This is a genomic window from Nonomuraea sediminis (genome assembly GCF_018531495.1).
Lineage (GTDB): Bacteria > Actinomycetota > Actinomycetes > Streptosporangiales > Streptosporangiaceae > Nonomuraea > Nonomuraea sediminis.
Map to the genome: position 1 here is coordinate 1 of NZ_JAHDTI010000006.1, position 229128 is coordinate 229128.

Sequence of the window (229128 nt, forward strand, 5' to 3'; positions counted from 1 at the left end):
TAGCTCCCGGGGGGCGCCGTTTTGGTGGGGTGGTGCGGGGGGGGCCCCCCCCCCGCCCCCCGACCGGTTTTTCCGGCAGGATGCGGCTATGCCCTTCTGGCTCTCCCCCATCTCCACCACCGACGTGGCCCGATCGCGGGTCAGGCTGGCGTGGCCACTGGCCCGCGGCGGCCAGGTGTGGTGGACCGAGGACCGTCCCGAGGAGGACGGCCGCACCACGATCATGCATCGCGCCGCGGACGGTTCCCGCCGCGAGCTGCTTCCGGCGCCGTGGAGCGCCCGCACGAGAGTCCACGAGTACGGCGGGCGCCCCTACGCCGTGGCCGAGTCCGGCGACGTGGTCTTCGCCGACCTGGCCGACCAGCGCCTGTACCGGCTGCCGGACCTGGAGCCGCTGACGCCCGAGAGCGGCGACCGGTACGCCGACCTGGTGGTCCGCGACGGCCAGGTGTGGTGCGTCAGGGAGCGGCACGGCGACGACGGCAAGGTCACCCGGGCCATCGTCTCGGTCCCGCTCGACGGCGGCGAGATCCGCGAGTGGGTCACCGGCTCCGACTTCTACGCATACCCCGAAATTTCGCCTGACGGGCGGCATCTCGCTTACATCTGCTGGAACCACCCGCGCATGCCGTGGAACGGCACCGAACTGCGCATCACCCGCCTGGAGGACGGCAACTCCTGGACCGTCAAGGGCGGCACGTCGGAGTCGGTGCTGGCGCCCCAGTGGAAGGACGGCAGCCACCTCTACCTGGTCTCCGACTGGTCCGGCTGGTGGAACCTCTACCAGATCGGCATCTACGGCACCTCCTCGCAGGCGCTCCACCCGGCCGAGGAGGAGTTCGCCGGGCCGCTGTGGAACCTGGGCGGCCGGCCGTACCTCGTCATGGACGACGGCAGGCTGGCGGTGCTGCACGGGCGCGGCGACCAGCGGCTGGGGCTGCTGGATCCGGACACGGGCACGCTCACCGACCTCGACGTGCCCTACGACGGCTGGAGCGGCGCGCTGGCCGCCGACGGGACGTCGGTGGTCGGGGTCGGATACGGCGCGCGGATCCCCGGGTCGCTGGTCAGGATCGACACCGTGACCAGCCGGGTGGAGGCGCTCAAGCGCGACGTCGAGGAGCTGCCCGACATCGCCTACCTGCCGGTGCCGCGCGCGGTGGAGCTGGAGAGCCGCTTCGGCAGGCACGTGCACGCCTACCTGTATCCGCCGTCCAACCCCGGCCAGCCGGAGGGGCCGAGGCCGTACGTGGTGTTCGTGCACGGCGGGCCGTCCGCGCACGCCACGACCGCGCTGGACCTGGAGAAGGCGTTCTTCACCTCGCGCGGCATCGGCGTGCTCGACGTCAACTACGGCGGTTCGACCGGGTACGGCAGGGCCTACAGGGAGCGGCTGAAGGGCCAGTGGGGCGTGGTCGACGTGGAGGACACGATCGTGGCCGCGCAGTGGCTGGCCGCCGAGGGGCTGGCCGATCCCGACCGGATCGCGGTGCGGGGCGGCAGCGCCGGCGGGTGGACGGTGATGGCGGCCTGCTGCACCTCCGACCTGTTCGCCGGGGGCGTGTCGTACTACGGGATCAGCGCGCTCGGCCCGCTGATGGCCACCACGCACGACTTCGAGTCCCGCTACGTGGAGTGGCTGGTCGGGCCGGAGGATCCGCAGCTGTACGCCTCGCGCGAGCCGCTGTCCCTCGTCGCGGGCGTCACCAAGCCGATGCTGCTGCTGCAGGGGCTGGACGACCCCGCCGTGCCGCCCGAGCAGTCGGAGGCCTTCGCCGACGCATTGTCGGAACGGGGCGTCCCGTGCACGTATCTGGCCTTCGAAGGGGAATCGCACGGGTTCCGCCGCAGCGAGACCAAGGCGACCGCGCTGGCCGCGGAGTTGGCCTTCTACCAGCAGATCTTCTTGATGTCCTGATCTGATAACACAGTCCGTACGAAATCGGCATCACTGTGCAGTCGCTACTCGGGAACAGTTGAATATCCGGTCCTCGACACCTCCCTCGGCAAGTGGGTTGCTCTTGGCAGGAAAACCGTAGGGCGCGCCCCGCGGCCACGGAGCGCGCCCCACCTCGGCCAGCCATTCAGGTACCCCATCTCGGCACGAGGGAGGGCTAGATGGCCAGCATGCGCCATCTCAGCATTGCCGTGGTAGCCACGGCAAGTCTGATCGCCGCCACCGCCTGTGCGACCCAGACAGGAAGCCAGACGACCACGGCGCCCAGCGCCGGCCAGGAGGCGGGAAAACCCGTCACCGGCGGCACCCTGAGATTGGTGGGCGGCGGCGACGTCGACCACCTCGACCCCACCAGCGCCTACTACACCGTCACCAGCGGTCTCATGCGGGGCTACGCCCGGCAGCTGTTCACCTTCGGCTCGGTGGCGACCGAGGCCGACACGACCAAGGCGTTCGCCCCGATCCCCGACATCGCCACGGAGATCCCCACGCAGGCCAACGGCGGCGTCAGCGCCGACAGCCTGACCTACACGATCAAGCTGCGCGACGGCGTGCAGTGGGACACCCAGCCGCCGCGCGCGGTGACGGCATCCGACGTCGTCCGCGGCATGAAGCGGCTCTGCAACCCGGTCGCCGGCTCCGGCGCGCCCGGCTACTACACCAGCACGATCAAGGGCATGAAGGAGTACTGCGACGCCTACGCCAAGGCCTTCGAGAAGGCCAAGCCCACCGCTGCGGCGCTGGCCCAGTTCCAGAACTCCCATGACATCGCGGGCGTCCAGGCCAAGGACGACAAGACCGTCGTCTTCACGCTGGTCCAGCCGGCCGGCGACTTCCTCAACATCATGTCGCTGAACTTCGCCTCGCCCGCGCCGCAGGAGTACGACCAGTACGTGCCGGACGACGCGACGTTCCGCCAGCACGTGATCTCCGACGGCCCGTACAAGATCACCAGCTACCAGGCCACGAAGTCGATCAAGCTGGAGAAGAACCCGGCCTGGAAGCAGGAGTCGGACCCGATCCGGCACCAGTACGTCAACGCCGTCGAGGTCAAGATGGGCGTGACCGAGCCCGACGCCGTCCAGCAGCAGATGGAGGCGGGCACCGCAGACCTGTCGTGGGACCTGCCGGTGCCCACCTCGGCGATCCCGCGGCTGAAGGGCGGCGACCCCAACTTCAAGATCTTCCCCGGCTCCGTCACGAACCCGTACCTCGTCTTCAACCTGCAGAGCAAGAACGAGAACGGGGCCATGGGCAAGCTCAAGGTCCGCCAGGCCATCGAGTACGCGATCAACAAGACCGCCATCGCCAAGGTGTACGGCGGCGCCGACGTCGCGGTCGCGATCCACACGGCCATCCCGCCGGGCAACATCGGCTACCAGGAGTACAACCCGTACCCGACCTCCGGTGACCAGGGCGACCCCGCCAAGTGCAAGCAACTGCTCACCGAGGCCGGCTACCCCAACGGTCTGAACCTGATCGGCGCCTTCCGCAACGCCGGCAACCACCCGGCCAACTTCCAGTCGTACTCCGCCGACCTGAAGAAGTGCGGGATCAACGTCAAGGGCCTGCCGGTGCGCCAGGGCGACTACTACGGCGCGTTCCTGCAGAACCCGACGATCGCCAAGGACAGCAAGTGGGACGTCTCGGCCCCCGGCTGGATCCCCGACTGGTACGGCAACAACGGCCGGGCCGTGGCCCAGCCGCTGTTCCAGACCAACTGCACTCCCGGCACCACCAACTTCGGCTGCTACAGCAACCCGAAGGTGGACGACCTGATCAAGCAGGCTCTCGGCGAGTCGGACCAGGCCAAGGCGGCCGCGCTGTGGCACCAGGTCGACCAGACGGTGATGGACGACGCGGTCATCGTGCCGCTGAACAACCAGAACTACCCCATCTACAAGAGCAAGCGGGTGAAGAACCCCCTCTACATGCCGAACTGGCAGTTCTACGACATCACCAACCTCTGGCTAGACCCCAACACGCCATGACGCTGCGGTAGCCGTGCCCGCGTGGCCGCGCGGGCACGGATTCCGTGAGGGAGGCACATGAGCCTGCTCGAGGTGACGAATCTGCACGTCTCCTTTCCCACTTCAGACGGCGTGGTCCAGGCGGTGCGCGGGCTGTCGCTCGCCGTCGACCGGGGCAAGACGCTGGCGATCGTCGGCGAGTCCGGCAGCGGCAAGACGGTCAGCACCCAGGCCATCCTCGGCCTGACCCCGGACGCGGACATCACGGGGACCGCCATGTTCGAGGACGTCGACCTGCTCAAGCTCGACCGCGAGCAGCTGCGGCGCATCCGCGGCGCCGAGATCAGCGTGGTCTTCCAGGACCCGCTGACCAGCCTGCACCCGCTCTACAAGGTGGGCTGGCAGATCGAGGAGCTCATCCGCGTGCACCAGCCGGACACCAGCCGCGCCACGGCCAGGAAGCGAGCGGTCGAGCTGCTCGGCCTGGTCGGCATCCCGCGGCCCGACCGGCGGGTCGACGACTATCCGCACCAGTTCTCCGGCGGCATGCGGCAGCGCGCGATGATCGCCATGGCGCTGGCGCTCAACCCCAAGCTGATCGTCGCCGACGAGCCGACCACCGCGCTCGACGCCACGGTCCAGGCGCAGATCCTCGAGCTCATCGCCAAGGTGCAGGCGGAGTTCGACATCGCGCTGATCCTCATCACCCACGACCTCGGCGTGGTGGCCGGCATCGCCGACGAGGTCATGGTCATGTACGCGGGCCTGGTCGTGGAGCGCGCCGACCGGCGCACCCTCTACTACCGGCCCCACCACCCCTACACCAAGGGCCTGCTGGAGTCGATCCCGGGCAGCACCGGCGCTCGCGAGGGCAGGCTCAGGCCCATCCCCGGCTCGCCTCCGAGCCTCATCGCGATCCCGTCCGGCTGCGCCTTCCATCCGCGCTGCCCCTACGCCATGCCGGTCTGCCCGGCCGAGGTACCGCCGCTGACCAGGGTGACCGGTGACACGGGGCACTCCTCCGCCTGCTGGCTGCCACACGAGGCGGTGGGGCTGACGGAAGAGGCCGAGGCGCTGCGCCTGCACGCCAAGGAGGGAACGTGACGCTGCTCGAGGTCGACAACGTCGTCAAGCACTTCCCGATCACCGCGGGAACCCTGATCAAGCACGCGATCGGCCAGGTACGCGCCGTCGACGGGGTCAGCCTGGAGCTGGCACCCGGCGAGACGCTCGGCCTGGTCGGCGAGACCGGCTGCGGCAAGTCCACGCTCGCCCGCTGCATCGCCGGGCTGCACCCGGTGACCTCAGGCAAGGTCCGCTTCGACGGCGACGACATCACCAACCTGCCGCGCTCCCAGATGCGCCGCTACCGGCGCGACATCCAGGTCATCTTCCAGGACCCGTACGGCTCGCTGAACCCGCGCCGCCGGGTGGGCTCGATCATCGCCGATCCGCTGGTCGTGCACCGGATCCAGCGGGGCGAGCAGCTTCGCCGTACCGTCCAGGACCTCATGGAGCGCGTCGGGCTGAACCCCGAGCACTACAACCGCTTCCCGGCCGAGTTCTCCGGCGGGCAGCGGCAGCGCATCGGGGTGGCCAGGGCGCTGGCGCTGAAACCGCGGCTGATCATCTGCGACGAGCCGGTGTCGGCGCTGGACGTGTCGATCCAGGCGCAGATCCTCAACCTGCTCAAGGATCTGCAGGACGACTTCGGGCTGACGTACCTGTTCATCGCGCACGACCTGTCGGTCGTGCGGCACGTCAGCGACAGGATCGCGGTGATGTATCTCGGGAAGGTCGTCGAACGCGCGGGGGCCGACGAGCTTCACGAGATACCTCGCCACCCCTACACCAACGCGCTGCTGTCGGCCACCGCGGTGGCCGACCCCGACGAGGCGGAGCGGAGGCATCGCATCATCCTGACCGGGGATGTGCCGTCGCCGATCGACCCGCCCTCCGGCTGCCGCTTCCATCCGCGCTGCCCAAAGGCCCGCGAGCGCTGCTCGGCCGAGGAGCCGCCGCTGGAGGCCAAACCGCACCCGGTGGCCTGCCACTTCCCCGTCGAGGTGGGCGAGGACCTCACCGCGAGGAGTACCGCATGACGCTAACCGAGATCCGGCCTGAGGCCGTCGCGGACCGCGGCATCGCCGGGCGCAGTCCGTGGCAGCTGGCCTGGGCCAGGATCAAGACCGACAAGGTGGCGCTGGTCTCCGGCGTGGTGATCGTGCTGCTTGCCGTGCTCGCGCTGGCCGCGCCGCTGATCGCCGCATGGAACGGCCATGATCCCGACGACCAGTTCCGCGACACCGGCATCACGCCGCAGGGGCTGCCCGTGGCGCCCAACGGCACGTTCTGGTTCGGCACCGACAGGCTCGGGCGCGACCTGTTCATCAGGGTGCTCTACGGGGCGCGCGTCTCGCTGCTGGTCGGCGTCGTGGCCACCGGGCTCGCGGCGCTGGTGGGCGTCGTGATCGGGCTCCTGGCGGGCTACTACGGCGGCGTGATCGACACGATCCTGTCGCGGCTGATGGACGTCGTGCTCTCCTTCCCTTACCTGATCTTCGCGATCGCGGTCGTGTCCATCGCCGGGCCGTCGCTGACGGCCACGATCGGGGTGATCGCGTTCTATTCCTGGGCGGCGATCGCCCGGGTCGTGCGCGGCCAGACCCTGTCGATCAAGGAACGGGAGTACGTCGAGGCCGCCAGGTCCATCGGCGCGGGCGACTTCCGGGTCATGTTCGTGGACATCCTGCCGAACCTGCTCGCGCCCGTGATCGTGCTCACCACGCTGCTCGTCCCCGCGGCCATCGTGTTCGAGTCGACGCTGTCGTACCTGGGGCTGGGCATCGTGCCGCCCACGCCGTCGTGGGGCAACCTGCTCAGCGAGGCCCAGGGCTTCTACCGCGTCGCCTACTGGTACCTGGGGTTCCCCGCCGCCACCCTGCTGATCACCACGCTCGCCTTCAACCTGGTCGGCGACGGCATCAGGGACGCCATCGACCCGCGCATGGAGCGCCTGTTCAGCCGCCGCAGGCGGCCCCGTCGACGTCGCGGGAAGGGGTAGCCGATGCTGCGCAGATTCCTCGTCCGCCGGATCCTGCTCGGCGTGCTGGTGCTGTGGCTGGTCACGCTGGGCACGTTCCTGCTGTTCTTCGTCGCGCCCAGCGACCCCGCCAGGACGCTGGCCGGACGGCAGGCCACGCCCGAGCAGGTGGACCTGATCCGCCGCAACCTCGGCCTGGACCGGCCGATCATGGTCCAGTACCTGGACTACGCCAACCGGCTCGTCCACGGCGACCTCGGCACCTCCTACTTCTCCAACGAATCCGTCGGCAAGCTGCTCGCCGAGGACTTCCCGCCCACGTTCTCGCTCGTCGTGGGCGGGGCGGTGATCTGGTTCACGATCGGCGTGGGGGCCGGCGTGCTCAGCGCCACCCGGGCCCGCTCGCTGCTCGACCGCGGGCTCACGCTGCTGGCGCTGGCCGGGGTGTCGATGCCCACGTTCGTGGTCGGGCTGATCCTGCTGTACTTCCTGTTCTTCCAGCTCACGATGGCCGGGATGCCGGTGCTGCCACCCGACTCCTACGTGTCCTTCTCCGACAGTCCCGGCGAATGGGCGCGACATCTGATCCTGCCGTGGATCACGCTCGCCACCGTCCAGGCGGCCACCTACTTACGGCTGACCCGCGGGTCGATGCTGGACGTCCTCGGCGAGGACTACATCCGCACCGCCCGCGCCAAGGGGGTGCCCGAGCAGCGGGTCATCTACCGCCACGGGCTCCGCGCGGCCCTCACACCGGTGGTGACGCAGCTCGGCGTCGACGTGGGCACGCTGATCGGCGGCGTGGTCGTCACCGAGTCGGTGTTCGGCCTCGGCGGCATCGGGCAGGCCGTCGTGCAGGCCTTCATCAGCGGCGACCTGCCGGTCATCATGGGCGTCGTCGTCCTGGCCACCACCGCGGTCGTCGTCGCCAACCTGCTGGTGGACATCACCTACGGCTTCCTCGACCCCCGGATCCGCCTCGCCTGAAGCGCGGGTGTGACCGCCCGCGGCCCCTCCCTCCCGCGCCGGCCACACCCGCCCAGGCACCTTCACAGGCATCTTCACAGGCATCCTGCACTTCACAGGCATCCTGTACGGCAAGCAGCCGCCACCGGCCGCCCGCCGCACTTCGGCCGAGGACACGCGCCCGGCGCTCCCGGCGAGTCGATCCCCCTGCCCCACCGTCACGGCGCTCCCTTGGGCGTCTACCGCGGCCATGGCTCAGTACCGCGCTCCAGCAGGTGCCAACCGCGATCACGGGTCAGTACCGCGCTCCAGCAGGCGCCTACCGCGATTGCGGGTCAGCACCGGACAGGGCGTCCGGCAAACCCGGTGGCCGGGCGTGCACGCTGGTGGCGGTGATTGGCCGTACCTCTGGGTTCTGGCTTGGCTACCAGGTCTTGTCGAGGAAGGCGGCGATCAGGGGGGCGATCTCGGGGAGGTGGTCTTCCAGGGCGAAGTGGCCGGTGTTGAAGAGGTGGAGGTCGGCGTCCGGAAGGTCGCGGAGGTAGGCGTGGGCGCCGGGCTCGGGGAAGAACAGGTCGTTGACGCCCCAGGTGACGAGCGCGGGCGGCCGGTGCTCGCGCATCCACGCCTGCCAGCGCTCGTACTGCCCCACGTTGGAGCGGTAGTCGAAGGCCAGCGCGACCTGCGCCTCCTTACGGCCGGGCAGGTCCAGGTAGTGCTGGTCGAGCGTCCATCCGTCCGGCGCAACCAGCTCGGGATCGGCGGTGCCGCCCTCGTACTGCCCGCGCGTGCTCTCCAGCGTCAGCAGCCCCCGGACCTGGTCGTCCTGCGCGTTCCAGATGAAGTCCTTGGCCATGTCCGACAAGCCTTCCTCGTAGGCGTTGCCGTTCTGCACCACCAGCCCGGCAACCCACTCGGGATGCCGCACCGCCAGCCGGAACCCGACCGGCGCCCCGAAGTCGAACACGTACATCGCGAACCGCGACAGCCCGAGCCCGCGCACGAACCCCTCGACCACATCGGCCAGCCGATCGAAGGAGTACTCGAACCCCTCCGGCACCTCGGTCTGCCCGAACCCGGGGTAGTCAGGCGCGATCAGCCGATACCGCACCCCCAGCACGTCGATCAGCCGCCTGAACTGGTGCGAAGCCGAGGGGAACCCGTGCAGCAGCAACAACACCGGGGCATCGTCCCTCTCGGGCACCGACTCGCGATAGAAGACCCGAACACCATCAACGTCGAGATACCGGTGCACGACCCGAGCAACTGTCACCATGACTAATGCCTTCCTTCATCAAAGATGCATTAGTTATAGCGGGACCACCCCTAATGCGTCAACCCGCCGATGTACCATTAGACACATGATGGAGAGGCCACCCCGCACCGACGAACCCCTGACCGGCGAACACCTGGCCCTGGACCTCGTCAACACCCTCTACGCCACCGGCGACCACCTCGCCACCCTCCCCGGCCTCCACCACTGGCTAACCCTCGAATCCCCCCGCCTCACCCCCACCCTCCCCACAGAGCCTGACACCCGCCTGACTGGAGCCGATGCACAGCCCCTAGCCACCGGCACCCGCCTGCCCGACCCCGACGCGCACCCCTCAGCGACCGACGCCCACCCCACAGAGACCGACGCACGTCCCTCAGACGCTGGCGCCCCCCTGACCGAGCACGATGCGCGCCCCTCAGCGACTGACACCGACCCCACAGAGACCGACGATCGATACTCAGGGGGCGATGCCCGCCTCGCGGAGGGCGACGCGGAGATGATCCGCGACCTGCGCGCCCACGTTTCCGCCGCACTGGCTCATGTACGCCAAGGCACTCCTCCCCCGGCTCAGTCCCTGGCAGCCATCACTGAGGCCCAGCGTGCCGCCCCCACCCACACCACTCTGACCTGGGACGACGGCCACCTGACGGCCACCATGCATCGCCAGGGCACCCCGGGCGCCCGCCTCGCGGCCCAACTGGCCGACGCCGCCGTCGACCTCCTGACGGGCGACGTCACCCGCATCCGCCAATGCGAGGGCCACGACTGCGTCATGCTCTTCATCCCCGCCCACCCCCGCCGCAGATGGTGCTCCACCACCACCTGCGGCAACCGAGCCCGAGTAGCCCGCCACTACGCCCGCCACAAGCCCACCTGACACCCTGGATCCCGCCTCCGCCGCGGACCGCCCCAGGCCTGCCCCTGCTACGGACCACCCCCGCCCGCCCCTGCCGCGGACCACCCAAGTCCCGCTTCTGCTACAAACCCACCCGTATCCCGCCTCCGCCGCGTACTGCCCTGGATCCGATCTCTGCCGCGAACACCCCGGGTCCCGCCTCGGCCACAGAACACCGGGCTCCCACCTCCGCAACAAACCGCCCCGAGTCCCGCCTCGGCCACAGACCACCCAGGTCCCACCTCCGCAGCAACCTCCCCGGGGCTCGCCTCGCCACAGACCACCCCACACCTCCGGGCAGACCTCCCGGGGTCACGCCTCGGCCGTGGGTCGCCCGGGTTTCGGTGTCTCTCAGCCCCGGTGGGCTTCCCAGGCGCCGGGTCGGCGGGAAGGTATGCGGCGGAAGTCGGCGCCCTGTACGGCGAGCAGCCAAGACCGCGCCAAACGCCCAACGAAGCGCGGAGCCGGTGAGCGGCCCACGACCGCGGAACCCAGGCCGACGCAGCGCCGTAACGGCGAGCAAGCGGCACCGACTCGCCGGCAGCGCCGCCCACAGGCCCTCAACCCACGACGGCGGTCGGCGGTCGCGGCGGCCCGCCGTACAAGAGCCCACAACCGCCAAGCACCTGGGCCGCACAACAGCCCGAGCCCCAAGCTGCACAACCGTCAATCGACTGGCCCGCACAACAGTCCAGACCTCAGCCATACAAGAACCCGACGAATGTGCAGTACAAGAATGCAGCGCCTGGGCCGTACAGATGCCTGAGGGCAGGGACTGGTGGGCTGTCAGCGGGCGAATTCGGTGGCGCGGGACTCGCGGACGACCGTGATCCGGATCTGGCCCGGATAGGTGAGTTCCTCTTCGACCTGCTTCGCCACGTCCCGGGCGATCACCTGTGCCTGGATGTCGTCGACGGCGTCCGGCTTGACCATGACCCGGATCTCCCGCCCGGCCTGCATCGCGAAGACCTTCTCGACCCCGTCGTAGGACTGCGCGATCTCCTCCAGCCGCTCCAGCCGCTTCACGTACGCCTCGAGCGACTCCCGTCGCGCTCCCGGGCGGCTGCCGCTGATCGCGTCGGCGGCCTGGGTGAGGACGGCTTCGACGGTGCGGACCTCGACCTCGTTGTGGTGCGCCTCGATGGCGTGCACCACGTCCTCCTCCTCGCCGTACCGCCGGGCGATCTCCGCGCCGATCAGCGCGTGGCTGCCCTCGACCTCGTGCGTGAGTGCCTTGCCGATGTCGTGCAGCAGCGCACAGCGCTTCATGAGCGGCTGGTTCATCTTCAGCTCGGCGGCCATGATCCCGGCGATGTGCGCCGACTCGATGAGGTGCTTGAGGACGTTCTGCCCATACGAGGTGCGGTAGCGGAGCTGGCCCAGCAGCAGGGTGAGTTCTGGATGCATGTCCGTGATGCCCAGCTCGACCAGCGCGTCCTCGCCCGCCCGGGCGCACAGGTCGGCGACCTCGGCGCGGCTGCGGTCGTGGGCCTCCTCGATGCGCTGCGGGTGGATGCGGCCGTCGAGGACGAGCTTCTCCAGCGTCAGCCGCGCCGTCTCCCGGCGTACCGGGTCGAAACACGACAGCAGCACCGCTTCTGGGGTGTCGTCGATGATGAGGTTCACACCGGTCGTCGACTCGAACGCCCGGATATTTCGCCCCTCGCGGCCGATGATGCGGCCCTTCATCTCATCGCCGGGCAGATGCAGCACGCTGACGACCGACTCCGCCGTCTGCTCGGCCGCCACCCGCTGTACGGCGAGCGTCACGATCTTCGTGGCGCGCTTCTCGCCCTCCTTGCGCGCGTCCCCCTCGATCTCCCTGACGATCAGGGCGGCCTCGCGCTTGGCCTGGTTCTCGATCTCCTTGACCAGCTCGGTCTTGGCCTGATCGGTGGTGAGCCCGGCGACGCGTTCCAGGATGCGGCGGCGCTCCTCCTCGACCTGCAGCAGTTCCTCGCGGCGGTCGGCCAGCTCGATCTCGGTCTCGGCCAGCTTGCGGTCGCGCTCGGACTGCCTGCGGGCCTCCTCGTCCAGGCGCTGCTCGCGTTCGGCCAGGCGACCCTCGCGGCGTTCGAGGTCGGCGCGGAGCTCCTTGAGCTCGGACTTCCGTATCCGGCTCTCCTCCTCCACCTCGCGGCGCATCTCCACGGCGCTCTCGGCGGCGGCCTCCGACCTGCGCAGGATCTCCTCGGCGTCGGACTCGGCCTTCTCGCGGATCTGCCCCGCCTCCTGGCGGGCCTGCTCCAGCTCCTGGTGGACGGCGGCGGCCTGCTCGGGCGTGGGCTTGGCCAGGCGGGAGTTGTCACCGGAGGTGCGACGTACGACGAGGACAAGCGTGGCGATCATCCCGATCGCGAGCAGGAGCACAGCCACCGACAGCACCACGACTAGCGGCCCCATGTGCGCCCCGCCCTCCTCGTATCGTAACGACTCGCGGCCTCGAAACGGGAGGGGTCACATGCGCGGCACGGAATGCGGCTGGAACGATTTCTGCCCAAGGCCGACCGGGCGTCGACTGCTGTAGCCGACACCTCGCCCACCTCGGTCAATCGAGCTCGTACGTCCGTCGTTCACCGGTATGGCAATCCGCGCTGCGCGGAGTAACTCCTCACTGCCGTCGAGGTTATGCGTCGAACAAGTCACGAGCAAGCAAACGCGTCATCAAGCGTGTCTTACGGGCTACCCCTGCGGAATTCAGGCAGATATCACCCGAATAGCCCCACTCTTCCAGTGCCGCCCGAGATCACCCCTCCAGTCCCCACCTACGCCCCCAACAACCCCCCACGATCTTGCCAGCCCCTCCCACCGCACCGCCGCACCCCCATCAGCCCAGCCCTCCCACCGCACCCCCCATCAGCCCAGCCCTTCCACCGCCAACTCCCTCTGCCACCCCAACGCCCCTCACCACCCCGACTCCCTCTGCCAGCCCAGATCTCTGCGCCGCCTCAGCTCCTTTTGCAGCCCGTCATCTCCGCGAGACCTCTCGCCTTCTGGAGGTCTTCTCACTGCCCTGGCCCCGCCCGGCTTCCGCGGACGCGCCACGCCCGCGGAATCAGGTCACACTTCCCACGCCCTTATCACTGCCTGCGTGCGCACCGCACCCGTAGCGCATTCGCCCGCAGCTAGGCGCCCTGCATCCCGATGCGTCTGTGGCGGTGCACACGTCCTGACGGTCGCCGAGCCGCGCCGACGCAGCTGGTGGGCCGTGTCCTGACGGTCGCCAAGCCGGCCGACATGGCTGGTGGGCCATGTCCTGACGGTCGCCAAGCCGTGCCGACACGGCTGGTGCTGAGCGGTCCTGTCGGTCGCCGAGCCGCGCCGACGCAGCTGGTGGGCCGTGTCCTGACGGTCGTGAAGCCGTGTCGATACGGCTGGTGGTGGGCCGTCCTGGCGGTTGCCGAGCCGTGCCGACGCGGCTGGTGGGGCACGGCCTGACGGTCGCCGAGCTGTCTCGGTGCGCGCCGTGAGGTCAGAAGCCGTGGTGTCAGAAGGGGTCTTCTTCGACTTCGATGCCCTCTTGTTCGAGAGCTTCGCGGACGACGCGATAGGAGAGGCCGGGTGGGTAGCCCTTGCGGGCGAGCATGCCTGCCAGGCGGCGGGTGCGGGCCTGGGGGTCGAGGCCGCGGGTGGCGGCGAGTTTGCGTTCGACCAGGCGGCGGGCGGTTTCGAGCTCCTGGTCGGGGTCGAGGCGTTCGACTGCTTCGTTGACGGTCTCCGAGTCGACGCCGCGGTGGCGGAGCTCGGCGGCCAAGGCGCGCTTGGCCAGGCCGCGGCCGTGGTGGCGCGAGTCGACCCACGCCTCGGCGAACGCCTCGTCGTTGATGAGTCCCAGCTCGGAGAACCGGTCGAGCACCGTCTCCGCGGCCTCATCGGGGATGTCCCGCTTGCGCAGCGCCTCGGCCAGCTGAGCCCTCGTCTTCGGCGCCATGGTCAGCAACCGCAGCACTACGGCTCGCGCCACCGACTCCGGATCCGCCGGCGGCCCTGACGCGGCCACCGAACCCTCATCAGGCCCGTCAGGCAACCGCCCCCCGGCCCGTCGCCCACCACGACGCCCCGCCCCACCACGCCGCCCACGGCCACGAGAGGGCTCATCGGGCCCCGCCATCGGCGGCTGCCACCAGGCATCCAACGCCGAATCGCCTGTCATCCCCTGGGCAGCCTCGTCTACCTCACGACCGCCAGCCTTCCCCCAAGCAGCCTCATCTGCCCCTGGATCGCCAGCCTCTCCCCCACCAGCCTGGTCTATCCCTCGACCGCCAGCCTGGTCGGCCTCACGACCGCCGGTCTTCCACTTGGCGGCCTCGTCGACTCCACGATCGCCGGTCTTTCTCCTAGCGGCCTCGTCTGCCTCACGACCGCCGGCCTTCTCCCAGGCAGCCTCATCTGCCCCTGGATCGCCAGCCTCTCCCTCACCAGCCTGGTCGGCCTCACGATCGCCGGTCTTCCTCTTGGCGGCCTGGTCGGCTTCGCGGCCGCCGACCTTTCTCCTGGCGGTCTCGTGTGCCTCACGGTCGCCTGCCTTGGACGTGCCAGCCCTCGGCGCCCCCGTTGCGAACAAGCCATTCCAGGGGTCATCTTGCGCACCCGCCCCGAACCAGTCGCCTTCGGGGACATCAGAGCCCGGCCCCCATGGCCGGCGCCCTGACCACGATCCCTCGGAACCATCAGAGCCCACCTCTTGGGCCCCACGCCCCCAGGCACCAGAACCCCCGGCTCCACGCCCCCAGGCACCAGATCCAGCGCCCTCGGCCACCTGGCCCCAGCCGCGTGAACCGGAGCCCGGACGATCAGCGTCACCGGAGCTACCCGAACCCACGGAGCTAGGCGCATCGGAACCCGAAGCGCCAGACCGTCGACCTGGCGCATTCTCGTCCGGCGAACTCTCGGAACCCGCGCTGCCGGACCCCCCAGCCGGCGCGTCCTCGCCCCGCGGAGCCGTGGGCCCGCGGCGGGGGGTGTCTGGCCAGGTGCCCCAGTCGTGGGGGTGGGACGGGTCCGAGTCGTGCATGGGGATCAGACGTCGCCCGGCTTGGGCGTGGCGGCAGCCTTGGCGCCTCGGCCGGTGGCGGCCGGTGCGGCGGCGGGCGCGGGAGCCTCGGCGGGAGCGTCGATGCGGGGACCGACGCCGAGCTTGTCCTTGATCTTCTTCTCGATCTCGTTGGCCATGTCGGGGTGGTTCTTCAGGAAGTTGCGCGCGTTCTCCTTGCCCTGGCCGAGCTGGTCGCCCTCGTAGGTGTACCAGGCGCCGGACTTGCGGACGAACCCGTGCTCCACACCCATGTCGATGAGGCCACCCTCACGCGAGACGCCCACGCCGTACAGGATGTCGAAGTCGGCCACGCGGAAGGGCGGGGCCATCTTGTTCTTGACGACCTTGACCCGGGTGCGGTTGCCGACGGCCTCCGTGCCGTCCTTCAGCGTCTCGATGCGGCGGATGTCGAGGCGGACCGAGGCATAGAACTTCAGCGCCTTACCGCCGGTCGTGGTCTCCGGCGAGCCGAACATGACGCCGATCTTCTCGCGCAGCTGGTTGATGAAGATGGCGGTGGTGTTGGTGCTGTTCAGAGCACCCGCCACCTTGCGCAGGGCCTGGGACATCAGGCGGGCCTGGAGGCCGACGTGGCTGTCGCCCATCTCGCCCTCGATCTCGGCCTTGGGCACCAGGGCGGCCACCGAGTCGATGACGATGATGTCGACCGCGCCCGACCTGATCAGCATGTCGGCGATCTCCAGCGCCTGCTCACCGGTGTCGGGCTGGGACACCAGGAGCGCGTCGGTGTCGACGCCGAGCTTCTTGGCGTATTCGGGGTCGAGGGCGTGCTCGGCGTCGATGAAGGCCGCGATGCCGCCCGCGCGCTGGGCGTTGGCCACGGCGTGCAGGGCGACCGTGGTCTTACCCGACGACTCGGGGCCGTAGACCTCGACGATCCTGCCGCGCGGGAGACCACCGATGCCCAGCGCCACGTCCAGGGCGATCGATCCGGTGGGGATCACCTCGATGGGAGCCCGGGCGTCATCGCCGAGGCGCATGACGGAGCCCTTGCCGAACTGGCGCTCGATCTGGGCGAGGGCAGTCTCAAGGGCCTTCTCGCGGTCGTTGATAGCCATGGGAACTCCCCTGAAGGGTCGTGGTCGGTTCAGTCGAGTGAAAGCTACGGGCTCCCACCGACATTTTCCGGAGAAGCCGAGTTTCATCGTAGCCGAACGACTGTTCGATCACACCCCGGACACGCTGTTTACGCTGCATGAGGTACGGCGAGCCACCGCCACCGCCGCCCACCGTCGTGAGCTGGGGATCTGTGGCCGAGCGCTGCTTGCGAGTCGAGGACGCTTGCCCGCCGTCACGGCGCTCCGTAAGCCGCGTCCCACGGTCGTGGTAGCCCGCCGTACAGGGCGCCGCGCCATGCACCGTCCCGCCGACCCGGCGCCTGGAAGAACCGCCGGCGTCCGTACAAGAACCGCCCGGGTCTCTGAAGGAGCCCAGCCGGGGCCCTCGCATACATGGGCAATACGCCAGGCGTGTTGTCGCAGGCCAGCAGGTGGGGACACCTTGGGGTGTGGCGAACTCGTACACGAGTGAACGGCGCGTCCATCTCGAGGCCCTGGCCGGGCTGCTACCCGATCACGGGCTGGTGAGCCGGCTGGTCGGCGGCGACGATCCGGTGCTGTGGGTCTGGCATCCGCGCACGGGCAGACAGACGATCATCTTCGCCACGCCGGCGCACAACGGCTGGCTCTTCCTGTGGTCGGCGGGCGGTCAGGGCCCCGCCGACGACCTGGAGCGCACGGCGCTCACGCTGAAGGAGGCGCTAGTGCAGCCGGGGTGAGACGTTCTCGACCTGGCAGACCGCGCGCCACACGGTCTTGGCGCTCTCGCCCTCGGCCAGCGCCTGCTGCACGGTGCGCCCGCCCAGCGGGGCCAGGACGTAGTCCGTGGCCCAGGACTCGGCGTAGGTGTCGCCGAAGTGGGCGCGCATCCGTCTCCAGAACTCGGTGAGGCGCATCTTCCAAGTATGGGGTGGGTAGGACAGTGCCATGCCAAAGACCCCCAAGTCTTCACCCCCGAAGACGGCCAAGATCAAGGCCAACCGCGCCAAGCGTCGCCACCTGCAGTCGTTACAGCGGCTGGCCGTGCAGAAGGAGAGGGCCGATCGCTCCGAACGGCACGCGGGCATCAGGCAGCAGCCGCGCGAGGGCAGGCCGCGCACGCGCAGGGCGTCGCGGCGGTAGTCACATCACGCGCGAGCCGTACATCTCTCCCAGATGGTCGGCGAGCAGTTCCAATCTGGCGCCGTCGGGGTCCTTGAAGTAGATGGAGGCGCCGCTCTCGATCTGGTGCGGCACGCCGGCCATCTCCAGCTTGCCCCGCAACCGCTCCCAGGTGACGGGGTCGACGGAGATCGCGATGTGGTGCAACCCGCCGAGCACTTCCTGGTAGGGACCGAGATCAAGGCCCGGGAAGTCGAAGAAGGCAAGGAGGTTTCCGTTGCCTATGTCGAAGAAGAAGTGGTTCGAACCCTTGTAGTCGCGGTTCTCGAAGATCTCCGTGAGCGGAAACTCCAGCAGGTCCTGATAGAACCGGATGGTTCGCTCCACGTCCGAGGAGAGCAGGGCGAAGTGGTGCAGACCCCGCGCGCTGCTCGGAGGCCGGCGCGCTAAGAGGTGGCGCGCCCTGATCTGCTCGCGCCTGGCCTCTATAGCTGCATAGTCAATGGTCACGGTCGCTCTATGTCCCTCCGGGGGCCTCCTCAACCGCTCGCCGTGGCGACGCTTTCGTTTTCTGTCGGTACGGCGAGGCACTATGAGAGCGTGACATCGCTGGACCACTTCAGCCCGCTGACCAGGCAATGGTTCGAGGGCGCCTTCGCCGCGCCCACGTCGGCCCAGGAGGGGGCGTGGGACTCGATCGCCAAGGGCGACAACACCCTGGTCGTCGCGCCCACCGGGTCCGGCAAGACGCTGGCGGCCTTCCTGTGGTCGCTCGACCGGCTCTCGCTCGAGGCCGACAGGAAGGGCACGAAGGTGCTCTACGTCTCGCCGCTGAAGGCGCTGGCCGTGGACGTGGAGCGCAACCTGCGGGCGCCGTTGGCCGGTCTCAAGCAGACCGCGCGGCGCCTGGGCGAGCCGGTGCCCGAGATCTCGGTGTCCATCCGGTCGGGTGACACCCCCGCCGAGGACCGCAGGCGGTTCGCCGCCAAGCCGTCCGACATCCTCATCACCACGCCCGAGTCGCTGTTCCTGCTGCTCACCAGCCAGGCGCGGGAGGCGCTGCGCGGCGTCGAGACCGTGATCGTGGACGAGGTGCACGCCGTGGCAGCCACCAAGCGCGGCGCCCACCTCGCGCTCAGCCTGGAACGGCTCGACGCGCTGCTCGACAGGCCCGCGCAGCGGATCGGGCTGTCGGCCACCGTGCGGCCGGTCAGCGAGGTGGCCGCCTTCCTCGGCGGCGCGAGCGTGGTGCAGCCTCCCTCGGACAAGCGCATCGAGGTCGAGGTCGTCGTCCCCGTCGAGGACATGACCGAGATGGAGACCAGGCCGAACGAGGAGGAGCCGGTCAACCGGTCGATCTGGCCGCACGTCGAGGAGCACCTGTTCGACCTGATCGGCGCGCACAGCTCGACGATCGTGTTCGCCAACTCCCGCCGCCTGGCCGAGCGGCTGTGCACGCGGCTCAACGAGCTGGCCTATGAGCGCGAGTCCGGCGTCGACCTGTCGGCGTGGGACGTGCCCGCCGAGATGATGGCGCAGGCAGGCTCGAGCAAGGGCGCGGTGCCCGAGATCGTGCGGGCCCACCACGGCTCGGTGTCGAAGGAGGAGCGCGCCCAGATCGAGGAGGCGCTCAAATCGGGCCGGCTGCCCGCCGTGGTCGCCACCTCCAGCCTGGAGCTGGGCATCGACATGGGCTCCGTCGACCTGGTGGCGTGCGTGGAGGCGCCGCCGAGCGTGGCCAGCGGCCTGCAGCGGATCGGCCGGGCGGGCCACCAGGTGGGCGCGGTGTCCAAGGGCGTGATCTTCCCCAAGTACCGCGGCGACCTGGTGCAGACCGCCGTGGTGGCCGAGCGGATGAAGAGCGGTCAGATCGAGGAGCTGCGCTACCCGCGCAACCCCCTCGACGTGCTCGCCCAGCAGATCGTGGCGATGACCGCGATGGACGAGTGGACGGTCGACGAGCTGGAGAGCGTGGTCAAGCGGGCCGCGCCGTACGCCACCCTGCCCAGGAGCGCGCTTGAGGCCACGCTCGACATGCTGGCCGGGCGCTATCCCAGCGAGGAGTTCGCCGAGCTGCGCCCGCGCATCGTGTGGGACAGGGTGAAGGGCACGCTCCAGGGCCGCCCCGGCGCGCAGCGGCTGGCGGTGACCAACGGCGGCACGATCCCCGACCGCGGCCTGTTCGGCGTCTTCCTCGTCGGCGAGAAGGCGTCCAGGGTGGGCGAGCTGGATGAGGAGATGGTGTACGAGTCGCGCGTCGGCGACGCGTTCGTGCTGGGCGCGACCTCGTGGCGGATCGAGGACATCACGCCCGACCGGGTGCTGGTCTCCCCCGCGCCCGGTCAGCCGGGCAAGCTGCCGTTCTGGCACGGCGACGCGCCCGGCAGGCCCGCCGAGCTGGGGCGGGCGATCGGCCAGTTCCTGCGTTCGCCCGAGGAGAAGCGGCTGCGGGAGGCGGGGCTCGACTCCTTCGCCTCGGAAAACCTGCTCGCCTACCTGAAGGAGCAGCGCGAGGCCACCGGCTACGTGCCCGACGACCGCACGCTGCTGGTCGAGCGCTTCCACGACGAGCTGGGCGACTGGCGGGTGGTCATCCACTCGCCGTACGGCGCGCGGGTGCACGCGCCTTGGGCGCTGGCGATCAACCGGCGCCTGCGCGAGCGGTACGGCATCGACGTGCAGGCCGTGCACTCCGACGACGGGATCGTGCTGCGCATCCCCGACACGCTGGCCGAGCCGCCGTCCGACGTGGCCGCCTTCGACGCCGAGGAGATCGAGCAGATCGTCACCGAGGAGCTGGGCGGGTCGGCGATGTTCGCCTCCCGCTTCCGTGAGTGCGCCGGGCGGGCTCTGCTGCTGCCCCGCCGTACTCCAGGAAAGCGCAGCCCGCTGTGGCAGCAGCGGCAGCGGGCCGCGCACCTGCTGGGGGTGGCCTCGCAGTACGCCTCGTTCCCGATCGTGCTCGAGACGATGCGCGAGTGCCTGCAGGACGTCTTCGACGTGCCCGGGCTCGTGCAGCTGATGCGCGACATCGCCGCGCGCAAGGTGCGGGTGGTGGAGGTGGAGACCTCGCAGGCCTCGCCGTTCGCCGCCTCGCTGCTGTTCCACTACGTGGGCGCGTTCATGTACGAGGGCGACGCGCCGCTGGCCGAGCGGCGGGCCCAGGCGCTGGCGCTGGACACCTCGCTGCTGGCCGAGCTGCTCGGCCAGGCCGACCTGCGCGAGCTGCTCGATCCCGACGTGATCGTGGAGGCCGAGCGGGAGCTGGCTCGGCTCGATCGGCCGCTGCGCGACGCGGAGGACCTCGCCGACCTGCTGCGCTCCCACGGGCCCTTGGTGGCCGACGACGTCAGCGTGCGGGGCGGCGACCCGTCGTGGCTCACCGGCCTGGAGAACGCGCGGCGGGCGCTGCGGGTCCGCATCGCGGGCGAGGAGCGGTGGGCGGCGATCGAGGATGCCGCGCGGCTGCGCGACGCGCTCGGCGCGCCGCTGCCCGTCGGGGTGCCGCATGTCTTCCTCGAGCCTGTCGCCGATCCGCTCGCCGACCTGGTCGCGCGCCACGCCCGCACGCGCGGCCCCTTCCACGCCGGTACGGCTGCCGCCAGGTTCGGGCTCGGCGTGGCCGTGGTCACCGACGCGCTGCGGCGGCTGGCCGCCACGGGGCGGGTGGTCAACGGCGAGTTCAGGCCCGGCGGGCGGGGCGAGGAGTGGTGCGACGCCGGAGTGCTGCGGATGCTGCGGCGGCGGTCGCTGGCCAGGCTGCGCAAGGAGGTCGAGCCCGTCGCGCCCGAGGCGCTCGCCCGGTTCCTGCCGGTGTGGCATGGGATCACCGGATCGCGCGCTCCGGTGCCCATGGACTCCCTCGTGGGGACGATCGAGCAACTGCAGGGGGCGGCGGTGCCCGCCTCGGCGCTGGAGACGCTGGTGCTGCCCTCGCGGGTGCCCGGCTACTCGCCCGCGCTGCTCGACGAGCTGACCTCCTCCGGTGAGGTGCTGTGGGCCGGCCAGGGTTCGCTGCCCGGGGGCGACGGCTGGGTGTCGCTGTACTTCGCCGACACGGCGCCGCTGCTGCTGCCCGCGCCCGCCGAGATCACGCTCACTCCCCTGCACTCGCAGATCCTCGAGCTGCTGGAGGGCGGGGGTGCGATGTTCTTCCGCGGGCTGTCGGACCGGCTCGGCTCGCTGGACGACCAGGCGCTCGCCGCGGCGCTGTGGGACCTGGTGTGGGCCGGACGCGTCTCCGGCGACACGATGGCGCCGCTGCGTGCCACGCTCGGATCCGGCCGGCCCGCGCATCGACCGCCCACCTCGCGGCGGCGGCGTGCCGTACTGCCCAGCAGGAGCGGTCCGCCCACGGTCGGCGGTCGCTGGTGGCTGCTGCCGCTGCCCGCCGAGGACGCCACCCTGCGGGCGCAGGCTCAGGCCGACGTGCTGCTCGAACGGCACGGCGTCGTGACCCGTGGCGCGGTGACCTCCGAACGGCTGCCCGGCGGCTTCACGCCGATCTACCAGGTGCTGCGGGCCTACGAGGAGAGCGGCCGCTGCCGCCGCGGCTACTTCGTCGAGGGCCTGGGCGGCGCCCAGTTCGCCCTTCCCGGCGCCGTCGACCGCATGCGCGCCCTCTCCCCGGTCTCCGCCGGCGATGGGGCAAAGGGTGAGCGGCGCGCCGTCGTGCTCGCGGCCGCCGACCCGGCCAACCCTTACGGCGCGGCGCTCGCGTGGCCCGCGCATCCCGGGGAGGTCGGCCACAAGCCGGGACGCAAGGCGGGCTCCCTCGTCGTCCTCGTCGACGGCCACCTCGTCCTGTACGTGGAGCGCGGTGGCAAGACCCTGCTGTCCTTCACCGACGACGACCGCCTCCGCCCGGCGGTCGACGCCCTCGCCCTCTCGGTCCGCGACGGCGCCCTCGGCAAGCTCACCGTCGAACGCGCCGACGGCACCGCGATCACCGACTCCCCCCTCGCCGAGGCCCTCGAGGCAGCCGGCTTCCACCCCACCCCCCGAGGCCTCCGCCTCCGCGCCTAACCCACCCCTGAAAGCCTTGTCAGTCCGGCCCTTGATGCAGAGCACTCTGCGCGTCGGCGGTGCGGACATGGCAGGCCTGCGCAATATCGGTCCAGCTGGTTCCATCTGCGCGCAGTGCCTGTACTGCCTGCCTCAAGGCCACGATGTAGCGTCGGTGCGCCTCGGCGAGCGCGTCGAGTTCGGCGGATCGCGGGTGCACCTGCACGTCCGGAGTCGTTGGGGCGCCGTATCGCAGGGCGCCGAGGCGACGAGCCTTAGGCTTCCTGGACCGAGTACGTCACCGGCACCGAACAGGAGACAATCGACAGCTCGTTGTCCTGATCGTGGTGTTCGGTGTGACCGTCAACACCCCCTCCTACACCCTGCTCCCCCGAACTCTGGGATGGCCGGGTCGGCACGTTCGCGACGTTGGCCATCGGAGGGGTACTTCGGGTACCTAGCAGCCCACCGCAGAGGTGAGTAGGGAGGGATCGTCTCCCTCGCGCCTACACGCGTCGGTCGTCACCTGGCTGGATATCGCCCCATGTCCGGTGAAATCTCTTCCCGACCCTGCACGGCTGCGAGCACCACCACGGCTACCAAGGCCACCGCGATCAGAGGCAGGCCCGCCAGGAAACCCCATCGCCACGACAGGTACTCGTCCGTGATCCCGCCCACGAGCGGTCCCGCCCCGAGCCCCACCACGATCGCCACAGCGGGAACGGAGATCGCCTTCCACAGTTCGGGCCCAGGAAAGGCGGCCCTGATGAGGCCGACTCCCGCCCACAACACGACCGCCCCCGCCAACCCCTGCAACACTCGACCGCCGATCAGCAGGCTGGGCATGAGAGCAAAGGCGCACAAGGCGGTCGCAAGACCGAAAGCGGCCAGCCCAAGAGCGGCCGACACGACCAGCAAGACCCGCTGCCGACTGGGCGCCGGAACGAACGCGCCCACGAACGCCAGCAGGGAGACGTACACCCCCACTTGCATGGCCGAGTGAGACGCAGCGAGATCAGCCCTAACAAACGGCATGATCGTGATGAATATCGTCGCGTAGACCGACACGAGCAGGGCGCACAAACTGAGGGCGACGAGCAATAACCAGCGTCTGGACATGCCGGAAACCCTATCGAAACCTGATCATTCATCCTGGACGACGAAGGCCTCTCGACGATCTGTCGCAGGCAGTCGCGGAACAGGTCGTCGACCGTACGGCCAGGCTGGAAGTTTTCAGCCACGGCTCAAGCGCGTCAAGACGCGCGCCCGCGTGGGCATGTGTCGACTACGAGATCCACACCGATAAGTCGACGTCTGTGGCCGGACTTCTCCGCCCATCACAGTGAGGACCATCACGGAGCCGACGCCCGGCCCAGCAGATCTACACGCTCAGCGCTGTATCCGAGGAGGGCCGGCGCTCAACCTTTAAACAACTTCTCAGCGAGGAGTTGCAGCACCGTGCCCAGAATCGCGCCGACGGTCAGGAAGATCACTTGCGACCGGCGTGAGCGACGTTCGATCGCCTCAACGATCGGATCAGCACGAGCCGCCACCAGACGTTCCACCGCTTCCAGCGCCGCCTTCTGGTCCTCGGCGTACGTTCGACTCTGCTCGGCATGGCGTCGATTCTCTTCCGCCTCGAGAGCAAGCTCCTGAGCCGCGTGCGCCCGCGCCGCCATCTCAGCCTGAAGCAGAGCGAACGCGGCCGCGGACTCGGAGAGTTGGTGCGCCATCGCGGTGAATCTCTCCTCCAGGTCATCGGTTGCATGCTGCCTCATCCGAGGCCGCGCGGTGCGCTCGTTGTGGACCTGGACTCGGAAGACGGCGAGACAGAGTAGAGCCAACGCACTGATCGACAAGGTCGGTATGAGCGTCACCATGACGCCCACATCGAAGGGGGCCAGAAGCGCAAAAGCGCTGGCCGCCGAGACCGCCACAGCTCCGTACGCCTCTGGCACACGCTTGAAACGGGCCCACAGACCGTCAGCGTCTGTAAGGCCGCGCGGGACAGTGAGTGCCACAGCAGCGATCACCAGAAAAGTCGGCACAATGTCGTCGTCCGCCGGCCAGAGGTTGCCACCGGTGGCCGCAACCGTGAGGACGACCGCGATACACACGAACGCCAATGCAGGCCAGTAGCGCCTCAAGACCGAAGAAGATGCGCTCACAGCCATTCATCGCTCTGGACGCGACCTTCGTTGCGAAACGTCCAGACTGCTGGAGAAGAAGCGCGCGGTGACGGTGCGCGGTGAGCCGCCGACCGAGTAACGGCCGTTTACGCCTGCGACGCCGCGTCTTGGCTCTGACCTGCTGCCAGCAGGCCCCAGCCCTCACCTATCCGTACACGCGAAAGGCTCCGCCCGCCTCCAGAAGGAGACGAGCAGGGCTCGGCGTGCGTCTATGCGATCCTCCACCCCGGCCCTGTCACCAACCCCAAAGTAACTCTGTGTAATTACGGTTGCGGCGTGCTCAGGCATGCTGCTGGACGCCTTCCGGCACGCCCGACGCATTTCCCGAGGATGCGATGGACCGTCCCCTAATGTTTGATCATGCCTCTGCGCTGGCGAAATGCCCTCTGGTTGAGCACGAGAGGATGGGAGCTGATCTACGCCGCTGCAGCCATCCTCGGAGCCGCCGGACTACTTTGGGGCGTCGCGACGAGGAACTGGCTTCTGGCTATCGGTGGCACGGTCGTGATGGCTGCGATGGCTTATATCTTCGCGAAGTACTGGAACAGCGTCCGCTCGCCGCGACTTCCCCCTCGAGCGCAGCGCCGCCGAGCATGGAGTTCGCTGGGGTTCGTGCTCGTGTTTATCGCCGTGCTAGCCGTGACGCTTTACCTGAATCCCCGCGGCTCTTCCCCACCGCTACCCACGCCAGCCACCGAGCCGCCATCAGCCACCATGCCTGGCTCTTCCCCATCGCTACCCACGCCAGCCACCGAGCCGCCATCAGCCACCAAGCCCAGCGTGCCCGTCACCGTCACGACGACAGTCACTGCCGCTCCTGGGCAAACCGCCTCTTCGACCTCCTTGCCACCGCCTATGACGCAGGAAAGACGTCCCGACGCTGCGGCATTGCTTACAGCCGGGGCCGCAGTCCTCGGCGCGATCGGCACCCTATTGGGCTCCGTCGGCACGATCATGGCCGCTCGCGCCACGGTTATGAGCGCACAAGCGCAGCGTGGTCCGAGGAGCCGCAAGAGTAGGCGGCAAAGCAAATGAAAGGCCGTCCCGGAAACTCGAGGCCGGCGCCCAGACGATCGCGGGTCACTGCTGGCCGACCTGGATGGCCGGCCAGCGGGAACCCGTGGACGGGGATCGGTTGCGGGTGTTGAGCGGGTCGCCGCAGGTCACGATGCGCGACAGCGTCACCCGCAGAGGGCTCGGCGTCGAGCCGGGCACCGACCTGCTCGCGATGCTGATCAACCTGTCCGAGCAGGGGCTGATCGACTGGGCGATGCAGGGCCGCACGCTGCGGGTGTGGAACGAGGGCACACCCACAGGTTCTGCGGTACGAGCCAGTCGCTGGCCGCCCAAGAGGGCGCGGACTGGACGAACCCTCGCTGACCGAAGGTCCGATACTGCGGGTGCTCGTGCGGGGGGACGGACAGCCACAGGGGTGCGACCATGTCGGCGGCCTCGTGCATGGGTATGGAACTCCTCGCTTACAGGTAGGACCGGAGTGCCCGGATCTCGAGCTTGGCACCGGCCTGTGGATCCCGATGCGCCACCGCGTTGTATACGATTAGCCGCTGATGACTGAGATGACGATTGGCGGGACGCACCGCACCCTGCGTGACGAGGTGACCGCGGAGCTGCGGCGGCGCATCATGTCGGGCGAGCTCGAGCAGGGCGAGCGGCTGGTCGAGGACCGGCTGGCCGCCCAGCTCGGCGTGTCCCGCAACCCGGTGCGCGAGTCCATCAGGGTGCTGGCCACCGAGGGATTCGTCGAGGTCGTCCCGCGGATCGGCGCCGCGGTGGCACGGCTGTCGAGCGCCGAGGCCGAGGAGCTGTTCGACGTCAGGATGGCGATCGAGGGGCTGGCGGCGCGGCTGGCCGCCCGCAAGGCGACCCCGGCGTCGGCGGCCAGGCTGCGCCGGGTGCTCGAGGAGGCCAAGGACGCCGTGGAGAACGGCCACCTGGACGCCGTGGCGGACCTGAACACCGCCTTCCACCGGGCCGTGGGCGAGGTGGCGGGCAACTCCTATCTCAACTTGATGATGGCGCCGATGCTGCAGCGGGCGCAGTGGGTCTTCAGCCAGACGGCGGCCGTCCGCGGCCCACACTCGTGGACCGAGCACGTGAGCCTGTGCGAGGCCATCGCCGCGGGCGACGAGGACGAGGCGCAGGCCCGGGCGATCGCGCACGTCGCCGCTGCCCGCCGCTCCTACCTGGCCGCCGTCAAGTCCCAGCAGTAAACGGCCCCCGAACAATTCAGAAATCAACCTCTTGTATACAGTCTCCTAAATCTGCTGGATCCCCCTCGGAGGCAACCGCATGAGACCCCTAGCCCTGGCGGCCCGCGGCATAGGAGGCTCGACCGTGCCCACGGCGGCCTTCGAGGCATGCCGTACACAGGAACCCGCGCTGGCCGGCGAGGCGGCCTGCCATCTGCTCAGGCGAACCCGATGAAGGGAACGACCGTGTTCACCACGAGGCCCGAGCTCACCGGCGACTTCGGCATGGTGGCCAGCACCCACTGGCTGGCCTCCGCCACCGGCATGGGCGTGCTTGAGCGGGGCGGGAACGCTTTCGACGCGGCGGTGGCCGCCGGGTTCGTCCTGCAGGTGGCCGAGCCGCACCTGAACGGTCCGGGCGGCGAGGTGCCGATCCTGCTGTGGGACGAGGCCGAGCAGCGGGTGTCGGTCGTGTGCGGGCAGGGCGTGGCCCCGGCCGGCGCCACGATCGGCCACTACACCGGGCTCGGCCTGGACATCGTGCCCGGCACGGGGCTGCTCGCGGCCACGGTGCCCGGCGCGTTCGGCGGCTGGCTGTTGATGCTGGAGCGCTGGGGCACCTGGTCGCTGGCGGACGTGCTCGAGCCTGCCATCCACTACGCCGAGCACGGCATCCCGGTGCTGGAGCGGATCTCGGGCACGATCGGCAAGGTCGAGCGGCTGTTCCGCGAGGACTGGCCGACCTCGGCGGCCACCTGGCTGCCTGGCGGGCAGGTGCCCGCGCCGGGGTCCAGGCTGGCCAACCCGGTGCTGGCGGCCACCTATCGGCGGCTGGCGCAGGAGTCGCGGGGAAGCACCAGGGAGGCGGGGATCGAGGCCGCCCGCCGGGCCTGGTACAGCGGGTTCGTGGCCGAGGCGATCGCCGAGTTCAGCGCGAAGACGGCCTGGCGCGACAGCTCGGGCGAGGTGCACGGCGGCGTGCTCACCGGCGACGACCTGGCCGGATGGGCGGCCTCGGTGGAGGATCCCGTCACGTTCGACTACCGGGGCCACACGGTGTGCAAGACCGGGCCGTGGGGTCAGGGTCCCGTCTTCCTGCAGCAGCTCGCGCTGCTCGACGGCCTCGACCTGGACGGGATGGGGTTCCTGTCCGCCGACTACGTCCACACCGTCATCGAGAGCGCCAAGCTGGCCTTCGCCGACCGCGAGGCCTGGTACGGCGACGCTGACGTGCCCATGGACGACCTGCTCAGACCCGAGTACTCCACGGCGCGGCGGGCGCTGATCGGCGGCACCGCCGGCATGGAGCTCCGCCCCGGCGCCCCAGGCGGACGCACCCCACTTCTGCCGAAATTTCCGGATATAGCGGGGCAGGAGCGGCCGGCGGGGATCGGGGAGCCGACCGTCGGGCGCGACGGGTACACCCGGGGCGACACCTGCCACGTCGACGTCGTCGACCGGCACGGCAACATGGTCTCCGCCACGCCCAGCGGCGGCTGGCTGCAGAGCTCCCCGATCATCCCCGAGCTGGGCTTCTGCCTCGGCACCCGGGCACAGATGTTCTGGCTGCAGGAGGGGCTGCCCGCCTCCCTGCGTCCGGGGGTGCGCCCGCGCACCACGCTGTCGCCGTCGTTCGCGCTGCGCGACGGCCGGCCGTACCTGGCCTTCGGCACGCCCGGCGGCGACCAGCAGGACCAGTGGAGCGTGAACTTCTTCCTGTCCGTCGTGCACGGCGGACTGAACCTGCAGGAGGCGATCGACGCCCCGATGTTCCACAGCGAGCACTTCCCCAGCTCCTTCTACCCGCGCGCCGCGCTGCCCGGCGTCATGCACGTCGAGCAGCGGCTCGACCCGGCGGTCGTGGCCGAGCTGCGGCGGCGCGGTCACGTGGTCGAGGTGGACGGCCCGTGGTCGATCGGCCGGCTCAGCGCGGTGGCCAGGGACGGCGGCTTCCTCAAGGCGGCGGCCAACCCGCGCGGCGCCCAGGGTTATGCGGTCGGACGATGATCAGGGACCTGTTCTTCCTGGCCGGGGCGGGCCTGCTGGCCGGAGCGATCAACGCCATCGCCGGCGGCGGGACGCTGGTGTCCTTCCCCGCGCTGCTCGCGCTCGGCTACCCCAGCATCCCCGCCTCGGTGACGAACGCGGTGTCGCTGTGGCCCGGCTACCTGGGCGGCATGCTCGGCTACCGCGACGAGCTGCGCGGCCAGCGGCGCAGGACGACCGTGCTGTCGGTGACCACGGCGCTCGGCGCGGTGGCGGGCAGCGCGCTGCTCCTGCTGACGCCCGGGCGGCTGTTCGACTCCCTCGTGCCCTGGCTGGTGGCCTTCGCCAGCCTGGCGCTGCTGGCCCAGCCGTGGCTGCGCAAACGCTTCGGCGGTGAGGCGGAGGGCGAGCCGAGCAGGCTCATCTACCTGGGCGTGTTCCTCGGCGGCTGCTACGGCGCCTACTTCAACGGCGGCATGGGCGTGCTGCTGCTCGCCATCCTCGGGCTGTTCCTGCACGACAACCTGCACAGGGTCAACGCGATCAGGGCGGCGCTCTCGCTGGTCATCAGCACGGTGTCGGTGGTGGCGTTCTCGCTGTTCGGGCCGGTGCGCTGGGAGGCAGTGGCGGTGATCGCCCCGGCCAGCCTGGTGGGCGGCTTCCTGGGCACGCGCCTGGCCAGGATGATGTCGCCGAACGTGCTGCGCGGGGTCGTCGTGGTCTTCGGTCTGGGCGTGTCGGCGGTTCTGGCCCTTCGGTAAAGCGGAGGGTCTAGGCGACCGTGGCCTCGATGAGGTCGTCGACCACGTGGTGCAGGTTCTGGTCGCGGGCGTGGACCCGGCGCTGGCGGGTGGCTCCCGAGCCGCGGGCCAGCAGGCGATCCAGGCCTTCCGCGACGAAGTCGAGGTCGCCCGCCTCGTCCACGGCCGGCCGTACGTGGTCGAGCAGGCGGCGGGCCAGGACGGGGGCGGGGACGAGCGTGCCCGCGCGGATGTCGAGGCTGTCGCCGTGCAGGCCGTCGCGGGCGGCGCGCCAGTAGGCCGCGCGCAGCACCTCCGACGGCACCGGCAGGCCGCGGTCACCGCGGGCCACGTCGGCCAGGGCCGTCACCACCAGGGCGCGGATCAGTCCGATGATGGTGAGGCTGTCGTTGACGTCCAGCGGAACGTCCGCCACCCGCACCTCGACCGTGGGCAGCTTGGGCGAGGGCCGCGCGTCCCAGAAGACCGTCTTGGGGTCCATCAGCGCCCCCGACTCGGCCAGCGCGCGCAGCGCCAGCTCGTAGTCGGCGAAGCTCGGGAAGTACGGCGGGGCCCCCGAGACCGGCCACCGCCCCCAGCTGATCACCCGCCAGGAGGCGTAACCGGTGTCGCGGCCGACGAAGAACGGCGAGTTGGCGGCCAGCGCGATCAGCGTCGGTAACCAGGGACGCAGGTGGTTGCCCACGTAGACGGCCGTCTCCTCGTCGGGCACGTCCACGTGCACGTGCAGGGCGCAGATGCTGATCTCGTCCTGCAGCGCGCGGTAGAGCACCCGGCCCTGCTCGTAGCGCACGTCGTCGCTGAGCGGCGCGGGCACCACGTTGCCGAGCACCGGGATGCCGCTGGCCACCACGGCCAGGCCGCACGAGCGGGCCGCCGCGGCCACCTCCTTGCGCGCGGCGCGCAGCTGTACGCCGAGCTCGTCGAGGTCGGCGGAGGGCGGCGTGCGCGCCTCGACCTGGAAGCGGGTGATCTCGTGGGCCACGTCCAGGACGTCGGTGGCCGCGGCCAGAACCTCGGCCGCTCGGGGAGTCACGTGCCGTGTGCGGGGATCTACGACGAGGTACTCCTCTTCGATCCCGATCAGCGGAGCCATGAGCACACCTCGCAGGGGGAGCCTCAGTACGCTTTGTGCCCATTTCTCCGGGAGCTCACCCGAGGTCAAATGGAGATATGCACTGGCACGCCTACCTGTGGACGGGTAGCGGCGAGGAGCGCGGATACGAGGCCGAGCGGCGCACGGATTCGCCCGACTTCGCCGGCTCGCCGCTGCCGCCCATGCGGACGGGCGACTGGCTGGCCAAGCCGCGTTCGCGGATCGCGGCCTCCTTCACCGAGGTGGACCAGGCGCTGGAGTGGCTGGCCGCCCAGCACGGGATCCACTTCCGCGGCGATCCCGTCGGGCTGGGGGTGCGTATGGAGGCCGCGGCCGACGCGCTCCCGCGCGGGGTGGACGTGCAGTGGGGCGAGTGGCTGCCGGGCGGCCGCTTCGCCACGGCCGGCATGATCTGCTGCCCCAACCGGCACGTCCGCCATCCATGCCCGCGTCGCCCCTGAGGTCGGGGGCGTCAGAATGTGGCCGGTCCGTAGACGGCGGACCGGGCGCCGGTCATCAGTGCCCAGTAGCGGTCGCCGTAGGACCAGTGCCACCACTCGGTGGGGTAGTTGACCAGGCCGGACGGCTCGAGCGCGGCGGCCAGCAGGTCGCGGTGGCGGCGCGCCTCGGGTGAGATGCCGGTCGCGCCGGTGTAGCAGGCGCCGTCGCTCTGCTCGGGGTTGTCGTTGACCTGGGTGCCCATGTCGTACTCGACGCCGTCGGGGTCGCACAGCGTCAGGTCCACGGCGGCTCCCGCGGTGTGCGGTGCCACGTTCACCGGCGACACGTACCGGCTTGCCAGGACATGCGCCTCTTCAGGCGACATTTCGGGGTTCGCGGCGAGCAGCTCGTCCCGATATTCCGTGAAATATCGGTGCTGGGTGGGGATCGGGCGGAACCCCTCGACGATCAGCAGGTGGTACCCGGAGGGCAGCAGGCTCTCGGCCTTCTCCAGGCGCGCGAGCAGCCCGGCCCGCAGATGGGCGTAGGCCCCGTCGGCATCGGCCAGCCGCGAGTCGACCCGCAGCCGCCCGCGCACGTCGGCCAGCACCTCGCCGCTCTCCTGCACGGGAATGGCCGAGACCCGGGGATCGGAGATGAGCACGATGTCGCACATGAGGAGAAATTCTCACACAGTGTCGAGGAACCCGGTTGTGGGCCCTCCGGAATCCTGAAATACTCCAAACGGTTAAGAAACTTTCTTAAAAGAAACTCAGAGGGAAGGCTGTGAAGACAGGCCCGCTCTCCTTCGGCCAGGAACGACTCTGGTTTCTGAACCGGCTCGACCCCGACGACCCCTCCTACAACTGCTCCTACGTCTACCGGCTGCGCGGCGCGCTGGACGTCGCCGCGCTCGAGTCGGCCTTCACCCAGGTGGCCGCCAGGCACGAGTCGCTGCGCACCCGTTTCGAGGAGGTGGACGGGCGTCCCGTCGCGATCGTCGAGCCGCCCGGCCCGATCACCGTCGAGCGGGTGGACGCCTCCTCCGAGGAGGACGCCAGGAGCCTGGTCAGCGCGCGCACCAACGCCCTGTTCGACCTGTCGGCGGATCCGCCGTTCCGCGTGAGCCTGATCCGGCTCGGGCCGGACGACCACGTGCTGTGCGTGGTGCTCCACCACATCAACGGCGACGGCTGGTCGCTCAACGTGCTGCGCGAGGAGGTCGCCGGGTTCTACGCGGGCGCGGACGAACCCGAGCCGCCGCCCCAGTACCTCGACCACGCCCGCGCCCAGCGCGGGAGCGAGGTCGACCTCGGCTGGTGGGTCTCCCGCCTGGCGGGCACGCCCGTCCTCGAACTGCCCGCCGACCGTCCGCGCCCGGCCGTACGCGGCACCGCGGGCGGCGAGGTGCGCTTCCGCCTCGACCCTGACCTGGTCGCCGAGGTGGGCCGCCTGGCCGCGTCGGCCAGGTGCACGCCGTTCATGGTGCTGCTGGCCGCCTACCAGGTGCTGCTGTCGCGCCACAGCGGCCGGGCCGACTTCTGCGTGGGCGTCCCCTCCTCCGGGCGGACGAGCACCGAGCTGGAGCGGATGATCGGCTACCTGTCGACCACGATGGTCCTCAGGTGCGACCTGTCCGGCGCGCCCGCCTTCGACGAGATGCTCAGGCGCACGAGGAAGGGCGTGCTGCAGGCCCTGTCGCACCCGGACGTGCCCGTCGAGCGGCTGATCACCGAGCTCGGCCTGGAACGGGATCTCAGCAAGACTCCCCTGTTCCAGACCCTCTTCGCCGTGCACACCCAGGGCGACCTGGCCGATCCCCTGCCGGGCGTGGCGGCCGAGCCGTTCCCGCACGGCTGGCACCCGGCGAGGCACGACCTGTCGCTCGATCTGTATCCCGAACCGGACGGCAGCCTGCTCGGCGTGGCCATCTACAGCAGGGAGCTGTTCGACCCGGATACGGCCGAGCGGCTGGCGCGGCGGTTCGTCACCCTGCTGCGCTCGATCGTCGCCGATCCCGCGCGGTCCACGGCCGAGCTGGAGCTGATGCCGCCGGAGGAGCGGGCCCAGCTTGCCGCCTGGAACGACACCCGGGCCGAGCTGCCCGAGTCCACGGTGGTGGACCTGATTCTCGCCCAGGCGCGCCGACGGCCTGACGCGCTCGCGGTCGGCCCGCTGACCTACCGCGAGCTGGTCGAGCGCGCGGCGGGCCTGGCCGTACGGCTGCGCGGGCGGGGCGTGGGGCGCGGCGACCTGGTGGCGGTACGGCTGTCGCGCGGGCCGCTGATGGTCGTCGCGCTGCTCGGCGTCGCGATGTCGGGCGCCGCCTACCTGCCGGTCGATCCCGAGTACCCGCAGGCCAGGGTGGACTACGTGATCGAGGACTCGGGCGCGGCGCTCGTCCTGACGGACGCCGACCTGGACGCCGAGCCCTCTCCCGTGGTCCCCGATCCGCCGCGCCCCGGCGACACCGCCTACGTCCTGTACACCTCCGGCTCCACCGGACGCCCCAAGGGTGTGGTCATCCAGCACCGGGCACTCACCAACTTCCTGCTGGCCATGCGCACCCTCCTCGACGCCGCGCAGGACGACGTCTGGCTGGGCCTGACGTCGCTGTCCTTCGACATCTCGGCGCTCGAGCTGTACCTGCCGCTGGTCACCGGCGGCCGGCTGGTCGTCGCCGACGCGGACACCGCCCGCGACGGCGCCGCCCTGGCCGGGCTCGTGCGCGCGGAGGGCGTCACCCACGTGCAGGCCACGCCCTCGGGCTGGCGGGTGCTCATGGCCGGCGACCTGCCGCCCGTCACCGCCCTGGCGGGCGGCGAACCGCTCCCCCTCAAGCTCGCCGCCGGCCTCCGCTCCCGCGTCCGCAGGCTGATCAACATGTACGGCCCGACGGAGACCACGATCTGGTCCACCGCGTGGGAGGTGCCCGAACACCCCGGCCGCGTCACGATCGGCCACCCCATCGCCAACACGACCGTGCACGTCGTGGACGCCCAGGGCACCGACGTGCCCGTGGGCGTGCCGGGCGAGCTGCTGATCGGCGGCGCCGGCCTGGCGACCGGCTACCTCGGCCGGCCCGAGCTGACGGCCGAGCGCTTCGTCAGGCACGCGGGCGAGCGCGTCTACCGCACCGGCGACCTGGTCCGCCGGCTGCCCGACGGGGCGCTGGAGTTCCTCGGCCGCACCGACAACCAGGTCAAGCTGCGCGGCCACCGCGTCGAGCTGGGCGAGATCGAGGCCGTCCTCGAATCCCACCAGCAGGTACGGCAGGCCGTCGCGGCCGTCCGCGACGACCTGCTGGTCGCCTACGTCGTGGGCGGCGACCCCGAGGACGTCAGGGCGCACGCCTCCGCCCACCTGCCCGCCTACATGGTCCCCTCAGCGGTAGTTGCTCTGGAGGCCCTCCCACTGACCCCGAACGGCAAGGTCGACAGGAAGGCGCTGCCGGATGTCGCCCCCGCGCGGCCCGCCTCCCGGCCGCCGCGCACACCCAGCGAGCACCTGGTGGCCGAGGTCTTCTCCGACGTGCTCGGCGTCGGCGAGGTCGGCGCCGACGACGACTTCTTCGCCCTCGGCGGCCACTCGCTGCTGGCCACGGCGGTGATCGGACGGTTGCCCGCGGCGCTCGCCGTACGGGAGCTGTTCCTGCACCCCACGGTCGCCGGGCTGGCCGAGGCGCTGGACCTGGCGGCCACGGCGGGGCGGCCCGGGCCCGTGCCACGGCCCGCGGGGGCGCCTGCCGTACTGTCCAGGAACCAGGAGCGGCTGTGGTTCCTGCAGCGGCTCGATCCCGGCGACGCCTCCTACAACATGTGGATCGTGCGCCGGCTGCGCGGGCGATTGGACCCCGTGGCACTCGGGCGAGCCGTGGACGCGCTGGTCGCGCGGCACGAGAGCCTGCGTACCCGCGTCCTCGACGTGGACGGCGTGCCGACCGCGCTGGTCGAGCCCCCGGGTCCCGTGCCGGTGGAGACCGTGGCCGCCGACAGCCTCGCCCAGGCCGAGGCGCTGGTGGCCGAGCGCACCAACCGGCCCTTCGACCTGGCCGCGGCGCCCGCCTTCAGGGTCTCGCTGATCCGGCTGGCCGACGACGACCACGTGCTGTGCGTGGTGCTGCACCATGTCCTGGGCGACGGGTCGTCGCTGAACATCCTGCTCGGCGAGCTGGCCGCGCTCTACTCGGGGCTCGAGCTGCCCGCGCCCGCCCTGCAGTTCGCCGACGTCGCCGCCTGGCAGCGCGAGCAGGACCAGGCGCCGCTCGCCGAGCACTGGGCGCGCAGGCTGGCCGGGCTCGAACCGCTCGACCTGCCCACGGACCGCCCCCGCGACGACGCGACGCGGCGCGTGCCCGCCTTCCACACCGTCCGGCTGCCCGCCGAGGAGGCGGAACGGCTGGCGGCCACGGCCAGGGCGCGCGGCGCCACGCTGTTCATGGCGCTGCTCGCGGCCTACCAGGCGGTGCTGGCCGCGCAGTGCGGCACGCCGGACCTGGCGGTGGCCACCGTGGTCTCCGGGCGCGACCGGCCCGAGCTCGGCGGGGTGGTCGGCTACCTGGCCGACTCCGTGGTGATCCGCGGCGACCTGAGCGGCCGCCCGGCCTTCGGCGACCTGCTCGAGCGCACGCGGGACGCGGTGCTCGACGCCTTCGCGCACCGGGACGTGCCGCTGGACGAGCCGCCGGCCTTCGAGACCATGCTCATCCTGCACACCCAGGACACCGACCTGGCGCCGCCGGTCTTCTCCGGGCTCGAGGCGGCGCCGTTCGCGCACGGGTTCGCGCAGATCAAGTTCGATCTCATGGCCGAGGCCTGGCAGGACGCCCACGAGTTGCTCATCGTGTTCTCCTACGACGCCGCGCTCTTCGATCAGGGGACCGTCCAGGCGCTGGCGGCGCGCATGGAGCGGGTGCTGCGCACCGACCCGGCCGCGGAGCCTGAGCTGCTGAGCCACGACGACACCCGGGTCCTGCTCGAGCTGGGCGAAGGGCCCGCGCTCGGGGCGGCCGTGCCCGTGCCCGAGCTGGTGGCGGCAGCCGTACGCGAGCATGGGGACCGGCCGGCCGTCGGCGCGCTCAGCTACCGCGAGCTGGACGTCCGGGTCGGTGAGCTGGCGGGGATCCTGCAGGCGGGCGGCGTGGTCCCCGGCGACGTGGTCGGCGTGCTGCTCGGCAGGTCGGAAGACGCGATCGCGGCGCTGCTCGCGGCCTGGCGGGCCGGGGCCGCCTACCTCCCGCTGGACCCCGAGCACCCCGAGGAGCGGCTGGCTTTCGTGCTCGGCGACAGCGGCGCCCGGCTGGTGCTGACCACGCCCGACCTGGCCGACCGGCTGCCCGCCGGGACGCCCCTGGCCTACACGTGCCAGAGCGCGCCGGCGCCCGAGCCCGTGCCGCCGGGCGAGGCGGCGTACGTGATCTACACCTCGGGCTCGACCGGCGTCCCCAAGGGCGTCGTGGTCGAGCACCGCAACCTGGCCGTCCGCGTCGCCTGGATGCTCGGGGAGTACGGCCTGGGCCCTGGTGACCGGGTGGTGCAGTTCGCCTCGCTCGGGTTCGACACCCACGCGGAGGAGATCTATCCCGCGCTCGCGGCGGGCGCGCATCTGCGGGTGCTGCCCGACGGGGCCGTCACGCTGCCCGACCACCTTGACGGGGTCAGCGTGCTCGACCTGCCGACCGCCTACTGGCATCACCTGGTCGACCAGCTCGACGCCGTCGCCTGGCCGGACGGGCTGAGGCTGGTCATCCTCGGCGGCGAGCAGGCGCAGGAGGCGGCGGTGCGCCGCTGGCGGGAGCGCTTCGGCGCGCGCGTCAGGCTGCTGAACACCTACGGGCCGACCGAGACGACCGTCATCGCCACGGCCGCCGAGCTCGACGGGCGTCCCGGGCGGCCGCCGATCGGCAGGCCCATCGCCGCGACCCGCGCCTACGTCGTGGACCCCGCCGGGCGGCTGGCCCCGCCCGGCGCCCGCGGTGAGCTGTGGATCGGCGGTGACGGGGTGGCGCGCGGCTACCTCGGCCGGCCGAAGCTGACGGCCGAGCGGTTCATCGAGTTCGACGGCGGGCGCGTCTACCGGACCGGCGACCTGGCGCGCTGGCTGCCCGGCGGGCAGCTGGAGTTCCTCTGGCGGGTGGACGACCAGGTGAAGGTGCGCGGGTACCGGATCGAGCCGGGCGAGATCGAGGCGAGGATCCTGGCCTTTCCCGGCTCGGGCGAGGTGGCCGTGGTCGCGGTGGAGGAGATCCTGGCCGGATACGTCACCGGTGAGGCGGACTTCGCGGAGCTGTCGCGCCACCTCGCCGCGACGCTTCCGCCGTACATGGTGCCGACGGCCTGGGTGCGGCTCGAGCGGCTGCCGCTGACCGTCAACGGCAAGGTGGACCGGGCCGCGCTGCCCCGGCCGCAGGCCGTGACCAGGCGGTACGTGGCGCCCCGCGGAGACGCCGAGGAGCTGGTCGCCGACGTCTACGGCGAGGTGCTCGGCGTGGCGCGGGTCGGCGCGCTCGACGACTTCTTCGCGCTCGGCGGCCACTCGCTGACCGCCATGCGCGTCGTCGCCAGGCTGCGGGCCGCGGTGGGCCTCGAGGTGCCCATCCGCGCGCTGTTCGCGGCGCCCACGGTCGAGGCGCTGGCCAGGACCGTGGAAGACCTCGTGGTCGCCGAGCTCGACCAGATGTCCGACGAGGAGGCCGAGCGCCTCGTGAGGGAGCTTTCATGATCAAGGAGAGACTGGCCGAGCTGGTCGGCGAGGCGTCCGACGGCGCGGTGAGCGCTCAGGAGGCGCTGTCCGCGACGGCGCCGCTGACCGCACTGGGTCTGACCTCCATCGGCGTGCTGCGCCTGGTCGACGCGATCGAGACGGAGTTCGGCGTGGCGGTGGACCTGACGCCCGAGGGCATGGCGCTGCTGGACCGCCTGGACGACCTCGCCGCCCACCTCGCGACGCGATGAACGTCGAGTTCGGCGGGACAGGCTCCGGCACCGCGCCGCTGACCTGGGGGCAGCGGGCCATCTGGGAGGCCATCCAGAACACCGCGCCCGACGACCACTACTTCAACTTCGGCCGCGTGCTCAAGGTGCCGGGCACCAGGCAGGCCGCGGAGGTCGCGGCCGCGATCGGCGCCCTGGTCGAGCGGCACGGCGCCCTGCGCACCCGGCTCGACGACGAGGCCCGGCAGCGTCTGTCCGCCACGGGCACGCTTCCCGTCACCGTCACGGCGGGAGATCCTGGCGAGGTCCTGGCGGAGCTGGCCGCGACCAGGTTCGACTACACGGGCGAGTGGCCGCTGCGGGTGGCGCTGATCGAGGACGGCGCCCGGGTGACGCACGTGGTGCTGGTCTTCTGCCACCTGGCCGCCGACGGCCTCGGCGCCGAGGTGGCCGTCCGCGACCTGCGCATGCTGCTGCTGCGCGGCCGGCCGTCCTGGCCGCCCGCGCCGCAACCCCTGGACCTGGCCCGCTTCCAGGCGGGACACGAGGGCCGCGGGGTCGCCGCGGGCGCCGCCGCCCACTGGGAGCAGGAGCACCGGCGCATCCCCACCACGATGTTCGGCCGTCCGGGATCTGACGCGGCCGACCCGCCCATCTGGCGGGCCCTGCTCCGCTCCCCCGCCCTGGAGCTGGCCGTGCGCCAGATCGCCCGCACCCACGCCACCTCCACCTCGACCGTCCTGCTCGCGACCGTGGCGCGGCTGGCGGCGGCCGTGGAGGGGCACCCGACCGCCGCCGTGCTGCCGATCGTCGCCAACAGGTTCAGGCGCGACACCATCGGCCTGGTGAGCACGCTGTCTCAGGAGGGACTGTTCACCCTGGACGTCGACCGGCCCTTCGGCGAGCTGCTGCGCGAGGCGGGGCCCGCCGCCCTGCGCGCCTACCGCAGCGCCTACCACGACCCCGCCGACAGGACCAGGATCGTCCAGGCGGAGAGCGAGCGCCGCGGCGCGCAGGTCCACCCGCTCTGCTGCTTCAACGACATGCGCTTCGCCGATCCGGGCCCGGCGGCCTGCACGCCGGAGGAGCTGGACAAGGCGCTGGCGGACACGGAGCTGTCGTGGCCGATGAGCCAGCACGAGCTCAACTGCCGCTTCTGCGTCCACGTCACCACCGAGGGCGTCTCGCTGACGGCCGACACGCGGTTCCTGCCGCGGCCGTCGATGCAGCGCTACCTGCTCGACCTGGAGGCCGTGCTCGTGGCGGAGGCGCGCTCGTGACGGTCCGCGCCTACGCCCAGGCCACCTCCTGCGCGCAGGGTTCGACGCTGCGCTTCGTGCTGTCCGAGCCGTCCGTCGTCGAGGTCACCGACCTGGCCGACGACCGGGTCGTGTACACCGGGCAGGCCACCCCGGCCTGGGACCTGGAGGTCCCCGCCGGCTGGCGCAGCTCGCTCTACCGGGCCAGGTTCGGCCCGGAGATCCCCTGGCCGAAGAGCCTGCCGGGGGCGACCCCCTGCCCTGACAACGAGGTCTTCTTCGTCGTACGGCAGGCCGTCCCGACCTCGCCGATCCTCATCAGCGTCCCCTTCACCACCTGGCAGGCCTACAACCTGGCCGGGGAGCCGGGCCAGGGACTGTACTGGACCGAGTCGCCCACCAGGGCGCACCGCGTCACCTTCGACAGGCCCGGCGGCGGGCCGCCTCCGGAACGCTGGGAGGAGGGCCTGATCCGCTGGCTGCGCCCGGCCGGGTACGACGTGGCCTACTGCTCCAACCTCGATCTGCACGACGGCCTCGACCTGCTGTCGGGGTACCGGCTGCTGGTGGTCAACGGTCACGACGAGTACTGGTCGGCCCAGATGCGCGACACCGTGGAGGAGTTCGTCCGGCGCGGCGGCAACGTCGCCTTCCTGGCCGGGAACACCTGCTGGTGGCAGATCCGCCTGGAGGACGGCAAGCGCACCATGGTCTGCCACCGGGACCCGGTCGCCGGCGACACCGCCGAGTGGACGGCCGCGGGACGGCCGGAGAACACGCTGACCGGCGTCAGCTTCCGCGCGGGCGCCGGTACCTGGGGCCAGGACATGCCGCGCATGCTGGAGGAGTCGTACACGGTGCGTTTCGCCGGTCACTGGGCCTTCGAGGGCACCGGGCTGACCGACGGCGACAAGTTCGGGCAGGGCTGCCTGGGCTACGAGACCGACGCGGCCGAGTTCGAGGAGGTCGGCGGCGTGCCGCGGGTCACCTGCACGGACGGCACGCCCGCCTCCTTCGTCGTGCTGGCCACCGCCGACCTGCGGCACTGGAGCGCCTACGGGCAGGGCGGGTGGGCCACGATGGGCGTGTTCACCAGCGGCCTGGGCACCGTCTTCACCGCGGCCACCGTCAACTGGGGCAACACGCTGGGCGACCCGGTCGTGGAGCGGATCACCAGGAACGTGCTCGACAGGCTGTCGGCCGAGTCGCGCCGCGGCTGGGAGGTCATCGGCCCCGTCGCGGACCTGCGCGCCATGGCGGTGCTCGGACGCACCCTGTACGCGGTGGACGCCGGCGGCTGCCTGCTGAGCAGGGAGCTGTGCGGGCAGAACCTGGCCTGGTCCGCCGTGGCCGAGGCCGGTGACCTGGTGGGCCTCGCCGTGCCGAGGGAGGCCGCGGGCGGCGTGAGCCAGGCGCTGCACGGGGTGTCGCGGAGCGGGCGCCTGGTCCGCTGGGACCGCGGCGAATGGCGCGAGATCGGCCACGCCCCCGCCGCCGCGGTCGGGCTGGCCGTGGCCGACTGCACCTTCTACGTGGCCACGGACGCGGGCGAGCTGTGGCGCCTGCCGTTCGGCGCCCGGGAGTGGGAGCCCGACGGCTCCTCGGCCGGGGCCGTGTGCCTGGCGGGCACGAACGGGAGGCTGTTCGCCGCCGGGGCCGGGGGCCGGTTGCTGACCAGGATCCCCGGTTCGCACTGGGAGGAGCACCCGGTGCGCGTGCCGGGCGAGGTGTTCACCGCACACTCCGGGCTGCTGGTCGCGGGCGGTCCTGGCGAGCCGCTGCGCTGGTCGCGCGTGCGCTGACGGCCTGCAGGCCGACCAGGTCGTCGGGCAGCGCGTCCGGCACGTCGGCGTCGAAGCGGGCCAGCGCCCGCACGCGCGTCGCGACCAGGGCGACGGCGGCGATCGCCACCGCGAACAGCAGGTACATCAGGGCGATCCCGCGCCCTGGTCCGGTGCCGATGAGCGCGCCCACGGTGCCGGCCAGCGGCCCGCCGCGGGCCACCAGCGGCTCGAACACGGCGCCGCCGTACGGGGCGATGAGGCCGAAGCCGATCGGCAGGGTGGACCAGGCGATGAGCGTGTTGAGCGCGATCACCCGGCCGTGGAAGCGCTGCGGGACCTTGACCTGGATGATGGTGGCGTAGATGCCGTTGACCATGGTCAGCCCGAACGACATGGCGAACGCGCCGATCCCGATCACCAACAGGTCCGGGCGCAGGCCGGTCACCAGGCACGCCCCCGCGAGCGCCAGCGTCGACAGCAGCACGCCCCGCATCCGCCGGTTGCGCGGCCCGCCCCAGGCGGTGAGCAGCAGCCCGGCGAGGAAGACGCCGAGGCCGCCCGCGAAGGCGACCCTGCCGACGTCCTGGAGGCTGCCGAAGCCCAGCACCAGCGGCGTGAGCAGCAGGAACAGCGGGGACAGGAACACGTTCAGCACGGCGAAGAAGACCAGCATCGCGCGGAAGCCGCCGCTGCCCCAGGTGTAGCGCCAGCCGCCGACCATCTCCGCCACCAGCGTCTCCCTGCGCCGCCAGGCCATCGCCCGGGGGAAGCGCACCAGCAGCACGGTCAGCACGGCCACGGTGTAGGAGACCACGTCGATGACCAGGATGCCCTCCAGGCCGATCAGGGCCATCAGCCCGACCGCCACCAGCGGGACCACCAGCTGCGAGGTGCCCGTGATCATCTGGACGACGCCGTTGGCGTGCCCGAGGTAGCGTTTGGGCACCAGCTGCGGGATGGCCGAGCCGTAGGCCAGGCGCTGGAAGGTGAGCGCCACCGACAGCACGACCAGCAGCGGGTAGATGTGCCACAGCTGCAGGTTGCCCGTCCACAGCAGCAGGCCGAGCGCCAACTGCGTGGCGCCGGCGGCCGCGTCGCCCGCCAGCATCACCCGGCGGCGGTCGAACCTGTCGACGATCGCGCCGGCCAGCGGGGCGACGAGCATGCCGGGCAGCAGCGCGAGCACCGAGAACAGGGCGAAGCGCACCAGCGAGCCGGTGGTGGTGTAGATCCAGATCGGGATCGCGAACTCGGTGAGCGCCGAGCCGATGATCGACACGAGCTGGCCCGCGGCGACCGCGGAGAAGCGCCGCATGCTCGGCTCGGGACCGCTCGTGCGCGGCTCCCCTCGGGAGACGTCGTGCAGCCACCACGTGGACTGGTCCAGGCTCTCTTGCGCGGCGACGGCCGGATGGGCGCGGGTGACGATCTCCGCCAGCTCGTCCGCCCGGTACTTCAGGTAGAAGTGACCGGCCTCGTCCAGCACGACGAGCGCGGTCGTCGAGGCGACACAGTGCCATTCGCGGAAGCGCTCCTGGTAGAACTCGGTGGCCGGATCGCGCTCACCGGCGACGGCGATGACCGGCGCGCGCAGCCGCTCGGCGCCCTCCTCGAACAGGCGGGTGAAGTACTCCTCGGCCTCCTTGGTGCCCCGGCGCCGGTTCTCGACGACCAGCTGGAGCTCCTCCTCGCCGAGCTCGTCCACGTCGAGCCCGGCCGCGCGCAGCGAGTTGGCCCAGTGCCGGTCGCCCTGGAGCCGCTCCATGGCCTCGGTGAGGCGGCGCAGCCCGCGCTTCGGCCGCGCGAAGGGGAAGATGCCGCCCAGGTAGACGGCCTCCACCTCGCGGCCTGCCGCTTCGAGGCGCCGGGCGACCTCCACCGAGAGCATCACGCCGAGCCCGCAGTGGCCGTAGAGGACCAGCGGGCCCGGCACGCCGGCCAGGATCTCGGCGACGCACCGCTCCGCGATCTCGCCGACGGGCGCGGCCCGCTCGGGCAGGCCGAGCTCGTGTCCCGGCACGCTCACCGCGTACAGGGCCGTGTCCGCGGGCATGGCGTCCGCCAGCGGCTGGTAGATCGCGGCGCTGCCGCCGCCGTACGGCACGCAGACCACGCTGGCCCGGACGGGACGATCAGGTGTGAGCCGGTGGACCAGCTGCCGCGGGCCGTCGTCGGCAGTGCCCGCGAGCAGCGCGAGCCCGCGGAGGGTGGGGTTCTTGAACAGGTCCAGGATGCTGACCGGTCGCGGCAGCCGCTTGCGGAGCCTGGCGACCACCTGGGCGGCCAGCAGCGAGTGGCCGCCCAGGTCGAAGAAGTCGTCCAGCGCGCCGACCCGGCTCACGCCGAGCACACCGGCCCAGACCTCGGCGATCGCCGCCTCGATCGGTCCTTCTGGCTCGACGTAGCCGGCGGCCTGGTCGGGGCGTTCCTCGTCAGGCTCGGGGAGCCTGCCCCTGTCGACCTTGCCGTGCGACTTCAGCGGCAGCTCGTCGAGCCAGACGTAGCGGACCGGGATCATGTAGTCGGGCAGGGTCTGCCCGAGCCGTGCCCGCAGCTCGCTGACGCTCAGGCGCTCGCCCACCAGGTAGCCGACGAGCCTGTCGCCGCGCAGCTCGACGACGGCCTGGCCGACCTCGGGCAGGGCCGACAGCGCGGCCTCGATCTCGCCCAGCTCGACGCGGTATCCGCGCACCTTGACCTGCAGGTCGCGGCGGCCGAGGAAGGACAGCTCGCCGTCCGGCAGCCACCGTCCCAGGTCGCCGGTGCGGTAGAAGCGCTCGCCGTCGACGAGCAGGAACTTCTCCGCTGTCAGGTCGGGCCTGCCCAAGTACTCCCTGGCCAGCCGGTCGCCGCCGAGGTAGATCTCGCCCACGGCGCCGATCGGGGCAGGCCGTAGACGCGGGTCGAGGACGAGGACGCGCGCGCCCGGCAGCGGCCGGCCGATGGGCAGCGCGGGCTCGGTCTCCTGCCCGGTCACGTGGTGGGTGGTGATGCCCACGGTCGCCTCGGTGGGGCCGTAGTGGTTGACCACCGTGGTGTGCTCGGCCAGCTCGACGGCCCAGCTGGAGCGGGAGGCCTCGCCGCCCAGGATGAGCAGCTTGCGGGGCAGCACCTCGGCCGGGTCGGCGCCGCTCAGCAGCGAGGCCAGGTGGGAGGGGGTCATCTTCATGTAGTCGGCCTCGGGCAGTTCCTCGGCCGTGGCCTGCGGGTCGACCAGGCGCAGGGTGCCGCCGGTCAGCATCGACAGGTAGAAGACGGTGATGCCGAAGTCGAAGGAGAGCGACTGCATCAGCGTGAAGCGCGAGCCGGGCTCGACGGCGAACCTCTCGCGGACCCCCGCGAGGTAGTTGAGTACCTGCCGGTGCTGGACGGCCACGCCCTTGGGCCTGCCCGTGGTGCCCGAGGTGTAGATCACGTAGGCGAGGTGTCCGGGCGTGACGCCGGGGTCGTCGAGGCCGGCCTCCGGCGCGTCCACCTCGACGCAGCCGGGCCACAGCTCGGGCGTGCTCACCACGGCCGCGGCGCCGGAGTCGGTGAGCATGTAGGTCAGCCTCTCGTGGGGCTGCTTGGGGTCGAGCGGGACGTAGGCGCCGCCCGCCATGAGCACGCCGAGCAGGGCGACCGCGACGTCGACGGACTGCTCGAGCAGCACCCCGACCGCCACGTCCGGCCCGACGCCGCGGGCGCGCAGGGCCGCCGCGAGCCGCCCCGCGCGGGTGTCCAGCTCGGCGTAGGTCAGCTCGTCGTCGCCGCAGGCCACGGCGACCGTGTCGGGGGTGCGGGTGGCCTGCTGGGTGAGGATCTCGTGGAGCAGCCGCGCGTCGAGGGGGGCGGGCTCCGGGCTCCTGCCGAAGGAGTCGATCAGCTCGAGCTCGCCCGGCGCGAGCAGGTCCAGCTCGGAGAGCCTGGCCTCGGGATCGGCGGCGATCGACCTCAGCAGCGTGCCGAACCTGGCGACCAGGCGGTGCGCGGTGTCGTCGTGGAACAGCTCGGTGCTGTAGGTGAGCCAGCCCGTCAGCCCGTCACCGGTCTCGAACAGGTACATCGCCAGATCGGTGCGGCTGGTCGCCGCGGGGGCCGCCAGGTGGGTCACCCGCCCGTCCCCGCCGTCCGCGTAGTTCTGCAGCGCGAACACGGCCTGCGTCAGCGGCGTCCTGCTCACGTCGCGCGGCACGTTCAGGTGCCCGACCAGCCGTTCGAAGGGCAGCTCCTGATAGGCGTAGGCGTCGAGCGCCGCCTCGCGGGTCCTGGCCAGGAACTCGGTGAAGGTGGGGTCGCCCGACAGGTCGGCGCGCATCACCAGCGTGTTGACGAACATGCCGACCACGCCGTCCAGCTCGGGCAGCCCGCGCCCGGCGACCGGCGTGCCGACCGCGAAGTCCTCCTGCCCGCTGAGCCTGCCGAGCAGCACCTGGAAGGCGGCCAGCAGCGTCATGTACAGCGTGCCGTCCAGCCGCGACAGCGCCGCCACGGTTCCGGCGTCGACCCGCACGGCGACGCCGTGCCCGCCCTCACCCCGTACGGCCGGCCGCGGCACGTCCGTGGGCAGGTCGAGCGGCGGCAACCCGGCCAGCCGCGCGCTCCAGTAGTCGAGCTCCCTGCCGTAGTCCCTGCCGGACTCCCAGATCGCGTAGTCGCCGAACCCGATGGGCAGCGGCTCCAGGCTCAGGCCGTCGTGCAGCGCGAGCAGGTCGCGCAGCAGGATGTCGCAGGACCAGCCGTCGGCCACGATGTGGTGGGCGGCGAGCAGCAGCACCTGGTCGCCGGGGCCGAGCCGGACCAGCAGCGCCCGCAGCAGCGGCCCGCCCGCCAGGTCGAAGGGCGTCGCCAGTTCCTCGGCCACCAGCCGCATCGCCGCGTCCAGGTCGCCCGCCTCGGCCACCCGCAGCCGATGGCCGTCGCCGAAGGCGAGCTCGGGACGGCCGTCGTCGGTGGTGGGGAAGCGCATCCGCAGCGCCTCGTGCCTGGCGACCAGCGCCGACAGCGCGCCGGACAGGGCGTCCTCGTCGATCGTGCCGCTCAGCCGTACCGTGACGGGCACCGTGTAGGCGGTCGAGCCCGGCGCGTACTCCTCCAGGAACCACAGCCGTTCCTGGGCGTGCGACAGCGGCGGGTGGACGCCTTCGCCGCGCGGCTCGATCGTGCGGCCGCCGCGGCCGCGCAGCCGCCGGGCCAGCAGGGCGCGCTTGGCCTCGCTCAGCGTCTCAGTCATGGTGGGACTCCACCTCGATCTTGAGCGCGCCCAGGAACAGGGCGGCGTCCCTGCCGTTGATCAGCCGGTGGTCGTAGGCCAGGCCCACGTCGGCGGTGCCGTCGGGCCGTGGCGCGGGCAGGGCCAGTGCGCAGGCCTGCCCGGGGAAGACGAACGGGATGGCCAGCACCACGTCCTGCTCGGTGTGCAGGGTGAGGGTGATGTTGGCGCCGGACAGCTCGGCGTCCTCGAAGCCGCCGCGGGCGGCCTTGACGCGGTAGCGCATGAGCATTGTGGCCAGCTCCTTGGGCCCCAGGCTGCCGGCGTCGTGGACGACGGGGACGTAGAGCCCGTCGCCGAGGTCGAAGGTGACGCCGACGTGCGGCTTGTCCGACAGCCGTGCCACGTCGCCGTCGAGCGTGGCGAAGAACAGCGGATGGCCCGCGTGGAGCGCGGCCAGGGCGCCGACGAAGATCTCGGCCAGGCCGACGGGCCTGCGTACCCGCTCGGTCAGCTGCGCGGCCAGGGCCAGGGCGGGGCGCAGGTCGAAGCGCACCACGGTGTAGGCGGCGGGGATGGTGTCGTGCGACAGCGTCACGGCGCGCCCGACCGCGCGCTGCACCCTGGTGAGGGGTACGGCGTCGCCCTTCAGCCCCTCCACGTCCGCCCGGCGGACGATCCTGAGGCCGAGCGCGGCGACCTGCTCGGCGGTGACGCCCAGCTCGGCCATCGCGGCGCGGGCGGGCTCGGTGATCACCAGCCCGTCCTCCGCCGGCGCACGTTCCACGGTGGCCGAAGAGGTCGCGGGTTCGCCGCCGATGCGGGCCAGCACGGTGCCTGGGGCGCACCACGTGCCCGCGGGTACGGCGTGCGCGAGGTGCCCGTCGCTGTCGGCCTCCAGCTCGGAGGCCGCCTTGGAGGACTCCACCACCGCGACGGGCTCGCCCGCGCGGACCGGTTTGCCGTCGGCCACGAGCCATTCGACGAGCAGGTACTCGGTGTCGTTGGGGTTCAGCTTGGGCAGGACGAGGTCACCCACGCACGGCCTCCACCACGGCTTGTCGGATCATGGACTCTCCCAGCAGGACCTCGCGCTCGAGGTGCGCGGCGGCGGGAATCGCGCCGTCGCGCGAATGGACCAGGCTCACTGGACGCCTGAGCGTGCGCCACAGGCGCTGGTGCAGCGCGTGGGCCACCTCGCTGCCCCAGGTGCCGCCCGGCGCGCTCTCCTCGGCCACCACGACCGTGTCGCCGAGGTGCGGGAGGAGGGCGTCGACGTCGAGCGGGTACAGCCGCGACGGGACCAGCAGGCGGCAGGAGATCTCCTCCTCCAGCAGCAGCGCCCGCATGGCCTCGATCGCCCGGTGCGCCACGCCGCCCGGCGCGATCAGCACGCAGTCGGGCCGGTCGTCCAGGTCGACGCGGGCCAGGCCGTCCTCGACGGCGACGGTGAACAGCGGATCGGTCTCCCCCATCCGGCGGGTGTAGAGGATCTTGTCCTCGAAGAAGACCGCGGGCTCGCCGCGCTCCAGCATCTGCGTCAGCACCGCCGCGTTGTCGTGGAAGGGTGACATCTCGTACAGCGACAGGCCGGGCATGCCGACGAAGTGCTTCTGCAGGCTCTGGCTGTGCGTGGGGCCGTAGCCGCGCCCGCCTCCCGTGGGGCAGCGGACGATCATGCGCAGCGGCAGGCGCCGGCCGTACATGGAGACGGACTTGGCGGCGAAGTTGCACAGCTGGTCGAAGGCGAGGGCGATGAAGTCGCCGAACATGACCTCGACGATCGCGGTGTCGCCCGCCAGGGCCAGGCCGCCAGCGACGCCGGTGATGGCGGCCTCGCTGATCGGGGTGGTCAGCACCCGGCCGGGGAAGCGCGTGGACAGGCCCTTGGTGGCCTTGAAGGCGCCGCCGTAGGGGTCGGCGACGTCCTCGCCGATCAGGTAGGCCCGCGGGTCGCGTTCGAGCAGGCCGTGCAGGGCCAGGTTGAGGTTCTCGACTACGCGCATGGCCGGGCGGAGACCTCCTCGACGACGGCGCGGATCGTGTCGCGGGCGCGCCGGTCCAGCCGCTGGAAGCGGGCGGGCGTGGCTGCGGCGTGCTGGGCGTACCAGTCGTTCTTCCTGATCAGCTCGAGGTCCTCGGCGGGGCGGGTGTCGTCGCCCTTGCTGTGCGGGCCGAGCCGGTCGGTGAGGAACTCCACCACGGCGGGGCCGCCGTCCCTGACGCCCGCCAGCACGGGCGCCAGGCCGGCGCGGATCTCGCCGAGGTCGCGCGAGGTGACCAGGTGGCGCGCGACGCCGAAGGCGGCGGCGCGGCCGGCGATGGTGCCCGCCATGTGCCGGTCGAGGGGCGTGGACTGGGCGATGCCGTTGTTCTCCACCACGACGAGCAGCGGCAGCGACCACAGCGCGGCCACGTTGAGCGTCTCGTAGACGGCGCCCTCACCCCACGTGCCGTCGCCGATGTAGGCGCAGGCCAGCTTGCCGGGTTCGGCCTGCTTGAGGTGGAGCGCGACGCCGGCCGCGACGGGCAGGCTCTCGCCCTGCACGCCGGTCGACAGGTAGCGCTCACGGTGGAGGTGCTGGCTGCCGCCCGCGCCGCCGCACACGCCGCCCTGCCTGCCCATGATCTCGGCGAGCAGGCCGTGGCAGTCGCGGTACCTGGCCAGGTAGTGGCCGTGGCCGCGGTGGTTGCTGAAGACGAAGTCGGCCTCGTCGAGCAGGGGCGTGAGCGCGACCGGCACGTACTCCTGGCCCAGGCAGGTGTGCGTGGTGCCGTTGAGCTGTCCCTGGTCGAACAGCTCGAGCAGGGACAGCTCGAAGTGCCGGATGAGCAGGAGCAGCTCGAGGTCGGCGTCAGTCACGGGAGATCGTCCCCATGAGCCCGGCGATGGTGGGGTTGTCGAAGAAGGCGTCGAGCTCGACGGTGACGCCCAGGCGGCGTTCCATCCTGGCGATGATCTGGGTGATGGTCAGCGAGTGACCGCCCAGGTCGAAGATGTCGTCGTCGTCATGGATCGGGGCGACGCCGAGCACCTCCTGCCAGATCTGCCGGACGCCCTCGGTCAGCTCGGCGTCCGCGACACCGGTCACGGGCCCGGCCGCCGCCGGCTCGGGGATTCGCGCCTCGGCGAACGCGAGCAGGTCGCCCAGCCGCCGCGCGGGGCCGGCGGTCACCGCCGCCAGCAGGTCGCCCAGTTCGGCGGCCAGCCGGGCGCCGTCGACCTCGGGCAGGTGGCGCAGGCTGATCCCGAGCCCGCCCGCACCGTCCACGCACTGCAGGTGGATCGCGCCGCGCACGCCGTGGTTGAACACCGTCCAGTCCACCTCGGCCTCGACGCCCGCGAACGCCGCCTCCGGCCCCCGGCGGGCGCGGTAGCTGACCGACACGGGCGCCAGCGCCGCGTGCGGCCGCAGATTCGGTACGGCTGCCGCCAGCGGAACCGACCGGTGCCGGTAGAGCTCCCGCAACCGCAGGCGCAGCCCCGCGGCGAAGTCCGCGAACGACTCATCGGGCCGCGGCGCGGACCCGATGGGCAGCTCGTTGACGAACACCCCGATGCGGTCCTCGTCCCCGGATGTGCGGGTGGACAGGTCGACGGCCGTGACCACGTCGGCGTTCCCCTGGCTCGCCAGCAGCGCGTGGAGCGCGGCGACCAGCGTCTCGAATCTGGTCAGGCCCGGCACGTCCGGGTCGGCGGTCAGTCGCGCCTCCAGTGCCTCGCCCGCGCCCCGGGCGTTCAGCGGGCTGCCGTGCACGACGGTCTGGCCCGGCTCCCGCCAGTGCTCGGCCCAGAACGCCGTGGCCTCGGGCAGCCGTTCCGCCACGTCCTCGGTGGCGGCGTCAGGGAGCGGCAGGGGCGGCTCCCCGTCGTAGAAGGCCGCCAGGTCCCGGACCAGCACGTCCTTGGAGTGGCCGTCGAAGACCAGGTGGTGGGCCACGAAGGCGAGCGTGTGGCGGCCGGGCGCGTGCCGGTGGAGGGTGAACCTGGCCAGCGGCCCCGCCTCCAGGTCGAAGGGGGTCAGCAGGTCCGGCTCGCCGCCCTCCACCAGCTCGACCGGGACGTCCTTGCCCGCTCTGAGCTCCTGGCCCTCGTGGACCACGCAGCCAAGCACGGGGTGCCGCTCGACGAGGGCGGCGCAGGCCTTCAGCAGCGCGCCGGCGTCGAGTGCCCCGGTGAACTCGACGATCAGCGGCACGTGATAGGCGGGCCCCGCGCCGACCAACTGTTCCGTCACCCACATGCCCCGCTGGGCGAAGGAGACCTTGCTCATGCGAACCTCTCCAGTAACTGGCGCTTGTCGACCTTGCCGCCCTGGTTGCGGGGCAGCGCGTCGAGGGTGATCACGTGGACCGGCACCTCGTGCGAGGCGAGCCGGTCCTTCAGGAAGACCCGCAGTTCCTCGGCCTTGAGCGGGGAACGCGTCACCATGGCCACGGCGATCGCCCGCCCGAGCACCGGGTGCGGCACCCCGAGCGCCGCGGCCTCGGCCACGGCGGGGTGCTCGTAGGCCGCATCCTCGACCCGGATGGTGGAGACCTTGTAGGCGCCGGACTTGACGACGTCGCTCTCCCTGTCGACGAGGAAGAGGTAGCCGTCCTCGTCGAGGTAACCCAGGTCGCCCATGCGGATCCAGCCGTCGCGGAAGACGTCGCTGCCGGGGTCCCCGTAGTAGGCGCGGGGAGCGGCGGGCGAACGCATCCAGACCTCGCCGACCTCGCCGCGCGGCGCGTCGACCCTGACCAGGCCGCCGGCCACTGGCCGGCCGACGCTGCCCGGCCGGTCGGGGTCGAAGATCATGATGGTCTGGGCGGGCGCCGCCTCGGTCGAGGTGTAGTAGTTGGCGATGGTGGCCCGCGGGAAGGCCTCGGCCAGGCGCGCGGCCACCGGGGCCGGCAGCGGGGCCGCGGCCGAGCCGAGCAGCAGGACGCTCGACAGGTCGTGCCGCTCGTGGACGGCGGCGTTCAGCAGCGCGATCGCCATCGCGGGCACCAGGAACACGGTGCCCGCGCGGTGGCTCTCGATGAGGGCGGCGAAGCGGCCCGGCGTGAAGTGCGGCAGCGTCAGCACCGCGGGATGGGCGTCGAGGGCGTTGATCAGCATGGCCTGGCCGGCGTTGGTGCCGATCGGGAAGGCGTGCGCCAGGTGGCGCGAGTGGGCGAACGGGCGACGCTTGCCGCCGCAGCCGTGCGCGAGGTTGGCGTGGCTGGCGAGCACGCCCTTGGGGCGTCCCGTCGTGCCCGAGGTGTAGAGGATCTGCGCGGGATCGCCGGGCCGCGGCGGCACGAGGTCGCCCGGTCCCGCGGCCTGGAGGTCACCGATCCACCAGCCGGGTGATTCCAGGTCCGCGCCGTGCACGACCGCGGCCGCCCGGCAGTCGGCGAGCGTGGCGCGCAGATCGTCGTCGGTGAGGCGGTCGGACAGCGGGACCGCGACCGCGCCGGCGGCCAGCACGCCGCAGAAGGCGACGGCGTAGTCGGTCCACTCGGCGTTGGTGAAGCGCAGCCCGACCCGGTCGCCCGGGTTCACGCCGCGGGAGAGCAGGCCGGCGGCCACCGCCTCGGCGCGGGCGGTCCACTGCTTGAAGGTCAGTTCCGCGCGGCCGTGCACGATCATCGCGACCCGGTCGGGCTCCGCCGCAGCGCGCGCAGAAAGCAGGTGAGGAATGGTCAGGTTCACCCCGTGAACCCCCGAAGGATGCGAGACGTAACAGGAAAGAAACTTTCCTATTAATTCGCAGCCAGTCTTACATGATCACCAACAGGGCGCAACCCTTTGCGGAAAGCCACTTCCCGCACCCGCACCCTCACCTGGGGTGACCATCGGGTCTTCCGTATGCAAAGGGATCTGTCAGACGGTGTCGGAGAACACCTGCTCGCGCGCCTCCTCCAGCGCCGCCACCAGCGCCCCGCGCAGCACCGGGTTTCCCGCGACGCCGGAGGTCACCACGCGCGGCTGGCTCGGGCACAGCCGGGCCACCGCCTCCTCCACCTTGGCAGCCAGGCGCTCGCCGCCGGCCCTGCCGACATCACCGCTGAGCACGATCAGCCCGGGATCCAGCACCACCGCGACCGCGGCCGCGCCCACGGCAAGCCTGCCCGCCACCTCGTCCAGGTAGCCGTCGCGGCCGTGGCGCACCTGGTCGGGGATCGAGGCGCCGGGCACGCCGTACTGCCGCGCGAGGCCGCCGAGGGCCTCCTGGCCCACCAGGCGCTGAAAGGAGCCCGACTGCGGGTGCTGGACGTCGGTGGGCAGCGGCTCGCCGGGGACCGGCAGCCAGCCGATCTCCCCGGCGCCGCCGGTGATGCCGCGGTGCAGCTTGCCGCCCAGCATCACGCCGAGGCCCTGGCCGACCCCGGCCCAGATGACGACGAAGTCGTCGTGGCCGGCGGCCGCGCCGTACCGGTGTTCGGCCAGAGCGACGAGGTTGACGTCGTTCTCGATCGTGACGGAGGCGCCGAGCGTGGCGCGCAGGCTCGCCAGCACGCCCACGTGCCAGCTTGGCAGGTCGTAGGAGAAGCGCACGTCGCCGGTACGCGGATCGACCACGCCGCGGGTGCCGATGACGAACGAGCGCAGCTGGGAGATCCCGATCCTGGCGGAGTCGCAGGCCCGCCGCACGGCCGAGTGGACGGCCTTGACCGGGTCCTTGCCGTCGGCCGGATTGACCGTCACCTCGACAACGATTTTACCTGTGATGTCCGCCACACCGACGGTCAGGCTGTCGGGCAGGACCTCGAGCCCCGCCACGTAGGCGGACGAGGGAGCCACGGCATACAGGGCCGCGTGCGGCCCCCGCCCGCCCGCGCGCTCCCCCGCGACCTCGACCAGCCCCCGCTCCTCCAGGCGGGCAAGCAGCTGACCTGCGGTTACCTTGGAGAGCCCGGTGAGTTCCCCCAGCTCGGCGCGGGTCAGCGGCCCCTGGGTGAGGAGGAGTTCGAGTGCCGCCCGGTCGTTCAGCCTCCGAAGCAGACGCGGCGTTCCCGGGCTCCTGCTCATGGACGCGCCCTCCTCGTCACGATCGGCTAACGACCGTTTCTTTTAAGAAAGTTTCTTGTTAGTTTAGCACCAGTCAATCAGCCAGGTGCGGACGGAAGCCGTCACCGGATGAGCGCAACCCCCGACGCGTTTTAGCCGGGAAGGGAGAACCCTAGTGAGGATCGCGAAGATCACGGCCACTAGCGTCACCACGGCGGCCCTTGCACTGGGCCTGGCCGCCTGCGGTGGCAGTAACGAACCCGCGAAGAACTCGGCCGCCCCCTCGGCCAGCACCGCCGCCAGCGGCCCCAAGTACGCCGGACAGACCCTCACCGTGTGGCGCCTGGGCGTGCCCAACGACGTACAGAACAAGTACATGGGCGACCTGAACGCCAAGTTCAAGGAGACCACCGGCGCCGACGTCAAGGTCGAGTGGGTGCCGTGGCCCGACGCCCAGAAGAAGTGGACCTCGGCGCTGGCGGCGGGCGAGGGCCCCGACGTCACCGAGTTCGGCAACGACCAGGTGGCGGCCTGGGCGCAGCAGGAAGCCCTGACCGACATCACCGACCTGACGAAGTCCAACCCCGACTTCCAGGCGATCCCGCAGAACCTGTGGGGCTACGAGACCATCAACGGCAAGATCTACGCCGCGCCGTGGGGCGGCGGCACCCGGGCCGTCCTCTATCGCAAGGACTGGTTCGACAAGCTCGGCCTCCAGCCGCCCAAGAACTGGGACGAGCTGGTCGCCGCGGCCAAGAAGATCGTCGAGAAAGAGGGCAAGGACGTCGACGGCTTCGCCTGGAACGGCGGCTCCGACGCCAACATGTCCCTCTCGCCGTTCGTCTGGTCGGCCGGCGGCGACTTCGCCGTCAACGAGGGCGGCAAGTGGGTCGGCAAGCTGAACGAGCCCGGCTTCAAGGAGGGCTTCCAGTTCTACACCGACCTGGTGTCCAAGGACGGCGTCTCCGGCAAGTCCCGCCTGACGCTGAACTCCATCGACATCGCCCAGCGCTTCGCCGCCGGCAAGGTCGGCATGTACGTCACCGGTGGCTGGGACATCCAGACCATCAAGGAACAGAGCAAGGGCAAGATCGACGAGAAGAAGATGGCGTTCTTCGCCATCCCCGCCAAGGACGGCAGCGGCGCGGCCCCGGCCTTCCAGGGCGGCAACGACATCGCGATCTGGAAGGACGCCAAGAGCCCCGAGCTCGCGGCCGAGTACCTCAAGCTGGCCGCGGGCAAGGAGTTCGGCTCCCGCTACGCCAAGGACAGCGGGCTGCTGCCGCTGTACCCTGACGCGCTGCAGGAACTGGCCTCCGACCCGGTCCAGAAGCCGTTCACCGAGGCGTTCGCGGTCGCCAAGGGCTTCCCCGCGAGCCCCAACTGGGCCGAGGCCAACGACACCAAGGCGGTGCTGCAGAACGCGGCCCGCAAGGTGATCAAGGGTGAGGCCAACGTCGACGACGCGCTGAAGGCAGCCAACACCGAGCTCGAAGCCATCCTCAACAAGAGCCAGTGACGATGGCGCACACGTCAACCATCTCCCGGGGCGGTGGCGACACCGCCGCCCCGGGGCGGCGACGCCGGCCTCCGGCGGGCCGGCGGGCCAGCGGACTGCCCCCCTGGGTGCTCCCCTACGCCCTGCTCCTGCCCGGCCTGCTGGTCATAGCGGTACTCCTGCTCTACCCGCTGTACCAGATGGTCGACATGTCCTTCCACAAGGTCGGGCTGCGGCAGATCCGGCCGAAGAACCCGCTGCCGGCGGACTTCGTCGGCACCCACAACTACACCGAGGTCTTCAAGTCCGACCTGTTCGCGATGTCGCTGCGCAACACGCTGGTGTTCGCGCTCGTCGCGGTGGCGCTCACTCTGGTCGTGGGCACGCTCGTCGGGCTCCTGCTGCACAAGCTGGGCAGGAAGATGTCGATGCTGGTCATGGTCGGCAGCATGGCCGCCTGGGCGGTCCCGCCGGCCTCGGCCGCGGTGGTGTGGAAGTGGCTGTTCGACGCCGACAACGGCGTGGTCAACTGGCTGTTCCGGCTGGACGGCAAGGCCTGGTTCAACGACTCCCTCGACATCTACGTCGTGCTGATCATCACGGTGGTGTGGGCGTCGTTCCCGTTCATCGCGGTGTCGGTCCTGGCCGGGCTCAAGAGCATCCCCAGCGAGCTGTACGAGGCGGCCAAGGTGGACGGGTCCACCGGGTTCCACACCTTCAGGAAGATCACCTTCCCGATGCTGCGGCCGGTCTTCTCGGTCCTGGTGGTCCTGTCGATCATCTGGGACGTCAAGGTCTTCACCCAGCTGTTCATCCAGGCGGGCGGCACGAACATGCCGCGCGAGGCCTACAACTTCTCGATGTGGAGCTACATCGAGGCCTTCAGCCCGCCGCCTGACATGGGCTTCGGCGCCGCCATCGCGGTCGTGCTGACCGTGATCCTGCTGCTGATCACGTTCGTCTACGTCCGCCAGATCGTGAAGACGGAGGACGTCAAGTGAAGGCAAGAAAGATCGCCCTCAACGCCGCGGGGCTCGCGGTCTTCCTGTTCGCGGTCTTCCCGGTGTACTGGATGATCTCGATCGCGTTCAAACCGAACGACCAGATCTACACCACCGACTTCATCCCGTTCCCCTCGCCGCCGTCGATGGAGCACATCGACCGGCTGTTCACCAAGGGCATCAACGGGCACTCGATCTGGAACTACCTGCTCAACAGCGCCATCGTCTCGCTGTCGACGATCGTGGTGGGCTCGCTGTTCGCGCTGCTGGCCGCCACCGCCGTGGCGCGCTTCAGGTTCCGCTTCCGCACCTCGTTCCTGATCCTGCTGCTCATCGTGCAGATGGTGCCCTGCGAGGCGCTGGTGATCCCGCTGTTCCTCAACGTGCGGCGGATGGGTCTGTACGACAACCTGCTCGGCCTGATCATCATCAACATCGGCTTCACGCTGCCGTTCTCGGTGTGGATGCTGCGCACGTTCGTCGCCGCGGTGCCCAGGGAGCTGGAGGAGGCCTCCTGGATCGACGGCGCCAGCCGCTTCACCACGTTCTGGAAGGTGCTCTTCCCGCTGGTGGCGCCCGGTCTGGTGGCGACCAGCATCTTCTCCTTCATCACCGCGTGGAACGAGTTCGTCTTCGCGCTGACGCTGATCGAGGACTCGGCCAAGTTCACCATGCCCCGCGCGCTGCAGTTCTTCGTGGGGCAACGCTCGACGGACTGGGGCGGCATCATGGCGGCCTCGACCCTGATGACGGTCCCCGTCCTGATCTTCTTCCTGCTCGTCCAACGCCGCATGGTCTCCGGCCTCGTCGCCGGCGCGGTCAAGGGCTGACAACCACCGATCTTCGTACGGCACGCGGCTCAGGAAGCCGCCTGCCGTACAAGGTCCTGCCTTTCAACGATGAGGAGCCATGAGTCAGAGTGATCGGGGGCTGCGTCGTCTCGCGGCCGGCACGCTGCTCGTCGCCTTCCAGGGCACCACGGCGCCCAGCTGGGTGCTGCGCGAGCTGGAGCACGGACTGGGCGGCGTGACGCTCTTCGGCTTCAACGTGGAGAGCCCCGACCAGGTCGCGCGGCTGACCGGGTCGCTGCGCGCGGCCGGCGAGCCGGTGATCTCGCTCGACGAGGAGGGCGGCGACGTCACGCGGCTGGCCTACCACGTGGGCAGCCCGTATCCGGGCAACGCGGCGCTGGGCGCGGTCGACGACGTGGAGCTGACCCGGCGCGTGTACCGCTCGATCGGCGCGGAGCTCGCAGGGTGCGGGATCAACCTGGACATGGCGCCCGACGCCGACGTCAACACCGAGGCCGACAACCCGGTGATCGGCACCCGCTCGTTCGGCGCGGACCCCGCGCTGGTGGCCAGGCACACGGTCGCCGCGGTCCAGGGCCTGCAGTCGGTCAACGTGGCGGCCTGCGTCAAACACTTCCCCGGCCACGGCGCCACCCGCGTCGACTCGCACCTGGCGGTGCCGGTCGTGGACGTGACGCCGGAGGTGCTGCGCGCCAGGGAGCTGGTCCCGTTCGCCGCCGCGGTCGAGGCGGGCACCAGGTCGATCATGACGGCGCACGTGGCGGTGCCCTCGGTGACGGGGGACGTGCCCGCGACGCTGTCAGGGGCCGCGCTCACCGAGCTGCTCAGGGGCGAGCTCGGCTACGACGGCGTGGTGGTCACCGACGCGCTGGACATGCACGCGATCACCGAGAGCGTCGGGCTGGCGGGCGGCGCGGTCCAGTCGCTGGCCGCCGGATCCGACCTGCTGTGCCTGGGTCCGCTGCCGACGCACGAGGACGTGCTGAAGATCATCGCCGAGATCGTGGCCGCGGTGTCGGACGGGCGGCTGCCGCTCGCGCGGCTGGAGGAGGCGGCCGCGCGGCTGGCCTCGCTGCGTGCCTGGTTCGGCTCGGGCGATCGGGTGGCCGCCGACGCGGAGGTGATCGGGCTGGATGCCGCGCGGCGTGCCGTACGGCTGACCGGGGCGGCCAAGCCGCTGGTGGACCCGCTGGTGGTGGAGGTCGACACGCCGCCGACGATCGCGGTGGGCGACGTGCCGTGGGGCGTGGCGCCGTGGCTGCCCGAGGCGGAGATCGTCCGGGTGAAGCCGGCCGACGCCGACGTGTCCGGACTGCTGGCCAGCTCCGCCGGCCGGTCTCTGGTCGTGGTGGTCAAGGACGCGCACCGCTACGAGGAGAGCAGGCGGCTGGTGTCGGCGCTGGTCGAGGCCAGGCCCGACACCGTCGTCATCGAGATGGGGCTGCCCGTGTGGCGGCCGTCGAGCGCCGCCTACATCGCCACCTACGGGGCGGCGCGGGCCAACACGCAGGCCGCGGTGGAGCTGCTGACCGCCTAGATGAGCTCCTCGCGGGCCTGCTCCAGGGCGGCGAGGACGGCGCCGCGCAGCACCGGGTTGCCGATGACGGTGCTGGTGACGACCTGCGGGCGGACCGGGCAGATGCGTGCCACGGCCTCCTCGACCCGCTCGTTGAGCGCGGCGCCGCCCGCGTGGCCGATCTCTCCGGCCAGGACGACCAGCCCCGGGTCGAGGATCACGCAGACCGCGGCGACGCCCAGGGCCAGGCGGTGGGCGATCTCGTCGAGCAGCGGCTCGCCCGCCTCGCCCGCCTCGATGGCGACCCTGACGCACTCGCCCGCGCTCTCGGCCGCGAAGCCGTACCCCTGCGCGAGCTCGGCCACCGCCTCGGCGCTGACCAGCGACTGCAGGCCGCCCGCCAGCGACGGCAGCCGCCCCGGCTCGGTGCGGATGTCCTCGGGCAGCGGCACGCCGGGGACGGGCAGGTAGCCGATCTCGCCCGCGCTGCCGGAACGGCCCCTGTGCAGCTTGCCGCCGAGCACCACGGCCAGGCCCAGGCCGCGGCTGGCCCACAGCAGCACGAAGTCGTCCAGCCCCTTGGCCGCGCCGTCGGCGCGCTCGGCGATCGCGGCCAGGTTGACGTCGTTCTCGATCGTGACCTCGCGCTTGAGGTCACCGGCCAGCGCCTCGTGGATGCCCTCGTGCCAGCCGGGCAGGTCGAAGGAGAAGCGCACGTCGCCGCTGCGCGGGTCGACGACCCCGGGGGTGCCGATGACCACACCGCGCAGCTTGCCCAGGCTCACCTTGGCGCTGCGGCACGCCTTCACGATCGCGTCGTGGACGACGGGCACCGGGTCGTCGTGGCCGTTGGGGTCCAGCGTCACCTCGGCGACCGTGCGCCCGTGGATGTCGGCCACCGCCGTGGAGATCAGGTCGGGACCCACCTCGAGCCCGGCCACGAAGGCGCTGGAGGCGATCACCGAGTACAGCGCGGCGTTGGGGCCGCGCCCGCCCGCCTGGGCGCCGACCACCTCGACCAGGCCGCGCTCCTCCAGCCTGGCCAGCGTCTGCGACGCGGTCACCTTGGACAGGCCGGTCAGGTCGCCGATCTGCCCCCGCGTCATCGGACCGGTCGCCAGCAAGAGCTCCAGTGCGGCCCGGTCGTTGATCTCCCTGAGCAGTCTGGGCACACCAGGCCGTCGCTCCACGCTGTATCCCACCGTCATATCGTCAAGGTTGTTGGCAGTTTAGCGCTTGCGCCCTGAGCTCTGGGGACGTGAGGATGCCTCATGACCATCCCCCGGTGGCCGGCGCTCTGCCTCGCGCTCGGCGTGGCTCTGTTCTTCGACGTCTTACGCGTCTTCCTGCCGTCGCTGATCACGCTGTTCGGACGCGCCGGGGAGACGCCGCCGGAGCTCATGGGCCTGTACGCCGCCGCCTGGTTCGTCCTGCCGTTCCTCGGGCTGCTGCTGCGCCCCCGCTGGGCCCTGGCCGGCGGGGCCGTGGCCCTCGTCGCGTGCCTGCTCGTCCTGCAGGCGGGTCTGCTGCAGCTCTACGCCTCCTCCGTGGGCGTCAGCGCGGGCCTGCTCTTCCTGACCGGCTGCGCCCGGCTCGTCCCTGCCGCCGCGGTGCCGGTGGGCCTGATGGGCGGCCTGTCCTTCTCGGTCCTGATCCACCTGCTCCTGGACGGCGTCGACCTGGTCTGGCGTCCCGGCGTCCTCCCGTGGCTCGCGGTCGCGGCCCTCTGCGCGGCCTTCCTCTTCCTGGTACGGCAGGCCCTGGCGGAACCCGGCGATCCCGCCCCGTCTCGTACCTGGTTCCTCTTCGGCCCCGCGCTCCTGATCGTGGGCATGGCGGCGACGTCGTGGTCGAAGGCGGCCGCGGGCCCGACCACGGACCTGGTGACACTCGCTCTCCCCGGCCTGCTGGCCCTCTGTCTGCTCGCGCTCACTGTGCGCGCCATGCAGCCGCCCTCCATGCCCCCCTTCTCGCTGGTCTTCGGCATCCTTCTGGTCCTGCTCACTCCCTTGACGTTCCTGTCGAATATGGCCGCCCCCGTGGCGATCGTGTGGGTTGGCGAGCTCATCCAGACGCGCGGGGCCAACCGGCGCCCTGGACTGGCCATGCTCGGCGGCGGGCTGGTGTTCCTGGTCGGCGTGTTTGGCTACTACGCCTCCTACGACCTGGATCTGGGCTTCCCGAACCTGGCGTTCCCCACGGCCGCGGCGCTGCTGATCGTGGGCGTCGGCGTGGTCCCCGAGCTGATGCCCAAGCGGTTCCAGATCGTCAAGAGCAGGCTGCTGTGGAAGCCCGCCCTCGCCTCCCTGGTGCTCGTCCCGTTGGCGATCGCCGCGACCTGGCAGCCGGAGATCCCCGTGCGCACCAAGCAGGGCGACGCGTTCACGCTCATCACCTACAACATCCGCATGGGGTTCGGCCTCGACGGCCGGTTGTCGCTCGACCAGATCGCCGCCTGGGCCGCCGCGCGGCATCCAGACGTGGTACTGCTGAGCGAGGTGGACCGGGGCTGGCTGCTCAACGGCGGCCACGACGACCTGGCCAGGATCGCCAGAGGCCTCGGCATGCGTTACTACTTCGCCCCGGCGGCCGACGCCGTGTGGGGTGACGCGCTGCTGACCAACCTGCCGGTCAAGACGTGGTCCTCCACGGAACTCGGCAAGCACGACTACCCGACCGGCGCGCAGGCGCAGCAGGCGGTCGTCGAGGTCGGCGGCAAGGAGGTCGGCATCGTCAACACCCACCTCCAGGCACCCGTCGGCCAAGCCCCCGAGGTGGCCGACATCGTCAGGAAACTGGCGGCGGAGCGGCCGGTGGTGGTGGCGGGCGACCTGAACACCCGCCCCACCGACCCACAGATGCGGGTCCTGCTCGACGCCGGCCTGTCAGACCCGCTGCTCAAGCTGGGGAACCCCAGTACCTCCCCGGCCGACGCGCCGGTCGAGCGGATCGACCACGTGCTGATCAGCGAGGGTCTCGAGGCCGTCTCCGCCCAGGCGCCGCGGCTGACGTTCTCGGACCACCTGCCCGTCATCGCGACGTTGCGCCTGACGTCAGCAAGCCAGGAATGAAGTCGCCCAGCGCTATGCCCCCGATTGTGCGCAGATGTCATGCAAATTCATAGCGCTGAGCGAGCTTGCAATTGCAAAGCGTAGCCGCCCGGTGGAGATTCTTTCTACCGGAGTGCAGGATTCCCTACCTTGGTGCCCCAAGATTCCGCCGCCCGGTTACGATCATGCGTCCCTGATGTGACATGATCTTCGGTTTTTCGCGAGACAAACTCACGACGGATTTGTCGTTCAGCCGCAGGTCGCGTGAACACAGCCCGCTCCGACCAGGCATCCGATGCCCTTTCCACGTTCACCAGGAGGGATAATCGACAACATGCGCCTATCCGCTCGTGTCGACTACGCCCTCCGTGCCGCCGCCGAACTCGCCGCAGCCGGTGCCGGCCCGACAACCGTGGGCGAGCTCGCCAAGGAGCAGGACATGCCGCCCAAGTACCTGGAGAACATTCTGCTCCAGATGCGCCGCGCCGGTCTCGTGCGAGGCCAGCGTGGTCCCGAGGGCGGCTACGTGCTGGCCAGGCCCGCGGGCGAGATCTCGCTCGCCGACGTGATCCGCGCGGTCGACGGCCCGCTGGCCAACGTCCGGGGCGAGCGCCCCGAGCACGTGGGATACCGGGGGCCGGCCGAGTCCCTGCAACAGGTGTGGATCGCCCTGCGCGCCACGGAGCGCGCCATCCTCGAGGAGGTCACGCTGGACCAGGTGGCCACCGGAACCCTGCCGGAACGCGTCCGCCAGCTCGCCGCCGACCCCGCCGCCTGGGACTGACGTTCAGCCGCCGAGGGCCCCGAGCACCTCGTGCGGGAGGGCGACCGCCTCGCGTCCTTCCGCCGTGCGCACCGTCCGCGCCGCCAGCAGCGCGTCGATCACCGCCTCCTCCACGGAGTCCAGGACCGCGGTGAAGATCCTGTCGAGCTCCACCTGGTCGAGCGTCCTCGGCGCGTCGGAATGCGCGGAGGAGAAGGCCAGCCCGTAGTCGCCGCTGCCGTGGCTGTAGGAGGCGCCGACCCTGCCCAGCGCGAGGACTCCCCTGGCCGCGATCCGCGACAGCTGCAGCGCGGGGCAGGCCACGTCGAGCGCGATCACGACGACGCAGGAACCCCGGTCGGTCTCGGGACCCGCCCGCAGGAAGCCGAGGCTCTCCGGCGTGATCGTACGGCCCAGCAACCGCAGGTCCCCGCCCATGTTCGCCTGAACCAGCACGCCGACCGTGGTCTCCTGGTCGCGCAGCCTCGTCCGCCGCGAAGCCGTACCGATGCCCGCCTTGAAGCCCAGCGCGCAGGCCCCGGTGCCGCCTCCGGCGTTGCCCAGCTCGGGCGCCTGCGACGAGGCCCCGTCGAGGGCGGCGTGGACGTGCTCGGCGGTGACAGGGCGCGCTTCGCCCGTCGTCAGCCACAGGTCGTTCACCTCGCCGACCACCGGGTTGACCGTGACGACGGGCCCGCTCCTGCGCTCGAGGATCCAGCTCAGCAGGGCGTCGGCCGCGCGGAACGCGGACAGCGTCGAGGTCAGCAGGATGGGCGTCTCCAGCTCGCCGAGCTCCACGAGCTGCGTGGTGCCCACGAACTTGCCGTAGCCGTTGCCGACGTGGAACCCGGCGGGGACGGCCCGCACTCCGGCCAGGGCCTCGGGCACGATCGCCGTGACGCCCGAGTAGACGCTCCGCCGCTCGTCCACGATCGTGCTCTGCCCCACCAGAACCCCTGCCACGTCGGTGATGGCGTTGAGCGGCCCGGGCTCCAGGCGGCCGATCGAATGCCCGAAGTCCCGCAGACGTCGTCCTCGCATGCCGTCCATTCTGCACAGTTGAAATTAGAGAATTTCTCTAGAAAGATTCTCCAGCATGACGTCGACAGTGGTCGTAACAGGAGGCAATCGCGGCATCGGCTACGCGATCTGCGAGCAACTGGCCCGCGCCGGCCATCGGGTCCTGCTGGTCGCGCGCAACCCGCAGCAGGCGGCCGCGTCCCTGCGGGGCGACGTGGAGCCCGTCACGGGCGACCTGTCCACGATCGCCTCCGTCCAGCGCCTGGCAGGTGAGCTGCGCGACAGGACAGAACGCGTCGACGTGCTCGTCCACAACGCCGGGCTGTGGCCAAGCCGCCGCACGCTGACCGAGGACGGCCTCGAGGAGTCCTTCGCCGTCAACCACCTGGCCCCGTTCCTGCTCAACCACCTGCTCGAGGACCAGTTGGCGCGGGTCGTCCAGGTCAGCGCCGGGCTCTACGTCAAGGGCAGGGCCGAGCCGGGCAGGACGTCCGTGGGCGCCGACTTCCACCAGATCAGGACCTACGCCGACACCAAACTGTGCAACCTGCTGACCGTCCCGCTGTTCGCCGAGCGCTGGCGCGAGCGCGGCATCACGATCGACGCCGTTCATCCCGGCGTGATCCGCACCGGGCTCGGCGACAGGCGCGGCCCCGTCGGCTGGCTGCTCAAGCTGGCCAAGCGCGGCTGGGCCACCCCTGAAGAGGGCGCCGAACCCGTCGTACGGCTGGCCGCCAACCCCGGCACGGGCCGGTACTTCAACCTGACCGAGGAGATCCCCCTCCAGCCGCCCGCCACGGACGGCGAACTGGCCCGGCGCGTCTGGCAGGAGGCGCAGGCGCTAACGTCGGCCGGGTGACCAGGCACAAGCGCAGCGAGGAGACGATCGGCCGGCTGTTCGACACGGCCCTGGAGGTGTACCCGGCCGACTTCACGCTGCGCGCCGTGACCACGCGCAGCGGCGTCAGCGTGGGCAGCCTCTACCACCACTTCGGCAGCCTGGAAGGCCTGGCCGCCGCGCTGTACAGCCGCTGCATGGCCGACCTGCTCGACGCGCTGCTGTCGGCCGTGGAGCCCGCCTCGAGCGCCCGCGACGGCGTACGGCAGGCGGTGGTGGCCTACCTCGGTTTCACCGCCGAGCACCCGGACCAGGCCAGGTTCGTGCACGCCGCGCCGTACGCGATCGACCTGGGACCCTACGCCGAGCAGATAGCGGCGGACAAGGCGCCGCGGCTGGCCAGGCTGGTGGCCTGGCTGCGGCCGCACGTGGCGGCGGGGACGGTCGCGGACCTGCCGATGGCACAGGTCGAGATGCTGCTGATCGGCCCGGTCGCGGAGGTGACCAGGCGCTGGCTGGCGGGGGCCGGCGACATCGACCTGGCCGAGGCGGCCCGGATCCTGCCCGACAGGATCTGGCGGTCACTGAGCGGCTAGCCGGCGCAGCCGCCTGAGGTTTTCCTGCCCGTAGTCGTGTCTACGCGGGGAAGGCAGGCCGATACGTGTCGAGCACCCGTTGAGGATGCGTTCGGTCTTCCTAGACTGGCCGCATGCCCGAGGGAGACGCCGTCTACCGCACGGCCGCCAAACTGCGCGACGCCCTGGACGGGCGGGTGCTCACGCGGTCGGACTTCCGCGTGCCCCGCTACGCCACCGCCGACCTCAGCGGCCGGACCGTCCTGACCACGATGTCACGCGGCAAGCACCTGCTCACGCGCGTCGAGGGTGACCTCACCGTGCACACCCACCTGCGCATGGACGGCTCCTGGCGCATCGTGCCGCCCGGCCGGCGCCCGCCGCCTGGCGACCAGGTGCGGCTGATCCTGGCCAACGCCGAATGGCAGGCCATGGGCGTCAAGCTCGGCATGGTGGACCTGGTGAAGACCGCCGAGGAGGACCGCGTGGTCGGCCATCTGGGGCCTGACCTGCTGGGTGCCGACTGGGATCCGCAGGAGGTGGTCAGGCGCCTGCGCGCCGATCCGGCGCGGACGATCGGGGAGGCACTGCTCGACCAGCGCAACCTCGCCGGGATCGGGACGATCTACCGGGCGGAGACGCTGTTCCTGCGCGGGGTCTGGCCGTGGCGGGAGGTGGGTGAGATCGAGGATCTGGACGGCCTGGTCTCGCTCGCGCAGCGGCTGCTGGACGCGAACAAGGATCACGCGGCCACAGTGACCACGGGCGATCGCCGTCCGGGGAACCAGACGTGGGTTTACGGCAGGGCGGGCCGACCCTGTCGCCGATGCGGCACTCGCATCAACCGAGGGGAGATGGGGGCACAGCCACAGGAGAGGTTGATCCTGTGGTGTGATGGCTGCCAGCCTCGCTAGGCGGCCACCATGGCCTTGACCTCGGGGTAGTCGGGGATCGCCGAACCCGGGACGGTCTCGGCGAGGGGCAGGCGCTCGTGCTCCGGCACGTCGGACAGCACGGGGGTCGCCTGAAGCTCTGCCAGCGCGAACTGATCCGAGACTTCACGCAGCACCTGGGACAGCGGAACCCCAAGCGCGCCGCAGATGGACGCGAGCAGCTCGGAGGACGCCTCCTTCTGGCCACGCTCAACCTCGGACAGGTAACCGAGCGAGACCCGCGCCAGCGTGGAAACCTCGCGCAGCGTGCGTCCCTGTCGCACTCGCAACCGCCTCAGCACGTCACCGAGCAGCTGACGCAGCAAGATCATCTGTCGCTCCCTCCCCGGCGTGGATGATTTCACCACGCCCCGCGCGATCGGGTCGTGCCGGTCATTCTTCTTCGTGGCTTCGTACATACTCCTCGCCGTCATCATCGGACGTCTCCGTCCTTGGCCCGCCGCGCGTGGCTCGTTGCGTGACGCATTAGGCCCGCCTGCCGGGCGCTCGGTGCTTGCAGATGGCTCACGGACCTCACTCACAGCTCCACCGTACCCGTATCCACCGACACCGCGTCAGACCGTGGTTCGCATGTTCGCTCGGGACGTAACACGGTAATCACCCGGAATGTTCCCCTATGTTCGCCTTCAGCACACCTGCAAGGAGATCGACTGCCTCGTCCACCGTGCCTTCCCGGATCTGTTCGCGCGACCCCCGCAGCGCCAGTTCCCTCCCCCAGACCCGCCCACCGGGCCCGCTCACGGCCACGAAAACGGTCCCCACGGCCCTCCCGTCCTGCGGATCAGGCCCCGCCACCCCTGTCACGGCCAGCCCATAACTCGCCCCGCACACGCGCGCCACTCCCCTGGCCATCGCCGCCGCCACCTCCGGATGCACGGCCCCCTCCCTGCGCAGCAGTTCCTCGGGTACGGCCAGCAAGTCGCGCTTCAGATCCGTGGCATAAGAAATCACCCCGCCACGGAACGCCTTGGACGACCCGGACACCGCGGTAATCGTCGCCCCGATCAACCCTCCGGTCAGCGACTCGGCCACCGCCACGGTCGTACCCTCCCGAACCAGCAACTCCAACACCTCAGCCGCCACCCGCACCCGCCGCTCCTCACCCACCCCTCCACCCAACCACGCCGCCACCTCTCCCGCCCCCCACTCCGCCCACCCCACCTCCCAACCCCCCCACCCCACACACCTGGCACCCCAGCCCCTCCACCCCTCCGCCCACAAACCCCCCACGATCCCGACGACTTCCCCAAGGCGGGCCTCCCCAGGCGCCGCGTCGGAGAGAAGGTGTACGGCGAAGCCGGCGCCCCTTATGGCGGGTGAGGCGGGACCGTGGGAGACGGGCTATGAAGAGCCGTAACGGCGAGCAAGTGGCCACGACTCGCCAGCGGCGCCGGACACAGACCCTGAGCGACGACGGCGGGCGGCGGCCAGCCGTACAAGAACAGACCGCCGTACAAGAGCACACCCGCCGCAAAGGGGAGGGCCGCCGTACAAGAGCACACCGCCTCAGAAAAGGACGCTCGCCACAAACAGGAGGGCCGCTACCAGGATGCGGGCCAGCGCTCCGGCCTTCAGGCAGGGGGTGAAGGGTCCGCGCGGGAGAGCCGCCAGGCCCGAGCGTGCCCTAAGGATCAGTGTTCGTCCTGCGTGCGCTCTGCAGTCTCGGCGACCTGTACGGGCACCACGGCGGCGTACCGCCGTCCCCGGTTGGTGATGTACGTGATCCGCCCCCGTACCGCCGCATCGTTGAGGACATCGGCGAACTGGCTTCGCGCTTCGGCGACGCTCATCTCTTCGGATTCCATGCACGTCATGGTACTTGGACGCACCTTCATGTACGTGGATGTACAATTGATCTGTGCAGCTTCGATACAACTTCCGCCTCTACCCGACCGCTGGTCAGCGTCAAGCGCTGGCCAGCGCGTTCGGGTGCGCGCGGACGGTATTCAACGACGGGCTGCGCATGCGACAGGAAGTCCGCGAGAAGGGCTTGCCGTACATCTCCGATGGAGATCTGTCCAAGCGGGTCATCACGCAGGCGAAGAAGACGTCGGAACGCTCATGGCTGGGCGAGGTGTCGGCCGTAATCCTTCAGCAGGCGCTCGCCGACCTGAACAGCGCATACCACAACTTCTTCGCCTCGATCACCGGCAAGCGGAAAGGGCCGAGGATCGCCCCGCCCCGATTCAGGTCGAAGAAGGACAACCGACAGGCCATCCGGTTCACCAAGAACGCCCGGTTCTCGATCACTCCAGGCGAGAAGCTGCGCCTGCCGAAGATCGGGGACGTGTCTGTTCGCTGGTCGCGAGACCTACCCGCCGAGCCCTCGAGTGTGACGGTAGTCAAAGACGCGGCGGGCCGATATTTCGCCTCGTTCGTGGTCGAGACGAACGACGCGCCGTTGCCGGAAACAGACAACGAGGTGGGGATCGACCTCGGGTTGACGCATTTCGCGATCCTGTCGGATGGCCGGAAGGTGGACAACCCGCGCCTGCTACGCCGGGCCGAACGCCGTTTGCGGAAGGCACAGAAGGCGCTGTCCAGGAAAGAAAAGGGTTCAGCGAACAGACAGAAAGCCAGAGTCAAGGTCGCCAAGGCGCACGCCAGGGTGTCCGACGCGCGCCGCAACTGGGCACACAAGTTCTCCACACAGATCATCCGCGACAACCAAGCGGTGTACGCGGAGAACCTGTCGGTGTCCGGTCTGGGCCGTACGAGGCTGGCCAGGTCCGTGCACGACGCGGGCTGGTCCCAGTTCGTCGCCATGCTGGAGTACAAGGCACGACGGTATGGCAGGGCGTTCGTCAAGATCGACCGGTTCTTCCCGTCCAGCAAGCTGTGCTCGGCGTGCGGGCTGCTGGCCGACAAGATACCGTTGAACATCCGAACGTGGGAGTGCGCCTGCGGTGCGACCCACGACCGAGACGTGAACGCTGCGATCAACATCCTCGCCGCTGGACGGGCGGAGAGGCTAAACGCCTGCGGAGGGACCGTAAGACCCGCCTAGCGGAGGGCAGGACCCAGCGAAACAGGAAGCCGACAGAAGTGCCGCGTGTGCGGCACAGGCTGAATCTCCAGCCTTCAGGCTGGAGAGCGCGTCAATCCCCCCGGACCTGCCTGGCCACGCGGCGGAGTTTGATGGCGCGGACGACGTAGTCGACCCCCGTGCCCACCGTCACCACCACGGCGGCCCCCATGACCACCCACCGCAGCACGTCGGACCCCCAGGGCAGGATGTACAGCACGATCGCCGCGATCTGCAGCACCGTCTTGACCTTGCCCCCGTACGAGGCCGGGATGACCGCCCGCCGCAGCAGCATGAGGCGCAGCAGCGTGATGCAGAGCTCCCGCCCCAGGATGACGATCGTCACCCACCACGGCAGCTCGTTCAGGAGCGACAGGCACACCAGCGCGGCCCCGGTGAGCGCCTTGTCGGCGATCGGGTCCGCGATCTTGCCGAAGTCGGTGATGAGGCCGTACCGCCTGGCCAGCTCACCGTCGAGGTGGTCGGTGATCGAGGCCACCGCGAACACCCCGAGCGCGGCCAGGCGCCACCCCGTGCCCGGCAGGAACATGCACACGACGAAGAAGGGGACGAGCGCCAACCGGGTGACCGTGAGGACGTTGGCGATGTTCCACGGGCTCACCACGCGGCGCTCGTCCTTGGTCATGGGTCGGCCTTGATGCGTGCGATGAGGTCGACGCCCTCGGCGTCGACCACCACGGCGCGGACGATCTGGCCGGGCACCAGGCCGATGCCCTGCACCGTGACCGAGCCGTCGACCTCGGGCCCCTGATGGGCGGCGCGGCCCTCGTAGCCGCCGTCGCCCAGGTCCTCGTCGATGAGGACGTCGACCTCGGTGCCGATGCGCTCCTCCGCGCGCTGGGCGGTGAGCTCCTCGGCCAGCTCGGTCAGCAAGCGCACGCGCTCGTCGACGAGGTCCTGGTCGAGCTTGCCCGGCAGGGTGGCGGCCTCGGTGCCGTCCTCGTCGGAGTAGCCGAACACGCCGATCACGTCGAGCCGAGCCCGCTCGAGGAACCCGACGAGCGCCTCGAACTCCTCCTCGGTCTCGCCGGGGAAGCCCACGATGAAGTTGGAGCGCACGCCCGCCTCCGGCGCGAGCGCCCTGACCTGGTCGAGCAGGCCGAGGAAGCGCTCGGGGTCGCCGAAGCGGCGCATCCTGCGCAGGACGGTGCCGCTGGCGTGCTGGAAGGACAGGTCGAAGTACGGCGCGACGCCCTCGGTGGCCGCGATGGTCTCCAGCAGCCCGGGACGCAGCTCGGCCGGCTGCAGGTAGCTGACGCGGACCCGGTCGATGCCCTCGACGGCCGCCAGGCGCGGCAGCAGCGTCTCCAGGGCCCGCAGGTCGCCCAGATCCTTGCCGTAGGAGGTGGAGTTCTCGCTGACCAGGACGAGCTCGCGGACGCCGCGGTGGGCCAGCCAGTCGGCCTCGGCCATCAGCTCCTCGGGGTCACGCGAGACGTACGACCCGCGGAAGGCCGGGATCGCGCAGAACGTGCAGCGGCGGTCGCAGCCGGAGGCCAGCTTGAGCGAGGCCACCGGGCTCTCGTCGAGCCGCTTGCGCAGCACCCGGGGCCCGCTCGCGGGGGCGACGCCCGCGGGCAGGTCGCCGCCGTGGCCGGGGATGTTGCGGCTCCCGGCACGTTCCACAGGCGAGATGGGCAGCAGGGTGCGGCGGTCGCGCGGCGTGTGCGGCTTGAGCGCCCGCCCGGCGACCACGTCGTCGAGGCGCGCGCCGATGTCGCCGTAGTCGTCGAAGGAGATGACCGCGCTCGCCTCGGGCAGCGCCTCGGCCAGCTCGTTGCCGTAGCGCTCGGCCATGCAACCCGCGGCCACCACCTTGGCCCCGGTGTCGGCGGCGGCCAGCAGGGTGTCGATCGAGTCCTTCTTGGCCGAGTCGATGAAGCCGCACGTGTTGACGACGACGACGTCGGGACTGTCGTCGCCGAGGTCCCAACCGGCAGCGTCGAGCCGCGCGGCGAGCTCCTCGGAGTCGACCTCGTTGCGCGCGCAGCCCAGGGTGATCAGAGATACGGTTCGGCGGGATGACATGGTGACACTACGGTATCGGGAGTTGGCCACCGCTGTTGCACGGCCTACCGCGGTCGCGGTGTGGAAGGCCCGAAAGTACGCGAAACCATCTCGCCCTTGCCGCCGGGATGCCCCAGATTCTTGCCGTTGACCTGCAGCAATACCGCTCCGGCATCGCCAATGATCATCTTGACCGCGGACTTGGACTTCCACGTGGAACTCTTCCCCGCGTCCAGGGTGCCGGCGAACAACCGCTTGCCGTTGGCGTCGCTCACGTTCAGGTAGGAAGCCCGTTTCGCCTTCACCCGCACGACGACCATGTTCTTCGGCTTCGGCTTCGGCTTCTGGCCCGCCGCCGCCCCGTGGTTGCGGCGCGGCGGGTCCGTGAACGGCGCGTTCGGAGGCACGCCGTGGTCACCCTTCACGGCGGTCATGTGCGTCTCGTCGGAGCCGCCCATGGCCCGCATGACGCCGAAGACCACCACGATCGCCAGCGCCACCCCCAGCGCGAGCGTCCAGTTCGGCCCGCGCCGCTCGCGCAGCTTGACCCGTTTGTCCGCCTGGAAGACGGCCGCCGCCCTGACCGGCTGCGGCGCGCCGCCGTGCTGCTCGTCGTAGAGGTGGACCATGGCCGTCGGATCCAGGCCGACGACCTTGGAGATGGCCTTGACGTGCCCCCTGGCGTAGAAGTCACCCCCGCACAGGGAGAAGTCGTCCCGCTCGATGGCGTAGATGAGTGCCTCGCGGATCCGTGTGATCGCGCTCAGCTGCCCGACTGTCAGTCCTCGTGCCCTCCTGGCCGTGGCCAGCATGGCTCCTATGCTCTGCTGCTCCTGCACGGCAAAACGCCTCCCCGCCCCCACGACGTTGCGTAGTGGTTCACATTCAATCAGTAATCGTCCGGCGGGGAGGCATTGGGGTCATTCGCCGCGCAGGTCGGCTAGCAAACCCGGCAAATCATCGGGCTTGACGAGCACCTCGCGAGCCTTGGAGCCCTCGCTGGGGCCCACGACGTTCCTGGACTCCAGCAGGTCCATCAGCCGTCCGGCCTTGGCGAACCCGACGCGGAGCTTGCGCTGCAGCATCGAGGTCGAGCCGAACTGGGTCGTCACGATCAGCTCGGCGGCCTGGATGACCAGGTCGAGGTCGTCGCCGATGTCCTCGTCGATCTCGCGCTTGACCGGCGCGGCGGCCACGTCCTCGCGGTACTCGGCCTGCATCTGCCCCTTGCAGTGCGTGACGATGTCGGCGATCTCCTTCTCCGACACGAACGCGTTCTGGATGCGGATGGGCTTGCTCGCGCCCATCGGCAGGAACAGGGCGTCACCCTGGCCGACCAGCTTGTCGGCGCCGGGCTGGTCGAGGATGACCCGGGAGTCGGTCAGCGACGACACCGCGAAGGCCAGCCTGGAGGGCACGTTGGCCTTGATCAGGCCGGTCACGACGTCGACGGACGGCCGCTGGGTGGCGATCACCAGGTGGATCCCGGCCGCGCGGGCCAGCTGGGTGATGCGGACGATGGAGTCCTCCACGTCGCGCGGAGCGATCATCATCAGGTCGGCCAGCTCGTCCACGATCACCAGCAGGTAGGGGTAGGGCTGGTAGACGCGCTCGCTGCCGGGCGGAGGCTGCAGCTTGCCCGCCCGCACGGCCTTGTTGAACTCGTCCACGTGCCGGAAGCCGGAGGCGGCCAGGTCGTCGTAGCGGCGGTCCATCTCCCCCACCACCCATTCGAGGGCCTCTGCGGCCTTCTTCGGGCTGGTGATGATCGGGGTGATCAGGTGGGGGATGCCCTCGTACACGCTGAGCTCGACCCGCTTGGGGTCGACCAGCACCATGCGCACCTCGTCCGGCGTGGCCCGCATCAGGATGCTGGTGATGAGCCCGTTGACGCAGACGGACTTACCGGCCCCGGTGGCGCCCGCGATCAGCAGGTGCGGCATCTTGGCGAGGTTCGCCACGATCGTGCGGCCCTCGACGTCCTTGCCCAGCCCGACGATCATCGGGTGGTGGTCGGCCTGCGCCACCTGGGCGCGCAGCACGTCTCCCAGCGCCACCAGGTCCTTGTCGGCGTTGGGGATCTCCACGCCGATCGCGGACTTGCCCGGGATGGGCGACAGGATCCGCACGTCGGCGGACTTGACCGCGTAGGCGATGTTCTTGGTGAGCGCGGTGACCTTCTCGACCTTGACCGCGGGCCCGAGTTCGATCTCGTAGCGCGTCACCGTCGGGCCGCGGGTGAAGCCGATCACCTGCGCGTCGATGGTGAACTGCTCGAGCACGCTGGTCAGCGCGTTGACCACCACGGTGTTGGCCTTGGTCTGCGGCTTGGGCGCGCTGCCCTGCTTGAGGTTCTGCAGGTCAGGCAGGATGTACGGCCCGGCCTGCGGGGACAGCACGAGCTGCTCGACCTTGCGCGGAGCCGGGGTCGGCTCGGGCGGCTCGCTCTTGCGGGGCACGGGGACGGGAGTCTCGTCCTCCTCGTCGGTCAGCCCCGGCACGATCTCCGGCGAGTGCTTCTTGGAGTCCTCGGCGAGCACGGGTGTGTCGTAGGGCTTGACCGAGTCGGCCGACGCGGGCTTGTCGGTCTTGCGCACCCGCTTCTTGGCCGGCTGCCCGGACTCGGCGGGCGCGTGCCTTTCGAACAGCAGGTGCTTGAGCTCGCCGAGCCGCTCGGGGATGCGGTGCACGGGAGTCGCCGTGATCACCAGGATCCCGAACCCCGACAGGATCAGCAGCAGCGGGATCGTGATGAAGGCCGGCAGGATGCTCATCGGCGGCGCCGACACGATGAACCCCACCAGGCCGCCCGCCTGCGCGATCTTGTCCATCCCGTCGGTCTGGGTGCCCGCCGGGTACGGCGTGCCGTTGGCCACGTGGATCACGCCGAGCACGCCGATCAGCAGCGCGCTCCACCCGATCACCATGCGCCCGGTGTCGGCGTTCTGGTCGGGATGGCGCAGGTAGCGCCAGGACAGCAGCCCGAGCAGGATCGGCACCGTCCAGGCCAGCGAGCCGAACACGGAGTGCACGAACGTGTTGACCACGTGCGAGACCGAGCCTTGCGCGTCGCGCCAGGTCATCGCGGCCAGCACGATCGCGCCCGCCAGCCACGCCAGCCCCACCCCGTCGCGCCGGTGGGCGGGGTCCAGCTCGCGCGCGTTCTTGCCCAGCGCCCGGGCCGCGCTGCCCAGGCCGTTGGCGAACAGCATCCAGAGCCCGACGATCAGCTTGCCGATCATCGTGAAGACCCAGCTGATCGGGTCCTGGTGGGTCATCGGCGGCTTGCGTGCCGGTGAACGTCCCGACGCCGTGGACCTCCGCTTGGTGGAGGTCGAGCGTGACGAGGCCGACCGCTTCGCCGGCCCCTTCGATGCGCTTTTCGGCGTACGGGTGGCCATGATGCCAAAGGTACGTCGGAGACCCCGCCCAGATCACTGAGGCTCGCCGGTTGTCCGAAATGTCCGCTCTGCTGTACGGCCCGTCCACCCGTACGGCAGGCCGCCCCGAACCCGCGCCCCGGGAACCGCGGCGGCCCGCCGTACAGGCGTCAGAGCACGACCGAGTCGAAGGCGGCCCGCATGGCCGCCACCCGGTCGGCGAGGTCCTTGACCGCCTCGGTGAGCCCCTTGTCGTCGGGGCGGTCCTCCCCCAGGGCGGCCAGCTTCTCCTCCACGGCCCGCAGCCGCTCGGCGAAGCCGGAAAGGATCTGGCAGCCGCCCGACGGCTCGCCGTCGCCGCGCACGAGCTCGCAGAGCAACGCCGCCTGCTGCTGCAGCTCCACGTTCTTGCGGAACAGGTCGATGAAGACGGCGACCTTGGAGCGCAGCACCCACGGGTCGAAGGGCTTGGTGATGTAGTCGACGGCGCCCACGGCGTAGCCGCGGAAGGCCGCGCCCGCGCCGGTGTCGGTGCCGGTCAGGAAGATGATCGGCACGTCGCGCGTCTGGTCGAGGCGCTTGACGTGGGCGGCCGTCTCGAAGCCGTCCATGCCCGGCATCAGCACGTCCAGCAGCACGACCGCGAAGTCGTTGCGCAGCATCAGCTTCATCGCCTCCTGGCCGGACCTGGCCTTGAACAGCTGCTGCTGCAGCGGGCGCAGGACCGCCTCGAGCGCGATCAGGCTGTCCTCGTTGTCGTCGACCAGCAGGATCTTGACCTGGCGGTTCATTGCGGTCCCTCCCGCTCGCCGGCGAGCCATCCCCGCATCACCTCCAGCAGGTGGTCGAGGTCGACCGGTTTGGGCACGTAGTCGGAGGCGCCGCAGGAGATCGTCTTCTCCCTGTCGCCGGGCATCGCCTTGGCCGTCAGCGCGATGATCGGCAGGTCGGCGAACCTGGGCATCTGCCTGACGGCGGCGAGGGTCTCGTAGCCATCCATCTCGGGCATCATCACGTCCATCAGCACCAGCGAGATCTTCTCGTCGCGCTCGAGCGCCTCGATGCCCTCCCTGCCGTTCTCGGCGTAGACGACCTCCATGCCCAGGCGGCCGAGGACGTGCGTGAGCGCGTACACGTTGCGGATGTCGTCGTCGACGATGAGGACCCGCCTGCCGGTGAGCGTCCGCCCGACCGGGCCCTCGCTCAGCTCGCTGAGCCGGGCCGCCGAGTGCCAGTCGTCGCCGCCGTCGACCGACGGCCACTCGGCCTGCACCTGGGCGGCGCTGCGGACCTCGACGTGCTTGCGCGTCGGCTCGATCGGGTGCCGTTCTGGATCGCTCTCGCGCGCGCCGGGCTCGGTCATGGCGCCCGAGGCCACACACCTGGCCGGCACGTAGAGCGTGAACGTGCTGCCGGCGGCCGGCTGGCTGCTGGCGTGGATCTCGCCGCCGAGCAGCCTGGCGATCTCGCTGCTGATCGACAGGCCCAGCCCCGTGCCGCCGTACTTGCGGCTGGTCGTGCCGTCGGCCTGCTGGAAGGCGCCGAAGATGGCGGGCAGCTTGTCGGCGGCGATGCCGATGCCGGTGTCGCTGACGGCGAAGGCGATCACGTCGGCGGCGGTGTCCTCGAGCACGCCCTCGGAGATGGAGACCTCCAGTCTGACCTCGCCCGCCGCGGTGAACTTGACCGCGTTGGACAGCAGGTTGCGCAGGATCTGCTGCAGCCGGCGCTCGTCGTTGTACAGCTCCCGTGGCACGCCGGGCCCCACGTTGATCTCGAGCTTGAGCCCGCGGTCGATCGTGAGCGGCCTGAAGGTGGCCTCGACATAGTCGAGCAGCTTGTTCAGCGGCAGGTTCTCCGGGCGGACGTCCATCCTGCCCGCCTCGATCTTGGACAGGTCGAGGATGTCGTTGATGAGCTGCAGCAGGTCGCTGCCCGCGTTGTGGATCGTGGTGGCGAACTCCACCTCCTGCTCGGACAGGTTGTTGCCGGGGTTGTCCGCCAGCAGCCTGGCCAGGATGAGCAGGCTGTTGAGCGGGGTGCGCAGCTCGTGCGACATGTTGGCCAGGAACTCGGACTTGTAGCGCGAGGAGGTGGCCAGCAGGTGCGCCTTCTCCTCCAGCGCGGCGTTGGACCTGCGCAGCTCGGCCTGCTGGCGCTGCAGCTCGTCCGAGCGGCCCTGCAGCTGCTGCGCCAGGCGCTGCGACTCCGACAGCAGCGACTCGGTGCGGGCGTTGGCGATGATCGTGTTGATCGCCACGCCGATCGTGACCACGAACTGGTCGAAGAAGGCCAGGTGGACCTCGCTGAAGCGGCTGAAGGAGGCCAGCTCGACCACGCCGAGCACGTTGTCCTCGAACAGGATGGGCAGCACCACCACGCTGGCGGGGGCCGCCTCGCCCAGCGCGGTGTGCACCTTGATGTAGTCGGGCGGCACGTCGTCGAGCAGGATGCGCTTCTTCTCCAGCGCGGCCTGCCTGATCAGGCCCGGGCCCGGGGTTCCGGGGTCCTGGAGCACGTCACGGTCGTGGGCCGCGCCGTACCCGGCGATGAAGGCCAGCTCGCCGCCGCGCGAGTCGGGGTCGGCCAGGAAGAAGGCGCCGTACTGGGCGCTGACCAGCGGGGTGAGCTCGCGCAGGATGAGGTCGGCGACCTCGACCAGGTCGCGGTGTCCCTGCATCAGGCCGGCGATGCGGGCCAGGTTGGACTCCAGCCAGTCCTTGGCCCTGGTGGTCTCGCGCAGGTTGGCGACCATGAGGTTGACGTTGTTCTTCAGCTCGGCCACCTCGCCCTTGGCCTCGAGGCTGATCGAGCGGCTCAGGTCGCCCTGGGCGACGGCGCTGGCCACCTCGGCGATGGCGCGCACCTGGGTGGTGAGGTTGCCCGCGAGCTCGTTGACGTTCTTGGTCAGCCGCTCCCAGGTGCCGTAGACGCCCTCGACCTCGGCCTGGCCGCCCAGCCTGCCTTCCGAGCCCACCTCGCGGGCCACCCGGGTCACCTCGGAGGAGAAGGAGGACAGCGTGTCGACCATCGTGTTGATCGTGGTCTTGAGCTCGAGGATCTCGCCGCGGGCGTCCACGTCGATCTTCTTGGACAGGTCGCCGTTGGCCACGGCGGTGGCGACCTGGGCGATGTTGCGGACCTGGCTGGTGAGGTTGGAGGCCATGAAGTTCACGTTGTCGGTCAGGTCCTTCCAGACGCCCGACACCCCGCGGACCTGCGCCTGGCCGCCCAGGCTGCCCTCGGTGCCCACCTCGCGGGCCACGCGCGTCACCTCGTCGGCGAAGGCGGACAGCTGGTCGACGGTGGTGTTGATGGTGTCCTTGAGCTGCAGGATCTCGCCCCGCGCGTCAACCCTGATCTTCTTGGACAGGTCGCCGTTGGCCACCGCCGTGGCGATCTGCGCGATCGAGCGCACCTGGCTGGTGAGGTTGTCGGCCATGAAGTTGACGTTGTCGGTCAGGTCCTTCCAGGTGCCCGACACCCCGCGCACCTCCGCCCGGCCGCCGAGCTGACCTTCGGTGCCCACCTCGCGGGCCACCCTGGTCACCTCGCTGGCGAAGGCCGACAGCTGGTCCACCATCGTGTTGATGGTGTCCTTCAGCTGCAGGATCTCGCCCCGGGCATCAACGGTGATTTTTCGTGACAAATCGCCTTGTGCCACTGCGGTGGTGACCTGCGCGATGGCACGCACCTGCGTGGTCAGGTTGGAGGCCATGAAGTTGACGTTGTCGGTGAGGTCCTTCCAGGTGCCGGAGACGCCCTTCACCTCGGCCCTGCCGCCCAGCTGCCCCTCGGTGCCGACCTCGCGGGCCACCCTGGTCACCTCGTCGGCGAAGGCCGACAGCTGATCGACCATCGTGTTGATCGTGTCCTTCAGCTGCAGGATCTCGCCCCGGGCGTCGACCGTGATCTTCTTCGACAGGTCGCCGTTGGCCACCGCCGTGGTCACCTGGGCGATCGAGCGCACCTGGGTGGTCAGGTTCGAGGCCATGAAGTTGACGTTGTCGGTCAGGTCCTTCCAGACGCCGCTCATCCCCCGCACCTGCGCCTGGCCGCCCAGCCTGCCCTCGGTGCCGACCTCACGGGCCACCCTGGTCACCTCGTCGGCGAAGGCCGACAGCTGGTCCACCATCGTGTTGACGGTCAGCTTCAGCTCGAGCAGCTCGCCCGTGGCCTCGACCGTCACCTGGCGGGTCAGATCTCCCCTCGCAACCGCCGTGGTCACCACGGCGATGTCGCGCACCTGCGCGGTCAGCCGCCCCGCCATGGCGTTGACCGCCTCGGTCACGTCGCGCCAGCTGCCCGACATGCCCTGGACCTTGGCCCGGCCGCCGAGCCTGCCCTCGGTACCGACCTCGCGCGCCACCCGGGTGACCTCGCCGGAGAACAGCGCGAGCTGGTCGACCATGCGGTTGACCGCCTTGCCCATCAGGCGCAGCCCGCCGCGCAGCGGCCGGTTGTCCTCCTGCAGGTCGACCCGCTGCGACAGGTCGCCGTCCGCGACCGCGTTGAGCACCCTGGTCGCCTTGGCCGCCGGGATCACCAGCGCGTCGATGAGGCTGTTGACCGCCGACACGTTCACCGCCCACGTTCCGGCGCCGGGGCTGGTGGTGATCCTTTCGTCGAGGTGGCCCTGACGGGCGACCTCGGCGCGTACTCTGGTCAGCTCGCCCGCCAGGTGCTCGTTGCGGTCGACGACCTGGTTGAAGGCCATCACGAGCTGGGCGAGGAACGGGTCGCCCGGCAGGTCGAGCCGGGCGCGGAAGTTGCCGTCGCGCAGGCCCTGCAGGGCCACGAGCAGCGGTCGGAGATCGGCGGCCTGGAGCGTTCCAGGAGCGAGTGGGGGTTCCAACTGCGCGACCATGGGCGGCCTTCTTCACAACTGGCGGTATAACGGGTCCTCAGTCTGCCACTCTGAGAGTGACCAAGCTGCCACATCGAGTGATGTTCTAGGACGACGTAGTGGAAACCATCCAGGCCTCGAAAGCCGCCTTCGAGGGCACCCCCCAGGCGCCGGCGGCCGCGCGCGAGTTCGTGCGCGACACGCTCGGCCATTGGCGCCTGAGTCACGTGGCCGAGGACGCGGTGCTGCTGACCAGCGAGCTCGTCACCAACGCGGTGGTGCACGCGGGCACGGGGATCGAGGTGACCTGCCGGCTGGACGTGGGCGCGACGCCGCCGAAGCTGGAGATCGAGGTGGACGACCGCCACCCCACGCGCACGATCCTGGCGGCCGAGTGGGCGCCGGTCAGCACGCTGCCGACCTCCGGCAGGGGGCTGGCGCTCGCGGCCATGCTGGCCGACGCGTGGGGGGTGACCTACACCAGGTCGGCCAAGCGGGTGTGGGTGCGCATCGAGCTGGCCGACGGCAACGGCGAGCTGTCGGCCCCCGCGGCGGCCCCGGCCTCCACGGTCGCGCCCGTCGGCACGCTGCACGTGGCGACCGTCATCGCCGACGAGCACGGCCGGGTCGAGTCGTGGAACCAGGAGGCCGCCGCGCTGCTCGGCTGGCAGGCGGACGAGGCCGCGGGCATGCCGCTGACGGAGCTGGTGGCCTGGCGCGCGCACGGCCCGTACGCGCTGTCGCTGACCGACACCCTGCGCCTGCGCCGCTGGCGAGGGGAGTCGCGGATGCGGCACGTCGACGGGAATCTGATCCCCGTCTACATCTCCCACCTGCGCAACGACGGCCACTCGATCTGGCTGGTGGTCTCGGCCGACCACCGCTACGTCCTGACGCCGCCGCCCGCGCCGATGCGGCGGGAGGCGGGCCGCCGGATCAAGGACCTGCTGGCCAGCCGCCGGCCGCTGCCCGAGCTGTTCGAGACGATCGCGCAGATCATCCACGGCTCCAGCGGCGCCGACGCCGCCTACGTGCTGACGCGGGCCGAGGAGGGTCCCGGATTCGGCGTGGCGGCGGGCGCGGGCCGTACGGCGGGCCTGGTGGGCGTGCTGGCGGCCGGGGTGTTCGACGCGGCGCGCAAGACGCCGGCCCTGGTCGACGACCTGCTGGCCGGCGACGTGGAGCTGGCCGAGCAACTGGGCGCCCGCTCGCTGGCGTGCGCGCCGCTGCGGGTCTCCGGCGAGGTCGTGGGCTACCTGGTGATCACGGCCGCTTCGCCGGGGCGTTTCGACGAGCAGCTGACCGTCAACCTGCAGCACGTGGCCGACCAGGTGGCCGACGGCGTGCGCAGGGAGGGGCTGGCCGAGCAGGAGCGGGCTCACCGGGGCAGGCTGGCGTTCCTGGCCGAGGCTGGCGAGCTGCTCGCGGGGGTGCACGACCCCGACCTGCTCGCCGCGCTGACCGCCCAGCTCGTGGTGCCCAAGCTGGCCGCGTGGGCGGCCGTCTACCTGACCGACCTGACGGGGGTGACCAGGCTCGCGCACGTCTGGCACGCCGAGGAGCGGTGCATCGCCGATCTGCGCCGGCAGCTGCCCTCGCTGCCGAACCAGCCCGCCACCCAGCCCACCCTGGCGCTGCTGGCCGAGAACGTGCTGTCGTTCCCGCTGCTCACCGAGGGCAGGTCGCACGGCGCGCTGGTGATCGGGCGCCGCGAGCCGATCCTGCCGCTGGAGCTGAGCACGCTGCTGACCGACCTGTGCCGGCTGGTCGCGCTCAACCTGCACACCGCGATGCTGTACGACCGGCAGGTCACCACGTCCAGGGTGCTGGCGCGCAGCCTGCTGCCGATGCGCGCGGCGGCCATGCCGGGGCTGGAGTCGGCGGTGGTCTACCAGCCGGCCGAGGAGGGCGCCGACGTGGGCGGCGACTTCTACGACCTGTTCACCGTGGCCGACCACTGGTGTTTCGCGCTGGGCGACGTGTGCGGCAGCGGGCCTGAGGCGGCGGCGGTGACCGGGCTGGCGCGGCATGCCGTACGGCTGCTGGCGAAGGAGAAGTACGCGGTCGATGACATCCTGGACCGGCTGAACAGGACGATCCTCGACGAGGGGGACGATCTGCGCTTCCTCAGCCTGCTGTGCGGCGAGATGACGCCGCTGCCGCAGGGCGGGGCGCGGTGCACGGTCGCCTCGGCCGGGCATCCACCGCCGCTGGTGCTGCGCAAGGGCGGCCTGGTCGAGGTCGTGGCCACCCCGCAGCTGCTGCTCGGCATCGAGAGCGGGACGCGGTTCTTCGCCGAGACGTTCGAGCTGGCGCCGGAGGAGGTGCTGCTGTGCGTGACCGACGGCGTGACCGAGCGGCGCAACGGCGGGCGGCTGCTGGACGACGACGACGGGCTGGCGCGGATCCTGGCCGGCTGCGGCGGGCTGAGCGCGCACGCCGTCGCCGAGCGGGTACGGCAGGCCGTCGACTCCTTCGCCGCGGAGCCATCGCGCGACGACGTGGCGCTGCTGGTGCTGAGAGCTATGCCGTGAAGCGGTAGGTGGTCGAGGAGGTACGCAGCTCGCCGGGCCGCAGGACCGTGGAGGGGAAGGCCGGGTGGTTGGGCGAGTCGGGGAAGTGCTGCGTCTCCAGGCACAGCCCGGCGTGCGGCCCGTACGGCGTGGCCGCCCCGTCGAGCATGCCCCCGGCGTAGAACTGCACACCCGGCTCCGTGGTCGTCATGATCATCGCCAGCCCGGGCACGCGCACCTCGGCGGGCCCGTCGAGCACGAAGCAGTGGTCGTAGCCGCCGTCCATCCTGGCGCCGATCGGGTGCGGGGTGGTGAAGTCGAAGTCGGTGCCCTTGACGGGCGCCAGCTCGCCGGTGGGGATCTTGTGCTCGTCCACGGGCAGGTAGCGCGCCGCGTCCATGCGCAGCACGTGGCCGCGCACGTCGCCGCCCCCTGCCAGGTTGAAGTAGGTGTGGTTGGTGAGGTTGACCACGGTCGGGGCGTCGGTCTCGGTGGTGTAGTCCAGGCGCAGCCCGTCGCCGTCGAGGGTGTAGGTGACCGAGGCGGTCAGCGTGCCGGGGTAGCCCTGGTCGCCGTCGGGGCTGACCAGCGTGAGCGTGACCGACCTGGTCGTGCGGTCGGCGAGGGTCCACACCTTCTTGTCGAAGCCCTCGATGCCGCCGTGCAGGCTGTTGGACCCGTTGTTGACCGGCAGGCGGTACTCCACCCCGTCCAGGGTGAAGCGGCCGCCGGCGATGCGGTTGCCGTAGCGGCCGACGACGGCGCCGAAGTAGCGGCTGCGCGTCAGGTAGTCCTGGAGCGTGTCGAGGCCGAGCACCACGTTGACGCCCGCTATCTCCAGGCGCTGCAGGATGGCGCCGTAGGTGAGCACCGAGGCGCGCAGCTCGCCCGACCGCAGCTCTACGCGCTCGACGGGACGGCCGGAAGGAAGGATGCCGAAGGTCATCGAGGTGCCTCTCCCGTCGATTCGCGGATGATCAGGTCGGTCTCGAGCATGGCGACGGGCGTGCCGCCGCCTTCGCCCACGGACTGCAGCAGCATGTCGACGGCCATCCGGCCGGCCGCGGCGGTGGGCATGGCGATCGTGGTCAGCTTGGGCCTGGTCAGCCGCCCTGAGACGATGTCATCCACTCCTATCACGCTGATGTCGCCGGGCACGTCCACGCCGCGCCCGATCAGTCCCTCCATCAGGCCGATGGCGACCAGGTCGTTGTAGGCGAGCACGCCGGTCACCCCACTGGCCGCCACGTCGCCCGCGGCCTGCAGCCCGCCCTGCTCGGTGGGCGGGTTGGGGCCGAGGAGGACCAGGTCGACCCCGCTCATCGCGGCGGCCGCCTCGTGCATCTGCCTGCTGGTCCACGATCCGCTCGGCCCGGAGACCAGGGCGATCCTGCGGTGGCCGAGGTCGCGCAGGTGCTCCACGGCCAGCCGGGCGCCGCGCCCGACGTCCATGAGCACCGTGGGCATGCCCTTGACCCGGCGGTTCACCACGACGAACGGCACGTCCTCGTGCAGGCGCTCGATCGTCTTGTTGGTCAGGCGGGGGCTGCACAGCAGCACGCCGTCGACCTGTTTGGTGAGCGTCTGGATCAGCTCCTCCTCGACCTGCGGGTCCTCGTCGGTGTCGGCCACGAACACGTGGTAGTCGCGGGTCCTGGCCTGTGCCTGGGCCGCCTTGATCAGCGGAGGGAAGAACGGGTTGGCGATGTCGGCGACGATCAGGCCGATGTTGTGGGTGCGGCCCGTGGTCAGCGCTCTGGCCGCCCGGTTGGGCCGGTAGCCGAGCTCTTCCGCCACGGCGAGCACGCGGGTGCGGGTCTCGGGATTGACCAGGTGGGGCGCGGAGAACGCGCGCGACACCGTGGAGACGTGGACGCCGGAGGCGTACGCCACGTCCCGGATCGTCACGGCCATGGCGGCACTCTACTGCAATCGGTTGTTCCGGCGTCACTTGACGCTCCGCAGATCGTCCTTGGATACTTCCTGCAACCGGTTGCCGCCCTCGAGGGGAAGATCGATGACCCGGATCCTGGTCACAGGCAGCGCGGGACGGCTGGGGCGGAGCGTGGTGACGTCGCTGGCCCAGGCGGGGCACGAGGTGATCGGCGTCGACTCCGTGCCCGGCACGCCGGAGGCCGCCGCGGCCACGATGCCCGCGGACCTGACCGAGCTGGGCGAGGCCTTCGAGGTGATGGCCCGCTTCCGTCCCGATTCCGTGGTGCACCTGGCCGCGATCGCCACGCCGTTCAGCAGGACCGACGCGCTGACCTTCCGCGTCAACTCCCAGCTGGCCTTCAACGTCTGCGAGGCGGCCTCCGCCCTGGGGGTGGCGCGCGCGGTGATCGCCAGCAGCCCCACGGTGATCGGGTACGGCACGCCGGGCTGGGCGCCCCGTTACCTGCCCATCGACGAGGAGCACCCGGCCGAGCCGTGGAACGCCTACAGCATCTCCAAGCTCGTCGCCGAGCAGGTGATGCGCGGCTTCGCGCGGACCTCGGCCACCCGCTTCGCCGCCGTCAGGCCGTGCTTCGTGGTCGCGCCCGAGGACTGGTCGGGCTCGCCCACCCAGACGGGGCACACGATCGCCGAGCGGCTCGACCGGCCCGAGCTGGCCGGGGTCTCGCTGTTCAACTACCTCGACGCCAGGGACGCATCCGACATGATCGCCGCCCTGCTCGAGCGCCTGCCCGAGCTTCCCAACGGGGAGGTGTTCTTCGCCGGGGCCGCCGACGCGCTGGCCCGCGAACCGCTGGCCGACCTGCTGCCCGCCGTCATGCCCGCCACTGCGGGCCTGGCCGCGGGGCTGACCGGCACCTCCCCCGCTTTCTCCGCGGCCAAGGCCGAGCGCCTGCTCGGCTGGACGGCCAAGCGGAGCTGGCGCACCGAACTGGAGACGTCATGATCATCGATCTCAGGGTCACCGCCAGGTCCGCCGCGCTCCCCCGCCCGTGGGGTCCCGACGTCCCGGCCAACCACGTGCTGGTCTGCGAGGTGCTGCTGGAGGACGGGCGCACGGGCACCGGGTTCTCGTGGACGCCGCAGATCGGCGCGCATGCCGTACGGGCTCTGCTCGAGCACGATCTACGGGAGGCGCTGGTCGGGCTGGAGCCGCACCCGGAGGTGGTGTGGGACCGGCTGTGGCGGCACGTGCGCGAGGCGGGCGGCGGCGGGATCACCACGATCGCGCTGGCGGGGATCGACCTGGCGCTGTGGGACCTGCGCTGCGGCGGGCGCGGCCTGGCCGACGTACTGGGCCGGCGGCGCGAGTCGGTCCCCGTCTACGGCAGCGGCGTGAACCTGCACTATCCGCTGGCCGACCTGGTGGCGCAGGCCGAGCGGTGGAAAGCCGCGGGCTACCCGGCGGTCAAGATGAAGGTGGGCAAGGACGACCTGCACGAGGACGTCGAGCGGGTGGCCGCGGTGCGCGAGGTGATCGGGCCGCAGACGCTGCTGATGGTCGACGCCAACCAGCGCTGGGACCTGCACCGCGCCCGCAGGGCCGTGGCCGCGCTCGCCCCCTACGGCCTGCACTGGCTGGAGGAGCCGCTCCCGGCCGACGACCTGGCCGCGCACGTCGAGCTGCGCCGCTCGGTCGACGTGCCGATCGCGGTGGGCGAGAACGTCTACACGGTGTACGGCTTCCGCGACCTGCTGACCGCGGGCGCGTGCGACGTCGTCCAGCCCAACCTGGTGCGGGTGGGCGGGATCACGCCGTTCCTGCGGATCGCGGAGCTGGCCAGGGCCTTCGACGTGCCGGTCCACCCGCATCTGCTGCCCGACGTGTCGGGGCAGCTTGCGCTCGCGCTGCCGTTGCCGTGCATGGTGGAGGACGTCGAGGACGCCTCCCTGGCGGCGCTCGGGCTGCTGGCCGAGCCGTACCCGGTGGCGATCGAGGAGGCCAGGCTGCGGGCGGGGCCGCACGCCGGACTGGGGCTCAACTGGCGGTGAGCCCTTGCAATCGGTTGCAGGTCTACCAGGCCTCACCGACCGGCCTGATGGTGAACATGCCGCCCGCCCTGTCGTGCTCGGGGTCGGACAGGTCCGGCTCGCCGTGCTGTGCCAGGACGCCGGCGGCGCCGGTCTCGGAGTCGTCCTTCGAGACGTAGCCGATGGCCCGCGCCTCGTCGAGCGACCACCAGCGGCGGGCGTTGTCCGACACGCCCCACACGACGTGGTACCCGGGCGCCGTCAGCGCGGCCTCGACCAGGGCGGCCAGGTCGCCGGGCGAGATCCAGGTGGCCAGCCCCCGGGTGTCGGCCGAGCCCTCGTTGCAGGTGCCGAGCCGGATCACGGTCACGTTCATGCCGTACCGGTCGTGGTAGAGGCTGCCCATCGCCTCCATCACGACCTTGCTGACGCCGTAGTAGGTGTCAGGGCGCGGGAAAGCGTAGTCGGGCAGGTCCTGGCCGGAGGCCGGCCTGGTGTGGAATCCGGCCGCGTGGTGGCTGCCCATCAGCACCAGGTGCTCGACGCCCTCCTTCCTGGCAACCTCCATCAGCACGTGCAGGCCGTCGATGTTGGCCCGCACGATGTCGGCCCAGGGATGCTCGCGGCTCTGCCCGCCGAGATGGATCACGGCGTCCACGCCCTTCACGGCATGGGTCATGGCGGCCTCGTCGCACAGGTCGGCGGTGACCCACTCCTCGCCGTGGCCAGGATCCAGGGGGCGCAGGTCGGAGAGGCGGAGTATCCGGCCGTCGCGGGCCAGGCGGGGGCGGAGGAGCGTGCCGACCTTGCCGGCGGCGCCGGTCATGAGGATGCGCATGCGTTCCGTTGTACAAGACTCTGTTCCAAATTCACATCCTTGAATATTGACCGTGACCTACGCCACTCGTTACGTTCACATGAACTAGCTCCACGTCCTCGTAAGTTGTCCACGTATGTGAACGGGAGGCGGTCTGATGTCACGCCAACTGCTCGGGGTCGCAGTCGCCACGGCCCTGGCCGTCACGCTGACAGGCTGCGGTTCCGGGGGATCAAGCTCAGACGACGCACTTCAGATCTGGATCAGGCAGGCACCTGACTCCGACTCGGCCAAGACGGCCAAGAAGCTGGCCGACGCCTTCACCAAGGCCAGCGGCGTGAAGACGAAGGTCGTCGCGTTGTTCGACGACTTCGAGACCAAGCTGCAGCAGCAGGCGGCCCAGAAGAAGCTTCCCGACATCGTCATCAACGACACCGCCCAGCTCGGCAACATGCACACCCAGGGCTGGCTGCGCGAGATCGACATGAACGCGGTGGCGGGCCACGACAAGCTGTCTGAGACCGCGTTGAAGGCCGCGCAGGGCAGCGACGGCAAGTACTACGGCGTGCCGTTCTCCGCCCAGTCGTTCGCGCTGATCATCCGCAAGGACTGGCGCGAGAAGGTCGGCATGCAACCGCCCCAGAGCTGGGACGACCTGGCCAAGCTGGCCAAGGCCTTCACCGAGAAGGACCCCGACGGCAACGGCCAGGCCGACACCTACGGCTTCGTGGCCCCGGCGGGCACCAAGCGCGGCTACGCGTCCTGGTACGCCTCCTCGCTGATCTACGCCAACGGCGGCGACTTCATCAAGGCCGCGGGCGGCGGCAAGTTCGCCTCCACCGTGACCGACCCCAAGACCGTGGAGGCCGTGCAGTTCCTGCAGGACCAGTTCTGCAAGGCCAAGACCGTCAACCCGGGCGCGGTCAGCAACGACACCACCGTCACCCACGAGGTCTTCGAGAAGGGCCAGGGCGGCATCTACCTGGTCGGCCCGTACGTGCTCGCCCGCTTCATCAAGAGCATCGGCACCGACAAGCTCGAGGTCGACCCGGTGCCCAACGGCCCGTCCGGCGGCCCCGGCACCCTCGGCGAGGGCGAGAACGTCTACCTGATGGCCGGTTCGGGCAACCAGGACGGGCAGAAGAAGTTCGCCGAGTTCGCCGTCTCCGCCGACGGCCAGAAGATCGGCATGAACAAGGACGCCAACGGCGCCATCGTCCGCCTGCCCGTCAACACCGCGGTCGACCTGTCCGCCGAGCGCTCCGACCCGCGCTGGAAGGTCTTCCAGGACTCCTACGCGCACGCGGTCTACGCCCCGCCGGTGCCGAACTGGGCGCCGATCAGGCAGGACTCGGCCGACGCCTTCAACGCCGTGTGGGCCGACTGCTCGGCCGACGTCAAGACCAAGATGGGCGAGCTGAACACCAAGCTCACCCAGGAACTGCAGTCGCAGAAAGCCTCATGATCTCGACCGCCACGCGCGCGCCGAACAGGTCCGCGACCCCCCACCGCCGCGCCAAGAAGGTGCGGCGGCGGGGGACGCTGACCGCCTGGCTCTTCCTCGCGCCCGCCCTCCTGCTGTTCCTGTACTTCAAGTTCATCCCCATGATCGAAGGTCTGCGGATGAGCTTCTTCGAGGTCAGGCCGTTCCTCGGCGACCGCTTCGTGGGCCTGGACAACTACCGGACGATCGTCACCGACGACGAGTTCGTCGGCGCGATCTGGCACAGCGTGCTGCTGGCCGTCGGCACCACCGTCGGGTCGCTGCTGCTCGGGTTCGTGCTCGCGCTGCTCATCGAGGGCTCGGCCAGGTATCTGTGGTTCGTCAGGACCGCGGCGTTCCTGCCGGTCGTGACCACGATGGCGGCCGTGGCCGAGGTGTGGCGCATCATGTACCACCCGGCGCCGACCGGCACGATCAACCACCTCCTCGGCTGGATCGGGCTGGGGCCCGAGCCGTTCCTGGCCAGCGAGCACTCCTCGCTGCTTTCGATCATGGGTCTGTCGATCTGGCGTGGCGCGCCGTACGACATGATGATCCTGCTGGCGGGGCTGGTCGGCATCGACCGCACGCTGTACGAGGCGGCCGCCGTGGACGGCGCGACCACCTGGGAGCGGCTGCGGCACATCACGCTGCCGGCGCTGCGGCCGGTGTTCTGGATCCTGGCCACGCTCGCCGCGATCCGCGGGCTGCGCGTCTTCGTCGAGGTCTACGCGCTCACCAACGGCGGGCCGAACGGCTCCACCGAGGTGCTGATGACGCTGATGTACAAGCTCGGCTTCCAGAAGGGCGAGCTGGGCGTGGGCGCGGGGGTGGGCATCGTGCTCTTCCTGGCCACGCTGGTGCTCACGGTCGTCGTCCAGGTCATCCGCAGGAGGCAACCGGCATGATGCGTTTCGACAGCGCCCTCGGGCTCTCCTCCCGGCGCGGCCCGGTGGCTCAGACGGCGAAGGTCCTGATCTACACGGCGATGGTGCTCGTGTTCACCGGGCCACTCGTGGGACTGCTGGTCAGCGCCTTCAACAGGACCCTGGACCCGACCAAGTTCTCGCTCTGGCCCGACCAGCCCACCCTGGAGAACTTCGTCCAGGCCGGCAACATGAACGTCTACCACTACCTGTTCAACTCCTTCGTGGTGGTGGGATTCGGGCTGCTGCTGCAGATGCTGGTCAGCGTCTTCGCGGCGTACGCGCTGGCGCGCAAGAAGTTCCGCGGCATGGGCGTGGTGATGCTGATCATGCTGGCCACGATGATGATGCCCGAGGAGATCATCGCGATCCCGCTGTCCCTCGTGCTCTCGGACATGCCGGTCTTCCATGTCGACCTCATCGGCACCTACGCGGGCATGATCCTGCCGCTGGGCGCCTGGGGCTTCTCGATCCTGGTGATGACCGAGTTCATGAAGGAGGTGCCGATCGAGCTGGAGGAGGCCGCGCGCATCGACGGGGCCGGTGAGCTGCGCATCTTCGCCACGATCATCCTGCCGCTGTGCAGGCCGGCGCTCGGCGTGATCGGGGTCTTCGGCTTCACCATGATCTGGGACCAGTACATGCTGCCGCTCATCGTGGCACCTGAGCCGGACATGTTCACGCTGCCCATCGCGCTGCGCTCGCTGCGCTCCAACGAGGAGGTCGGCATCGGCGTGCTGCTGGCGGCCTCGCTGCTGGCGCTGCTGCCGTCGATCATCGCGTTCCTGGTCTTCCAGCGGCAGTTCATGCGGGGTCTCACCAGCGGCGCGATCAAGGGTTAGGTGTCCATGTATCTGGACGGCATCCACTATTCTGGAATCCATGGAGCCCTTGATGGTCAAGTCCGCCGAGCGGACAGTCCGCATCCTGGAGGCTCTGGCGGCCTCCCCGGACAAGCTCACGCTCTCCGAGCTCCAGCAGAGCACGGGGTTCCCGCGGAGCAGCCTGCACGCGCTCATGCGCACGCTGGTCGAGCTGAACTGGGTGGAGACGGACGGTTCCGCCTTCGGGATCGGACCGCACGCCCTGCTGACCGGCACGGCCTACCTGGACAAGGATCCCGCGTTGCCGCTGGCGCAGGAGACGCTGGAGGACCTGCGCGCCGAGACAGGCCAGACCGCGCACTTCGCCCGGCGCGACGAGGCCCACGTGCTGTACCTGGCGACCAGGGAGTCGCGCGAGGCGCACCACGTCATCCCCAGGGTGGGCCGCCGGCTGCCCGCGCACGTCACGGCGCTCGGCCAGGTGCTGCTCGCCCAGCTCACCGACGACGAGGTCAAGGCGCTGCTGCCCGAACCGCTGCCGGGGCTGACCGAGCACAGCATCGTCGACGTGGCCAAGCTCACCGGCGAGCTGGACCAGGTCCGCACCAGGGGCTGGGCCTACGAGCGCGAGCAGGGCACCCCCGGCGTGGCCTGCGTGGCCGTGGCCGTGGACTACCGGATCCCGGCCACCGACGCGATCAGCTGCTCGATGCCGGCGGGGTTGCCGCCCGCCGAAGTAGAGAAGATCACCGACGCGGTGATCAGGCATACCCGCAAGCTGGCTGCCACCCTGCGCAGGGAGGGCATCCGCTAGAAAGGATCATTGTTGATGCGGCTAGATGGTGTTCTCTTCTTCCCCGTGACTCCCTTCGATGAGGCGGGTGCCGTAGCGGAAACGGCATTGGCCGAGCACGTCGCCCAGGGGGTCGCGGCCGGGGCGGGAGGAGTGTTCACCGCCTGCGGCACCGGCGAGTTCAACGCTCTCGACCTCGACGACTACACCCGGGTCGTGGCCGGCTCGGTGGCGGCCACGGGCGGGCGCGTCCCCGTCTTCGCCGGGGCGGGCGGCCCCGCGCCGGCCGCCAGGGCCTTCGCCGCCGCCGCTGCCGCGCGGGGCGCCGACGGGCTCCTGCTCATGCCGCCTTACCTGGTCAGCTCCCCCGCCGAGGGCCTGGTGCGCTACGTGCGCGAGGTCGTGGCGGCGACCGACCTGCCGGTCATCGTCTACCACCGCGGCAACGCCCGCTTCACCCCCGCCGCGGCCGCGGAGGTGGCCGCGATCCCGCAGGTGATCGGCCTGAAGGACGGGCTGGGCGACTTCGATCTGCTCCAGCGGATCATCCTGACGGTACGGCGGGCGGTGGATCGCGACTTCACCTTCTTCAACGGCCTGCCGACCGCCGAGTTCACCGTGCCCGCCTACCGGGGGCTGGGGGTCAACCTGTACTCCAGCGCCGTCTTCGCCTTCGCGCCCGAGATCGCCCTGGCCTTCTACAAGGGCGTCACGGCCGGCGACGACGACCTGGTGCAGCGCCTGCTGACCGATTTCTACCTGCCGCTGGTGACGCTGCGCGACCAGGTTCCCGGTTACGCGGTCGCGCTGATCAAGGCGGGCGTACGGCTGCGCGGCCTGGACGTGGGCGGCGTGCGCGCCCCGCTGATCGACCCGACGCCGGAGCACGTCGCGCGGCTGGAACGCATCATGAACACCGGCCTGGAGATCGCCGGGGCCTGATCGTGCCGGGGGCGGGCCGGCCGCCCCCGGCCCTCGCGTCAGCGAACGCCGTCGACCCGCCGCGGGATGCCCAGCGGGTTGCCGTCCTTGAGCTCGTCGGGCAGCAGCTCCTCGGGCCAGTCCTGGTAGGCGGTGGGCGCCAGCCAGCGGTCGATCGCGGTGGCGCCGACCGAGGTGTGGGCGGTGTTCGTGGTGGCGGGCCACGGCCCGCCGTGGTGCATGGACCAGGCCACCGCCACCCCGGTGGGCCAGCCGTTCCAGATCAGCCGTCCCGCCTTGCGCTGCAGCACCTCCACCAGGTGCTCGGCCTCGGCGGCGTCGGCGGCGTGCACGGTGGCCGTCAGCGAGCCCTCCAGCCGCTCGAGCACGGCGGGCAGGTCGGAGGCGTCCTGGTAGGTCACGAGGATCGCGGCGGGGCCGAAGCACTCCTCCGCGATCCCCGGCAGCTTGGCCGCGAAGGTGTCCAGATCGGTGGTGAAGACCTTCGGCGTGACCGCCAGCGCGCCCTCGCCCGGCTGCCCCTCGGCCAGCAGGTTCAGCTCGCCGAGCCGCCCGAGGCCGCCCAGGTACCCGTCGCGGATCCGCTCGGCCAGCATGGGCCCGCCCGCGCTGCCCTCGACGGCGTCCACGACGGCCTTGCGCAGCTCGTCGTCGTCCGGCGCGAACACCAGCCCGGGGTTCGTGCAGAACTGCCCCACGCCCAGCGTCAGCGAGGCCGCGAACCCGCTGGCGACCTGCGCCGTGGCCGCGGAGGGCAGCACCACCACCGGGTTGACGCTGCCCAGCTCGCCGAAGAACGGGATCGGCGTGTCCCGCTCGTCGATGAGCGCCTGGATCGCCTTCCCCCCTGCCACCGAGCCGGTGAACCCGGCCGCCACCACGGACGGGTGCCGCACCAGGTCCGCGCCCGCCTGCAGGCCGTGCACCAGCCCCAGCAGGTCCGGGTACGGCAGGGCCGCCCGGACCACCCTGGCCACCGCCGCCGAGGTGTTCGGATGCCCGGGATGCGCCTTGACCACCACCGGGCACCCGGCGGCCAGCGCCGAGGCGGTGTCGCCGCCCGCCACGGAGAACGCGAAGGGGAAGTTGCTGGCGGCGAACACCGCCACCACGCCCGGGAGCGGCTGCTTGATTCGGCGCACGTCCGGCCGGGGCGGCGTGGCGGCGGGATCGGCGTGGTCGATGATCGCGTCGAGGTACCCGCCGTCCTTGATCACCTGCGCGAAGAGCCTGAACTGCCCGGCGGTCCTGGCCACCTCCCCGCGCAGCCGTACCTCGCCGAGCGCGGTCTCCTGGTCGGCGAGCCGCCACAGCTCGTCCACGTGCGCGGACAGCGCGTCGGCGACGGCCTCGAGCGCCTCCGCGCGTTCCTCGGCCGGGGTCGCCCGCCAGGCCTCGCCCGCGGCGGCGGCCGCGGAGACCACCATGTCGACCCGGGCGCTGTCAGCCTCGGCCAGGCCCGCGCCGACCTGCTGTCCTGTCCTCGGGTCGTGTCCGTAGATCATCGCTTGGCCTCCCAGTGCAATATCACACTTCACAATCTACCGCTTGACACCCTCACGGGGCGATTCTTACAGTTGCCGCACATCGTTCACAAATCTGTCGCTCGTTCACATATATGGACGGTCATGATCATTCGCGAAGTCCGCGTCACCCCCGTAGCGTTCCGCGATCCGCCCCTGCTCAATGCCGCCGGAGTCCACGAACCATGGGCGTTGCGGACCGTCGTCGAGGTGGTCACCGACGAAGGGCTGTCCGGGCTCGGGGAGACCTACGGCGACCTGGGCCATCTGACCAAGGTCCGCGAGTGCGCCGAGGCGCTGGTCGGGCTGGACGTGCACGCCACGCACGAGATGTACGCCAGGATCGGCGCGATCGTCGGCGACGTGGTGAGCGACCTGCACGGCCTGACCGGGGCGGCCACCAAGGAGAAGAGCGTCGACCGGGTCTTCTCGACCTTCGAGGTGGCCTGCCTGGACATCCGCGGCAAGGCGGCGGGCGTCCCCGTCTCGGACCTGCTGGGCGGGCGGGTGCGCGAGGCCGTGCCGTACAGCGCCTATCTGTTCTACAAGTGGGCAGGGCATCCCGGACAGGAGCCGGACAGGTTCGGCGAGGCGCTCGACCCCGCCGGGGTGGTGGCGCAGGCGGCGATGCTGATCAAGGAGTACGGGTTCACCTCGATCAAGCTCAAGGGCGGGGTGTTCCCGCCCGAGCAGGAGATCGAGGCGATACTCGCGCTTCGCGAGGCCTTCCCCGGGATGCCGCTGCGGCTCGACCCGAACGCCGCGTGGAGCGTGGAGACCTCGATCCGGGTCGGCCGGGCGCTCGACGGCGTGCTGCAGTACCTGGAGGATCCCACGCCGGAGATCTCCGGCATGGCGGCCGTCGCCGGGCAGGTCCCGATGAAGCTGGCCACGAACATGTGCGTGGTGACCCAGGAGCACCTGCCTCCCGCCATCGAGCAGAGGGCCATCGGAGTGCTCCTGCTCGACCACCACTACTGGGGCGGGCTGGTGCGCTCGGCCCAGGTGGCGGCGCTGTGCGACACGTTCGGGCTGGAGCTGTCCATGCACTCCAACTCCCACCTCGGCATCAGCCTGGCCGCGATGACCCACCTGGCCGCCGCCACCCCGAACCTCACCCACGCCTGCGACACGCACACGCCCTGGCAGGACGGCCAGGACGTGGTCGCGCCCGGCGCGCTGCGCTTCGAGGGCGGCGCCGTGGTCGCGCCCACCGGTCCCGGGCTCGGCGTGGAGCTCGACAGGGACGCGCTGGCCGCGATGCACGAGCAGTACCTGACCTGCGGCATCACCGCCAGGGACGACACCACCTACATGCGGCGCTTCGAGCCCGCCTTCTCACCGGGGAGACCGCGCTGGTGAACGTGGCCTACGTCTATCCATGGGACGTCGCCGGCGACCCGGCCGCCGCCGACAGGATCGCCTCGCTCGGCGTCGAGGCGGTCGCCCTGGCCGCCTCCTACCACTCCACCAGGGCCGCCACGCCGTACCATCCCGACCACCGCGTGCTCGACGTGCCGTATCCGGCCTTCTACCTGCCGGTCAGGCCCGCCGCCTGGGGGCGGCTGGTGCCCGCCGCGCCGACCTGGACCCCGGTGGACGCCTTCCTGCGCGCCCGCGACGAGCTGCGGGCGGCCGGTCTCCAGGTGCACGCCTGGACCGTCCTCACCCACAACTCCCACCTCGGCGCCGCGCATCCGGACCTGGTCGTCCGCAACGCTTTCGGCGACGCCTACCCCTACGCGCTCTGCCCCGCCCACGACGACGTGCAGGAGTACTGCGAGCGGCTGGTGCGCGAGATCCTGACCGCGGGCGAGCCCGACGGGCTGATCCTGGAGGCGTGCGGGCCGATGGGCTTCGGCCACCAGAGCGTGCACGAGAAGACCGCCGGCGCCGACTGGGGTCCCGCCCACGCCGACCTGCTCAGCCTGTGCTTCTGTACGGCATGCGCCCCCCGCTGCCCGCCGGGGCTGCGCGACGCGGTCATGGCGGCGATCGACGGCTCACCCGAGTCCGTGGAGCAGGCGCTGGGATCGTCCGCGCAGGCCGTGCGCGAGGTGCGCGTGGCACTGTCCGCCTCCCTGCGTACCCGGCTGCTGGCCGCGGTCCGCGAGCTCGCGCCCGGCGTGCCCGTCACCCTGCACGCCAACCCCGACCCCTGGGCGGCGGCCGCGTTCGCGGCGCTCCCGGAGGGTGACCTCGGGCTCGACGTGCTGGTGGGCAACTGCTGGGGCGACCAGGCCGCCGATGCCGCCCGGCTGTCCCGCCTGGGCGAACTCGCCACGCCCGGACAGCGTGTGGGCGCCTACGTCCTGGCCCTGCCGCCCCGCCCCGCCGACGCATCGGTGCTGGCCGAGCAGCTTCGGGCCTACGCCAAGGCGGGCGCGGCGGAGTTCCACCTCTACCACGCGGGCCTCGCCTCCCCCGCCCGGCTGGAGGCCATCAGGCAAGCGCTAGGACACCTGGGCTAGCCACGGTTCGTGCGCGCCGCCGAAGGGTCCCGTGCGCTCGCCCACGGCCGCCATCAGCCACGCCGCCGACTCCTGCGCCCGCCCGACCAGCTCGGGCGGGTATCCGAGCAGCACCTGGTGCTCGGCGAACTCGTCCTCGTCGTCGAGGATCAGCCGCCCGTCGCGCATCCTGATCACGTCCAGGTCGAGGTCCAGCATGGTCACCTCGTCCTCCCGCCACTCGGGCACCGTGGTGATGTCGCAGTAGACCTCCACCTTGTGCGGCGCCGCGTTGAACGAGGCGGTCCACCAGGCTCCACGCGGGAAGAGCATCACCGAGGCCACCGCGAAGACGACCGGCTCCTCCTCGCCCCTGCGCATCGTGGTGCCCTCCCTGAGCCCCACCCAGACGCCGTGCTCGTCCTCCCCCAGCCGGACGGCATCGTGATGCCAGTGCAGCTTGCCACCATATTTACGGAAAACGACCTGCATGCGGATCACGCTATCGCGCGGCGGTGACCAACCCGCTCTCGTAGGCGGCGATCACCAGCTGGGCGCGGTCGCGGGCCTCCAGCTTGGTCAGCAGCCGCCCGATGTGGGTCTTGACCGTGGCCATGCTCAGGTACAGGTGGCCGGCCAGCTCGGCGTTGGACAGGCCGCGCGCGATCAGCGTCAGCACCTCGCGCTCCCGCCCGGTGAGCGTTTCCAGGCCCGTGACCTGCGGGGAGGCGGGCCGCCTGGCGAACTCCTCGATCAGGCGGCGCGTCACCACGGGCGCGAGCAGCGCCTCGCCCGCGGCGACCACCCGGATCCCGGCCAGCAGGTCACCGGGCGGGGTGTCCTTCAGCAGGAAGCCACTCGCCCCCGCGCGCAGCGCCGCGTACACGTAGGAGTCCAGGTCGAACATCGTCACGATCAGCACCCGCGCCGTGTCGCCGATGTGCCGGGTGGCCTCGATGCCGTCCATCTCCGGCATCCGCACGTCCATCAGCACCACGTCGGGCCGCTCCGCCCGGGCCAGCTCGACCGCCTCCGCGCCGGTGGACGCCTCGCCCACCACGGTCAGGTCGGGCTCGGACTCGACCAGGACCCGGAAGCTGCCGCGCAGCAGCGCCTGGTCGTCGGCGATCAACACCCTGATCACGAAATTTCCTGATACGGCAGGCGGGCGGACACCCGGAATCCCCTTCCCGGCAGGGGCCCGGCCTGGAAAGCCCCGCCGTACATCATGACCCGTTCGCGCATGCCGATCAGACCGTGGCCCGACCCGGCGGCGGCGGGCAGCGTGCGGCGGCCGGGGCCGTCGTCGGTCACTTCGATGCTGACCTCGTTCCCGTCGGCGCGCACGAGCACGCGGCAGCGCGCGGGAGCGGCGTGCTTGACCACGTTCGTCAGCGCCTCCTGGACGATCCGGTACGCCGACAACCCGATTCCCTCGGGCACCACGCCGGCCTCCAGCGTGAGCTCGACCTCCACACCCGCCAGGCGGGCCTGCGCGGCCAGGCCGGGCAGCCCGCCGAGGCCGGGCGCGGGTCGCAGTGAGGTGTCCTCCCCCGACCGCAGCACGCCCAGGAGCTGGCGCATCTCCGCCAGCGCGCCCCGGCTGGCCGTCTCGATCACCCGCAGCGCCTCGTACGCCTCCTCGGGACGGCTGCGCAGCACGTGGTTGGCCACGCCCGCCTTGACCGCGATGACGCCGACGCTGTGGGCGACCACGTCGTGCAGCTCGCGCGCGATGCGCAGCCGTTCCTCGGTGACGGCCCGCTCGGCCAGCCGTTCCGCCTCGCGGGCGGCGTAGCCGCGGCGCTCGCGCACCGCCCGACCGACCGTCCACGCCGCGCCCAGCGCCGCGAGGCCCGTGATCAGGTCGCCGACGCCGTCCGTCCAGCCCATCGGCGAGCCCGCCAGCACCAGCAGCATCGCCGCCAGGACCGTGGCCACGGCCGCGGCCACGGTCGGCACCTGACCGCCGCGCCGCTCGACCAGGGCGACCAGGTAGAGGGCGTACGCGGGAGAGAGGTAGGCCGCGCCGACCACGCCGAGCACGGTTCCCACCACCGCCACCGTCAGCACGAGGGCGAAGACCGGAACCGGCCACAGCCGCCGCAGGGCCAGCGGGATCGACAGCGCGAGCGGGATCGACAACCTCGCCCACACGGGGCCTCCCGAGGCCGAGGCCATGAACCCGAGCGCGAACACCCACGCCGCCAGGCAGTCCAGGGCGACCAGCTGCCCACGGGTCAGCCGCCTGGCGAAAAGGTCCACGTCATGACGGTATCGGCAGTTCCGGACGGCGCGCGTCATACCCGGGTCTGACGGAACCGGGTCCGATGTGCGGGCGGCCCGCCGTACCGGATGGTGTGGGGTGTGATCGAACTCAGACGACTGACGAAACGCTACGGCCGCACGCCGGCCGTGGACGAGCTGTCCCTGCGGGTGGAGCCCGGGCACGTGACCGGGTTCCTCGGGCCGAACGGCGCGGGCAAGTCGACCACGATGCGGCTGATCCTCGGGCTCGACCATCCGACCTCGGGCGAGGCGCTGGTCAACGGGCGACGCTACGCCAGGCTGCCGCGGCCGATGCTGGAGGTGGGCTCCCTGCTCGACGCCGGCGCGGTGCACGGCGGGCGCAGCGCGTACAACCACCTGCGGTGGATGGCCCGCACGAACGGCATCGGCGAGCGGCGGGTGACCGAGGTGCTGGAGGAGGTGGGCCTGGCGGGCGTGGCGCGCAAGCGGGTGGGCGAGTTCTCACTCGGCATGAAGCAGCGCCTGGGCATCGCGGCGGCCCTGCTGGGGGATCCGGGGATCCTGATGTTCGACGAGCCGGTGAACGGGCTCGACCCCGACGGGGTGCGGTGGATCAGGGAACTGATGCGCGCGCTGGCCGCCCAGGGGCGCACGGTCCTGCTGTCGAGCCACCTGATGAGTGAGATGGCGCTCACGGCCGACCGCATCGTCATCATCGGGCGCGGCAAGCTGATCACCGAGTCGAGCGTGGCGGAGCTGACGTCCCGGTATCCCTCGCTGGAAGAGGCCTACATGTCACTGACGGCTGACAGCGTGGTGTACCGGTGAAGGGCGTGATCTCCGCGGAGTGGCTGAAGCTGCACTCGGTGCGCTCGTCCCTGGTGACCGTGGCCCTCGCGCTCTGCGGGCTGCTGATCGCCGTCGGGCTGGCGCTGATGGCCGTCGCCATGTACGACAGCGCGCCCGCCGCCGCGCGCCCCACCGCCAGGATCGCCGACCTGGAGGACGTGGTGGTCATCGTGCCGCAGCTGTGCCTGGGGATCCTGGGCGTGCTGGCGTACACCTCCGAGCACGCCACCGGGCTCATCAGGACCACGCTCGCGGTCGTGCCGCGCCGCTGGCCGGTGGTGGCGGCCAAGGCGGTCGTCGTGGGCACGGTGGCGCTGGTCGTCGGGCCGGTCGTGGTCTTCGGAACGTTCTTCCTGACCCACTGGCTGCTCGGCGGGCGCTACCCGGTCCCGGTGTTCCACGACCAGTGGCCGACGCTGGTCACCACGTCCCTGTCGGTCCCGGTCTTCGCGCTGCTCGGCCTGGGGCTCGGCGTGCTGGTGCGGCACACCGCGGCCTGCATCGCCGCGCTCGTCGGGCTGGTCTACGTGGTGCCCATGATCTGCGGGAACCTGCCCGCGCCGTGGCGCGAGCGGCTCGGCTCCCTGATGATCGGCGCGCTCCCCCGCGAGATCACCGGCGCGGACCTGACGCACTCGGTCTACGGCTCGCTGCTCTCGCCGCTCGCCGCCGCCCTCGTGCTCGTCGCCTACGCGGTCGTGCCGCTGCTCGCGGGGGTGTGGCGCCTGCGCTCGGCGGACGCCTAGGGGGTACGGCACGGCCGGCCGTACCCCTTGTCAGACCTCGACCACCACCGGGATGATCATCGGGCGGCGGCGGTAGGTGTCGCTCACCCAGCGGCCCACGGTGCGGCGGACCACGCGGCGGATCTCCTGGATGTCGACCACGCCGTCGGCGGCCTTCTCCTCCAGGGCCCGCTCGATCTGCGGGATGAACTCCTCGAACTGCGCCGGGTCGATGCCCGAGCCGCGCGCGTGGATCTCGGGGCCCGCGGTGAGCTTGCCGGTGTTGGAGTCGACCACCACGACCACCGAGATGAAGCCCTCGTCGCCGAGGATGCGGCGGTCCTTGAGCGAGGTGTCGGTGATCTCGCCCACCGAGCTGCCGTCGACGTAGACGTAGCCGGCGTGCACCGCGCCCACGATCTTGGCCAGGCCGTCGACCAGGTCGACCACGACGCCGTCCTCGGCGATCACGATGTGGTCGCGCGGCACGCCCGTCAGCTCGGCGAGCTTGGCGTGCGCCCGCAGGTGCCGCCACTCGCCGTGGACCGGCATGAAGTTGGACGGACGGGTCAGGTTGAGCACGTACAGCAGCTCGCCGGCGGCCGCGTGCCCTGAGACGTGCACCTTGGCGTTGCCCTTGTGCACCACCCTGGCACCCCACCGGGTCAGCCCGTTGATCACCTTGTTGACGGCGGACTCGTTGCCCGGGACGAGCGACGAGGCCAGCAGCACGGTGTCGCCCTGGGCGATGCGGATGGGGTGGTCGCGGTTGGCCATCCGCGACAGCGCCGCCATCGGCTCGCCCTGAGAGCCGGTGCAGACGAGCACCACGTCTTCCGGCGGCATCTCCTCGATGTCGCGCGAGTCGACGATCAGGCCCTGCGGGACCTTGAGGTAGCCCAGGTCGCGGGCGACGCCCATGTTGCGGATCATGGACCGGCCGACCAGCGCGACCTTGCGGCCGTGCTTGGCGGCGGCGTCCATCACCTGCTGGATGCGGTGCACGTGCGAGGCGAAGCTGGCCACGATCACGCGCTGCTCGGAGGTGCGGATCACCTCGTCGATGACCGGGCCGATCTCCCGCTCGCTGGTGACGAACCCGGGCACCTCGGCGTTGGTCGAGTCGGACATCAGCAGGTCGACGCCCTCGCTGCCGAGCCTGGCGAAACCGCCCAGGTCGGTCAGGCGGCCGTCGCTCGGCAGCTGGTCCATGCGGAAGTCACCGGTGTGCAGCACGATCCCGGCGGGCGTGCGGATCGCCACGGCCAGCGCGTCGGGGATCGAGTGGTTGACCGCGAGGAACTCGCAGTCGAACGGCCCGAACGTGTGCCGCTCGCCCTCCACGACCTCCTGCTTCACCGGCTGGATGCGGTGTTCGGTGAGCTTGGCCTCGATCAGGGCAAGCGTCAGCTTGGAACCGACGAGCGGGATGTCGCGCCGCTCTCGCAGCAGGTAGGGGACGGCTCCGATGTGGTCCTCGTGTGCGTGGGTCAGCACGATGGCCTCGATGTCGTCGAGGCGGTCTCTGATGTACTCGAAGTCGGGCAGGATCAGGTCCACGCCCGGCTGCTCGGGCTCGGGGAACAACACCCCGCAGTCGACGACCAGCAGGCGGCCGTCGTACTCGAAGACGGCCATGTTCCTGCCGATCTCACCGAGCCCGCCCAGCGCGACGATGCGCAGTCCTCCGTCCGGCAGCGGCGGTGGCGGCGCCAGATCGGGATGCGGGTGGCTCATGTGAGGCCCTCGCTATTGCATCTTGTTCTCAAACTCCCAGTTCCTCCCCGTTCTCAGTTGTCTGCCAGTTTCACCCCGCCGGCCACCAGACACGTACGCAGCTCGGCGATCTGCTTGTCGTCGGCCTCCACGAGCGGTGGCCGGGTCACGCCCCCAGGCTGGCCCACCATGTCGAGCGCGGCCTTCACCATGATCGCGCCGCCGGCCTTCATCATGATCCCGTCGACGACGGGGATCAACTGGCGGTGTACGGCCAGCGCATCCCCGACGCGTCCCTCGTGGTAGAGGTCGATCATCCGGTGCAGCTCGGCCCCCACGACGTGGCCGACGACGCTGACGAAGCCGGCGGCGCCGTGCGCCAGCCAGGCCAGGTTCAGCGCGTCATCTCCAGAGTAGAAGACCAGGTCGGTTGCGTTCATCACCTGGGTGCCCGCGAACAGGTCGCCCTTGGCGTCCTTCACGGCCACGATGCGCTCGTGCTGAGCGAGTCTGAGCAGGGTTTCGGTCTTGATGGGCACGCCGCTTCTGCCAGGGATGTCATAGAGCATCACCGGCAGGTCGGTGGCGTCGGCTGCCTGCACGAAGTGACGATATATGCCCTCTTGGGGTGGCTTGTTGTAGTACGGCGTGACCAGGAGGAGTCCGTGGGCCCCCGCCCGCTCCGCTTCCCGTGCCAGCTTGATGGTGTGATGGGTGTCGTTGGTGCCCGCGCCCGCCACGACCGTCGCCCGGTCACCCACGGTCTCGAGCACCTCGTGGAGCAGGCGCTCCTTCTCCTCGTCGGAGGTGGTGGGCGACTCGCCCGTGGTGCCGCTCACGACGAGACCGTCGTTGCGCTGCTCGTCGACGAGGTACGCCGCCAGGCGCCGCGCGGCCGCGTAGTCGACGGCGCCGTCGCTCGTGAACGGCGTGACCATCGCGGTCAGCATGCGGCCGAAGGGGGCTTCGGTGCTTCCAGCCATAGAGCGAACGGTACCCGGATTCGCAAATCCGGTGGACGCCGCCACCCCGCCTGGGCATTGGAAGAGGTCGCCGATATGTGCTCGGGGGTACACACATCGACGACCTCTATCGGAGAATCGGTCACGCTTACATCCGCGTTACAGGGTTTCTCGATAATTTTCCTGGGTTGCAAAGTTGGGGCTCCAACAGTCGCCGATGACGGTCGGTTACCTGCCGAATACGGCAACATGGGGCAACGCCTCACACGAACCCCCAGGGATGGACTAGTGGCCACCTCAGATCCGGTCTACCTGCGCGTCGTCGAAGACATTCGGCGACAGATCAACGACGGCACCCTTCCACCCGGCGCGCCCATTCCCTCGCGGGCGCAGCTGACCCGCAAATATCAGGTCGGCGAGACCGCCGCCCGCCACGCCCTGCGCGTGCTCGCGGGCGAGGGCCTCATCATCGGCCGCGTCGGCTCGGGCCATTACGTACGGGAACGCCCAGACCTCGCGCCCCTGCACCGCTGGCGCTTCCTCGACCACCCGGCGCCCTTCGCCGCCGACCTGCAGTCGCAGGGGCGGCGCGTGACATGGGACTGGCACAGCGAGCCCGCGGAAGCCGGGCCGGAGATCGCCCGCCGCCTGCGGCTCGACGAGACCACGCGGATCACCAAGACCCGCTACGTCTTCCGCGGTGACGGGAAACCGCTCCAGCTCGCGACCGCGTACGAGCCACTGGAATTCGCCGCCCACTCGGAGGAGGAACGGCGCAGCCTGGTGGCCAGGATGTACGCGCACGGCATCAAGATCACCGAGATCGTGGAGAGCGTGCACACCCGGGTGCCGCGCCCCTCGGAGATCGACGCCCTCGACCTGGCGGCCGGCGTGCACGTCCTGCACATCGAACGCACCCACTGGGCAGGCGACCGCCCCGTCGAAACCAGCGACATCGTCCTTCCGGGCGACCGCTTCCAAGCCACCTACAGCATGCCCGTCTAACCCCCGGGGGTCGGCCCCACCGACCCCCTCCCCACGACACCTCCCCCGGCGCCCACCTCCGCACCGCACGCGCCTTCCGCACCGGGACCGGCGACAAGACCTACGACGCTGATCCGCCGCAACATACGGCGGCCAAGCCCCATCCCCTGCGCCCGCCGCCCTCCCTCCGCTCGCCACCACCTTGCTACGCACCGCCCACCTACGCACGCGCCTTCCCGCGCCGGGGTCGGCGAGACGACGTACGGCGGCCATCCGGCGCAAAGTACGGCGGCCAACGCCCCTCCCCGCGCCACGCTCCCCAACTGCAGCGCCGCAACCTTCCGCCCACCGCCGCACCCGGTTGCTCGAGCCCTGCCTCCGCCGCCGCGCGCGAGCCCACGCCGCCGCGCCCGCCTCCTTCTGCCGTGCCCGCATCCCGGCCCTGTCGCCTGGCTGGCAGTGGTGCCCGTCCCGGCCCTGTCACCTGGGTGGACCAGGGTGGGGAGGCTTGCCGCACGCCGGTGATTGTCGGGGGGCGTTGATACAACCATGAGGTGCGAGTCAAGGACCTGCCCGCCCGGGAGCGGCCACGTGAGCGGCTGATGTCGACCGGCGCCGCCGCGCTGGCCGACCGTGAGCTGCTGGCGCTGCTGCTCGGCTCCGGTCACCGCGGCTCGAGCGCGATGGACCTGGCCTGCGAGCTCATCGACCACTGCGGCGACCTGCAGGAGCTGGCCCGCTCCGACCCGCACCGCCTGCTCGCCGTCCACGGCATCGGCCTCGCCAAGGCGGCCCGCGTGGCGGCGGCCTTCCATCTGGTACGGCGCGCCGAGGCGGGCCCCGAGCGTGCCCGCATCACCGGCACGTCCGACCTGGCGGACGTCACGGCCCCGCTGCTACGCGGCCACTCCCGCGAACGCCTCGCCGTGGCCGTCTGCGACACCCGGGGCGCGGTGCTGCGCCGTACGGTCCTCACGGAGGGTGGCGCCGACCACACGGCGTTCCCGATCCGCGACATCATCACCACGGTGCTCGCGGCGGGCGGCGCCTCCTTCGGCGTGGCACACAACCACCCAGGCGGCTCCCTCACCCCCAGCGACTGCGACCTGACGGCCACCACCCGCCTGGCCCAAGCCGCGGAAACCGTCGGCCTCCGCTTCCTCGACCACCTCATCATCACCGACACCGCCTGGCGCCGAATCCCCTACCCCACCCCGCCTCCCCCGATCCCACCCACCTCCGAGGAGCCCACCTCTCTGGCGCCCTCCTCTCTGGCGCCCACCTCTCCGATGCCCGCCTCCCAGGCATCCGCCTCCCCCAAATCCGCCCACCCGTCAGCCACGCCACCTCCGACGCCCACATCCCGCCCACCGCACCCCCCAGACACCCACCCGCCGAAGTCGCCCCCTCCAGACCCCACCGTCCCAACGGGCATGTCCACGACACCGCCCGCCTAGACCGCACCCCACCTCCCCGCCTTTGGACGCCTACCCCAACCGGCACACCCACGACAGCGGTCACCGCCTCGACTCATGCATGAGCGACCCCACGGACCTCCCAGCTCCACCGACTCCAGACATCGGCCGCCGCCTCGCCCCCCCGCACGAGCGACCCCGCCGACCTCCCAGACACCAGCCGCCGCCTCGACCCGCGCGAGCGACCCCGCCGACTTCCCCGCTCCACCGATCCCAGACATCGGCCGCCGCCTCGACCAGCCATCCCGGCTTTCTCATCTCGGGCAGGGGTCGCCCGACACCTGGGCTCGATGCGGTGCGATCTTCCTGCGATACGTGCGAACCAAATGCAGTGATATCGGGTCTTATATCGCTGGAGGCTCGATACCGGTCTTGGACACCGACGCCGAGCTTGTGCTGTTATAACCGCCACGTCCGGGGCCCATGAGCCCCGCGGGGCCAGCGTGACCAGTTCGGAAATTTGGGGGTATTTCCGCGTGCCTAGTCGGATCCGAAGCGTTACCCGGTTGTTCGGTGCGGCGGCCGCCGCGGGGGTGGTGGTGGCCGCCATCGGCCTGCCCGTGGTGGGCGGCGGAGGGGCGACGGTCGTCTCGGCGACGGAGGCGCTGAACCTGCGCCAGCTGGAGCTGGTCGAGCCGCCCCTGGCGCAGACGTCGGTCATCTACGACGCCGAGGGCAACAAGATCGCGCAGTTCTACGCCCAGGATCGCAAGGTCGTCACGCTCGACCAGATCGCCGACGTGATGCAGACGGCGATCATCTCGATCGAGGACTACCGCTTCTACCAGCACGGGCCGATCGACATCGAGGGCACCGCCCGCGCGCTGGTCAAGAACCTCGTCACGGGCCGGGTGAGCCAGGGCGGATCGAGCATCACGCAGCAGTACGTCAAGCAGGTGTTCCTCAACGCGGCCGCCACGGAGAAGGAGAAGAACAAGGCGCTGGAGTCCTCCTACGCCCGCAAGCTCAACGAGCTGCGTTATGCGATGGGCGTGGAGAAGAAGTACTCCAAGGACGAGATCCTGGCGAAGTATCTGAACATCGCCTACTTCGGCGCTGGAGCCAACGGGATCGAGTCGGCGGCCAGGCGGTTCTTCGGCGTGCCCGCGTCCCGGCTCAACCTGGCCCAGGCGGCCACGCTGGCGGGAGCCGTACAGGATCCCAACGCGACCGACCCGAACCGGGGCAAGCAGGCGCGCAAGCTGCTGACCAACCGGCGGAACGTCGTGCTCGACCGGATGGCGGAGCTCGGGAAGATCACGCCGCAGCAGGCCGCGGAGGCGAAGGCCACCAAGCTCGGCTACAAGGGCGTCAAGCAGCCCAACGGCTGCCAGGCCAGCCAGTATCCGTACTTCTGCGAGTACGTCCGCTACGAGCTGCTCACCAACCCGACCTTCGGCAAGACGCAGCGGATCCGGACGCAACGGTTCAACCAGGGCGGCATGAAGATCCAGACGACGCTGGATCCGAAGATGCAGGCCGCCGCGGAGAAGGCGATCGAGAAGCACGTCAACGCCTCCGACAACGCGCTGGCGGCCGAGGCGCTCCTCCAGCCGGGGACCGGGATGATCCGGGCCATGGCGGCCAGCCGTACCTTCGGAAACGCGGCGAAGAAGAACGAGGTGTCCTACAACCCGGTCGCGGACAAGAAGCACGGCGGGCTGATCGGTTTCCAGCCGGGCTCGACGTTCAAGACGTTCACCCTGATCACGGCGCTCAAGCAGGGCATGAAGGTGGGCGACGGGATCCGGGTGGGCGGGTCCTACCGCGCGCCTGGTTACTCCACGTTCAAGAACTGCGCCGGCCAGAACATCGGCGATCCCACCCATACCGTGACGAACGACGAGGGCTCCGGTGGCTTCAAGACCCTGCAGACGGGCACGTGGGGGTCGGTGAACACGTTCTTCATGGCGCTCGAGCAGCGGGTCGGGCTGTGCGACACGATCGAGACGGCCAAGTCGCTGGGCATCAAGCGGGCCGACGGCGCGCCCTTCAAGGAGTTCGAGACGTTCACCCTCGGTACGAACGAGATGGACCCGTTGACCGTGGCCAACGCCTACGCCGCGATCGCCGCGCGCGGCAAGTACTGCGCGCCGCAGGCGATCACGAAGATCACCGACAGCTCGGGCAAGTCCACGGACTACCGCCCCTCGTGCAAGCAGGCGCTCGACCCTGAGGTCGCGGACGCCACGGCCAACGTGCTGTCCGGTGTGTTCACCAAGGGCACGATGCGTTCGGTCGGCGGCATCGGCCGCCCCGCGGCAGGCAAGACCGGCACGACGGACCAGTACGCCTCCGCGTGGTTCGCCGGCTTCACCCCGGACCTCGCAGGCGCGGTCAGCATCGGCGACCCGCGCGGCTCGCAGCGCTACCGCCTGAGCGGCGTGACGATCGGCGGCACCCGCTTCTCCTCGGTCTTCGGCGCCTCGGTCCCCGGCCCGATCTGGAAGGACACCATGCTCGCGGCCCTCAAGGACGTCCCACCCACGGACTTCACCCCCATCAACACGTCCCGCTTCGGCGGCTGCGCCAGCTGCACCCCCACCCGCGACCAACCTGAAGACCCCCTCACCGACCCCCTCCAGGACACCCAGGACCAGTAATGACTCGGTCGGCCAGCACATCCACTGGCCGACCGATGGGCGTGCGCATGCAGCACCTGGGCTGCTGCATGCGCACATTGGATGATCCCGACAGGCGGGCCGGTAGGCCGAGGATGACCTGCCGGGACGCAATCCCCGGCGACCCCTGCACCAGAAGGGGCCACCAGGAAGCTCACGACAACCGACCCTCACAAGCCCGGCGCAGCAGGAGGGCGAACTTGTGAGGGCGAGTCCCGGCAGGTAGAGCCACCGGGAAGCAACCGGCCCTCGCAAGCCCGGCGCAGCAGGAGGGCGTGCTTGCGAGGGTGGATCCCGGCAGGGGGAGCTGGAAACAAGCCTGCCGGGACGATCTATGGGGCGCTCCCGGCGAGCCGTGCGACAGAAAGACTCACCGGGTGCGCCTCCGACAGGCCGCTGTGACAAGGACGGCCCGCCGGAGCCCACCCACACCCTGCTGGGGTGGCCGCCCGCCTGCTCGGGCGAGGAGCAGGCGGAGGGGGCTTCAGCCCCGGCAGAACTTGCGACGGGCAAGTACAAGTCCTACCGGGGCTCTGCGGACAGCCACGCCATCGTTTCCTGTCCGCATATCGGGTGACATGCATGCCACCCGGTGAAGGCGACGTCGCGATCTCCCGGTACGCGACGCCGCACGCATTGACCTACTGCGCCTGACCCGCACGAAGGCGTTCCCACAAGACGATCATGAAGGCATACACCTCATGCGCGGTCTCGTGCACCTGAAGCCTGCCTCTCTTGTCTGTCACGAATCTCTGGATGAAGAACTTCCCACCCTCCTGGCACAGCTCGTAGTACACGGGCCTGCACGGGCACGTGTAGGCCCACATGCGCAGCGGCCTGGCCCAATCCGTCTCTGGATACCAGTCGATCACCTCAGGCCTCGCGACCGGCGTCGGCACGTGATGCGCACCGCAATCCGGCTCGAGAGACATGCCATGACCATAGCTCCTCTCATATCTATAGGTCTAGTAGCACGTATCTATAGACTCAAATGAGTGTCTGCTTTGTATGGGCATGTACAGTTTCGTCTATACTCCGAGCATGCTTGACCGAGACGGGCCCGTACCTATCTACAAGCAGGTAGCCGACGAGATCCGCCAGCAGATCGAGAGCGGAGAACTCAAGCCCGGCGAACCGGTCCCAAGCGAGGCCAAGCTCGAAGAGGACTACAACATCGCGCGCACGACCGCACGGCGCGTCGCCAGGGAACTGCGCGAACAAGGCGTGGCCTACACGATCCAAGGAGAGGGCACGTTCGTCGGGCCCGAGGGGAGTCCGCGCCTGCCACGCAAGGTTCCGCTGTACCAGAGGATCGCCGCCGAGATCGCCGCGCGCATCCAGCGAGGAGAGATCCCTCCCAACCGGGCGATCCCCGGCGAGAAGGTCATGATGCAGCAGTACGGCGTCGCCAAGGTCACGGTGCGCCAGGCCGTCGCCCATCTCCGCGAGCAGGGCTGGGTCTTCACCGTCCCCTATCGAGGGACATACGTCTCCGGCCTCGACAAGTGGCCGTCGGACGAAAGGTCTTAACCCGCTACCCCCTTATTCCATATCCGTATACCCTTGGCTCCATGCTCGACGCCGAGGGTAAGACTCACGTCTATCTCCAGCTCAGCGAGATCATCCGCGCCCGCGTGGCGGATCTTCCCCCGGGATCTCCGGTACCCAGCGAGACGGACATCAGCCAGGAATTCGGCGTCTCCCGGACCACGGCACGCCGCGCCATGCACGTGTTGCGAGTCGAAGGGCTCGTCCACACCGTCCAAGGAGCAGGCACGTTCGCCGGGCTGCCCGATCACCCCAGACCGCAGGAGTACGCGCCCGTATACGAGCGGATCGCCGGCGAGATCGTCGAGCGCATCAAGGCCGGCCGGCTACAGCCCAACCGCCCCATCCCCAGCGAGAAGACCCTCATGCAGCAGTACGGCGTGGCCAAGCCCACCGTCCGCCGGGCTGCGGCCTTCCTCCGCGACAAGGGCTGGGTCTTCACCGTCCCCTACCGAGGCACCTACGTGGTGAAGCAGGAAGACTGGCCGGAGGACGCCCAGCACCCGTACGGGCAGGCATAGCCTCATGCTGGATGCCCACGGAGACACTCACATTTACCTGCAGATCGCGGAGATACTCCGGCAGCGGGTCTCGGAGCTCGCCTCGGGGCATCCCGCGCCCAGTGAGGCCGACATCCAGAGCGAGTTCGGGGTCGCCCGAACCACTGCGAGGCGCGCCATCCGTGTTCTGCGCCATGAGGGACTCCTCTACACGGTCCAGGGCCAGGGCACTTTCGTCGGGGCGCCGGGCGACGCTCCCCGCGAACCACGAAGAGTCCCCATGTACCGCCAGATCGCCGATGACATCGAGCAGCAGATCAGGTCGGGCAAATTCCAGCCGCGCCGCCCGATCCCTGGCGAGACGGCGCTCACGCAGCAGTACGAGGTGGCCCGGGAGACCGTCCGAAGGGCCATGGCTCTCCTGCGCGAACGCGGCTGGATCTACACGGTCGCCGCGCGCGGCAGTTTCGTGTCACCACCGGAGTCCTGGCCGCAGGAGTGACCTACTCGACCTCGACTACGGACCTGGTCGGCGTGTTCTCCGCCCTGAATCTTCGGCGGCTTGTGGCTCCACAAAGTGCCCGTTTCGCGGCATAGTGATCGTGTGTCGCAGGTCACTCAAGCCGAGCGGATGCCGGCCACCGTATGGGCCGCCAGGTTCATCATGATCGTGCAGCTGGCCTTCAGCCTCTTCGGCATCGCGCTCATGACGCCGGGTGCGGTCGCTCTCTTCAGTAACCCACTCATTTTGGGCTTGCTGCTTCAGTTTCTCCTGGTTGCGGTGCTGCTCGGGTGGCTGGTATTTCGCTGGTCGTCTCGTAGGAAATGGGTGCGGTGGTGTGCCCTCGGTCTCGAGGTGGTCGCGCTCGCCGTCCACGTCATCAGGACCGTCCTCGACGGAGAAGTCAGCTGGACGACGCTGTTCGGGCTGGCCACGCTGCTGCCGCTCGGGATCATCGTGCTGCTGCTCACGCCGCCGGCCGCCCGCTGGTTCGTCCGCTGAGTCGCGAGCGTTCCAAGCAGGCGCTAGAAGACCGGGATGATTTCTTCGGGGTCGATGAAGTCGACCTGGACGCCTTCCAGGTCCAGTTCGGGGATGGCGGGGAAGGCGATTCCCCAGCGTTCGACGATGGCGCGGATTCGGGCCATCGCCACTCGCCAGTTTTCTGCTTGTTCCTCGTAGGTCAGGACGCCTAGGCCTGCTTCTCTGGCGTGGTTCATGAGGACTCGGTGGTTGGGGAGGAAGTAGGGCGGGAGTTCCCAGAAGCCCTCGGGGGGTTCCCAGAGGATCATGGACAGGAAGACGAAGCCGGCGCGGAGTTGGCGGGTGATGAGGGTTTTGACCTCGTCCGTCAGGCCGGGCCATTCCTTCTCCAGGATGGTCATGCAGATCTGCAGGTGGCGCGATTCGTCGCGGCCGATGCGCTGGAACATCTCCGCGAAGACCGGGTGGTGTGTGCCCGTGGCCATGCCGCGGAAGAGCGTGGAGGCGGCCATCTCGCCCATCATGAAGCTGGTGAACAGGACGGGGAGGCTGTACTTGCCGACCGCCGAGGTGTAGCCGTTCCAGTACCGGCCGCCGTTGTGGTAGAGCCAGCCGATGTTGTTGTGCGCGGCCCGCTCCAGGTCGTCGGACGGCGTCCAGCTCAGGGGGCCGCCGGGCCACAGCCGGGCGATGGTGCGCTGGCAGCACTCCTCGTGGTTCATCTCGTCGCGGGTGATGGAGAAGAAGCACTTCCTGACCGGGTCCTCCTCGTGCTTCTCGAAGGCCTGGATGGTGGCCCTGGCGAAGACGGCGGGTCCCGAGGCGTCGAAGTTGGCGAGCACGGCGAACCAGTACATGATCCCCAGGCGCTGCTCGCGGGTGAAGTCCTCGGCGCGGAGCCCGTCCCAGGGCAGGTCGGCGGGGTTCCAGACCATCCGCTTGGACTTCTCGTAGATGGCCGCCAGCTTCTCGGTCTCCACCCGCCACTCCATCGGGTAGATGTTCGGCTGCGGCACCTCCGGCGCGGGCCAGAAGCCGCCTTCCGGGATCGTGAGGTCTGACATCCTTGTGACACCTCCGATCCCATCCTCCGGGCCTGCGTCACGCCTTTCAAGTGCGGGCGCGCTGAGTGACAGCCACGCAGACCAGTACGGCCAGCGCCGCCGCCACCGTGATCCACCCGAACCGCTCCCCCATCAGCACCCACGCCCACCCCAGCGTGAGCAGCGGCTGGGTGAGCTGCACCTGCCCGGCCCTGGCGATCCCCCCGAGAGCCAGACCCGCGTACCAGGGAACGAACCCGAGGAACATCGAGATCAGCCCAACGTAGGCCAATCCCCCAAGAGCCTCAGCAGACAGGGAAATAGGCGTGGAAAAGGCCAAAAATCCGGATACGGTTGCGGTCACCGGCAGCGACACCACCAGCGCGTAGGAGATCACCTGCCACCCCGGCACCGACCGGGCAAGCCGCCCGCCCTCGGTGTACCCCACGGCCGCCGACAGCAGAGCCAGCACCAGGAGCAGATCGGCCCAGGCGGCACCCCCGGTCCCCCGGGTGAAGGTGAACAGCGTGATCGCGACGGCGCCGGCCGTACAGGCGACCCAGAACACCGGCCGCGGCCGCTCCCCCGCGCGCACGACCGCGCAGGCCGCGGTGGCGGCGGGCAGCAGGCCGATCACCACCGCGGAGTGCGCGGTCGTGGCGCCCATGGACAGGGCGAGCCCGCTGAAGACCGGGAACCCGAAGACGACACCTGCCGAAATAAGCGCATAAGACGGCCAGAGGTGGCGTGGGGGCAGCAAGGGCAGCCGAGCCACCCGGAGGCACACCAGCGCCACCACCCCGGCGATCACCGCGCGCCCGATGGCCACCAGCCACGGATCGAAGCCGCGCATCGCGAGCACGGTGGCGGGAAACGACCCGGAGAAGGCGAGAACGCCCAGGAAGGCCAGGCCCGAACCGAGTCGGGCACGGCTGACCGCTACTCCACTGGAGACGATAGCGCTATTCTGTGTACTCATGAATAACGATAGCAGTATCGCCATTCTCGCCACAGCCCTGCGTGACGAGGTGGCGAGGCTGCGCCCCGGCGATCGGCTGCCGTCGAGCCGGGAGATCATGCGCCGCCACGGCGTGAGCCCGGTGACCGTGTCGCGGGCGATCGGGCGGCTGGCCGCGGAGGGCAGGGTCGTCTCGCGGCCGGGAAGCGGGGTCTTCGTCGCGAAACCCACCCAGCCGACCAAGGACGCGCGAGACCTGGAATGGCAGACCGTGGCGCTCGGCGACCGGGTCGTGGACGACGGCCCGGTGACCACGCTGCTGACCGCGCCGCCCGAGGGCGTCATCCCGCTCACGGGCGGCTATCTCCCGCCGGGCCTCAGGCCGGACAGCCAGCTGGCGGCCGCGGCAGCCAGGGCGGTCAGGAGGCCGGACGCCTGGGCGCTCCCGCCGCTCAACGGCCTGCAGGAACTGCGCAGGTGGTTCGCCTCCCAGGCGGGCGGCGACGTGACGGCGACGGACGCGCTGATCGTCAGCGGCGGCCAGTCCGCGCTCACCCACGCCTTCAGGGCGCTGGCCGCCCCCGCCACGCAGATCCTGGTGGAGACGCCGACGTACCCGGGCGCGCTGTCGGCCGCCAAGGCCGCGGGGCTGCGGGCGGCAGCCGTACCCATGGACCGTGACGGCGTGCGGCCCGAGCTGCTGGCGGAGGCCTTCGCCGTCACCGGCGCGCGGGTCTTCTACTGCCAGCCGACGCTGCACAACCCGACGGGCGCGACGCTGACGCCCGAGCGGCGCGAGCAGGTGCTCCAGGTGGCCAGGGCGGCGGGCGCGTTCGTGATCGAGGACGACTTCGCCCGCTACCTGACCGATCAGGCGCCCGCGCCGATGGTCTCGGCCGACGCGGACGGCACGGTCGTCCACATCGCCTCGCTCACCAAGATCCTGTCGCCCAGCCTGCGGGTGGCCGCGGTGATCGCGCGCGGTCCTGCCGCCCGCCGGCTGCGCGCCAGCCAGCTCGTGGAGTCCTTCTTCGTGGCCAGGCCGCTGCAGGAGACGGCGCTCGAGTTCGTCAGCTCCCCCGCCTGGCCGCGCCATCTCAAAGCGGTGCACACGGAGATAACCGCCAGGCGCGACGCCCTCGCCGCCGCGATCGTCAACACCCCGGGATGCGAGCTGCACCTGGTCCCGCGCGGCGGCATGCACCTGTGGGTACGGCTGCCGCCGGACGTGGACGAGGCCGCCCTGGTCGAGGCGGCCAAGCGCGCCGGCGCCCTGGTCAGCCCCGGCAGGATCTACTACCCCTCGGAGCCCCCGGGGCCGCGCATCCGCGTGACCCACATGCAGGCCGCCAACCTCGCCGAGCTGGCCGAGGGCGCGCGGCGCCTGGGTCAGGCGCTGGCGAACACCTCGTAGTGGTCGACGGTGTGCTCCTTCTCCAGCAGGTACTCGTCGTCCTCTGGGTAGTAGACGGCCACCTCGGGCTCGTCGCCCGCGAACGCCTTGACGGCCTCCCAGGACTCCCACATCGAGATCACGAAGAACTCGGTCCTGTCGCCGTGCTCGCGCCGGGTGAAATACGCGCCCTTGTTCCCCGGAGTGCCGACGTAGTCGGCCAAACCGGTGCGCCGCAGCACCTCTTCGTATTCGTCTGCCTTGGCGGCGGGCGTGAAGCCTCTCCATGTACGCACGATCATGGTAGTAACCTACTATTGCCTTACACTGGTGTCATGGAGCTCGTGCGCGACTTCCTCAACACGCTGGACGTGGAGGCCGAAACCGACGAGCTCTCCTCCCCCGCCGAGCTGACGATCTGGCTGCGCGATCACGGCCTTTCCCGTGCCGACGACCGGGCCTGCGAGGACGACCTGGCCACCGCGCTCGCTCTGCGTGAGGGCCTGCGCGCGGCGCTGCGCCGCGACGGCCCCGCCGTACTACCCGAGCTGCCGCTGAGGGTCACGATCGGGAGAAAGCCCAGCTTGGAGCCGGTGGAGGAGGGTGTCAGGGGCGCGCTGGCGCGGATCGCGGCGCATGTCGCGCAGCCCGGTTGGGAGCGGCTGAAGGTCTGCGCGGAGAGTGACTGCCAGTGGGCCTTCATCGATGTCTCGCGCAATCGCTCGCGCTCCTGGTGCTCCATGCGCCTGTGTGGCAACCGCACGAAGACACGCGCCTACCGGGCTCGGAAGCAGGGTTCGCGTCGTCCTCAAGCCCCAAACACCGATACGGTGTAACACGTGCTTTGTGAGCACGACGGCAGGCGAAGGAGCGGGCCGAGATGGCAGACGTGGGCGTCCGGGCGGCCCGGCGCGAGGATGTACTCCAGGTGGCGAACACGCAGATCCGCGCCTGGCGTTACGGCTATCGGGATTTCCTGCCCGAGGGGCCCCTCGAGCAGATGACCGGGCCTGCGGCCGAGAAGATGTGGCTGCGCCAGTGGGACGAGGCGATCGTCGCCCCGCCCACCTCCCGTCACCGGGTGCTGGTCGCCGTCGAGACCATCCTCGACACCGAGGGCTTCCCCGCGCTCGGCGCGGGCGGTCGCGACGCGCTGTCCACCCCGCGCGGCGGCGAACGCGTGGTCGGGCTGGCCTCGCACGCCCCGGCCGAGGATCCCGACCTCGACCCGACGGTCGTCGCCGAGATGCTGACGCTGCTCGTCGACCCCGACTTCGTACGGCGGGGCCACGGAAGCCGCCTGCTCAACGCCACGGTGGACTATCTGCGCGAGGACGGTTTCCGCCAGATCGTCACCTGGGTGTTCGCCGACAATCACGCCGTTCTAGGCTTTCTGGAGTCCGCAGGATGGGGTGAGGACATGGCCGAGCGCGTGCTTGACATGGGCCGCCCCATCCGCATGGTGCGACTGACAACGGATATCAGCTGAATGGCAACTCCCTCCCAGTGGGTCGCCGGCGCGCGGCCCCGCACCCTCCCCAACGCCGTCGTCCCTGTCGTGGTCGGCACGGGCATCGCGATCGGCCTGGGCGGCTTCGTCTGGTGGCGGGCCATCCTGGCCCTGCTGGTGGCCCTGTCCATGCAGATCGGCGTGAACTACGCCAACGACTACAGTGACGGCATCCGCGGCACCGACGACCAGCGCGTCGGCCCGATGCGGCTGGTCGGCTCCAAGGTCGCCGCGCCGCGGCAGGTGCTGGTCGCCGCGCTGGGCTCCTTCGCCGCCTCGGCGGTGCTCGGCCTGATCCTGGTGATCGCCACCCGCGCCTGGTGGGTACTGCTGGTGGGTGCCGCCGCGATCGCCGCCGGCTGGTTCTACACCGGCGGTAAGACCCCGTACGGCTACCGCGCCCTCGGGGAGGCGGCGGTCTTCGTCTTCTTCGGCGTCGTGCCCGTGGTCGGCACGGCGTTCGTGCAGATGGAGAGCCTGTCGTGGGTGGCGTTCGTGGCCTCCGTCCCCGTCGGGCTGCTCTCATGCTCCATGCTCGTGGTCAACAACCTGCGCGACGTGGTCAACGACGGCCAGGCTGGCAAGAAGACGCTGGCCGTGGTGCTGGGCGCCGAGCGGACCCGGCAGCTGTACGCCGCGTGCGTGGTGGTGGCGCTGGCGATCGCACTGGGCATGTCGGCGGTGGCGTGGCTGAGCGTGCTGACGCTGCTTGCGGTGCCGCTGGCGATCGCGCCGGTGCGCACCGTGCTGAGCGGGGCCGTGGGGCCCGCGCTGATCGGCGTGCTCCAGCAGACCGGTAAGCTCCAGATGGCCTTCGGCCTGCTGTTCTCTGTCGGGCTCGCGATCACCTTGTAGGCGGATACAAACGCCCGCCGTACGCTCGTATGTCCGGATAAATGCCCTGGTCAGGCGCCTTTGGTTCACTGAATGGGAATTCGTGAGCTAGGAGGAGCCGTGGAGCAACGCGGGATCGAGCTGGTCTCGGCGGGAGAGCGGTACGGGCGCCCGCGCGACCTGCTGTTCCTGTGGACCGGCACGACGATGGGCATCTTCACCCTCGTGTACGGAACCACCATCGTGGCCGGGCTGGGGCTGAGCTTCCCGCAGGCGCTGGCCGCGATCGTGCTGGGCAACCTGCTGTCCTTCCCGCTGGTCGGCCTGACGAGCCTGCAGGGCCCGGCCACGGGCACCTCCACGATGGCCGTCTCCAGGGCCGCCTACGGGCCCAAGGGTGCCCGGGTGCTGAGCCTGTTCGGCTGGCTGAACATGGTCGGCTTCGAGGCGGGCGGCATGGTGCTGATCACCTTCGCCGCGCTCGCGCTGCTGCAGCAGGCCGGGGTCACCAACCAGAGCCTGGGGCTGAAGGTCGGCGTCATCCTGGTGGCGGCGGTGATCCAGCTGGTGCTGCCGTTGATCGGGCACGCGGCGGTGATGAAGGCGCAGAAGTACTTCACCTTGGTGTTCGTCGTCCTGTTCGGCCTGATGGCGATCCTGGTCGGCCCCAAGGTCAACCTGTCGGGCGGCTCGGGCGCGGACTTCCCCATGTTCACGGTGGCCGTGGCGCTGGTGATGTCGGCAGGCGGCCTGTCGTGGGGCCCGCTGGGCGGCGACTACTCCCGCTACCTGCCCGCTTCGGCGTCCAAGAAGGCGATCTTCAGCTATGCCACCCTGGGCGGGTTCATCCCCTACGTCCTGCTGATGACGCTGGGCGCCGCGGTCGCGACCGCCGTGAAGGGCAACGGGGATCCCATCTCCGGACTCCCCGGGGCACTCCCCTCCTGGTTCGTCGTGCCGTACCTGCTGCTGGCGATCGTCTCGCTGTTCGCGGTCAACACCACCGACCTGTACTCCTCCGGCTTGAACCTGCAGGCCGCCGGGATCAAGGTGAAGCGCTGGCTGGCGGTCGTGGCCGACCTGGTCATCTGCGTGATCATCACCTACATCGCGGTTACCTCTGACTCCTTCAACAGCATGCTCAACAACTTCCTGAGCCTGCTGATCATCTGGCTGGCCCCCTGGGCGGGCGTCTACATCACCGACTGGCTGCGCCGCAGGGGCCGCTACGACGCGCAGGCGCTGTTCGCCACCGAGGGTCCCGGCCAGATCCGCTGGCCGGCGATCATCGCGCAGGTCGTGGGCATGGCGGCCGCCGCGCTCTGGATCAACTCCACGGTCTTCGTCGGCCCGCTGTCGGCGGCCACAGGGGGCACCGACTTCTCCATCTTCGCGGGCTTCCTGGTCGCGGGCGCGGTGTACGCGGCGCTCGACCGCCGTCCCGCGTCCGTTCCTGTTCTCGAGGGGGCTTCATGACACTGCTTGACGTCGCGTACGGCAGGCAGCCGGCGGACACGATCATCACCAACGGCACCCTGGTCAACGTGCTGACCGGTGAGCTCTACCCCGCCGAGATCGGGATATATCAGGACAAGATCGCGGCCGTCGGGACGACCCTGGAAAGAGGCCAGGAGACCACGGTCATCGACGCCAAGGGCGGCTACCTCGTCCCCGGCCTGATCGACGGGCACCTGCACATCGAGTGCAGCAAGCTGTCGGTCACCAGCTTCGCCGACCTGGTCGTCCCCTTCGGCACGACCAGCGTCGTGTCAGGCCTGGACCAGGTGCTGGTCGTGGAGGGCCTGCCAGGAGTCCGGCGATTCCTGGAGGAGTCCAAGCAGACCGGGATGCGGATCTGGTGGGGCGCCCCGGCCAAGGCCCCCTACACGGTCCCCCAGTCCACGGTCGGCTTCACCTTCGGCCCCGACGAGCACCGCGAGGCCCACACCTGGCCCGAGTGCGTGGGGATCTGGGAGACCGTCCAGGAGATGGTCGAGCACGGCGATCCCGCCGTCATGCAGGCCCTGGAGCTCGCCCGCGAGCACCGCCTGCCGGTCTTCGGCTGCGCCCCGCTGTCGGACGCGCGCCGCATCGGCGGCCTGGCCGCGGCCGGGGTCAGGCTCGACCACGAGTCGTATTCGCACGAGGAGATGCTGGAGAAGCTCCGCCAGGGTATGTACGGCATCGTGCGAGAGTCGTCGGTGGCCCACTTCCTGGAGGAGAACATCCAGGTCGTGGCCAAGGCCGGGGCGCGCAGGGTCGCGTTCTGCACCGACGACGTGCACGCCGCCGACGTGCTGGCCGGCGGCCACGTGGACAGGATGGTGCGCATGGCGGTCAAGGCGGGCGTCGACCCGGTGACCGCGATCCAGATGGCCACGGTCAACTGCGCGGAGATGTATCGCATCGACCACCTGGTCGGCAGCATCGCCCCCGGTCGCTTCGCCGACGTCCTCATCGTGGACTCGCTGGAGGACTTCAGGATCCGCGAGGTCGTGGCCGCGGGCAGGCTCGTCGCCCGCGACGGCCGGATGATCACCCCCACGACGCCGCCCGCGCGCGGCCAGGTCCGCCCGTTCCCCGTGCGCGAGGTGACCGCGGACGACCTCGCCATCAGGTCCGGCGAGTCCGAGGTCACGGTGCTCTCGCTGGGCTTCACCGAGCAGGTCTTCGTCCGCAAGCGCCGCGACGTCACCCTCCCCGTGATCGACGGCGTCGTCGAGCCCTCCGTCGAGCAGGACGCCCTGCTGGTCACGGTCGTCGAGAGGTACGGCAAGACGGGCAACATGCCCGTCGCGGTGGTCAGCGGCATGGGAATCCGGCGCGGCGCGATCGCCACCAGCGCGGCGCCCGACGACAACAACATCATCTGCGTGGGCGCCTCCCGCGCGGACATGGCCGTGGCGATCAACGAGGTCGTGCGCCTGGGCGGCGGCCAGGTGATCGTGGTGGACGGCGAGGTGCGCGAGTCGCTGCCGCTGCCGGTGGCGGGGATCGTCTCCGACCTGCCCGCCGCGGAGATGGCCGCCGCCGAGACCCGCCTGGACGAGCTGGCCAGGGAGCTCGGCTGCGCGCTGCCGTCGCCGCTGATGTACCTGTTCTTCCTGTCCATCACCGCCATCCCGGACTATGCCGTCACGGACCTCGGCCTGGTGGACTGTGTCAATCTCGAGGTCGTGGAGGTCATCCAGTGAGCGAGCCTGTCGAGCGAACCAATGAGCACGGATTTGTCGTTGACCGTTCCGACGAAGGAGGGACCGACAACGAGTTCATTGCCGGTCTGCCGAAGGCCGAGCTGCACCTGCACATCGAGGGGACGCTGGAGCCGGAGCTCAAGTTCGAGCTGGCCAGGCGGAACGGCCTCGGCCTGCCGTACGGGAACGTCGAGGAGATGCGGGCGGCCTACGCCTTCGACGACCTGCCGTCGTTCCTGAAGGTGTACTACGAGGGCATGGAGGTGCTGCGCACCGAGCCTGACTTCTACGACCTGGCGATGGCCTACCTGCGCAAGGCGGCCTCGCAGAACGTCCGGTACGCGGAGATCTTCTTCGACCCGCAGGCGCACACCTCGCGCGGCGTGCCGTTCGACGTGGTGATCCGCGGGCTGCGGCGGGCGCTGCTCGATGCCGAGAAGCAGCTGGGCGTGCGGGCGCAGCTGATCATGTGCTTCCTGCGCGACTTCCAGGCCGAGTACGCGATGGCCACGCTGCTGGAGAGCCTGCCGTACAAGGAGTGGATCGTCGGCGTCGGACTGGACTCCGACGAGAAGGGCAACCCGCCGGCCAAGTTCGCCGCCGTCTACGAGCGGGCCCGGCAGGAGGGCTACCTGCTGACCATGCACTGCGACGTGGACCAGGAGAACTCGATCGAGCACATCCGCCAGGTCCTCCAGGACATCCGGGTCGACCGCATCGACCACGGGGTGAACATCCTGGAGGACCCGGCGCTGGTCGCCGAGGTCGTCGAGCGCGGGATCGGCCTGACGTGCTGCCCGATCTCCAACGGCTACGTCACCGACTCGATGAAGGTCGAGGGCATCCGCAAGCTGCTCGAGCAGGGCGCGCGAGTGACGATCAACTCCGACGACCCGGCCTACTTCACCGGCTACGTCCAGGAGAACCTCGAGGCGCTGAACTTCACCCGGGACGAGATCGTCCAGGTGCTGCGCAACGCCTTCGAGGTCACCTGGCTGCCCCGCCATCTCAAGGACGGCTACCTGGCCGAACTAGAGGCAGCGGCGGTCAGGCCGTAGTCAGGCTGAAGCGCTGCTTGTCGTGATCGATCTGGGCGATGCGCACCGTGACCGTCGCGCCTTCCGAGGGCAGCTCGTGCTCGACGAGCAGCCCGTGGACGCCCTCGATCTCGACGAACGCGCCGAAGGGCACGATCTGCACCACGTGCCCGCTTACGACGTCGCCCTCGCTGTGCCGCGCGGCGAACTCTTCCCACTGGGACATCTGCTGATTCACCTCCTCTCCCCTGCGGTCGCCATTCGGACACGGCAGGGGCGGCGGGCCACGGGCCCGCGAGGTGATCAAGGAATGGCCGGGTAACCCATCTCGTCACGGCACTCGGCCGACCCGGCAGTCACGCCCTTACGCTAACGCATGCGCAGGGCCAGCATGAAGTCCACGCGCTCGTCCCAGGAGGTCAGGGAGCGGCCGGTCAGCTCCTCGATCCGCCTGAGCCGGTAGCGCAGCGTGTTGACGTGCACGTGCAGCCGCTCGGCCGTGGCCGACCAGGAGCCCGACTCCTCCAGGAAGGCCTGCAGCGTCTCCAGCAGGTCCGTCTGGTTGGCGGCGTCGTAGGCCTCGAGCGGGCCGAGCAGCCGGGCGCGGAAGGAGCGGCGCAGCTCGGCCGGGATCGCGGTGAGCAGCGTGCGGTGGGAGCTGACGTCGTCGCCGGTGATCACGCTGACCCGCTCGCCGCTGAGCGCGGCCAGCGTGCGGGCGTGCCGCGCCTCCTCGATCACGCCGCTCAGCGCCGCGGGCCCGGTGGTCACGCTGCTCACGCCCAGCGTGATGCGGTCCTCGCCCAGCCCCGCCTCCAGCGTCCTGGCGCCGCGCATGACGTGCTGGGTCAGCTCGTCGGCGGTGTTGCCGGCCAGCGGCACCAGCGCGATCGCCTCGCCGCCCGGCGCGCTGGTCACCACGCCCGGCGCCAGCGGCCGCAGCAGCTCGTCGAGTACGGCGCAGCCGACGTCCCCGTCGACCGCGTGCAACGCCACGGCCAGCAGCCCGTGCTCGGTCTCCACGTGCAGCGTGTGCAGGCGCGACACCACGCCGGGCAGCGCGGCGTCGCCGGACTCCAGCAGCTCGAGCAGCTGATCGAGCACGCGCCGCTCGATGCGCTGGGCGGCCTCGAGCCGCGAGCGTTCCAGCGCGACCAGCGCGGCCAGCTCCACGACCAGGTCCTCGTTGTCGCCCTGCGCCTGCTCTCCCGCGTAGGCCAGGAACCAGTTGGCGATCCGGTGCGGCGCGCCCCGGCTGATCGGGAAGACCGACAGCCCGGACACCATGGCCGGCAGGTGCCGGGCGGTGAGGAAGGTGTGCGCCAGGCGCCGCCGCTCGGGCTCGGCCAGCGGCTGCGAGCCCACGATCACCCGGCCGGTGGGCGACAGCACCCAGCACGGCACGTCCAGCTCGCCTGCCACCGCCGTGACGAGCTTGGTCAGGCTGCCGCCCTCGACCAGCGTGCTGGCCAGGCGGCGGCGCGAGCCGTACTTCTGGCGGGGCGGGGAGCCGAGCTCGACGATCAGCGCGCGCAGGACGTGCTCGGTGACCTGGCTGAACGGGACGCTCACCGGCAGCGTGAGCAGCGGCAGGCCGGCGTCGGCGCAGGCGTCGATGAGGTCGGCGGGCGGCACGCCGAGCGCGGTGCCGCAGACCAGCGCCGCCACGTCGCCGAGGTTCTTCACGAACTCCCGCGAGGAGTCGGCGCCGGTGTGCCAGGTGAGCTCGGTCAGGACCAGCTCGCCCGGCTTGACGAAGCGCGCCGGGTCGGGCAGGTCGGTGGTGGCCACGCCGGTGACCCGCCGGTCGAGCAGGTCGTGCCCGGTCAGTACCTTCAGCGCGAGCTGGTCGGCCTGGAGCAGGTCTCTCAGCCGCACGGCCAGCTCTCCTGGCGCCAGGCCGAGTCCCAGAACAGCCACTCGTAGCGGGCCGTGGTGAGCGCCCGCTCGAGCAGCCGCGCCCGCTCCTCGGCGCTCAGCGCGAGCCCGTCGAGCAGGTCGAGCACCGCGGCGACCGTCTCCTGGTAGCCCTGGCCGCCGTAGGTCTCGATCCACCAGGCGTACAGCGGGTCGGGCGAGGAGCTGGCCAGCAGCCGCTCGCCGACCTTGGCGTAGATCCAGTAGCACGGCACGATCGCGCCGAGCGCCTCGGGGAACGTGCCCAGCGAGCAGGTGCGGACCAGGTAGGAGGTGTAGCCGACCGTGGTCGGGCCCGCCGGGAGCTTGCGCGCGTCGGTCTCCTCCAGCCCGAAGGCGGCCAGCAGCTCCACGACCAGGCTGTGCTCGACCTCGAGGGTCGTGGCCGCGTCGGCGGCGAAGCGCTGCACGGCGGCAGGCTCGGGGGCGCGGGCGGCGCAGGCGGCCTGCGCCCTGGCGTAGTCGGGCAGGAAGTGCGCCTCCTGCACCACGTAGTGCCGGAACGCCTCCCTGGGCAGCGATCCGTCGGTCAGCCCCGTCAGGAAGGGGTGGGCCAGGATCTGGTCGTAGACACCGGCCACGACCTGCCACAACTCATCACGGAACCGGCTCACGCCACCGATGGTATCGACCGCGCCGACCGGGGAACGCAGGTGCGCGACACGGCCTCATGTTTTCCGGGCGGGGCAGGTCACCCGCGTTAATGTGATGATCGAGGCTCGGCTGTGCGGAGCCGAGACCCCCTCCTCACGACGTGCCCGTGGCCCGGGCTTGCCTTGGCCTGCCCCAGCCACGGGCCGTCGTGCCCCCTGCCGCGAGCCCCGCGCCCGCAGGCACCTCCAGGCTGGGCGGAAGGGCGGGGTGGGGTTACGCTCGCGCCATGCCCTTGATCGCCCTCCTGGCCGCTCTGGTCGTGGCCCTGTTCGCCGCCAGGCGCATGCTGGCCGTCGTCACGGTGCGCGGCGAGAGCATGCGCCCCACGCTCGAGCCGGGCGACCGCCTCTTGCTGCTGCGCACTCCGGTCAGGAGGATCCGCCGCCGCCAGGTGGTGCTCCTGCAGCCGCCCGACGACCTCGGGACCTGGCGCCGGGATGCCCTGCCCAGCCCAGCCGCGGGCGAGTGGGTGGTCAAGCGGGTGGCCGCACTCCCCGGCGACCCCATGCCCGCCGAGATGGAGCGGGACCCGGACGCCGTCGTCCCGCCGGGCACGCTGGTGGTGCTGGGCGACGGGGAGTACAGCGCGGACTCCCGGCTGTGGGGACCCGTCCCGGCCGACCGGGTGATCGGAGTGGTCGCGCGCACTCTTGCCAGCCCCAAATAACCGCCTCATACTCCGACATGTCCGGACATAGCTCGGACATCGGGGGTTTGGGGTATGCGTCTGGTTTTTACTGCCACGGGGCTCGCCGCAACGACGTTCGCCATCTCACCGCTCCACCACACGCTCTTCGCCGCGCTGTGCCTGCGCCACCCGGGCTTCGCCGTACCCGGCTCGCCCTGGCGCGACCTGGCCCGGCGCACGCCGGCCAAGGCGTTGCCGTTCATCAGGCGGGTCCACCGCATCCGGCTCAGCAAGTCCGGCTTCCTCTGGGTCGACATGCCGCTGCCCACCGGGACCCAAGCCGTCACCGACGAGCTGGACATGCTGACCTCCTGCGGCCACCGCGACATCGCCGACGCGCTGCGCGCCTTCTACACCTGCTGCGTGGCCCCCGAGTGGAACGCGATCCGCCACCGGCTCAGCCTCCACGTGAGCAGGTGCGCGGAGCTGATCTCCACACGCGGCCTCGGGGTGGCCCTTTCCCACCTCACACCCCGCCTCAGCTGGGACGACTGCGCCCTGCACATCGACACCTCCGGCGTCATGCCGCCGCCTTTCGACCTGGGAGACAGGGGCGTGACCTTCTCCCCGCTGCTGTCGGCCACCCGCCACTTCATGGGCTTCGCCTTCACCTGTGACGACCCGCGGCCTGTCCTGACCTATCCGGTGGCCGACGCCCCGCCGCCGGCGGCCACCGTGGACACGCTGGCCCAGGTCGTCGGCCAGGCCAGGGCGCGGGTGCTGCGCTCGATCGGCTCGGGAACGGCGACCGGCGAGCTCGCCAGGTCGCTGGCGGTCAGCGCGTCCACGGCCTCCGAGCACCTGACCGCGCTCCGGCAGGCCGGGCTGGTGGACACCCGTCGCGAGGGGCGCGCCGTACGGCACGTGCTGACCGCTCTGGGGCACGAGCTGCTCGCATCCACTGCCTGATTTGTCGCATTTCGGCGGACGACCGAAATGATTGCCCGCAATTTTTCTCCTGGTGATGATCGATCCGACACTCCTTACACCCCAGGAGGTTCCATGACCCGCACGCTGAGAAGGCTCGGCGACCGGATGCTCGGCACACTGCTGCCCTCCGCCACCGCGGAGGCCAGGGGCTGCCCGCCCGACTGCTGGTGCTACCACTGGCTCGACCACACCGCCTACTACTGCACCCGGTCCAACTGCACCACGTACATCGTCTGCTACGAGTGCTGCGACTAGGCACCAACCCGCCCGCGGCTGCCCGTGGGCGGGTCCAGCCGTGAGGGAGAGGCATGCAGTACGTGGAGCTGGCCTGCCGGGGCACGCTGGGCCTGGTCTTCCTGGTGTCTCTGGGCGGCAAGGTGACAGGTTGGCGCGCGTTCGTGGCCTCGGTGCCAGGCCTGGCTCCCGGCCTGCCTGCCGTTCCTGTCGCGACGGGCGTGGCCGGGGCCGAGGGGTGCGCGATCGTGCTGCTCGCGCTCCGGCCGGCCGCCGGCTACCTGCTGGCCGGGGCACTCCTGGCCGCCTTCGCCGCAGCGATCGCGCTGGCCGTGCGGCGCGGGGACCGGGCTTCCTGCCGGTGCTTCGGCCGGGCCTCGGCACCGCTCGGCCCTACCCAGATCGTGCGGAACCTCCTGCTCGCCGCGCTGGCCTGCGCGGGCCTGATCGCGCCCGCAGCCGTGTGGGAGCCCGCGGGCGCGGCGCTGGCGCTCGCGGTCGCCGCCCTGCTGGCGGCGGTGTTCGTGTTCTTCGACGACCTCGCCGACCTTCTCATCGAGAGGAACATCTGATGCCGTTCGTCATTGCCGCCGTGGTCATCGTGGGCGTGGTGAGCGCGCTCAACCTGGTGCTGACGCTGGCGGTGATCCGCCGACTGCGGCACGTCGAGGAGCACGGCGGCGCCGTCACGCCGTCGCTGCTGCCGGTGGGCGCGACGATCCCCGAACTCGCCCAGGTGGGCCGCCCGGCGGTGATCGGCTTCTTCGACACCGAGTGCGACGCCTGCACCGCCCAGCTCCAGCCCTTCCTCGACCTGGCACGCGCCTACACTCCCGAACGGGTACTCGCCGTGGTGTCGGGACCGGGCGACGAGAAGTACACCGGCAGGCTGCGCGACAGCGCCCGCGTCATCGCCGAACCCGCGGGCGGCCCGGTCTGCCTGGCCTTCGCCAACTCCGCGTTCCCGGCCTTCTACCTGCTCGACGAGGCGGGCACGGTCAGGTCACGCGCGGTGACCGTGGCCGGGCTCGGCACGCCTGTCACCGCATGACCGACCAGGCACCGCCCGGGCCCGGCGAATCACCGACCGGGCCGGGAGAGCTGGCACGCCGGGTGGCCGTCGTCTGGGGGCTCGCCTGGCAGGCGGCGCCGGTGGCCGCCTTGGCCGCCGCGTTCGCAGTCGTCGTCGGCGGCGCGCTGCCCGCGGTGGCCGCCTGGCTCACCAAGCTGATCTTCGACGGCCTGGCGGCCGGCCGGAACGTCCTGCTCCCCGCCCTCCTGCTGGCCGCGTGCGGCGTGGTCACCGCCCTGCTGCCCCACCTGACCGACTACGCCGACGGCCGCCTGCGCCGCGCCCTGGACCTGCTGACCAAGCAGCGCCTGCTCGACGCGGTCAACCGCTTCGTCGGCCTGGGCCCCTTCGAGAACCCCGACTTCCGCGACCGGCTCAGGCTGGCCGAGCAGTCGGGCAGCGGCGCCTCGAGCCAGATCCTGAGCCCGTGCCTGGCGCTGGCGCGTGGGCTGGTGACCCTGGCCGGGTTCGTGACCGCGCTGGTCGTGCTGAGCCCGGTCATGACCGCCGTCGTGCTGCTGTCCGCGCTGCCGTCCCTGGGCGTCCAGCTCTCGCTCAGCAGGCGGCGGGTGGGCTTCAACTGGCGGGTCAGCCCCGCGATGCGCCGCCAAGCCTTCTACGCCGAGCTCCTCACCGAGGTCGAGCCCGCCAAGGAGGTACGCCTTTTCGGCCTGGGCGGCTACCTGCGCGACCGCCTGCTGGGCGAGATCCGCGCCGTCAACGGGCAGGAACAGGCGCTCGACCGTAGGGCGCTGACCGGGCACGGACTGCTGGCGCTCCTGGGAGGGGTGATCGGCGGGGCCGGGCTGGTCTGGGCGGTCACCGGCGGCCGGATGGGCGTGGGCGACGTGGCGGTCTTCGCCGCCGCCGTGGCCGGAGTGCAGGCCGCCCTTTCGAGCGGGGTCGCCCAGTTCTCGCGGCTGCACCAGGCGCTGCTCATCTTCGGCCACTTCCGCGCCGTCGTGGGCGCCGCCCCCGACCTGCCCATCCGGCTGCCGCCTCGCCCCCTGACGTGCCCGCTCGCCGGGATCGAGCTGCGCGATGTCTGGTTCCGATACAGCGACGACCATCCGTGGGTGCTGCGCGGGTTGAATCTCACGATCCCGTTCGGCCGCGCCGTCGCGCTGGTCGGCCTGAACGGCGCCGGCAAGTCGACGCTGGTCAAGCTGCTGTGCCGGTTCTACGACCCGCAGCGCGGCACGGTGCTGTGGAACGGCGTCGACCTGCGCGATGCCGACCCCGCCGACCTGCGCGCCCGGATCGCCGCCGTCTTCCAGGACTACGTCGACTACGACTTCACCGCCGCGGAGAACATCGAGCTCGGCAACCTCGGCGCGGAACGCGAACAGTTGCGCGCAGCCGCCCGCCTGGCCGGGATCGACGAGGCCCTCTCCAAGCTCCCCCACGGATATGACACGCTGCTGAGCAGGCGCTTCCACGACCGGGAACAGGCAGGAATGACCCTGTCCGGCGGGCAGTGGCAGCGCCTGGCCCTGGCCAGGGCGCTCGTCAGGGGCGAGCGCGACCTGCTGATCCTCGACGAGCCGAGCGCCGGGCTGGACGCGGAGGCCGAGCACGCCGTTCACCGCCGCCTGCGCCGCCACCGGGCCGGGCACACCAGCCTGCTCATCTCCCACCGGCTCAGCACCGTGCGCGACGCCGACGTCATCGCCGTACTCGCCGAAGGCCGCATCGCCGAGCAGGGCACCCACGACGCGCTCATGGCGGCCGACGGCGGATACGCCCGGCTGTTCACCCTGCAGGCCAGCGGATACACCCGTCAGGAGCAGGCCTTGTCGCCGTAGGGGATCAGAGGTCGAGCAGGCGCTCCAGGCCCACGGTCAGGCCTGGCAGCTCGCCCACCCGGCGCACGCCCAGCAGCACACCCGGGGTGAACGCCGCCCGGTTCATCGTGTCGTGCCTGAGCGTCAGGATCTCGCCGTCGCCACCGAGCAGCACCTCCTGGTGCGCGATCAGCCCCGCCAGCCGCACCGCGTGCACGTGCACCCCGTCGACGTCCGCGCCGCGGGCGCCGTCGAGCTGGGTGCTGGTCGCGTCGGGCATCCCCGGCAGCCCCGCCTTGGCGCGCGCCTGCGCCACCAGCTCGGCGGTACGGCGGGCCGTGCCGGAGGGCGCGTCCGCCTTGTTCGGGTGGTGCAGCTCCACGATCTCGACGGATTCGAAGTAGCGGGCCGCCTGCTGGGCGAAGTGCATCATGAGCACCGCCGCGATCCCGAAATTGGGCGCGATCAGGCAGTTGGTGCCCGGGAAGCGCGCCAGCCAGCCGCGCACCGTCTCCAGCCGCTCCTCGTCGAAGCCCGTGGTGCCCACCACCGGGTGGATGCCGTGGGAGATCGCCCACTCCAGGTTGCCCATGACCACGTCGGGATGGGTGAAGTCGACCACCACCTCGGCCCCGCGCAGGTCCTCGATGGGGTCGTCCTTGTCGATCGCGGCGACCAGCTCCAGGTCGGAGGCCGCCTCGACCGCTTTGCACACCTCGATGCCCACCCGCCCGCGGGCGCCGAGCACACCTACCTTGATCACAGGTCAGCCCTCTCCATGGTTGTGCAGGTGAGCTTAGTGTCCCGCATGCCGCCCGGCGGCGGCGCGGCGGAACCACCCCAAGGGCCCCACCAGGTCCTGCGGCGGCGGCCAGCCGTTGACCTGCGCGAGCAGGCGCTGGTAGCGGTCCCAGCGCGGGTCCGCCGCCCGCTCAAGAAGTTCCGCGCCGATCGGGACCCGGGCGACGATCGCCGCGGCCTCCGGTGAGGCAGGATCGACACCGGCCTCCAGGGCCGCGGACGCGGCGTCCCGCGCCCTGGCGACGAGGTCGGGACGCGGGAGGCCGGCTGCCTGGGTGCTGTGGTGTTCGGCCAGTGCGCGGACCAGGGCTCTGAAGTCCGGGTCGCATGACAGTTCCGCCAGTTCGAGCCAGGCCTCGACCTGCTCGGGCTCGGGGTCGTCGGGCAGTTCGGGGGTCAGCGAGCGCCTGGCGCCCGCGAACTCGGCGTCCAGCCCGCCGAACGCCGTGTCCAGGAAGTCGTCGACCAGGCGGCGACGCTCGTGCTCGGAGAGCTTGGCCAGCTTGTGCATGAGATCCATCTCCTCAGGGGTGGACCCGCGCCTGGCCACCGCCGTCAGCACCGCCCGCCGCAGCCGCAGCGTGCTGATCTGTACGGCGAGCGCCTCGGCGTGCGCCTGCGCCACCTCGGCGAGCGAGGCCTCCCGCTCGATCACCTTGCGGATCGCGGGCAGCCCGAGACCCAGCTCGCGCAGGGTCCGCACCAGGTCGAGGCGTGCCACGGCCTCGATGCCGTACAGGCGGTAGCCGGCCGGGTTGCGGCCGTCCGGCGGCACGATCCCCCTGTCGGAGTAGAACCGGATCGCCTTGACCGTCAACCCGGTCTGCCGCGCCAGTTCCCCGATCGTGTAGAGCGTGCCGCCGTCCATGCCGTCCACCTTGCCGTCTCCCCCGACAGGAGACTCAACCCCCAACCCCAAGGGCACTCTCGTACTGCGGGAACCTGGGCCGCGGGACATGGATTCCAAGCGCCGTGACGGCGGGCAAGCGGCACCGACTCGCCGCAAGCGCCGGACACGGGCCGCCGGCCGGAGTACGGCGGGCGGCCGGTGGCGGGGCCCGCCGTACAACGACACACGAGAGAATCAGCTGATGGCGGTGGTGAAGTCCTTGTCGCCATAGGGGCCGATGACGGCGAGCGTGCGGGGGCGGTTGAGCACGTCGGCCGCCACGGCGGCCAGCTCGTCCGGAGTGACGGCCTCGATGCGCGCCAGCACCTCGTCCACCGACAGCAGCTCGTCGTAGACCAGCTCGTTCTTGCCGATGCGCGACATGCGCGACCCGGTGTCCTCCAGGCCGAGCACCAGACCGCCGCGCATCTGGCCCTTGCCGCGCAGGATCTCCTCCTCCGTGAGCCCCTCCTCCACGACGCGCGACACCTCGTCCCGGCAGATCTTCAGCACCTCGTCGATCTTGGACGGCAGGCACCCCACGTAGATGCCGAACTGGCCGGTGTCGGCGTAGGCGGAGGTGTAGCTGTAGGCCGAGTACGCCAGCCCGCGCTTCTCCCTGATCTCCTGGAACAGCCGCGACGACATGCCGCCGCCGAGCGCCGAGTTCAGCACGCCCAGGGCGAAACGGCGCTCGTCGGTGCGGGACATGCCGGTCGTGCCGAGCACCAGGTTGGCCTGCTCGGTGGGCCGGTCGAGCACGGACACCCCGGAGTGGGTCTCGGCACCGGGACCCGAGGTCCGGGGCGGGTCGCACTCCAGGGGCCCGCCGAGCGCGCCCGCGCGCTCGTAGGCGCGCGCGACGAGCTCGACGACCTGCTCGTGGTTGATGTTGCCCGCGACGGACACCACCGTGCGGCGCGGCTGGTAGTAGCGCTGGTAGTACTCGGCGATCCGGTCACGGCCGAGCGCGTTGATCGACTCGACCGTGCCGAGGATGGGCCGCCCTATCGGCGAGTCGCCGTACAGCGCGGCCGCGAACTGCTCGTGCACGACGTCCGACGGGTCGTCGTCGTGCATGGCGATCTCCTCGAGGATCACGCCCCGCTCGGAATCCACGTCGTCGGCGGTGATCAACGAGCTCGTCACCACGTCGGCGAGCACGTCGACGGCGACCGGCAGGTCCTCGTCGAGCACGCGCGCGTAGTAGCAGGTGTACTCCTTGGCCGTGAAGGCGTTGATCTCGCCGCCGATGCCCTCGATGGAGGCCGAGATCTCCATGGCATCGCGCGTCGCCGTGCCCTTGAACAGCAGGTGTTCCAGGAAGTGGGTGGCCCCCATGTGCTCGGGGGCCTCGTCACGCGAGCCGATGCCGACCCACATGCCGACCGCGACACTGCGCACGGTCGGCATGGTCTCGGTCACCACACGCAGCCCACCGGGGAGGACGGTGCGCCTGACCACCCCAGCTCCGTCCTTACCGGGGTGCAGCGTGACGGTTTTCACGGGGCCTCCTTCGTCGGCCCCGTGAAAACGGTCATGCTGCGTTTGATGGTTCGCTCGCTACGCTCGCTCACGAGTTGCGGTCTTCTCCCTCACCGCTACCGCGGGTGCGGACCCGGGTGCGGGTACGGCGGGGCTTGTCGGACTTGTCCTCGGCGGCCTCAGGAGCCGCCTCGTCCGCCGCCTCGGCAGGAGCGTCCTCCTTCTCGGCGGCCTCCTTCTCGATGACCTCGACCGGGACCAGCGAGAGCTTGCCACGGCCGTCGATCTCGGCGATCTCCACCTGGATCTTCTCGCCGACGCTCATGACGTCCTCGACGTTCTCGATGCGCTTGCCGCCGTGCAGCTTGCGGATCTGGGAGACGTGCAGCAGGCCGTCCTTGCCCGGCATGAGCGAGACGAACGCGCCGAAGGCGGCGATCTTGACGACCGTGCCCAGGTAACGCTCGCCCACCTCGGGCATGTGCGGGTTGGCGATGGCGTTGATCGCGGACCGGGCGGCCTCGGCGGAGGGCCCGTCGGTGGCGCCGATGTAGATCGTGCCGTCGTCCTCGATGGTGATCTCGGCGCCCGTGTCGTCCTGGATCTGGTTGATCATCTTGCCCTTCGGGCCGATGACCTCGCCGATCTTGTCGACCGGGACCTTGATCGTGATGATGCGCGGCGCGGTCGGGTTCATCTCCGCCGGAGAGTCGATCGCCTCCTGCATCACGTCGAGGATCGCCAGGCGGGCGCCCTTGGCCTGCTTCAGCGCGCCGGCCAGCACGGAGGCGGGAATGCCGTCGAGCTTGGTGTCGAGCTGGAGCGCGGTGATGACGTCCTTGGTGCCGGCGACCTTGAAGTCCATGTCGCCCATGGCGTCCTCGGCGCCGAGGATGTCGGTCAGCGTGACGTAGGTGTCGCCCTCGCCGATGAGGCCCATCGCGATGCCCGCGACCATCTCTCTGAGCGGGACACCGGCGTCCAGCAGCGCCATCGTCGAGGCGCAGACCGAGCCCATCGAGGTCGAGCCGTTGGAGCCCAGCGCCTCGGAGACCTGCCGGATCGCGTAAGGGAACTCCTCACGCGTGGGCAGCACCGGGATCAGCGCCCGCTCCGCCAGCGCGCCGTGACCGATCTCGCGGCGCTTGGGCGAGCCCACCCGGCCGGTCTCGCCGGTGGAGTAGGGCGGGAAGTTGTAGTTGTGCATGTAGCGCTTGGTCCGCTCGGGGTTGAGCGTGTCGATGACCTGCTCCATGCGCAGCATGTTCAGCGTGGTGATGCCCATGATCTGGGTCTCGCCGCGCTCGAACAGGGCCGAGCCGTGCACCCGCGGGACCACGTGGACCTCGGCGCTCAGCGCGCGGATGTCCTTGGTGCCACGGCCGTCGATGCGGATGCCGTCCTTGACGACGCGCTCGCGCATGAGCTTCTTCATCACCGAGCGGAAGGCGGCCGACAGCTCCTTCTCGCGCCCCTCGAAGGCGGGCAGGAGCTTCTCGACCATGATGCCCTTGACCCGCTCGAGCTCGGTCTCGCGCTCCTGCTTGCCGGCGATGGTCAGCGCGGCGGCCAGCTCGGCCTTGATCGCGCCCTCGACCGCCTCGTAGGCGTCCTCCTGGTATTCGGGGAAGACGGGGAACTCGGCGGTCTCCTTGGCGGACACCTTGGCGATCTTGTTCTGCGCCTCGCACAGGACCTTGATGAAGGGCTTGGCGGCCTCCAGGCCCTGGGCCACGGTCTCCTCGTTGGGCGCGACCGCACCCTCGGCGACCAGCTTCAGCGTGTCCTTGGTGGACTCGGCCTCGACCATCATGATCGCGACGTCGCCGTCCTCGAGCACGCGGCCCGCCACGACCATGTCGAACGTGGCGCGCTCCAGCTCGTGGTGCGTCGGGAAGCCCACCCACTGGCCGTCGATCAGCGCGACGCGAACGCCGCCGATCGGACCGGAGAAGGGCAGCCCGGCGAGCTGGGTGGACAGGGACGCGGCGTTGATGGCCACCACGTCGTACAGGTGCTCAGGGTTGAGCGCCATCACGGTGGCGACGACCTGGACCTCGTTGCGCAGGCCCTTGACGAACGAGGGGCGCAGCGGCCGGTCGATGAGGCGGCAGGTGAGGATGGCGTCCTCGGAAGGACGGCCCTCACGGCGGAAGAACGAGCCGGGGATGCGGCCCGCGGCGTACATGCGCTCCTCGACGTCGACCGTGAGCGGGAAGAAGTCGAAGGCTTCCTTCGGCGTCTTCGACGCGGTCGTCGCCGACAGCACCATCGTGTCGTTGTCGAGGTAGGCGACGGCGGAACCCGCCGCCTGGCGCGCGAGACGACCGCTCTCGAAGCGGATCGTACGCGTGCCGAACGAGCCGTTGTCTATAACGGCTTCAGCAGTGTGGACACCCTCCACGGGGGACCTCCTTGGTCGGTCGGTCTCCCGCGCCCTCTTTCTCACCGGCACCCTCGTTAGGTGCAGCGCCGGTCTTCGATCGAAGCGCCCGGTTCTGTGCCCGGAAGCCACTACCGAGGACCGGCCCGCAGGCGTCGCGGGTCGCATGGTGCTTGACGGACGCGGGGGCTTTCAGTGTCTCGGATCTTCAGTTGTCGGCGCGGCACGCCGCGCCGTACTCCCCTCATACCGTCCTTCCGAAACCCTTCAAACCGACCAATCGCCTCGGTGGCGTTCCCGGTCGGGCTGTTGAGTTGTCGTAGGCGGGCGATATGAGAAGGGAGCGACGCGGACGCCGCTCCCTTTCCATGCTATCGGCGCAGGCCGAGCCGCTCGATGAGCGAACGGTAGCGCTCGATGTCGACCTTCTGCAGGTACTTCAGCAGGCGGCGCCGGCGCCCGACGAGCAGAAGCAGACCACGACGGCTGTGGTGGTCATGCTTGTGCGTCTTCAGGTGCTCGGTGAGCTCACTGATGCGCTTGCTGAGCAGCGCGATCTGCACCTCGGGCGACCCGGTGTCGCCGTCGGCCGTCGCGTATTCAGCGATGATGGTCTTCTTGGCAGCGGTGTCGAGGGACACGGCTCTCCTTCGAGCTACGGGCACGCGCGAATGTTTCAAGGATGCGAGCGACCGTGCGTGCCTACAGTCGCCGCGACGAAGGCCTTCAGGGCAGCGTACAGCGCCGCCGTTACAGAGCCGACATGCAAGGTTACCATCGCGAGTCAGCTGACGGCGCCATCGACGATTACGGTCTCGGCACGGACCTCTGGAATCCGCTCGACGGGGATCTCGAACAGATTATCCGAAAGGATCACGAGATCGGCAAACTTACCCGGCGTGATCGAGCCCCGATCATGGTCGCGGAAGTTGGCGTAGGCGGATCCGAGCGTGTAGCCCTTGATCGTGGTCTCCAGCGAGACCGCCTCGGCCGGCATCCAGGCCGGGCCGCCGGCCAGTCCGCGCCGGGTAACCGCGGTGTAGATGCCGATCATGGGATCCATCTCTGCCACGTTCCAGTCGCTGGAGAAGGCCAGCACGGCGCCCGCCTCCTCCAGCGAGCGCATCGGCCAGGCCTTGGGCCACCTGTCGGAGCCGACCGCCGCGGCCCAGTCGTGCCCGGGTCCCGCGATGTCGGGCGAGCTGTGGCGGGGCTGCATGCAGGCGACCACGCCCAGCTCGGCGAAGCGCGGCACGTCGGCCGGGTCCAGGCATTCGACGTGCACGATCTGGTGGCGGGCGTCGCGCGGGCCGTTCACCTCGCGGGCGTGCTCGACGGCGTCGAGCACGGTCCTGATGCCCCGGTCGCCGGTGGCGTGCACGAACGCCTGGAACCCGGCGGCGTCCAGCTTGGCAAGCAGGCCGGCGAACTCCTCGGGCGGGTAGAACGTCTCGCCGCTGTGGGCGTGGCCGGCGTACGGCTCGAGCAGGGCGGCGGTGTGCGGCTCGACCACGTCGTCGATGTAGAGCTTGAGCGGGCCGACGCTGAACCACGGGTCGGTCCTGGCCGCCGCGGCGAACTCGAGCAGGTCGGCGTCGCCGGTGCCGCGCGGGTGGAACAGCGCGGCGATGACCCGGCTGCGCATCCGCCCCTCGGCCCTGGCCCGCTCGAACAGGGCCAGGTCGTCCAGCGAGTTCTGCGGCTCGACGACCGTGGTGATCCCGTAGCGGGTGGCCATCTCCAGCGAGGCGAGCAGCCGCCGGTAGCGCCGCTCCTCCCCCGCCCACGGCAGCCCCAGACCGGCCAGCGCCCGCTGCCCGTCGCGGGCCAGCCCGCGCACTGCGAACTCGGTGACGAACCCGGTCGGCCTGCCCGAGGCGTCGGTCCGCGCCACCCCGAAGGGCAGCTCTCCCCCGGTGACGCCGAGCCTGCGCAGGCCCGCGCTGTTGAGCCACATGGTGTGCACGTCGTAGCTGAAGACGAACGCCGGCACGTCCCCGGTCACGCGGTCCAGGTCGGCGGCCGTCGGCAGTCCCGGCAGGGCCGAATAGTCGAACCCCTCGCACTCGATCCACTCCGCCGACGGGTGCCGCGCCCGCCAGTCGGCGATCCGCCGCCCGACCTCCTCGAGCGACGCGGCTCCTGCCAGCTGCACGCAGTCGTCGTCGGAGCCCAGCCGCACGTGGTTGTGCGCGTCCACGAAGCCGGGCAGCACCAGCCGCCCGCCGGCGTCGATCTCCTCGGCCGCACGCGGGCGGTCCTCGTCGGCGCCGACCCACGCGATCCTCCCGTCCTGTACGGCCAGCGCCTGCGCCCAGGGTCTGGCCGGGTCCACGGTGTGGATGCGGGCATGCCGTACGACCAGGTCGAACATCTCACTCCTCGGGTGTGGTCACGACCCACCGGGACTCCGCCCTGGGCCGCAGGTAGAGCAGGTAGTACAGAGCGCAGGCGAGCACGATGCCGGCGGCGACCAGCAGGTCGCCGACCGACTGCTCGGCCAGCGCGTAGGCCAGCGCCGCGATCACCAGGACCGGTACGGCGGGCCAGAACGGCATCCGCCACGCGGGTGCCGAGGCGTGCTCCCCGGACCTGGCACGCAGGACGGCGACGGCGAGCAGGATCGAGATGACGCAGACGATCACCGAGGTGACGCCGAGCAGATCCTCGATCGCCAGCAGCGCCGCCATGGCCACCCCTGGCAGGCCGACAACCAGCGTGGCCACCCAGGGCGAGCCCCAGCGCGGGTGCAGCCGGGTGAGCGCGCGGTTGACCGGCTCGGGCCAGGCCCTGTCGCGGCCGGACGAGAACAGTACGCGGGCGTTCTGCAGCGCCATGACCAGGACCGCGTTCAGGATGGCGACCACGATCCCCAGGCTCACCGCGGCGGCCACGCCGTCGCCGGCCCAGCTCCTGACGAAGTCGGGGAAGGTGCCGTCGGTCAGGTCGTCGAGTGAGCCGACGCCGAGCACGGCGGCGGTGGCGGGCACCACGATGACCACGGCGGCCAGTCCCAGCGACCAGAAGACGCCGCGGGCCACGTTCCGCCGCGGGTCCTTGATCTCCTCGGCCAGGTAGACCACGGTGCCGAACCCGTTGAACGCGAACATCGTCACCGTCAGCCCCGCCATGAGCACGCCGACGGTGAACGACCCGCCGGGGACGACGGGGACGACGAGCGCGTCCACGCCGCGCTGGGCGTGCCCGAACCCGAGCACGGCCACCACGGTCGCCGCCACCACCTCCACGGCCAGGAAGATCCCGGTGATCAGCGCGTTGGAGCGCACGTCGAGCACGGCGGCCAGGGTGGCGAGCAGCATGACCGCCGCCCCCGCCAGCGGCCGCGGCACGTCGACGAGTGCGGCCAGGTAGTCGGCGGTGCCCAGCGCGATGATCGGCGGGATGACCACGAGCAGCGCCACCGCGAGCCCGAAGGTGATCCACCCGGCGAAGCGGCCGAGCAGCGTGTGCACCATCGCGTACTCCCCGCCGGAGCTGGGCGTGAGCGTGCCCAGCTCGGCGTAGCAGCAGCCGATCCCGACCGAGACGACCAGCCCCGCGATCAGCGTGAGCGTCGCGCCGCTGCCCTGACCTGCGAGGACTTCGGGAACGATGATGAACAGTGAGGACGCGGGGGTGATGCACGACAGGGTCAGCATGACCGCGCCGAACAGGCCGAGGACTCGGGACAGTTTGGGGGATGTCGTCTGCTTGAGCACGGCGGCTCCCAGATGTTTGAATGCCGTTCAAATGTTTTGAATGACATTCAAGATGCCCTTCTCGTAGAGTTCGCGTCAAGACCTGTTACCGGAACGAGGCGCACAATGGCACGACAGCGGCTTGAGCGGCCGCGCGAGCAGATGCTCGAGGCCGCGATGTCCGCGATCACCGAGCACGGCCTGGCCGAGCTCACCATGGCGGCCCTGGCCCGGCGCCTCGGCACCAGCGGCGGCCACCTGCTGTACTACTTCGGCAGCAAGGACCAGTTGCTGCTGGAGACGCTGGTGTGGAGCGAGACGCAGGTGGCGCCGCGCCGCGAGGCGCTGCTGTCGCTGCCAGGCTCAGCCGAGGAGCGCCTGCGCGCCTACGTCGACCTCTACGTCCCTGTGGGGCAGGCGGACCCGCGCTGGCTGCTCTGGGTGGACGTGTGGAGCAGGACGCTCGCGGTGCCCGAGCTGCGCGAGACGCAGGCCCGGCTGGATCAGGCCTGGCACGAGACGCTGGTGGCGCTCCTGCCCGAGGCGGGCGAGGACTTCTCGGTACGGCTGCGCGCCATGCTCGACGGCTTCAGCACTCAGCTGGTGGTCGGGGTGCCCGGCGTCGATCGGGAAGCGGTCATCGAGCACGCCCTCGCCTTCGGCCGCCTGACGCTGTGATCGCCAAATAGTCGGGATCGTAGCCGGTCAGGGCGGCCGCCATCGGGATCCCTGCGCGCCGGGCGTACGTCATCCGCTCACGCACCTCGCTCAGCGTGCGCGGACGGTAGCCAGGCCCGCCGCAGCAGCTCTTGTGAAAGCCGACGCCCGCGTTCAGCAGGACGGCGAGCGCGCGCCACGCGTCCGTGTCACGCCTGCGCGGCGCCGCGAAGGCCGACCCGACGTGGATCAGCGGCCCGGCACAACGCGGGCACGACCGATCGAAGCTGCCGGGGCCCGAGTAGGGCTGCTTGTACGAGGCCCGGCACGGGAGGCAGACGTAGGAGGTCTTCGCGTGGCCCATGCGGATCAGGGTAGATCCCTTCCGGGCCGCACTTCGAGGGGTTTTCACTCCGTGGTGAGGCGGCGGGTCTCCGCTACGTCGGCGTGGATCTGGTCGATCAGGGCCTCGATCGAGTCGAACCTGGTGTTGCCGCGCAGGCGGGCGGCGAAGTCGACGGCCACGTGGACGCCGTACAGCTCCAGGTCGTCGCGGTCGAGGGCGTAGGCCTCCACGGTGCGGGGGACGCCTTCGAAGGTGGGGTTGGTGCCGACCGAGATGGCGGCAGGCCAGCGCTGGCCGGGGTAGGCGGCGGGCAGGTTGGCCACGGGGACGCATTCCAGCCACCCGGCGTACACGCCGTCCTCGGGGATGGCGGTGTGCGGGGGCGTCTCGACGTTGGCCGTGGGGAAGCCGAGCTGGCGGCCGCGCTGGTAGCCGCGGACCACCACGCCCTCCACCCGGTGCGGCCGGCCCAGCAGCTCGGCGGCGCCCGCGACGTCACCCGAGGTCACGAGCTCGCGGACCTGCGTGGAGGAGACGCCGTCGACCAGCGGCACCGTCTCCACCTCGAAGTCGTACTTCTCGCCCAGCGTCCGCAGCGTCTCGATGTCTCCGGCGGCCTTGTGACCGAACCTGAAGTTGTCCCCCACCACGACCGCGGCCGCCTTCAGCCGGTCGGCGAGCACGCCCTGGGCGAAGTCGGCCGGGCTGGTCATGGACAGCTCCAGCGTGAAGTCCAGCACGCACACCTCGTCCACGCCGAGCCCCTTGAGCAGCTCGGCCTTGTGACGCGGCGTGGTGAGCCTGGGCGGATGCGACCCGGGCCGCACCACTTCGGCGGGATGCGGCTCGAAGGTGACGGCCACGGTGCGGAGCCCGCGCTCGCGCGCCACGGCGACCGCCCGCTCGGCCACCCGCTGGTGCCCGCGGTGCACGCCGTCGAACACGCCGACCATCACGACGGATCTTTCCGACTCCCGCACGCCCGGCCCCATTCGCTAGTGGCGGATCAACCCCATAAGCCTGCCATGTGCCCCTCAGTTCCCTCCAATCGAGGGGTGGTGACAGGCGCCCGCCCTGCCCGCGACCTCGCGCGGCGCAGGCCTCCTGCGCCCCCGGACATCGTAGGGATCAATGGACTGTACGCCCTGGTGGAGGGCATGGTGGCGGCCCGCCGCACGGACTCCGACCTGGTGGCGATCAAGGCGGCGCTCGAGCGCAGCGGGTGACGGTAACATCGGTCGCACGATGCCTGCATACGCGCTGCTGATCCTGCCTGCCTTCAACCGGGTCTACGGGGAGAGCTCCGTCCGGCTGACCCGGTCCGAGCTGGCCGTCTTCGGTGCCCGGGCGCTGGAGAGCCCGGTTTCCGAGGTGACGGAGACGGTGATCGGCGGCCTGCCGTACATCACCTTCGAGACCTTGGCGCCGCTGGGCGAGAAGGACGTGGCGGCGCTGTCGAACCTGTCGTCGGTCTACGCGCTGTTCGGCATCGAGGGCGAGCTGCTCAGGCCGCTGCCGATGCGGCCGCTCGACCGGCTGAGCAGCGACCTGATCACGATCCAGAAGTACGCGGGCAAGACCAACGAGCACTTCACCAAGCTGCTGCTCAACGTGACCGTGCTGGCCTCCGACCGCCCGCTCGACGCTCGGCTGTCGGTGTTCGACCCGCTGTGCGGGCGCGGCACGACCCTCAACCAGGCGCTCATGTACGGCTACGACGCCTACGGGCTGGACGTCGACGGCAAGGACTTCGACGCCTACACCGCCTTCATGAAGACCTGGCTGAAGAACAAGCGCTTCAAGCACACCGCCGAGACCGTGCCCGTGCGGCGCGAGCGGGCGGTGATCGGGCGGCGCTTCAACGTCGACTTCGCCGCCTCCAAGGAGGCGCAGAAGGCGGGCGACACCCAGCACCTGTCGGTGGTCAGCGCCGACACGCTGCGCAGCCGCGACTTCTTCAAGCCTGCCTCGTTCGACGTGATCGCCACCGACGCCCCGTACGGCGTGCAGCACGGCAGCCGCGGCTCCTCGGGCCTGTCACGCAGCCCGCTGGAGCTGCTGGCCAAGGCGATCCCCGGCTGGGCGGCACTGCTGCGGCCCGGCGGCGCGATGGGGATCTCGTGGAACACCTACGGCGGCTCCCGCGACGACCTGGGCGAGCTCCTCGCCTCGGCCGGGCTCGAAGTCCAGGAGTTCCCGGACTTCGAGCACTGGGTAGATCAGGCGATCGTGCGCGACATCCTGGTGGCGCGCAAGCCCTAACCGGCGAAGACCGCCAGCGGCTTGGCGGTCCTGCCCTGCTCCTCCATGAGCGCGAGCAGCTCCCCGTCGGGGCCGAAGACGCCGATCGGCCCGATGCCCAGGCCCGCGGACGGCAGCCGGCCGCCGTGCGAGATCACCCGGGCCTCCTCGGCCGTGACGTCCCTGCGCGGGAAGGCCGCCGACACCGCCTCGCCGATCGGCAGGATCGCGCACTCCTCGGCGAGCTGGTCGATGGTCCTGGCCATGGTCAGGTCGTAGGGACCGACCCTGGTCCGCCGCAGGTACGTCAGGTGGCCGCCGACGCCGAGCGCCGCGCCGAGGTCGCGGGCCAGCGCCCTGATGTAGGTGCCCGACGAGCACCGGATGACGGCCCGGATCTCGGGCCCGTCGATCGAGGTCACGTCGAAGGCGTGCACGGTGATCGGGCGCGCGGCCAGCTCCACGTCCTCGCCCGACCTGGCCAGCTTGTAGGCCCGCTCGCCGTTCACCTTGATGGCGCTGACCTGCGGCGGAACCTGCATGATCGTGCCGGTGAGCGCGGCGACGCCGGCCGTGATCCGCTCCGGCGTCACCTCGTCCGTCGCGGCGGTGGCGGTCACCTCGCCCTCGGCGTCGTCGGTGTTGGTGGACACGCCCAGCCGGATCGTGGCCTCGTAGACCTTCTCGGTCAGCGCCAGGTGCCCGAGCAGCCTGGTCGCCTTCTCCACCCCGATGACCAGCACGCCGGTCGCCATCGGGTCCAGCGTGCCCGCGTGGCCCACCCGCCGCGTACCCGCGATCCGCCGGAGCTTGGCGACCACGTCGTGCGAGGTCCACTCGGCGGGCTTGTCCACGATGATCAAGCCGCTCTGCGCCATCAGGCCTTCCTCAACAGTGCGCGGAACTCGGCCATCGTCTCCTCGACCCCGAGCCTGGAGGTGTAACCCGCGGCGTTGTGATGGCCGCCGCCGCCCAGCGCCGAGCAGATCGCGGCCACGTCCACCGCGCCCTTGGACCGCGTCGAGACCTGCCAGTCGCCGTGGTCGTCCTCCTTGAGGACGACGGCCACCTCCGCCTCGTCGGTGCGGCGCACCACGTCGATGATGCCCTCCACCTCGTCGTACGGCAGGCCGTACGTGGCCCTGTCGACGTGCGTGACGTAGGTCCAGACCAGGTCGTCCTCCAGCGCGGCCCGCTCGAGGGCGGCGGCGAGCACCTTCAGATAGCCGAACGGCGAGCGGTCCCACAGCTCCCTGGCGATCTCGTCGGTGCGCAGCCCCGTGGCGACCAGCCGCGCCGCCATCTGGTGCACGGCCGGCGTGGTCGAGGAGTGGCGGAACGAGCCGGTGTCGGTCACCAGCCCCGCGTACAGGCACGTGGCGATGTCACGGTCCAGGCTGCCGCCGAGCCGGTAGATGAGCTGCTCGGCCAGCACCGCCGTGGCCGCCACGGTCGGGTCGATGACGCTGACGGTGCCGAAGCCGTGGTTGGAGGGGTGATGGTCGAACACCACGACCTCGCGGGCCTTGCCCGCGTTCGCCGCCAGCAGCCCGAGCCGGTCCAGCGTCGAGGAGTCGAAGGTGAGCATGAGCTCGGGCTCGTCGGGAAACGCCGCGGGCGGCTCGAGCAGATCCAGCCCCGGCAGGAAGCGCAGCAGCCGCGGGACGGAGAACACCCGGTCGCCGAAGGAGGCGTGCACCCGCTTGCCCTGGCCGCGCAGCACCTGCGCGACCGCGAGCATCGAGCCGAGCGCGTCGCCGTCCGGCGAGACATGGCAGGCCAGCGCCACCTCGCCGGCCTGCCCGATCAGGTCGGCCACCCGGCCCCAGGTGGCCTCGGAGACCCGGTCCTGCTGGGCCGGGACCCGCGCGGTGGGCCGGACGATCCTGTCGCGCACGTCGGGCGTCACGTCGCCGAGTCCGCCTCTTCGTCATCCGGCTTCTTGTAGGGGTCCGCCTCACCCGCGTACGCGGCGCCTTCCGCCCGGGCGGCCACCTCGGCGTCGCGAGTACGGGCCGCGAGGATGAGGTCGTCGAGCTGACGGGCGCTGTCGGGCAGCGGGTCGTGCTTGAACGTGAGCGTGGGAGTGAACCGGACCCCGGTCTGCTTGCCCACCTCCGAGCGGATGATGCCGGTGGCGCTCTGCAGCGCCGCGGCCGTGTCGGCCCGCTCGGCCTCGGAGCCGAACACCGTGTAGAACACCGTGGCCTCACGCAGATCTGCGGTGATGCGCGTGTCGGTCACGGTGACGAAGCCCAGGCGCGGATCCTTGATCCGGCGCTCCAGCATCTCGGCGACGATCTGCTGGATGCGGTCGGCGAGCTTACGCGCTCGTGCTGCGTCCACCATGTTCGCTCCCCCTTACTGATCTTCAATCCTCGTCGTTGTAGAGCTGCTGCCGCGCAGATAGCAACTCTATGTCGGGTCTGAAGGCGACAATCCGCTCACAGGCATCCAGAACCTCTTTGCAGTTGCCTGCGGAGGCCGAGACGACCGCGACGCCGATCTCCGCCCGGCGATGCAGGTCGAGGTGGCCGGTCTCGGCCACGGCGATGCTCGGATAGCGCCGCTGGATCTCGGCGACCAGGGGACGCACGACGGAGCGCTTCTGCTTCAGCGAGTGAACGTCGCCGAGCAGGATGTCCAGGGTCAGGGCACCCACATACATCGTTGGCAACCACCGCTTGATTCGTTGTCCGATGACGCGCGCCCGGCTCCAGCTGCGGTGGAGAGCTCGCCGTACGCGCGCCGCACCCGTCCCGGGGGGACCCGGGACGGCGTGCGTGCGAAAGGCGCCCGGCGGTTGGACCGCCGGGCGCCCGGCCACGTGGTTACACGCGCGGCTTCTCCCGCATCTCGAACGTCTCGATGACGTCGTCGATGTGCAGGTCGTTGTAGCCGACCCCGATACCGCACTCGAAGCCCTCGCGGACCTCGGTCGCGTCGTCCTTGAAGCGGCGCAGCGACGAAACGGTGAGGTTGTCGGCCACGACCACGCCGTCGCGGATGATCCTGGCCTTGCTGTTGCGCACGATGAGGCCCGAGCGGACCAGGCAACCACCGATGTTGCCGATCTTCGGCACCTTGAAGATCTCGCGGACCTCCGCGGTGCCCATCTGGACCTCTTCGAACTCGGGCTTGAGCATGCCCTTGAGCGCGGCCTCGATCTCCTCGATCGCCTGGTAGATGACCGAGTAGTACCGGATGTCGACGCCCTCGCGCTCGGCCAGGTCGCGCGCCCGAGGCTCGGGGCGGACGTTGAAGCCGATGATGACGGCGTTCTCGTCGGCCATGGCCAGGTTGACGTCGTACTCGGTGATGGCGCCGACCGCGCGGTGCAGGACACGGAGCCTGACCTCGTCGCCGACGTCGATCTTGAGCAGGGCGTCTTCCAGGGCCTCGACCGAACCGGACACGTCACCCTTGATGATGAGCTTGAGCTCGTCGACGCGGCCCTTCTCGAGGTCGCTGAACAGCTCCTCGAGGGTGCGGCGACGGCTCGACTTCGCCATCTCGGCGCTGCGCTTGCGCGCCGCGCGCTGCTGGGCGATCTGCCGGGCCATCCGGTCGTCGGTGACCACGATGAAGTTGTCACCGGCGCTCGGCACGGCCGTCAGACCCATCACCAGGACGGGGCAGGACGGCGGGGCCTCCTCGACCGGGTCGCCGTTGTCGTCGAGCATCGCCCGGACGCGGCCGAAGGCCTCGCCGCAGACGATGGAGTCGCCGACGCGCAGCGTGCCGCGCTGGACCAGGACGGTCGCGACCGGACCACGGCCCTTGTCGAGCCTGGCCTCGATCGTGATGCCCTGCGCGTCCATCGTCGGGTTGGCCCGCAGGTCGAGCTCGGCGTCCGCGGTGAGCAGGATGGCCTCGAGCAGGTTCTCGATGCCGGTCCCCTCGCGGGCGGAGATGTCGACGAACAGCGTCGAGCCGCCGAACTCCTCGGCCACCAGACCGTACTCGGTGAGCTGGGCACGGACCTTGTTCGGGTCGGCGCCCTCCTTGTCGATCTTGTTGACCGCGACCACGATCGGCACGTCGGCCGCCTGGGCGTGGTTCAGCGCCTCGATCGTCTGCGGCTTCACACCGTCGTCGGCCGCGACCACCAGCACCGCGATGTCGGTGGACTTGGCGCCTCGGGCACGCATGGCGGTGAACGCCTCGTGACCCGGGGTGTCGATGAAGGTGATCTTCCGGTCTTCGCCCTCGTGCTCCGTGGAGACCTGGTAGGCGCCGATGTGCTGGGTGATGCCACCCGCCTCGCGCGCCGCCACGTTGGTCTTGCGGATGGCGTCGAGCAGCTTGGTCTTACCGTGGTCGACGTGACCCATGACGGTCACGACCGGCGGACGCGCGGCCAGGTCGGCCTCGTCGCCCTCGTCCTCGCCGAACTCGATGTCGAAGGACTCGAGCAGCTCGCGGTCCTCCTCCTCCGGGCTGACGATCTGGATGTTGTAGTCGAGCTCGTTGCCGAGCGCCTGCAGCGTGTCCTCGTTCACCGACTGCGTGGCGGTCACCATCTCGCCGAGGTGCAGCATGATCTGCACGAGCGCGGCGGGGTTGGCACCGATGCGGTCGGCGAAGTCGGACAGCGACGCACCGCGCGGGAGGCGGATCGTCGCGCCGTTGCCGCGCGAGACCTGCACGCCGCCGATCGCCGGCGCCGACATGTTGTCGAACTCTTGACGCCTCTGCCGCTTGGACTTGCGGCCACGGGCGGGACGACCACCGGGACGGCCGAAGGCGCCCGCGGTGCCGCCACCGCGGCCACGACCGCCGCCACCGGGACGGCCGGCGAAGCCACCGCCACCGCCGCCACCACCGGGACCACCGGTGCCCGTGCGCTGACCGGCGCCGCCGCCACCACCGGGACGACCGGCGAAACCGCCGCCGCCACCGGGACGACCGCCGCCGCCACCACCGCCGGGACGACCACCGCCGCCACCACCGGGACGACCACCGCCGCCACCACCGCCGGGACGGCCACCGCCGCCACCGCCACCCGGACCCGCAGGACGGCCCTGCGGCATCATCATCGGGTTCGGACGCGGACCACCGGGACGCGGACCACCCTGACCGGCACCGGGACGCGGACCTGCGGAGCCGGGCGGACCCGGACGCGGGCCGGACGAGGGCCGGCCCTCGCCACCGCGACCCTGCGGCGGGCGCGGCATGGAGCCCGGCGTCGGCGGGCCGTCACGACGGTCACGCGGACCGGAGCCACCGCCGTCACGACGGTCACCGGGACGCGGCGGGCGCGACTGGCCCATGCCGCTCGCGTTCGACGAGAACGGGTTGTTGCCAGGACGCGGGCCACGCGGACCCGGCTTGGGCCCGGGACCTGGACGCGGACCGCCACCGGCGGGCGCGCCGGGACGCGGCGCACCGCCACCCTGGCCACCGGGGGCACCCTGGCCACCGGGACGCGGCGCGGGACCCGGCTTGGGCCCGGGACGCGCGGCAGGGCCGGGACGCGGGCCCGGCGCGGCAGGACGCGTGCCGCTGTCGAAGCGTGCCTGAGGGGCACCGGACTCCGGGCGGGCAGCCTCGGGCTGCTGCACCGGAGAAGGAACCGGAGGCCGCGGGGTGCCCACCGCGGGACCCGGACGCGGACCGGGCTTGGGACCCGGCCGCGGAACGGAAGGTGTCGACGCCTCCACGGCGCCGCTACCGGCCTGGCTTTCCGCCGGCCGGGGCGCAGCCCTAGGCGGCTGCGGCTTGGACGACTGACCGCCGCCCCTACTGGGCTTGACGCCCAAAGCTTCGGTGAGCCTGCGGACCACCGGCGCCTCGATGGTCGAGGACGCCGAACGGACGAACTCCCCCATCTCCTGGAGCTTGGCCATCACGACCTTGCTCTCGACGCCGAACTCCTTAGCGAGCTCGTATACCCGGACCTTCGCCACTGCACTCCCTTACTCGGCCCGGGAGGCTGGCAGTGCCGTCCGGACCGTCGCTACCTTGACGTCTTCATCGCCGCGTGCTCATCAGGCGCTCATAGCAATCTGACTCCGCCCATCAACTCGGCGTCCTACATGACATTTCGTGGTTCTCCTTCTCCAGGTGCGCTCGCACACGCGAGACGTCAAGCGGCCCCGGCACGCGGAACGCGCGCGGAAACGCTCGGCGCCGCTCGGCAAGCTCCAGACAGCTCACGGCAAGATGCAGCGATGCACCCCGGCCGGGAAGCCGTCCGCGCAGGTCAGGGACCACACGATCCTCGACCAGCACCAAGCGGAGTAGCTCGGACTTTGCCGCACGAACCCTGCAGCCCACACAGGTGCGCTGTGGAGCCGCGCGACCACCATATTCCAGCTTACCGTGTCGACGCATCTACGGAACCGGCGGCATCTTCGGCTTGGGTGTCAGGACGGATGTCAATCCGCCACCCCGTGAGCCTCGCCGCGAGGCGGGCATTCTGCCCTTCTTTGCCGATGGCCAGCGAGAGCTGGTAGTCAGGCACCGTCACCCGGGCTACGCGCCCTTCCAGATCGAGTACATCCACCTTGGAAACACGCGCGGGAGACAGGGCATTCCCCACGAACTCGGCGGGATCCTCGGACCAGTCGATGATGTCGATCTTCTCGCCGTGCAGCTCCGTCATCACGTTGCGCACCCGCGAGCCCATCGGGCCGATGCAGGCGCCCTTGGCGTTCACGCCGGGTTTGCGGGACCTTACGGCAATCTTCGTCCGATGGCCGGCCTCGCGGGCCACCGCGGCGATCTCCACGGTGCCGTCGGCGATCTCCGGGACCTCGAGCGCGAACAGCTTCTTGACCAGACCGGGGTGCGTGCGCGACAGCGTGACCGACGGGCCCTTGTGGCCCTTCTTCACCTGCACCACGTAGGCGCGGATGCGCTCGCCGTGCACGTACTCCTCGCCGGGCACCTGCTCGTTGTGCGGCAGGATGGCCTCGATCTTGCCAAGGTCGACCAGCACCACCCGCGGGTCCTTGCCCTGCTGGATGACGCCGGAGACCAGCTCGCCCTCGCGGCTGGCGAACTCGCCGAAGTTGATCTCGTCCTCGGCGTCGCGCAGCTGCTGCAGGATGACCTGCTTGGCGGTGGTGGCGGCGATCCGGCTGAAGTTGCCCGGAGTGTCGTCGTACTCCCTGACGACGTCGCCCTCGTCGTCGAGCTCTGCCGCCCAGATCGTCACGTGCCCGCTGCTGCGGTCAAGCTCTGCGCGTGCCTTCTGGGCCGCACCCTCGGTGCGGAAATAGGCGATAAGCAACGCGTCCTCGATCGCCTTGACGACCAGGTCGAAGGAGATGTCCTTCTCCCGCTCCAGGCTGCGCAGGACGCTCATGTCGATGTCCATCGAGGCTCCCCCCTCAGTCCTCGGCGTCCAACTGCCGGAACTCCACCTGCACCCGTCCTCGGGCCAGGTCCTGATAGTCGATACGGCGCTCGCCGCCGTCGACCTCGAGCTCGACGCCGCTGTCGTCGGCGGAGCGTACGCGGCCGATCACCTCGGAACCGTCTCTCATGTCGACCTTCACCAGCCGCTTGGCGGCACGCCTCCAGTGGCGCGGCTCCGTCAGCGGGCGGTCGACTCCCGGCGAGGAGACCTCGAGCGTGTAGGCGCCCTGGCCCATCGAGTCGTCCTCGTCGAGGGCCTGGGACACAGCCTGGCTCAGCTCGGCCACGTCGTCCAGGCTCACGCCGCCGTCGCGATCGACGATCACGCGCAGCAGTCGTCTCTTGCCCGCCTGGGTGACCTTCACGTCCTCCAGGTCGAGGCCCTGCGCCTCGGCGACCGGCTCGAGGAGCTTCATCAGGTGGTCGCGGGGTGATGCGCTGCCCATTTCGACCTCCCTTATTGTCATGTCTCAGCCGGGCGGACCTCGCCCCTGGCTCCACGCCGCCTGGCCGTACAGCCAGCGACGACAGTTGACACCCTATCTATACGAGGGCACAGAAAGAGCGCCACTCGGCACGGTCGAGTGGCGGGCGTCGCCTGACACTGATCGGGGGCGCGAGCCCGTACCATGCTATCTGCGTCCACCAACCCGGAGGTCATGCCCGTGCGCCCGCGTCCACCATCCCGGCGCGCCGTGCTCACAGGCGGGGCGGCCGCCGCGGCTCTGACCGCATGCGGTACGGCGGGCCACCCTCCGCCCGTCACCCCTCCAGCCGAGGACCCCGACCGGGTGCTGCTGCGCGAACTGATCGCCGAGAAGGAGCGCACGGTCGCGCTCTACACCGCGCTCATCTCCTCGGGCGCCGCCAAGCTCGTCCCTTTCCGCGACCGCCACCAGGCGCACCTGGCGGAGCTGCGCAGGCGCTCGCCCGACGCGGGCAAGCTGCCCACCACCGCGTCCACAGCCACCACCTCGCCTCCCCCGAAGGTGTCGCTGACCCGCCTGCGCGACGTCGAACGCCGCGCCGCCGCCCTGCGCCCGCGCCAGATCGCCGACGTCTCGCCCCCGCTCGCCCAACTCGTGGCCAGCATCGGCGCCTGCGAAGCCGCCCACGCCGCCGCCCTGCCGAGGTCGCTTTGACGTCCTCCCTGGCCGGGAAGGCCGAGGATTTCAGCACCACCCTGAGATGGTCTGTTGGTTCGCGGTGCACCGGCCCGGCAACCCGAGCCCTTCCCGCGCAGCAACCGCCCGCCCGGCGGCCGTACAGCGCGCCCCGCTTGGCTATCGCGGAACGGCACAACCCTGGTCCGCCTCACCGACAAACGAGGGCACTGTGAGCGACGTCGACCTGCTGCGCAAGGCCCTGTCGGCCGAGCACGCCGCCGTCTGGGCCTACGGCCTGGTGGGCGCCCGCACGACCGGCGCCCTCCGAGCCCGCGCCACCGCCGCCTTCGACGCCCACCGCGCCCGCCGCGACCAACTCCGCACCCTCATCACCCAACGCGGCGGCAAGCCTTCGGAAGCCGAACCCTCCTACGACGTCACCATCCCCACCACCCCCACCCAGTCGGCCCGCCTGGCGGCCCACGTCGAGAACGGCATCACCGCCGCCTACCTGGAACTGGTCTCAGCCACCGACCCGTCCCTCCGCCGCTACGCCGCCACCGCCATGCAAGAATCCACGACCCGCTCCTACACCTTCCACCCCACCATCCCCCCTTTCCCCGGCATGCCCCCCACCCCACCCGCAACCCCTCCCCCCACCACCCACCCCACCACCAGCTAGCCCCACCAGCCACCGCGTCGACGCACTGCGAAAACCGTCGCCCCCGTACGGCGGCCAACCATCCGGTCACGAGACGCCGACCCCTTTAGGCGCCGCGTCGGCGAGACGATGTACGGCGAAGTCGGCGCCCCGCTACGGCGAGCCCCCCGAACACCGCGCCGGCGAGACGCGAAACGGTGGGGCTGCAGGGCGCCGCGTCGGCGGGACGCGGGGCGGCGGGGATCGGCGCTCCCGTGCGGCAGGCTCGCTAGGCGCCGCGTCGGCGGGATGTGGGGCGGCGAGAATCGGCGCCCTGTACGGCGGGCCCACCAAGCGCCGCGTCGGCGGGACGTAGTGCGATGGGGATCGGCGCCCCGTACGGCGGGCCCACCAAGCGCCGCGTCGGCGGGACGCAGGACGGTGGGGTTCGGCGCTCTCGTGCGGCGAGGACGAGGGTCCGCGGCGGATGGGTTACGAAGCGTCGTGGCGGCGGGTGCGAGGCCTCCTGTGAGGGGAACGCCGGAGCCGCGCCGCCCGCCCATCACGGCGGGCGGCGGGTGGGGTGGCTTGCCGTACAGCCTGCAGCGCCCCAAGAGAGGCACCCGACAACCTGCAGCGCCCCGGGAGACGCCGAGACTGCCCGCAGTGCCCCAGGAGACGCACCCGACAGCCCGCAGCGCCCAGGAGACGCCGAGACTGACTGCAGCGCCCCAAAGAGACGCCGAGACTGCCCCCAGTGCCCCGGGAGACGCCGAGACTGACTGCGGCGCCTCAAGAGACGCGCCCTGGCGGCCTGCAGCCCCAGGAGATGCGCGAGGCTGCCTGCAGCCCCCAAGAGGCGGACGCGGCGGTCTGGCCTGCGGAGCCCGAGGGGCGCTGCAGGGTAGCCGGTCGGGGGCGTCTAGGAGGCGGCGGCGGCGACCACGCGGTCGGCGAGGTCGGCGAGCGGGACTTCGGTCTTGTCGCCTGTGGCGCGGTCGCGGAGTTCGGCGACGCCCTGGGACAGGCCGCGGCCGATGACCACGATCGTGGGGATGCCGAGCAGCTCGGCGTCCTTGAACTTGACGCCGGGCGACACCGAGGGCCGGTCGTCGACGAGGACGCGCAGGCCCCGCGACGAGAGCTCCTCGGCGAGCTGGACCGCCACCTCGACCTGGTTCTCCTTGCCCGTGCCGACGATGTGCACGTCGGCGGGCGAGACCTCGCGCGGCCACACGAGCCCCAGCGAGTCGTAGGCCTGCTCGGCGATGACCGCGACGGCGCGGGAGACTCCGATGCCGTAGGAGCCCATGGTGATGCGGATCGGCTTGCCGTCGGGGCCGAGCGCGTCGAGCTGGGCGGCGTCGGCGTACTTGCGGCCGAGCTGGAAGATGTGGCCGATCTCGATGCCGCGGTCGATCGACAGCGGCGAGCCGCAGCGGGGGCAGGGGTCGCCCGCGCGCACCTCGGCGGCCTCGATGGTGCCGTCGGGCTCGAAGTCGCGCCCGGCGACGACGTTGGCGGCGTGCTTGCCGGGGACGTTGGCACCGGTCACCCAGGCGCTGCCGGTGGCCACGCGGGGGTCGACCAGGTAGCGGATGCCGAGCTCCTTCAGCACCTGGGGGCCGATGTAGCCCTTGACCAGGCCGGGGTGCTTGTCGAAGTCCTCGAAGATGGTGGCCTCGCCGGGGGCGAGGGCGGCCTCGAGGCGCTTGAAGTCGACCTCGCGGTCGCCGGGCACGCCGATGACCAGCGTCTCGGGCTTGTCGGCGCCGGGCGTGTAGACCGAGACGACGACGTTCTTGAGCGTGTCGGCGGCGGTGATGGACAGGCCGTAGTGCTCGTTGACGTAGTTGACCAGCGACTCGATGGTCGGGGTGTCAGGCGTGTCCAGGACCTGCTGGGGCTGCAGGCCTTCGAGGGAGATCGCGGCGGGCGCGGGCGTGGTGACGGCCTCGGCGTTGGCCGCGTAGCCGCAGGAGTGACAGGCCACGAACGTGTCCTCGCCGGTGGGCGCGGGCGCCAGGAACTCCTCCGAGGCCGAGCCGCCCATCGCGCCCGACTGGGCAAAGACGATCTTGTAGCGGATGCCGAGCCGGTCGAAGGTCCTGATGTAGGCCTCGCGATGCTGCTCGTATGAGCGCTTGAGGCCGTCGTCGTCGAGGTCGAAGGAGTAGGAGTCCTTCATCAGGAACTCCCGCCCGCGCAGGATGCCCGCCCGGGGCCTGGCCTCGTCGCGGTACTTGGTCTGGATCTGGTAGAGCGTGACCGGGTAGTCCTTGTAGGAGGAGTATTCGCCCTTGACCATGTCGGTGAAGAGCTCCTCGTGCGTGGGGCCGAGCATGTAGTCGGCGCCCTTGCGGTCCTTGAGCCGGAAGAGCGTGTCACCGTACTCGGTCCAGCGGCCGGTGGCCTCGTAGTACTCCCTGGGCAGCAGCGCGGGGAAGAGCACCTCCTGGCCGCCCATCCGGTTCATCTCCTCGCGGATGATCCGGGTGACGTTCTCCAGGACGATCTTGCCGAGGGGCAGCCAGGAGTAGATGCCCGGCGCCACGCGGCGGACGTATCCGGCGCGGACCAGGAGCTTGTGGCTCGGCACTTCCGCGTCTGCCGGGTCGTCCCGCAGGGTGCGAAGAAACAACGACGACATGCGCAGCAACACGGCTACTCCTTGCTCGAACCCGGATGTGGAGGATTACAGGCTATCGAGTTCCCGCGCCCGGTCTGGCGAATTATTCACCGGGTCAGCAGCCAGTACGCCGGCCCGATGATCAGCAGCGCATATCCCAGGGCCTTCAACCGCCCTGTGAGGCCGATGCGCAGCGTGGGTGCGACCGCGAGGGCGAGCACGCCGATCACGATCGCGGGCACGGGCCAGAATGTCGCGTCATAGTCGATGAATCCCGGTGTGGCGCGGTCGATGACGTCCACGATGAGCAGCCCGGACGTCACGCCCGCGGCCGCCTCGCCCCAGCGGCCTGGGCGCCGCGCCAGGTGCCCGAGCAGTCCCATGCACACGACCAGGGCGATCAGCAGGTTCATCGCCTTGGGGCCGCCGTTGACCAGGTCGATGTCGAGCCGCCCGAAGCAGGCCAGCACCCCCATCCCGGCCACGAGGGAGGCGGCCGTGGACAGGAACGTGGTCAGCAGCGCCCAGTAGAAGCCCGCGGCCGTCGCGCCGATGTAGACGGACAGCCCGAGGTAGACGTAGGGGTCGAAGTACGGGGCGATGCCGCGCAGGCCCAGCTCGTCGATGAGCATGCCGGTGGAGCCCACGGCCAGCCCGGCGAAGAAGGCGATCAGGATATGCCGCTGTATGCCGCGCAGCCGCCTGTCGTAGTCGGCGTAATCGGCATATTCGAGCGAGTTGTCCTGATTCATCCCGTATCAACAGTATGTCGCGTTACAGGAAGGGCAAAATTCGGTTGACCATTTCCTTACAAAGCAATCGCTTGGTTAAAGTGATCCCCATGGACGAGCTCCGCGACGTCGTGCGCTCCTACCTGACCGAGCGCAGGGACGCCTCCTGGCGGGCCTTCGCCCACGAACTGGGCGTCGCGGGCCTGACCGTCCCCGAGCAGTACGGCGGGGCGGACGCGGGACCCGCCGAGGTGGCCGTCGTCGCCGAGGAGCTCGGCAGGACGCTGTCGCCGCATCCCTTCCTGCAGACGGCCGTCCTGGCCGTGGAAGCCCTCAAGGCAGGCGGCGACGAGGCGGCGATGGCCCGCCTGCTGCCCGCGATCGCTGAGGGATTCGTCACAGCCACCGTGGTGACATCATCCGACATATCACTCAAAAACGGACGTCTCACCGGTAAAGCAGCGTATGCGCTCGACGGTGAGATCGTGCTGGTCCAGGTCGACGGCCACCTGGTGGAGGCCACGCCGACGCGACGCACGCCGTACCGGATGATGGACGAGAGCAGGCCGCTGGTCGAGCTCGCCTTCGAAGAGGTGGAGGCACGGCCGGCCGGGGTGGTGACCGGGCGGGCGCGGGATCTGGGGATCGCGGCGCTGGCGGCCGAGCAGGTGGGCGGGGCCTCGCGGTGCCTGGAGACGGCCGTCGAGCACGCCAAGCGGCGCCACCAGTTCGGGCGGCCCATCGGGTCGTTCCAGGCGATCAAGCACCGGCTGGCCGACCTGCTGCTGCTGGTCGAGTCGGCCAGGTCGGCGGCGCTGGCGGCCTGGCTGTCACCGGCGAACGCGGCGATCGCGGGCTCGTACTGCACCGAGGCGTATCTGACGGTGGCGGGCGAGAACATCCAGATCCACGGCGGTATCGGGATCACCTGGGAGCATCCGGCGCACCGCTACTTCAAGCGGGCCACCTCCGACGCCCAGCTCTTCTGCCCGCCGCGGGCGCACAGGCAACGGCTAGCCGCCGAGGAGCTCTTCCCAAGGGTGGCGGGCGTTGGTGGCCCGTGAGGTGTCCAGCGCCTCGGCCAGGCGCCAGAGGCCGGGCGTGGCGCGCACCCTGTCGCGCCCCAGCGGGTCGATGGCGCGCAGCTCGAAGCGCACGCCCATGACGTCGAGCACGGCCGTGGCCGAGCCGCCGGGGCCCGCGGGCGTGACCAGGCTGCCGTCGAATTCGGGGTCGCGCACCTGCTCGGCCAGCAGGGCGGCCACCTCGGAGGCGTAAGGACCGTCGCGCCACTCGATGTGCCAGCTGTGGTCGGAGCCGCGCCACCAGGTCAGGTCGCGGCACGACTCGATGAACTCGGCCTCGGTCGACAGCGCGGCCATCACCCGGCCGAAGGCCTCGTAGCGGCGCGCGCTCGTGAGCGACAGTTCGTCGTCCCCCATGCCCGGGAGCGTGCCATCTTTCGGCCGCCGCGGCGCGTGCTTTCGCCTCACGAGCAACCACTCTGATCGTCAACGCGCCCTTCACGCAAGTGCTTGACACTGGTAGCCTTACCAAGCGAGCGCTTGGTTCATTAGGAGGATGGATGCGGGTCAGCCTGGGGTATGAGCTGGAGGTCCGCGGGCGCACCCGCGAGGTCGAGCAGCGGGCGTTCCAGAACGTGGTCGACCAGGTCGTGCTCGGCGACGAGTTGGGCTTCGACACCGCCTGGTTCGTGGAGCACCACTTCACCAGGGGCTTCTCGCACTCCTCCGCGCCCGATCTGGTGCTGGCGGCCATCTCGCAGCGGACCGCCCGGATCCATCTCGGGCTCGGCGTGGTGCTGCTGCCGTTCCAGTCGCCGATCAGGACGGCCGAGCGGGTGGCCACGCTGGACGTGCTGAGCGGCGGCCGGGTGGAGTTCGGCACGGGGCGCGGGGCGTCCCCGCTGGAGTATCAGGCCTTCCAGCGGCCCTTCGAGAAGTCGCGGCAGATCTGGGAGGACTCGCTGGAGGCCACGCTGGCCATCTGGCAGGCCGACGGCGAGCCGGTCCAGCGTTCCAACGAGTTCTTCGAGATCCCCGACGTGGCGGTGTACCCGCGTCCCGTCCAGGTGCCGCACCCGCCGGTGTGGGTGGCTTCCACGTCGCTCGAGGGCTACCTCGCGGCGGCCAGGCACGGCTACAACCTGCTCGGGATGACGATGCTCAAGGGCATCGACGACGTCGCCGAGGACATCGCGAAGTATCGGCAGTGCCTGGCCGACAGCGGCTTCGACCCGGCGACGCGACGGATCGCCCTGATGATCCCCTGGTACGTCGGCCAGGCCCGCGACGAGGCCGCCGACGCCGTGCTGTGGTACATCCGGCGCCAGGTCAACCTGGTCACGCCGCCCGACTACTACGACGCCAGGCACGCCACCCACCGCGTGCTCGGCCAGCTGGCCGCCGGGATGCCGGCCGAGGAGGCGATGGCCACGCTGCGCGAGCACCTCATGGTCGTGGTCGACGACGTGGAGGGCTCGCGCAAGGCGGTCGCCCGCATCGCCGAGGCCGGGGCCACGGACCTGATCCTGCAGTGCCAGGTGGGCGGCCTGGCGCACGAGCACGTCGTCGACTCGATGACCACGTTCATGACCGAGGTGATGCGCTGATGCGCTGGCTGACCCGCGACGACCTGGCCGCCGCCGGGCGCACCGCCACCGGCCTGCTGCTCGTCCCCTCCGACGCCTCCAGCGTCTTCCCGCTGGCCTCCGACGACCGTACGGCTGCCGCCGGGCTGACCGGGGCCGCGCTGCAGGCCGTCGGGGTCGGCGAGCGCGACAGGGTCGTCGTGGCGCTGTCGGAGCCCGCGGGACCGCTGTGGGCCACGGCGGCCGCGGACGTGGCCGGCGCCGCGGCGTCGGTGGGCCCGCGCGGCCGGATGCGGCTGCACCACGCGCTCACCATGCTGAAGGCGACCACGCTGGTGGCCACCCCGACGGGGGCGATGGACTTCCTGGCCCGGCTGCATCTGGAGTTCCTGCTGGATCCGCTGGATCTGGGGCTGCGGCACATCGTGCTGACCGGGGAGATCGCCTCGAAGCGGACGCTGGCCCACCTGGCGGGCGAGTTCGAGGCCTCGGTGAGCGAGGTGTACGCCAGCCCCTTCAGCGGCGGCGCGCTGGCCTGGCGCACCGCCGAGGACCAGCCGCTGACGCCGCTGGTGGACGGCGTGCTCCAGGTCGCCGCCCTGGCCAAGGACGAGCTGGTCGAGGGCGACGGCGAGCTGGTCATCACCCCCTACGTGCACTCCTCGCTGGGCGATGCCGTACTGCGGACGGGGCAGGTCACGCGCGGCTTCCACGCGCCCGCGCACACGGTCGGCGAGGACGTGCTGGTGCGCGGCGTGTGGCTGTCGCTGCCGCGCCTGGAGAAGGCGCTGGCCAAGATCGACGGCGTGTCCACGTGGGAGCTGACGATCAGCCGCCAGGGCACGCTGGACGCGGCCGTGCTCACGGTCACCTTCGCCAGGGAGAGCCTGGTCGGCAACCCGATGTGGCGCTCCAGGATCCAGCAGGCGATCCGGGCGCTGACCCCGATCTCGATCGAGGTGGAGATCGCGCAGGAGGTCTCGGAGACGAGCGCCCCCGGCGTGCTGAACGACCTGCGCGGCCACCACCTCGGCCGCGACCGTGCCCTCATCGCCTAGGAGCGCCATGCAGCCGGTGCCCGACTGGGGGACCCTCCCCCGCATGCTGCGTGACCAGGCCCGACACCACCCCGGCAGCACGGTCGTCGGGGACAGGCCGATGGCCTGGCTGCGCGAGCGCGCCGCCGTGGTGGCGCGCGGCCTGATCGCGCTGGGCGTCGAGCCGGGCGACCGGGTGGCGCTGTGGGGGCTGAACGACCCGTACTGGGTGGTCCACGCCCTGGGCATCTGGGACGCGGGGGCGGTGATCGTGCCGCTCTCGTCCCGTTTCAAGGGCATCGAGGCGGCCGGGCTCATCGCCAAGACCGGCGCCTCGGTCCTGATCACCGGCGCGGGCCCGCACGGCTCGGTGCTGGCCGACCTGCTGCCCTGGGACGTGGAGCTGCGCCACGTGGTGGTCCCCGACGACCACGCGGTACGGCAGGCCGACCCCCTGGCCCCGGCCCGGCTCACCGCAGCCAGGCTGGCCGCGCTCGGCGAGGCCGTCCCCGTGGCGGCGGCCGAGGAGCGGGCGCTGGCGGTGCGGCCGGACGACCTGTGCGAGATCATGTCGACCTCCGGCACGACGGGCACGCCCAAGGGCGTCATGCTCGACCACGCCCAGGTGCTGCGCGGCTACTGGGACTGGGCGGAGATCGTGACCCTGCGCGAGGACGACCGCTACCCGGTCATCGCGCCCTTCAGCCACGGCTTCGGGCTCAACGCCGGGCTCATCGCGTGCGTGCTGCGGCGGGCCACGATGCTGCCGATCCCGCTCTTCTCCCCTGACGGGCTGATGTCGCTGATCTCCTCCCAGCGGATCAGCGTCCTGGCGGGCCCGCCCACGCTGTTCTACCGGGTCCTCGACGAGCTCGACCGGGGCTCGTGGGACGTCTCGTCGCTGCGGGTGGCGATCTGCGGCGCCGCCTCGGTGCCGCCCAGGCTGATCGAGCGGCTGGCCGACCGCGTCGGGCTGGAACGCATGATCAACGCCTACGGCCTGATGGAGGGCACCGTGGTGTCCATGACCCGCCAGGGCGACCCGATCGAGGTGATCGCCGGCACCACGGGACGCCCGGTGCCGGGCATCGAGGTGAAGATCGTCGACGACGCCGGCAAGGAGGTCCCCGCCGGGGAACGCGGCGAGGTGCTCCAGCGCGGCTACGGCGTGATGCGCGGCTACTGGGGCGAGCCGGACAAGACCGCCGAGACCGTCGACGCCGACGGCTGGCTCCACACCGGCGACATCGGCGTCCTGGACGCCGCGGGCAACCTGGCCATCGTGGACAGGAAGAAGGAGCTGTTCATCGTCAACGGCTTCAACGTCTCCCCCGCCGAGGTCGAGGCGCTGCTGCTGCGCGAGGGCTCGCTGGAGCAGGCGGCGGTGGTCGGCAGGCCCGACGAGGTCTCCGGCGAGGCCGGCTGGGCCTACGTCGTGCCCAGGTCGGGCACCGGCCTGGACGTCGAGGCGCTGCTCGCGTGGGCCAAGGCCAACATGGCCGGCTACAAGGTGCCCCGCCGCGTGATCGTGGTCGACGCGCTGCCCGTCAACGCCAACGGAAAAGTCGACAAGCAGGCACTGCGCGAGAGGTAGCGTGGAGGTGCGCCTTCTCTGCACCTGGAGCCCGCCATGCTGCGCCTGCTGGCCGGGGAGGCCGCACGCCGGTTCGGGGCTCGCGCGGCGGTCGTCACCGGCACCACCTGCCTGTCGTTCGCCGCGCTCGATCGCCTCTCCGACGAGGTGGCCGCGGGGCTGGCCCACCGCGGCATCCGCATCGGCGACGTGGTCGCCCTGGCGCTGCCCGACGGCCCCGAGTTCGTCGTCTGCTACGTGGCCGCCGCCAAGCTGGGCGCCATCACCGCGGGCATCGGGACGAGGCGTCCCGGCCTCAGCCGGGCGCACCGGGCCGCCCAAGGCGGCCGTGTTCGCCAACCGGCAGCTCGAGGCGATCAGGGCGCGCGGCGCCCGGCCGCGATGGGGCGAGGGCCAGGCGCGCCGGTCTGCAACCTCTACGTCTGCACCGAGGCCGGGCTCGGCACCAGGCCCGAGGACCCGCCCGAGGACACCGGCGACACGGGCTATGTCGACTCCCTCGGCCGGCTGCGGCTCGCGTGATCGTGCTCACGGTGGCTGGCGGTGGCGCGGCTCGCCGTACAAGATGAAAGAACCATGATCTGGGCAGTATCGCCTGGGAGGTACGGATGGCGTTGCGCGTGGCGGTCGTCGGGTCGGGACCCGCGGGGCTCTACACGGCAGAGGCTCTCGTCAAGCAGGCGCAGGAGCCCGTGGAGATCGACGTGCTCGAGCGGCTGCCGACGCCGTACGGGCTGGTCAGATACGGCGTCGCGCCCGACCACACCTCGATCAAGTCGATCGCCAACTACCTGCGCAAGGTGCTGGAACTGCCCCAGGTGCGCTTCCTGGGCGGGGTGACGCTCGGCGAGCACCTGTCCGTGGCGGACCTGCTGGCCTGCTACGACGCCGTCGTCTACTGCACGGGCGCGATGGTCGACCGGCACCTGAACATCCCGGGCGAGGACCTGCCGGGCAGCGTGGCGGCCACCGACTTCGTCAACTGGTACTGCGGTCATCCCGACGTGCCCACCGACCGGTTCACGCTCGACAGCCCCGAGGTCGCGGTGATCGGCGTGGGCAACGTGGCCGTGGACGTGGTGCGCGTCCTGGCCAAGACCGCCGAGGAGCTGAGCTCCACCGACGTGCCGCAGGACGTGCTCGAACGGCTGGCGGAGAGCCAGGTCAAGGCCATTCACATGATCGGGCGGCGCGGGCCCGAGCACGCCAAGTTCACCTTGAAGGAGCTGCGGGAGCTGGGCGAGCTGGCCAACGCCGACGTGTGCGTGCGCCCTGACGAGGCGGTCGTGCTGGGCGCCGACTTCCCGCGGCAGATCCGCGGCAACATCGACGTGCTGCAGTCGTGGGCGGCGCGCGCGCCTGTCGGGCGCCCGCGCAGGCTGGACGTCCGCTTCTGGCTGCGGCCGGTGGAGATCCTGGGCAGCGAGCGGGTGGAGGGGCTCAGGCTGGAGCGCACCCGGCTGTCGGAGGACGGCCGCGTGGTGGGCACCGGCGAGTTCGAGACGCTGCCGGTGGGCATGGTGCTGCGCTCGGTCGGCTACCAGAGCGTCCCGCTGCCCGGCGTGCCGTTCTCCGCCGACACCATGACCGTCCCGAACGAGGCGGGCAAGGTCAGGGACCGCGAGTACGTGGCGGGCTGGCTCAAGCGCGGCCCGACCGGCGTGATCGGCACGAACAAGTCCGACGCCGCCGAGACTGTCCGCACGCTGCTGGCCGACCGTCCTGCCGGGCGCACCGCCGACATCGACGACCTGCTGGCCGGGCGCGGCGTCACCCCGATCGGCTACGCCGACTGGCTGCGCATCGAGGAGGCCGAGGCGGAGCTGGCCCGCACGCTGGGCCGCGGCGAGCGGGTCAAGCTGGTCGGCCTGGAGGCGATGCGCGGGGCGTATCGGGGATGACCGCGTTCCACGAGCCGAGCAGCGCGAGCGCTGCCTCGCTCGGGCTGTCCGGCTCGGGGATCAGGGTGATGAGCCGCTGACCGGGCGCCTCGGCGACCTCGAAGCTCTCATAACCCAGCTCGAGTTCGCCGACCAGCGGGTGGCGCAGGCGTTTGGTGCCCTGGGTGCGCATCCTGACATCCCTGGCGGCCCACAGCCTGCGGAAGTCCTCGTTGCCCATCGACAGTTCGCCGATCAGCGAGGCCAGTTTCCTGTCGCCCGGGTACTGTCCGACCGCCAGCCGCAGCTGGCCGACGGTGTCCCTGGCGATGGAGTCCCAGTCCACGTAGAGGTCGCGCCCGCCCGGGCCGAAGACGAACTTGGCGCCGTTGCCCACGTCCGGCGGGAAGAGCGCCGTGGCCAGCGCGTTGGCCGCGAGCACGTCGGCGCGATGATTGATGATCATGGCGGGCGCCCGGTCGACGAGCGCGAGCAGCCGCAGCAGCTGCGGCCGCACCCGGTCCCCGCGCGGCCGCGCCGTACGGCGGGCGGGCCTGGCCAAGCGGCCCAGGTGGGCGCGCTCGACCTCGTCGAGGCGCAGCGCGCGGGCGATGGCGTCCAGCACCTCCTCCGAGGGCGCCGTCGAGCGGCCCTGCTCGAGCCGCACGTAGTACTCGACGCTGATCCCCGCGAGCAGCGCGACCTCTTCCCTACGCAGCCCGGCCACGCGCCTGCGCGCCCCCGGCTCGAGGCCGGCGCTCTGCGGCGTCACGCGTGCCCTGCGCGACTTGAGGAAGCCCCCCAGATCGTCCATGTCAGAAGTATGTCCGGATCTACCGGGCAAAGGGTGGCCCTGCCGGTACCCCTATCCGCGGGGATCTGGGTACGGCACGGCCGCCCCGGCAAGCTGGCCACATCAACCCCCGTGAAAGGCGGACAACCATGTGCCACACCCACGACAGCCGTCCCCCGGCCGCGCCGAACCCGGGCGAGATCGCCGAGCAGGGCCCGATCGAGCTGGTCTCGGCCGACGGCACCCGCGTGCGCGCCTACCGGGCGCGCCCCGCGGCGCCCAACGGCCGCAGCGTGGTGATCCTGCCGGACGTCCGCGGCCTGCACCCCTTCTACGAGGCGCTGGCCGGCCGCTTCGCCGAGGCGGGCTTCACCGCGATTGCGATCGACTACTTCGGCCGCCACACCGAGGTGCCCGAGGACATGTGGGCCCGCTTCTCGTTCATCCAGCACGATCACGTCAAGACCGACGTGGCCGCCGCGTTCGCCGAGCTCGACGGCCCCGTCTACACCGTCGGCTTCTGCGCGGGCGGCACCCAGTCCTGGCGCCAGGCCGCGGCAGGGCATCCAGGGCACGCCGGTGCGATCGGCTTCTACGGCATGCCGCAGCTGGTCGAGGACGTGCTGGACGACATGGAGGTGCCGATGCTGCTGCTGATCGCCGGGAACGACGCGGCGACCGAGCAGGCGGCGTTCACCGCGTTCGCCGAGCGGCTGGCGGTGGCGGGCAAGCCGTACGAGATGAAGGTCTACGAGGGCGCGCCGCACTCCTTCTTCGACGTGGCGCACGAGCAGTGGCGCGAGGCCTGCGACGACGCCTGGGAGCGGGTGCTGCGCTTCACCGGCGCGATGTGACAATGGGGGCCATGCGCGTCACCATCGGGGATCCGGCCGTCGCGGGGTTCGCAGAGGTCCATCGTCTTCAGCAGATCCGCTATCCCGGGGTGACGCCGCGCCGGCAGCCGGTCCACACGATCTACGTGCCCGCCGACCGCTTCTCCTCCTCGACCGTGGCCGAGTGGGGCGCGCACGCGCTGGGGCTGCTCGAGGAGCACCTGCCGGTCGATCTGCTGACCGAGGTCTTCGGCGTCCCCGCCTCGCTGGCGGGCGAGGTGCGCGAGCGGGTGGCCGCCAAGCTGGCCGCCGAGCCGGTGGAGGACCTGCGCATCGACTTCGAGGACGGGTACGGCCTGCGGCCTGCCGCCGAGGAGGACGCGCACGCCGAGGCGGCGGCCGAGGCCGTCAAGCGCATGCACGCGCGGGGCACGCTGCCGCGGCGGTGGGGGCTGCGGGTGAAGTCGTTCGCCGACGGCGACCCCGCGCGCTCGATCCGCACGCTCGACGGGTTCCTCACCGCGCTGGGTGAGCTGCCGCCCGGGTTCACCGTGACCTTCCCCAAGGTGCTGATGGAGGAGTACCTGGGGCAGTTCAGCCAGGTGCTCGCACGGCTCACGCAGGACCTGGGGCTGCCGGAGCTACGGTTCGAGATGCAGGTCGAGGCGCCGCAGACGCTCGCCTTCCTGCGCCCCGGGCTCGATCCGCGGCTGGGCGCGGCGCATTTCGGCGTCTTCGACTACACCGCCGCGATCGGGCTGCCGCCGCACGAGCAGCGACTGGACCATCCCGCCTGCGACCACGCGCGCCACGTCATGCAGACGGCGTTCGCGGGCACCGCGATCGAGCTGTCCGACGGGTCGCTGGCCGCCTCGCCCGCCTCCTCCTCGCGCCACAACGTGCACGCGCTGTGGCGGCGCCATGCCGAGCTCGTCAGGCACTCCCTGCGCCACGGCTTCTACCAGGGCTGGGACATGCACCCGTCCCACCTGGTGAGCCGCTTCGTCACGGTGTACGCCTTCCACCTGGCCACCTACGACAAGTACCAGGCCCGGGTCAAGGCGTGGGAGGAGCAGCGGGAGGCGGGCGACGGCGTCATGGACGAACCGGCCACGATCAAGACGCTGGCCGCCGCGCTCCACCGCGCCGACGCGGCCCTCGCCCTGCCCTCGCGCTAGTCGCGCTCGACCAGGGCGCGCCAGTTGCGGACCAGGCGCCACTCGACCGGGTCCCGCCAGCTCGCCCGTACGGCGGAGCCGACGTGGAAGGCGCGGACGCCGTAGTCGAGCAGCGGCCCCACGTGCGCGGGCTTGAGCCCGCCGCCGGCCAGGATGATCGAACCGTCCCCGGAATCCGCGCGTCCCTTGAGCACGGGCAGCCCGTCGCCGACGCCCTGCGGCGAGCCGGAGGTCAGCACCGTGGCCAGGTTGGGCAGCAGTCGCACCGCCCGCCACGAGGCCTGCACGTCGGCGGCGTGGTCGACCGCGCGGTGGAAGGTCCACGGCAGCGGCGACACGGCGTGGATGAGGGCCTCGGTGGCGGCCAGGTCCACCGCGCCCGCGGAGTCGAGGAAGCCGAAGACGAACCCGGCGGCGCCCGCCTCGGCCAGTTCCTTGGCGTCGCGCCTGAGCCGGTCGAGCACGTCTGGGTCCGCGGTGAACGAGGCGTCGCAGCGGAGCATCACCATCTGGGGGAGCGGGCATTCCGCCGCGATCGCGGCAACCGTCTCCGGGGTGGGGGTGAGGCCGTCGGCCGCCATGTCGGCGCAGACCTCGAGCCGGTCGGCGCCGCCTTGCTCGGCGGCCACGGCGTCGCGCACGTTCAGCGCGATCACCTCGAGGAGGGATCCGGTCATGGAGGAGAGGTTATATGGTGCTCTGCCCCCTTCCGCACCAGAAGGGGACAGAGCTCCCTGGTCCTAGGTGACGACCAGCTCAGGGGCGGTCAGGTCGCGGAACGCCGTGGTCGCCGCGTCCGCGGCGGGCCGCTGGAACAGCGCCCCCGAGGCGCGGTGCGGCAGATCCACGGTACGCAGGTGGCGGAAGCCGCGCGACCGGTAGTACTCCTGGAGCCGCAGGTTCGCCTTCGCGCAGTCGAGGCGGAGCCAGCGCAGCCCGGCCGCGTGCACGTGTGCCCCGGCCCAGTCGAGCAGGGCGTCGCCCAGGCCGCTGCCCGACCAGGGACGGGCGATGGCCAGCTTGTGCACGTACCTCCCCGCCGACGGGTCGTCGGCCCTGGACCAGAACTCGGGGTCCGCGTGGCCGTCGAGCGCGATCGTGGCCACCGGCGGCGCCGATTCGTCCGGGTCCAGCAGCCTCAGCTCGTCGTCCAGCAGGAACAGGACACGCTCCTCGATCAGCGGCTCGATCCGCTCGGGCCCGAAGCCGGCCCGCGGCCACTGGTGGACCCCCTGGGAATACAGCCACTCCGCGGTGTCCGCGAGCAAGGTGAGAACGCCCGGAAGGTCGGCGGGCTCGGCTCGGCGGAGGGTGAGCGGGTGAAGGAGGGTGTTCGAGTGCATGGTTCATCCCTTCGTTGCGTTGGGTGTTCGAGTGAACACACTGCGTATCCACTCGATGGCGCACGGCGTTGAACCGGATAAATATGGATAAATTGCGATTCGGGGGAGTATGCACGACTCCCCCAGCCCAGCGAGGAAGGCACGCTGGACCTCGGCCGGTCGGGATCACCCCCAACCGAGCTCGATCAGCGGCGGTCGAGCTCGTATCTGATCAGGTGCTTGTCGGCGGGGAGCACCGACACCGCGACACGAACCGGCGTCTCACTGATGTCGTATCCGACACGGACGTACACCACGACAGGGGTGCCGAGCTCCAGCTGGAGCCGCTCGGCCTCCTCCTGGTTGGGCATCCTCGCCCAGATGTCGTCGACGACGCGTACCTGCTCGTGCCCGAGCTCCTCCAGGACCCGGTTCGCTCCTCGGGCGATGTCGCCCGGCCGTGCGATCTCCGAGTTGGCGACGAGGTCATACGGATAGTAGGAGTCGTTGGTGTTGTACGGCTGACCGTCAACGAACCTCAGGCGCCTCCGCACCAGCGCCAGGTCGCCGTCCTCGAGTTCCAGCCTGCTCGCGATCTCCTCGACGGGCGAGACGGTCTCGATGGTGATCGTCTGGCTGGGGCTGCGGCCTTCCTTCTCCACGGCGTAGGCGAAGGCCTCCCGCAGCTCCCCTGCGGGATGGGGCTCCAGCTCTCGTTGCGGGTGAATCAACAGTGGCCTGCGGTCCCTGACCACGCTGCCGCGGCGCGGCGCTCGCGTGATGAGCCCCTCGTTGACCAGCTCTCCCAGCGCCAATCTGACGGTGTTACGACTCACGCCGTGGCGGGCTCGCAGCTCGTCCTCGGTCGGCAACTGCGCCCCGGGGCCGAGGACGCCGGAGTAGATGGCCTTCCGCAATTCCGAAGCCACCTGCTGGTACAGCGCCGACCTTGCCACTTTCACCCCTTTTGTTCCAACAATTTAGACGATCTGGTTCTAGCAAGCCACAACCCCTTGACCGGACCGCCTTGACAGCCGCATCATCCATTCGTTGGTACAAATCCATCGAAAGGCCGGTGAGGGGGTGAGCGGCCGGTGTTGCCGGTTCGCGCGGGTACGCCGTACCTGCCCTGGCAAGACCCCCGCGAAGCAACACGTCTACTGCGTTACGCGTTGCATCGCCAGGGGTTCACCCACACCTACCAGAGCAATGGGAATGGCATGTCCGTGCTATCCGTGTTGACCGAGTTGACCGTGTGGTGCAAGGACGGGTCCTTTGTCTGGGATGAGGAGGGCGCCACCGTCACGCACCCGATCGATGACCCGGTCGGCGCCGCACAACGCATCGCCGCACGCTACCGACATCCGGAGGCCTCGCAAGAGAGTCACTCCCCCACCGATTCCGTGCGCGAACATACGGCCTAGGACTCCATCCCTCGCCGGAGTCCTGGGAACCGGCGCGCACGGTTCAGGAAGCGCGTCCTGGCGGGTCCCCCACGCCCGCCAGGGCGCGTTTTCCCTTTTCAGCGCCCTTTTATGCGATATTTCGCTTTTGTTCCTATTTGGCCTCGCAGGTCAACGCCGCCAGTGAATCAGGCCGTCGGGCGTGAAAACAGGAATGACACGTTCACCTGGGCGAGGCTCGCCGACGCCCTCCCAGGTGCCGTACATGACGCAGTGGGGAGCCTCCGACAGCCGAACCCTGACGACCGTGCCCTCGGGGAAGGGCCGATGGCTGGTGATCCAGCTCTCGACCGTGGCCAGGGGCTCCGGACGGTGCCACGACCACTGCTCGGTACGGCAGGCCGGGCAGAACGCCCGCGGCGGGAAGCGCAGCGTTCCGCACCCGTCACAGCGCTGGACGGCGAGCTCCTGCCGCGCTACCAGCTCCCACCATTGCGAAGAGTCCCTGTCCCGCATGAGTCACCCCTGACGAAGGATCAGCGCCGACGTGGCGGGCAGGACGTACCCGGGCTGGGCCGTCGACAGCGCCACCTCCGCACCGGGCACCTGGCGGTCCCCGGCGTCGCCGCGCAACTGGGAGACCGCCTCGGCGATGTGGTTGATCCCGTGCACGTACCCCTCCGACAGGAACCCGCCGTGCGTGTTGACCGGCAGCGCCCCGTCCGGCGCGGTGGCCCCCGAAGCGACGTACGGCCCCCCCTCCCCCTTGGCGCAGAACCCGTAGTCCTCCAGTTGCACGATCACCGAGTAGGTGAAGCAGTCGTAGATCTCGGCCACGTCGATCTCCTCCGGCCCGAGGCCCGCCTGCGCGTACAGCCGGGGCGCCAGCGCGGCGGCGGCCGTGGTCGTGGGGTCCGCGGAGCCGCCCGACAGGAAGGAGTCGCCGCCGCCCCACGCGGCCGCCCTGATCAGGACGGGAGTACGGCGCAGCGTCGCGGCCCGGTCGGCGGAGGTCACGACCAGCGCGCAGGCGCCATCGGTCTCCAGGCAGCAGTCCAGGAGCCGGAAGGGTTCGGCGACGGGGCGGGCGGCCAGGTAGTCGTCGAGCGTGATGGGGGTGCGCATGAGGGCACGGGGGTTCTTGACGGCGTTCGCCCGCTGGGTCACCGCCTGCTGCCCGAAATGCTCGGACTTTGTGCCATATTTCAACATGTGGGCGCGGGCGTACATCGCGTACTGCTGCGGCGGGGCGAAGTAGCCGTACGGCGCCTGGTACTGCACCTCGATGCTGGTCCCCGCGGCCTGGCCCATCCGGAACTCCGAGCGGGCGTTGATCGCCCGGTAGCAGACGACGGTCTCGGCCATCCCCGCGGCCACGGCCAGCGCCGCCTGCGCGACGACGGCGTGCGACACGCTCCCGCCGCCGAACTGGTCCAGGTACCACGAAGGATCGTGGATGCCGAGCGCCGGCCCCACCACCGAGGGCGCCGCGGAATCCCCCACCCGGTGGGTCGCGATGCCGTCCACGTCGTCGGCGCTCAGCCCGGCGTCCTCGAGCGCGGCCAGGATCGCCCGGCAGGCCAGGGTGAGCGTGCTGACCCCGGAGTTCTTGGAGAAAGGCGTGTAGCCCACGCCCGCGATCGCCACCCGATCCCTGAACTCAAGCAAGCGCTTGGCCACCACGCGCCCACGCTAGGCCGCCCCCTCCACCCCTGTCAACGCACACCTTCCCCCACCCTCACAACACACACTTCCCGACAGCCCGGCCGCGAGGCACTGCATGAACGCGCCGACCTTCGCCGCACACCATCCCGCCGACCCGGCGCGTAGGGCGCGCCGCACGGACGCGCCAACCTTCGCCGCACACCGTCCCGGCGCGCAGGGTGGGGGTCCACGCAAGCGTCCCGGGCGCGCGGGCCCCAGGCGCCGTACGGACGCGCCGACCTTCGCCGTACACCGTCCCGCCGACCCGGCGCGTGGGGCGAGGGTTCCACGCAAGTGTCCGGGCGCATGGGCCCGGACGGGCGGGTTCCCGGGGGTTCCATGCAAGCGTGCGGGTGTGTGGGGCCCGGTCGGGTGGGTTGCGGGTGCGTGGCGGTGGGTGAGTGTCGCCGACTCGCCGTAAGCGCCGGTCGCGGGCCCTCAGCCGGAGTACGGCGGGCGGGCGGTGGGGGTGGCTTGCCGTACGAGATCTGGGCGAACGGGAGAAGCGGGGCGCGTGCCGTGCAGCGGACGTAAGAGGCGGGGCCTGGCGTAGAAGGGCGAGACCTCTACGCAAACAAGCAAGCGCTTGGTAAGATACCGGGCATGCCACTCCTGTGCAGCACAGACAACGGAGCCGCGATGGCAACCCAATCGGGCAACGGCCACCTGGACAGCCGGCGTTTCAGGTCGGTGCTCGGGAGGTTCGCCACGGGCGTGGTGGCGATCACCGCGCTCGACACCGATAGCGGCGACCCGTGCGGCCTGGCGGCGAACTCCTTCACCTCCGTCTCCCTCGAGCCCCCGCTGGTGGCGTTCTGCGTGGCCCACACCAGCACCACCTGGCCCAGGGTGCGCGGCGCGAAGGTGCTGACCGTGAACGTGCTCGCCGACAGCCAGCAGCCGGTCTGCGCCCAGATGGCGACCAGCGGCGGCGACAAGTTCGCCGGCCTGGACTGGACGGTCTCCCCCGGCGGCAACCCCGTGCTCGACGGCGCGCTCGCGTGGATCGACTGCGCGATCGAGGCCGAGCACCTGGCCGGCGACCACATGATCGTCGTGGCGCGCGTCCTGCAGCTCGACACCCACGCCGACGGCGGCCCCCTGGTCTTCTTCCGCGGCGGCTACGGTGGCTTCGCGGACTGCTGACGAGGGGCTCGAGGAGCAGGCTCCTGACGAGTCGCTCAAGGAGCCGACTGACGGGGCGCTCAAGGAGCCGACTGACGACGGGCTCAGGGCGGAGGCGCGCGCGTGGCTGGCGGCCAACCTCACCGGCGAGCTGCGCGGCCTGGGCGGCCCCGGGCGTGAGCACGAGGCGTTCGAGCTGCGCCACGACTGGGAGCGCAGGCTCGGCGCCGCCGGGTGGACGTGCCTGGGCTGGCCGAAGAAGTACGGCGGGCGGGACGCCCCGCTGGCCGACCAGGTGGCCTTCCACGAGGAGTACGCCAGGGCCGACGCCCCCGCCAGGGTCGGGCACATCGGCGAGGGGCTGATCGGCCCGACGATCCTGGAGTTCGGCACCGACGAGCAGAAGGAGCGCTTCCTGCCGCCGATCCAGCGCGGGGAGGAGCTGTGGTGCCAGGGCTACTCCGAGCCGGAGGCGGGCTCCGACCTCGCCAACGTGCGCACGAGGGCCGAGCTCTCAGGCGGCGAGTGGGTGATCACCGGGCAGAAGGTGTGGACGTCGCTGGCCCATGTCGCCGACTGGTGCTTCGTGCTCTGCCGCACCGAGCCGGGCTCCCAGCGCCATCGCGGGCTGTCGTACCTGCTGGTCCCGATGCGGCAGCCCGGTGTGGAGGTGCGGCCGATCGTCCAGCTGACCGGCTCGTCGGAGTTCAACGAGGTCTTCTTCGACGGGGCCCGCACCGCGGCGGGCAACATCCTGGGCGAGCCCGGCGACGGCTGGCGGGTGGCGATGGCCACGCTCGGCTACGAGCGCGGCGCCTCCACCCTCGGCCAGCAGATCGGGTTCCGCCGAGAGCTGGACCGGGTGATCGCCGTGGCCCGCCGTACCGGGGCCGCCGACGACCCGATCCTGCGTGACCGCCTGGTCCAGTCGTGGATCGAGCTGGAGATCATGCGGCTGAACGCGCTGCGCACCATGCGCTCGCTCGGCGCGGGTGAGCCGGGGCCCGAGGTGTCGATCGCCAAGCTCTACTGGTCGCAGTGGCACCAGCGGCTCGGCGAGCTGGCGCAGGCCGTGCTCGGCCGCGCCGGGCTGGTCTACGAGGACGACGAGGACCTGCAGCGGCTGTATCTGTTCAGCAGGGCCGACACGATCTATGCCGGTTCGAGCGAGATCCAGCGCACCATCATCGCCGAGCGCACCCTGGGGCTGCCACGATGAACGTACCCGCCTACCCTCCCGCGCACGGCCTGCTGGACGGCAAGGTCACGCTGGTGACCGCCGCCGCCGGGGCCGGGATCGGCCTTGCCACCGCCCGCCGCTGCGCCGAGGAGGGGGCCACGATCGTGGTGTCCGACCGGCACGAGCGCCGCCTGGGCGAGACGGCCGAGGCGCTGACCGAGCTCACGGGCGTCAAGCCGCTGGCCGTACCGTGTGACGTGACGTCGGAGCCGCAGGTGCTCGCGCTGTTCGACGCCGTGGTCGAGGCGCACGGGCGGCTGGACGTGGTGGTCAACAACGCCGGCCTGGGCGGCACGGCGGAGCTGGCCGAGATGACCGACGAGCAGTGGTTCTCGGTGCTGGACGTCACGCTCAACGGCACCATGCGCTGCACCAGGGCCGCCCTACGGCACATGATCCCGCAGCGCTCCGGCGTGATCGTGAACAACGCCTCCGTGATCGGCTGGCGCGCGCAGCGCGGCCAGGCGCACTATGCCGCGGCCAAGGCCGGGGTGATGGCGCTGACCAGGTGCGTCGCGCTGGAGGCCGCCCCGCACGGGGTCCGGGTCAACGCGGTCGCGCCGTCGCTGGCGATGCATCCGTTCCTGGCCAAGGTCACCAGCGACGAACTGCTTGCGGAGCTGACCGCGCGCGAGGCCTTCGGCAGGTCCGCCGAGCCGTGGGAGGTGGCCAACGTGATCGTCTTCCTGGCCAGCGACTACTCCTCCTACATGACCGGCGAGGTCGTCTCGGTTTCCAGCCAGCACCCCTGATATCTTGGCGATCATTATTCGCCTCACTCCGCCTGGCGGCGCAGGCCGGTCTGCTCTTCCAGGCCGTATTCGGGCTGCTGCTGCTGGCCCGCTCGGCGATCCTCCTCTTCAGGCCGGGTCACGCCTTCAGCGATCCCTGGATCGGGCTGCGACTGTCCTGGACCATGTTCGTGATCGGCTGGTCGCTGTCGGTGGTCACGTTCCTGGCGCTGGCGGGGGGCGGGGTCCGGACCGCCAAGGTCGCGGCGGGAGTCGGGAGCACGCTCCTGCTGGCCGCCGGAGTCGTGACCGGCGACCCGGACCACCCGGCCTGGAACGTGGCCACAGGGCTGCTGGACGTGCCGCCTGTCTTGGCGTTGTTCGCCGCTTACCACCGGGACGCGCCCGCATTCCGGCTCGGCCGATGGCGGGCCATGGGTTTGCTGGTCGGCTCTGCGGCCCTGTACACGCTGCTCCATTTGCCGCTGGACCGGCTGCCCTACTCGCCATGGGTGGTGACCTGGACGGAACCGGCGGGGACCGCGACGCTCGCCGTCTGTGTGGGATTCCTCCTCGCTCTGCGCAGGTCGGCGTCCGTCCGGCTCGGGGTGGCGATCTTGGCGGCGCTGGTGTTGCTGGTCCGGCTGGTCTCCCTCATGGGGCCCTCGGGGGACCCTGAAAACCTCGCGTGGATCCCGGACGCCGTGCAGTGCGGGCTGCTCGCGGCGATCGTGCTGGTGTCCGCGGTATCCGGTGTGCGGGCGCTGCCCGCCGTACGTCCCTGACAGGGAAAGACCAGGGTAGGCGGGGTGGCGGCGGCGATCTAGTGTCCGGGACATGGGTTCACGTTCCTCCTATCTTCTCGATGTCCTGGTCGCCGAGTTCGGCGAAGCGATCAAGCGGGATCCGGCCGCTTTCAGGCGGAAGTTCCGGAAGATGGCCGCTTCGCCGTTCGCCTTCTACCGGGGCAGCGCCTCGGTGTTCTACGCCGACATGTCCGGGCCTTACGCGGATGGAGCGTTCCTCGACGAGCGGACCAGGCGCGTGTGGATCCACGGCGACCTGCACGCGGAGAACTTCGGCACGTACATGAACGCCTCCGGCGTGCTGGTGTTCAACGTCAACGACTTCGACGAGGCCTACGTGGGGCCCTACACCTGGGATCTCAAGCGGTTCGCGGCCAGCGTGGCGCTGCTCGGGTACTCCAAGGCGCTGTCGGACGACGCGATCGCGGAGCTGGTGCGCGAGTTCGGCCGGGCCTACCTGGCCGAGCTGGGCGGCATCGCGCGCGGCGGCGACGACGCGATCGGGGCGCTGACCCTGGACACGACCGGTGGCGTGCTGCACCGGGTGCTGCAGACCGCCCGGCTGCGCACCCGGGTCTCCATGCTGGACGTGGAGACCACGATCGACTCCTACGACCGGCGCTTCGCCTTCATGGAGGGGCGCTCGGCGGTGGACGACGAGACCCGCGAGGCCGTGATCGCGTCCTTCCACGACTACCTGACCACGCTGCCCTCGCCGGGGAACCCGGTCGAGCACGTGGTCAAGGACGTGGCGCTGCGCAAGGGCGTGGGGATCGGCTCGGCCGGGCTGCCCTCGTACAACCTGCTGCTCGAGGGGCGGTCTCAGGCGCTGGAGAACGACGTGATCCTGTACATGAAGCAGGCCCAGGTGCCCGCAGTCTCGCGCCACGTCACCGACTCCCGGGTCGCCGGGTACTTCCGGCACCAGGGGCATCGCACCGCCGAGTCGCAACGCGCCCTGCAGGCCTACGCCGATCCATGGCTCGGCTACACGACGCTGCGCGGGGCCGGGCAGCTGGTCGCGGAGGTCTCGCCGTACTCCGCCGACCTGGACTGGGACGACGTCAACGAGCCCGCCGAGCTGATGACGATCATGCGGGACCTGGGGCGGGCGGTGGCGCGGATGCACTCCGTGGCCGACGACGAGTCCAGCCACGACCTGGTGGACTTCTCCACCGAGGAGGCGATCGTGGCGGCCGTCGGCGGCAACGAGTCCGAATTTGTCGCGATGCTGGAGGATTTCGCGTACGACTACGGGGCACAGGCCCGGCAGGACCATCAGCAGTTCGTCGACCTGTTCCGCAACGGGAAGCTCCCGGGGGTCTAGATGAAACACCTGATCGGGCTCTTACTGGGCACCGAGGAGGACTGGCCTGCCGCGTTCGAGACCGTCCTGCGGCGGCTGGGCCCGATCAGGGGAGTCGGCGAGTTCGACGTGGAACGCATCACGATCGAACCCTTCGACCTGCGTGACCGCCCGCGCCACGACCTGGTGATCGACCGGCTCGCGTACTGGTACTACCACCCGCGCGAGTGGCTGAAGAAGGTCGCCATGATGGACGACGTCTACCTGCTCAACAGCCCTTTCACGTTCCAGTCGATGGAGAAGCACGCGGCCTACTGCGCGATGATCCGCCTCGGGCTGAAGGTGCCCGACACCGTGCTCGTCCCGTACAAGAACCCGCCGGACAACGCCCGTTACGCCTACACCGCTGCCCGCTACAACCGGCCCTTCGACCTGGACAGGGTGGCCGAGAGCATCGGCTACCCGCTGTTCATGAAGCCCTACGACGGCGGCGCCTGGCGCGGGGTGTCGCTGGTGCGCTCCCCGGAGGAACTGCACGCCGCCTACGACGCGAGCGGCGAGATGCTCATGCACCTGCAGCAGGCGGTCGACGGGTACGACGCGTTCGCCCGCTCGCTGTCGATCGGCGCCGAGACCATGGTCATGCGCTTCCGGCCGGCCGAGCCGATGCACGCGCGCTACGCCGTCGACCACGCCTTCCTCTCCCCCGCCGTGGGCGAGGAGGTGGTGACGATCGGGCGGCTGGTCAACGCGTTCTTCCGCTGGGAGTTCAACTCGTGCGAGACCCTGGTCAAGGGCACCGACGTGCACCCCATCGACTACGCCAACGCCTGCCCGGACGTGGCGCTCACCAGCCTGCACTACTACTTCCCCTGGGCGATCAAGGCGCTGGTGCGCTGGTCGGTCTTCTGCGTCGCCACAGCCCGCCGGCCGCGGCTCGACCTCGACACCCGCGAGTACTTCGCGGTCACAGGGTCGTACGGCGAGCGGCTCGCGGCCTACCGGCGGCTGGCGGACGAATACTTCGAGACCGAGCGGTACCAGGAGTTCTGCGCCACCCATCTGCGGCACCTGGATGACATCGTGCTGGAGTGGGTGGCGGGACCGGACTTCGACCGGCTGCTGGTGGACACGGTGACGGCCACGTACCCGGCGCGCGAGCGGGACCGGTTCGTCTCGCACTTCCGCGGGCTGCTCGGGATGTGGGTGAAGGACTCGGGCTAGCGTTCGCGACCGACCAGTCGGTATGGTCCAGAACATGAGTCTGTTCTCGCTGTTCTCGGTCGAAGGCAAGACGGTCGTCGTCACCGGCGGGTCGCGGGGCATCGGCCAGATGATCGCGGCCGGGTTCGTCTCGGCGGGAGCCAAGGTCTACATCTCCTCGCGCAAGGCGGCCGAGGTGGAGAAGACCGCCGCGTCCCTGGGCTGCGTCGCGGTACCCGCCGACCTGTCGACCGCGGACGGGGTCGCCGCCCTCGTCGAGGCTGTGGACGGGCCGCTGGACGTGCTCGTCAACAACGCGGGGGCGACGTGGGGGGCGCCGCTGGAGGAGTTCCCCGAGCACGCCTTCGACAAGCTCTGGAACATCAACGTCAAGGGCGTCTTCTACCTGACCCAGCGCTTCCTGCCGCAGCTTCGTGCCGCGGCCGCTCCGGACGATCCCGCCCGTGTCATCAACGTCGGCTCGGTCGACGGGATCCGCGTGCCCTCCGTGGAGAACTACGCCTACTCGGCGTCCAAGGCCGGGGTCCACATGCTGACCAAGCACCTGGCCAGGCAGCTCGCGCCCGAGCACATCACGGTCAACGCGATCGCGCCCGGGCCCTTCGACTCGAAGATGATGGCCTTCGCCCTCGACGACCCCGCCACGCGCGCCGCGATCGCTTCCAACGTCCCGCTCGGCCGCATCGGCCACCCGGACGACGTGGCCGGCGCCGCCATCTACCTCGCCTCCCGCGCCGGCTCCTACCTGACAGGCACCGTCATCCCCATCGACGGCGGCATCACCGCCTGACCCACCCCCACCCCGCCTCGCACTTCCGAACCGCCATGCGCCTCGCGGGTACAGCGCCTGGCAGCCATCGCGCCCACACACCGTGCCCGCCGGGGTTCACGGGGAGCACCCAGGTGGGTGGTGTGCGGCGTTGCGGCGAGTGCCCGGTTGCCGTGAGCAGGGGCGCCGGGCACGCGTCGCGAGGGGGCGTCGGCGGGCGGCGGTGGGGCGGCTTGCCGTACAGCAGGAGATGACGCACCCGCAGCGGAGTGAGGGACTAGAGGAGGTCCGTAAGGGCGGTGGTGAGGCGGGTGGGGGCGTCGGGGGAGAGGTAGAGGTAGAGGTACGGCTCGGTGAGTTCGAGCTCGATGACCGCGGGGCTGCCGTCGGAGAGCCGGACCAGGTCGATCCTGGCGTAGAGGAGGGCTTGGGGGATGGTGGCAAGCACCTTCTCGGCGAGTTCGACCTGGTCCGGGGCCGGGGTGCGCAGTTGTGCCTCGATGTTGTCGGCGCCCGACTTGCCCGGGGTGAGCATCGGCGTGCGCCGGACGGCGTGGCTGAGGCGGCGGTTGAAGTACAGCAGCGACGTCTCGCCCTCCGACTCGACCATGTCGAGGTAGGGCTGCACCATCGGCGTACGCCCGTCGGCCTCGAGCGCGGCCGCGTGCGCCTGGGCGCGCGCACGGTCGGTGGTCCTGATCGTGTCGCGGGCGCCCGCGGAGATCGCGGGCTTGACGACATATTCCTCCCAGTACGGCATGCCGTCCGAAGCCCAGTGCGTGGGCACGGTCGGCACCCCCAGGTCTCGCAGGTACGTCTTGTCCGTGTTGGTCTCCAGGACGGTCGCCGGGTTCAGCAACCGCGTCACGCTCTCCGCCCGCCGGGCCCAGGCCAGGAACTCGTCGCGCCGGTCGACGTAGTCCCACACGGAGCGGACGACGGCGGCGTCATACCGTCCCCAGTCGACGTCCGGGTCGTCCCATCGCTCGGCCCGCGCCTCGATCCCGGCTTCCCGCCAGGCACGCAGGACCGGCTCGCGCTCGTCATCGTGCCCATCCGGGTCAGCAAACGTCACATAAGCACAAATAGTCACCCACGGATGCTAATACGCCCCATCCCCACCGCCTCAACCCACTCGGCCCACTTCCCACACGCATCACCCTCCGCGCCTGACCCTCGACTCCCGCACGAGCACCGCCGCCGCCAACCCCCTTCCATGTGAACCGCCCTCCACCCGGCTCCCCTCCTCATCCGCACCACGCGCTCCCGGCACTGATGTCTTGGACCGGCACCCGTCCGTCGAGCGTCCTGGAGCGAGGAGCGTCCTGAGGCGGGGACCAACGAGTGCCCGGGCGCTTCCCCACGTCGACGACCGTCCGACGAGCTCCCTGGATCTGAAGCGCGCCCTGGGGCCTGGATCATCGAGCGCGCGGGCGCTTCCCCACATCGACGACCGTCCGAGGGCTTCCCGGATCGGCAGGGCTACCGGCGTTCGAGCTGGGTCCTCCTTCTGGCTGGCAACGACGATGGGGCTGGGCGTCACAGGGAGTGGGCGCCGCGGGCCCGCCCGACGCCGGGGGCGCGGCGTGATCGGGCGGGCGGCTACGGGGGCTCGGCGGGATGCCGAGCCCGGTCCGGAGGAGCCGAGGAGGCTCGCGGGGCGGACGGCCGGTCCGATAACCCGGCTCAGTGGGACTGACCGACCGCGATCGCGAGCCTCCTCGACGCCGCTTGGGTCCGGAGCACCCGAGGCGGACGCCGACGGCGACCTCGGGCTCCGGTAGGGCGCGCGCGTAAGGAAGTGCCAGGCACGCCGTACCGCGCACCTACGCGCCGCAAGGCGAGCAAGGACGCCTTACGACCGGCAACACCCCGCACCACTGAGCAGCACGCCGTGGTCCCGGCGAGCGCCGCACCGCGATGCACCACGTTGTGCAACCGGCAGGCACGCCGTACGACTGAGGTGGCCCGTGATGGTGAGGGCGGCGCGAGCCGGGGATGGCGGCCGGCCGCGCGGACGAGGAGCGGCTAGCGGACGTAGACGTCCACGTCGACCCAGCTGCCGCGGGTGGCCGTCACGGCGTTGCCGTTGATGTTGTTGACGTTGGTGGACCCACCTCTGCCGATGTTGCCGGCGAAGACATTGCCGAAGTTGTTGCCCGACTGCGAGGAGTTGGCGTTGTGACTGCTGTTGCCGATGTTCGTGCTTGCATAAGCCGGAGCGGAGAGCAGGGTGGTGCCGGCGGCGGCCACGACGATCCCGGTGACGCAGAGCTTCTTGATCATGCGATGTCCTTCCAGCGAGATGTTGGCGTGGTGTCGGGCCCGGGAGGCCCGCAAAACGTTCAGCTGAAGATGTAGGTCACCGAGATGCTGCCGTCGGAAGCGGTGGTTGCGATGCCGTTGACGTTGTTGACGTTGGTCGAGCCGCCGTAGGCGTGATTGGAGGCGCCGACGTTTCCGAAGTTGTTGCCGGACTGGGACGAGTCGCTGTTGTGGCTCCAGTTCTTGCCGGTCCAGCTGTCCGCGTGCGCCGGGGCTGCCAGCAGGCTGACGCCCGCGGCCGTAGCCAGCACGGCACCGGCCGTGCACAGCTTTCTGATCACTCCAGCTCCTTCTTTCGGGATTGACCCGCATGGGCAGCACGAGACCTGGGCCCTGGGCTCGCGACTGACCCTTTGACTGCGCTTGACCCCGTGAGGTCAAAGCCATAGCGATCATATAACTGAGCGTTGCCATTGAATAGCTATGAGTAATCAGAAGATTGTTCCGGCGAGACACTGACGGAAGGTGTCAGCGGTCCCCGCCTAGCGTGCTCGGCGTGATCTACGAACTGCGGTACTACACCCTGCGCCCCGAGGCCAGAGAGACGCTCATCGAGCTGTTCGAGCGGGAGTTCGTCGAGTCGCAGGAGGCCGTGGGCGCCGAGGTGGTCGGCACGTTCCGCGACCCGGACAACCCAGACACTTTCCCATGGATCAGGAAATTTCCGGGCATGGAGGCGAGGCGGACGGCGCTCGAGGCCTTCTACGGCGGCCCGGTCTGGAAGGCCCACCGCGACGCCGCCAACGCCACGATGCTCGACTCCGACAACGTGCTGCTCCTGCGCCCCTCCCCCGTCCCCGTCGACGGGTTCTCACGGAGCGAACGCCCGCCCGTCGGAGCCACCGAGCCGCCCGGATCCCTGTATGTGGCGACGATCCACCACGTCGAGCCCGGATCCGCCGGCCAGTTCGCGGAGAAGGCCCTGGCGGTGCTGCGGGAGGCGGGCGTGCCGGTGGTCGCCTGCTTCGAGACGGAGCACGCCGAGAACACCTTCCCCGCGCTGCCGGTCCGGACCGAGGCGAACGTCTTCGTGTGGTTCGCCCGCTTCGACCGCCCCGAGGACTGCAGGATCCCCTCGCATCCCGTCCTCGACGAGAGGCCGCACCAGGTGATCCGGCTCGCCCCCACGGCCAGATCGGCCCTGCGATGAGCCTGGTCAGCGGCCCCTTCGACGGGCCCTGTATCGCCGTGATCTTCACCTCGGTGCGGACGAGGACGGACGCGGAGGGCTACGGCGAGACGGCCGACCACATGGTACGGCTGGCCAGGCGACAACCCGGCTTCCTGGGCGTCGACTCGGCCCGCGGCCCGGACGGGCTGGGGATCACCGTGGCGTACTGGCGGGACGAGGAGTCGATCGCCGCCTGGCGCGAGCACGCCCAGCACGCGGCCGCCCGCCAGGCGGGGCGGGACCGCTGGTATGAGGAGTTCGCCGTCCACGTCACCCGCGTCGACCGCTCCTACGCCTTCCACCGCCCGTCTCAGGCGCCGTAGGGCGGGGTCTGGGGTGGGGCCTGGGCGAGGAGGGCGGCGACGGCGGAGGCGATCTCGGTGGCGGGCCAGCGGGTGTCGCGGGTGAGGCTGGGGCCGTGCTGCCAGCCGGTGGCCAGGGAGAGCGTGCCGCCTTCGACCTCGAAGACGCGGCCCGTGACGTGGGCCGACTCCGGGGAGCCGAGCCAGGCCACGAGCGGCGCGACGTTGGCCGGGTCCATGGAGTCGAAGCCGGAGTCCGGTTTGGCCATGGTGTCGGCGAAGACCTCCTCCGTCATGCGCGTCCTGGCGGCGGGCGCGATGGCGTTGACCGTGACCCCGTAGCGGCCGAGTTCGGCGGCGGCGACCGCGGTGAGGGCGGCGATGCCGGCCTTGGCGGCGGAGTAGTTGGACTGGCCGAGGCTGCCCATGAGTCCCGCCCCGGACGAGGTGTTGATCACCCGGGCGTCCACCGGGGTCCCGGATTTGTGGCAGGAGCGCCAATGCGCCGCGGCCTGCCGTAAGGGCAGGAAATGGCCCTTGAGGTGGACGCGGACGACGTCGTCCCACTCCTCCTCCGACGTGGACACCAGCATCCGGTCGCGGACGAAGCCGGCGTTGTTCACCAGCACGTCCAGCCGCCCGAAGGCGCTGACCGCGGTCTTGACGAGGCGGGCGGCGCCGTCCCAGGTGGCCACGTCGTCGGCGTTGGCGACGGCCTCGCCGCCCAGGTCGCGGATCTCCGCGACGACCGCGAGCGCGGGCTCCCCTGACTTGCCCTCGCCCGAGCGGCCGGTGCCGAGGTCGTTGACGACCACCCGGGCGCCCTGGCGGGCGAACTCCAGCGCGTGCTCCCGCCCGATCCCCCTCCCCGCACCGGTCACGATCACGACCCGCCCATCACAGATGCCCACGAGAGCCTCCAAGCTCCGAAAAATCCAGTGATCGTAACAGTCGCTTGGCGATCACGGTGCGGGGTCGGTCAAGTAGCGCCAAGCGGGCACCTCACCGCCACCGTGGACCGCCACCTGGGCCCCGGTCACGTACCCGGGCGAGCCCAGCCACAGGCAGGCCGAGGCCACGTCCGCGGGCGAGGCCAGCCGGCCCGCCGGGATCGTGGACTCCACGGCCGCGCCCCCGTAGTGCTCGGGGGCCTCCGCCAGGCCGACCACCACGGCGTTGACCCGGACCTCGGGCGCCCACTCGGCCGCCAGGCAGGCGGTCAGGTGGTGCAGGCCCGCCTTGGCCGCGCCGTACGCGGAGGTTCCCGGCGACGGGCGCGTGCCGCTCGAGCTGCCGATCATGATGATCGAGCCGTGCGCGGCGGCGAGCAGCGGGTGCGCCCGCTGCGCGACCAGCAGCGGCGCGATGAGGTTGAGCTCGATGACCCGCGCGTGCAGGCGCGGCGAGGTCCCCGCGACAGGCGCGTACGGCGAGCCGCCCGCGTTGTTGACCACCACGTCGAGCCGCTCGAGCCCGCCGATCAGCCGGTCGACGTCGTCGGGATCCCGCACGTCGGCCTGGACGAACCCGGGCACGTCCGCGGATTGCCGCCCGCACACGATCACCTCGGCCCCCGCGTCGCGGAACGCCGTGGCCACGCCCGCACCGATGCCCCTGGTCCCGCCGGTCACCAGCACGACCTTGCCCGCGTAGTCGTAAGTCACGGTCACGGGTGCTACCGTACCAAGCAAGCGTTAGGTACAACCAGGGAGCGGGATGGGAATCACGCTACGGGAGGGCCCGATCGCCGAGCTGGTCGTGGACGTCCCCCCGGTCAACGCGCTGACCGCGCGCGGCTGGCACGAGGTGGCCGATGCCCTGCGGCGGGCGGGCGAGAGTCCGGAGACCAGGGTGGTGGTGCTGCGTGCCGAGGGCCGCGGCTTCAACGCCGGCGTCGACGTCAAGGAGCTGTCCGCCGACGGACAGCACGCGGCCATGGTGGCGGTGAACCGGGCCTGTTACGCCGCGTTCGCGGCCGTCTACGACTGCGCGGTGCCGGTGATCGCGGCGGTCCACGGCTACTGCCTGGGCGGTGGAGTCGGCCTGGTGGGCAACGCCGACATCGTGGTGGCCTCCGACGATGCCTACTTCGGCCTGCCCGAGGTGGACAGGGGCGCGCTGGGCGCGGCCACGCATCTGGCGCGGCTGGTGCCGCAGCACCTGATGCGCGCCATGGTCTTCACGTGCCGCACGGTGACGGCCGCCGAGCTGCGGGCCTTCGGCTCGGTGCTCGAGGTGACCTCCCGCGACAAGCTGCGCGACCTGGCGATGAGCGTCGCCGAGCAGATCGCCGCCAAGGACCCGTACGTGATCCGCCGCGCCAAGGAGTCGCTCAACGGGATCGACCCGGTCGACGTCAAGCGCGGCTACCGCTTCGAGCAGGGCTTCACGTTCGAACTCAACCTGATGGGCAAGCGGAAGGGGCTCGAGGCGTGAAGGTGATGTCGATCGAGCAGGTCGTCGCCGCGCTGGACAGCGGCATGACGATCGGCATCGGCGGCTGGGGCTCGCGCCGCAAGCCGATGGCGCTGGTCCGCGCGATCGTCCGCTCGCCGTTGCGGGACCTGACGATCATCTCGTACGGCGGAGCCGACGTCGGGATGCTGTGCGCCGCGGGAAAGGTGCGCAAGGTCGTCGCCCCGTTCGTCACGCTCGACACGATCCCGCTTGAGCCGCACTTCCGCGCGGCCAGGCAGGCGGGCGCGGTCGAGTTCGCGGAGTACGACGAGGGCATGTTCATGTTCGGGCTGCTGGCGGCGGCGCACCGGCTGCCGTTCCTGCCCACCCCGGCGGGTCTGGGTTCCGACGTGCTGCGGATGAATCCGGACCTGCGGACGGTCCGCTCGCCGTACGGGGAGGAGGAGCTGGTGGCGGTCCCCCCGCTGACCATGGACGTGGCGCTGGTGCACATGAACAGGGCCGACCGGCGGGGCAACGCGCAGTACCTGGGCCCCGACCCCTACTTCGACGACCTCTACGCCAAGGCGGCCACGAAGTGCTACGTCTCGTGCGAGCGGCTGGTGGAGACGGAGGACCTGCTGAAGGAGGGCCCCGTCCAGTCGCTGCTGATCAACCGATCCCTCGTGACAGGGGTGGTCGAAACACCCCACGGGGCGCACTTCACAGCGTGCGAACCCGACTACCCGAGGGACGAAGCCTTCCAGAAGCTCTACGCCACCACCCCATGGGACGAGTTCTACGAAAGGTTCATCAACAGCGATGAGGGCTGACGTGTGCGTGGTCGCCTGCGCCGAGGCGTTCCGCGGGGACGGCGAGGTGCTGGCGGCCGGGATCGGCGGCGCGATCACGGTGCTCGGGGCCCGCCTGGCCAGGCTGACGTTCGAGCCCGACCTGCTCACCCACGACGGCGTGTGCCTGCTGACCGGCGACGTGCCCGCCCTCGGCGAGGCGCCGCGGGTGGTGGAGGGCTGGCTGCCGTTCCGCGACCACCTCTGGCTGGTGCTGCACGGCAGGCGGCACGTGATGCTGGGCGCCTCCCAGATCGACAGGTACGGCAACACCAACATCTCCGCCATCGGTGACTGGAGCCGGCCCAAGGCGCAACTGCTCGGCGTTCGCGGCGCACCCGGCAACACGCGGTGCAACCCGACGAGCTACTGGATCCCCCGCCACTCCCCCCGGGTTTTCGTGCCGCAGGTGGACGTGGTGAGCGGTCTGGGCACCGACCGCGGCGCCCACGAACTGCGTCGCGTGGTCACGGATCTGGCCGTGCTGGACTTCCAGGGTGAAGGCGGCAGGATGCGGCTGGCGTCGGTCCATCCCGGTGTGAGCGTCCAGGACGTGGTGGCGGCGACCGGCTTCGAGCTGGAGATCCCCGCGCAGGTGCCGGAGAGCAGGGAGCCGACCGCCGAGGAGTTGCGGATCCTGGACGAGATCCTGGACCCGGCGGGGACGCGGGCACGGGAGGTGCCCGGGTGAGGACCGCGCTGACCGACCTGGTGGGCTGCCGGTACCCGATCGTGCAGACCGGGATGGGATACGTGGCCGGCGCCGGGCTGGCGGCGGCCACCTCCGAGGCCGGCGGGCTCGGCGTCATCGCGGCGGCGACCATGTCGGTGCCCGAGATGACCACCGCGATCAGGGCCGTCAAGGAGCGCACCGGCGCGCCCTTCGGGGTCAACATCCGCTCCGACGCCGACGACGCGCCCGAGCGGGTCGAGGTGATGATCCGCGAGGGCGTCAAGGTGGCCTCGTTCGCGCTCGCGCCCCGCAGAGAACTGATCGCCAGGCTCCAGGACGCGGGCGTGGTCACGATCCCGTCGGTGGGCGCGCGCAGGCACGCCGAGAAGGTGGCCGCCTGGGGCGTGGACGCGGTGATCGTCCAGGGCGGCGAGGGCGGCGGCCACACCGGTCCGCTGGCGACCACGCTGCTGCTCCCCCAGGTGGTCGACGCCGTCGACATCCCGGTGATCGCCGCGGGTGGGTTCTTCGACGGGCGCGGGCTGGTGGCGGCGCTGGCCTACGGGGCGTGCGGCATCGCGATGGGCACCCGCTTCCTGCTCACCTCGGACTCCCCCGTGCCCGACGAGGTGAAGAAGGTCTACCTGGCGGCCACGGAGACGCTCGTCACGACCAAGGCCGACGGGGTGCCGCACCGGATGCTGAAGACGCCGTTCGCGGAGTCGCTCGAGCGGTCGCGGCTGCTGCGGGCCGTGCTCAACGGCGCCCGCTTCAAGCGGCTCTCGGGCCTGTCGTGGGCGCGGATGCTGCGTGAGGGGCGGCGGATGCGGCACGGCAGGGAGCTCACCTGGGCCCAGGTCCTGCAGGCCGCCAACACGCCGGTCCTGCTGCGGGCCGCCATGGTGGACGGCCGCGCCGACCTCGGCGTGATGGCGGCGGGCCAGGTGGTGAGCGTCATCCACGACCTGCCCTCGTGCGAGGAGCTGATCACCCGCATCATGACGGAGGCCAAGGCGACGCTGTCCCACCTCAGCGGGTCCTGACACTCGGCGACCCGAGAACCGCCGTACGGCCCGCCACGCCGCTGGGACGGCCGGGCCGTACAACCTCTATGGAGCCTGACGCAGCCGGTGGGCCGCCGAGACCACGTTGGCCAATGCCGCCTCCACCTGCTCGTAGGTGCGCGTCTTCAGCCCGCAGTCCGGGTTGACCCACACGCGCTCGCGCGGCAGCACCTCGAGCGTGGCCCGCAGCAGCCGCTCGACCTCGTCCTCGCCCGGCACCCGCGGCGAGTGGATGTCGTACACCCCCGGCCCGAGCCCGCGCCCGAACGACGACACCGCGCCCAGGATGCGCGCGCCCGATCGGGCCGACTCGATCGTGGTGACGTCGGCGTCCAGCCCGTCGATCGCGGCCAGGATCTGGTCGGCGTCGGAGTAGCACAGGTGCGTGTGGATCTGCGTACGGTCACCGGCCCCCGCCGTGGCGTGGCGGTAGGCGGCCACCGCCCACTCCAGGTAGGCCTCCTGCGACGAGCGCCGCAGCGGCAGCAGCTCGCGCAGCGCCGGCTCGTCGACCTGGATGATCGAGATCCCGGCCGCCTCCAGATCCCGTACCTCCTCGCGCACCGCGTCGGCCACCTGGAGGACCACGTCGCGCAGCGGCAGGTCGTCGCGGACGAACGACCAGGCCACGATCGTGACGGGGCCGGTCAGCATGCCCTTGACGTGCCGGTCGGTCAGCGACTGGGCGTAGCGCGCCCACCGCACGGTGATCGGCTCCGGGCGGGAGACGTCGCCGTGCAGGATCGGCGGCCTGGTGCAGCGCGAGCCGTACGACTGGACCCAGCCGTTGCGCGTGACGGCGAAACCGTCCAGGTGCTCGGCGAAGTACTGCACCATGTCGTTGCGCTCGGGCTCGCCGTGCACGAGCACGTCCAGCCCGAGCCGCTCCTGCAGCCGGATGACGTGCTCGATCTCCTGCTCGACGCGCCGCTCGTAGCCGGCCTGCGACAGCGTGCCCGCGGCCACGGCGGCGCGGGCCGCGCGCAGCTCGCCGGTCTGCGGGAACGAGCCGATCGTGGTCGTCGGCAGCGCGGGCAGCCGCAGGTGCTCCGCCTGCGCCGCGGCCCGCGCCTGGTACGGGCCGCGCCCCTCGACCACGACGGGCTCGATCAGCTCGACGGAGGGCGCGGCGGGAGCCGTACCGGTGAACTCCCGCCCTGACAGGGCGACGACCTCGGCGACCTTCTGCTCGGCGAAGGCCAGCCGCGCGCGCAGCGCGGGGTCGAGGTCGTCCTCGGCGTCCAGGTCGTAGGGCACGTGCTGCAGCGAGCAGGACGTGCTCACCACCACCTGCGCGGCCTGGTCGCTGACGGCGCGCAGGCGGGCCAGGGCGAGTTCGGGCGAGGTCCGCCAGACGTCGCGCCCGGACACCACACCCGCCACCACGATCTTGCCTGGCACGCTGTGCGCCTGCCCGCGCACCAGGTCGAGCCCGATCGCCTCGACCGGCGTGGCCGCCAGCACCGGCAGCGACTCGCCCAGGTCACCGAAGTAGGACGCGACGAACAGCCCGGGCCGTACGGCCAGCCCCCCGAGCCGGTCGTAGGCGGCCCGCACGGCGTCCAGCTCGGCGGGCGCGCGGTCGGCCACCAGCGCGGGCTCGTCCAGCTGGACCCAGGCCACCCCTTCGGCGGCCAGCGCCCCGAGCAGCTCCTCGTAGCAGGGCAGCACGTCCGCCAGCCGGTCCAGAGCCCCGGCGAGCAGCAGGAACGTCACAGGACCCAGAATCACGGGCCGGGTCTCGTGGCCCAGCGCCCGCGCCTCCCGCACCTCGGACAGCGGCTTGGCGGCGTCCAGCTTGAAGACGGTCTCGGGGCCGATCTCCGGCACGAGGTAGTGGTAGTTCGTGTCGAACCATTTGGTCATCCGCAGCGGCGGCAGCCCCTGCGTGCCGCGCGCCATCGCGAAGTACGGGTCGTCGGCCTCCAGATAGCGCTCCGGCACCGCGCCGAGCAGCACGGCGGTGTCGAGCACCTGGTCGTAGAGGGAGAACGTGTTGGACGGCAACCCGGCCAGGCCGAGCTCGGCCAGCCGGTTCCAGGTCGCGGCCCGCAGCTCGGCGCCGGTCCGCTCCAGCTCCTCGCGGGTGGAGCGGCCGTCCCAGTAGGCCTCGAGCGCCCGCTTCAGCTCGCGGTTGGGACCGATCCTGGGATAGCCGAGCACGGTGGATGCAGGGAATTCAGACATGGCGGCATCCTGCCCGGATACCGGCCGGCCCTAGGCCATCTATTGTTGATGCTTATGGACCTGCCCCTGCGCGAGATCCACGCGTTCGCCGTGGTCGCCAGGCGGCTGAGCTTCTCCGGGGCCGCCGCCGAGCTCGGCATGTCCCAGCCTGCGGTGAGCCAGGCCGTGGGGCGGCTCGAGCGGGCGCTCGGGCTCCGCCTGTTCCATCGGACCAGCCGTGAGGTGCGGTTGACCGCGCAGGGCAAGGCGCTGGTCGGGTACGCGCAGGCGGTTCTGGCGGCCGCCGCCGCGTTCCGTGAGGAGGGCGAGCGGCTGGTCCGCCCAGCTATTCGTCTTGCTTATCCATCGTTGGTCGGTCCGCTGGCCGCGCGCGTCGCCAGGAGGCTGGCCGCCCGCGGCGTAGCCGTGGAGCTGAAGGCGGCAGGGCGGGCCGCGGCCGTGGCGGGACTGGCCGACGGCGAGGTGTCGGCGGCCGTCCTGGGCATGCCCGCGCCGGCCGCGTTCACCACGGCGGCGCGTTTCCATGTCGGCGTCGACCGGCTCGCGGTGCCCATCGGAGACCGGCTGGCCGGCCGCGCCAAGGTCGGGCCGGAGGAGCTGAAGGGGCGCGAGCTGCTGCTGCCGCGCAACCGGCCGGCGGGCGGGGCATGGGCCAGGCTGTCGGCGCTGGTGCCCGGACCGCACCGGATCGTGGGCGACGACCTGGACGACTTCGCCGCCGCGCTCGACCTGGTCGCGGCCGGTGCGGGGCTGCTGCCGCTGCCGCAGCTGCTCGCCCGCACGATCCGCCGCGACGACGTCCGCTTCGTGCCGCTCGAGGCGGGCGAGCTGCGCCTGTCCTTCGGGCTGGCCTGGCCGCCCGAGCGGGTGACGCCGGAGCTGCTCGCGTTGGTGCAGGCCGTACAGGACGCGCTGTGGACTAGGTGACGGGCAGGTTCTTCAGCGCCTCCCTGCGCGACAGGCCCGTGATGCCCTTGGTGCGCACGTAGCGCACGACCTCGTGCGGGTCGGTCTTGGCGAACTCGCGCAGCGCCCAGCCGATCGCCTTGCGGGCGAAGAAGTCGTTGTCGGACAGGCTCGGCTCGATGCAGGCGTACAGCAGCGCGGTGTCGGTGCGCTCCTTGAAGCGGTTCTGGCTGAGGATGGCCGTGCGCCGCTTCCACAGGTCATCGTCGCGCGCCCACTCCAGCATGAGCGGCCGCATCGAGTCGGGGAACGCCGTGAGCAGCGCCCCGATCCTGTGCGTGGCCAGCTCGTCGACCAGGTCCCACCAGGCGCCTGTGACGATCATCTCCTCGTACATCGGCACCGTGTAGAGCGTCTGGAACTCCCGGTAGTAGCGGAATCCGGTCAGCTCGATCGCCGCGTAGCGCTCCTCGCGGTATTCGGCCTCCCGCCACAGCGCCAGCACCGCCCGCCGCCACTCGGGTGCGGTGTCGATGCGCTGCTCGGCGAAGACCTTGCGCAACGCCGCCCGCCGGGGACCGGCCTGGACACCCAGGAACGGCATCGTCGACTTCATGTAGGCCTGCATCTGCGGAGCCTTGGCGGGCTCGGCTACCTCCTGCAGGGCCAGCCGGATGGCTTTGCCGAGGTTCATCCCTTCTGGGTGGTCCGCTCGCCGGTGGCCAGGCCGTCGAACAGGACCGTGATGTAGTGCTCGGCCAGCCCGGTCGTGTTGAGCCTGCCGCCGGGGCGGAACCAGCGCACCGCCACCCAGATCGTGTCGCGGATCATCCGGTAGGTGAGCTTGGGGTCGACGTCGGCGCGGAACTGGCCGGCCGCCTGGCCCGCCTTGATCTGCGCGACCCACATCTGCTCGACCTCGTCCTCGGCCTTGACGAGGTAGTTGAAGCGCTCGAACTGGCGCAGGTAGTTCCAGTCGTTCTGCATCACGGTGATCGCGGCGCGGTGCGGCTCCAGCGTGCTGAAGCCGATGCGGACCATCTCCGACAGCACCGTGCGCGGGTCGGAGCCGGACTCGAGCGCGGCGCGGTAGCGGGCGATCAGGTCGTCGAGGAAGGTCGACAGGACCTCGTCGACGATCGTCTCCTTGGAGTCGAAGTGGTGGTAGAGACTTCCTGAGAGGATTCCGGCCTCGTTGGCGATCTCGCGAACCGTCGTCGCCTGGAAGCCCTTCCGCGCGAAGATCTCCGCGGCGAGCTTGACGAGGTGGTCCCGGCGCTCGGAGGCCGACCCGGTGGAGCTGGCCCGCGGGCGCTTGGCGGAGGCGGCAGTGGCGGAGGTCTTTCGCGTTGTCACGTCCTCCATTATGACCTCTCGCACAATCGCTTGTTCACATAACCCACGCAGCTCAGCCGTCTACCAAGCGCTTGCTACGATATCGGCATGAGCGACGCTTACATCGTCGGCGCGGTCAGGACCGCCGTCGGGCGCAGGAACGGGGGCCTGTCGGCGGCCCACCCCGCCGACCTGGGCGCGCACGTGCTGAAGCAGCTGATGCAACGCACCGGCGCCGACCCGGCAGCCGTCGACGACGTGATCTTCGGCTGCGTCGACACGGTCGGCCCCCAGGCCGGCGACATCGCCCGCACCTGCTGGCTGGCGGCCGGACTGCCCGAGGAGGTGCCCGGCGTCACGGTCGACAGGCAGTGCGGCTCCTCGCAGCAGGCTCTCGCCTTCGCCGCCCAGGCCGTCATGTCGGGCACCAGCGACCTGGTGGTGGCCGGCGGCGTGCAGAACATGAGCATGGTGCCCATCTCCCAGGCCATGATCGCCGGCCGCGAGCTGGGGCACGACACGCCCTTCAGCGGCTCCAAGGGCTGGGCGCAGCGGTACGGCACGCAGGAGGTCTCCCAGTTCCACGGGGCCGAGCGGATAGCCGCCACGTGGGACGTCTCGCGGGAGGACATGGAGGTCTACGCCCTCGAGTCGCACCGGCGGGCGCTGCACGCGATCGACGCCGGGTACTTCGCCGGGCAGATCGTGCCGTACGAGGGCGTCGCCACGGACGAGGGGCCCCGGCGTGACACCTCGCTCGAGCGCATGGCAGGGCTGAAGCCCCTCCTGGACGGCGGGCGCCTGACCGCCGCGCTGGCCTCGCAGATCTCCGACGGGGCGGCCGCGCTGCTGGTCGCCTCGGCGGCAGCCGTACGCGAGCACGGGCTGAGGCCGCTGGCGCGCGTTCACCACCTGTCGGCGCGCGGCGCGGACCCGATCACCATGCTGGACGCGCCGATCCCCGCGACGGCGCGGGCGCTGGAGCGGGCCGGGATGACGATCGGTCAGATGGACGCGGTGGAGGTCAACGAGGCGTTCGCGTCCGTGGTGATCGCCTGGCTGCGGGCGACCGGCGCCGACCCCGCGCGCGTCAACCCCAACGGCGGGGCGATCGCGCTGGGACATCCGCTGGGCGCGACCGGCGCGGTGCTGGCGGTCAAGCTGCTGCACGAGCTGGAGCGGACCGGCGGCCGGTACGGCCTGCAGACCATGTGCGAGGGCGGCGGCCAGGCGAACGTGACGATCCTCGAGCGGCTCTAGCCCTCACCCAGGCGTCGCCCCGCGACGGCGCGCAGGTCCTCGCGCAGCCGTTCCCCGGCCTCGCCGAACAGCTCCTCGTCGACCTGGACCGCGACCCGCACGGCCTGCCTGGCCACCTCGCGGCCCGCCTCGGTGACCTCCAGCCGCAGCGAGCGGGCATCGGCCGGATCGGGAGCGCGGACCAGCAGCCCGCGCTCCTCCAGGGTGCGCAGCACCTTGGAGGCCATCATCCGGTCGGCCCCCGCGTTGTCGGCGACCTCCTGCTGGGTGGGCAGGCGCCCGGTGGTGCGGGCCAGCCACCCGGCCGAGGCCAGCAGGTTGAACTGGGTGGGGGTCAGACCGAGCGGCCGTAGCGACCGCTCCATGGCCTGCCGCCAGACCAGCGCCGCGTGGTGGAGCCAGAAGCCGGGGCTCATCAGCGGTCCTCTGGGCTCAGCCACGCCTGGCCGCCTCCACTTCCAGAGCGGCGAAGGTCCGCTGCAGGTCGGCGCGGATGGCGCGCTCCCAGATCAGGCGGAAGATCGGCGCGAACGGCCCGTGTATCTCGATGTGCTTGCTGACCTTGACCTTGCCGTCACCGACGGGCTCGTAGCGGTTCACCCCGCAGAACTTACCGAAGGGGATCCCGGCCTGGCTGGCCCACATCCGCTCCCGCTCGACCTCGGTGATCGTGAAGGGGCCCCCAGGGGCGCCCTTGGGCTTGACGTAGCCCGTCGTGCCCGGCTCGAACGGGCCGTCGATGCGCGACTTCTCCTCGTGCGGGTCCCAGGCGGGCCAGCTCGGCACGTCGGTGGCGACCCGCCAGATCGCCGCGATGTCGCCGCTGATGATCGCCTCTTCGCTGAAGCTGTACATCCGAGCCTCCTTGTTGTCGTCACGACAACAATAACTGTAGTCGCGACAACTGTCTAGGGTTTCGGGCGGCTGTCTGTGCTGCACGGCAGGCCCGGCCGACCTGCGCGTCGACCGCGGGGCGGTGGACCTCGCGGACAGGAAGGGGGCGCCGGTGCGGACCGTGGCGTCGTTCGCGGTTTGACGTCCGAAAATGCCTCTAGCAAATAGGAAAGTTTCCTATTAGATTTCGGGTCATGCTCAAGAGCGGTGACCTGCTTCGCCTTGCCGACGCCGTCCTGTTGCCCGGATTCGCCGGTACCAGCCCACCCGACTGGGTCCGCCGCCGCCTCGGCGACGGGCTGGCCGGCGTGGTGCTGTTCTCCCGCAACATCGCGAGCCCCGCGCAGGTGGCGGAGCTGACGGCCGAGCTGCGGGCGGAGAACCCGGCCGTCATCGTCGGCACCGACGAGGAGACGGGCGAGGTGACACGGCTCGAGGTGGCCACGGGCAGCAGCAGGCCGGGCGCCTACGCGCTCGGCGTGGTCGACGACGTGGAGCTGACCGAGGCACTGGCCCGCGAGCTGGGGGCCGACCTGGCGGCGACGGGCATCACGATCGACTTCGCGCCGTCCGCCGACGTGAACTCCAACCCGGACAACCCGGTGATCGGGCTGCGCGCCTTCGGCGCCGACCCTGAGCTGGTCTCCCGGCACACGCGGGCCTTCGTGCGCGGCCTGCAGTCCGCGGGGGTGGCCGCGTGCGCCAAGCACTTCCCCGGCCACGGCGACACCTCGGTCGACTCGCACCACGGCGTGCCGGTGGTCGCCGACAACGGGATCGAGTGCGCGCTGCGCCCTTTCCGCGAGGCGATCGCCGCCGGCGCCAGGTCGGTCATGACCGGGCATCTGCTGGTCCCCGCCTACGATCCTGACCTGCCGGCCACGCTCAGCCCGAAGGTGCTGACGGGGCTGCTGCGGGAGGAGCTCGGCTTCGACGGGATGATCGTCACGGACGGCATCGAGATGGCCGCCGTCTCCGGGCCCTACGGCATCGGCCGTGCCTCCGCGCTGGCCATCGCGGCCGGGGCCGACGCCATCTGCATCGGCGGGGAGCGTTCGGACGAGGCCACGGCCGCCGGGGTGCGGGACGCCATCGCGGCCGCGGTCATGGAGGGCGTGCTGCCCGAGGAGCGCCTGGCCGACGCCGCGGCCCGCGTCGCCGCCCTGGCCGCCTGGACGCGCTCGGCCCGCTCCCACGCTCCGGCTCCCCTCGGTGCGGGTGGGCAGCTCGGGCTGGTGGCGGCGCGGCGGGCCGTACGGATGACGCGGCGGTCGGCGGCGCCGGTGCTGCCGGTGACGACGGCGGCCAGCGTGGTGGAGCTGGCGCCGCAGATGAACCTGGCCATCGACAAGGGCACCCCGTGGGGCGTCGGCGAGCCCCTGGCCCGCCTGCTCTCCGGCACGACCGTCACCCGGCTGACCGCCGGGGAGGCGACCGGGGCGGCGCTCGAGGACCTGCTGGCCGAGGCGAACGGGCGGCCACTGGTGATCGTGGTGCGGGACGCGCACCGCTTCGCCTGGCAGCGCGAGGCCGCCGAGCACCTGCTCGGCGTCCGCCCCGACGCGATCGTGGTGGAGATGGGCCTGCCCGAGCGTTCCGACCTCGGCGCCGTGCACCTGGCCACCTACGGCTCGGCCACGGTGTGCGGCCAGGCCGCCGCTGAGGTCATCACGGGCGGGCTCTGAGTCCGACGAGAGTAGATTTGTCGATCGTGAACTTCAACGGGGAGGACCTCGCACGCAAGTCGCTGGCCGACCGGCTGCCGCCGGACGAGGCGCACGTCTTCCGCGACTGCGATCTCACCGAGACCGATTTCTGGGGCGCGCCGCTGGCGGGGGCCAGGTTCGAGTCGTGCGTCATGGAGCAGACCGACTTCCGCAAGGCCGACCTGGACGGCGCCGCCTTCACCGGCGGCGGCGGGATGCGCACCCGCTTCTCCGACGCCGACCTGGTGGACGCCGTCTTCACCGACGTCGACCTGTCGTCGGCCGTCTTCGGCGGCGCGCTGCTCACGGACGTGTCGTTCACCGGCTGCCGCATGATCGGCGCCTCTCTCACCGGCTCCCGCGGCACCGGGTTCAAGGTGGCCCGCAGCAACCTGACCATGGCCAACCTGGGCGGCTGCTCGCTGCGCGGGGAGCTCATCGAGGGCGTCCGCTTCGACGACGCCGACCTGTCGGGGTGCGACTTCACCCAGGCGACGTTCAGCGACTGCCGGCTGCGCGGGGCCAAGCTCATCAAGACGGTCTTCGCCAAGGCCGACCTGCGCGGCGCCGACCTCGGCGAGCCCGACGACGGCAGGCTCAAGGCGCTGGCGGGCGCCGTCATCAACCAGGCTCAGGCCGCCGCCATCCTGGCCGTCCGCGGCATCACGGTGGTCTGAGCAGGCCGCCGTCAGGAGCCGTGGCGGTCGTGGAACTCCTCGACGGTCAGGCCGAGCATCACCTCGTCCTCGTAGCGGCCCGCGGCGAAGCGGGCCCTGCGGCGGCGGCCCTCCTCGACGAAACCGAGCCTGTGATGCAGGGCCAGGGAGGCCTGGTTGCCGGCGTAGACCACCACGTCGCACTTCTGGAAGCGGCGTTCGCCGAACATGTAGCGCAGCAGCAGCACGATGGCGTCCGAGGCGTACCCCTTGCGGTGGTGCGGTGTGCCGATGGCCACGCCGTACTTGAAGGTGCCGTAGTGCCGGTCGACCTCGTGGGTGTTGATCGAGCCGATGGCCGCGTCGTCGTCCTTGCGTGCGATCACCAGCTTGAAGCGGTCCAGGTCTGGCTCCTCCGCCGCCAGGTCGGCCACCCACTTCTTGGTGCCCTCGGCGGACCGGGGCGGCGTCAGCAGCCACCCGTTGCGCACGTCGTCCGAGTACTCCTCGAAGGCGTGGAACGCCTCCCAGTCGCCGGGTTCGAAACCGCGCAGCCGTACCCGCTCGCCCACCCATACCGAAGTCATGAGGGCAGCCAACCAGAGCGCCGCGGCGATGTCGCGGCAATTTCCGCGCGGCTAGGAGAAGGTCCGTACCACGTGGGACAGCGCGATCGAGGCGTAGCGGCGGGGGCCGGTGGACAGGCCGTAGGCGATGTCCTCGATGAGCGCGCAGCGGGCGTGGAAGACGGCCCGCTCGCGGAAGCCGTCGTCCACCGGATGGCCGTAGGCGGCCAGGACCCGGTCGAAGACCCGCGGGCCGAAGTCGCGGTACAGCAGGGCCAGGTCGCGGGCGGGGTCGGCGATGGCCGCGTCGGTCCAGTCCAGGATGCCGGTGATCTCGCCGGTCGCCCGGTCGGCGAGGATGTGCTCGGCGCCCAGGTCGTTGTGGCAGAGGCGGAGCACGACCGGCTCGGCGGGCGGGGTGCGGGCCAGGAACCCCTCGACCAGCCGGCGGCCGTCGGCGGTGAGGTGCTCGCGCACGTCGGCGTAGTCGCGCGCCGTGTCCTCCAGCCAGGACCGCAGCGGATAGGTGTCGACCTCGGCCACGGCGCTCAGGTCGGCGGGCGGCACCGCGTGCAGCGCGCCCAGCAGCCTCCCCATCAGCCCGACGAAGCGGCTGACCCCGACCTTGGCCAGGCTCAGCCCGTGCAGCGGCTCGCCGGGCAGCCGCCGGTAGCCGATCACGCCGGTCCGCTCGTCGGCGAACAGCACCTCGGGCACCGGCACGGGCGCGATGAGCCGCAGCGAGGCGAGCAGCGTGACCTCGCGCCGGGTCGCGCCGGGATCCGGCTGTTTGGCGGCGCGCACGACCAGCTCGTCGTTGACCAGGTAGACCCGGTTGTCCAGGCCGGAGCCCAGCTCGCCGACCGAGTGGACCGCGTAGCCGGGCAGGTGGACGTCGAGCAGCGCGCGCATGTCGCCGATCACAACCGCACCCTAGCCGCCCAGCATGTCGCGCCGCAGCTCGCCCAGGTTCTCCGGCGCCTGGACGGTGTCCGCGGCGCCGTAGCCGCCGCCCGGTCTGGCCCTGCCGACGACCTCGATCTCGCTGATCCAGCTCAGGTGCCGCCCCGCCCTGGCGCGGACCAGGTCGCCCTCCGACAGCCGCTCCCACTGCTCCCCCGCGATGCCGAACGCGGTGAGCTCGCGGGATCGCCCCTCGTCGATGGCGCACCAGTACACGTGCCGGGTCCGCCCTCTGCTGCCGCCGCTCTCCTGGCGGCGCAGCCGTACGATCTGGCCCTCCACCTGCGCGGGCGTGGCCAGATCCAGTACGGCGCGCACCAGCGGGACCGCGGCGACCGCCAGCCCCACCAGGAACGCCAGCGGCTGCGGCAGCCCGGAGGGCACCAGCTCGAAGGCGGCCAGCGCGATCAGCACGATCCAGCTCCAGAACCCGGCGAAGAACCCGGCGGCCAGGCCACGGCCGATGGTGTGCAGCGGCTTCCTGCCGCGGATGAGCCGGCCGGGATAGCGCACGTCGAGCCTGTGCCACATACCGCCGTAGTCGGACCAGGCGCGGCGGTCGTCGGCGGGCACGCTGACCGGCAGGCTCGTCACCGCGCGCGGCGCCAGGCCGAGCGCGGCGGCGTAGGCCAGGGGCCGCCCCCAGATGGTGACGGCGGCGGCCGGCTTGTCGGCGAAGCGCGCGGTGGCCAGGTGCTCGCGCACGCCCAGCCAGTGGGCGGCGGCCTGGCCGCCCAGCTCGGTGCCGCGCTCGCCGTTGAGCTTGCCTGCCAGCGTGATGAGCGCGGCGAAGACCAGGATGGCGGTGCCGGGCCCGCCGTCGTGCTTGTGGTCGGAGACGGCGACCGCGATCCCGGCCAGCGCGGCGGGGACGGCGGCGGTGGCGGTGAGCAGCACCACGTGCAGCCTGCTCCACCGGGGCCGTGACAGGCCGCGCTCGCGGGCGTCGGCGACGACCTTCTTGCGGAAGCTCTTCCACCAGCGCCCCAGGTTGCGCGAGCCCTCGGCCAGCGCGCCTGTCGCGACGACGCCGTCGCGGGCCAGCGAGGCGACATGGTCGTAGACGAGCTGCTCGTACGGGTTCAGGCCGGTGGGGTGGCGCAGCCGTACCAGGGACAGTTCGGGGCCGACCTCCTCGATCTGGACGGCGCCCTTGGCGGCCAGGTCGAGCAGCGTGGCCGAGGTGGCCTCCTCGCACAGCTTCCAGCCGCCGGTGATGAGGTCGACCACGGCCGGCGACTCGCCGGCCATGACGCCGGTGGCGGGACCGGGGCGGACGGACGGGTTGCGCGTGGCCAGCGCCAGGGCCAGCAGGAGCAACCCCCACAGCGCGAGTGCCGCGGTGGCGGCCAGCCACAGCGCCATCAGAACCGCACCTGGACCGGGCCGCGCTCCTCGTCGGGCGCCTGGAAGTAGTCGCGTACGGCGAAGCCGGTCATGCCGGCCACGACGTTGGCGGGGAAGGTCTGGATCGCGTTGTTGTAGGTGAGCACCGCGTCGTTGTAGTACTGCCGGGAGTAGGCGATCCGGTTCTCGGTGGTGGCCAGCTCCTCCTGCAGGTCTGCGAAGTTACGGCTGGCCTTCAGGTCGGGGTAGGCCTCGGCGACGGCGAACAGGCTCTTCAGCGCGCCGGTCAGCGCGTTCTCGGCGGCGGCCTGCTCGGCCGGGGTGCCGGCGTTCAGCGCCTGCGCGCGGGCCTCGACGACGGCGGCCAGCGTCTGCCGCTCGTGCGAGGCGTAGCCGCGGACGGTCTCGACGAGGTTGGGGATCAGGTCGTGGCGGCGCTTGAGCTGCACCTCGACCTGGGCCCAGGCGTTGTCGACGGCGTTGCGGGCGCGGACCAGCGCGTTGTAGCGGGAGATCGCGGCGATGAACGCTAACAGGACGAGCATTCCGATGACGGCGGCGGTGATCACGATGTCCTCCTCGAGGGTACTGCGGACATCGGACCAGGAGTTGCTTACCGCTGTGTTGCAACCCGCTGTACTCCGTTACTTGAGCGCTCCCGTCGTCAGGCCCGACTGGATCTGCCGCTGGAAGATCACGTAGACGACCAGCATCGGCAGGATCGCCATCGTCAGCGCGGCGAAGAGCGCGGAGAAGTCGTGCTCGTATCCCGCGGCCGTGGAGATGTCGGCGATCCCCTGAGTGAGCACCCACTTGTCGCGGTCCTGCAGCAGCACCAGTGGGAGCTGGTACTGGTTCCACTGGCCGAGCACGTTGAAGATCGTGATGCTGACCAGACCGGGCCGGGCCATCGGCAGCATGATCTGGAAGAAGACGCGGGTGTGCGAGGCACCGTCCACCATGGCCGCCTCGGCCACCGCCGTGGGCAGGGTGCGGAAGAACGCCGCCAGGAAGAAGATCGTGAACGGCATCGAGTACGCGACGTAGACGAGGATCAGTCCCGCGTGCGTGTTGATCCCGATGTACGGCCCGATCAACGGCACCTGCTGCCCGATGTTCTGCACGACGAAGAACAGCGGCGACAGCGCCAGGAACACCGGGAACGCGAGCCCCGACACGAACAGCAGGTAGATGGCCCGGTTGAGGCGGAAGGAGTAGCGGGCCAGCACGTAGGCGGCCATCGAGCCGATCAGCATGGTCCCGAAGACACCGAAGCCGACCACGATGACGCTGTTGAGCATGTACTGGCCGACGTGCGCCTTGTCCCAGGCCCTGACGAAGTTGTCCCAGTGCAGCGTGGCCGGCAACGTCCAGGCGTTGCCGAAGATCTCGTCCTCGCTCTTGACCGAGCTCAGGAACGTCCACAGGATCGGCACCGCCACCAGCACGGTCCACACCAGCAGCGCCACGTGGGTGAGCGCCGACAGCGGGCCGAGCTGCCGCCTGCGCTCCTTGCGGGCGATCTTCCTGGAGTTCGCGACCGTCCACGAGGTCGTCGTCGTCATCAGTACTCGATTCGTTCGCGGCGGGACAGCCGCAGCGACAGGATCGCGAAGCCAACAGTGAAGAAGAACATGACGACGCCCATGGCGGAGGCGTAGCCGAAGCGGAAGTTCTGGAAGGCGGTGCGGTAGATCTCGGCCGCCATGACCGTGGTCGACCAGTCGGGCCCGCCGTGCTGGTCGGTCATCACCCAGACGACCGCGAAGACGTCCAGGGCCAGGATGCCGAGGTAGACCCAGGCCACCTGGACGGTGTCCCACAGCAGCGGCAGCGTGATCCGGAAGAACAGCGCGAACCTGCCCGCGCCGTCGATCCTGGCGGCCTCGAACATGTCGTTGGGGATCGAGGCGAGCCCGGCGGAGAAGAGCACCACGTAGAAGCCGACCGCCTGCCAGACGAGCACGCCGAGCACCGACCAGAAGGCGATCTTCGTGTCGGACAGGAACCCGAACGGCCCCAGGCCGATCCCCATCAGCGGGGCGTTCAGCATCCCGCTGCCGTCCGGCCTGAACACCTGCTGGAACAGCACCCCGACCACGGCCACGGCCAGCACCTGCGGGAAGAAGAACACCACCCGGTAGAAGCCGGACCCTCTGATGCCGGACACCCCCTGTCCCCCGCCGCCCACACTGAGCAGGAAGGCGAAGAACAGGGCGATGACGATCGTGAACAGCGGCAGCAGCACCAGCAGTGCCAGGTTGTGCCGCACGGCCCGCCAGAAGATGTCGTCGTTGAACAGGCGGACGAAGTTCTCCAACCCGATGCTCTGCGGGCTGGCGTTCACACCCCGCCAGTTCGTCGTGGAGATCTGGAAGGCCTGGGCGTACGGCGCGAGCACGTACGTCACGTAGAGCACCACCGGGGCTGTCAGGAACGCGGTGATGAACAGCCCACGGCGGTATCTGTTGAACATCAGCGCTTGAACTTCTTGATCGAGGAGTCGTTCTTGATGTCGTCGGCCTTCTTCTGGATGCGCTCGAGGTACTTGTCAGGAGTGAGGTCGCCGGACATCAGCGCGCCGGTGGCGGCGATCGCCTCGTCCTTGAGCGGGCCGTACCACGACTGCCACTGGTAGTAGACCGTGTTGGTGCCCGCCGCCTTCAGCGCGTCGGTGGCGCTCTGCGCGCCGGGCGACAGCTTGCGGCCCTCGCCCGCTCCCTTGACCTCGGTCACGGTGTGGACGAGCTCGCTGAAGTCGCCGGCCGCCTTCTTCGACAGCATGGCCCGCAGGTACTCCAGGCCGCCCTGCACGTTGGCCGCCTTGGCGGGGACGATGAAGTTCTCGCCCGGCTGGGTGTGCAGCGTGCCGGTGGGCATCTTGTCGTCCTTGCCGAAGTCCGGCAGGGCGAACATCTGGTACTCGAAGTCCGCGGGCGTGGTCTTGGCCTGCTCGTTCTCCAGCCACGAGCCGGCGGGCAGCATGGCCACCTCGTACTTGTTCTGCGCCGTCTGGGTCTGCACGTGGTCGAGCCCGGCGGTGCCCTGCAGCAGGTACTTGGCGCCGACCTCGGCCCAGGCGGTGGCCGACTGCTTCATCGCGTCGCTCTTCCAGGCGCCGTCCTCGAGGTTGTCGATGTTGACCAGGACCTCGGGTCCGCCGATCTTCGCGGCCAGGGTGAGGAGCGGCTCGTAGAGGTACTGCGGGAACTTGCCCGCGTAGGTGAAGGGCGCCATCTTGCCGGACTTCTTGATGGTCTCGCAGAGCTTGAGGAAGTCGTCCCAGGTCTTCGGCGGCTCCCAGCCGTTCTCCTTGAAGACCTTGCCCGAGTACCAGATGCCGAAGATGTAGTTCACGTAGCCCAGCACGCTGAACTTGCCGTCGTAGGTGCCGAACGCGATCACCGACGGGTCGAGCAGGTCCTTGACCTTGGTCGACGGGTCGTCCCAGCTGGGCGCGTCGAGCAGCGGGGCGAGGTCGGCCAGCTGGCCGTCCTGGGCGAGGGCGCCGAAGTCCATGGCGTTGGCGCCGGAGTTGTCGATGACGTCGGGCGGGTTGCCGCCGGCGAAGCGCGGCTGCAGGACCTTCGTGATCTCCTTGGTGAAGTTGTGCTTGACGTCCACCTTCGGGTACTTGCCCTTGAACAGCGGCTCGTGGATGTCCTTGGCGTAGGCGTTGCCGAAGCCGCCGTCGAAGATCCACACCTCCAGCGGTTTGCCCCCCACGCCGAAGGGATTGTCCGCGCTGGTCGGGACTGCCGCGGGCGCCGACGAGGCCGGCGTGGACGACGGGGTGGCGCACGCGGCCAGCGCGCCCGCCAGGGGGACGAGCGCGGCCGCGCGAAGGAGTTCGCGACGGTTGATGCGGGGGGTGTCCGACATGTATGACTCCTGACTTCCTATGCTCCGCGTCTGATCCGCCCTGCGTAGCGGTTCTCCAGGGCCTTGTTGTGTTCGTCACCGCCGGCCACGTTCGCCGACAGGTAGATGGGTGGCGTCTCGCCGAGCGCCACGAGCTGCTCGACCGCCTCGGTGACCATCAGCTGGGCCAGCAGCGCCGAGGTGATCGTGGACACCGCACCGTAGCTGCCGCCGCCGGGCAGTTCGAGGATGGCGTCGCCGTACGGCGCGCCGTTGTCGAGCACGACGTCGGCCAGGTCGAGCAGCTTGCGGCCCGACGGGTGGCGCGAGGTCATCTGGGTGGAGTGCTTGACCGAGGTGATGGCGATCAGCTGGTGGCCGCGGTCCTTGACGAGCCCGGCCAGCTCGACCACCACGCCGTTCACGCCGGAGCTGGAGATCAGGACGAACACGTCCTGCGGCTGTACCGGCGCCAGGTCGAGGATCTGCTGGGCGACCGCGGGGTCGCGTTCGAGTTCTGGCGTGAGCACGGATGGGGGCTGCCCGCCGTACAGGACGAGGTCTCTGGGGGTGAGGCGGTTGCTGGGGACCAGGCCGCCGGCGCGTCCGGCGATCTCCATGGCGATGGCCTCGGAGTGGCCCGAGCCGAAGGCGTTGACGACGCCGTCGGCCCTGATGGCCGCCACGACCAGGTCGGCGGCCCGCCGAATCTGGTCGCGCTGGGATTCGGCGACCTCGCGGGCCAGTTCCAGGACCTGTGTTGCGTAGGACAAGATCAGCCTCTCTCCACCCGATGACTCTCCACGGCGCTGATGGTCAGCTCGAAGGCCTGGTTGGTGCGCTCGTAGGTGCGCTGCGCGACCGCCACGTAGACGGCGTCCAGCACGAACAGCTGGGAGTGGACCGCGGCCAGGCCGCCGAGCCTGAACGTCGTCTCCCTGCTGGCGGTGGTCAGCACTAATCCGGCCAGCTCCGCCAGCGGCGAGCGGGCGAACGAGGTGACCGCGACCGTCATGGCACCGTGGCTGCCGGCCTCGACCAGGGCCTCCATCACCTCGCGGGTGCGGCCCCGGTGGCTGATGCCGATGGCGACGTCGCCGGGGCCGAGCAGCGCGGCCTCCGACAGCGCCTCGTGGGCGTCGCCCGCGCTCCAGCACGGCATGCCGATCCTGCGCAGCCGCCCTTCCAGCATCTTGGCGACGTTCCCGCTGGTGGACACGCCGAACAGCAGCACGCGGCGGGCCACCACGACCGCGTCGGCCACCTGGGCGACGGTCTCGAGGTTGAGCTGGGCGGCGGTGTCCTGGATGAGCCGGGTGTCGGCGGCGGCCATCACCTCGATGGCCGCGTCCAGCGGGTCGTCGGGGCCGATCTCGTGGCCGACGCCCGCCCCCCAGCCCGCCTGCGCGGCCCTGCCGGTCTCGGTGGCCAGCGCGACCCGCAGCTCGGCGTAACCGGAGAAGCCGAAGGCCCGGCAGAACCTGGTCACGGTCGCGGGTGAACTGCCCGCGCGCTCGGCCAGCTCAATGATCGTGGAGCGGGCGGCCTCGGCCGGCGCGCCCAGGATCACCTCGCCCACCCGGCGCAGCGCCTCCGGCAATGCGGGGAGCTCGGTCTCGATACGGCCTAGGGCACCTGAAGTCACGAATATTCCTTCCGAATACCCGGTCTTCTGGCGAAAATTATTCTTGCTTCCCGGTCACGTCAAGACCCACAATCCAACCGTGACTAAATCGCTCGTGATCGGTGTTGACGCCGGCGCCACCTCCACGCGCGTTTCCGTGCACGCGCTCGACGGCACACGGGTCGGCTACGCCAAGGCGGGTCCCGGCAATCCCACCGCCCACGGGCTCGCGAAGGCGGTGTCGGCGATCGCCGCGGCGCTCGACCAGGCCACCGCCCAGGTGGATCCCGGGGACGTGGTCGCCTCCCTGGCGGGCGTGGCGGGGAGCGCCGACGAGCTGGCGTCCGAGCTCGCCAAGGTCTGGGCCGCGCGAGGCATCCCCGCGGGCCCGCGGACCATCGGCGACCTGCCGATCGGCTACGCGGCGGGCGCCTCCTCCCCTGACGGCTCGGTGCTGCTGTCGGGGACAGGTGCGGACGCCGCCCGCATGGCCGGGTTCGAGCTCGACGCGATCGCTGACGGGCTCGGATGGCTGCTGGGCGACTACGGGTCCGGGTTCTGGATCGGCCGGGAGGCGGCCAAGGCCACCGTGCACGCCCTGGACCGCGGCGAGCCGACCGGCGTGCTCGGGGCGCTCGTGATCGAGCACTTCCTGGGCTCGGCCGCCGACCTGCCGCCGCGCGGGCTCGCCGACCGGATCGTCCGGCTCGCGCAGGCCGACCACATGCGTCTGGCCGCCCTGTCGGCGCTGGTCAGCCAGGCCTTCGAGGCCGGCGACCCGGCCGCCGCCGCGATCGCGGCCGAGGCGGCCAGGCACCTGGTCGCCACGCTGCAACGGGTGCACGCCGGCGGTCCCGTGGTGCTCACCGGCAGCGTGCTGACCTCCGCGGGTCCGGTACGGCAGGCCGTACGTGACCTGCTCGAGGACTACGACGTGCGCACCGCGGGGGACGCGGCTGGGGCGGCGGCGTGGCTGGCCGCGCGCGAGCTGCTCGACGAGCCTGAGCAGGTGCACGCGGCATTCACCCTTTGACGGCGCCCGCGGTCATCCCGGCGCCCACCCGCCGCTGCAGGAACAGGAACAGCACCAGCGCGGGCAGCGCGAACAGGCCGGCCGCGGCCATCGTGGCGCCCCAGTCGGTGCCGAACACGTCGCGGAAGGACGACAGCCACACCGGCAGCGTCCGCTTGTCCCTGGCCTTGATGATCAGCACGTTGACGAAGGCGAACTCGTTCCACGCGGTGATGAAGCCGAACAGCGAGGTCGCCATCAGCCCCGGCGCCAGCAGCGGGAAGACCACCCTGCGGAAGGCGGCGGCGCGCCCGCACCCGTCGACCAGCGCCGCCTCCTCCAGCTCTGCCGGGATCGCGGCCAGGAACCCGCGCAGCGTCACGATCGTGAACGGCAGCGTGATCATGAAGTAGACGCCGGTCAGCATGGCCAGCGAGTCGAGCAGGTCGGTGTCCCTGGCGATGATGAACATCGGCACCAGCAGCGCCTCCCACGGCGCCATCTGCGCGGCGAAGACCCCGAGCACGAAGGCCCCTCGACCGCGCCAGCGCAGCCGCGTCACGGCGAAGGCCGCCAGCAGCGCCACGACCAGGGCGAACAGCACAGCCGCCGCGGTGACCGCGAGGCTGTTGCGGGCGTAGGTCCAGAACCCGTCAGCCCGCACGGCGGCCGCGAAGTGCTCGAGCGTGGGGTGCAGCGGCCAGAACGACGGCGTCTCCGCCTGGATCTCCCTGGTCGGCTTGAACGCGGTGGCGAACATCCAGTACACGGGGAAGATCGTCACGATCAGGACGGCGACGGCCGTGGCGTTGAGCGCGAGCCTCCTCATGAGCGGACCATCCTGCGCAGGTTGCTGATCAGGGCCACGGCCAGCAGCACCACGGTCAGCATGGCCACGGCCGAGCCGAGGTCGTAGCGGTGCAGCGAGCGGGCGACGCGGAAGGCGTAGACGGGCAGCGTGGTGGTGGCGCCGTCGGGCCCGCCCTGGCTGAGCACCCAGATCTGCGGGAAGCACTTGGCCACCCAGATCACCTCGAGCGAGGCCACCAGCGCGAACAGCTGCCGCAGTATCGGCGCCGTCACCCGCCAGAACACCTGCCATCCGGTGCCGCCGTCGATCCTGGCGGACTCGTACAGCTCCGCCGGGATCGTGGTGAGCCCGGCGTAGAGCGTGAGCGCGGCGAACGGCACCGACTGCCAGACCACCAGGATCACCAGCACGGCGAACATCGACGGCCCGTCGGCGAACCAGCTGTGCCCGCGGAACCCGGTCAGCCCCGCCTGGACCAGCAGCCAGTTCACCACGCCGAGCTCCGACTGGAACAGCCACTGGAAGATCGTGGTGGCGGCGATGACCGGGGTGGCCCAGGCCAGCGCCAGCGCGCTCATCAGGGCCACCCGCAGGCCGCGCCGCAGCCGGGCCAGCAGCAGCGCGACCAGCGTCGACAGCACGACGATGAGCACCACGTTGATCGCGGTCCACACCGCCGTGCGCAGCACCACGCGCCAGAACTCCTGCCCCCTGACGAGCTCGAGATAGTTGTCCAACCCGGCGAACGCGGCGCCGCCCCTGATCAGCTCGCCCATCCTGAAGTGCTGGAAGGAGATCACCGCCGCCTTCAGCATCGGGTAGACCAGCAGGAAGGCGGCGCCGACCACAGTGGGCGCGATGAGCAGGTACGCCCAGAGATCACGCTTTCTGAGCATCAGGATCCGCTGTTGAGCGTCGTGGTGATCGCCGCGGAGACCTTCCGCGCCTCGGCGGCCGGGTCCGCGCCGGTGAGCACGGCCGTCATGTACTGCTTGATGACGGTGGTGGCCTCGACGGCGGCCCAGTTGGGCGTGTTGGGGGTGGCCCGGCCGTTGGCGGCGGCCCTGGCCATGGCGGCGGTGCCCTCGTCGGAGTCCAGCACGCCGGCGAGCGAGGTCCTGTTGGGGACGAAGCTCATGGTCCTGGCCAGGTCGGTCTGGAACTTCTCGCCGGCCAGGGCCTTGACGACCTCGTAGGCCTGGTCCTGGTGCTTGGATGCGGCAGGGACGATCAGGTCGGAGCCCCCAGTGAACACACTCCCCGGCTTATCCGGATTTTTCCCCGGAATCGGGAAATATCCGATCTTGTTCTTCATGCCTGGCTCTACCTCGAGGACGCGGGCGGTGATGCCGGGGACCGCGATGATCTGGGCCGTCCTGCCCTGGGCGAAGACCTCGTGCTGGGGCGGGTTGGCCTCGTCGGCGTCCTTGGGGCCCCTGCCGAGCGCCTGGAGCCGCTTGTAGAAGTCCATGGCGGCCAGCGCCTGCGGGCTGTCCAGGGCGCCCTTCCACTTGCCGCCCTCCTGGACGGCCAGGTCGCCGCCCTCGTCCCAGATGAAGCCGGCCAGGGCGTACCAGGTCTGGCCGGTCAGATAGATGCCCTGGTCCGGGGCCTTGTTGAGCTTCCTGGTGATGGTCAGCCATTCGTCGCGGGTGGTGGGCGGGGCCTTGATGCCCGCCTTGGCGAACAGGTCCTTGTTGTAGACGACCACCCGGTTCGCCGCGTACCACGGGATGCCGTACTGCTTGCCGTCGATGTTGCCCGGCTGGGCCAGGCCCGGCAGCCAGTCCTGGCCGTGCAGGTCGGCCACCTTGCCTGTCAGGTCGGTGACGCCGCCGCTCGCCGCGTACTGGGCGACCTGGGTGTTGCCGACCTCCATCACGTCGGGGGCGTCGGTGCTGGCCAGGGCGGCGGTGACCTTCTCGCCGATGCCGTCCCAGGCCTGGATCTGGATGTCCAGGTCGACGCCCTGGTGCGCGTGCTCGTAGTCGGTCTCGAAGGACTTGAGCAGGTCCTTGGTGACGCTGCCGTCCATGATCCAGACGGTCAGTCTGGCCGGGCCCTGCGTGGCCGCCGGCTGCTGCGCCGGGGACCCGCAGGCCGCCAGCGCCAGCACCGCGACCGCTGCGGTGAGGGGGTGTCGCATGATGCCTTCTCGGTGGGGGGTGGGTGTACGGCATGCCTTTGACACGGGTCCGCGTACGGCATGCCGTACCGGGATCAGGGGTTGGGGACGGTGTCGGTGAACGTGGTGCCGGCGGCGCGGAAGGCGGTCACCCTGGTCTGGACGTCGGACGGGGAGACGACCTCGTTCTTGGCGTAGTAGAGCCAGTCGACCTGCTCGCGGTAGGTGCGCGGCGCCGAGCCGGGCTGCAGGTCGATGAACCACTGGTTGAACATGATCCACATCGGGGTCTCCGGGTAATAAATATCGCCGTGGTCGGCGAACAGGCGGCCGTCGACGTAGTAGCGGATGCGGCCGCCGGAGACCTGGATCACCAGGTCGTGCCAGCCGGCGAAGCTCGCCCGTTCCTCGGTGTGGGTGTTCACCGCCTGCCACGGGTCGGCCTGGTAGGTCTCCCAACTGGTGGTGTAGAGGATGTCGCCCGGCTCGCCCCAGCCGCCGTTGGGCAGGTACTCGAAGTCGAGCTCCCCGTAGTCCGGGTCCATGTTGTAGCGCAGCGGGGTGATGGTGAAGAACGTCTGCACCACGTGCTCACCGTCGGGGCCGGTCGTGGGGGCGTCGCTGAAGCGGACCCTGGCGGCGTAGGTGCCCTCGTGGAACTTGCGGTTGGCGGTGGACAGCTCGGTCTGGACGGTGGTGGAGCCGTTGGTGCTCGAGTCGAGCGTGAGCAGGCCGCCGGGGAACGTGACGGCCGCCGGGTCCCAGGTGGCGCCGGGCACGCCTGGGCCGCCGGAGCTCGAGCGGACGGTCCAGCCGCGCTGGGCCAGCCTCGGGTCGGACGAGCCGGTGTAGGAGAAGTCGTCGAACAGGGTGCCCTGGTTGCCGGTCGGGGTGATGGTCGGCGTCGGGGTCGGCTCGCTGCCGTGGGGGGTGCCCCAGGCCAGGGCTCCGTTGACGTAGACGGTCGCCTTGCCCCAGTCGGCGTAGGTCGGCTGGGGGCCGAAGGAGTAGTCGTCGCTCTGGTCGAAGTTCTGCCAGTCGAATCGGTAGAAGCGCAGTTGCAGGTCGGCGGTGGTGGCGCCGGGGGCCAGCGTCCCGCCGGTGAAGCCGACCTCCAGGTACTGGTCGGCGCCTGTCTGGCGGACGAACTGGCCGGTCACGGTCGAGCAGCTCACCACCGCCCAGGAGCAGGCGAAGCGGTAGGTCTCCGAGCCTGTGAGGTAATAGCGGATCTTGACCTGGTTGAGCGGGATCGGGGTGGTGCCGTCGTTGAAGAGCTGGAACCAGGGCTCGGCCTGGGCCGTGGTGGGGGTGGCCGAGCTGGTCCTGTACTGCAGGCGGACGGCCTGCTGGGCGGCCGCGGGGGTGGTCGCGAGCAGGGCGCTCGCGAGGGTGGTGGCCGCTAAGACTCCGAGGACTTTCCCGAAATTTCGTGACATGGCTGGGCTCTCCTAGGTGGTCGACCCCCGAAACGTGCGCATGCCGAACAGAGCTGTCGTCGGTCCTTCTCGCTCCTCAGGCTCTCGGGCGCGCCGGCTTTGGTTGCCCTGGCTTGGTCGCCCTGGCTTGGTTGCCCTGGCTTTGGTGTCAGGCGCCGCGGCGGATGCGGCCCGCGTACTGGGCCTCGAGCCTGAGGTTGTGGCCGTCGCCCCCGGGGACGTTGGCCGACAGGTAGACGGGCGGGACGTGCCCTGACGCCAGCAGGTTCCGCACCGTCGCGGTGACCACGAGCTGAGCGATCAGGGCAGAGGTGATGGTCGAGACGGCGCCGGTCGCGCCGCCTTCCGGCAGGGGCAGTACGGCGTCGCCGTACGGGGCCCGGTTGTCCAGGACGACGTCGGCCAGGTCCGTCAGCTTGCGGCCCGAGGGGTGGCGGGACGTGGCGGCGCCGCCGTGGGCGCGGGAGGTGATGGCGATCAGGTCGTGACCGCGCTCCTTGACCAGCGTGGCCAGCTCGACGACCACGCCGTTCACGCCGGAGTTGGAGATGACCACGAAGAGGTCGTCCTCGTGGATCGGGGCGTGCTCGAGGATGGCGTGCGCCACGGCCGGGTCGCGTTCGAGGTCGTAGCGGTCGAGCTCCTCGCGGGCGGCCCCGCCGTACAGGACGATGTCTCTGAGGGCGAGGCGGTTGGTGGGGACCAGGCCGCCGGCGCGTCCGGCGATCTCCATCGCGACGGCCTCGGAGTGGCCTGAGCCGAAGGCGTGGATCACGCCGCCGGACTCGACGGTCCTGGTGAACAGGGTGGCGGCCTGCTCGATGGCCGGGTCTTCCGGGATCGTCGCGACGAGGGTGGCGATGTGGTGCGCGAAGTTCTCTGGCTTTATCGTCATGTGTCGTCTTCCGGGAGGCGATGTCCGGTTATCGCGCGGACGGTGACGTCGAAGGCCTGTTTGGTGCGCTCGTAGGTGCGCTGGGCTACCGAGACGTAGACGACGTCCAGCACCAGCAGCTGGGAGTGGATCGCCGCGAACCCGTCCGACCTGAACGTCGTCTCCCTGGCGGACGTCGTCAGCACCAGCTCGGCCACCTCCGCCAGCGGCGAACGCGGGTGCGAGGTGACCGCCACCGTGATCGCGCCGTGGCTGCCCGCCTCGGCCAGCACCTCGATGGCCTCCCTGGTACGGCCGCTGTGCGAGATGCCCATCGCCACGTCGCCCTGACCGAGCAGGGCCGCGTCGGTGAGCGCCTTGTGGGCGTCGGACCTGCTCCAGGTGGGGACGCGCATGCGTTGCAGGCGGTACTCCATCTCGTTGGCCACCGCCGCGCTGCTGGCCACGCCGAACAGCAGCACCCGCCCGGCCCGCGAGATGGCCTGCGCCACCTTTTCGACCACGGCCAGATCCAGCTGGTCGCCCGTCTCCTGGATCAGCCGGGTGTCGTTGCCGGACACCACCTCGAGGACCCTTTCGAGCGGGTCGTCCGGCCGGATCTCCTGGCCGATGTCCGTGTGCCAGGTCTGCCGCTCGCGCCGCCCGGTCTCGGTGGCGATCGCCACCCTGAGCTCGGCGTACCCGGCGAAACCCAGGGCCCGGCAGAACCTCGTGATCGTCGCCGTCGACGTCCCGCTCCGCTCGGCCAGATCCACGATGGTCAGCCTCGCGGCCTCACCCGGGGTCTCCAGGATGGCATCGGCCACCTTCTTCAACGCCTCGGGCATGTCCTGCCGCTCAGCCCGCATCCGAGCCAGAAGCTCCATGCGGTGATAATTATGCCCAGAACACTCCCCGTCAAGGCCATCAGGCAATAATTCTTAACACCTCCTGCCGGGCGCCCGGCGCACCCATCCTGCGGAGAGCCACCAGCACCGGGTCGACTCTTACGACCACGACGAGATCGGACGCAACCCCTCGACGCCAACGAGCCCCGGTCCGGAGCGCGGCACCTGCCACGTCCCCGCACCGGAGCGTCACGACCTGCGCCCACCCCACGAGCGGTGGGGCGGGCGCACAGGACTACGCCATCAGTGACCACGCACAGGACCACGACATCCCTGAGCACGCACAGGACCAGACATCCCTCAGCACATGCAGGACCGCGGCGTCCCTGAGCAGGAGCACGACATCCACAATGCGCGGGCGCGCGACGCGGCGCCCATCCCGGGCGCCGGATCGGCCAGGTGGAGTGCGGCATGCCGTACCACGTGAGGATGGTCGCTACTCCTGGGTCAACTCCTTGGGCTTGGGGCCGCCGTAGATGGGGTTCTTGGCGAGGTGCTTCTTGGTCACCAGGAGACGGACCACGCCTGCCTCCTCGGCCTCGGCCTCCCAGACCCACCAGTCATCCCCTACATGGGCGGGCTGATGATGGGGGTCGACGCTGAAACCGTCGTCATTGGGCGTGATGACCTGGAATGTCGCGCGGAGGCCGCGCCGGCGCACCTCCGCCATGACGGTCCCCACCCGCTGCTCGTCCACGCGGAACCCGGCGAGCATCCCGCCCTTCCTCGTCGCGGGCCCAGCATCCTGGTACTTCTCCCCCGGTCTGGCCGGACGCCCGAGTACCACGGTCCCGGTGCCGGCGAAGCGCCGCGACACCGAGATCGCGAGCATGCAGCCGTCCTGGCCGATCTTGCACCCTGCGGGCTCCGGCGCCCCACCGATCACGCTCTGCTCGGTCGTGTTGGCGAACGTCATACGCACCACCTGTCCGACCCGCGGCGGCGACACCGGGACCAGGTCCAGCCCCACGTCCAGCCCCACCGCCAGGAACGCCTCGCGGTACTGCGCGTGGTCGGCGAACGGATCCTTCACCCTGGCCACCCACTCGTCGCCGCGCTGCTCGATCTCGATCGCGGAGTTCGCATAGGACGTAGCAGTCCCCTCCCGACCAGGCAGTACGGCCGGCCCCACGACAACCCCCACCGCGACCGCCGCCGCGAGAGCCACCCCCACGACGACCATCCGCCTCCGCGAACCCCACCTCGCACGCCGCCCGACCCGCTCCCCCGAGCCCTCCGAGAGGACCGCCTGCCCTGGGCTCTTCGAGAGGACCGTCACCCCCGAGCCCTCCGAAAGGTCCGTCACCCCCGAGCCCTCCGAGAGAACCGTCTCTCCCGGACCCGCCAAGAGGATCGTCTCCCCCGAGTCCTCCGTGAGGACCGTCATCGCCGAGCCCTCCGAGAGGACCGTCTCTCCCGGGCTCTCCGAGAGGACCGTCGCCCCCAGCCCCTCCGCGAGGACCGTCTCCCCTGGGCTCTTCGAGAGGATCGTGTGGAGGAGGGCGCGAGCGGCGGGTGTGGTGGAGCGGCCCGCGAGGGACTCGTCGCTGATCCTGGCCAGCCTGCTGATCTGCTCGTCAACGGGGTTCACACTGACTCCACGGCATAGCGGTTGACGGTGACGCCCACCCTGGACAGCGCCTTGGAGAAGCGCTTGCGAGCCCGGTGCAGGCGGATACGGACGGCGTTGCGCGAGGCGCCGAGAACCGTGGCGATCTCGCCGTGGTCCAGCCCCTCCCAGGCGACAAGTGACAGAATCTCGCGATCGTCATCTGATATCGCACCGAACGCTTCTGCGATCGCCGACATCGCGACGCTGTCCTCCGGCACGATCCGCCCGCGGCCGGCGTAGACATCGGCCAGCTCGGCGGCCAGCGCGACGGGCCGCCTGGCCTGGCGGCGATGGTGGTTGGCCAGGATGTTCCTGGCGATGCCGTACAGCCAGAGCCTGGCCTCGTCCCCCGGCGGCAGCACGTCGACGCGCCGCCACGCGGTCGCGAACGTCTCCGCCACCACATCAGCGGCGTCCTCCGGAGAGTCACACCGCCGCAACGCATAGCCCAGGATCGGCTCGTACGTCTGGCTGTACACGGCCTCGAACCGGCCACGCGAGCTGTCATCCACAGGCACGCCCCATGCCGCCCTCCACAATCAGCGCTTCCCCATCACCTCCACATGTCCACACCCTCCACCCCATTTCACCCTCCCTCCCAAAAAGCCGCAGTACGGCACCGCCCACCACAACCCGGCTACGCCGACGCAGCCCACGAACGGCGCCCAACCGACAAGCACCGGATCCACGCGCAGGAATGCGGGCGCGCCGAGAGCCGGGATGCGGAGCTGCGGCGGCGAGAGCCAGATGCGAACGGCGAGGGTGCAGCGAGCGCGCATGCGACGGGAACCGGAGTACGGAGGGCGGACGCGGGGGCGCACGCGAGGGCGCGGGGGGCGGAGTGCGGGCAGAGTGCCGAGGGCGGACGCGGGGGCGCACGCGAGGGCGCGGGGGGCGGAGTGCGGGCAGAGTGCCGAGGGCGGATGCGGGGGCGCACGCGAGGGACGCGGGGGATGGACGCGGGGGGCGGCCACGAGGGGCGGACACGAGGGGCGGACACGGGGTCGCACGCGGGGTCGCGGGGGCGTACGCGGGGGGAACGCGAGGGCGCGGGGGCGGACGCGGGGGCGGGCGGATGCGGGGGGCGCGCGAGGGACGCGAGGGGCGAGGATGCGGCGGGCGCGCATGCGCCAGGAAACCGGAGTGCCGGGGGCGAACGCGGGAGACGCGGAGGCGTGGGGGCGGGACGTGGGGGCGCGAGGGGCGGACGGGAGCGGCGAGGTGCGGCGGGCGCGCGTGCGACGGGAACCGGAGTGCGCGAGGCGGACGCGCGGGGCGAACGCAAGGGCGCGCGGGGCGGACGCGGGGGGGCGCGGGGACGCGGGGGGCGGGCGGACGCAGAGGGCGGGGTGTAGTGGGAGCGCGGGTGAGGGCGGAGGCACGTTGTAGAAGGAGCGGAGGCTGGCGGGGGCAGGGGTGGGGGGTTATGAGGTTAGGAGGGCGGCGCTGCCGTAGGAGGCGCCGAAGCCGGTGATGAGGGCTACCTGTTTGCCTGTGCGGAGTTCGCGGACGGCTTGGGCGACGTTGTTGAGGCCGTGGACGTAGCCCTCCGAGAGGAGGCCGCCGTGCGGGTTGATCCAGGCGTGGTGGCGGCCGAGGAGGTAGTCGGCGAGGTCCGCTCGCCGTACCAGCCCGAAGTCCTCCAGCTGGCGGGGCACGAGCCAGGAGTAGGCGTCGTAGAGGAGGGCCGTGTCGACGTCCGTGGGGCGCATGCCGGAGGCGTCCCAGAGCATGGGGGCAACGTAGGAGGAGAAGATGGCCGACACGTCTTGCGCGGTGGCCATGGTCGAGCAGCCGGGGCCGCCGCCGCGGACGACCGCGTGGATGCGCGGGCCCGGCAGGGTGGCGCTGACGAGGAGGGCGCAGGCGCCGTCCGTCTCCTGGCAGCAGTCGACCGTGCGCAGCGGGGTGCAGACGTACGGCCGGCCGAGGTACTCCTCCCACGACAGCGGCTCCCTGCGCAGGGCACGCGGGTTGGCCTTGGCGTTGTCGCGCGACTGGGCGACGACGGCGTGCAGGTGCTCCGCCGTGAGCGAGGTGTCGTGCAGGTAGCGGGTGGCGGCCATGGCGAACAGCGGGATCGGCCCGGCCATGCCGTACCTCTGGGTGATCTCCTCCTCCGGGCCCGTGGAGACGGTGTTCATGCGACGCCCGGAGCGGCCGTTGAGCGCCCGATATATCAGGACGTGGCGCGCCAGCCCCGCGTGGATCAGCATCGCCGCGGAGCCCAGGATGGACGCCGCCTGGGTGCCGCCGCCGGCGATGTCGTTGTGCCAGCCCAGCCGCTCGATCCCGAGCGCCCGCGCGACCTGCGTCACCGGCGCCGAGTCTCCGAGGTGGTAGCTGAGCACCGCGTCGACCTCTCCCGGCGCGATCCCCGCGTCCTGGCAGGCGGTACGGCAGGCCGCCACGGCCAGGTCTTCCTCCGTACGGCCGGACCGCCTGGACAGCTCCGTCATGCCGATCCCGGCGATGCGGGCGCGTCCGGCGAAGGGTTGCATGGGGCTCCCGAGCCTCGAAGTCGTCCGCCGGGGCGGGGCGCGATCCGTCCCGGCGGGCGACGTGTGTGGTGCTCGCCGTCACGGTAACGCTCCGCGGTCGTGAGGACAAGCGCTTGCTCGGTACCGCCTCAACACGAACCCCGCACCACATCTCACCGCCCCGGCGCGGTGCCCGATCTCGGCGGGGTCAGGGACTCACCGCCGCACGCGTTGCGCCGAACTTCGCCGCCGTCACAGCTCGCCGTACCGGCGCAGGAGGCTTGCCGCACGGACCCCCGGAGACCAGGCCAGAGCGGTCTCGCCGCACACGTTGCGCCGGGAACCGCCGTCGTCACAGCTCGCCGTACCGGTGCTGGGAAGGGCGGGTCGCCCGTTGCGCTGGAGCAAGGCGCGGGGGCGCGCCACGAGGTGCGGGGGTGCGGCGCGAGGTGCGGGGGCGCGGCGCGAGGTGCGGGCGTGAGGGCGCGCGGGGTGAGAGAAGGGGGTGGTGGGGATTGTCATTGGATGGCAATCTAACCGGGGCGTGTTGGGTATCCCCTTTTGCGGGGCGGGGTGGCATCATCCGATAGCCCGCTCCTATCAGCATCGAGGTGCGCGATGGATCTTCGCCAGGTCCGGTACGCGATCGCGATCGCGCGCGCGGGAAGTCTGCGCCGCGCCGCCACCGTGCTGCACATCGCCCAGCCGACCCTGTCCGAGCAGCTGAAGGCTCTGGAGAAGGCCATCGGCGTGGAGCTGTTCACCCGCTCGTCGAGCGGCGTGAAGCTCACCGAGGCGGGCGAGGCGTTCCTGGCGCAGGCCACCGTGGCGGTGGACGCGTTCGAGCGGGCCGTGAGCGCGGCCCGCGGCAAGGGCAGGTCCTCGCGGCTCGGCGTGGCCGACGGGCTGGACGACATGCTGGCCCGCCTGCTGCCCGAGCTGCACGACCCGAGGCTGCGGGTGGCCCCGATGCCCACCGCCGAGCAGATCGTCTCGATCATGGATGGCACGCTCCAGGCGGGCCTGGGCTACGCGCCCGGCTCGCTGCCCAGGAGCGTGGCGCGAATGCTCATCCAGCGTTCCCCGGTCCGCGCGCTGCTCCCGCGCGATCACGGCCTGGCCGCGCAGGAGCGGATCGCGCTCGCCGACCTGGCCGCCGAGCCGCTGGTCACGCCCGAGTCCGACGCGGGCCGCTATCTGGAGGGCTTCGTACGCAACGGCCTGCACCCCCGCCTCGGCCCTGCAGCCCCCACCCACGACCTGGTGGTGAAGCTGGTCGAGGACGGCGCCGGTTACACACTGTGCGTCAGGGACACGGTGCCGGTGCCGGAGCGGCTGGCGTTCGTGCCGATCGTCGAGGAGGTGCCGCCCATCGAGGTGGTGTTCCTGTGGAACCGCCAGTCGGACGTGCACGACCTGGTGCACGCGGCCCGCCACCTGGCCAGAACGGGCTAGCGCTATTGTCCTCGGATGCGCATGTCCGAGCTGAGCGCCACCTCCGGGGTTCCCATCGCCACCATCAAGTACTACCTGCGCGAGGGCCTGCTCCACCCGGGTGAGCAGCTGGCGGCCACCCGCGCCGACTACGACGAGTCACACCTGCGCAGGCTGCGCATGATCCGGGCGCTGCTCGAGGTGGGGCGGGTCCCCGTGGCCGGGATCAAGAAGGTGATCGCGGCCGTCGAGGACGAGTCGCTTCCCCTCCACTTCGTCCTGGGCACCGCCCACTACGCCCTGGCCCAGACGGCGGAGCCGGAGCCGGACCAGGAGTGGGCCCGCGAGGAGGTCGACCGCATCATCACCGAGCTGGGCTGGCGCATCTCCCCGAACGCCCCCACCCGCGACGAGCTGGCCCACACGCTGATCCGCATGCGCCAGCTCGGCCTCCCCCAGGACCTGGGGCCCTATGCCGCCGCGGCCGAGAAGCTGGTCACGGAGGTGGAGATGGACCACGTCCCGTTCACCGGCCCGCGTGACGCCGCCGTGGAGTCCCTGGTGCTCGGCACGGTCCTGTACGGCAGGGCCCTGGACACGCTGCGCCGCCTGGCTCAGGAGTCGGAGTCGGCCCGCAGGTTCACACGGGGTTCTTGAGCGCCCACTGCGCCGCCCGTTGCAGCAGGGTGCGGTGGATCTCGTTGTCGTAGGAGCGGGTGTCGTGCCCGAGCGCGTCGTAGACGACGCGGCCGCGCCGTACCGGGCGGGCCCAGACGAGCGGCTGGCCGTCGGCGGAGGCCAGCGGCCGGACGTCGGGCAGCACGTCCAGGTCGGAGTAGACCTCGTCGACCACGGAGAAGTCGCGCAGCCCCTCGACGATCGGGTGCGAGCCGTGCACGCGGACGCTGGTCCAGCCCAGCGGCGGGTGGTGCGACTTGGGCCAGGTCCAGCAGCCGCCGAGCACCCGCGGCCAGCCCTGCCAGTCGTCGAAGCAGATCGAGGCCGCGTGCATGCACAGCAGCCCGCCGCCGCGGTCGAGGTGGTCGAGCAGGGTGGTGCGCGCCTGGGCGGGTAACGAGAATCCCCACTGGTCACGGAGGTCGGCGAAGCGGTCGAGCCCCATCCGCCAGCGCAGCGCGTTGACGGTGATGAGCTGGTACTCCGACGGCTCCCCGAGCGCGCCCGCGATGTCCTCGGTGATGTCGGATTCGACGCCGACCTCGGCCAGCACCTCCGCGAGCGCGGCGGACGTGGCGTCGAAGTCGTGGAACGGGCCTCCAGACAGGATCAGGTTTCTCGCCACGCCCCAACCTCATCACGCTCAACGCGGCATTTCCATACGTGGCCCGGATCACTGTCACAAACGCGGGTGGTCCCCCGTCCTGCTGCAAAGAGCACTGCGAAGGAGTGATCATGAGAGTTCTGGTCGCGGGGGCCACGGGCGTGATCGGCCGCCAGCTGGTGCCACTGCTGGAGGCCGTAGGCCACGAGGTGATCCCCATGTCGCGCAAGCTGGCCGACGTGCTCGACCGCGAGGCGACACTGCGGGCCGTACGGCAGGCCGCCCCCGACGCCGTGGTCCACCTGCTGACGGCGATCCCGAAGGAGATCGATCCGCGCAGGTTCGCCGAGCAGTTCGAGCTGACGAACCGGTTGCGGACGGAGGGGACGCGGAACCTGATCGACGCGGCGCCCGGCGCGCGGCTCATCACCCAGGGCCTGGCCTACGCCTACGAGCCGGGCGAGGGACTGGCCGACGAGGACACGCCGCTGTGGGCGCGACCGCCCAAGCAGTTCCGCCCGGCCAGGCGGGCGCTGGCCGAACTGGAGGAGCTGACCGCCGGGGCGGGCGGCCTGGTGCTGCGCTTCGGTCACCTCACGGGCCCCGGCACGGTCTACGCCAAGGACGGTTCGACGAGCGTGGCGGTGCGGGCGGGCAAAATGCCGATCGTGGGCGACGGGGGCTCCGTCTTCTCCTTCACCACCACCCACGACGCGGCCACGTCGATCGTCACGGCGCTGGACAGGAACGTGACCGGCGTGCTGAACGTGGTGGACGACACCCCGCTGACGGTCCGTGAATGGCTGCCCGCCTTCGCCGAGCGGCTGGGCGCGCCCGCGCCGAAGCGTGTGCCGGAGTTCCTGGCCAGGCTGGCGGTCGGCTCCTGGGGGACGGCGTTCATGACGCGCCTGCGCGGGGCCGACAACGCCCGCGCCAGGCTGCTGCTCAACTGGCGGCCCCGGTACGCCTGCTTCCTGGACGAGCAGGCATGATGCAAATCGTGGATTTCGAGGAGTTCCGTCCCATGCTGCTCGGGCTGGCCTACCGCCTGCTCGGCAGCATGTGGGACGCGGAGGACGTCGTCCAAGAGGCCTGGCTGCGCTGGGAGAGCACGGACAAGAGCGAGGTCCGTGAGCCGCGCGCGTTCCTGGTGACGATCGTGTCCCGGCTGGCGCTTGACCAGCTGCGCTCGGCCCGGGTCAAGCGCGAGGCCTACACGGGCCCGTGGCTGCCCGAGCCGGTGCTGACCTCGCAGGCGGGGCCGCTGGACACCGCCGAACTGCGCGACACCGTCTCCTTCGCCACGCTGCACCTGATGGAGCGGCTCTCGCCGCCGGAGCGGGCGGCGTTCGTGCTGCGCGAGGCGTTCGAGCTGCCGTATGAGGAGATCTCCGAGATCGTCGGCACGAGCGTGGCCAACGCCAGGCAGTTGCACTCCCGCGCGGCCAAGCGCCTCGCCGCGGGCCGTGACAGGTTCCAGCCCTCCGACGGCGAGCACGCCAAGCTGCTCGCCCGCTTCATCGAGGCGGCGGGCGGCGGCGATCTGTCGGCGCTCACCGACCTGCTGCACGACGACGTCGTGTCGTGGAGCGACGGCGGCGGCAAGGTCCGCGCGGCGCTCAACCCGATCGTGGGCCGCGACAAGGTGCTCGCGTTCTTCGCCGGGCTGGTCCGCCGCTACAGCGGCTTCGAGTGGTACCCGCTCGAGGTCAACGGCGAGGCCGCCCTCATGGTCACCATGGGGGACGACGCGCGGCTGCTCACCTTCGGCATGCGCGACGGACTCGTCGCCGACGTGTTCCTCGTGGCCAACCCGGACAAGCTGGGCCGCGTGCAGGATCTATAGTCTGCCCCTATGGATCTCGGTATCACCGGCAGGGTCGCACTGGTCACCGGCGGGAGTTCGGGGCTGGGGCTCGCCTCGGCCAAGAGCCTGGCCCGGGAGGGCTGCAACGTCTGCGTGAGCGCGCGCAACCCGGAACGGCTGGCCGAGGCCGTCGTCGAGCTGCAGGAGTTCGGCGGCGTGGTGCACGCCGTGCTGGCCGACGTGGAGGACCCGGAGGCGGCGCCCCGGGTGGTGGCCGAGACGCGCGAGGTGCTCGGCCCCGTGGACATCCTGGTCGCCAACGCGGGCGGGCCGCCGCCCGGGCGCTTCGTGGACATGGGTCCCGACGAGTGGGACATCGCGGTCCAGCGCAACCTGCTCGGCACGGTCCGGCTGATGCATGCCGTACTGCCTGACATGCGCTCGCGCGGGTGGGGGCGGATCGTGACGATCACCAGCCGTTCGGTGCGCGAGGCGCTGGACGGGCTGGCGCTGTCGAACGCGACCCGCTCCGCGGTCGCGGGCATCGTCCGTACGGTCGCCCGCGAGGTGGGCGGCGAGGGGGTGCTGGTGAACAACGTGCTCCCGGGGCCGTTCGACACCGACCGGCTGCGCTCGATGGTCGGCGACGACGAGGGCCTGGTGCTGGCGGCCAACGGGGTGCCGCTGGGCCGGGTCGGGCGGGCCGAGGAGCTGGGTGACGTGGTGGCGTTCCTGGCCAGCGAGCGCGCCTCGTTCGTGAACGGCGTCTCGCTGCTCGTGGACGGCGGCGAGAGCCGCGTCATCGCCTGACGGCCGCCCGCACGACGTCCTGCGCCCAGCGGGCGGGTTCATCCGGCAACGTGACGAAGTACGACAGATTTGCGCGGTGGAAGCAGGCTCCCATGAGCAGCGTGGCCGCCGTCGCGCTGTCGAGCGCGGAGTCCAGGCGCCCGAGCCGCTGCTCCTCGCTCAGGTAACTCGCCAGGCGCTCGATGGGCAGGTGGGGGCCGCCGCCGACGGTGGCGAGCATCTCGCGGAACCCGGCCAGGAGCTGCGGGTCGCCGATCACGCCGGAGGCGATGCCGGCGGCCTTGGTGTAGAAGTCCAGCGCGGTCAGGGCGAACGCCGTGAGGTTGGCCACCAGGTCTCCCCGGCCCGCCTCCAGCTCGAGCCGCGCGAGCGCCGGGGCCAGTGCGGGCATCCGCTCGAGCAGCACGGCGAGGACCAGCCGTTCCTTGCCGGTGAAGTGCTTGTAGAGCAGGGCTTCGGAGCAGTCGGCCCGCTGCGCGATGCGCTTGGTCGTCGCCCCGGCGATCCCGTGCTCCCGGATGACCTGCTCGGCGGCGTCGATGATGCGATCGCGGGTGTTCATCCGCACAGCATATGAGTGAGTGCTTACTAACTTGGCGAGACATGACATCCTTCCCTTAGAAGACTTCAGGGGAAGGCAGGGGCATGGACAAGCCGGTCATCGTGACGGTCGACGACGACCCGGGCGTGTCGCGGGCAGTCGCCCGTGACCTCAGACGCAAGTACGGGCAGGAGTACCGGATCGTCCGCGCCGAGGATTCCGTGCAGGGCATCGAGGCGGTCAAGGAGATGCGGCTGCGCGGCGACGACGTCGCGGCGATCCTGGCGGACTACCGCATGCCACAGATGAACGGGGTGCAGTTCCTCGAGGCCGCGATGGACATGTATCCGTACGCGCGGCGGGTGCTCTTGACCGCCTACGCCGACACCGACGCGGCGATCCAGGCGATCAACGTCGTGGACCTGGACCACTACCTGCTCAAGCCGTGGGACCCGCCGGAGGAGAAGTTCTACCCGGTGATCGACGGCCAGCTGGACGCCTGGCAGCGCACCGAACGGGTCGAGCGGTCCGAGCTGCGCGTGGTGGGCGACCGTTGGTCGGCGCCGTCGTACCAGGTGCGCGACTTCCTGGCGCGCAACCACGTGCCCTACCAGTGGATGCTGTCCGACGATCCCGAGGCGGCGCAGCTGGTGGCCGCGGCGGGCGAGGACTGCCACCTGCCGCTGGTGATCACCGCGGACGGCGTCACGATGGAGTCGCCCGACCAGGCCACGCTCGCCTCGGCCGTGGGCCTGTCGACGACGCCGGCCACCGACTTCTACGACCTGATCGTGATCGGCGGCGGGCCCGCGGGACTGGGCGCGGCGGTCTACGGCGCCTCGGAGGGGCTCAGGACCGTGCTGGTCGAGGCGCACGCCTCGGGCGGGCAGGCGGGGCAGAGCTCCAGGATCGAGAACTACCTGGGCTTCCCCGACGGCGTGTCGGGGGCGCAGCTGGCCGACAGGGCGCGCAGGCAGGCGCTGAAGTTCGGCGCGGAGCTGCTGACCGCGCGCAAGGTCACCAGCCTGGAGCCGCGCGGCCAGGCCAGGGTCGTGGGTTTCAAGGACGGCGGGGAGATCGCGGCGCACGCGGTCATCCTGGCCACCGGCGTCACCTACCGCCGGCTGGACGCGCCCGGGCTGGACGACTTCGTGGGCAGGGGCGTCTTCTACGGCGCCGCGCTGACCGAGGCGCCCTCGTGCCAGGACGGCGAGGTCTACATCGTGGGCGCGGCCAACTCGGCCGGCCAGGCGGCCGTCTACCTGGCGGGATTTGCCAGCAAGGTCAATTTGTTGGTGAGGGGTGACGGTTTGGAGAAGTCCATGTCGCACTATCTCATCGAGCAGATCCAGGCGCAGCCGAACATCGAGGTGCACCTGCAGACCCAGGTCACCGGCGGCGGTGGCGACGGGCACCTGGAGCGGCTGACGGTCGCCACCAAGGGCGAGGAGCGCACGGTCGACGCGCAGTGGCTGTTCGTGTTCATCGGCGCGGAGCCGTACACCTCCTGGCTGGGCGACACGATCGAACGCGACGAGAAGGGGTTCGTGCTGACCGGGCCCGACCTGGTGCACGGCGGCAAGCGGCCGCGCAACTGGACGCTGCGCCGCGAGCCGTACTACCTGGAGACCAACGTGCCGGGCGTGCTCGCGGCGGGTGACGTGCGGGCCGACTCGATCAAGCGGGTGGCTTCAGCCGTCGGTGAGGGCGCGATGGCCGTCGCGCTCGTGCATCGCTACCTGGAGAAGCAATGACGACCCCTATCGACGGCACTGTCGACATCGACGCGCTGCGCAAGCTGTTCCTCTTCGAGCGCCTGACGGACGAGCAGCTGACCCTGCTCGCCGCCAAGGGCGAGGTGCGCGAGTACGCCAAGGACGAGTTCATCCTGCGCCAGGGTGAGCCCTCGGAGACGTTCTTCGTCCTCATGGAGGGCGAGATCCAGATGTCGACCGACACCGACGCCGGTCCCGTGGCGCAGCCGCGCTCGACCCAGCCGGGCGTGTACGGCGGGGCGGTGTCGGCCTACCTGGGCAACCGGGCGCCGGCCACCTACCAGCACTCGTTGCGGGCCTGCGCGCCCACCAAGATGTTCGCGCTGCCGGCCAAGAAGTTCGGCTACATCGTGACCGAGTGGTTCCCGATGGCCATGCACCTGCTGGAAGGCATGACGTACGGCGGGCGGGCCGCCCGGGAGATCATCGACCGGCGCCAGCGGCTGACCGCGCTCGGCACGATCACGGCGGGGCTCACCCACGAGCTGAACAACCCGGCGGCGGCAGCCGTACGGGCGGTGAGCGAGCTGCGCACGCTGATCAGGGAGTCGCGCGTGCAGCTGGCGGGGTTGGCGACCGACGGGATACCGCCGCAGAAGCTGCTGCACCTCATCGAGATGGCCGAGGGTTGCGCGCAGGCCGTGGGCACCCTGGCGCCGCGCACGCCGATGGAGGTGTCCGACGCCGAGGACGAGGTGGGCGAGGCGCTGGAGGAGCTCGGTGTGACCGACGCGTGGGACCTGGCGCCCTCGCTGGTCAACGCCGGGTTCAGCCTGGAGTCGCTGGCCAAGATCCGCTCCAAGGTGGGCGAGGAGCACGCCGGGGCGGCCCTGCGCTGGCTGGCCGACGCGGTGGAGATCTCGCAGATGCTGGGCGAGATCACCGAGGCCACCGAGCGGATCACGTCGCTGCTGTCGTCGGCCAAGCAGTACTCCCAGATGGACCGGGCGCCGTTCCAGATGGTGGACGCGCACGAGCTGCTCGACAGCACGATCGCGATCTTCCGCGGCAAGATCCCGCCGGACATCAACGTGGTCACCGACTACGACAGGACGCTGCCCGAGATCCCGGCCTACGCCGGCGAGCTCAACCAGGTGTGGACGAACCTCATCGCCAACGCGCTGGACGCGATGGGCTCGCAGGGCACGCTGACGATCAGGACGGCGCACGACGAGGATGAGGCGATCATCGAGATCGGCGACACGGGTCCCGGCGTGCCGGACGCGATCAAGGACCGGATCTTCGAGCCGTTCTTCACCACGAAGACCGTGGGGCACGGCACGGGGCTCGGCCTGGACATCTCCTACCGCATCGTGGCCGGCCGCCACAGCGGCGAGCTGAAGGTCCGCTCGGTGCCTGGCGACACCTGGTTCGAGGTACGGCTGCCGCTCAGGGAGATTCCTGGGGCGTCGGCTGTATGATCGGCGCGTGGAGCAGGTCCCAGTCGGGATAAATCCCCATATCCCCAACGTCGCCCGGATGTACGACTACTACCTGGGCGGCAAGGACAACTTCGCCGCCGACCGCGAGGCGGCGGAGAAAGTCCTCGCGATCGTGCCCGCGACCAGGGACGCCGCGAGGGAGAACCGCGCGTTCATGCAGCGCGCGGTCCGGCATCTGGCCGGGCGGGGCATCCGGCAGTTCCTGGACATCGGCACCGGGCTGCCGACCCAGGGCAACGTGCACGAGGTGGCGGGTCCGGACGCCCACGTCGTCTACGTCGACAACGACCCGATCGTGCTGACCCATGCCCGCGCGCTGCTTGCCGGGTCGCGCAGCGGCGTGGAGGTGGTCCAGGGCGACCTGCGCGACCCGGTGGCCATCATGGACGAGGCCAAGCTGATCGACTTCTCCGAGCCGGTCGCGGTGCTGGTCGTGGCCGTGCTCCACTTCGTCCAGGACTCCGACGACCCGGCGCGGCTGATCGGGCTGCTCAAGGAGCGGATGGCGCCGGGCAGCCACCTGGTGCTCTCGCACGCCTGCCCCAACCGGCCCGCCGAGTCCGACGACATCTCCCACGTCTACGACGCGGCCACCTCCGGCATCAGGCTGCGCACGCGGGCGGAGATCCTGCCGCTGTTCGACGGGCTCGACCTGGTCGAGCCCGGGCTGGTGAACGTGGCCGAATGGCGGCCCGACCTGGCTGAACTCGCCCCGCTGCAAGGGGTGGGCGACTACCTCCTCGGTGGCGTCGCGCTCAAGCCCTAGCCGGGCACGCCCACAGGACCCAGTCGCTGCCGGTGGCGGTGGCGGTCCAGCCGTGCGCCGGTGGTCCCGAGGTGAGCGGGGTCAGCGCGCTGCACGCCCCGGCGGGCGGGGCTCCCTGGTAGCGCTCCAGCGCCGTCCACCAGACCTGGTACGTCAGCGGGACCCACACGCGCCACGAGACCCGGGTGTCCAGCGCGACCCTGCCGGGTGGCGGCGCGGGCAGCCAGCCGGGTCCGGCGGCGGGCGCGGCCTTGGGCGCGATGTCGGCCAGGAAGGCCAGGTGGACGGCGGCCACCCCGGCGGCGACCAGTGGCAGCCTGGCCCGGCGCGGCATCCACAGCGCCATCGCCGCCAGGCAGGCCAGGATCGCCAGCGCGGCGGCCGAGGCGGCGACCAGGTCGAGGTGGTCCCAGGTTCTGGTCAGGAAGTTCACCTCGGGGAAGTCGAAGGCGATGAAGTTGTAGGTGGTCAGCCGGTCCCCCGCGTACCAGGCGGCCGCTCCCCCCGCGGCCACCAGGATCCCGGCTCCCGCCAGGGTCCGCCGTACGGCGGCGGGGCGGGGCAGGCGCAGCAGGACGATCAGGCCCGCGAGGAGCCAGGCGGCGGCGACGCAGGCGGTGTAGCGACCGTAGACGTAGTTGCCGACCCGGTGCTCGTCGGGGAGCGCGGCCGAAGAGGTGTAGGCGATGCCCAGCGTCGTCAGCAGGAGCGTGGCGGCCAGCACGCGCGGGCCGGGAAGCCCGCCCCGCCTGAGCGCGACCACGCTGGCGCCCGCCATGCCCACCCCGGCCAGGCCCCAGGTGGCGGTGACCAGGTACCAGAGCTGGCCGAGCGCGCCGGACAGCGCCCAGGCCTGGCCGTCGGCGCCGGTGAGCCGGTCGGCCAGCATTCCCGAGAGGTCGCGCACGCCATCGGGGTAGAGCGCCGCCGACACGGCCCGGTTGAGCGCCAGCCCGGCCGCGGCCACGATCCCCGCGACGGCCAGCGACTTCAGCGCGGCCGATCGCGGCACCCGGCGGGTGAGCAGCAGGGCGACGACCACGACGACGAAGACCCCGAAGATGATCGTGCCTCGCATGTGCACCGTCGTGGCGTAGCCTGCCAGCGCTCCGGCCACGATCCCGGATCTGCCCGCCGTAAGGTCGTGGAGCGCGATCAGCCAGCCGAGCACCAGCGTCGGCAGGATCGCGTCGGTCAGCGCCAACCCGGAGAACTCCATCAGCGCGGGGCACAGCCCGGCCACGAAGGCCAGCAGCAGCGCGGGACGCGTGCCCGTCCGCAGGCGGCGCAGCGCCAGGTACGCCAGGGGGAACGCGGTGGCCGCGGCCATCGAGCCGATCGCCACCACCAGCCGGTAGGCGGTCTCGGGGTCCGCGGTCACCCAGAACACCGGCACCAGCAGCAGCGGATATCCGCCCTGGTAGAAGGTCGAGCCGGACAGGTCGCCGCCGGGTCCGCCGGCCAGCCACCGGGCGGCGAGCAGGTAGCCGGTCTCGTCCGGGTTGGCCACCGGGCCCGTGTGGTAGCGGAACAGCCACAGCCGTACGGCCAGCTGCGCGATCCACCCGCCCACCAGGACCCAGGTCACCGATCTTCGCGGGCTGGAAGGTGCGGCGGGAGGTCTGGTGCGAACAGGTGCAAGCGTCATCGGTCCCCCTGATCCATCTGCTGGAGCAGGAAGTCCACCAATGTCGGCATAACTCGGCCGTCACCCGAAACGGTTATGCGGACGTTAGGGCTGGAATCCCGGCGTAGAACTGATACGCTCCCAAGCGAGCGCTTGGTCACATCGAGAGGCTGCCCGCATGAAGTTCTCGACCTTCCACCTGTTCCATCGGTCCGACGGCCAGAGCTTCAAGGAGGTCTACGACTACCACCTTGAGCTCATCGAGCTGGCCGAGGAACTGGGGTTCGACGGGGTACGGCTGGCCGAGCACCACTTCCGTGACTACGGGGTCGTGCCGAACCTGTTCACGCTGCTGGCGCACGCGGCTGCCAGGACGTCGCGGATCAGGCTGGGCACCGGGATCGTCGTGCTGCCGTTGCACAACCCGGTCCACGTGGCCGAGGAGGCCGCGATGGTGGACCTGCTGTCCGGCGGGCGGCTCGACCTGGGGATCGGACGCGGGTACCAGAGCTTCGAGTTCGAGGGGTTCGGCATCGACCTGGCCGAGGCCCGCGACCGCTTCAACGAGGCGCTCGAGGTGATACTCGGGCTGTGGACGCAGGACGTCTTCCAGCACGAGGGCAAGTTCTACAAGACCGGCGCCGAGGTCTCGCTCGTCCCCCGCCCGCTGCAGGACCCGCACCCGCCGCTGCACGTGGCCGCCGTCTCCCCCGAGACCGTGACCATGTACGCCGAGCGCGGCCTGCCCATCCTGGCCGACCCCGCCGCCACGTTCCGCAAGGTCGTCAACGCGGCCAAGACGTGGAACGAGCTGTCACCCAAGCCCGGCGAACTGGTCGTGGCCCGCACCGTCTACGTGGCTCCGACGTTGGAGCAGGCGCGCGAGGACCTGGCCAGGTTCGAGGCGATGTTCGACAGGTCGCGGATCTTCAACGACAAGAGCTCGCCGATCGACCCGAAGACCGGGCGCGCCGCCCAGGGCTTCGAGTACTACCAGGACCGCTACCTGAAGGGCGGTTCCGTCTCCGCCGACTTCCGCTGGGAGCAACTGGAGGTGATCGGCGATCCTGAGCGCGTCATCGAGCAGATCTCGCTGCTGCGCGACGCCGGGTTCGCCAACCTGCTCTGCGACTTCGGCAGCACGCGGCCGCTGCCGCTGGAGGAGATGAAGCGGGTCATGCGATTCTTCGCCCGTGAGGTCATGCCCGCATTCCAGAGGGAGGTTCGATGATCCACTCGTTGACACTCTCCGATGTCCTGGCCGAGCACGCCCGTAGCCGCCCGCAGGTCACCGCGGTCGTGGACGGCCAGGTGCGGCTCACCTACCCGGAGCTCGACGAGCGCGTGTCCCGGCTGGCCGACGCCCTGGCAGGGCGCGGCGTCACGGCCGGGGAGCGGGTGCTGTGGGTGGGACAGAACTCGCATGCCGTACTCGAGCTGCTGCTGGCCTGCTCGCGGCTGGGGGCGATCTTCTGCCCGGCCAACTGGCGGCAGTCCGCCCAGGAGCTCCGGTTCATCGTGGACGACCTGACGCCGCGCGTGGTGTTCTGCTCGCCTGATTCGGCTGCCGAGGAGTCCTGGATAACGGACTACGCGGGCTTCGTCGCGGGCGGCTCCGTGCGGGACTTCCCGCCGGTGGACGACGCCTCGCCCACGCTGGCGCTCTACACGGCCGCCTTCGACGGGCACCCTCATGCCGCCCTGCTCAGCAGCGCGGCCCTGGTCGCGCACAGCGCTTCCCTGCTGGTGGTGCGGCAGATGGAGCCCGGGTTCACCTTCCTGAACAGCGGGCCGCTGTTCCACGTGGGCACCATGATGTTCTGCCTGGCCACGCTGCAGATCGGCGGGACGAACGTGATCATGCCCGCCTTCGACGCCGAGGAGCTGTGCCGGCTGGTCGACGCGGAGAAGGTCACGCAGGCCTTCCTGTTCGGCCAGATGATCGACGCGGTGGTGGCGGCCAACGCCGGAGGGAAGTACGACCTGTCGTCACTGCGGTTCGTGGCACACTCTCCCGAGTGGGACGCGATGATCACGGTGGACGACTCGCCGTGGTGCCGGTCCAAGATGGGCGGGTACGGTCAGACCGAGGTGGGCGGGATGCTCACCTTCCTGGGGCTCGCGCCCGGGGGTGCCGGGTTCGCCGGGCGGCCCTCTCCCCTGGTCCAGGTCCGCATCCTCGCCCCCGACGGCACCGAGGTCCCGGTGGGCGAGGTGGGGGAGATCTGCGCCCGCGGCAAATCCCTTTTCACCGGATATTTCGCCCGTCCCGACTTAAATGCGGCTAAGTTCGCCCACGGGTGGCACCACACCGGGGACCTCGGGCGCCGTGAGCCCGACGGCACGCTCACGTTCATCGGCCCCAAGCTCCGCATGATCAAGTCGGGCGCGGAGAACATCTACCCGGCGGAGGTCGAACGCGCCCTCAAGTCCCACCCCGCCGTCACGGACGCCGCCGTCATCGGCGTCCCCGACGCGAAGTGGCACCAGTCAGTCAAAGCCATCGTCGTCACCTCCTCAGAGGTAACCCCGGACGCCTTGCTCGCCCACGTCCAATCCCAGATCGCCTCCTACAAAAAACCCCGAGACATCGTCTTCGTCCCCGAGATCCCCAAAAAGGGCTTCACCCCCGACTACGACACCCTCGACACCACCCACGGCGGCGGCAACTACCCCGGCACCTGACCTGCCCGGGTGGTGAGGACCTGGCCGGTGGGTGGGCCGCCGAACATGTCGGTGGGGTTCCAGACGGCGGCCAGGATGAAGAGGGTTCGGCCGTCGGGGCCGCCGAGCATGCAGGCGAACGGGCTTCTGTCCAGGTCCACGCGCTGGAGGATCTCGCCGCCCTCCTGGACCCGGACGCACGTGGGGCCGCCGGTGGAGGTCCAGATGGCGCCCGACTCGTCCATGGTGATGCCGTCGGGGCCCAGGCCCTCCGCCCAGGTGCGGCGGTTGGAGAGCGTGCCGTCCTCGGCCACGTCGAAGGCCGTGAGCCTGCCGGCGAACGACTCCGCGATGATCAGCGTGCCGTTGTCCGGTGAGACGACCATGCCGTTGGGGAAGGCGATCCCCTCGGCCACCACGCTCGCCCGCCCGTCGGGGGTGATGAGGGCGATGTACCCGGGCACGAAGTCGGGGCGCTCGTGCAGCGGCACGTCCATCGGCTCGCGCCGGACGTTCTCCAGGAAGGCCGGGAAGTCGAAGTCGGCGCCGTTGACGTAGACGTTGCCCCGGCCGTCGACGACGATCTCGTTGAAGCCGCTCGGCAGGCCACTCAGATCGGCGTGCGGCACGATGCTGCCGTCGGGCTCCCGCCTCAGCAGCCGCCCTCCGGCGTTCGGGTTGGCGGGCACGATCAGCATCCGCCCGTCGGGCAGCCACTCGATCGAGTGCGGGCTGATGTCCGGGTCGCGCAGGACGACCTCGCTCTTGCCGTCCATGTCCACGGCGACGATCTCGTGCGCACCCCAGTTGCAGAACCACAGCCTGCCGTCGTGCCACCTCGGCGACTCACCGATGTTCAGCCCGTCCAGCAACACCTTCGTCTCGGACATCGTTCCTCCTCGATCTCGCTTCCTCACCCCCTACACGAACCACCCCCACCCACATCGACACCCCTCCCAAAATTCCTCCCTGTACGGCAAGCCACCCCACCCCGGGAACCCCGCGCTGAGCCCCACCCGAGCCACGGCACGCCAGGCACAGCTGCCCGGGAGATCAACCGCCTCGCCAGTGCCCCGGGTCCCCGCCGTACGAGGGCGCCGACCACCGCCGTACACCCTCTCGCCGACCCGGCGCCCGGCGGCGAACGCGGCGTCGCCTGCCCTCCTCACCCCACCCGAGCCGTGGCACGGCACGGCACGGGTGCCCGCATCCTCGTACGTCAGCCACCCACCTCCGCCCGATGTCCGGTGCCCGCCGTACGAGGGCGTCGACCACCGCCGTACACCCTCTCGCCGACCCGGCGCCCGGAGGGGAAACGCGGCGTCGCCCGCCCTCCGACGCCTCACCCGGGCCGCGGCGCGGCAAGTAGAGGTGCCCATCCGGGCTCGTGCGTCAACCGTCGCCGCCCGACGTCGGGTGCCTGCCGTACGAGGGCCGCAAGGCTAGAGGGGGAAGCCGGATTCGAGGGCGGACAGGGCGTGGTCCAGTTCGGTGGGGCCGTCGAAGTTGGGGTCGCGGACCCAGTCGAACCAGACGGCCATGATGACGCCTGCGATCGCCCCCGTGATGTTGCGGATCTGGGGGTCGTCGGTGGGTTTGCCCGCGCGGGTGGCAAGGAGGTCCCGGAGGGTGGCCAGGGCTTGGGTGATGTTGTCGAGGTTGGCCGCCCAGAGTTCGGGGACGGTGAAGACCAGGCGTTCGATCTCCAGGCCCGCGGCTCGTTCCTCGGGGGTGCGCTGGGCGTTGACCTCGCGCATGGCCAGCCGGACCGCTTCGATGGGCCCCACGTCGGCGGGGACCGCGGCGAGCGCCTCCACGAACGGCGGGAAGTCGTCCATCACCACGAGGTCCTCTTTGGTGCGGAAGTAGCGGAACACGGTGCTCGGCGCCACCTCCGCGGCCTCCGCGATCTGCTCGACCGTCGTGGCGGCGAAGCCCTGGTCGCGGAAGAGCCGCAGCGCCTCGCGCTGGATCAGCACCCGCGTCTTCGCCTTCTTGCGTTCCCGGAGACTCATGCACTGATTCTGCACCATGCTAGTCAACTCGCAAATGAGAGCGTACTCTCAAAATCATGCGACGTATCCGATCCGCCGACGGGCACCTCGGCTGGCTAGCCACCACGCACGCCGAGGTCCGCACCGTGCTCGGCGACCCCCGCTTCTCCGCCCGCCAGGAGCTCAAGCACCCCTTGCGGCAGGCCGTACGCCCCAACGACGCCAGGGAGCCCGCCGCGCCGGGCTGGTTCCCCGGCATGGACGCGCCCGAGCACACCCGTTACCGGCGCATGGTGCACGCCCAGTTCAGCCCGCGCCGCATGCGGCAGCTCGAACCCCGCATCCGCGAGATCACCCAGGAACGACTGAACGCGATGAAGGGCCCCACCGCCGACCTGATCAGGGAGTTCGCGCTGCCGATCCCTTCGCTGGTGATCTGCGAGCTGCTCGGCGTGCCGTACGGCGACCATGAGTTCTTCGAGGAGCAGACGGCGCTGATCGCCCGCCTCGACCCGCGCGCGCAAGAGGCGCTGGGCGCGCTCGGGAAGTACCTGGGCGAGCTGGTCGCGAGCAAGCGCGACCAGCCGGGCGACGACCTGGTCAGCGGGCTGATCAAGGAGGGCGAGCTCAGCGACGAGGAGCTGGTCAACATCGCCCTGCTGCTGCTCGTGGCCGGGCACGAGACCACCGCGAACATGATCGGCCTGGGCGTCCTGACGCTGCTGGAGGAACCGGCCTGCATCGAGGCTCTCAGGCGGGACCCGGGCGCGGCGGTCGAGGAGCTGCTGCGCCGGCTGTCGATCGTGGGGACCATCAGCCGGGCGGCGCTCGAGGACGTCGAGGTCGAGGGCACGCTGGTCGGCGCGGGCGACACGGTGACGCTCGACCTCATGGCCGCCAACCACGACGCCGCCGTGTTCGACGAGCCCGACCGGCTCGTGCTGGACCGTGAGGAGGCCAGGCTGCAGCTGGCCTTCGCGCACGGCCCACACCTGTGCCTGGGGCACCACCTGGCCAGGCTGGAGATGCGCATCGCCTACCTGGCGCTGTTCGACCGCTTCCCCGGCTTGCGGGTGGCCGCGCCGTACGAGGATCTGGTGTTCAAGCAGGGCGCCGTCCGCGGCCTGGTCGAGCTGCCGGTCACAGGATTGCGAGCGGGTTGACGGCGCTGCCGGTGCCGCCCTGGATCCGCAGCGGCGCCGCCACGAAGACGAAGTCCGTACGGCCGGCCGCGGCGAGCTCCTCCAGCCACAGCATCTCGACGAGGTGGATGCCGTGGCGGTGCAGCAGGATCAGGTGGAGGTCGTCGTCCAGGTCCTCGTCGGAGAGCTGGTTCTCGTTCAGCCCCTCGATGGCGGCGTTGTCGCAGGCCACGAGCGAGACGTCGTGGCGGGCGAGCCAGCGTCCGGCGTCGGCGGACAGGCCCGGCTGGCCCGGTGAGCTGTCCCACACCGTGGGCCAGCCGGTGCGGATGACGACCGCGTCGCCGGGTTCGGGCTCGGCGATGTCGGCCAGGGTCTCGGCGGTGATGCGGTGGTCGGCGGGCAGATGGTCGACCCCGAAATATCCGGCCACGTCGTAGAAGACGCCTCGGGCCACCACGCCGCCCACCCGCTCGATCCCGCACCGGGCGGCGCCGTGGGAGCGGACCCGGGCGGCCGGGTGGCCGTTGTAGATCTCCTCGCCCGACCACATGTGGCACAGCGCGTCCATGTGCGTGGTCGTGCCGTGGGCGCTGACGATCAGCACGTCGTCGGCCATCCGCAGCCCGGGCCCCACCGGGCGGGCGCCCGCCGCGTAGTCGCCGCCGTCGACCGACATGAAGTGCTGCGGCGCGGGGCGCCCCGCGAGCCGCGGGGCGCCCTTGACCGGCATCGACAGGCTGAGCACCTGCCCGGTCCTGGCGGCGCCGAGCGCCCGCAGCACGACGTCGGGGGTCAGCAGGTTGAGCGTCCCGCGCTGATCCTCTGGGCCGAAGCGGCCCCAGTTGTTAGGCTCGGCAACCAAGTAAGCGCTTCCTTTCACGCGGAGGGTCCATGCACTGCCATCCCCGGTTCGCTCGCGTGCGCGAGGCCTTCGAGCGGAACTTCGCCGACGGCAACGAGGTCGGCGCCGCCTTCGCCGTCTACCTGGACGGCGAGCTGGTCGTGGACCTGTGGGACGGGGTGGCCGACCGGGTGTCGGGCAGGCCGTGGGAGGGCGACACGCCCGTGTTCACCTACTCCTGCACCAAGGCCGTCACGGCGGCGGTGCTGCTGCGCCTGGCCGAGCGCGGGCTGGTGGACCTGGGGGCGCCCGTCAAGGAGGTGTGGCCCGAGTTCACGGCTCCGGCGACCGTGGAGCACCTGCTCACCCACCAGGCCGGGCTGCCGGTGATCGAGGAGCGGGTGCCGGTGGAGGAGTTCGGCGACCTGCCGGCGATCGCCGCCCGCCTGGCGGGGCAGCAGCCGGTGTGGGAGCCGGGCACCGCCCACGGCTACCACGCGCTGACGTACGGCTTCCTGGTCGGCGAGGTGGTCCGCAGGGTCACAGGCAGGTCCGTGGGCGAGCTCGTCGACGCCGAGATCGCCGGGCCGCTCGGCCTGGAGCT

209 protein-coding genes and 2 pseudogenes (1 of these 211 only partly in view) are annotated in these 229128 nt (G+C 70.9%); 105 read left to right on the forward strand and 106 right to left on the reverse strand.

Translation table 11 applies throughout. The annotated features are described in order from the left end of the window. Nucleotides 1-88: 88 nt before the first annotated feature. The 6 genes from KIK09_RS27040 (at nt 89) to KIK09_RS27065 (ending at nt 7957) form a co-directional block, all read left to right on the forward strand. Nucleotides 89-1918: a S9 family peptidase gene (locus tag KIK09_RS27040; RefSeq protein ID WP_214322182.1), complete on the forward strand. Its 1830-nt coding sequence runs from the start codon at nt 89-91 to the stop codon at nt 1916-1918. Nucleotides 1919-2118: 200 nt separating this feature from the next. Continuing rightward, nucleotides 2119-3948, forward strand: coding sequence for an ABC transporter substrate-binding protein (locus KIK09_RS27045; RefSeq protein ID WP_214322183.1), 1830 nt, complete (start codon nt 2119-2121; stop codon nt 3946-3948). A gap of 57 nt (nt 3949-4005) precedes the next feature. Further along, on the forward strand, nt 4006-5031 hold the full coding sequence (locus tag KIK09_RS27050; RefSeq protein WP_214322184.1) for an ABC transporter ATP-binding protein: 1026 nt from the start codon (nt 4006-4008) through the stop codon (nt 5029-5031). Next, nucleotides 5028-6029: an ABC transporter ATP-binding protein gene (locus KIK09_RS27055; protein ID WP_214322185.1), complete on the forward strand. Its 1002-nt coding sequence runs from the start codon at nt 5028-5030 to the stop codon at nt 6027-6029. Before KIK09_RS27050 ends, KIK09_RS27055 begins: the two co-directional genes overlap by 4 nt. After that, nucleotides 6026-6991, forward strand: coding sequence for an ABC transporter permease (locus tag KIK09_RS27060; protein WP_214322186.1), 966 nt, complete (start codon nt 6026-6028; stop codon nt 6989-6991). Before KIK09_RS27055 ends, KIK09_RS27060 begins: the two co-directional genes overlap by 4 nt. A gap of 3 nt (nt 6992-6994) precedes the next feature. Then, complete coding sequence (locus KIK09_RS27065) at nt 6995-7957, forward strand: ABC transporter permease (protein ID WP_250573875.1); 963 nt, start codon at nt 6995-6997, stop codon at nt 7955-7957. Between the two features lie 403 nt (nt 7958-8360). Here the strand turns inward: KIK09_RS27065 and KIK09_RS27070 are convergent, their stop codons facing one another. Next, the gene (locus KIK09_RS27070) at nt 8361-9212 is read right to left on the reverse strand and encodes an alpha/beta fold hydrolase (protein ID WP_214322187.1); all 852 of its coding nucleotides are present in this window, start codon (nt 9210-9212) and stop codon (nt 8361-8363) included. 85 nt (nt 9213-9297) lie between these two features. Between KIK09_RS27070 and KIK09_RS27075 the strand changes: the two genes are divergently transcribed. After that, nucleotides 9298-10089: a CGNR zinc finger domain-containing protein gene (locus KIK09_RS27075; RefSeq protein ID WP_214322188.1), complete on the forward strand. Its 792-nt coding sequence runs from the start codon at nt 9298-9300 to the stop codon at nt 10087-10089. 804 nt (nt 10090-10893) lie between these two features. Here KIK09_RS27075 and rny read toward each other — a convergent pair. The 3 genes from rny to recA all read right to left on the reverse strand — a co-directional run bounded on the left by rny (nt 10894) and on the right by recA (nt 16221). Beyond that, complete coding sequence (rny, locus tag KIK09_RS27080; protein ID WP_214322189.1) at nt 10894-12510, reverse strand: ribonuclease Y; 1617 nt, start codon at nt 12508-12510, stop codon at nt 10894-10896. A 1084-nt stretch (nt 12511-13594) separates the two neighbouring features. After that, complete coding sequence (recX, locus tag KIK09_RS27085; protein ID WP_308164306.1) at nt 13595-14107, reverse strand: recombination regulator RecX; 513 nt, start codon at nt 14105-14107, stop codon at nt 13595-13597. Between the two features lie 1019 nt (nt 14108-15126). Continuing rightward, nucleotides 15127-16221 (reverse strand): recombinase RecA, encoded by a 1095-nt coding sequence (gene recA / locus KIK09_RS27090; protein ID WP_214322190.1) that lies wholly within the window; start codon nt 16219-16221, stop codon nt 15127-15129. A gap of 449 nt (nt 16222-16670) precedes the next feature. Here recA and KIK09_RS27095 point away from each other — a divergent pair, with 449 nt between their 5' ends. After that, entirely contained in the window at nt 16671-16940 is a 270-nt protein-coding gene (locus KIK09_RS27095; RefSeq protein WP_214322191.1) for a hypothetical protein, read from the forward strand. On the opposite strand, the gene KIK09_RS27100 is transcribed toward KIK09_RS27095, so the two are convergent. Then, complete coding sequence (locus KIK09_RS27100) at nt 16923-17117, reverse strand: DUF3046 domain-containing protein (RefSeq protein ID WP_214322192.1); 195 nt, start codon at nt 17115-17117, stop codon at nt 16923-16925. The two genes, KIK09_RS27095 and KIK09_RS27100, sit on opposite strands and share 18 nt — an antisense overlap. 31 nt (nt 17118-17148) lie before the next feature. Between KIK09_RS27100 and KIK09_RS27105 the strand changes: the two genes are divergently transcribed. Further along, on the forward strand, nt 17149-17343 hold the full coding sequence (locus KIK09_RS27105) for a hypothetical protein (protein ID WP_214322193.1): 195 nt from the start codon (nt 17149-17151) through the stop codon (nt 17341-17343). Here the strand turns inward: KIK09_RS27105 and KIK09_RS27110 are convergent, their stop codons facing one another. Beyond that, nucleotides 17344-17832 (reverse strand): VOC family protein, encoded by a 489-nt coding sequence (locus KIK09_RS27110; RefSeq protein ID WP_214322194.1) that lies wholly within the window; start codon nt 17830-17832, stop codon nt 17344-17346. It lies immediately after the preceding gene. A gap of 90 nt (nt 17833-17922) precedes the next feature. On the opposite strand from KIK09_RS27110, the gene KIK09_RS27115 reads away from it, so the two are divergent. Beyond that, nucleotides 17923-22347: an ATP-dependent helicase gene (locus KIK09_RS27115; RefSeq protein WP_308164307.1), complete on the forward strand. Its 4425-nt coding sequence runs from the start codon at nt 17923-17925 to the stop codon at nt 22345-22347. A gap of 19 nt (nt 22348-22366) precedes the next feature. On the opposite strand, the gene KIK09_RS27120 is transcribed toward KIK09_RS27115, so the two are convergent. The 4 genes from KIK09_RS27120 to KIK09_RS27135 form a co-directional block, all read right to left on the reverse strand. Further along, nucleotides 22367-22552, reverse strand: coding sequence for a hypothetical protein (locus tag KIK09_RS27120; protein ID WP_214322196.1), 186 nt, complete (start codon nt 22550-22552; stop codon nt 22367-22369). Between the two features lie 296 nt (nt 22553-22848). After that, nucleotides 22849-23445, reverse strand: coding sequence for an MFS transporter (locus KIK09_RS27125; RefSeq protein WP_214322197.1), 597 nt, complete (start codon nt 23443-23445; stop codon nt 22849-22851). A gap of 299 nt (nt 23446-23744) precedes the next feature. Next, a complete protein-coding gene (locus KIK09_RS27130) occupies nt 23745-24473 on the reverse strand; it encodes a hypothetical protein (RefSeq protein WP_214322198.1) in 729 nt (242 codons plus the stop codon). Between the two features lie 1122 nt (nt 24474-25595). Then, on the reverse strand, nt 25596-25823 hold the full coding sequence (locus KIK09_RS27135; RefSeq protein WP_214322199.1) for a hypothetical protein: 228 nt from the start codon (nt 25821-25823) through the stop codon (nt 25596-25598). Nucleotides 25824-26083: 260 nt separating this feature from the next. Here KIK09_RS27135 and KIK09_RS27140 point away from each other — a divergent pair, with 260 nt between their 5' ends. From KIK09_RS27140 to KIK09_RS27150, 3 genes are all read left to right on the forward strand, one after another. Beyond that, entirely contained in the window at nt 26084-26746 is a 663-nt protein-coding gene (locus tag KIK09_RS27140) for a GntR family transcriptional regulator (protein ID WP_214322200.1), read from the forward strand. Nucleotides 26747-26956: 210 nt separating this feature from the next. Further along, nucleotides 26957-28732, forward strand: a complete 1776-nt coding sequence (locus KIK09_RS27145; RefSeq protein WP_214322201.1) for a gamma-glutamyltransferase family protein — start codon at nt 26957-26959, stop codon at nt 28730-28732. Continuing rightward, the gene (locus tag KIK09_RS27150; protein ID WP_214322202.1) at nt 28729-29472 is read left to right on the forward strand and encodes a sulfite exporter TauE/SafE family protein; all 744 of its coding nucleotides are present in this window, start codon (nt 28729-28731) and stop codon (nt 29470-29472) included. The genes KIK09_RS27145 and KIK09_RS27150 overlap by 4 nt, the downstream gene beginning before the upstream one ends. Before the next feature lie 10 nt (nt 29473-29482). On the opposite strand, the gene KIK09_RS27155 is transcribed toward KIK09_RS27150, so the two are convergent. Then, entirely contained in the window at nt 29483-30568 is a 1086-nt protein-coding gene (locus tag KIK09_RS27155) for a carboxylate-amine ligase (protein ID WP_214322203.1), read from the reverse strand. A 77-nt stretch (nt 30569-30645) separates the two neighbouring features. Here KIK09_RS27155 and KIK09_RS27160 point away from each other — a divergent pair, with 77 nt between their 5' ends. Then, the gene (locus tag KIK09_RS27160) at nt 30646-31029 is read left to right on the forward strand and encodes a hypothetical protein (protein WP_214322204.1); all 384 of its coding nucleotides are present in this window, start codon (nt 30646-30648) and stop codon (nt 31027-31029) included. 11 nt (nt 31030-31040) lie between these two features. Here the strand turns inward: KIK09_RS27160 and KIK09_RS27165 are convergent, their stop codons facing one another. Further along, entirely contained in the window at nt 31041-31685 is a 645-nt protein-coding gene (locus KIK09_RS27165; RefSeq protein ID WP_214322205.1) for a M15 family metallopeptidase, read from the reverse strand. Nucleotides 31686-31795: 110 nt separating this feature from the next. Between KIK09_RS27165 and KIK09_RS27170 the strand changes: the two genes are divergently transcribed. The 4 genes from KIK09_RS27170 to KIK09_RS27185 are packed head-to-tail and all read left to right on the forward strand — an operon-like array spanning nt 31796 to nt 41002. Then, on the forward strand, nt 31796-37729 hold the full coding sequence (locus KIK09_RS27170; RefSeq protein ID WP_214322206.1) for a non-ribosomal peptide synthetase: 5934 nt from the start codon (nt 31796-31798) through the stop codon (nt 37727-37729). Further along, the gene (locus KIK09_RS27175; RefSeq protein ID WP_214322207.1) at nt 37726-37962 is read left to right on the forward strand and encodes an acyl carrier protein; all 237 of its coding nucleotides are present in this window, start codon (nt 37726-37728) and stop codon (nt 37960-37962) included. Before KIK09_RS27170 ends, KIK09_RS27175 begins: the two co-directional genes overlap by 4 nt. After that, nucleotides 37959-39221 carry a condensation domain-containing protein gene (locus tag KIK09_RS27180; protein ID WP_214322208.1) on the forward strand — a complete coding sequence of 421 codons (1263 nt, stop codon included), beginning with the start codon at nt 37959-37961 and terminating at the stop codon, nt 39219-39221. The genes KIK09_RS27175 and KIK09_RS27180 overlap by 4 nt, the downstream gene beginning before the upstream one ends. Next, nucleotides 39218-41002, forward strand: coding sequence for a N,N-dimethylformamidase beta subunit family domain-containing protein (locus KIK09_RS27185; RefSeq protein WP_214322209.1), 1785 nt, complete (start codon nt 39218-39220; stop codon nt 41000-41002). The genes KIK09_RS27180 and KIK09_RS27185 overlap by 4 nt, the downstream gene beginning before the upstream one ends. On the opposite strand, the gene KIK09_RS27190 is transcribed toward KIK09_RS27185, so the two are convergent. The 7 genes from KIK09_RS27190 to KIK09_RS27220 all read right to left on the reverse strand — a co-directional run bounded on the left by KIK09_RS27190 (nt 40932) and on the right by KIK09_RS27220 (nt 53175). After that, a complete protein-coding gene (locus tag KIK09_RS27190; protein WP_214322210.1) occupies nt 40932-46196 on the reverse strand; it encodes a non-ribosomal peptide synthetase/MFS transporter in 5265 nt (1754 codons plus the stop codon). The two genes, KIK09_RS27185 and KIK09_RS27190, sit on opposite strands and share 71 nt — an antisense overlap. After that, nucleotides 46189-47214 carry a 2-oxo acid dehydrogenase subunit E2 gene (locus tag KIK09_RS27195; protein ID WP_214322211.1) on the reverse strand — a complete coding sequence of 342 codons (1026 nt, stop codon included), beginning with the start codon at nt 47212-47214 and terminating at the stop codon, nt 46189-46191. The genes KIK09_RS27190 and KIK09_RS27195 overlap by 8 nt, the downstream gene beginning before the upstream one ends. After that, nucleotides 47207-48181: an alpha-ketoacid dehydrogenase subunit beta gene (locus KIK09_RS27200; protein ID WP_214322212.1), complete on the reverse strand. Its 975-nt coding sequence runs from the start codon at nt 48179-48181 to the stop codon at nt 47207-47209. Before KIK09_RS27200 ends, KIK09_RS27195 begins: the two co-directional genes overlap by 8 nt. Beyond that, nucleotides 48172-49038, reverse strand: coding sequence for a thiamine pyrophosphate-dependent dehydrogenase E1 component subunit alpha (locus tag KIK09_RS27205; protein ID WP_214322213.1), 867 nt, complete (start codon nt 49036-49038; stop codon nt 48172-48174). Before KIK09_RS27205 ends, KIK09_RS27200 begins: the two co-directional genes overlap by 10 nt. Next, nucleotides 49031-50449 carry a condensation domain-containing protein gene (locus KIK09_RS27210; protein ID WP_214322214.1) on the reverse strand — a complete coding sequence of 473 codons (1419 nt, stop codon included), beginning with the start codon at nt 50447-50449 and terminating at the stop codon, nt 49031-49033. The genes KIK09_RS27205 and KIK09_RS27210 overlap by 8 nt, the downstream gene beginning before the upstream one ends. Further along, complete coding sequence (locus KIK09_RS27215) at nt 50446-51855, reverse strand: class I adenylate-forming enzyme family protein (RefSeq protein ID WP_308164309.1); 1410 nt, start codon at nt 51853-51855, stop codon at nt 50446-50448. Before KIK09_RS27215 ends, KIK09_RS27210 begins: the two co-directional genes overlap by 4 nt. Before the next feature lie 171 nt (nt 51856-52026). After that, nucleotides 52027-53175: an ROK family transcriptional regulator gene (locus KIK09_RS27220; RefSeq protein WP_214322215.1), complete on the reverse strand. Its 1149-nt coding sequence runs from the start codon at nt 53173-53175 to the stop codon at nt 52027-52029. A gap of 154 nt (nt 53176-53329) precedes the next feature. Between KIK09_RS27220 and KIK09_RS27225 the strand changes: the two genes are divergently transcribed. From KIK09_RS27225 to KIK09_RS27240, 4 genes are all read left to right on the forward strand, one after another. Next, entirely contained in the window at nt 53330-54673 is a 1344-nt protein-coding gene (locus KIK09_RS27225; protein WP_214322216.1) for a sugar ABC transporter substrate-binding protein, read from the forward strand. Nucleotides 54674-54675: 2 nt separating this feature from the next. Next, nucleotides 54676-55653, forward strand: a complete 978-nt coding sequence (locus KIK09_RS27230; protein WP_214322217.1) for a carbohydrate ABC transporter permease — start codon at nt 54676-54678, stop codon at nt 55651-55653. Then, nucleotides 55650-56483 (forward strand): carbohydrate ABC transporter permease, encoded by an 834-nt coding sequence (locus tag KIK09_RS27235; protein ID WP_214322218.1) that lies wholly within the window; start codon nt 55650-55652, stop codon nt 56481-56483. The genes KIK09_RS27230 and KIK09_RS27235 overlap by 4 nt, the downstream gene beginning before the upstream one ends. Before the next feature lie 79 nt (nt 56484-56562). Then, complete coding sequence (locus tag KIK09_RS27240) at nt 56563-58002, forward strand: glycoside hydrolase family 3 protein (RefSeq protein WP_214322219.1); 1440 nt, start codon at nt 56563-56565, stop codon at nt 58000-58002. On the opposite strand, the gene KIK09_RS27245 is transcribed toward KIK09_RS27240, so the two are convergent. Further along, on the reverse strand, nt 57999-59171 hold the full coding sequence (locus KIK09_RS27245) for an ROK family transcriptional regulator (RefSeq protein ID WP_214322442.1): 1173 nt from the start codon (nt 59169-59171) through the stop codon (nt 57999-58001). The genes KIK09_RS27240 and KIK09_RS27245 overlap by 4 nt on opposite strands. Nucleotides 59172-59252: 81 nt before the next feature. On the opposite strand from KIK09_RS27245, the gene KIK09_RS27250 reads away from it, so the two are divergent. Together KIK09_RS27250 and KIK09_RS27255 are read left to right on the forward strand one after the other, a co-directional pair. Then, the gene (locus KIK09_RS27250) at nt 59253-61052 is read left to right on the forward strand and encodes an endonuclease/exonuclease/phosphatase family protein (protein WP_214322220.1); all 1800 of its coding nucleotides are present in this window, start codon (nt 59253-59255) and stop codon (nt 61050-61052) included. Nucleotides 61053-61365: 313 nt separating this feature from the next. Further along, nucleotides 61366-61815: an RrF2 family transcriptional regulator gene (locus tag KIK09_RS27255; protein ID WP_214322221.1), complete on the forward strand. Its 450-nt coding sequence runs from the start codon at nt 61366-61368 to the stop codon at nt 61813-61815. Between the two features lie 3 nt (nt 61816-61818). Here KIK09_RS27255 and KIK09_RS27260 read toward each other — a convergent pair whose 3' ends face one another. Continuing rightward, nucleotides 61819-62835, reverse strand: a complete 1017-nt coding sequence (locus KIK09_RS27260; protein WP_214322222.1) for a P1 family peptidase — start codon at nt 62833-62835, stop codon at nt 61819-61821. Nucleotides 62836-62890: 55 nt separating this feature from the next. Here KIK09_RS27260 and KIK09_RS27265 point away from each other — a divergent pair, with 55 nt between their 5' ends. The 3 genes from KIK09_RS27265 (at nt 62891) to KIK09_RS27275 (ending at nt 65141) form a co-directional block, all read left to right on the forward strand. Further along, the gene (locus KIK09_RS27265) at nt 62891-63673 is read left to right on the forward strand and encodes an SDR family NAD(P)-dependent oxidoreductase (RefSeq protein ID WP_214322223.1); all 783 of its coding nucleotides are present in this window, start codon (nt 62891-62893) and stop codon (nt 63671-63673) included. Beyond that, on the forward strand, nt 63670-64248 hold the full coding sequence (locus KIK09_RS27270; protein ID WP_214322224.1) for a TetR/AcrR family transcriptional regulator: 579 nt from the start codon (nt 63670-63672) through the stop codon (nt 64246-64248). The genes KIK09_RS27265 and KIK09_RS27270 overlap by 4 nt, the downstream gene beginning before the upstream one ends. A gap of 113 nt (nt 64249-64361) precedes the next feature. Then, nucleotides 64362-65141, forward strand: a complete 780-nt coding sequence (locus tag KIK09_RS27275; protein WP_214322225.1) for a DNA-formamidopyrimidine glycosylase family protein — start codon at nt 64362-64364, stop codon at nt 65139-65141. On the opposite strand, the gene KIK09_RS27280 is transcribed toward KIK09_RS27275, so the two are convergent. The 3 genes from KIK09_RS27280 to KIK09_RS27290 form a co-directional block, all read right to left on the reverse strand. Further along, nucleotides 65138-65491, reverse strand: coding sequence for a helix-turn-helix domain-containing protein (locus tag KIK09_RS27280; protein ID WP_214322226.1), 354 nt, complete (start codon nt 65489-65491; stop codon nt 65138-65140). The genes KIK09_RS27275 and KIK09_RS27280 overlap by 4 nt on opposite strands. 286 nt (nt 65492-65777) lie before the next feature. Further along, a complete protein-coding gene (locus tag KIK09_RS27285) occupies nt 65778-66287 on the reverse strand; it encodes a CinA family protein (RefSeq protein ID WP_308164311.1) in 510 nt (169 codons plus the stop codon). Nucleotides 66288-66811: 524 nt separating this feature from the next. Beyond that, nucleotides 66812-66985: a type II toxin-antitoxin system prevent-host-death family antitoxin gene (locus KIK09_RS27290; protein ID WP_214322227.1), complete on the reverse strand. Its 174-nt coding sequence runs from the start codon at nt 66983-66985 to the stop codon at nt 66812-66814. Between the two features lie 53 nt (nt 66986-67038). On the opposite strand from KIK09_RS27290, the gene KIK09_RS27295 reads away from it, so the two are divergent. Further along, nucleotides 67039-68187, forward strand: a complete 1149-nt coding sequence (locus KIK09_RS27295; RefSeq protein WP_214322228.1) for an RNA-guided endonuclease InsQ/TnpB family protein — start codon at nt 67039-67041, stop codon at nt 68185-68187. Between the two features lie 91 nt (nt 68188-68278). On the opposite strand, the gene pgsA is transcribed toward KIK09_RS27295, so the two are convergent. From pgsA to KIK09_RS27325, 6 genes are all read right to left on the reverse strand, one after another. Next, the gene (gene pgsA / locus KIK09_RS27300; protein WP_214322229.1) at nt 68279-68851 is read right to left on the reverse strand and encodes a CDP-diacylglycerol--glycerol-3-phosphate 3-phosphatidyltransferase; all 573 of its coding nucleotides are present in this window, start codon (nt 68849-68851) and stop codon (nt 68279-68281) included. Beyond that, nucleotides 68848-70254 carry a 30S ribosomal protein S12 methylthiotransferase RimO gene (gene rimO / locus KIK09_RS27305; RefSeq protein ID WP_214322230.1) on the reverse strand — a complete coding sequence of 469 codons (1407 nt, stop codon included), beginning with the start codon at nt 70252-70254 and terminating at the stop codon, nt 68848-68850. The genes pgsA and rimO overlap by 4 nt, the downstream gene beginning before the upstream one ends. Before the next feature lie 44 nt (nt 70255-70298). Further along, nucleotides 70299-71045 (reverse strand): helix-turn-helix domain-containing protein, encoded by a 747-nt coding sequence (locus tag KIK09_RS27310; RefSeq protein ID WP_214322231.1) that lies wholly within the window; start codon nt 71043-71045, stop codon nt 70299-70301. A 108-nt stretch (nt 71046-71153) separates the two neighbouring features. Further along, entirely contained in the window at nt 71154-73634 is a 2481-nt protein-coding gene (locus tag KIK09_RS27315) for an FtsK/SpoIIIE family DNA translocase (RefSeq protein ID WP_214322232.1), read from the reverse strand. 149 nt (nt 73635-73783) lie between these two features. Further along, on the reverse strand, nt 73784-74404 hold the full coding sequence (locus KIK09_RS27320) for a response regulator (protein WP_214322233.1): 621 nt from the start codon (nt 74402-74404) through the stop codon (nt 73784-73786). Continuing rightward, nucleotides 74401-78480, reverse strand: coding sequence for a HAMP domain-containing protein (locus KIK09_RS27325; protein WP_214322234.1), 4080 nt, complete (start codon nt 78478-78480; stop codon nt 74401-74403). Before KIK09_RS27325 ends, KIK09_RS27320 begins: the two co-directional genes overlap by 4 nt. A 98-nt stretch (nt 78481-78578) precedes the next feature. Between KIK09_RS27325 and KIK09_RS60140 the strand changes: the two genes are divergently transcribed. Beyond that, entirely contained in the window at nt 78579-80993 is a 2415-nt protein-coding gene (locus KIK09_RS60140) for a SpoIIE family protein phosphatase (protein ID WP_214322235.1), read from the forward strand. On the opposite strand, the gene KIK09_RS27335 is transcribed toward KIK09_RS60140, so the two are convergent. Together KIK09_RS27335 and KIK09_RS27340 are read right to left on the reverse strand one after the other, a co-directional pair. Continuing rightward, on the reverse strand, nt 80983-81918 hold the full coding sequence (locus tag KIK09_RS27335) for an aldose epimerase family protein (RefSeq protein WP_214322236.1): 936 nt from the start codon (nt 81916-81918) through the stop codon (nt 80983-80985). The two genes, KIK09_RS60140 and KIK09_RS27335, sit on opposite strands and share 11 nt — an antisense overlap. Further along, nucleotides 81915-82886 carry a LacI family DNA-binding transcriptional regulator gene (locus tag KIK09_RS27340; RefSeq protein ID WP_214322237.1) on the reverse strand — a complete coding sequence of 324 codons (972 nt, stop codon included), beginning with the start codon at nt 82884-82886 and terminating at the stop codon, nt 81915-81917. Before KIK09_RS27340 ends, KIK09_RS27335 begins: the two co-directional genes overlap by 4 nt. Nucleotides 82887-82989: 103 nt before the next feature. On the opposite strand from KIK09_RS27340, the gene KIK09_RS27345 reads away from it, so the two are divergent. Then, nucleotides 82990-83874, forward strand: a complete 885-nt coding sequence (locus KIK09_RS27345; RefSeq protein ID WP_214322238.1) for an NAD-dependent epimerase/dehydratase family protein — start codon at nt 82990-82992, stop codon at nt 83872-83874. After that, on the forward strand, nt 83871-84920 hold the full coding sequence (locus KIK09_RS27350; RefSeq protein ID WP_214322239.1) for a mandelate racemase/muconate lactonizing enzyme family protein: 1050 nt from the start codon (nt 83871-83873) through the stop codon (nt 84918-84920). Before KIK09_RS27345 ends, KIK09_RS27350 begins: the two co-directional genes overlap by 4 nt. Nucleotides 84921-84942: 22 nt before the next feature. On the opposite strand, the gene KIK09_RS27355 is transcribed toward KIK09_RS27350, so the two are convergent. Continuing rightward, a complete protein-coding gene (locus KIK09_RS27355) occupies nt 84943-85737 on the reverse strand; it encodes an NAD-dependent epimerase/dehydratase family protein (protein WP_250573878.1) in 795 nt (264 codons plus the stop codon). A 136-nt stretch (nt 85738-85873) separates the two neighbouring features. Between KIK09_RS27355 and KIK09_RS27360 the strand changes: the two genes are divergently transcribed. Genes KIK09_RS27360 through KIK09_RS27380 form a run of 5 tightly spaced genes read left to right on the forward strand, consistent with a single transcriptional unit; the run spans nt 85874 to nt 90684 of the window. Next, nucleotides 85874-87181, forward strand: coding sequence for a sugar ABC transporter substrate-binding protein (locus KIK09_RS27360; protein WP_214322240.1), 1308 nt, complete (start codon nt 85874-85876; stop codon nt 87179-87181). Then, nucleotides 87178-88107: a carbohydrate ABC transporter permease gene (locus tag KIK09_RS27365; protein ID WP_214322241.1), complete on the forward strand. Its 930-nt coding sequence runs from the start codon at nt 87178-87180 to the stop codon at nt 88105-88107. Before KIK09_RS27360 ends, KIK09_RS27365 begins: the two co-directional genes overlap by 4 nt. Beyond that, entirely contained in the window at nt 88104-88967 is an 864-nt protein-coding gene (locus tag KIK09_RS27370) for a carbohydrate ABC transporter permease (protein ID WP_250573879.1), read from the forward strand. The genes KIK09_RS27365 and KIK09_RS27370 overlap by 4 nt, the downstream gene beginning before the upstream one ends. Before the next feature lie 40 nt (nt 88968-89007). Next, nucleotides 89008-89763: an IclR family transcriptional regulator gene (locus KIK09_RS27375; protein WP_214322242.1), complete on the forward strand. Its 756-nt coding sequence runs from the start codon at nt 89008-89010 to the stop codon at nt 89761-89763. Nucleotides 89764-89778: 15 nt separating this feature from the next. Then, entirely contained in the window at nt 89779-90684 is a 906-nt protein-coding gene (locus KIK09_RS27380) for a 5-dehydro-4-deoxyglucarate dehydratase (protein ID WP_214322243.1), read from the forward strand. A 38-nt stretch (nt 90685-90722) separates the two neighbouring features. Here KIK09_RS27380 and KIK09_RS27385 read toward each other — a convergent pair whose 3' ends face one another. After that, entirely contained in the window at nt 90723-92189 is a 1467-nt protein-coding gene (locus KIK09_RS27385; protein WP_214322244.1) for an aldehyde dehydrogenase family protein, read from the reverse strand. Between the two features lie 123 nt (nt 92190-92312). Between KIK09_RS27385 and KIK09_RS27390 the strand changes: the two genes are divergently transcribed. Together KIK09_RS27390 and KIK09_RS27395 are read left to right on the forward strand one after the other, a co-directional pair. After that, the gene (locus KIK09_RS27390; RefSeq protein WP_214322245.1) at nt 92313-93569 is read left to right on the forward strand and encodes a glucarate dehydratase family protein; all 1257 of its coding nucleotides are present in this window, start codon (nt 92313-92315) and stop codon (nt 93567-93569) included. Then, nucleotides 93566-94678: a hypothetical protein gene (locus KIK09_RS27395; protein WP_214322246.1), complete on the forward strand. Its 1113-nt coding sequence runs from the start codon at nt 93566-93568 to the stop codon at nt 94676-94678. The genes KIK09_RS27390 and KIK09_RS27395 overlap by 4 nt, the downstream gene beginning before the upstream one ends. Here the strand turns inward: KIK09_RS27395 and KIK09_RS27400 are convergent. Genes KIK09_RS27400 through KIK09_RS27410 form a run of 3 tightly spaced genes read right to left on the reverse strand, consistent with a single transcriptional unit; the run spans nt 94661 to nt 96922 of the window. Then, the gene (locus tag KIK09_RS27400) at nt 94661-95149 is read right to left on the reverse strand and encodes a DUF402 domain-containing protein (protein WP_214322247.1); all 489 of its coding nucleotides are present in this window, start codon (nt 95147-95149) and stop codon (nt 94661-94663) included. The genes KIK09_RS27395 and KIK09_RS27400 overlap by 18 nt on opposite strands. A 10-nt stretch (nt 95150-95159) precedes the next feature. Then, the gene (locus KIK09_RS27405; protein WP_214322248.1) at nt 95160-95801 is read right to left on the reverse strand and encodes a response regulator; all 642 of its coding nucleotides are present in this window, start codon (nt 95799-95801) and stop codon (nt 95160-95162) included. Then, entirely contained in the window at nt 95798-96922 is a 1125-nt protein-coding gene (locus KIK09_RS27410) for a sensor histidine kinase (protein WP_214322249.1), read from the reverse strand. Before KIK09_RS27410 ends, KIK09_RS27405 begins: the two co-directional genes overlap by 4 nt. Before the next feature lie 102 nt (nt 96923-97024). Here KIK09_RS27410 and KIK09_RS27415 point away from each other — a divergent pair. After that, nucleotides 97025-97666, forward strand: a pseudogene (locus KIK09_RS27415) (ABC transporter ATP-binding protein); the annotation flags it as partial. 65 nt (nt 97667-97731) lie between these two features. Further along, a complete protein-coding gene (locus KIK09_RS27420; RefSeq protein WP_214322251.1) occupies nt 97732-98502 on the forward strand; it encodes a hypothetical protein in 771 nt (256 codons plus the stop codon). A gap of 30 nt (nt 98503-98532) precedes the next feature. On the opposite strand, the gene KIK09_RS27425 is transcribed toward KIK09_RS27420, so the two are convergent. Next, complete coding sequence (locus KIK09_RS27425; RefSeq protein ID WP_214322252.1) at nt 98533-100218, reverse strand: ribonuclease J; 1686 nt, start codon at nt 100216-100218, stop codon at nt 98533-98535. A gap of 53 nt (nt 100219-100271) precedes the next feature. After that, nucleotides 100272-101180 carry a 4-hydroxy-tetrahydrodipicolinate synthase gene (dapA, locus tag KIK09_RS27430; RefSeq protein WP_214322253.1) on the reverse strand — a complete coding sequence of 303 codons (909 nt, stop codon included), beginning with the start codon at nt 101178-101180 and terminating at the stop codon, nt 100272-100274. A gap of 267 nt (nt 101181-101447) precedes the next feature. On the opposite strand from dapA, the gene KIK09_RS27435 reads away from it, so the two are divergent. From KIK09_RS27435 to KIK09_RS27445, 4 genes and pseudogenes are all read left to right on the forward strand, one after another. Then, nucleotides 101448-102164 (forward strand): GntR family transcriptional regulator, encoded by a 717-nt coding sequence (locus KIK09_RS27435; protein ID WP_214322254.1) that lies wholly within the window; start codon nt 101448-101450, stop codon nt 102162-102164. 533 nt (nt 102165-102697) lie between these two features. Continuing rightward, nucleotides 102698-103318, forward strand: a pseudogene (locus tag KIK09_RS27440) (JAB domain-containing protein); the annotation flags it as partial. A 14-nt stretch (nt 103319-103332) separates the two neighbouring features. Next, nucleotides 103333-103683, forward strand: a complete 351-nt coding sequence (locus tag KIK09_RS60650) for a pentapeptide repeat-containing protein (RefSeq protein WP_372455685.1) — start codon at nt 103333-103335, stop codon at nt 103681-103683. Nucleotides 103684-104124: 441 nt separating this feature from the next. Continuing rightward, complete coding sequence (locus KIK09_RS27445; protein WP_250573880.1) at nt 104125-106221, forward strand: transglycosylase domain-containing protein; 2097 nt, start codon at nt 104125-104127, stop codon at nt 106219-106221. A 659-nt stretch (nt 106222-106880) separates the two neighbouring features. Here KIK09_RS27445 and KIK09_RS27450 read toward each other — a convergent pair. Continuing rightward, nucleotides 106881-107171 carry a hypothetical protein gene (locus tag KIK09_RS27450; RefSeq protein WP_214322256.1) on the reverse strand — a complete coding sequence of 97 codons (291 nt, stop codon included), beginning with the start codon at nt 107169-107171 and terminating at the stop codon, nt 106881-106883. A gap of 109 nt (nt 107172-107280) precedes the next feature. On the opposite strand from KIK09_RS27450, the gene KIK09_RS27455 reads away from it, so the two are divergent. The 4 genes from KIK09_RS27455 (at nt 107281) to KIK09_RS27470 (ending at nt 109290) form a co-directional block, all read left to right on the forward strand. Further along, nucleotides 107281-107769, forward strand: a complete 489-nt coding sequence (locus KIK09_RS27455; protein ID WP_214322257.1) for a GntR family transcriptional regulator — start codon at nt 107281-107283, stop codon at nt 107767-107769. A 41-nt stretch (nt 107770-107810) separates the two neighbouring features. After that, a complete protein-coding gene (locus KIK09_RS27460; protein WP_214322258.1) occupies nt 107811-108308 on the forward strand; it encodes a GntR family transcriptional regulator in 498 nt (165 codons plus the stop codon). Nucleotides 108309-108312: 4 nt separating this feature from the next. Then, the gene (locus KIK09_RS61005) at nt 108313-108789 is read left to right on the forward strand and encodes a GntR family transcriptional regulator (RefSeq protein ID WP_214322259.1); all 477 of its coding nucleotides are present in this window, start codon (nt 108313-108315) and stop codon (nt 108787-108789) included. A gap of 102 nt (nt 108790-108891) precedes the next feature. Then, nucleotides 108892-109290: a hypothetical protein gene (locus tag KIK09_RS27470; protein WP_214322260.1), complete on the forward strand. Its 399-nt coding sequence runs from the start codon at nt 108892-108894 to the stop codon at nt 109288-109290. A gap of 23 nt (nt 109291-109313) precedes the next feature. Here the strand turns inward: KIK09_RS27470 and KIK09_RS27475 are convergent, their stop codons facing one another. Beyond that, a complete protein-coding gene (locus KIK09_RS27475; protein WP_214322261.1) occupies nt 109314-110336 on the reverse strand; it encodes a hypothetical protein in 1023 nt (340 codons plus the stop codon). A gap of 46 nt (nt 110337-110382) precedes the next feature. Next, nucleotides 110383-111294, reverse strand: a complete 912-nt coding sequence (locus KIK09_RS27480) for a DMT family transporter (RefSeq protein WP_214322262.1) — start codon at nt 111292-111294, stop codon at nt 110383-110385. Between KIK09_RS27480 and KIK09_RS27485 the strand changes: the two genes are divergently transcribed. After that, nucleotides 111293-112687: an aminotransferase-like domain-containing protein gene (locus KIK09_RS27485; protein ID WP_214322263.1), complete on the forward strand. Its 1395-nt coding sequence runs from the start codon at nt 111293-111295 to the stop codon at nt 112685-112687. The genes KIK09_RS27480 and KIK09_RS27485 overlap by 2 nt on opposite strands. On the opposite strand, the gene KIK09_RS27490 is transcribed toward KIK09_RS27485, so the two are convergent. After that, a complete protein-coding gene (locus KIK09_RS27490) occupies nt 112663-112968 on the reverse strand; it encodes a hypothetical protein (protein WP_214322264.1) in 306 nt (101 codons plus the stop codon). The genes KIK09_RS27485 and KIK09_RS27490 overlap by 25 nt on opposite strands. Nucleotides 112969-113001: 33 nt before the next feature. Here KIK09_RS27490 and KIK09_RS27495 point away from each other — a divergent pair, with 33 nt between their 5' ends. From KIK09_RS27495 to add, 6 genes are all read left to right on the forward strand, one after another. Then, nucleotides 113002-113502, forward strand: coding sequence for a CGNR zinc finger domain-containing protein (locus tag KIK09_RS27495; protein WP_214322265.1), 501 nt, complete (start codon nt 113002-113004; stop codon nt 113500-113502). A 44-nt stretch (nt 113503-113546) separates the two neighbouring features. Beyond that, on the forward strand, nt 113547-114155 hold the full coding sequence (locus KIK09_RS27500) for a GNAT family N-acetyltransferase (protein WP_214322266.1): 609 nt from the start codon (nt 113547-113549) through the stop codon (nt 114153-114155). Further along, nucleotides 114156-115031, forward strand: a complete 876-nt coding sequence (locus KIK09_RS27505; protein WP_214322267.1) for a 1,4-dihydroxy-2-naphthoate polyprenyltransferase — start codon at nt 114156-114158, stop codon at nt 115029-115031. It abuts the gene before it with no gap. A gap of 99 nt (nt 115032-115130) precedes the next feature. Further along, nucleotides 115131-116486, forward strand: a complete 1356-nt coding sequence (locus KIK09_RS27510; protein ID WP_308164315.1) for a purine-cytosine permease family protein — start codon at nt 115131-115133, stop codon at nt 116484-116486. Continuing rightward, nucleotides 116483-118204, forward strand: a complete 1722-nt coding sequence (locus tag KIK09_RS27515; protein WP_214322269.1) for an adenine deaminase — start codon at nt 116483-116485, stop codon at nt 118202-118204. Before KIK09_RS27510 ends, KIK09_RS27515 begins: the two co-directional genes overlap by 4 nt. A gap of 77 nt (nt 118205-118281) precedes the next feature. Beyond that, a complete protein-coding gene (add, locus tag KIK09_RS27520) occupies nt 118282-119262 on the forward strand; it encodes an adenosine deaminase (protein ID WP_214322446.1) in 981 nt (326 codons plus the stop codon). Here the strand turns inward: add and KIK09_RS27525 are convergent. The 3 genes from KIK09_RS27525 to tenA form a co-directional block, all read right to left on the reverse strand. Continuing rightward, nucleotides 119252-119479: a S1 RNA-binding domain-containing protein gene (locus KIK09_RS27525; protein ID WP_214322270.1), complete on the reverse strand. Its 228-nt coding sequence runs from the start codon at nt 119477-119479 to the stop codon at nt 119252-119254. The two genes, add and KIK09_RS27525, sit on opposite strands and share 11 nt — an antisense overlap. 131 nt (nt 119480-119610) lie before the next feature. Further along, nucleotides 119611-121119 carry a PucR family transcriptional regulator gene (locus KIK09_RS27530; protein ID WP_214322271.1) on the reverse strand — a complete coding sequence of 503 codons (1509 nt, stop codon included), beginning with the start codon at nt 121117-121119 and terminating at the stop codon, nt 119611-119613. Further along, a complete protein-coding gene (gene tenA, locus KIK09_RS27535; RefSeq protein ID WP_214322272.1) occupies nt 121110-121772 on the reverse strand; it encodes a thiaminase II in 663 nt (220 codons plus the stop codon). Before tenA ends, KIK09_RS27530 begins: the two co-directional genes overlap by 10 nt. Nucleotides 121773-122038: 266 nt before the next feature. Here tenA and KIK09_RS27540 point away from each other — a divergent pair, with 266 nt between their 5' ends. The 6 genes from KIK09_RS27540 to KIK09_RS27565 all read left to right on the forward strand — a co-directional run bounded on the left by KIK09_RS27540 (nt 122039) and on the right by KIK09_RS27565 (nt 126541). Continuing rightward, nucleotides 122039-122479, forward strand: coding sequence for a S26 family signal peptidase (locus KIK09_RS27540; protein ID WP_214322273.1), 441 nt, complete (start codon nt 122039-122041; stop codon nt 122477-122479). A 54-nt stretch (nt 122480-122533) separates the two neighbouring features. Next, nucleotides 122534-123409, forward strand: coding sequence for an ArsR/SmtB family transcription factor (locus KIK09_RS27545; RefSeq protein WP_214322274.1), 876 nt, complete (start codon nt 122534-122536; stop codon nt 123407-123409). 93 nt (nt 123410-123502) lie between these two features. Continuing rightward, entirely contained in the window at nt 123503-123685 is a 183-nt protein-coding gene (locus tag KIK09_RS27550) for a hypothetical protein (protein WP_214322275.1), read from the forward strand. Between the two features lie 53 nt (nt 123686-123738). Further along, nucleotides 123739-124236 (forward strand): MauE/DoxX family redox-associated membrane protein, encoded by a 498-nt coding sequence (locus KIK09_RS27555; protein WP_214322276.1) that lies wholly within the window; start codon nt 123739-123741, stop codon nt 124234-124236. Continuing rightward, a complete protein-coding gene (locus tag KIK09_RS27560; protein WP_214322277.1) occupies nt 124236-124715 on the forward strand; it encodes a peroxiredoxin family protein in 480 nt (159 codons plus the stop codon). Before KIK09_RS27555 ends, KIK09_RS27560 begins: the two co-directional genes overlap by 1 nt. Then, nucleotides 124712-126541: an ABC transporter ATP-binding protein gene (locus tag KIK09_RS27565; RefSeq protein WP_214322278.1), complete on the forward strand. Its 1830-nt coding sequence runs from the start codon at nt 124712-124714 to the stop codon at nt 126539-126541. Before KIK09_RS27560 ends, KIK09_RS27565 begins: the two co-directional genes overlap by 4 nt. Before the next feature lie 4 nt (nt 126542-126545). Here KIK09_RS27565 and dapB read toward each other — a convergent pair whose 3' ends face one another. The 7 genes from dapB to KIK09_RS27600 form a co-directional block, all read right to left on the reverse strand. After that, nucleotides 126546-127283, reverse strand: coding sequence for a 4-hydroxy-tetrahydrodipicolinate reductase (gene dapB / locus KIK09_RS27570; RefSeq protein WP_214322279.1), 738 nt, complete (start codon nt 127281-127283; stop codon nt 126546-126548). A gap of 33 nt (nt 127284-127316) precedes the next feature. Then, complete coding sequence (locus KIK09_RS27575; RefSeq protein WP_214322280.1) at nt 127317-128189, reverse strand: MerR family transcriptional regulator; 873 nt, start codon at nt 128187-128189, stop codon at nt 127317-127319. 216 nt (nt 128190-128405) lie between these two features. After that, a complete protein-coding gene (locus tag KIK09_RS27580) occupies nt 128406-129716 on the reverse strand; it encodes a M16 family metallopeptidase (protein ID WP_214322281.1) in 1311 nt (436 codons plus the stop codon). A gap of 67 nt (nt 129717-129783) precedes the next feature. Beyond that, complete coding sequence (locus KIK09_RS27585) at nt 129784-132099, reverse strand: polyribonucleotide nucleotidyltransferase (RefSeq protein ID WP_214322282.1); 2316 nt, start codon at nt 132097-132099, stop codon at nt 129784-129786. 350 nt (nt 132100-132449) lie between these two features. Continuing rightward, nucleotides 132450-132719, reverse strand: a complete 270-nt coding sequence (gene rpsO, locus KIK09_RS27590; RefSeq protein WP_214322283.1) for a 30S ribosomal protein S15 — start codon at nt 132717-132719, stop codon at nt 132450-132452. A gap of 143 nt (nt 132720-132862) precedes the next feature. Next, complete coding sequence (locus KIK09_RS27595; RefSeq protein WP_214322284.1) at nt 132863-134452, reverse strand: amidohydrolase; 1590 nt, start codon at nt 134450-134452, stop codon at nt 132863-132865. A gap of 1 nt (nt 134453) precedes the next feature. Continuing rightward, nucleotides 134454-135797, reverse strand: a complete 1344-nt coding sequence (locus KIK09_RS27600; RefSeq protein ID WP_214322285.1) for an APC family permease — start codon at nt 135795-135797, stop codon at nt 134454-134456. Nucleotides 135798-135902: 105 nt separating this feature from the next. On the opposite strand from KIK09_RS27600, the gene KIK09_RS27605 reads away from it, so the two are divergent. Then, complete coding sequence (locus KIK09_RS27605) at nt 135903-136454, forward strand: TetR/AcrR family transcriptional regulator (protein ID WP_214322286.1); 552 nt, start codon at nt 135903-135905, stop codon at nt 136452-136454. On the opposite strand, the gene KIK09_RS27610 is transcribed toward KIK09_RS27605, so the two are convergent. Beyond that, nucleotides 136414-136797, reverse strand: coding sequence for a hypothetical protein (locus tag KIK09_RS27610; protein ID WP_250573881.1), 384 nt, complete (start codon nt 136795-136797; stop codon nt 136414-136416). The genes KIK09_RS27605 and KIK09_RS27610 overlap by 41 nt on opposite strands. Nucleotides 136798-136841: 44 nt before the next feature. After that, complete coding sequence (locus tag KIK09_RS27615; protein WP_214322287.1) at nt 136842-137771, reverse strand: bifunctional riboflavin kinase/FAD synthetase; 930 nt, start codon at nt 137769-137771, stop codon at nt 136842-136844. A gap of 66 nt (nt 137772-137837) precedes the next feature. Here KIK09_RS27615 and KIK09_RS27620 point away from each other — a divergent pair, with 66 nt between their 5' ends. Continuing rightward, entirely contained in the window at nt 137838-138005 is a 168-nt protein-coding gene (locus tag KIK09_RS27620) for a hypothetical protein (RefSeq protein ID WP_214322288.1), read from the forward strand. 19 nt (nt 138006-138024) lie between these two features. Continuing rightward, complete coding sequence (locus tag KIK09_RS27625) at nt 138025-139041, forward strand: TRM11 family SAM-dependent methyltransferase (protein WP_214322289.1); 1017 nt, start codon at nt 138025-138027, stop codon at nt 139039-139041. On the opposite strand, the gene truB is transcribed toward KIK09_RS27625, so the two are convergent. From truB to rimP, 8 genes are all read right to left on the reverse strand, one after another. After that, a complete protein-coding gene (truB, locus tag KIK09_RS27630) occupies nt 139038-139898 on the reverse strand; it encodes a tRNA pseudouridine(55) synthase TruB (protein WP_214322290.1) in 861 nt (286 codons plus the stop codon). The two genes, KIK09_RS27625 and truB, sit on opposite strands and share 4 nt — an antisense overlap. Beyond that, nucleotides 139898-140929, reverse strand: coding sequence for a DHH family phosphoesterase (locus KIK09_RS27635; RefSeq protein WP_308164319.1), 1032 nt, complete (start codon nt 140927-140929; stop codon nt 139898-139900). Before KIK09_RS27635 ends, truB begins: the two co-directional genes overlap by 1 nt. Continuing rightward, nucleotides 140926-141369: a 30S ribosome-binding factor RbfA gene (gene rbfA / locus KIK09_RS27640; protein ID WP_214322291.1), complete on the reverse strand. Its 444-nt coding sequence runs from the start codon at nt 141367-141369 to the stop codon at nt 140926-140928. The genes KIK09_RS27635 and rbfA overlap by 4 nt, the downstream gene beginning before the upstream one ends. Before the next feature lie 22 nt (nt 141370-141391). Then, nucleotides 141392-141688: a DUF503 domain-containing protein gene (locus KIK09_RS27645; protein ID WP_214322292.1), complete on the reverse strand. Its 297-nt coding sequence runs from the start codon at nt 141686-141688 to the stop codon at nt 141392-141394. 163 nt (nt 141689-141851) lie between these two features. Then, a complete protein-coding gene (infB, locus tag KIK09_RS27650; protein ID WP_214322293.1) occupies nt 141852-144929 on the reverse strand; it encodes a translation initiation factor IF-2 in 3078 nt (1025 codons plus the stop codon). A gap of 112 nt (nt 144930-145041) precedes the next feature. Beyond that, nucleotides 145042-145356, reverse strand: coding sequence for a YlxR family protein (locus KIK09_RS27655; protein WP_214322294.1), 315 nt, complete (start codon nt 145354-145356; stop codon nt 145042-145044). After that, entirely contained in the window at nt 145340-146344 is a 1005-nt protein-coding gene (gene nusA, locus KIK09_RS27660; protein ID WP_214322295.1) for a transcription termination factor NusA, read from the reverse strand. The genes KIK09_RS27655 and nusA overlap by 17 nt, the downstream gene beginning before the upstream one ends. Nucleotides 146345-146357: 13 nt before the next feature. Further along, complete coding sequence (gene rimP / locus KIK09_RS27665; RefSeq protein WP_214322296.1) at nt 146358-146831, reverse strand: ribosome maturation factor RimP; 474 nt, start codon at nt 146829-146831, stop codon at nt 146358-146360. Between the two features lie 183 nt (nt 146832-147014). Here rimP and KIK09_RS27670 point away from each other — a divergent pair, with 183 nt between their 5' ends. Continuing rightward, nucleotides 147015-147527 (forward strand): twin-arginine translocation signal domain-containing protein, encoded by a 513-nt coding sequence (locus KIK09_RS27670; RefSeq protein ID WP_250573882.1) that lies wholly within the window; start codon nt 147015-147017, stop codon nt 147525-147527. Between the two features lie 193 nt (nt 147528-147720). Beyond that, nucleotides 147721-148173 carry a ferritin-like domain-containing protein gene (locus KIK09_RS59415; RefSeq protein ID WP_308164321.1) on the forward strand — a complete coding sequence of 151 codons (453 nt, stop codon included), beginning with the start codon at nt 147721-147723 and terminating at the stop codon, nt 148171-148173. Nucleotides 148174-149053: 880 nt separating this feature from the next. Here KIK09_RS59415 and KIK09_RS27680 read toward each other — a convergent pair. Further along, nucleotides 149054-150793, reverse strand: a complete 1740-nt coding sequence (locus KIK09_RS27680; RefSeq protein WP_214322298.1) for a proline--tRNA ligase — start codon at nt 150791-150793, stop codon at nt 149054-149056. Between the two features lie 74 nt (nt 150794-150867). Beyond that, complete coding sequence (locus KIK09_RS27685) at nt 150868-151512, reverse strand: hypothetical protein (RefSeq protein ID WP_214322299.1); 645 nt, start codon at nt 151510-151512, stop codon at nt 150868-150870. 89 nt (nt 151513-151601) lie between these two features. Between KIK09_RS27685 and KIK09_RS27690 the strand changes: the two genes are divergently transcribed. Continuing rightward, nucleotides 151602-152555: an acyl-CoA dehydrogenase family protein gene (locus KIK09_RS27690; RefSeq protein WP_214322300.1), complete on the forward strand. Its 954-nt coding sequence runs from the start codon at nt 151602-151604 to the stop codon at nt 152553-152555. On the opposite strand, the gene KIK09_RS27695 is transcribed toward KIK09_RS27690, so the two are convergent. Further along, a complete protein-coding gene (locus KIK09_RS27695) occupies nt 152505-152933 on the reverse strand; it encodes a hypothetical protein (RefSeq protein ID WP_250573883.1) in 429 nt (142 codons plus the stop codon). The genes KIK09_RS27690 and KIK09_RS27695 overlap by 51 nt on opposite strands. 143 nt (nt 152934-153076) lie before the next feature. Between KIK09_RS27695 and KIK09_RS27700 the strand changes: the two genes are divergently transcribed. The 5 genes from KIK09_RS27700 (at nt 153077) to KIK09_RS27720 (ending at nt 158634) form a co-directional block, all read left to right on the forward strand. Continuing rightward, nucleotides 153077-154123 carry an LLM class flavin-dependent oxidoreductase gene (locus tag KIK09_RS27700; RefSeq protein WP_214322302.1) on the forward strand — a complete coding sequence of 349 codons (1047 nt, stop codon included), beginning with the start codon at nt 153077-153079 and terminating at the stop codon, nt 154121-154123. Beyond that, a complete protein-coding gene (locus tag KIK09_RS27705; RefSeq protein ID WP_250573884.1) occupies nt 154123-155160 on the forward strand; it encodes a phenylacetate--CoA ligase family protein in 1038 nt (345 codons plus the stop codon). The genes KIK09_RS27700 and KIK09_RS27705 overlap by 1 nt, the downstream gene beginning before the upstream one ends. Before the next feature lie 7 nt (nt 155161-155167). Next, nucleotides 155168-156733, forward strand: coding sequence for an AMP-binding protein (locus KIK09_RS27710; protein ID WP_250573885.1), 1566 nt, complete (start codon nt 155168-155170; stop codon nt 156731-156733). A 36-nt stretch (nt 156734-156769) separates the two neighbouring features. Continuing rightward, the gene (locus KIK09_RS27715) at nt 156770-157255 is read left to right on the forward strand and encodes an AMP-binding protein (RefSeq protein WP_214322303.1); all 486 of its coding nucleotides are present in this window, start codon (nt 156770-156772) and stop codon (nt 157253-157255) included. Nucleotides 157256-157341: 86 nt separating this feature from the next. Next, complete coding sequence (locus KIK09_RS27720) at nt 157342-158634, forward strand: FAD-dependent oxidoreductase (RefSeq protein WP_214322304.1); 1293 nt, start codon at nt 157342-157344, stop codon at nt 158632-158634. Here the strand turns inward: KIK09_RS27720 and KIK09_RS27725 are convergent. Further along, a complete protein-coding gene (locus tag KIK09_RS27725) occupies nt 158588-159427 on the reverse strand; it encodes a helix-turn-helix transcriptional regulator (RefSeq protein ID WP_214322305.1) in 840 nt (279 codons plus the stop codon). The two genes, KIK09_RS27720 and KIK09_RS27725, sit on opposite strands and share 47 nt — an antisense overlap. Nucleotides 159428-159555: 128 nt before the next feature. Between KIK09_RS27725 and KIK09_RS27730 the strand changes: the two genes are divergently transcribed. After that, nucleotides 159556-160260, forward strand: coding sequence for a dienelactone hydrolase family protein (locus KIK09_RS27730; RefSeq protein ID WP_214322306.1), 705 nt, complete (start codon nt 159556-159558; stop codon nt 160258-160260). An 11-nt stretch (nt 160261-160271) separates the two neighbouring features. Beyond that, nucleotides 160272-161417 carry a DUF6986 family protein gene (locus KIK09_RS27735; protein WP_214322307.1) on the forward strand — a complete coding sequence of 382 codons (1146 nt, stop codon included), beginning with the start codon at nt 160272-160274 and terminating at the stop codon, nt 161415-161417. Here the strand turns inward: KIK09_RS27735 and KIK09_RS27740 are convergent. The 3 genes from KIK09_RS27740 to KIK09_RS27750 form a co-directional block, all read right to left on the reverse strand. Continuing rightward, entirely contained in the window at nt 161414-162094 is a 681-nt protein-coding gene (locus KIK09_RS27740) for a copper homeostasis protein CutC (RefSeq protein ID WP_214322308.1), read from the reverse strand. The genes KIK09_RS27735 and KIK09_RS27740 overlap by 4 nt on opposite strands. Before the next feature lie 63 nt (nt 162095-162157). Then, on the reverse strand, nt 162158-162760 hold the full coding sequence (locus KIK09_RS27745) for a GNAT family N-acetyltransferase (RefSeq protein ID WP_214322309.1): 603 nt from the start codon (nt 162758-162760) through the stop codon (nt 162158-162160). Between the two features lie 185 nt (nt 162761-162945). Then, a complete protein-coding gene (locus tag KIK09_RS27750; protein WP_214322310.1) occupies nt 162946-163695 on the reverse strand; it encodes a GntR family transcriptional regulator in 750 nt (249 codons plus the stop codon). A gap of 138 nt (nt 163696-163833) precedes the next feature. On the opposite strand from KIK09_RS27750, the gene KIK09_RS27755 reads away from it, so the two are divergent. Further along, on the forward strand, nt 163834-164163 hold the full coding sequence (locus KIK09_RS27755; RefSeq protein ID WP_214322311.1) for a hypothetical protein: 330 nt from the start codon (nt 163834-163836) through the stop codon (nt 164161-164163). A 150-nt stretch (nt 164164-164313) separates the two neighbouring features. On the opposite strand, the gene KIK09_RS27760 is transcribed toward KIK09_RS27755, so the two are convergent. Beyond that, nucleotides 164314-164658, reverse strand: coding sequence for a Zn-ribbon domain-containing OB-fold protein (locus KIK09_RS27760; RefSeq protein ID WP_214322312.1), 345 nt, complete (start codon nt 164656-164658; stop codon nt 164314-164316). Nucleotides 164659-164661: 3 nt separating this feature from the next. Continuing rightward, nucleotides 164662-165822, reverse strand: coding sequence for a thiolase C-terminal domain-containing protein (locus tag KIK09_RS27765; protein ID WP_308164334.1), 1161 nt, complete (start codon nt 165820-165822; stop codon nt 164662-164664). 663 nt (nt 165823-166485) lie between these two features. Here KIK09_RS27765 and KIK09_RS27770 point away from each other — a divergent pair. From KIK09_RS27770 to KIK09_RS27800, 7 genes are all read left to right on the forward strand, one after another. Next, on the forward strand, nt 166486-166992 hold the full coding sequence (locus tag KIK09_RS27770; RefSeq protein WP_214322313.1) for a flavin reductase family protein: 507 nt from the start codon (nt 166486-166488) through the stop codon (nt 166990-166992). Beyond that, nucleotides 166973-168190, forward strand: a complete 1218-nt coding sequence (locus KIK09_RS27775; RefSeq protein ID WP_214322314.1) for an acyl-CoA dehydrogenase family protein — start codon at nt 166973-166975, stop codon at nt 168188-168190. The genes KIK09_RS27770 and KIK09_RS27775 overlap by 20 nt, the downstream gene beginning before the upstream one ends. Beyond that, complete coding sequence (locus KIK09_RS27780; RefSeq protein WP_214322315.1) at nt 168187-168963, forward strand: SDR family oxidoreductase; 777 nt, start codon at nt 168187-168189, stop codon at nt 168961-168963. The genes KIK09_RS27775 and KIK09_RS27780 overlap by 4 nt, the downstream gene beginning before the upstream one ends. 164 nt (nt 168964-169127) lie before the next feature. Further along, on the forward strand, nt 169128-169727 hold the full coding sequence (locus KIK09_RS27785; RefSeq protein WP_214322316.1) for a hypothetical protein: 600 nt from the start codon (nt 169128-169130) through the stop codon (nt 169725-169727). A 52-nt stretch (nt 169728-169779) separates the two neighbouring features. Continuing rightward, nucleotides 169780-171075 carry a DUF2252 domain-containing protein gene (locus tag KIK09_RS27790; protein ID WP_214322317.1) on the forward strand — a complete coding sequence of 432 codons (1296 nt, stop codon included), beginning with the start codon at nt 169780-169782 and terminating at the stop codon, nt 171073-171075. Continuing rightward, nucleotides 171076-172278, forward strand: coding sequence for an ATP-grasp domain-containing protein (locus KIK09_RS27795; RefSeq protein WP_214322318.1), 1203 nt, complete (start codon nt 171076-171078; stop codon nt 172276-172278). A gap of 34 nt (nt 172279-172312) precedes the next feature. After that, nucleotides 172313-173068 carry an SDR family oxidoreductase gene (locus KIK09_RS27800; RefSeq protein ID WP_250573886.1) on the forward strand — a complete coding sequence of 252 codons (756 nt, stop codon included), beginning with the start codon at nt 172313-172315 and terminating at the stop codon, nt 173066-173068. A gap of 256 nt (nt 173069-173324) precedes the next feature. Here the strand turns inward: KIK09_RS27800 and KIK09_RS27805 are convergent, their stop codons facing one another. The 3 genes from KIK09_RS27805 to KIK09_RS27815 form a co-directional block, all read right to left on the reverse strand. After that, a complete protein-coding gene (locus KIK09_RS27805) occupies nt 173325-174122 on the reverse strand; it encodes an ATP-grasp domain-containing protein (protein WP_308164323.1) in 798 nt (265 codons plus the stop codon). Nucleotides 174123-175075: 953 nt separating this feature from the next. After that, entirely contained in the window at nt 175076-175333 is a 258-nt protein-coding gene (locus KIK09_RS27810) for a hypothetical protein (protein WP_214322321.1), read from the reverse strand. 59 nt (nt 175334-175392) lie between these two features. After that, the gene (locus KIK09_RS27815) at nt 175393-175653 is read right to left on the reverse strand and encodes a hypothetical protein (protein WP_214322322.1); all 261 of its coding nucleotides are present in this window, start codon (nt 175651-175653) and stop codon (nt 175393-175395) included. 215 nt (nt 175654-175868) lie between these two features. On the opposite strand from KIK09_RS27815, the gene KIK09_RS27820 reads away from it, so the two are divergent. Together KIK09_RS27820 and KIK09_RS27825 are read left to right on the forward strand one after the other, a co-directional pair. After that, nucleotides 175869-176522 carry an NIPSNAP family protein gene (locus KIK09_RS27820; RefSeq protein WP_214322323.1) on the forward strand — a complete coding sequence of 218 codons (654 nt, stop codon included), beginning with the start codon at nt 175869-175871 and terminating at the stop codon, nt 176520-176522. Then, nucleotides 176519-176866 carry an antibiotic biosynthesis monooxygenase family protein gene (locus tag KIK09_RS27825; RefSeq protein ID WP_214322324.1) on the forward strand — a complete coding sequence of 116 codons (348 nt, stop codon included), beginning with the start codon at nt 176519-176521 and terminating at the stop codon, nt 176864-176866. Before KIK09_RS27820 ends, KIK09_RS27825 begins: the two co-directional genes overlap by 4 nt. Here KIK09_RS27825 and KIK09_RS27830 read toward each other — a convergent pair. Together KIK09_RS27830 and KIK09_RS27835 are read right to left on the reverse strand one after the other, a co-directional pair. Then, nucleotides 176854-177756: an SDR family oxidoreductase gene (locus KIK09_RS27830; protein WP_214322325.1), complete on the reverse strand. Its 903-nt coding sequence runs from the start codon at nt 177754-177756 to the stop codon at nt 176854-176856. The genes KIK09_RS27825 and KIK09_RS27830 overlap by 13 nt on opposite strands. Before the next feature lie 51 nt (nt 177757-177807). Continuing rightward, on the reverse strand, nt 177808-178515 hold the full coding sequence (locus KIK09_RS27835; RefSeq protein ID WP_214322326.1) for an SDR family oxidoreductase: 708 nt from the start codon (nt 178513-178515) through the stop codon (nt 177808-177810). Nucleotides 178516-178561: 46 nt separating this feature from the next. Here KIK09_RS27835 and KIK09_RS27840 point away from each other — a divergent pair, with 46 nt between their 5' ends. From KIK09_RS27840 to KIK09_RS27855, 4 genes are read left to right on the forward strand one after another with little or no spacing between them, the layout of a single operon-like run. Continuing rightward, nucleotides 178562-179281 carry an enoyl-CoA hydratase family protein gene (locus KIK09_RS27840; RefSeq protein ID WP_214322327.1) on the forward strand — a complete coding sequence of 240 codons (720 nt, stop codon included), beginning with the start codon at nt 178562-178564 and terminating at the stop codon, nt 179279-179281. Between the two features lie 5 nt (nt 179282-179286). Continuing rightward, nucleotides 179287-180075 (forward strand): CoA transferase subunit A, encoded by a 789-nt coding sequence (locus KIK09_RS27845; RefSeq protein WP_214322453.1) that lies wholly within the window; start codon nt 179287-179289, stop codon nt 180073-180075. Further along, the gene (locus KIK09_RS27850) at nt 180065-180784 is read left to right on the forward strand and encodes a CoA-transferase subunit beta (protein ID WP_214322328.1); all 720 of its coding nucleotides are present in this window, start codon (nt 180065-180067) and stop codon (nt 180782-180784) included. The genes KIK09_RS27845 and KIK09_RS27850 overlap by 11 nt, the downstream gene beginning before the upstream one ends. Beyond that, entirely contained in the window at nt 180781-181809 is a 1029-nt protein-coding gene (locus KIK09_RS27855; protein WP_214322329.1) for an NAD(P)H-dependent flavin oxidoreductase, read from the forward strand. Before KIK09_RS27850 ends, KIK09_RS27855 begins: the two co-directional genes overlap by 4 nt. A 66-nt stretch (nt 181810-181875) precedes the next feature. On the opposite strand, the gene metE is transcribed toward KIK09_RS27855, so the two are convergent. Beyond that, on the reverse strand, nt 181876-184017 hold the full coding sequence (gene metE / locus KIK09_RS27860; RefSeq protein WP_214322330.1) for a 5-methyltetrahydropteroyltriglutamate--homocysteine S-methyltransferase: 2142 nt from the start codon (nt 184015-184017) through the stop codon (nt 181876-181878). A gap of 54 nt (nt 184018-184071) precedes the next feature. Between metE and KIK09_RS27865 the strand changes: the two genes are divergently transcribed. Then, entirely contained in the window at nt 184072-184944 is an 873-nt protein-coding gene (locus KIK09_RS27865) for a LysR family transcriptional regulator (RefSeq protein ID WP_214322331.1), read from the forward strand. Here KIK09_RS27865 and KIK09_RS27870 read toward each other — a convergent pair. Then, a complete protein-coding gene (locus tag KIK09_RS27870) occupies nt 184937-185617 on the reverse strand; it encodes a DNA alkylation repair protein (RefSeq protein ID WP_214322332.1) in 681 nt (226 codons plus the stop codon). The genes KIK09_RS27865 and KIK09_RS27870 overlap by 8 nt on opposite strands. After that, complete coding sequence (locus KIK09_RS27875) at nt 185614-186288, reverse strand: TetR/AcrR family transcriptional regulator (RefSeq protein ID WP_372455684.1); 675 nt, start codon at nt 186286-186288, stop codon at nt 185614-185616. Before KIK09_RS27875 ends, KIK09_RS27870 begins: the two co-directional genes overlap by 4 nt. Before the next feature lie 78 nt (nt 186289-186366). Here KIK09_RS27875 and KIK09_RS27880 point away from each other — a divergent pair, with 78 nt between their 5' ends. After that, nucleotides 186367-187518 (forward strand): acetyl-CoA C-acetyltransferase, encoded by a 1152-nt coding sequence (locus tag KIK09_RS27880; protein WP_214322334.1) that lies wholly within the window; start codon nt 186367-186369, stop codon nt 187516-187518. On the opposite strand, the gene KIK09_RS27885 is transcribed toward KIK09_RS27880, so the two are convergent. Both KIK09_RS27885 and KIK09_RS27890 read right to left on the reverse strand, forming a co-directional pair. Then, entirely contained in the window at nt 187515-187958 is a 444-nt protein-coding gene (locus KIK09_RS27885; protein ID WP_214322335.1) for a MarR family winged helix-turn-helix transcriptional regulator, read from the reverse strand. The genes KIK09_RS27880 and KIK09_RS27885 overlap by 4 nt on opposite strands. Beyond that, nucleotides 187951-188373 (reverse strand): SRPBCC family protein, encoded by a 423-nt coding sequence (locus KIK09_RS27890; protein WP_214322336.1) that lies wholly within the window; start codon nt 188371-188373, stop codon nt 187951-187953. The genes KIK09_RS27885 and KIK09_RS27890 overlap by 8 nt, the downstream gene beginning before the upstream one ends. A gap of 233 nt (nt 188374-188606) precedes the next feature. Between KIK09_RS27890 and KIK09_RS27895 the strand changes: the two genes are divergently transcribed. Continuing rightward, entirely contained in the window at nt 188607-190097 is a 1491-nt protein-coding gene (locus tag KIK09_RS27895; protein ID WP_214322337.1) for a glycoside hydrolase family 3 N-terminal domain-containing protein, read from the forward strand. A gap of 26 nt (nt 190098-190123) precedes the next feature. Continuing rightward, nucleotides 190124-190795: a pentapeptide repeat-containing protein gene (locus tag KIK09_RS27900; RefSeq protein ID WP_214322338.1), complete on the forward strand. Its 672-nt coding sequence runs from the start codon at nt 190124-190126 to the stop codon at nt 190793-190795. Nucleotides 190796-190806: 11 nt separating this feature from the next. On the opposite strand, the gene KIK09_RS27905 is transcribed toward KIK09_RS27900, so the two are convergent. The 9 genes from KIK09_RS27905 to KIK09_RS60145 all read right to left on the reverse strand — a co-directional run bounded on the left by KIK09_RS27905 (nt 190807) and on the right by KIK09_RS60145 (nt 199156). After that, complete coding sequence (locus KIK09_RS27905) at nt 190807-191361, reverse strand: GNAT family N-acetyltransferase (RefSeq protein WP_214322339.1); 555 nt, start codon at nt 191359-191361, stop codon at nt 190807-190809. Nucleotides 191362-191412: 51 nt separating this feature from the next. Then, nucleotides 191413-192264: a phosphotransferase family protein gene (locus KIK09_RS27910; protein ID WP_214322340.1), complete on the reverse strand. Its 852-nt coding sequence runs from the start codon at nt 192262-192264 to the stop codon at nt 191413-191415. A gap of 9 nt (nt 192265-192273) precedes the next feature. Then, nucleotides 192274-193668, reverse strand: coding sequence for a DUF2207 family protein (locus tag KIK09_RS27915; protein ID WP_214322341.1), 1395 nt, complete (start codon nt 193666-193668; stop codon nt 192274-192276). Next, nucleotides 193668-194219, reverse strand: coding sequence for a LemA family protein (locus tag KIK09_RS27920; protein ID WP_308164325.1), 552 nt, complete (start codon nt 194217-194219; stop codon nt 193668-193670). The genes KIK09_RS27915 and KIK09_RS27920 overlap by 1 nt, the downstream gene beginning before the upstream one ends. Nucleotides 194220-194294: 75 nt before the next feature. Continuing rightward, on the reverse strand, nt 194295-195215 hold the full coding sequence (locus KIK09_RS27925) for a carbohydrate ABC transporter permease (RefSeq protein ID WP_214322342.1): 921 nt from the start codon (nt 195213-195215) through the stop codon (nt 194295-194297). After that, a complete protein-coding gene (locus KIK09_RS27930) occupies nt 195215-196126 on the reverse strand; it encodes a carbohydrate ABC transporter permease (RefSeq protein ID WP_250573889.1) in 912 nt (303 codons plus the stop codon). The genes KIK09_RS27925 and KIK09_RS27930 overlap by 1 nt, the downstream gene beginning before the upstream one ends. Beyond that, nucleotides 196126-197532 carry an N-acetylglucosamine/diacetylchitobiose ABC transporter substrate-binding protein gene (gene ngcE, locus KIK09_RS27935; RefSeq protein WP_214322343.1) on the reverse strand — a complete coding sequence of 469 codons (1407 nt, stop codon included), beginning with the start codon at nt 197530-197532 and terminating at the stop codon, nt 196126-196128. Before ngcE ends, KIK09_RS27930 begins: the two co-directional genes overlap by 1 nt. A 17-nt stretch (nt 197533-197549) precedes the next feature. Next, on the reverse strand, nt 197550-198284 hold the full coding sequence (locus KIK09_RS27940) for a sugar isomerase domain-containing protein (protein WP_214322344.1): 735 nt from the start codon (nt 198282-198284) through the stop codon (nt 197550-197552). Nucleotides 198285-198286: 2 nt separating this feature from the next. Beyond that, the gene (locus KIK09_RS60145; protein WP_214322345.1) at nt 198287-199156 is read right to left on the reverse strand and encodes a MurR/RpiR family transcriptional regulator; all 870 of its coding nucleotides are present in this window, start codon (nt 199154-199156) and stop codon (nt 198287-198289) included. A 79-nt stretch (nt 199157-199235) separates the two neighbouring features. Between KIK09_RS60145 and KIK09_RS27950 the strand changes: the two genes are divergently transcribed. Beyond that, nucleotides 199236-200168: an N-acetylglucosamine kinase gene (locus tag KIK09_RS27950; RefSeq protein ID WP_214322346.1), complete on the forward strand. Its 933-nt coding sequence runs from the start codon at nt 199236-199238 to the stop codon at nt 200166-200168. Here the strand turns inward: KIK09_RS27950 and KIK09_RS27955 are convergent. From KIK09_RS27955 to KIK09_RS27995, 9 genes are all read right to left on the reverse strand, one after another. After that, nucleotides 200158-200976: a carbohydrate ABC transporter permease gene (locus KIK09_RS27955; protein ID WP_214322347.1), complete on the reverse strand. Its 819-nt coding sequence runs from the start codon at nt 200974-200976 to the stop codon at nt 200158-200160. The genes KIK09_RS27950 and KIK09_RS27955 overlap by 11 nt on opposite strands. Continuing rightward, a complete protein-coding gene (locus KIK09_RS27960) occupies nt 200973-201854 on the reverse strand; it encodes a carbohydrate ABC transporter permease (protein ID WP_214322348.1) in 882 nt (293 codons plus the stop codon). Before KIK09_RS27960 ends, KIK09_RS27955 begins: the two co-directional genes overlap by 4 nt. Beyond that, nucleotides 201854-203104, reverse strand: a complete 1251-nt coding sequence (locus KIK09_RS27965; RefSeq protein ID WP_214322349.1) for an extracellular solute-binding protein — start codon at nt 203102-203104, stop codon at nt 201854-201856. The genes KIK09_RS27960 and KIK09_RS27965 overlap by 1 nt, the downstream gene beginning before the upstream one ends. A gap of 74 nt (nt 203105-203178) precedes the next feature. After that, on the reverse strand, nt 203179-204522 hold the full coding sequence (locus tag KIK09_RS27970; RefSeq protein ID WP_214322350.1) for a cellulose binding domain-containing protein: 1344 nt from the start codon (nt 204520-204522) through the stop codon (nt 203179-203181). A gap of 148 nt (nt 204523-204670) precedes the next feature. Beyond that, nucleotides 204671-205417, reverse strand: a complete 747-nt coding sequence (locus KIK09_RS27975) for a sugar isomerase domain-containing protein (protein WP_214322351.1) — start codon at nt 205415-205417, stop codon at nt 204671-204673. Next, entirely contained in the window at nt 205414-206283 is an 870-nt protein-coding gene (locus KIK09_RS27980) for a MurR/RpiR family transcriptional regulator (RefSeq protein ID WP_214322352.1), read from the reverse strand. The genes KIK09_RS27975 and KIK09_RS27980 overlap by 4 nt, the downstream gene beginning before the upstream one ends. 457 nt (nt 206284-206740) lie before the next feature. Continuing rightward, nucleotides 206741-207895 carry a hypothetical protein gene (locus tag KIK09_RS59425; protein ID WP_275956300.1) on the reverse strand — a complete coding sequence of 385 codons (1155 nt, stop codon included), beginning with the start codon at nt 207893-207895 and terminating at the stop codon, nt 206741-206743. Further along, a complete protein-coding gene (locus tag KIK09_RS27990; RefSeq protein ID WP_214322353.1) occupies nt 207892-208428 on the reverse strand; it encodes an RNA polymerase sigma factor in 537 nt (178 codons plus the stop codon). The genes KIK09_RS59425 and KIK09_RS27990 overlap by 4 nt, the downstream gene beginning before the upstream one ends. A gap of 912 nt (nt 208429-209340) precedes the next feature. Beyond that, the gene (locus KIK09_RS27995) at nt 209341-210417 is read right to left on the reverse strand and encodes a thiolase C-terminal domain-containing protein (protein ID WP_214322354.1); all 1077 of its coding nucleotides are present in this window, start codon (nt 210415-210417) and stop codon (nt 209341-209343) included. Nucleotides 210418-211014: 597 nt separating this feature from the next. Between KIK09_RS27995 and KIK09_RS28000 the strand changes: the two genes are divergently transcribed. Continuing rightward, a complete protein-coding gene (locus tag KIK09_RS28000) occupies nt 211015-211851 on the forward strand; it encodes a LysR family transcriptional regulator (protein ID WP_214322355.1) in 837 nt (278 codons plus the stop codon). 15 nt (nt 211852-211866) lie between these two features. Beyond that, on the forward strand, nt 211867-212487 hold the full coding sequence (locus KIK09_RS28005) for a MerR family transcriptional regulator (protein WP_214322356.1): 621 nt from the start codon (nt 211867-211869) through the stop codon (nt 212485-212487). Here the strand turns inward: KIK09_RS28005 and KIK09_RS28010 are convergent. After that, on the reverse strand, nt 212471-213133 hold the full coding sequence (locus KIK09_RS28010) for a ThuA domain-containing protein (protein WP_214322357.1): 663 nt from the start codon (nt 213131-213133) through the stop codon (nt 212471-212473). The genes KIK09_RS28005 and KIK09_RS28010 overlap by 17 nt on opposite strands. A gap of 110 nt (nt 213134-213243) precedes the next feature. Here KIK09_RS28010 and KIK09_RS28015 point away from each other — a divergent pair, with 110 nt between their 5' ends. Genes KIK09_RS28015 through KIK09_RS28025 form a run of 3 tightly spaced genes read left to right on the forward strand, consistent with a single transcriptional unit; the run spans nt 213244 to nt 215729 of the window. After that, complete coding sequence (locus KIK09_RS28015; RefSeq protein ID WP_214322358.1) at nt 213244-214104, forward strand: NAD-dependent epimerase/dehydratase family protein; 861 nt, start codon at nt 213244-213246, stop codon at nt 214102-214104. Then, a complete protein-coding gene (locus tag KIK09_RS28020; RefSeq protein WP_214322359.1) occupies nt 214101-214958 on the forward strand; it encodes an RNA polymerase sigma-70 factor in 858 nt (285 codons plus the stop codon). Before KIK09_RS28015 ends, KIK09_RS28020 begins: the two co-directional genes overlap by 4 nt. A 9-nt stretch (nt 214959-214967) precedes the next feature. Continuing rightward, complete coding sequence (locus KIK09_RS28025; protein ID WP_214322360.1) at nt 214968-215729, forward strand: SDR family NAD(P)-dependent oxidoreductase; 762 nt, start codon at nt 214968-214970, stop codon at nt 215727-215729. Here the strand turns inward: KIK09_RS28025 and KIK09_RS28030 are convergent. Further along, on the reverse strand, nt 215719-216291 hold the full coding sequence (locus KIK09_RS28030) for a TetR/AcrR family transcriptional regulator (protein ID WP_214322361.1): 573 nt from the start codon (nt 216289-216291) through the stop codon (nt 215719-215721). The genes KIK09_RS28025 and KIK09_RS28030 overlap by 11 nt on opposite strands. An 83-nt stretch (nt 216292-216374) precedes the next feature. Between KIK09_RS28030 and KIK09_RS28035 the strand changes: the two genes are divergently transcribed. Genes KIK09_RS28035 through KIK09_RS28045 form a run of 3 tightly spaced genes read left to right on the forward strand, consistent with a single transcriptional unit; the run spans nt 216375 to nt 220253 of the window. After that, nucleotides 216375-218024, forward strand: coding sequence for an NAD(P)/FAD-dependent oxidoreductase (locus KIK09_RS28035; RefSeq protein ID WP_214322362.1), 1650 nt, complete (start codon nt 216375-216377; stop codon nt 218022-218024). After that, nucleotides 218021-219466, forward strand: a complete 1446-nt coding sequence (locus KIK09_RS28040; protein ID WP_214322363.1) for an ATP-binding protein — start codon at nt 218021-218023, stop codon at nt 219464-219466. The genes KIK09_RS28035 and KIK09_RS28040 overlap by 4 nt, the downstream gene beginning before the upstream one ends. A gap of 7 nt (nt 219467-219473) precedes the next feature. Next, nucleotides 219474-220253, forward strand: a complete 780-nt coding sequence (locus tag KIK09_RS28045) for an SAM-dependent methyltransferase (RefSeq protein ID WP_308164327.1) — start codon at nt 219474-219476, stop codon at nt 220251-220253. Here KIK09_RS28045 and KIK09_RS28050 read toward each other — a convergent pair. Continuing rightward, nucleotides 220243-221841: a hypothetical protein gene (locus tag KIK09_RS28050; protein ID WP_214322364.1), complete on the reverse strand. Its 1599-nt coding sequence runs from the start codon at nt 221839-221841 to the stop codon at nt 220243-220245. The genes KIK09_RS28045 and KIK09_RS28050 overlap by 11 nt on opposite strands. Before the next feature lie 217 nt (nt 221842-222058). On the opposite strand from KIK09_RS28050, the gene KIK09_RS28055 reads away from it, so the two are divergent. Then, nucleotides 222059-223111 (forward strand): LLM class flavin-dependent oxidoreductase, encoded by a 1053-nt coding sequence (locus KIK09_RS28055; RefSeq protein ID WP_214322365.1) that lies wholly within the window; start codon nt 222059-222061, stop codon nt 223109-223111. Next, entirely contained in the window at nt 223108-224565 is a 1458-nt protein-coding gene (locus KIK09_RS28060; protein WP_214322366.1) for an AMP-binding protein, read from the forward strand. The genes KIK09_RS28055 and KIK09_RS28060 overlap by 4 nt, the downstream gene beginning before the upstream one ends. On the opposite strand, the gene KIK09_RS28065 is transcribed toward KIK09_RS28060, so the two are convergent. Continuing rightward, on the reverse strand, nt 224550-225434 hold the full coding sequence (locus KIK09_RS28065; RefSeq protein WP_214322367.1) for an SMP-30/gluconolactonase/LRE family protein: 885 nt from the start codon (nt 225432-225434) through the stop codon (nt 224550-224552). The two genes, KIK09_RS28060 and KIK09_RS28065, sit on opposite strands and share 16 nt — an antisense overlap. Before the next feature lie 552 nt (nt 225435-225986). Next, nucleotides 225987-226559 carry a TetR/AcrR family transcriptional regulator gene (locus tag KIK09_RS28070; protein ID WP_214322368.1) on the reverse strand — a complete coding sequence of 191 codons (573 nt, stop codon included), beginning with the start codon at nt 226557-226559 and terminating at the stop codon, nt 225987-225989. 56 nt (nt 226560-226615) lie between these two features. On the opposite strand from KIK09_RS28070, the gene KIK09_RS28075 reads away from it, so the two are divergent. After that, a complete protein-coding gene (locus KIK09_RS28075) occupies nt 226616-227701 on the forward strand; it encodes a cytochrome P450 (RefSeq protein ID WP_214322369.1) in 1086 nt (361 codons plus the stop codon). On the opposite strand, the gene KIK09_RS28080 is transcribed toward KIK09_RS28075, so the two are convergent. Then, entirely contained in the window at nt 227679-228545 is an 867-nt protein-coding gene (locus KIK09_RS28080) for a cyclase family protein (protein ID WP_214322370.1), read from the reverse strand. The genes KIK09_RS28075 and KIK09_RS28080 overlap by 23 nt on opposite strands. Before the next feature lie 29 nt (nt 228546-228574). Between KIK09_RS28080 and KIK09_RS28085 the strand changes: the two genes are divergently transcribed. Beyond that, nucleotides 228575-229128, forward strand: the beginning of a protein-coding gene (locus tag KIK09_RS28085; protein WP_214322371.1) for a serine hydrolase domain-containing protein. 595 nt of this gene lie beyond the right edge of the window; the window shows 554 of its 1149 coding nt (coding positions 1-554); its start codon is at nt 228575-228577; its stop codon lies beyond the right edge, outside the window.

Bases quoted from the DNA above. Each gene is read 5' to 3' on its own strand.
- KIK09_RS27040 (WP_214322182.1), top strand. From the start codon at position 89: ATGCCCTTCTGGCTCTCCCCCATCTCCACCACCGACGTGGCCCGATCG.
- KIK09_RS27045 (WP_214322183.1), top strand. From the start codon at position 2,119: ATGGCCAGCATGCGCCATCTCAGCATTGCCGTGGTAGCCACGGCAAGT.
- KIK09_RS27050 (WP_214322184.1), top strand. From the start codon at position 4,006: ATGAGCCTGCTCGAGGTGACGAATCTGCACGTCTCCTTTCCCACTTCA.
- KIK09_RS27060 (WP_214322186.1), top strand. From the start codon at position 6,026: ATGACGCTAACCGAGATCCGGCCTGAGGCCGTCGCGGACCGCGGCATC.
- KIK09_RS27065 (WP_250573875.1), top strand. From the start codon at position 6,995: ATGCTGCGCAGATTCCTCGTCCGCCGGATCCTGCTCGGCGTGCTGGTG.
- KIK09_RS27070 (WP_214322187.1), bottom strand. From the start codon at position 9,212: ATGGTGACAGTTGCTCGGGTCGTGCACCGGTATCTCGACGTTGATGGT.
- KIK09_RS27075 (WP_214322188.1), top strand. From the start codon at position 9,298: ATGATGGAGAGGCCACCCCGCACCGACGAACCCCTGACCGGCGAACAC.
- rny (WP_214322189.1), bottom strand. From the start codon at position 12,510: ATGGGGCCGCTAGTCGTGGTGCTGTCGGTGGCTGTGCTCCTGCTCGCG.
- recA (WP_214322190.1), bottom strand. From the start codon at position 16,221: ATGGCTATCAACGACCGCGAGAAGGCCCTTGAGACTGCCCTCGCCCAG.
- KIK09_RS27100 (WP_214322192.1), bottom strand. From the start codon at position 17,117: ATGCGCCTCACCGAGTTCTGGAGACGGATGCGCGCCCACTTCGGCGAC.
- KIK09_RS27105 (WP_214322193.1), top strand. From the start codon at position 17,149: ATGCCAAAGACCCCCAAGTCTTCACCCCCGAAGACGGCCAAGATCAAG.
- KIK09_RS27125 (WP_214322197.1), bottom strand. From the start codon at position 23,445: ATGTCCAGACGCTGGTTATTGCTCGTCGCCCTCAGTTTGTGCGCCCTG.
- KIK09_RS27140 (WP_214322200.1), top strand. From the start codon at position 26,084: ATGACTGAGATGACGATTGGCGGGACGCACCGCACCCTGCGTGACGAG.
- KIK09_RS27145 (WP_214322201.1), top strand. From the start codon at position 26,957: ATGAAGGGAACGACCGTGTTCACCACGAGGCCCGAGCTCACCGGCGAC.
- KIK09_RS27150 (WP_214322202.1), top strand. From the start codon at position 28,729: ATGATCAGGGACCTGTTCTTCCTGGCCGGGGCGGGCCTGCTGGCCGGA.
- KIK09_RS27155 (WP_214322203.1), bottom strand. From the start codon at position 30,568: ATGGCTCCGCTGATCGGGATCGAAGAGGAGTACCTCGTCGTAGATCCC.
- KIK09_RS27160 (WP_214322204.1), top strand. From the start codon at position 30,646: ATGCACTGGCACGCCTACCTGTGGACGGGTAGCGGCGAGGAGCGCGGA.
- KIK09_RS27165 (WP_214322205.1), bottom strand. From the start codon at position 31,685: ATGTGCGACATCGTGCTCATCTCCGATCCCCGGGTCTCGGCCATTCCC.
- KIK09_RS27175 (WP_214322207.1), top strand. From the start codon at position 37,726: ATGATCAAGGAGAGACTGGCCGAGCTGGTCGGCGAGGCGTCCGACGGC.
- KIK09_RS27180 (WP_214322208.1), top strand. From the start codon at position 37,959: ATGAACGTCGAGTTCGGCGGGACAGGCTCCGGCACCGCGCCGCTGACC.
- KIK09_RS27190 (WP_214322210.1), bottom strand. From the start codon at position 46,196: ATGACTGAGACGCTGAGCGAGGCCAAGCGCGCCCTGCTGGCCCGGCGG.
- KIK09_RS27200 (WP_214322212.1), bottom strand. From the start codon at position 48,181: ATGCGCGTAGTCGAGAACCTCAACCTGGCCCTGCACGGCCTGCTCGAA.
- KIK09_RS27210 (WP_214322214.1), bottom strand. From the start codon at position 50,449: ATGAGCAAGGTCTCCTTCGCCCAGCGGGGCATGTGGGTGACGGAACAG.
- KIK09_RS27220 (WP_214322215.1), bottom strand. From the start codon at position 53,175: ATGAGCAGGAGCCCGGGAACGCCGCGTCTGCTTCGGAGGCTGAACGAC.
- KIK09_RS27230 (WP_214322217.1), top strand. From the start codon at position 54,676: ATGGCGCACACGTCAACCATCTCCCGGGGCGGTGGCGACACCGCCGCC.
- KIK09_RS27240 (WP_214322219.1), top strand. From the start codon at position 56,563: ATGAGTCAGAGTGATCGGGGGCTGCGTCGTCTCGCGGCCGGCACGCTG.
- KIK09_RS27250 (WP_214322220.1), top strand. From the start codon at position 59,253: ATGACCATCCCCCGGTGGCCGGCGCTCTGCCTCGCGCTCGGCGTGGCT.
- KIK09_RS27255 (WP_214322221.1), top strand. From the start codon at position 61,366: ATGCGCCTATCCGCTCGTGTCGACTACGCCCTCCGTGCCGCCGCCGAA.
- KIK09_RS27260 (WP_214322222.1), bottom strand. From the start codon at position 62,835: ATGCGAGGACGACGTCTGCGGGACTTCGGGCATTCGATCGGCCGCCTG.
- KIK09_RS27265 (WP_214322223.1), top strand. From the start codon at position 62,891: ATGACGTCGACAGTGGTCGTAACAGGAGGCAATCGCGGCATCGGCTAC.
- KIK09_RS27275 (WP_214322225.1), top strand. From the start codon at position 64,362: ATGCCCGAGGGAGACGCCGTCTACCGCACGGCCGCCAAACTGCGCGAC.
- KIK09_RS27280 (WP_214322226.1), bottom strand. From the start codon at position 65,491: ATGATCTTGCTGCGTCAGCTGCTCGGTGACGTGCTGAGGCGGTTGCGA.
- KIK09_RS27290 (WP_214322227.1), bottom strand. From the start codon at position 66,985: ATGGAATCCGAAGAGATGAGCGTCGCCGAAGCGCGAAGCCAGTTCGCC.
- pgsA (WP_214322229.1), bottom strand. From the start codon at position 68,851: ATGACCAAGGACGAGCGCCGCGTGGTGAGCCCGTGGAACATCGCCAAC.
- rimO (WP_214322230.1), bottom strand. From the start codon at position 70,254: ATGTCATCCCGCCGAACCGTATCTCTGATCACCCTGGGCTGCGCGCGC.
- KIK09_RS27310 (WP_214322231.1), bottom strand. From the start codon at position 71,045: ATGCTGGCCACGGCCAGGAGGGCACGAGGACTGACAGTCGGGCAGCTG.
- KIK09_RS27315 (WP_214322232.1), bottom strand. From the start codon at position 73,634: ATGGCCACCCGTACGCCGAAAAGCGCATCGAAGGGGCCGGCGAAGCGG.
- KIK09_RS27320 (WP_214322233.1), bottom strand. From the start codon at position 74,404: ATGAACCGCCAGGTCAAGATCCTGCTGGTCGACGACAACGAGGACAGC.
- KIK09_RS27325 (WP_214322234.1), bottom strand. From the start codon at position 78,480: ATGGTCGCGCAGTTGGAACCCCCACTCGCTCCTGGAACGCTCCAGGCC.
- KIK09_RS27335 (WP_214322236.1), bottom strand. From the start codon at position 81,918: ATGACCTTCGGCATCCTTCCTTCCGGCCGTCCCGTCGAGCGCGTAGAG.
- KIK09_RS27340 (WP_214322237.1), bottom strand. From the start codon at position 82,886: ATGGCCGTGACGATCCGGGACGTGGCGTACGCCTCCGGCGTCCACGTC.
- KIK09_RS27345 (WP_214322238.1), top strand. From the start codon at position 82,990: ATGACCCGGATCCTGGTCACAGGCAGCGCGGGACGGCTGGGGCGGAGC.
- KIK09_RS27350 (WP_214322239.1), top strand. From the start codon at position 83,871: ATGATCATCGATCTCAGGGTCACCGCCAGGTCCGCCGCGCTCCCCCGC.
- KIK09_RS27355 (WP_250573878.1), bottom strand. From the start codon at position 85,737: ATGCGCATCCTCATGACCGGCGCCGCCGGCAAGGTCGGCACGCTCCTC.
- KIK09_RS27360 (WP_214322240.1), top strand. From the start codon at position 85,874: ATGTCACGCCAACTGCTCGGGGTCGCAGTCGCCACGGCCCTGGCCGTC.
- KIK09_RS27365 (WP_214322241.1), top strand. From the start codon at position 87,178: ATGATCTCGACCGCCACGCGCGCGCCGAACAGGTCCGCGACCCCCCAC.
- KIK09_RS27370 (WP_250573879.1), top strand. From the start codon at position 88,104: ATGATGCGTTTCGACAGCGCCCTCGGGCTCTCCTCCCGGCGCGGCCCG.
- KIK09_RS27375 (WP_214322242.1), top strand. From the start codon at position 89,008: ATGGAGCCCTTGATGGTCAAGTCCGCCGAGCGGACAGTCCGCATCCTG.
- KIK09_RS27380 (WP_214322243.1), top strand. From the start codon at position 89,779: ATGCGGCTAGATGGTGTTCTCTTCTTCCCCGTGACTCCCTTCGATGAG.
- KIK09_RS27385 (WP_214322244.1), bottom strand. From the start codon at position 92,189: ATGATCTACGGACACGACCCGAGGACAGGACAGCAGGTCGGCGCGGGC.
- KIK09_RS27390 (WP_214322245.1), top strand. From the start codon at position 92,313: ATGATCATTCGCGAAGTCCGCGTCACCCCCGTAGCGTTCCGCGATCCG.
- KIK09_RS27400 (WP_214322247.1), bottom strand. From the start codon at position 95,149: ATGCAGGTCGTTTTCCGTAAATATGGTGGCAAGCTGCACTGGCATCAC.
- KIK09_RS27425 (WP_214322252.1), bottom strand. From the start codon at position 100,218: ATGAGCCACCCGCATCCCGATCTGGCGCCGCCACCGCCGCTGCCGGAC.
- dapA (WP_214322253.1), bottom strand. From the start codon at position 101,180: ATGGCTGGAAGCACCGAAGCCCCCTTCGGCCGCATGCTGACCGCGATG.
- KIK09_RS27450 (WP_214322256.1), bottom strand. From the start codon at position 107,171: ATGTCTCTCGAGCCGGATTGCGGTGCGCATCACGTGCCGACGCCGGTC.
- KIK09_RS27455 (WP_214322257.1), top strand. From the start codon at position 107,281: ATGCTTGACCGAGACGGGCCCGTACCTATCTACAAGCAGGTAGCCGAC.
- KIK09_RS27460 (WP_214322258.1), top strand. From the start codon at position 107,811: ATGCTCGACGCCGAGGGTAAGACTCACGTCTATCTCCAGCTCAGCGAG.
- KIK09_RS61005 (WP_214322259.1), top strand. From the start codon at position 108,313: ATGCTGGATGCCCACGGAGACACTCACATTTACCTGCAGATCGCGGAG.
- KIK09_RS27475 (WP_214322261.1), bottom strand. From the start codon at position 110,336: ATGTCAGACCTCACGATCCCGGAAGGCGGCTTCTGGCCCGCGCCGGAG.
- KIK09_RS27485 (WP_214322263.1), top strand. From the start codon at position 111,293: ATGAATAACGATAGCAGTATCGCCATTCTCGCCACAGCCCTGCGTGAC.
- KIK09_RS27480 (WP_214322262.1), bottom strand. From the start codon at position 111,294: ATGAGTACACAGAATAGCGCTATCGTCTCCAGTGGAGTAGCGGTCAGC.
- KIK09_RS27490 (WP_214322264.1), bottom strand. From the start codon at position 112,968: ATGATCGTGCGTACATGGAGAGGCTTCACGCCCGCCGCCAAGGCAGAC.
- KIK09_RS27495 (WP_214322265.1), top strand. From the start codon at position 113,002: ATGGAGCTCGTGCGCGACTTCCTCAACACGCTGGACGTGGAGGCCGAA.
- KIK09_RS27500 (WP_214322266.1), top strand. From the start codon at position 113,547: ATGGCAGACGTGGGCGTCCGGGCGGCCCGGCGCGAGGATGTACTCCAG.
- KIK09_RS27505 (WP_214322267.1), top strand. From the start codon at position 114,156: ATGGCAACTCCCTCCCAGTGGGTCGCCGGCGCGCGGCCCCGCACCCTC.
- KIK09_RS27515 (WP_214322269.1), top strand. From the start codon at position 116,483: ATGACACTGCTTGACGTCGCGTACGGCAGGCAGCCGGCGGACACGATC.
- KIK09_RS27540 (WP_214322273.1), top strand. From the start codon at position 122,039: ATGCCCTTGATCGCCCTCCTGGCCGCTCTGGTCGTGGCCCTGTTCGCC.
- KIK09_RS27545 (WP_214322274.1), top strand. From the start codon at position 122,534: ATGCGTCTGGTTTTTACTGCCACGGGGCTCGCCGCAACGACGTTCGCC.
- KIK09_RS27550 (WP_214322275.1), top strand. From the start codon at position 123,503: ATGACCCGCACGCTGAGAAGGCTCGGCGACCGGATGCTCGGCACACTG.
- KIK09_RS27555 (WP_214322276.1), top strand. From the start codon at position 123,739: ATGCAGTACGTGGAGCTGGCCTGCCGGGGCACGCTGGGCCTGGTCTTC.
- KIK09_RS27560 (WP_214322277.1), top strand. From the start codon at position 124,236: ATGCCGTTCGTCATTGCCGCCGTGGTCATCGTGGGCGTGGTGAGCGCG.
- KIK09_RS27565 (WP_214322278.1), top strand. From the start codon at position 124,712: ATGACCGACCAGGCACCGCCCGGGCCCGGCGAATCACCGACCGGGCCG.
- KIK09_RS27575 (WP_214322280.1), bottom strand. From the start codon at position 128,189: ATGGACGGCGGCACGCTCTACACGATCGGGGAACTGGCGCGGCAGACC.
- KIK09_RS27595 (WP_214322284.1), bottom strand. From the start codon at position 134,452: ATGTTCGACCTGGTCGTACGGCATGCCCGCATCCACACCGTGGACCCG.
- KIK09_RS27605 (WP_214322286.1), top strand. From the start codon at position 135,903: ATGGCACGACAGCGGCTTGAGCGGCCGCGCGAGCAGATGCTCGAGGCC.
- KIK09_RS27610 (WP_250573881.1), bottom strand. From the start codon at position 136,797: ATGGGCCACGCGAAGACCTCCTACGTCTGCCTCCCGTGCCGGGCCTCG.
- KIK09_RS27615 (WP_214322287.1), bottom strand. From the start codon at position 137,771: ATGGGGCCGGGCGTGCGGGAGTCGGAAAGATCCGTCGTGATGGTCGGC.
- KIK09_RS27625 (WP_214322289.1), top strand. From the start codon at position 138,025: ATGCCTGCATACGCGCTGCTGATCCTGCCTGCCTTCAACCGGGTCTAC.
- truB (WP_214322290.1), bottom strand. From the start codon at position 139,898: ATGGCGCAGAGCGGCTTGATCATCGTGGACAAGCCCGCCGAGTGGACC.
- rbfA (WP_214322291.1), bottom strand. From the start codon at position 141,369: ATGGTGGACGCAGCACGAGCGCGTAAGCTCGCCGACCGCATCCAGCAG.
- KIK09_RS27645 (WP_214322292.1), bottom strand. From the start codon at position 141,688: ATGTATGTGGGTGCCCTGACCCTGGACATCCTGCTCGGCGACGTTCAC.
- KIK09_RS27655 (WP_214322294.1), bottom strand. From the start codon at position 145,356: ATGCGTCGACACGGTAAGCTGGAATATGGTGGTCGCGCGGCTCCACAG.
- nusA (WP_214322295.1), bottom strand. From the start codon at position 146,344: ATGGACATCGACATGAGCGTCCTGCGCAGCCTGGAGCGGGAGAAGGAC.
- rimP (WP_214322296.1), bottom strand. From the start codon at position 146,831: ATGGGCAGCGCATCACCCCGCGACCACCTGATGAAGCTCCTCGAGCCG.
- KIK09_RS27670 (WP_250573882.1), top strand. From the start codon at position 147,015: ATGCTATCTGCGTCCACCAACCCGGAGGTCATGCCCGTGCGCCCGCGT.
- KIK09_RS27685 (WP_214322299.1), bottom strand. From the start codon at position 151,512: ATGAATCAGGACAACTCGCTCGAATATGCCGATTACGCCGACTACGAC.
- KIK09_RS27690 (WP_214322300.1), top strand. From the start codon at position 151,602: ATGGACGAGCTCCGCGACGTCGTGCGCTCCTACCTGACCGAGCGCAGG.
- KIK09_RS27695 (WP_250573883.1), bottom strand. From the start codon at position 152,933: ATGGGGGACGACGAACTGTCGCTCACGAGCGCGCGCCGCTACGAGGCC.
- KIK09_RS27700 (WP_214322302.1), top strand. From the start codon at position 153,077: ATGCGGGTCAGCCTGGGGTATGAGCTGGAGGTCCGCGGGCGCACCCGC.
- KIK09_RS27705 (WP_250573884.1), top strand. From the start codon at position 154,123: ATGCGCTGGCTGACCCGCGACGACCTGGCCGCCGCCGGGCGCACCGCC.
- KIK09_RS27710 (WP_250573885.1), top strand. From the start codon at position 155,168: ATGCAGCCGGTGCCCGACTGGGGGACCCTCCCCCGCATGCTGCGTGAC.
- KIK09_RS27715 (WP_214322303.1), top strand. From the start codon at position 156,770: ATGCTGCGCCTGCTGGCCGGGGAGGCCGCACGCCGGTTCGGGGCTCGC.
- KIK09_RS27720 (WP_214322304.1), top strand. From the start codon at position 157,342: ATGGCGTTGCGCGTGGCGGTCGTCGGGTCGGGACCCGCGGGGCTCTAC.
- KIK09_RS27725 (WP_214322305.1), bottom strand. From the start codon at position 159,427: ATGGACGATCTGGGGGGCTTCCTCAAGTCGCGCAGGGCACGCGTGACG.
- KIK09_RS27730 (WP_214322306.1), top strand. From the start codon at position 159,556: ATGTGCCACACCCACGACAGCCGTCCCCCGGCCGCGCCGAACCCGGGC.
- KIK09_RS27735 (WP_214322307.1), top strand. From the start codon at position 160,272: ATGCGCGTCACCATCGGGGATCCGGCCGTCGCGGGGTTCGCAGAGGTC.
- KIK09_RS27740 (WP_214322308.1), bottom strand. From the start codon at position 162,094: ATGACCGGATCCCTCCTCGAGGTGATCGCGCTGAACGTGCGCGACGCC.
- KIK09_RS27745 (WP_214322309.1), bottom strand. From the start codon at position 162,760: ATGCACTCGAACACCCTCCTTCACCCGCTCACCCTCCGCCGAGCCGAG.
- KIK09_RS27760 (WP_214322312.1), bottom strand. From the start codon at position 164,658: ATGCGGGACAGGGACTCTTCGCAATGGTGGGAGCTGGTAGCGCGGCAG.
- KIK09_RS27770 (WP_214322313.1), top strand. From the start codon at position 166,486: ATGGCAACCCAATCGGGCAACGGCCACCTGGACAGCCGGCGTTTCAGG.
- KIK09_RS27780 (WP_214322315.1), top strand. From the start codon at position 168,187: ATGAACGTACCCGCCTACCCTCCCGCGCACGGCCTGCTGGACGGCAAG.
- KIK09_RS27785 (WP_214322316.1), top strand. From the start codon at position 169,128: ATGTTCGTGATCGGCTGGTCGCTGTCGGTGGTCACGTTCCTGGCGCTG.
- KIK09_RS27790 (WP_214322317.1), top strand. From the start codon at position 169,780: ATGGGTTCACGTTCCTCCTATCTTCTCGATGTCCTGGTCGCCGAGTTC.
- KIK09_RS27795 (WP_214322318.1), top strand. From the start codon at position 171,076: ATGAAACACCTGATCGGGCTCTTACTGGGCACCGAGGAGGACTGGCCT.
- KIK09_RS27800 (WP_250573886.1), top strand. From the start codon at position 172,313: ATGAGTCTGTTCTCGCTGTTCTCGGTCGAAGGCAAGACGGTCGTCGTC.
- KIK09_RS27810 (WP_214322321.1), bottom strand. From the start codon at position 175,333: ATGATCAAGAAGCTCTGCGTCACCGGGATCGTCGTGGCCGCCGCCGGC.
- KIK09_RS27825 (WP_214322324.1), top strand. From the start codon at position 176,519: ATGAGCCTGGTCAGCGGCCCCTTCGACGGGCCCTGTATCGCCGTGATC.
- KIK09_RS27840 (WP_214322327.1), top strand. From the start codon at position 178,562: ATGGGAATCACGCTACGGGAGGGCCCGATCGCCGAGCTGGTCGTGGAC.
- KIK09_RS27845 (WP_214322453.1), top strand. From the start codon at position 179,287: ATGTCGATCGAGCAGGTCGTCGCCGCGCTGGACAGCGGCATGACGATC.
- KIK09_RS27850 (WP_214322328.1), top strand. From the start codon at position 180,065: ATGAGGGCTGACGTGTGCGTGGTCGCCTGCGCCGAGGCGTTCCGCGGG.
- metE (WP_214322330.1), bottom strand. From the start codon at position 184,017: ATGTCTGAATTCCCTGCATCCACCGTGCTCGGCTATCCCAGGATCGGT.
- KIK09_RS27865 (WP_214322331.1), top strand. From the start codon at position 184,072: ATGGACCTGCCCCTGCGCGAGATCCACGCGTTCGCCGTGGTCGCCAGG.
- KIK09_RS27870 (WP_214322332.1), bottom strand. From the start codon at position 185,617: ATGAACCTCGGCAAAGCCATCCGGCTGGCCCTGCAGGAGGTAGCCGAG.
- KIK09_RS27875 (WP_372455684.1), bottom strand. From the start codon at position 186,288: ATGGAGGACGTGACAACGCGAAAGACCTCCGCCACTGCCGCCTCCGCC.
- KIK09_RS27880 (WP_214322334.1), top strand. From the start codon at position 186,367: ATGAGCGACGCTTACATCGTCGGCGCGGTCAGGACCGCCGTCGGGCGC.
- KIK09_RS27890 (WP_214322336.1), bottom strand. From the start codon at position 188,373: ATGTACAGCTTCAGCGAAGAGGCGATCATCAGCGGCGACATCGCGGCG.
- KIK09_RS27895 (WP_214322337.1), top strand. From the start codon at position 188,607: ATGCTCAAGAGCGGTGACCTGCTTCGCCTTGCCGACGCCGTCCTGTTG.
- KIK09_RS27905 (WP_214322339.1), bottom strand. From the start codon at position 191,361: ATGACTTCGGTATGGGTGGGCGAGCGGGTACGGCTGCGCGGTTTCGAA.
- KIK09_RS27915 (WP_214322341.1), bottom strand. From the start codon at position 193,668: ATGGCGCTGTGGCTGGCCGCCACCGCGGCACTCGCGCTGTGGGGGTTG.
- KIK09_RS27925 (WP_214322342.1), bottom strand. From the start codon at position 195,215: ATGACGACGACGACCTCGTGGACGGTCGCGAACTCCAGGAAGATCGCC.
- KIK09_RS27930 (WP_250573889.1), bottom strand. From the start codon at position 196,126: ATGTTCAACAGATACCGCCGTGGGCTGTTCATCACCGCGTTCCTGACA.
- ngcE (WP_214322343.1), bottom strand. From the start codon at position 197,532: ATGTCGGACACCCCCCGCATCAACCGTCGCGAACTCCTTCGCGCGGCC.
- KIK09_RS27955 (WP_214322347.1), bottom strand. From the start codon at position 200,976: ATGAGGAGGCTCGCGCTCAACGCCACGGCCGTCGCCGTCCTGATCGTG.
- KIK09_RS27960 (WP_214322348.1), bottom strand. From the start codon at position 201,854: ATGCTCAGAAAGCGTGATCTCTGGGCGTACCTGCTCATCGCGCCCACT.
- KIK09_RS27965 (WP_214322349.1), bottom strand. From the start codon at position 203,104: ATGCGACACCCCCTCACCGCAGCGGTCGCGGTGCTGGCGCTGGCGGCC.
- KIK09_RS27970 (WP_214322350.1), bottom strand. From the start codon at position 204,522: ATGTCACGAAATTTCGGGAAAGTCCTCGGAGTCTTAGCGGCCACCACC.
- KIK09_RS27975 (WP_214322351.1), bottom strand. From the start codon at position 205,417: ATGACGATAAAGCCAGAGAACTTCGCGCACCACATCGCCACCCTCGTC.
- KIK09_RS27980 (WP_214322352.1), bottom strand. From the start codon at position 206,283: ATGGAGCTTCTGGCTCGGATGCGGGCTGAGCGGCAGGACATGCCCGAG.
- KIK09_RS27995 (WP_214322354.1), bottom strand. From the start codon at position 210,417: ATGCAACCCTTCGCCGGACGCGCCCGCATCGCCGGGATCGGCATGACG.
- KIK09_RS28000 (WP_214322355.1), top strand. From the start codon at position 211,015: ATGGATCTTCGCCAGGTCCGGTACGCGATCGCGATCGCGCGCGCGGGA.
- KIK09_RS28005 (WP_214322356.1), top strand. From the start codon at position 211,867: ATGCGCATGTCCGAGCTGAGCGCCACCTCCGGGGTTCCCATCGCCACC.
- KIK09_RS28015 (WP_214322358.1), top strand. From the start codon at position 213,244: ATGAGAGTTCTGGTCGCGGGGGCCACGGGCGTGATCGGCCGCCAGCTG.
- KIK09_RS28020 (WP_214322359.1), top strand. From the start codon at position 214,101: ATGATGCAAATCGTGGATTTCGAGGAGTTCCGTCCCATGCTGCTCGGG.
- KIK09_RS28025 (WP_214322360.1), top strand. From the start codon at position 214,968: ATGGATCTCGGTATCACCGGCAGGGTCGCACTGGTCACCGGCGGGAGT.
- KIK09_RS28030 (WP_214322361.1), bottom strand. From the start codon at position 216,291: ATGAACACCCGCGATCGCATCATCGACGCCGCCGAGCAGGTCATCCGG.
- KIK09_RS28035 (WP_214322362.1), top strand. From the start codon at position 216,375: ATGGACAAGCCGGTCATCGTGACGGTCGACGACGACCCGGGCGTGTCG.
- KIK09_RS28040 (WP_214322363.1), top strand. From the start codon at position 218,021: ATGACGACCCCTATCGACGGCACTGTCGACATCGACGCGCTGCGCAAG.
- KIK09_RS28055 (WP_214322365.1), top strand. From the start codon at position 222,059: ATGAAGTTCTCGACCTTCCACCTGTTCCATCGGTCCGACGGCCAGAGC.
- KIK09_RS28060 (WP_214322366.1), top strand. From the start codon at position 223,108: ATGATCCACTCGTTGACACTCTCCGATGTCCTGGCCGAGCACGCCCGT.
- KIK09_RS28065 (WP_214322367.1), bottom strand. From the start codon at position 225,434: ATGTCCGAGACGAAGGTGTTGCTGGACGGGCTGAACATCGGTGAGTCG.
- KIK09_RS28070 (WP_214322368.1), bottom strand. From the start codon at position 226,559: ATGAGTCTCCGGGAACGCAAGAAGGCGAAGACGCGGGTGCTGATCCAG.
- KIK09_RS28075 (WP_214322369.1), top strand. From the start codon at position 226,616: ATGCGACGTATCCGATCCGCCGACGGGCACCTCGGCTGGCTAGCCACC.